Genomic DNA, 230686 nt, shown 5'->3' on the forward strand with positions numbered 1-230686 from the left:
GCCTGTGCATTTGGTGTCATCACTGCCCTGGCGCTTGAGCACGTTGAAGCGACCAAAGCGGGTGAAGAAAAACACTGATGAATATTATCGCGAAACTTTACGCGGTAATGGATAAGCGCCCGTTACGGGCGCTTTCTTTAGTGATGGCATTACTGCTGGCAGGCTGTATCTTCTGGGACCCTTCGCGCTTTGCAGCGAAAACCAGCGAGCTTGAAATCTGGCACGGCTTCCTTATTATGTGGGCGGTGTGCGCAGGTGTGATCCACGGCGTGGGCTTTCGTCCGAAAGCCGTTCACTGGCAGGGAATTTTCTGCCCGCTGATTGCCGATCTGGTGCTTCTCGCCGGTTTGATTTTCTTCTTCTTCTGAGTAAGAAATGTCCGTTAACGTTATGGGCTTACCCGAGCCCATAAAAATTTACTCTCCGTTTACTTTCCCCCATTCCCAACCCTCTTTCCCGCGCGTATAGTAGCGAAGTTTAAAAGCTCTAACTTTTGTTGCATTACCGGGATGTAAAGTGAATACAACGCTGTTTCGATGGCCGGTTCGTGTCTATTACGAAGATACCGATGCCGGTGGTGTGGTTTACCACGCCAGCTACGTTGCTTTTTATGAACGGGCACGCACAGAGATGCTGCGCCATCATCACTTTAGTCAACAGGTTCTGTTGGCTGAGCGAGTTGCCTTCGTGGTACGCAAGATGACGCTTGAGTATTTTGCGCCTGCCAGACTCGACGATATGCTCGAAGTCCAAACTGAAATTACATCAATGCGTGGGACCTCACTGGTTTTCACGCAGCGGATAGTCAACGCAGAGAATACCGTACTGAACTCAGCTGAAGTACTGATTGTTTGTGTTGATCCAACCATAATGAAGCCTCGTGCGCTTCCTAAGTCTATTGTCGCGGAGTTTAAGCAGTGACTGACATGAATATCCTTGATTTGTTCCTGAAGGCAAGCCTTCTGGTTAAACTTATCATGTTGATTTTGATTGGTTTTTCAATCGCATCCTGGGCCATCATCATCCAGAGAACGCGTATCCTCAATGCCGCCGGCCGTGAAGCTGAAGCGTTTGAAGATAAGTTCTGGTCGGGTATTGAGCTTTCTCGTCTGTACCAGGAGAGCCAGGGACGCCGTGAAAACCTGACCGGCTCCGAGCAAATTTTCTACAGCGGTTTCAAAGAGTTTGCTCGTCTGCATCGTGCAAACAATCATGCGCCGGAAGCGGTGGTGGAAGGTGCCTCGCGTGCGATGCGTATCTCTATGAACCGTGAACTGGAAAACCTTGAAACGCACATTCCTTTCCTCGGCACTGTCGGCTCCATCAGCCCGTATATCGGTCTGTTTGGTACCGTGTGGGGGATCATGCACGCCTTTATCGCGCTGGGCGCGGTGAAGCAGGCGACGTTGCAGATGGTTGCACCGGGTATCGCTGAAGCACTGATTGCGACCGCTATCGGTCTGTTTGCGGCAATTCCTGCGGTTATGGCTTACAACCGTCTGAACCAGCGCGTGAACAAACTGGAACTGAACTACGACAACTTTATGGAAGAGTTCACTGCGATTCTGCACCGTCAGGCGTTTACCAGCACCGAGAGCAACAAGGGGTAAACCATGGCCAGATCGCGTGGACGAGGTCGTCGCGAGCTCAAGTCCGAAATCAATATCGTTCCACTGCTGGATGTCCTGCTGGTACTGCTGCTGATCTTCATGGCAACAGCGCCAATCATTACCCAGAGCGTGGAAGTGGATCTGCCGGATGCGACAGAATCACAGGCGGTGAGCACCAATGACGATCCTCCGGTTATCATTGAGGTTTCCGGCGTAGGGCAATACAGCGTCGTAGTAGAGAAAGATCGTATGGATCAGCTGCCGCCTGAGCAGGTTATTGCTGAAGCGCAGCGTCGTCTGGAGTCAAATCCGAAAACGGTCTTCTTAATCGGTGGCGCAAAAGACGTACCCTACGATGAAATTATTAAAGCGCTGAACTTGCTACATAGTGCGGGTGTTAAGTCAGTTGGCTTAATGACCCAACCAATTTGATCATCCGCGTAGTTTTTGGGAACCGATAGTGTCAAAGGCAACCGAACAGAACGACAAGCTTAAGCGAGCGATAATCGTCTCCGCAGTGCTGCACGTGATTCTCTTTGCAGCGCTGATCTGGAGTTCGTTCGACGAGCATATTGATGCATCAGCCGGCGGCGGTGGAGGGTCTTCCATTGACGCCGTGATGGTGGATCCCGGTGCGGTAGTACAGAACTATAATCGCGAACAACAGCAGAAGGCGAGTGCCAAACGGGCTGAAGAGCAGCGTGAAAAACAGGCGCAACAGCAGGCGGAAGAACTGCGTGAAAAGCAGGCCGCAGAGCAGGAGCGTCTGAAACAGCTTGAGAAGGAACGTTTGCAGGCGCAGGAAGCCGCGAAAGCGCAGGCAGAGCAGCAGAAACAAGCCGAAGAGGCCGCGAAGAAAGCACAGGAACAGCAAAAGCAGGCGGAAGAGGCGGCAGCTAAAGCCGCAGCGGACGCGAAAGCACAGGCTGATGCCCAGGCAAAATTAGCGGCAGAAGCGGCGAAGAAAGCCGCTGCTGATGCTCAGAAGAAAGCTGAAGCGGAAGCCGCGAAGAAAGCCGCTGCTGATGCCCAGAAGAAAGCTGAAGCGGAAGCCGCGAAGAAAGCCGCTGCCGATGCTCAGAAGAAAGCCGAAGCGGAAGCCGCGAAGAAAGCCGCTCAGGAAGCAGAGAAGAAAGCTGCTGCCGAGGCTGCGAAGAAAGCGGCTGCTGCTGAGAAAGCGGCTGCGGAAAAAGCCGCGGCAGAAAAAGCTGCAGCCGCCGAAAAAGCCGCTGCGGACAAAAAAGCTGCAGCTGAGAAGGCCGCTGCCGATAAGAAAGCTGCTGCTGAAAAAGCGGCAGCTAAAAAGGCTGCCGCCGCTGAAAAAGCCGCTGCTGCCGCAGGGGTTGACGATCTGCTGGGCGATTTGAGCTCAGGTAAGAATGCACCGAAAACGGGCGGTGGGGCGAAAGGAAACAACGCAGCGCCGACGGGAAGTGGTAACACTAAGAGTAACGGTGCGACAGGGGCTGAAATCAACGGTTATGCCGCGCAGATTAAATCCGCTATTGAAAGCCGATTCTATGATGCGTCTTCCTATACCGGTAAAACGTGTACGTTGCGTATAAAACTGGCTCCGGACGGCATGCTGCTGGATATCAAGTCTGAAGGTGGCGACCCGGCTTTATGTACTGCGGCCCTGGCTGCAGCGCGTCAGGCGAAGATGCCTAAACCGCCGTCTCAGGCTGTTTACGAAGTCTTCAAAAATGCGCCGCTGGACTTCAAACCTTAAGTTACATTTTCCCCGTGCAAACGGGGAAAAATAGACCAGGTTTAGTCACAGGGTTCTGGTAGTTTTGTCTATTTGAGTTTGTTAACATTCTGCTAAATTATCGTGGGTAAGGTTACCCGGATAAGGGAGATATGATGAAGCAGGCATTACGTGTAGCATTTAGTTTTTTAATGCTGTGGGCAGCAGTACTGCACGCAGAAGTACGTATCGAGATCACCCAGGGGGTGGACTCGGCGCGCCCAATCGGTGTTGTTCCGTTCCAGTGGGCCGGTCCTGGCGCTGCACCTGAAGATGCCGGTGGCATCGTGGCGGCTGACCTGCGTAACAGCGGTAAATTCAACCCGTTAGATCGTTCTCGTCTGCCTCAGCAGCCGGGTAGCGCGCAGGAAGTACAGCCTGCAGCATGGTCTGCGCTGGGTATTGATGCCGTGGTTGTGGGTCAGGTTACGCCTAACCCGGACGGCTCTTACAACGTTGCCTGGCAGCTGGTGGATACCGGCGGTGCACCGGGTACCGTTCTGGCACAGAACTCTTACAAGGTCACTAAGCAATACCTGCGCTATGCTGCACATGCTGCCAGCGATGCGGTATTTGAAAAACTGACCGGCATTAAAGGTGCGTTCCGTACCCGTATCGCGTACGTGGTGCAGACCAACGGTGGTCAGTTCCCGTACGAACTGCGCGTATCTGACTACGACGGCTACAACCAGTTCCTGGTGAAACGTTCTTCACAGCCGCTGATGTCTCCAGCCTGGTCTCCGGACGGTTCTAAACTGGCCTATGTAACCTTCGAAAGCGGCCGCTCAGCGCTGGTTATCCAGACGCTGGCAAACGGTGCTGTTCGTCAGGTAGCGTCGTTCCCACGTCACAACGGTGCGCCTTCGTTCTCTCCGGACGGCTCTAAACTGGCCTTTGCGCTGTCAAAAACCGGTAGCCTGAACCTGTACGTGATGGATATTGGCTCTGGTCAGATCCGTCAGGTTACCGACGGTCGCAGCAACAACACTGAACCTTCATGGTTCCCGGACAGCCAAAACCTGGCGTTTACTTCTGACCAGGCCGGCCGTCCACAAATCTACAAAGTCAACATCAACGGCGGTGCTCCGCAGCGTATTACCTGGGAAGGTTCGCAGAACCAGAACTCAGACGTGAGCAGCGACGGTAAATTTATGGTAATGGTGAGCTCCAACGGTGGGCAGCAGCACATTGCCAAACAAGATCTGGTAGCGGGTGGCGTTCAAGTTCTGTCGTCAACGTTCCTGGATGAAACGCCAAGTCTGGCACCTAACGGCACGATGGTAATCTACAGCTCTTCTCAGGGGATGGGATCTGTGCTGAATCTGGTTTCTACAGATGGGCGTTTCAAAGCGCGTATTCCGGCAACTGATGGACAGGTAAAATCACCTGCCTGGTCGCCGTATCTGTAAATAATAATTAATTGATTACTAAAGGAATCATAGAAATGCAACTGAACAAAGTGCTGAAGGGGCTGATGATCGCTCTGCCTGTAATGGCAATCGCAGCGTGTTCTTCTAACAAGAACGCCAGCAATGACCAGAGCGGCGAAGGCATGATGGGTGCCGGCACCGGTATGGACGCGAACGGCAATGGCAACATGTCTTCTGAAGAGCAAGCGCGTCTTCAGATGCAGCAGCTGCAGCAGAACAACATCGTTTACTTCGATCTGGATAAATACGACATCCGTTCTGACTTCGCTGCGATGCTGGATGCGCACGCTAACTTCCTGCGTAGCAACCCATCTTACAAAGTCACCGTAGAAGGTCACGCGGACGAACGTGGTACCCCAGAGTACAACATCTCCCTGGGTGAACGTCGTGCTAACGCTGTTAAAATGTACCTGCAGGGTAAAGGCGTTTCTGCTGACCAGATCTCCATCGTTTCTTACGGTAAAGAAAAACCTGCAGTACTGGGTCACGACGAAGCGGCTTACTCCAAAAACCGTCGTGCCGTACTGGTTTACTAAGAGAATTGCATGAGCAGTAACTTCAGACATCATCTGTTGAGTCTGTCGTTACTGGTTGGAATAGCGGCCCCCTGGGCCGCTTTTGCTCAGGCACCAATCAGTAGTGTCGGCTCAGGCTCGGTAGAAGACCGGGTCACTCAACTCGAGCGTATTTCTAACGCTCATAGCCAGCTTTTAACCCAACTCCAGCAACAACTTTCCGATAACCAGAATGATATTGACTCTCTCCGCGGTCAGATTCAGGAAAGCCAGTATCAGCTTAACCAGGTTGTGGAACGTCAGAAGCAAATCTTGTTGCAGATAGATAGCCTGAGCAGCGGTGGTGCAGCAGCACAGCCAGCCGCAGGCGATCAGAGCGGTGCTGCGACGTCTGCGCCAGCGCCATCTGCTGATGCTTCAGCCTCAACAGGCGCGCCTGTACAGAGCGGTGACGCGAATACTGACTACAATGCGGCTATTGCCCTGGTGCAGGATCAATCTCGTCAGGATGACGCGATTACTGCGTTTCAGAACTTTGTTAAGAAATACCCTGATTCCACTTATCAGCCAAATGCCAATTACTGGCTCGGTCAGTTGAATTACAACAAGGGTAAAAAGGACGATGCGGCGTTTTATTTTGCCTCCGTGGTAAAAAACTACCCAAAATCGCCAAAAGCGCCTGATGCGATGTACAAAGTGGGCGTCATCATGCAGGACAAAGGCGACACTGCGAAAGCCAAAGCGGTTTATCAGCAGGTGGTCTCTAAATTCCCGGGCACCGAAGGTGCTAAGCAGGCGCAAAAACGTCTGAATTCGATGGGATGATTATCGCATGACCAGAAATCGCGTTATTTCTGGTCGTGCAGCATGATTACTAAGCAGTTAAGTGATCTTCATCGAAATTTTTGTTGCGCAGAATTCTTAAATCAGTAATATATGCCGCCGTTGCCACGGGATATCAAACAACGTGAAAACAGCATAAAAGTGGGTCGTTAGCTCAGTTGGTAGAGCAGTTGACTTTTAATCAATTGGTCGCAGGTTCGAATCCTGCACGACCCACCACTAAGTCAGGTGGAAGTAGTAGTAAAACGTGAAGGATAACGTTGCGTCAGCAACGGCCCGTAGGGCGAGGCGAAGCCGAGTCATCCTGCACGACCCACCACTTAACGCAGTTCCGGCAGTACAGAGTGGGTGATTAGCTCAGTTGGTAGAGCATCTCCTTTACACGGAGGGGGTCGGCGGTTCGAGCCCGTCATCACCCACCACTCGGGTCGTTAGCTCAGTTGGTAGAGCAGTTGACTTTTAATCAATTGGTCGCAGGTTCGAATCCTGCACGACCCACCAATTTTATTGGTGCCGAGTGATAATTCAGGCAACACCCGAATGGGTCGTTAGCTCAGTTGGTAGAGCAGTTGACTTTTAATCAATTGGTCGCAGGTTCGAATCCTGCACGACCCACCAGCCTGAATAAATTTGCAGTACATCCCGCAAGGGGTCGTTAGCTCAGTTGGTAGAGCAGTTGACTTTTAATCAATTGGTCGCAGGTTCGAATCCTGCACGACCCACCAGTGTAGAAAGGCGCCCTAAAGGCGCCTTTTTGCTATCTGCGGTACAACAAATGCTCCGCCCATCTATTCCCGGTGACTTTTCACTCCAGATTCGCTATCTTGTTTAGTATACAAAACACAATTGCCACGCGTTTTGCTATGTCAGGCAAATGAAAGGCAATATTGTTAAGCCCGTAAAACGAGAAGCCATAATGAGTGTGATGTTTGATCCTGAAGCCGCAATCTATCCGTTTCCGCCAAAGCCTGTCCCGCTGAGCCAGGACGAAAATCAGTTCTACCGCGAGAAGATCAAACGTCTTCTTAAAGAGCGCGATGCGGTAATGGTGGCCCATTACTACACCGACCCGGAAATTCAACAGCTGGCTGAAGAGACCGGGGGCTGCATTTCTGACTCACTGGAGATGGCGCGCTTCGGTGCACGACATCCCGCTTCCACGCTGCTGGTTGCCGGCGTGCGTTTTATGGGCGAAACGGCAAAGATCCTGAGCCCGGAAAAAACCATTCTGATGCCCACGCTTAACGCGGAGTGTTCACTGGATCTCGGCTGCCCGATTGACGAATTCACGGCCTTCTGTGATGCCCATCCTGACCGGACTGTGGTGGTCTACGCTAACACCTCTGCGGCCGTAAAAGCGCGTGCAGACTGGGTGGTCACATCGAGTATCGCCGTTGAACTGATTGAACATCTGGATAGCCTGGGCGAGAAAATTATCTGGGCGCCCGATCGCCATCTCGGCAATTATGTCCAGAAGCAGACGGGAGCTGACGTTCTCTGCTGGCAGGGCGCCTGTATCGTTCATGACGAGTTCAAGACTCAGGCGCTGGCGCGCATGAAGGCGCTTTATCCTGACGCAGCCATTCTTGTTCACCCTGAATCTCCGCAGTCGATTGTCGACATGGCGGATGCCGTGGGTTCAACCAGCCAGCTTATCAACGCTGCCAGAACGTTGCCTCACAAGCAGCTTATCGTGGCGACCGATCGCGGTATCTTTTACAAGATGCAGCAGGCCGTACCGGAGAAAGAGCTTCTTGAAGCGCCAACGGCAGGCGAGGGCGCAACGTGTCGCAGCTGTGCACATTGCCCGTGGATGGCGATGAACGGGCTGAAAGCGATTGCCGAGGGGTTAGAAACCGGTGGTGCGGCGCATGAAATCCATGTGGATGCCGCCCTGCGTGAAGGTGCGTTAATTCCGCTTAACCGCATGCTGGATTTTGCGGCTACACTACGTACTTAATTCAAAACGCCCCGGGGAAAAGATGGATTTTTTTAGCACACATAACATTCTGGTTCATATACCGATTGGTACAGGTGGCTATGACCTGTCATGGATTGAGGCCGTTGGCACGCTGGCGGGATTACTCTGTATCTGGCTGGCAAGCCTGGAGAAGATAAGCAATTACGCGTTCGGGCTGATTAACGTCACGCTGTTTGCGATTATCTTCTTCCAGATCCAGCTGTACGCCAGCCTGCTTTTGCAGCTGTTCTTCTTTGCCGCCAATATTTACGGCTGGTACGCCTGGTCGCGTCAGAACAGCCAGCAGGAGGCCGAGCTGCAGATCCGCTGGCTGCCCCTGCCGAAAGCCATCGCCTGGTTCGTCGCCTGCGTGGTGGCCATTGGCTTAATGACCGTTTACATCAATCCCGTGTTTGCCTTCCTGACCCGCGTTGCCGTTTCGGTCATGTCCGGCCTCGGCATGAACGTAACGATGCCAGAACTCCAGCCGGATGCTTTTCCGTTCTGGGATTCCTGCATGATGGTGCTGTCGATTGCAGCGATGATTCTGATGACCCGTAAATACGTTGAGAACTGGCTGCTGTGGGTCATCATCAACGTGATCAGCGTGGCGATCTTCGCCCTGCAGGGCGTCTATGCGATGTCGCTGGAATATCTGCTGCTGACCTTCATCGCGCTGAACGGCAGCCGGATGTGGATTAACAGCGCGCGCGAGCGAGGCTCTCACGCGCTTTCCGGCTAGTGGTCATGATGATGTGAATGACCGGACTGCGCCTCGTTAAGGTGGCAGTCCGGTCCGCTACAGGGCTGATACTCCATCTGAACGGTGGCATGGCTAATGTCGTAGTGATGTTCCAGGAAGTGCTGGATACGATCGAGCAGCGCATCGTGGTCATGAGGGGGGATCACCTGGACGTGCAGCGTCATGACCGGTTTCTCTCCCACCAGCCAGACGTGAACATGATGAACGTTGCGTACTTCCGGGACTGAACGGCGCAGGTTGCGCTTCAGCTCGTCGATATCCATGGAAGCTGGCGCCCCTTCAAGCAGTTCATTCACGCTCTCCTTCAGCAGCCGCCACGCGCTGCGCAAGACCAGACACGACACCAGTATGGACAGAATCGGATCGACAGGCGTCCAGCCGGTGTAGAGGATCACCAGCGCGGCGACAATCGCCCCGACTGAGCCGAGCAAATCACCCATAACATGCAGAGCCGCAGCGCGTACGTTGAGGTTCTTTTCCCCGCTGCCGCGGTGCAAAATCCAGAAGGCCAGAATATTCGCCAGCAGTCCTGCTACGGCAATCACCATCATGGTTGCCCCGGCGATCGGCTGCGGGTGTCTGAAGCGCTGTATTGCCTCCCAGACGATAAGAATGGTAATGACCACCAGCGCAATAGCGTTAACAAACGCGGCCAGTGTGGTCAGTCGCAGCCAGCCGAAGGTATGGCGCGCATTTGGAGGACGACGCGCAAACTGCACCGCCATCAGGGCGAAGAGCAGGGCGGCGGCATCGGTCAGCATGTGTCCGGCATCAGCCAGAAGCGCCAGAGAGCCGGAAATCAGGCCGCCAATGACCTCAATAACCATAAACGTTGCCGTGACGCCAAAGGCCAGCATCAGTCGTTTAGCGTTGTCGTTGCCGGATAAGTGCGAGTGTGAATGGGAGTGCGCCATGTCTGCTTTCCTGATGTTTTATTGTTTTTAGTGTAGCGTTTTTAATAGGTTACTCCAAAAAGAAAGGAGAGCCTGGGCTCTCCTTTTTCTGACGGCTCATAACAAATTAATGGGTAGTGCCATCGGTTTTGGTATTGGCGTCGTTACCCACTTTGTCGTTAGGGTCCGGGCATTTGCCGTCCTTGCACATTGAGTTCTTATGGACTTCATCTGAACTCATATTGTCATGGTTCATAGTGCCGGTACCGCTACCGTCTGGATGCAGCATGGTGCCGCCGGTGTTGGTGTTGCCGGTATTGATCTGGCTGTTGTCGACATTATTCGGGGCGATATTCTGTTTCGCATCAGGCGCGGGCTGGCCTGCTGCCGCAGCCGCATTGGCGTCACCGTTGCTGTCTGAGGTGCCCGTTTCCGCAGCCAGGACGCTGCCGCTGGCCAGAGTGAGGGTGGCGGTCAGGAAGAGGGTTGCCAGTTTTGTCATTTTCATCATGGTGCTCCTGTTCGTGTCGTTGCGCTGGTTAACATTCTCCAACAGTGCATCTTTTTCAGAGGCGAAAGATCCCGCCTTACTGACTTACGTCAGTAGGGAATCGCGTTTAAGCATGTAAAATTGGTTGTTACAGTTAAAAAGCTTAGGTTAGATCTCGTTTTTCGCTATTTTGTGGCAATTTTTAGGCGAATTCCAGGAATTATCTGCGTGAAGTGTAAAACCTTGTTTACACTTCCTGGTCGACAAGATAGATTGAAAGGATTGCTTTCATTACTAAAGATATGGCAGAGCTGGAACGAAGATGAATTATCAGAACGACGATTTACGCATTAAAGAGATCAATGAGTTATTACCTCCTGTAGCACTCCTTGAGAAATTCCCCGCCACTGAAAATGCCGCAAACACGGTTTCTCATGCTCGTAAAGCGATCCATAAGATCCTGAAAGGTAATGACGATCGTCTTCTGGTGGTGATTGGTCCGTGCTCCATTCACGATCCGGCTGCCGCGAAAGAATACGCCGCCCGTCTGCTCACCCTCCGTGAAGAGCTAAAGGATGAGCTGGAAATCGTCATGCGCGTCTACTTTGAAAAACCGCGCACCACCGTTGGCTGGAAAGGGTTGATTAACGATCCGCACATGGATAACAGCTTCCAGATCAACGACGGCCTGCGCATTGCGCGCAAGCTGCTGCTTGAGATCAACGACAGCGGCCTGCCTGCGGCCGGTGAATTCCTGGACATGATTACGCCACAATACCTTGCGGACCTGATGAGCTGGGGCGCAATTGGTGCGCGCACGACTGAATCTCAGGTCCACCGCGAGCTGGCGTCGGGTCTTTCTTGCCCGGTTGGTTTCAAAAATGGCACTGACGGCACCATTAAGGTGGCTATTGATGCTATCAACGCCGCTGGTGCGCCGCACTGCTTCCTGTCCGTGACCAAATGGGGTCACTCCGCCATCGTTAACACCAGCGGGAACGGTGACTGCCACATCATTCTGCGCGGCGGTAAAGAGCCGAACTACAGCGCGAAACACGTGGCAGAAGTGAAAGTCGGGCTGGAAAAAGCCGGACTGCCGCCGCAGGTGATGATCGATTTCAGCCATGCCAACTCCAGCAAGCAGTTTAAAAAGCAGATGGAAGTGGGTGCAGACGTCTGCCAGCAGATTGCCGGCGGTGAGAAGGCGGTGATTGGGGTGATGATCGAAAGCCATCTGGTTGAAGGTAACCAGAACCTGGAAGGCAGCGAGCCGCTGGTGTACGGCAAAAGCGTGACCGATGCCTGCATCGGCTGGGACGATACCGACGCCATCCTGCGCCAGCTGGCAAATGCGGTAAAAGCGCGCCGCGGCTGAATTCTCAGGCACAAATAAAAAAGCGCGGAAGGCTCCGCGCTTTTTTTATGTCTGGCGAAAATTACTTCGCTTTACCCTGGTTCGCAACAGCCGCTGCTTTCGCCGCGATCTCTTCTGCGTTACCCAGATAGTAGTGTTTGATTGGCTTGAAGTTTTCGTCGAACTCATACACCAGCGGTACGCCGGTTGGGATGTTCAGTTCGAGGATTTCGTCTTCACCCATGTTGTCCAGGTATTTCACCAGCGCACGCAGAGAGTTACCGTGAGCCGCGATGATCACGCGCTCGCCGCTTTTCAGGCGTGGCAGAATGGTTTCGTTCCAGTAAGGCACAACGCGGTCGATGGTCAGCGCCAGGCTCTCGGTGGTTGGTAGCTCAGCGTCGGTCAGCTTCGCGTAACGCGGGTCGTGGCCCGGGTAGCGCTCGTCATCTTTGGTCAGCTCTGGCGGGGTGATTGCGAAGCCGCGACGCCACTGTTTAACCTGCTCGTCGCCATATTTCTCAGCGGTTTCCGCTTTGTTCAGGCCCTGCAGCGCACCGTAGTGACGTTCGTTCAATTTCCAGGACTTCTCAACCGGCAGCCAGGCCTGATCCAGTTCGTCCAGCACGTTCCACAGGGTGTGGATGGCACGTTTCAGCACAGAGGTGTAAGCAAAATCAAAGCTGAAGCCTTCTTCCTTCAGCAGTTTACCTGCTGCTTTTGCTTCGCTTACGCCTTTCTCGGACAGATCAACGTCGTACCAACCGGTAAAGCGGTTTTCGTTGTTCCACTGGCTTTCGCCGTGACGCACCAGGACCAGCTTAGTAATAGCCATCTCTTACTCCTCAAGCATTTTTAGAATGATAACAATTCTCATTATATTGCCGTGGCCGTGCCAGCAGCAACGCTTAACCCTAACCATAGCGAAAATAGTCTCTGAGTGTAAGATGCTTGTGAATCCAGGGTTATGATTTTGTCTGCGATCGGCGCTATTTTCAGCAAGGCGTGCAGAAAAAAGCCCTCCGGCGGGAGGGCTGAATATTAATGTGGAATAAAATGGTATTCCGTCACGCTCACGTACTCTTCACCTGGGCGCAGCACGCAGTCTGGCTGCGGCCATTCCGGATGGTTTGGGCTGTCCGGCAGGAACTCGCTCTCCAGCGCCAGGCCTTGCCAGTCGCTGTACTCATCGTGTTCGCGCGCCGTCGTGCCGCCGAGGTAGTTGCCTGAGTAAAACTGCAGGGCAGGGGCAGTGGTATAAACCGTCATCTGCAGCTTCTCATCCGCAGACCAGACCTGCGCGACAGGCTGCTTCACATCACCTTTGGCCTGCAGCAGGAAAGCGTGATCGTAGCCTTTCACCTTACGCTGATCGTCATCGCTCAGGAAATCCCGGGCGATGGTTTTCGCGCTGCGGAAGTCAAAGCTGGTGCCGCTCACGTCTTTGAGGCCCTGATATGGAATGCCCATCTCGTCAACCGGCAGATACGCATCCGCCAGGATCTGCAGCTTGTGCTCACGCACGTCGCACTGGCTACCATCCAGATTAAAGTACGCGTGATTGGTCAGGTTGACCGGACACGGCCTGTCGACCTTAGCGCGGTATTCAATGGCGATACGGTTGTCATCGGTCAGCGTAAAGCGCGCGGACGCGGTAAGGTTCCCCGGGAAGCCCTGATCGCCATCAGGCGAATCCAGTGAGAACAGCACTTCACCGTCGTTTTGACGAACAATCTTCCAGCGGCGTTTATCAAACCCTTCCGGTCCGCCGTGCAGCTGGTTCTCACCCTGGCTTGGAAGCAGGGGGTACTGCTCGCCGTTGAGTTCAAAACGGCTCTTCGCAATGCGGTTAGCATAGCGCCCAACGGACGCGCCCAGATAGGCAGACTGATTGACATACTGCTCGGGCGAGGCGCAGCCGAGCAGGGTTTCGCGCACGCTGCCGTCCGGCATCGGTACGCGGGCAGAAAGAAGGGTAGCACCCCAGTCCATCAGCGTAACGACCATTCCCGCGCTGTTGCGCAGGGTTAACAGGCGATACGGCAGACCATCCGGTGCGAGTGTAGGTGTTTCGTTTAGCACTGTCCGGCTCCTTGTGATGCTTTACAAACATAGAAGGTTTCTTTGATGCCTGTTTTGGCTTCGTACTGCTTCGCCACGGCATCCTGTATGGCAGGGACCAACTCTTCTGGCACCAGCGCAACGATACAGCCGCCAAAACCGCCGCCCGTCATGCGCACGCCGCCTTTGTCGTCAATGGTCGCTTTGATGATTTCCACCAGGGTGTCGATCTGCGGAACGGTGATTTCAAAATCATCGCGCATGGAGGCATGAGATTCCGCCATAAGCTCACCCATGCGTTTCAGGTCACCTTTCGCCAGCGCGGACGCGGCTTCAACCGTACGGGCATTTTCCGTCAGCACGTGACGAACGCGTTTGGCGACAACCGGATCCAGCTCGTGCGCCACTTTGTTAAATTCATTGAGCGTCACGTCGCGCAGGGCTGGCTGCTGGAAGAAACGGGCGCCGGTTTCGCACTGCTGGCGGCGGGTGTTGTATTCGCTGCCCACCAGCGTGCGCTTAAAGTTGCTGTTAACGATCACCACGGCCGCGCCTTTTGGCAGGGGAACGGCTTTGGTTCCCAGCGAACGGCAATCAATTAACAGTGCATGCTCTTTTTTCCCGAGCGCGGAAATCAGCTGGTCCATAATGCCGCAGTTACAGCCCACGAACTGGTTTTCTGCTTCCTGACCATTCAGGGCGATTTGCGCGCCATCCAGCGGCAGATGGTAAAGCTGCTGGAATACGGTGCCGACGGCAACTTCCAGAGACGCAGAGGAGCTTAAGCCCGCACCCTGCGGCACGTTGCCGCTGATGACTAAATCCGCACCGCCGAAGTTCTTGTTACGCTTCTGAAGGTGTTTGACAACGCCGCGCACGTAGTTAGACCACTGCTGGCTGTCGTGTGTCACAATTGGGGCATCGAGGGAAAATTCGTCCGTCTCATTACCGTAATCCGCCGCAATCACGCGGACTTTACGGTCGTCGCGTTTCGCACAGCTAATAACGGTCTGGTAATCGATGGCGCACGGCAGCACGAAACCATCGTTATAGTCGGTGTGTTCACCGATCAGGTTAACGCGGCCTGGCGCCTGGATAACGTGGGTGGCAGGGTAGCCAAATTTCTCAGCAAACAGGGATTGTGTTTTATCTTTCAGACTCATTTTTTAGACTCCTGATTCGCGATAGTGGACGTCGCTAACGGCACGCAGACGTTCAGCCGCCTGTTCCGCCGTCAGATCACGCTGGGTTTCTGCCAGCATTTCGTAGCCCACCATAAATTTACGCACCGTCGCAGAGCGCAGCAGCGGCGGATAGAAATGGGCATGCAATTGCCAGTGCTGATTCTCTTCCCCGTTGAACGGCGCGCCGTGCCAGCCCATGGAGTACGGGAAGGAGCACTGGAACAGATTGTCGTAACGGCTGGTCAGCTTTTTCAGCGCCAGGGCAAGGTCGTCGCGCTGCGCGTCGCTGAGATCGGTAATACGCAGAACATGTGCTTTCGGCAGCAGCAGCGTCTCAAACGGCCACGCGGCCCAGTAAGGCACGACGGCCAGCCAGTGTTCGGTTTCCACCACGGTACGGCTGCCGTCGGCCTGTTCACGCTGCGCGTAATCCACCAGCATCGGCGAGCCGTTTTCCGCGTAATACGCTTTCTGCAGACGGTCTTCACGCTCGGCTTCGTTAGGCAGGAAGCTGTTCGCCCAGACCTGGCCGTGCGGATGGGGGTTCGAGCAGCCCATGGCCGCGCCTTTGTTTTCGAACACCTGCACCCACGGATAGCTCTGCCCCAGCTCTGCGGTTTGCGCCTGCCAGGTGCTGACGACCTCTTTCAGCGCGTCCACGCTCAGCTCCGGCAGCGTCTTGCTGTGATCGGGAGAGAAGCAGATCACGCGGCTGGTTCCGCGCGCGCTTTCGCAGCGCATCAGCGGATCGTGGCTTTCAGGCGCGTCCGGCGTGTCGGTCATCAGAGCGGCAAAATCGTTTGTGAACACGAAGGTGCCTTTGTAGTCCGGGTTTTTATCCCCGGTGACGCGCGTGTTGCCCGGACAGAGGAAACAGTCCGGGTCATGCTGTGGCAGCGTCTGTTTTGCAGGCGTCTCCTGCGCCCCCTGCCAGGGGCGCTTAGCGCGATGCGGAGAAACTAAAATCCATTGCCCGCTTAACGGGTTAAAACGACGATGCGGATGATCGACGGGATTAAATTGCGTCATGACGGATCCTTAGTCCGGATAGCCTTGCGGGTGGCGTGACTGCCAATGCCAGGTATCCTGTGCCATTTCATCAAGCGTGCGCGTTACACGCCAGTTAAGCTCTTTGTCGGCTTTGGTGGCATCGGCCCAGTAAGCAGGCAGATCGCCCTCGCGACGCGGGGCGAAGTGGTAGTTCACCGGCTTGCCGCAGGCTTTGCTGAAGGCGTTAACCACGTCCAGCACGCTGCTGCCGACTCCGGCGCCGAGGTTGTAAATATGCACGCCCGGTTTGTCAGCCAGCTGCTGCATGGCCGCAACGTGACCGTCGGCCAGATCCATTACGTGGATGTAGTCGCGCACGCCGGTGCCGTCTTCGGTCGGATAGTCATTGCCAAAAATCGCCAGCGAGTCGCGACGACCAACGGCAACCTGGGCGATATACGGCATCAGATTGTTTGGGATACCCTGCGGATCTTCGCCCATATCGCCAGACGGATGCGCACCGACCGGGTTGAAGTAGCGCAGCAGCGCGATGCTCCACTCCGGCTGGGCTTTTTGCAGGTCGGTCAGGATCTGCTCCACCATCAGCTTGCTTTTGCCGTACGGGCTTTGCGGGGTACCGGTCGGGAAGCTTTCTACGTAAGGAATTTTCGGCTGATCGCCGTAGACGGTGGCGGAGGAGCTAAAGATGAAGTTTTTGACGTTCGCCGCACGCATGGCGGAGATGAGACGCAGAGTGCCGTTGACGTTGTTGTCGTAATACTCGAGCGGCTTCGCAACGGATTCACCGACCGCTTTCAGACCCGCGAAGTGGATCACCGCTTCTATGGCGTGGTCGTGAAGGATCTCGGTCATCAGCGCTTCGTTGCGGATGTCGCCTTCCACAAAAGTCGGTTGTTTACCGCCAAGACGTTCAATCACAGGCAGCACGCTGCGCTTACTGTTGCACAGGTTGTCGAGAATGATGACGTCATGGCCGTTTTGCAGCAGCTGCACGCAGGTATGGCTACCTATGTAACCGCTACCACCTGTTACCAGAACTCGCATATTTCGCTCCATTGGGCTTATGGTATGTAATAACCATAGCATAACAGAGACGCGAAAAGTGTGACATGGGATAAAATAGTGGAATCGTTTACACTGTTTTTAAAATCCGATTTTCAGCTGCCATGAGGCATTGTAGATCAACGGGATAGCGATGTATTGATGCAAGTTATCTGAAAAAGAGGAGGGCAGAGCCCTCCACGGTTAATCAACGTTGCTGAGAAGGTAGCGATAACCCTCACCGTCCGGAACAAACTCCAGGCGATGCGTGATGCAGGCGGGGGCATCTTCGGCATGATGTGAAACGAAAAGCAGCTGCGTTTCACCTTCGCTAATCAGCACGTCCACAAAGCGGCGGATAAGCTGGCGGTTCAACGGGTCGAGTCCCTGCAGCGGTTCGTCGAGGATCAGCAGCGTAGGGTGTTTCACCAGCGCGCGAACGATCAGGGCCAGACGCTGCTGCCCCCACGAAAGACTATGAAACGGCGCGTCAGCCACCCGGTTATCCATGCCCAGAATGTCCAGCCACTGCTGGGCGAGCTTATGTTGTTTGTCCGACACCGCCTGATAAATTCCGATGGAATCAAAATACCCGGAGAGGATCACGTTGCGTACCGTGGTACTGACCCGGTAATCCAGATGCAGGCTGCTGCTGACGTAGCCGATATGCTTTTTGATATCCCAGATGGTTTCTCCGCTGCCGCGACGCCGACCAAACAGCGTGAGGTCGTTGCTGTAGCCCTGCGGATGATCGCCGGTGATCAGGCTCAGCAGCGTCGATTTTCCCGCGCCGTTGGGGCCGACAATCTGCCAGTGTTCGCCGGGATTGACCGTCCAGCTGAGGCGGTTAAGGATCGGGCGATCGTCATAAGAGACAATCCCATCCCGCAGCACGATGCGCGGCTGGTGGGGATCGAGCGCATGGCGGGCCGAAGGGGCGTCAGGTTCCGGAAGGGTAATTCCGTCGAGTTGTTCACTGTGCGCGAGCTGGGCAATCAGCGCCTGCTTGAGCAGCGCTGTTTTTTCGCCGGTCTCGTTCAGGTTACAGTCGGCCAGGACGCCCGCGTGCTGGATAAAGTCCGGAATTTCATCGAAGCGGTTAAGCACCAGCACGAGGGTATATCCCTGCTGATAAAGCGACGCCAGCAGTGACGCCAGCTGCGCCCGGGACTGCACGTCAAGACCGTCGAACGGTTCGTCCAGAATAAGCAGTTCAGGTTGGCTCATCAGCGCCTGACAAAGCAGCGTTTTTCGCGTCTCGCCGGTCGAAAGGTATTTAAAGCGCCGGTTAAGCAGGGCGGTGATGCCGAACCGTTCTGCCAGGCGCTGACAGCGGGCGGGATCTTTCACCTCATCCTGAATAATTTCCGCCGTCGTACGGCCGGTATCTTCTTCGCCAGGGCTGAGTAAATCAGTGTTATTGCGCTGCCACTCGTCGCTGACCAGCTTTTGCAGTTGTTCAAACGACAGGCGCGTCAGGCGCGTAAAGTCGCTCTGGTATTCGCCTTTGAGGAGGTTGAGCTCTCCGGCCAGCGCGCGGGCCAGCGCGGATTTACCGCTGCCGTTAGTGCCGACAAACGCCCAGCTTTCACCCGCGCGTAGCGTCAAATCAGCAATCGTCAGCGTTCGGGTATCGCTAAGACGAAACGTGCCTTGCGAAATATGCAATGATGACATGATTTATCCCTGTTTTTGCAGCACCAGATATCAGGGATACGCACTGTCGGTACGATTGTCAATGTGCTCAGCACAAAGTGGCGATAATCACCCGGTCCGCGTTGAAATACGCGGTGACGACAGCACCTTCTTCTAAGCCGTCCGACTCGCTGAGCGGTATGGTCGCGCAAAGCGGTTGCCCGTCTGCCAGGGTCATGAGCACTTCGCACTGCGCTTCACCGCGTTCGATGTGGCTGATGGTGCCCTGCAGCTGGTTATCTGCTGCCTTTGCCGCATCGGGATCGCGCGTGATAGTGACCCAAGGCGCCTTCAGCAGCACCAGCACCTCTTTACCTTCATCCAGTTCAAGACGTTCCGCGCTTTGCGCCGTTATGGCGGCCTTCAGACGGGTGGTGCCATCGGCAAGCAGGATCTCAATATGCTGCTGTACCTGTAGATCGTCGCGCGCCGTCACCGTACCAAACCACTGGTTGCGGGCGCTGGTTTGTAGCGAGAAGCGGGAAATGGCGGCCAGCAGACTGTCCAGCGGAACGTTATCGTCATCGCTCAACACATCAAACGCTTTTTGCTGGATCTGCGCCAGCAGATCGTAAAGCTGAATAAGGCGCTGGCCATAACGCGTCACGATCGCACCGCCGCCGCCTTTGCCGCCCGTGGCTCTGTCCACCAGCGGGTGTTCGCTCAGAGTGTTCATCTCATTGATGGCGTCCCAGGCGCTTTTATAGCTGATTCCCGCGTTTTTCGCCCCCTGGCTAATTGAGCCCGTTTGTTCTATTTGTTTAAGCAGGGCGATACGTCGCGGATCGGCGAAAAGCTTTTGCTGAAGTCGTAGAGTGAGGAGAATTTCGGCCTGCATAACAGTGTCCTGGCAAAAAGAGTATTGTGACCCAAATGGTGCAGGGCGCAAAGGGTACCGCACAAAAGGGGATGTTTTTCTCACTATTCAGGGTAGAATGAGTCATTCACAATATCTGGAGAAAACCATGTTAGAGTTGTTGAAAAGTCTGGTATTCGCCGTGATCATGGTACCAGTAGTGATGGCCATCATCCTCGGTGCCATCTACGGCCTGGGTGAAGTGTTCAACGTCTTTTCGAACATTGGTCACAGAGACCAGGCTAAAAAGCAGCATTGATTCCCCTCAAAACGCCCGGCTTGTCCGGGCGTTTTGCTCTCAAGATTTTCCCGTTTTCGCCGATATAATTTAACGCATCACACCGGTTTACCCATTCAGCGGTACGATTAAACGCTGGGATCTCCCTGACGTTATCGTTATATTAATGTGTATATAACGCTACTCACAGGAGTTACAGATGGCACGTTCATGGGTACGCCTTTTTGCAGGGGCAACATTGACGCTTTCCCTTACCGGACACGCGCTGGCGGACGAGGGTAAAATCACGGTCTTTGCGGCGGCGTCGTTGACTAACGCGCTGCAGGATATTGCGGCGGCGTATAAAAAAGAGAAAAACGTCGAGGTGGTCTCCTCTTTTGCCTCTTCCTCGACGCTGGCTCGCCAGATAGAAGCGGGCGCACCGGCGGATCTGTTCATCTCGGCGGATCAGAAGTGGATGGATTACGCGGCGGAGAAGAAATCGATTGATGCGACAACCCGCGAAACGCTGCTGGGGAATAGCCTGGTTGTCGTGGCGCCAAAAGGCAGCGCGCAGGCGGACATCACTATCAACAAACAGACCAACTGGACGAGCCTGCTGAACGGTGGCCGTCTGGCGGTGGGCGACCCGGCGCACGTTCCGGCCGGGATTTATGCCAAAGAAGCGCTGCAAAAGCTGGGCGCATGGGAGACGTTGTCGCCGAAGCTGGCCCCGGCAGAAGACGTGCGTGGCGCGCTGGCGCTGGTGGAACGCAACGAAGCCCCGCTGGGCATTGCGTATGGCTCTGATGCCGTAGCCAGTAAGGGAGTGAAAGTGGTGGCAACGTTCCCGGAAGACTCCCACAAGAAAGTGGAATATCCTGTTGCGATTGTTGATGGACATAAAAATGCGACCGTTACGGCTTTCCGCGATTATCTGAAGGGGCCTGAAGCGTCCGCTATCTTTAAACGTTACGGATTTACGACTCACTGATGATATTGACCGATCCTGAATGGCAGGCTGTTCTGCTGAGCCTTAAAGTCTCTTCCCTGGCGGTTGCGCTGAGTTTGCCCTTTGGGATCTTCTTTGCCTGGCTACTGGTTCGCTGTCAGTTTCCCGGCAAAACGCTGCTCGACAGCGTGCTTCATCTTCCGCTCGTGTTGCCACCCGTAGTGGTCGGTTACCTGCTGCTGATTTCGATGGGGCGACGCGGTTTTATCGGCGAGAAGCTCTACGACTGGTTTGGGCTGACGTTCGCTTTTAGCTGGCGCGGTGCGGTACTGGCTGCGGCGGTGATGTCATTCCCACTGATGGTGCGGGCGATACGTCTCGCGCTGGAAGGCGTGGACATGAAGCTTGAACAGGCGGCCCGCACGCTGGGCGCCGGGCGCTGGCGCGTCTTTTTCACCATCACGCTTCCGCTGACGCTGCCGGGCATTATTGTCGGCACGGTGCTGGCCTTCGCCCGCTCGCTCGGCGAGTTTGGCGCGACGATCACCTTTGTGTCGAACATACCCGGCGAGACGCGGACGATTCCGTCGGCAATGTATACCCTGATTCAAACGCCGGGCGGTGAAGGCGCGGCGGCGCGGCTGTGTATTATTTCAATTGTGCTGGCGCTGGCATCGCTGATGGTGTCTGAATGGCTGGCGCGGCTCAGCCGCGAGCGGATGGGGAAATAAGCATGCTGGAACTCCATTTTACCCAGACGCTGGGAAACCATACCCTGACGCTTAACGAGACGCTGCCTGCAAGCGGAATCACCGCCATCTTTGGCGTGTCGGGGGCGGGAAAAACGTCGCTGATTAATGCCATCAGCGGCCTGACCCGCCCGCAGTCTGGCCGGATTGTTCTGAATGACCGCGTCCTGAATGACGTGGAGAATAAGGTTTACCTCTCGCCGGATAAACGCCGCATCGGCTATGTTTTCCAGGATGCACGCCTGTTCCCGCACTACAGCGTGCGCGGCAACCTGCGTTACGGCATGGCGAAAAGCATGGCCGGGCAGTTTGATAAGCTGGTGACGCTGTTAGGCATTGAGCCATTGCTCGACAGGCTGCCCTCCTCGCTCTCCGGTGGAGAAAAACAGCGTGTGGCCATTGGCCGCGCGTTGCTGACCGCCCCCGAACTGCTGCTGCTCGACGAACCGCTGGCCTCGCTCGATATTCCGCGTAAACGTGAGCTCCTGCCCTATCTGCAGCGCCTGACGCGGGAAATTAATATTCCGATGCTCTACGTCAGCCATTCGCTGGATGAGATCCTCCATCTGGCCGACAAGGTGCTGGTGCTGGAAGAGGGCAGCGTCAAGGCCTTCGGCAACCTGGAAGAGGTGTGGGGCAGCAGCGTGATGCACCCCTGGTTGCCCCGGGAACAGCAGAGCAGCATTCTGAAAGTAAGCGTCCTGGAACATCATCCGCACTACGCGATGACGGCGCTGGCGCTGGGCGATCAGCACCTGTGGGTCAATAAGATCGACAAGCCGTTACAGTCCGCGCTGCGTATTCGCATCCAGGCGTCGGACGTCTCGCTGGTGCTGCAGCCCCCGCTGCAAACCAGTATTCGAAATATCCTGCGCGCCAAAGTGGCGGAAAGTTTTGATGATAACGGGCAGGTGGAAGTGAAGCTCGAGGTCGGCAGCAGGACGCTCTGGGCGCGCATCAGCCCGTGGGCCAGGGATGAGTTAGGGATCAAACCCGGACTGTGGCTTTACGCGCAAATTAAGAGCGTCTCGATCACCGCCTGATTACAGCAGGTGGGTATAAATGTACTGCGCGATGCTGTCGGTGGTGTTGTCGCCAATCACCACGTTAGCGCGCGCTTTTACCGCGTCGTCGGCATTGCCCATCGCCACGCCCGTACCGACGGCTTCCAGCATGCTTATGTCGTTGTAGTTGTCGCCGAAGGCGATCGCGTCCTGCATCGACCAGCCTTTTGATTCCACATACTGCGTCAGGCGTTTGCCTTTGCTGTTGCCTTTGCGGGCAATATCCACCTGATCGTGCCAGGACCACTCGCACTCCAGACCCAGCGTCTGTTCCACGTGTTTCGCGAAGGCATTCAGCTTGGTGGTGTCTTCATCCGTCAGGGCGAATTTCCAGATAGCCTCAACGTCCTGGGCCGCCTGACGCAGGGAGGAAACCTGGGTAAAGACGGGACGCTGCGCTTCAGGCAGGGACAACGCCCAGTTGCTGGTGCGCACCACGTGGCCGGTAGGGCGCTCGTAGACCATTGCGTTATCCACATACATCAGGCCGTGAACGGCATGCTCATCCAGCAGATCAATCAGTTGCAGCGCCTGGGGAACCGGCAGCGGGTCGGATTCTAAAACCTTTTTTGCCTGATAATCATACAAATAAGTGCCATTACAACAAATTGCAGGTGTATCTAACGCCAGTGCCTGATAAAAAGGGTGAATGGCAACGTGATGTCGACCCGTTACGATAAGGAGTTGATATCCCGCTTCCTGCGCGCGTTTAAGCGCTTCCAGAGAAGAGGGGAGAAGGGTTTTTTGCGGCGTCAGTAAGGTACCGTCTAAATCCAGAGCAATCACACGCGAGGTCATCTGTTTTTCCGGGTTAATATTGAATTTACGTTTTGATGGGATGGTACACCGAGAGGCGAACGCTTCAAAATTCCTGTCGACAATTCAGCATTCACCGTCAAAAGTTAACTACTTTCATGCGCAGTGAGGAGTGAATATTCATGAAACAAACCGTTTATACCGCCAGTCCTGAAAGCCAGCAGATCCACGTCTGGCGCTTAAATACCGAAGGGACACTCACGCTGGTTCAGGTTGTTGATGTGCCAGGCCAGGTACAGCCGATGGTCATCAGCCCGGATAAACGTTTCTTGTACGTGGGTGTGCGCCCGGAGTTTCGCGTGCTGGCCTATCGCATTTCTCCGGACGACGGTGCGCTGACGTACACTGCTGAAGCCCCGTTGCCGGGCAGCCCAACCCATATTTCTACCGATCGCAAAGGCAACTTTGTCTTCAGCGGCTCGTATAACGCGGGCTGCGTCAGCGTAACGCGTCTGGAAGATGGTATTCCGGTCGAAACCGTGGATGTGGTGGAAGGGCTGGAAGGCTGCCACTCGGCGAATATCTCTCCGGATAATCGCACGCTGTGGGTACCTGCGCTGAAGCAGGATCGTATCTGCCTGTTCACCCTGAGCGACGATGGTCACCTGGTGGCGCAGAATCCAGCTGAAGTTAGGACTGTTGAAGGCGCTGGTCCGCGTCATATGGTCTTCCACCCGAACCAGCAGTATGCCTACGTGGTCAACGAACTGAACAGCTCAGTGGACGTATGGGAACTGAAAGATCCAAACGGTCAGATTGAGTGCGTGCAGACGCTGGACATGATGCCGTCTGATTTCTCCGACACCCGCTGGGCGGCGGATATCCACATTACGCCAGATGGCCGCCATCTGTACGCCTGCGACCGTACCTCCAGCCTGATTACCGTGTTTAGCGTTTCCGAAGATGGCAGCGTGCTGGCGGTTGAAGGCTTCCAGCCGACTGAAACCCAGCCGCGCGGCTTTAATATCGATCACAGCGGCAAATACCTGATTGCGGCGGGGCAGAAATCCCACCATATCGCGCTGTATGAAATTAAAGGCGAGCAGGGGCTGCTGGAAGAGAAAGGGCGTTATGCCGTAGGCCAGGGGCCAATGTGGGTTGTGGTAAACGCTCACTAAGCGGCTGAAAACAAAAAACCTCGCGAATGCGAGGTTTTTTTATCTCTGTGTGCCGGGTAAGGCGAAGCCGCACCCGGCAAAACAGCTTACTGCTTCGGCTCAGCAACCACTTTGCTACCCAGACCGCGGTTGTTGTACTCCCACATGCGGTTGAAGTTAGCGTCGTTCAGGTTGCGCTGCACGTTCCCTTTATCATCCACCGCACCGGTGTTGCCGGAGAATGGACGTTTGGAGATCGCGGCATCCGCCCACGGTTTCGCCATGTTGAAGCCTTCGTTGATCACGCTGTCGCGGATCACAACCTGACCGTTGGTGGCTGAGTCCACGTCCAGGGAACGTCCCAGCTGCGCCACGCCGTCACCGGCAGCATTAAAGCGGCTGTTCACGGCCAGGAAGCCGAAGAAGAGGTTCGACTGGGTTGCCGGAGCAAACACGTAACCTTCCTGCTGAGTACGTGAATTCACCACGCGGAAATCGGTATTATCAAACACCACCGCGCCGCGACCGGACACCAGGTCCACGTCACCTTCAACGTAGCTGTTGGTCACCAGGGTACGGGTCAGGCGGTTATTCTGCAGGGTGTTCTGCACGCCGCTGTTGGTCACGAAGAAGGTGTTCTGACGGCCCAGAATGTTGACGTTGTTAATCTGTACCTTATCGCCATCGCTGCGCAGCGCAACGGCCTGGTGGTTACCGGCGTCAACGCTGTCACCCAGGGTATTCTGAATGGTCAGGTTCTGCAGCTGCAGACCGTTATTCTGAGACCAGAATACCGCCGAGCACATTACGCCAATGGTGGCGGAACGCTTGCTCTGGCAGTTATCAAACATGTACCACGCCGGTTTGCCCGGCATATATTTACCGGCCGGGTTCACCAGGTGACGCCAGGTGTTGCTGTCGATTTCGGAATCAATCGCCAGGCCAATTTTTACGTCAATCGCTTTTTCGCCCAGACCGTAAAGCGTAATGCTGCCTGGTGCCGCCGGAACATAGACGGTGCCTTCATACTCACCAGGCAGGATCGCGATGTACTGGCGAGACGCGCTGTGTTTAGTGATGGCAGCATCAACCGCAGCCTGAATTGAGGTATGCGTTACGCCCTGCGCACCCGCCGGGCCAACCACGAAGTCAGGCTGTTTCGGCAGATTAATAGACGACGGGGTCCACGGCGCAGCGTTAGGATCCATCGCTGAGAAGTAGTGTGCACGGTCGAAGTTCTTCGCTTCATCAGCGGACAAAATCGGGCGGGAGGCGGTGCCGGGCGCAACCTGCTCAGAAGGGCGCTGATCCGGTGGTGTTGAACTGCATGCGGATAAGGTCACGCCAAAGGCGAGTGCTAACGCCAGACGGGAAATCCTGGAAATGTTCAAGGTAGAGCTCCTGGGTATGCAAGTCTTTACGGGACAGACGAAATAGCCTGCTTTTTTATACTAAGTTGAGCGAAACGGGAAGATAAAAAGGGTAAAAGTTCCATTTTTAGCCCGAGAGCGGCAAGTAAGTGATCACAAATAACTAACATTTTCCTTCAAGGCGGTTGACAGTAGACGGTGGATGCAAATAAATGTCTATACAACCTAAGACAAGTGGAATGCCTCATGCAGCAGATTCATCCCGACGATGTAATATGGCGAAATGCGCGACTGGCTACGATGGCGCCGGACGTACCTGCGCCTTACGGACTGAAAGAGCAACACGCCCTGGTCGTACGGGGTCAAACTATCCTGGCCGTGATCCCTGAATCTGACATTCCTTCCGGACACCGACACTGTGTCGATCTTCAGGGACGTCTGGTCACGCCTGGCCTGATTGACTGCCATACCCACCTGGTATTTGGCGGAGACCGCGCGGCGGAGTGGGAGCAGCGTCTGAACGGCGTCTCTTATCAAACCATCAGCGCCCAGGGGGGCGGGATTAACGCTACCGTGACGGCGACCCGCAGCAGCTCCCCCGAAACCCTGCTTAAGCTGGCGCAGCAGCGGCTTCAGCGACTGATGAATGAAGGCGTCACTACGGTTGAAATCAAGTCGGGATACGGTCTAAACCCCGAGGCCGAAGAGAAGATGCTGCTGGTCGCGCGCCAGCTGGGCCTCAATAATCCGATCGATATCAGCCCAACGCTGCTGGCGGCCCATGCGGTTCCGCCGGAATACCGACAGGATCCAGACGCGTACCTCACGCTGGTCTGTGAGCAGATATTGCCCACGCTGTGGCAAAAAGAGTTATACGAAGCAGTAGACGTGTTCTGCGAAAACGTCGGCTTTACGCCGTCGCAAACCGAGCGTCTCTTTAAGGCGGCAACCGCGCTCGGTATCCCGGTGAAAGGGCATGTTGAGCAGCTTTCAAATCAGGGCGGTGCGGCGCTGGTCAGCCGGTATAAAGGACTCTCCGCCGATCATATCGAATATCTCGACGACGCAGGCGTTCAGGCGATGGCGCAAAGCGGCACGGTTGCGGTCCTGCTCCCCGGCGCGTTCTATTTTCTGCAGGAGCGCCAGCGTCCGCCGGTGGAACAGCTCAGAAAACAGGGCGTGCCGATGGCGGTCGCCACCGACTATAACCCCGGCACCAGCCCTTTTGCCAGCCTGCACCTGGCGATGAACATGGCCTGCGTCCAGTTTGGCCTGACGCCCGAGGAAGCCTGGGCTGGCGTCACGCGCCATGCCGCGCAGGCGCTGGGCCGTGGTGCAACCCACGGTCAGCTGCGGGCCGGGTTTGTCGCTGATTTTATCGTCTGGGATGCTCATCATCCGGTAGAGATGGTCTACGAGCCGGGACGCAACCCGCTGTATCAACGTATTTTTCGTGGGGAGGCAGTATGAGGTTATGGCGGCCCGTAGCCGAAACGGTCTGGCAGGGGCGCGACGACAGCGCCGAGGCCAGCAACGCAACGCGTATTTTCCAGACGATACGGCAGCAGGGAGCGTTCACGCCGCTGGCATCCGGCATTGCGCTGATAGGCTTTGAATGTGATGCAGGCGTAAAACGCAATCAGGGCAGGCCCGGCGCCGTGCAGGCGCCGGATATACTGCGAAAAGCGCTGGCGAATATGGCCAGCCATCAGGGACACGATCGGCTGGCGGATATGGGCTCGGTTTACGTTGAAGGTGACGAGCTTGAGGCGGCACAGCAGGCGTTAAGCGATGCCGTGACGTCATGCCAGCGGTCCGGGATGCGTACGCTGGTCTTTGGCGGCGGACACGAAACCGCGTGGGCGCACGGTCGCGGCGTGCTGGACGCCTTCCCGGACGAGCGGGTTGTCATTATCAATCTTGATGCCCATCTCGATCTGCGCAAGGCCGACCGGGCGACGTCCGGCACGCCGTTTCGCCAGCTGGCGCACTACTGCGATGAGCGCGGGCGGGAATTTCAGTACGCCTGCTTTGGCGTGAGCCGGGCGGCGAACACGCTGGCGCTGTGGGATGAGGCCGAACGCCTGAACGTCACGCTGGTGGAAGATCTCCATTTCAGGCGCGATGCGCTATCCGCGCTGGAAAAGGTGCTGGCGCAGGCCGATCGTATCTATCTGACGATCGATCTGGACGTCCTGCCCGCCAGCGAAATGCCCGCCGTGTCCGCGCCGGCCGCGTTAGGCATACCGGCGCTGGATCTTCTCCCGGTTATCGAACAAATCTGCCGCAGCGGTAAGCTCCAGGCCGCCGATCTGGTAGAGTTTAACCCGCAGTACGATCGGGACGGGCAGGGCGCAAAGCTTGCCGCCCGTCTGGCCTGGCAAATTGCTCACTGGTGGGCATAACACTATTCAAGGAGTCACGATGTTTTCACGCTCACCCCTGCCGCAGTCGAGCCCTCCCGCGCCTTTCTACGAAAAGGTGAAGCAGGCGATCAGTGAAAAAATCGCCACCGGCGTCTGGCGCCCGCACGACCGCATTCCCTCGGAGGCCGATCTGGTGGCGCAGTTTGGCTTTAGCCGGATGACCGTCAACCGGGCGCTGCGCGAGCTGACTGACGAAGGGCTTCTGGTGCGCCTGCAGGGCGTGGGGACGTTTGTGGCGGAACCGAAAGGGCAGTCCGCCCTGTTTGAAATCCGCAGCATTGCCGATGAGATAACCTCGCGTAATCATCAGCACCGCTGCGAAGTGCTGGTGCTGGAAGAGACCCAGGCCAGCGCCGAGCAGGCCGTTGAGCTGAATGTTAAAGAAGGCAGCCGTATCTTCCACTCGGTGATGGTGCATTTCGAAAACGACATACCGGTGCAGATTGAAGATCGCTGCGTTAACGCCGAACGGATACCGGACTATCTGAACCAGGATTACACCCAGACCACGCCGCACGCCTATCTCTCGCTCGTCGCACCGCTGACGGAAGGGGAGCACATTGTGGAAGCCGTGCGCGCCACGCCGCAGGAGTGCGAACGGCTGCGGATTAAAGAGCACGACCCGTGCCTGCTGATCCGCCGTCGAACCTGGTCCTCGTCGCACATCGTGTCACACGCCCGGCTGCTTTTCCCGGGGAACCGTTACCGGCTGCAGGGCCACTTTATGTCATAAGTTTTATAAGCGTGATCGCTAACGCAATATAACAAAATTGTATCTTTTTTGTTAAATCTGGCCTTGTGTGTGCTTGTCTATACAAGTATATCTAAATGCATCATCTGTCCCGTATAGGAGCACACAATGTCGTCAGGTAAATACCGCCAGCAGGACGTCCGCGCCGCGCGCGGCACCACCCTTACTGCCAAAAGCTGGCTCACCGAAGCCCCGCTGCGCATGTTGATGAACAACCTTGATCCTGAGGTGGCGGAAAACCCCCACGAGCTGGTGGTCTACGGCGGTATTGGCCGCGCCGCGCGCAACTGGGAATGCTATGACGCAATTGTAAAATCCCTGACCGAACTCGAACACGACGAAACTCTGCTGGTGCAGTCCGGCAAGCCGGTTGGCGTGTTTAAAACCCACAAAAACGCCCCGCGCGTGCTGATCGCCAACTCTAACCTCGTGCCGCACTGGGCCACCTGGGAACACTTCAACGAACTGGACGCCAAAGGGCTGGCGATGTATGGCCAGATGACCGCCGGGAGCTGGATCTACATCGGCAGCCAGGGGATCGTGCAGGGCACCTACGAGACCTTCGTGGAAGCCGGTCGCCAGCACTACAACGGCTCGCTGAAAGGCCGCTGGGTGCTCACAGCAGGTCTCGGCGGCATGGGCGGCGCGCAGCCGCTGGCCGCCACGCTGGCCGGTGCGTGCTCTCTGAACATTGAGTGCCAGCAGAGCCGCATTGATTTCCGTCTGCGCACCCGTTACGTCGACGAACAGGCCGAGAATCTCGATGACGCGCTGGCGCGCATCAAAAAATACACGTCCGAAGGCAAAGCGGTGTCGATTGCCCTGTGCGGCAACGCGGCGGACATTCTTCCTGAACTCGTCGCCCGCGGCGTGCGTCCGGATCTGGTCACCGACCAGACCAGCGCCCATGACCCGCTGCACGGTTACCTGCCGAAAGGCTGGACGTGGGAAGCCTATCAGCAAAAAGCGGAAACCGATCCGGAAGGGACGGTGCTTGCCGCGAAGCGCTCCATGGCCGAGCACGTCTCCGCCATGCTGGCCTTCAGCCAGATGGGCATTCCGACCTTTGATTACGGCAACAACATTCGCCAGATGGCGAAAGAGATGGGCGTGAATAACGCCTTCGACTTCCCCGGCTTCGTTCCGGCCTATATCCGTCCGCTGTTCTGCCGCGGTATCGGTCCGTTCCGCTGGGTTGCCCTGTCCGGTGACCCGGAGGATATCTACAAAACTGACGCCAAAGTGAAGGAGATCGTCGCCGATGACGAACATCTGCACCACTGGCTGGACATGGCCCGCGAGCGCATTAACTTTCAGGGCCTGCCGGCGCGTATCTGCTGGGTAGGGCTGGAGTGGCGGCAAAAGCTGGGTCTGGCCTTTAACGAAATGGTGCGCAGCGGTGAAGTCTCCGCGCCGATCGTCATTGGCCGCGACCACCTGGACTCCGGCTCCGTTGCCAGCCCGAACCGCGAAACCGAAGCCATGCGCGACGGCTCGGATGCGGTCTCCGACTGGCCGCTGCTGAACGCCCTGCTGAATACCGCCAGCGGCGCGACCTGGGTGTCGCTGCACCACGGCGGCGGCGTGGGGATGGGCTTCTCCCAGCATTCCGGGATGGTTATCGTCTGTGACGGAACGGATGAAGCCGCCGCGCGTATCGCTCGCGTGCTGCACAACGACCCGGCAACCGGCGTGATGCGTCACGCGGATGCGGGTTACGAGATTGCCATTGACTGTGCCAAAGAGCAGGGCCTTAACCTGCCGATGATCCCTGCCACACAAGGAAAGCATGAATGAACGCGTTAACACTCACTCCCGGCTCGCTGACGCTTAAACAGCTGCGTAACGTCTGGCGTCAGCCGGTCACCCTTTCACTTGATGAAAGTGCCCACGCCGCCATTAACGACAGCGTCGCCTGCGTTGAAGCCATCGTTGCCGAAGGGCGCACGGCTTACGGGATTAACACCGGCTTTGGGCTGCTGGCGCAGACCCGCATCGCGACGCACGATCTGGAAAACCTGCAGCGTTCGCTGGTGCTGTCGCATGCGGCGGGCGTTGGCCAGCCGCTTGACGATGAGATTGTCCGTCTGATGATGGTACTCAAAATCAACAGCCTGGCGCGCGGTTTCTCCGGCATTCGCCTGAGCGTGATCCAGGCGCTGATGGCGCTGGTGAATGCGGAGGTCTATCCGTGGATCCCGGCGAAGGGCTCCGTCGGGGCCTCCGGCGATCTCGCGCCGCTGGCGCACATGTCGCTGCTGCTGCTGGGTGAAGGCAAAGCGCGCTGGCAGGGCGAGTGGCTTCCGGCGAAAGAGGCGCTGAAAAAAGCCGGGTTAACGCCGATCACGCTGGCGGCGAAAGAGGGGCTGGCGCTGCTGAACGGCACGCAGGCATCGACAGCTTTCGCGCTGCGCGGCCTGTTTGAAGCGGAAGATCTGTTTGCCTCGGCGGTGGTGTGCGGTGCGCTGACCACCGAAGCGGTGCTGGGCTCGCGTCGCCCGTTCGATGCCCGCATCCACGAGGTGCGCGGTCAGCGCGGGCAGATCGATGCCGCCGCGATGTACCGTCACGTGCTTACCGACACCAGCGAGATCGCGGATTCACACCACAACTGTGAAAAGGTGCAGGATCCCTATTCCCTGCGCTGCCAGCCGCAGGTGATGGGCGCGTGCCTGACGCAGCTGCGCCAGGCGGCGGAGGTGCTGCTGGTGGAGGCCAACGCGGTGTCCGATAACCCGCTGGTGTTCGCCCAGGAAAACGAGGTGGTCTCAGGCGGTAACTTCCACGCCGAGCCGGTGGCAATGGCTGCGGACAACATCGCGCTGGCGATTGCCGAAGTCGGCGCGTTGTCCGAGCGCCGCATCGCGCTGATGATGGATAAACACATGTCCCAGCTGCCACCGTTCCTAGTGCGTAACGGCGGGGTCAACTCGGGCTTTATGATTGCTCAGGTGACGGCCGCAGCGCTGGCAAGCGAGAACAAGGCGCTGTCGCATCCGCACAGCGTGGACAGCCTGCCCACCTCGGCGAATCAGGAAGATCACGTTTCGATGGCACCGGCTGCCGGGCGTCGTCTCTGGGAAATGGCGTCCAACACCCGCGGCGTGCTGGCGGTGGAATGGCTGGCGGCGAGTCAGGGTATCGATCTGCGTGAAGGGCTCAAATCCAGCCCGCTGCTGGAGCAGGCGCGTCAGGTGCTGCGCGAGCACGTCACGCATTACGATGACGACCGCTTCTTCGCCCCGGATATTGATAAGGCGATGCAGCTTCTGGAAGAAGGGCGGCTGGTGGGGCTGTTACCTTCGGTGCTGTGATTTTTTTGCCCGGTGGCGCTGCGCTTACCGGGCCTACGAATGCGAAATTCAGGCCGGGTAAGGCATAGCCGCCACCCGGCTTTTTTCAGGAATACATCGCCGTAATCGACGCGCTCCCCAGGGAATGGAAATGCACGTTAAACCCGACCATTGCGCCGCTCGCGCCTTCATCGACCTCAATCTTCTCCACGTCCAGCGCGTGCACCGTGAAGATATAGCGGTGGGTTTCCCCTTTTGGCGGCGCCGCGCCGCCGTAGCCCGCTTTACCAAAGTCAGTACGCGTCTGAATGGCACCTTCAGGCAGGGCAACCAGGTCTGAACCGGAACCCTGCGGCAGGACGCGCGTGTCGGCTGGCAGGTTCGCCACAATCCAGTGCCACCATCCGGAACCGGTTGGCGCATCCGGGTCGTAGCAGGTCACGACAAAGCTTTTGGTGCCTGCCGGAACCTCGTCCCACGCCAGGTGCGGGGAGATATTATCGCCCTGATACCCCATGCCGTTGAAAACGTGACGTTCCGGCAGCTTTTCACCGTCGCGCAGATCTTTACTGATGATTTTCATACGGTTTACCCTTGTTGATCGCTCGTTCAGCAAGTGTAATGCATTGGGTTAAATCGTGAAATGCGCGGGAATGTTAACGGCTGTTACAACCGCGTCGGTTAATTTTCGAAGCTGCTCTGGCGTGATGCTGTACGGCGGCATCAGGTAGATAAGCTTGCCGAAAGGCCGCACCCACACGCCCTGGTCCACAAAGAAGCGCTGCAGCGCCGCCATATTCACCGGATGGGTGGTTTCAATCACCCCGATGGCGCCCAGCACGCGCACGTCCGCCACGAAATTCGCGCCCGAGGCGGCGCTCAGCTCCGCTTTCAGCTGCTTCTCAATCGCCGCAACCTGCGTCTGCCACTCGCCGCTCTCCAGAATGGCGAGGCTTTCACTCGCCACGGCACAGGCCAGCGGGTTACCCATAAACGTCGGGCCGTGCATAAAGCAGCCGGCTTCACCGTCGCTGATGGTGTCGGCCACCTGGCGGGTCGTGAGCGTGGCGGAGAGCGTCATGGTGCCGCCCGTCAGCGCTTTGCCGAGGCACAGAATATCCGGGGCGATACCCGCATGCTCGCAGGCAAACAGCTTGCCGGTGCGGCCAAAGCCGGTGGCAATCTCATCGGCAATCAGCAGAATGCCCTCGCGGTCGCACATCCTGCGAATACGCCTCAGCCATTCCGGATGGTACATCCGCATTCCGCCCGCGCCTTGCACAATAGGCTCAAGGATCACGGCGGCAATCTCATGACGATGCGCCGCCATCAGCCGCGCGAAGCCGACCATGTCCATCTCGTTCCACTCGCCGTCGAAGCGGCTCTGCGGCGCAGGGGCAAACAGGTTTTCCGGCAGATACCCTTTCCACAGGCTGTGCATGGAGTTCTCCGGATCGCAAACCGACATCGCCCCGAAGGTATCCCCGTGATAGCCGTTGCGGAAGGTGAGGAACCGCTGGCGCGTTTCGCCTCTGGCGTGCCAGTACTGCAGCGCCATTTTCATCGCCACTTCCACCGCCACGGAGCCGGAATCTGCCAGGAAGACGCACTCCAGCGAGTCAGGCGTCATCGCTACCAGACGGCGGCATAAATCCACCGCGGGCTGATGGGTGATCCCGCCAAACATCACGTGCGACATCTGGTCAATCTGGGCCTTCATCACCGCATTCAGGCGCGGGTGGTTGTACCCGTGAATCGCCGCCCACCACGAAGACATGCCGTCAACGAGCCGCTCGCCGCTGGCGAGGTGCAGCTCGCAGCCGTGGGCGGAGGCAACCGGATAGACGGGAAGGGGGCGGGTGGTGGAGGTGTAAGGGTGCCAGATATGCTGCTTGTCGAAGGCGAGATCGTCATGGGTCATAATCGACTTGTAAACCATTTTGAAAAGTTTTAGGTTTACGAGTATAAACCGAACCGAAAATTAACAAAACCCTTTGGAGAAGCCCGATGGCTCACCACGCACGCTGGACGATGTCGCAAGTTACTGAATTATTCAACAAACCTTTCCTTGAGCTGATGTTCGAAGCCCAACAGGTGCATCGTCAGCACTTCGATCCCCGCCATGTTCAGGTCAGCACGCTGCTGTCGATCAAGACCGGCGCCTGCCCCGAAGACTGCAAATATTGCCCGCAGAGCGCACGCTACAAAACCGGCCTGGAGTCGGAGCGCCTGATGGAGGTCGAACAGGTCCTCGACTCCGCGCGCAAGGCGAAAAACGCCGGCTCGACCCGCTTCTGCATGGGCGCGGCGTGGAAGAACCCGCACGATCGCGACATGCCGTATCTGGAGCAGATGGTGAAGGGCGTGAAGGAGATGGGCCTCGAAGCCTGTATGACGCTCGGTACGCTCAACGAGGAGCAGGCGCAGCGCCTCTCGGCAGCGGGGCTGGATTACTACAACCATAACCTCGACACCTCGCCGGAATTTTACGGCAACATCATCACCACCCGTACCTACCAGGAGCGTCTGGATACGCTGGATAAAGTCCGTGACGCGGGGATTAAGGTCTGCTCCGGCGGCATCGTGGGCTTAGGCGAAACCGTGAAAGACCGCGCGGGCCTGCTGCTGCAGCTGGCGAACCTGCCGACCCCGCCGGAAAGCGTGCCGATCAACATGCTGGTGAAGGTCAAGGGCACGCCGCTGGCGGATAACGAGGACGTGGATGCGTTTGATTTTATCCGTACCATCGCGGTGGCGCGCATCATGATGCCAACGTCTTACGTTCGCCTCTCAGCGGGTCGCGAGCAGATGAACGAGCAGACCCAGGCGATGTGCTTTATGGCCGGAGCCAACTCCATCTTCTACGGCTGCAAGCTGCTGACCACGCCGAACCCGGAAGAGGATAAAGACGTTCAGCTGTTCCGCAAGCTGGGGTTGAACCCGCATCAGACCGAAGTGCTGACGGGCGATAACGAGCAACAGCAGCAGCTGGAGCAGCAGATTTTCAACGCCGACACCGAACAGTTCTACAACGCGGCAGCCGTATGACCTGGCAGGCACGTATCAACTCTGCGCTCGACGACCGTCGGGCGGCAGAGGCATTTCGCGTTCGCAGGGTGGTGGAAAACGGCGCGGGCCGTTTTCTTACCCGCGAGGGGCGGCTGTTCTGCAATTTCTCCAGCAACGACTATCTCGGGCTGAGCCAGCATCTGGCCATTATCCGCGCCTGGCAGAAGGGCGCGGAGCGATTTGGCGTGGGCAGCGGCGGATCGGGGCACGTCAGCGGGTACACCACGGCGCATCATGCGCTGGAAGAGGAGCTTGCCGACTGGCTGGGCTACCCGCGCGCGCTGCTGTTTATCTCCGGCTTTGCCGCCAATCAGGCGGTTATTACCGCCCTGATGGAAAAAGAGGACCGGATTGTCGCCGACCGCCTGAGCCACGCCTCCCTGCTGGAGGCGGCAAATTTAAGCCCGGCTCAGCTGCGGCGTTTTGCCCATAACGATGCGGGACAGCTCGCAGCGCTGCTGGATAAACCCTGCGAAGGACAACAGCTGGCTGTCACCGAAGGAGTGTTCAGCATGGACGGCGACAGCGCGCCGCTTGCCGCGCTGCACGAGGCCGCAAAGCGACAGAATGCCTGGCTGCTGGTGGACGATGCCCACGGCACTGGCGTGATGGGCGACGAAGGGCGCGGGAGCGCGTATCAGCAAAACGTGAAGCCGGAACTGCTGATTGTCACCTTCGGCAAAGGCTTTGGCGTCAGCGGCGCCGCCGTGCTGTGCAGCGAATCCGTCGCCGACTATCTGCTGCAGTTTGCCCGACACCTGATTTACAGCACCAGCATGCCTCCGGCGCAGGCCGTGGCGCTGTCGTCTTCGCTGGCAGTCATCCGCAGCGCGGAAGGGGATGAGCGTCGCCAGCGGCTGGCAGAGCATATCGCCCGCTTCCGTCAGGGACTTGCGGCGCTGCCCTTCCGCAGCACCGATTCGCAGAGCGCTATCCAGCCGGTGATTGTCGGAGAAAACGGCCGCGCGCTGGCGCTGGCACAGGCGCTGCGCCAGCGCGGCATGTGGGTCACCGCCATCCGACCGCCAACCGTCCCACCGGGCACGGCGCGTCTGCGCTTAACCCTGACGGCGGCGCATGAACGACAGGATATTGAGACGTTGCTGGAGGCGCTCCATGATGCCGGTGAATAAGCAGGCCATCGCGGCGGCATTTGGCCGCGCCGCGCAGAGCTATTCGCAGCACGATGAGCTGCAGCGTCTGAGCGCGCAGGGGCTTCTGGCCGCGCTTGGCGAGAACCGTTTTCCACAGGTGCTGGACGCCGGCTGTGGTCCCGGCAGCAACAGCCGCTACTGGCGCGGGGCGGGAAGCCAGGTAATGGCTATCGATCTTTCAGCCCAGATGCTTGAAGAGGCGCGCCAGCAGCAGGCGGCGCATCGCTATCTGCTGGCCGATATCGAGGCGATCCCGCTGGCGGACGCGCAGTTCGATCTGGTCTGGAGCCATCTGGCGGTTCAGTGGTGCAGCAGCCTGCCGCAGGCCTTGCGCGAGCTTTATCGCGTCGCGCGACCGGGCGGGAAGGTGGCGTTTACCACCCTGCTGGAAAGTTCGCTGCCGGAGCTGAATCAGGCCTGGCAGGCAGTCGATGAACAGCCGCACGCTAACCGGTTTTTATCGCATGAGCAGGTGACGCAGGCGCTGGCAGGCTGGCGCGCTCGCAGCGTAGTGCAGACCATCACGCTCAATTTTAGCGATGCGTTCAGCGCCATGCGTTCGCTGAAGGGCATAGGCGCCACGCACCTGCATACCGGACGCGAGAAAAAACCGCTCACCCGCGGTCAGCTGCAGCGCCTTGAGCTGGCCTGGCCGCAGCAGCGGGGTCAATTCTCGCTCTCCTATCAACTTTTTCATGGGATTATCGAACGTGACTGAACGTTATTTTGTCACCGGCACGGACACAGAAGTGGGTAAAACGGTGGCCAGCTCGGCGCTGCTGCAGGCGGCACGGCTGCTCGGGAAAAACACCGCCGGATATAAGCCCGTGGCGTCCGGCAGCGAGATGACGGCGGAAGGGTTACGCAACACCGACGCGCTGGCGCTCCAGCGTAACAGCACCCTTGAACTCGCCTATTCCGCGGTGAATCCGTACACCTTTGCCGAGCCGACCTCGCCGCACATTATCAGCGCCGATGAAGGTCGTCCTATTGATTTCGCCGTGCTGTCCGCCGGATTGCGGACGCTGGAAAATCAGGCCGACTGGGTGCTGGTGGAAGGGGCTGGCGGCTGGTTTACGCCGCTTTCGGACACGCAGACGTTTGCCGACTGGGTGAAGTCCGAGCAGCTTCCGGTCATTCTGGTCGTCGGCGTCAAGCTGGGATGCATCAATCACGCCATGTTGACCGCGCAGGCCGTACAGCAGGCCGGACTGCGTCTGGCGGGCTGGATAGCCAACGACGTGGTTGCGCCGGGTAAACGCCATCAGGAGTATCTGGCGACGCTCAGGCGCGTCCTTCCCGCGCCGTGCCTCGGGGAAATCCCCTGGCTTGCTGACGGCGCGGAAAATGCCGAAACCGGGCGTTATCTCGATCTCAGCGTCTTGCTTCCCGCGACATCCAGTGAGCAATAAGCTCGTCATCCAGTTCGTTAACGTGGCCCTGCGCCACGTTACGCCCGCGATAGAGCATACAGAAACGGTCAGCCACCCGGCGGATAAACGACATCTGCTGCTCTGCTAACAGCACCGTCATGCCTAACTCCCGGTTTAAGCGCACCAGCAGCTGTCCCAGCTTCTGGGCGAAGCTGTGCCCCGCGCCGTGCAGGGGCTCATCGAGGATCAGCAGGTGTGGACGGTTCACCAGCGCATTAGCCAGCGCCAGCTGGTATTGGTCGTCCGGAGAGAGCGTGTTGGCACGGGTCTGTCGCACCCCATAGAGCGCCGGGAACAGGTCGTAAACGTCATTTTTTGCGTTCGGGTTAGGTTTCCCCGTCGCGCGCATGGCGATATGCAGGTTCTCCTCAATCGTTAGCTGGGAGAAGATCCGCCTGTCCTGCGAGACATAGCCAATTTCCGGCCCGGAACGCTGTTCTGGCGGCGGGTTTAGCAAATCACGCGGCGGCGCGCCCGCCTCATACCAGATGATGCTGCCGCTTTCGACAGGCACCTTCCCGGCGATGCAATTCATTAGGGTGGTTTTACCCATGCCCGGCAGGCCAACGACGCCTGTACACATCCCTTGCGGAAAATCTAAATCCACATTCCATAGCGTATGTTGACTTCCGTAAAACTGATTCACAGCACGCAGACTCAACATCTTTCTCTCCTTAAAAATGTGTGTAGGTGAGGCTCGCTGTTGATTCTGCAAAACCCCTGCCATAAAGCGGAAAGTGATTAAAAAAGCGACTTTTTTAGGAATAAGTCACCGGAAAGCGGTTTATAAAAAACCGGATTGCACATTGACGGTGCCGCCGGTGATGAGTTGTGGTGCAGAACCCGAAATGATGAAAATGTGAGCAAGATCCCATCGGTTGGTTATGAATGACGCAACTGTTAATCAGCAAAAAATAGCTATAAAAATTTTTTGTCGCCGTCTCGTGGGAAAATCCGGGAATTTGCAGAGCGCCAGTCTGTATGGGCTGGAAGCAGTTATCCACTATTCCTGTGGATAACCATGTGCATTAGAGTTAGAAAACACGCGATAAGCGAGAGAAGACGCGGCTTTCGCCCAAATTGACGCGAAACGCGGCTTTAGAAAATATCTTTTATTTTTTAATTGCTTAGATAAAAGCAATTCCCGTCATGAAAGTGTCACCGGTTGCCATAAAACTATCATTACCTGGCTTGACAAATGTTAAAAAAGAAAAAGTTCTGGGGATAACCTGACCTGACTGGTGTTTTATGTTGCCACTGTCCAAATTTTGGCCGCTATCGCGCTAATCATTCAGGCGCTATGCTAAATATCCTGACATGCTACTGGTTTTTCATCCAGTGTTTTTTACTGGCATTCCTGGCAACAAGGAGTAAAATTACACACCTGCCGCTTATAACGTCATCAGGTTGTCGCCCATGAGTAAACCGTTCAAATTGAATTCTGCTTTCCGTCCATCAGGCGATCAGCCTGAGGCGATCCGTCGTCTGGAAGAGGGGCTGGAAGATGGGCTGGCGCACCAGACGCTGCTGGGGGTAACCGGCTCGGGTAAAACGTTCACCATCGCCAACGTGATTGCGGATCTTCAGCGCCCAACGATGGTTCTGGCACCCAATAAAACCCTGGCGGCGCAGCTATACGGCGAAATGAAAGAGTTCTTCCCGGAAAACGCGGTGGAGTATTTCGTCTCCTACTACGATTACTACCAGCCTGAAGCCTATGTGCCGAGTTCTGACACCTTCATTGAGAAGGATGCCTCGGTGAACGAACACATCGAGCAGATGCGACTGTCGGCCACTAAGGCGCTTCTTGAGCGTCGTGATGTGGTGGTCGTCGCCTCGGTTTCCGCGATCTACGGTCTTGGCGATCCGGATCTCTATCTCAAGATGATGCTGCACCTGACGCAGGGGATGATCATCGACCAGCGTGCGATTTTGCGTCGTCTGGCGGAGCTGCAGTACACCCGCAACGATCAGGCCTTCCAGCGCGGCACCTTCCGCGTGCGCGGCGAAGTGATCGACATCTTCCCGGCAGAATCGGACGATATGGCGCTGCGCGTCGAGCTGTTTGACGAGGAGGTCGAGCGCCTGTCGCTCTTCGACCCGCTGACCGGACACGTTGAGTCAGTGATCCAGCGCTTCACCATCTACCCGAAAACGCACTACGTGACGCCGCGCGAGCGTATCGTACAGGCGATGGAAGAGATCAAAGTGGAGCTGGCGGAACGCCGTAAGGTTCTGCTGGCGAACAATAAGCTGCTCGAAGAGCAGCGCCTGAGCCAGCGTACCCAGTTTGACCTTGAGATGATGAACGAGCTGGGCTACTGCTCCGGCATTGAAAACTACTCGCGCTTCCTCTCCGGGCGCGGGCCCGGCGAGCCGCCGCCGACGCTGTTTGATTACCTTCCGGCCGACGGTTTGCTGGTGATCGACGAATCCCACGTCACGATCCCGCAGATCGGCGGGATGTACCGCGGCGACCGGGCGCGTAAAGAGACGCTGGTGGAGTATGGTTTCCGCCTGCCGTCAGCGCTGGATAACCGTCCGATGAAGTTTGAAGAATTTGAGGCGTTGGCGCCGCAAACCATCTACGTCTCGGCCACGCCGGGCAACTACGAGCTGGAAAAATCCGGCGATGAGGTGGTGGACCAGGTGGTGCGTCCGACTGGATTGCTGGACCCGATTATCGAGGTGCGTCCGGTGGCAACGCAGGTGGACGACCTGCTCTCTGAGATCCGCGCCCGTTCCGCCATTAACGAGCGCGTGCTGGTGACCACGCTCACCAAGCGTATGGCGGAAGACCTCACCGAGTATCTCGAAGAGCACGGCGAGAAGGTGCGTTATCTTCACTCGGATATCGATACCGTGGAGCGCATGGAGATCATCCGCGATCTGCGTCTGGGCGAGTTTGACGTGCTGGTAGGGATCAACCTGCTGCGAGAAGGTCTGGATATGCCGGAGGTCTCGCTGGTGGCGATTCTGGACGCGGATAAAGAGGGCTTCCTGCGTTCCGAGCGTTCGCTGATTCAGACCATTGGCCGCGCTGCGCGTAACGTCAACGGTAAAGCGATTCTGTACGGTGACAAAATTACCCCGTCGATGGCGAAAGCGATTGGCGAGACGGAACGCCGCCGCGAGAAACAGCAGCGCTACAACGAAGAGCACGGCATTACGCCGCAGGGGCTGAACAAGAAGGTGGTGGATATTCTGGCGTTGGGTCAGAACATTGTCAAAACCAAAGCGAAAGGCCGCGGCAAGGCGCGTTCAGTGGTGGAAGAAGATACCGTCGTGCTGACGCCGAAAGCGCTGCAGCAGAAAATCCACGAGCTGGAAGGGCAGATGATGCAGCACGCGCAGAACCTGGAGTTCGAAGAGGCGGCGCAGATCCGCGACCAGCTTCATCAGCTGCGGGATCTGTTTATCGCGGCATCATAGGTTAGTTTTGCCCGGTGGCGCTGCGCTTATCGGGCCTTATTGTCAGCCCAGCGCCTGAATCGCCTTCTCCAGCGCCTCGCGCAGCAGATGGCGATCGTGGCGATATTTGATGTCTGAAGCCTCCAGCGGCTCCTGAATCACCACACGATCGCCGATGCCGGACACATCCACCTTCGGCCCAACCACCACGCCGTCAATGATCTTCTTACCGACGTAATGCTCCATCAAGCTGAGTTTATCCGCCAGCGACAGGCTTGCGGCTGCCGGACTCAGCTCACGGCCTAAATTGCCGATGTAAACCATCGGGGCAGGAGTGCGGCGCAGCGCCTGTGCCAGCTCTTTCACCAGCAGAATGGGCATCAGGCTGGTGTAAAAACTGCCTGGACCGATCAGGATAAGATCCGCTTCCCCGATGGCCTCTACCGCTTCTCGCGTGGCGGGCACGCTCGGATAGGTCATCAACTCCGCTGGCGGCAGGAGGAGCTGGTCGATATTCACCTCGCCGTAAACTTCATGCCCTTCGGCGTCGATGGCCATTAAGTCAACCGGTTGTTCAGACATGGGGATCAGGAATGCGTCCACTTTCAGCAGATTACGGATCAAGTTAATGGCTTCCAGAGGCCGTACGCTCAGGTGATCCAATGCCTTTAACATCAGATTTCCAAGGTTATGCCCGGAAAGTTCGCCATTTCCGCCAAAACGGTACTCAAACATCGCCGATGCGACGCTCGGCTCGGTAATTAACTGGTTCAGGCAGTTGCGCATATCTCCCCAGGCAATGCCGCCTTCGGCACGACGAATGCGCCCGGTTGAGCCGCCGTTATCGGTGGTAGTCACTATCCCTGTCAGCCTTGAGCCGAGTGACGATAAAGAGGACATAACCCGGCCTAAGCCGTGTCCTCCGCCAAGAGCGACCACTCGGTCAAGATCCGCAAAAGTGCGATTGCGCATACGTATTCCTTATCACGTTCGATCGCGTAACAGTAACCTAACTACCCCTAAAAGACGATGCCTCACCCGATGCAAAATGACGTATATCAATGTGAAAATGCGGTTTTTAGGTATTCTGTAGCGAAAATGCAGGATTGATTCGCTATATACGTAATTATATAGCGAGAAGCGACAATGGCGCCGTGAGAATTTCCGCGCTACTATCGCCCTAACCACGTTTTCAAAAATGAAAACATACACTCTAGCCCTTGTGCCTGTGTCGAAAGATATGGCGCTCTGGCCGTGGCGAATTTGCCACCAGGGTACAGAAAGAAATGACTGTGCCTCCCGATCTGGAAAGGTGTACATGGCTTCACAACTTACTGATGCTTTCGCGCGTAAGTTTTATTACTTACGTCTGTCGATTACCGATGTGTGCAACTTCCGTTGCACCTACTGCCTGCCCGACGGCTACAAACCGGGCAGCGTTACCAATAACGGCTTTCTCTCCGTGGATGAAGTGCGCCGCGTTACGCGCGCCTTCTCTGAGCTCGGCACCGAAAAAGTTCGCCTTACCGGCGGTGAACCCTCGCTGCGCCGCGATTTCCCCGACATCATTGCCGCCGTGCGTGAAAACGAACGTATCCGCCAGATTGCGGTGACCACCAACGGTTACCGTATGGCGCGTGACGTGGCCACCTGGCGCGATGCGGGCCTAACCGCCATTAACGTCAGCGTGGACAGTCTGGATGCCCGCCAGTTCCACGCCATTACCGGTCAGGATAAATTCCAGCAGGTCATGGACGGTATCGATGCGGCATTTGCGGCCGGCTTCGAAAAAGTCAAAGTCAACACGGTGCTGATGCGTGATGTGAACCACCACCAGCTCGATACCTTCCTGGCGTGGATCAAAACCCGCCCCATTCAGCTGCGTTTTATTGAGCTGATGGAAACCGGCGAGGGCAGCGAGCTGTTTCGCCGCCATCACATCTCCGGCATGGTTCTGCGCGACGCGCTGCTGAAACGCGGCTGGATCCACCAGATCCGCCAGCGCAGCGACGGTCCGGCACAGGTCTTCTGCCATCCTGATTACGAAGGCGAAATTGGGCTTATCATGCCTTACGAGAAAGACTTCTGTGCCAGCTGCAACCGCCTGCGCGTCTCCTCCGTGGGCAAGCTCCATCTCTGCCTGTTCGGCGACGGCGGCGTAGACCTTCGCGATCTGCTGGAAGACGATGCGCAGCAGGACGCGCTTGAAGCGCGCATTTCTGAAGCGCTGACGCATAAAAAACAGACCCACTTCCTGCATCAGGGCAATACCGGCATTACTCAGAACCTGTCCTACATCGGCGGGTAATCAGTCTTAAGAAGGAACCAGAAGATGAGTCAGGTAAGCGCAGAATTTATCCCGACACGCATTGCTATCCTTACCGTTTCCGATCGACGTGGCGAAGAGGATGATACCTCCGGCCACTGGCTGCGCGATGCGGCCCATGACGCAGGACATAACATCGTCGATAAAGCGATCGTAAAAGAGAACCGCTACGCCATTCGCGCGCAGGTCTCTCAGTGGATCGCCAGCGATGAAGTTCAGGTGGTGCTGATCACCGGCGGTACCGGCTTTACTGCAGGCGATCAGGCCCCCGAAGCGCTAATCCCGCTGTTCGACCGCGAGGTGGAAGGCTTCGGCGAAGTGTTCCGCATGCTCTCCTTTGAAGAGATTGGCACCTCCACGCTGCAGTCGCGCGCCGTTGCCGGGGTGGCGAACAACACCCTGATTTTCGCCATGCCGGGCTCGACCAAAGCCTGCCGCACCGCGTGGGAAAACATCATCGCTCCGCAGCTGGATGCCCGTACCCGTCCGTGTAATTTCCATCCCCATTTAAAGAAATAAGCTATGTCACAACTGACCCACATTAACGCCGCCGGTGAAGCGCATATGGTGGATGTTTCCGCCAAAGCGGAAACGGTGCGCGAGGCGCGCGCGGAAGCGTTCGTCACTATGCTGCCAGAAACCCTGGCGATGATTCTCGACGGCAGCCACCACAAGGGTGATGTCTTTGCGACCGCGCGCATCGCCGGTATTCAGGCCGCGAAACGCACATGGGACTTAATTCCGCTGTGCCATCCGCTGATGCTGAGCAAGGTGGAAGTGAACCTGCAGGCGCAGCCGGAGCATAATCGCGTGCGCATTGAGTCACTCTGCCGCTTAACCGGCAAAACCGGCGTGGAGATGGAGGCGCTGACGGCGGCCTCCGTTGCCGCGCTGACCATCTACGACATGTGCAAAGCGGTGCAGAAAGATATGGTGATTGGCCCGGTGCGTCTGCTGGCGAAAAGCGGCGGCAAATCCGGTGATTTTAAGGTGGACAGCCATGATTAAGGTGCTCTTTTTTGCGCAGGTGCGCGAGCTGGTGAATACCGATAGCCTGACGCTGGATGCGTCTTTTGATAACGTTGCTGCCCTGCGCGCGCATCTGGCGGCACAAAGCGACCGCTGGGCGCTGGCGCTCGACGAAGGCAAGCTGCTGGCCGCCGTTAACCAGACGCTGGTGGAATTCACCCATCCGCTGAACGTAGGGGATGAAGTGGCCTTCTTCCCGCCGGTGACAGGGGGCTAAGATGGCTGAAACCCGAATTCTGGTGAGTCATGAGCGTTTTAACGTAGGGACCGAATACGGCTGGCTGGCGGAACGCGATGAAGACGGCGCGGTCGTTACCTTTACCGGCAAGGTGCGCAACCATAACCTCGGCGACAGCGTGAAGGCCCTGACGCTGGAACACTATCCGGGGATGACGGAAAAATCGCTGGCGGAGATTGTCGACGAAGCGCGAGGCCGCTGGCCGCTCGGGCGCGTCACGGTTATTCACCGCATCGGCGAGATGTGGCCCGGCGAGGAGATTGTCTTCGTCGGCGTGACCAGCGCCCACCGCGGCAGCGCGTTTGCGGCAGGGGAGTTCATTATGGATTTCCTCAAAACCAAAGCCCCGTTCTGGAAGCGCGAAGCCACGCCGGAAGGGGATCGCTGGGTAGAATCTCGCGACAGCGATAAGCAGGCCGCCAGCCGTTGGTAGTTGGTTTACGTGGATGTGTTACTCTTAACGAGTGTGTCTACTTAATCTTAATCAGGAGTGAATCATGGACCGATTTCCGCGTTCCGATTCAATAGTACAGCAGACCCGTAGCGGCCTGCAGACGTATATGGCTCAGGTGTATGGCTGGATGACGGTTGGCCTGCTGCTTACCGCGTTTATCGCGTGGTATGCAGCGAACACGCCGGAGCTGATGATGTTTATCTTCTCCAGCAAAATCACCTTCTTTGGGCTGATTATCGCGCAGTTGGCGCTGGTGTTTGTGCTTTCTGGTCTGGTGCACAAGCTGAGTGCCGGCATGGCAACGACCCTGTTTATGCTCTATTCGGCGCTAACGGGCCTGACGCTTTCCAGCATTTTCATCGTTTACACCTACTCCTCCATCGCCAGCACCTTCGTGGTGACCGGCGGGATGTTTGGTGCGATGAGCCTGTACGGTTACACCACGAAGCGCGATCTGAGCGGCTTCGGCAGCATGCTGTTTATGGGGCTGATCGGGATTGTGCTGGCGTCGCTGGTGAACCTGTGGCTGAAGAGCGAAGCGCTGATGTGGGCTGTGACCTATATCGGGGTGGTGCTCTTCGTGGGGTTAACGGCCTATGACACCCAGAAGCTGAAAAACATCGGTGAGCAGATCGACGTGCGCGACAGTTCCAACCTGCGCAAATACTCGATTCTGGGCGCGCTGACGCTGTATCTGGACTTCATCAACCTGTTCCTGATGCTGCTGCGAATTCTTGGCAACCGTCGTTAAGATTGCTTTGCCGGGTGGCGGTGCTGTCTGGTGCCCTCACCCTGACCCTCTCCCACGGGAGAGGGAACAAACACTAAAAACGGCAACAAGGTTGCCGTTTTGCTTTTATTTCGCCAGCGCCTTCTCATTCTTCGCCCGTAACTTCTTCGCCCGGCTCTCCAGAACCAGATAGCAGACCGTTGCCAGCGCCAGCGGCAGGAAGTAATACAGCATGCGGTACGCCAGCAGGGCCGCAATAATCGTTCCCTGAGAGACATGCTCCCCGGCCAGCAGGGCAATAAATACCGCTTCCAGCACGCCGATCCCCGCCGGAATATGCACAATCACCCCGGCAATGCTGCTCACCAGCAGCACGCCCAGCACGAAGAAGTAGTTCACGTCCTCGCCGATTAGCAGCCAGATAATGGCCCCCATCGCCATCCAGTTGGCGCTGGAGACCGCCATCTGCAGCACCGCAAACTTCCACGAGGGCAGCACCAGCTTTTGCCCCTTGATGGTCATATGGCGGCGTTTAGCAAACGCGCAGGCCCACAGATAAACGGCGATAATCAGCAGGAGTACGATGCCCAGAATGCGCAGCGTGGCCTCATCGATATACCAGTGCGCGGGTAGCTGCACCACGCCGATGGTGAAGATCACCCCGCCGAGCAGAATATAGCCCAGCCAGTTGGTGGTGATGCTTAACGAGAAAATGCGCGTGATGGTCCCGCCCGGCAGGCCGAGCCGCGAGTAGAGGCGATAGCGCATGCCAATCCCGCCGACCCAGGTGCTCAGCGTCAGGTTAAAGGCGTAGCAGATAAACGACACCAGCATCACCTGACGTTTGGCCAGCTTATGGCCGCAGTAGGCGCGACCCAGCAGGTCATAGCAGCCGTACATCAGGTAGCTTACGATAACCAGCCCCGTCGCGCCCAGCAGCACCATCCGGTTATAGTTGCGGATAACCTTCCACACCTCTTCCCAGTCAACTTTCTGCGCGTAGACCACCAGCAGAACCGCGACCGCAATAAAAAACAGCCATGTCAGGATCTTTTTTGCCAGCCGCCAGCGTGGATGCGATTTCGACATCAGGGTTTGCCTCCATCTTCCGCTTCTATGCGGTCCTGGGTTTCCATTTCGGGTTGTACCGGCGGGTCCACCTGCGCCAGCTTCGGCGTATGCGCCGGCAGCCAGCCGACCATCGCCGGGAAATGCCGCAGGAAGTGGAACACCACCACGCTGATGCCCAGGTTCCACCAGGTGCGTTTGGGAACCATGGACTCATCCACACGCACGCAGTCATTGACGATTAGCGCCTGCAGGTTATCCCGCAGGGTCTGATTAAACTGACGATCGTGAATGATCAGGTTAGCTTCAAGGTTAAGCGATAAGCTCAGCGGATCGAGATTGCTGGAGCCCACGGTGGCCCAGTGATCGTCCATCAGCGCGACTTTGCCGTGCAGCGGCCGACGGCGGTATTCGTAGATCTGTACGCCGCCCTTCACCAGATAGTTATAAAGCAGCCGCGCCCCGACTTTGACGATCGGCATATCCGGTTCGCCCTGCACAATCAGCTTCACGCGTACCCCGCGCCGGGCCGCATTGCGCATGGCGTGCAGCAGACGATAGCCGGGGAAAAAGTAGGCGTTAGCAATAATCACTTCGCGCTTCGCGTTGGCGAGCATCTTGAGATAATGACGTTCGATATCGTCCCGGTGCTCGCCGTTATCCCGCCAGACGAAAAGGGCCTGCGCTTCGCCGGGCTTCCGGTTCTCTTCCGGGCGATGACGTCGTCGCCACCAGCGGCGAACGGCCTCTTTCCCCGGCAGGTTCTCCAGCTCAAACAGCAAAATGTCCTGCACTACCGGGCCTTCAATGCGAATGGCGTAATCCTGCTTCGCTTCCGGGCCGTAGTCGGACATATGCTCCGCGGAGTAGTTAATGCCGCCAACAAACGCCACCGTCTCATCCACCACCACAATTTTGCGGTGCATCCGGCGGAAAAGGTTGGTCCGCATGCCGAAAAGGCGAGGGCCGGGATCGTAGTAGCGGAACACCACCCCCGCGGTGGTCAGTTCGTTGACGAACGCATCGCTGAGGTCCGGCGAGCCATAGCCATCCAGCAGCACTTCAATTTTGACGCCGCGCTGGGCGGCGCGCAGCAGCACGCTGTGCAGCTGCTTGCCGACGTTGTCTTCGAACCAGATAAAGGTTTCGAGGATCACCTTCTGCTGGGCATTATCAATCGCCTTAAACACGGCCGGGTAATACTCGTCCCCGTTGACCAGCAGCGTGATCCGGTTGCCTTCCTGCCAGGAACATTTCATAGGTGGATCTCCGCGCTGAGCGGCGCATGGTCGGAAAGATGCCGCCAGTTGAGGAGCGCCAGGGCGGTTGGGCTGCTGGCGTGGGCATTTTTCACATAGATGCGGTCAAGCCGCAGCAGCGGGAAACGGACCGGGAACGTGCGCGCAGGTCTGCCGTTGGCTCGCGTAAAAATCTCCTCCAGTCCGGCCTCCACCTTCAGCGGATGGTTTGCCCGCTGTCGCCAGTCGTTGAAGTCGCCCGCGACCACCACCGGTTCACCTTCGGGAAGCGCATTGGTCCATTCGGCCAGCATTTTCAGCTGCGCCTGACGATGGGCTTCGCGCAGGCCAAGATGAACACAGCCGACATGGATGGGCAGCTCAAGGTCGGGCGGGGTAATGCGGCAGTAGAGCAGGCCGCGTTTTTCGCTCTCCCCGACGGAAACGTCGCGGTTTTCATAATGTTCAATGGGATAACGCGACAGCACCGCGTTGCCGTGATGCCCTTCCGGATAGACCGCATTGCGGCCGTAGGCGTAATCACTCCACATTGTGTCGGCCAGAAATTCATAGTGCGGCGTGTCGGGCCAGTTCTCAAAGTGAAGCGGATGCACTTCATGTGCGCCCATCACCTCCTGCAGGCAGACAATATCCGCGCTGACGGTGCGCACCGCGTCGCGCAGCTCCGGTAAAATGAAGCGGCGGTTAAATGCTGTGAAGCCCTTATGAATGTTTATCGTCAGCACCTTAAGCGAGAAATGCTGCATTTTTTTCGTCATAAGCTCCTTCCTGAGTGACTATCCCAATGAAAATAAAGTGTAGTCGGCGTCACAAAAAGATGCGGCGTTACGGAATTTTCCGTAAAGTGCGGTAGTCTGATTAAGCAGAGAAAAATCCTTCAGGAGAGAAGCCATGAAGTGGCAACAACGTGTTCGTGTCGCAACTGGCCTGAGTTGCTGGCAGATAATGTTGCATTTACTGGTCGTGGCCGTACTGGTGATGGGCTGGATGAGCGGCACGCTGGTGCGCGTTGGCCTGGGGCTATGCGTCCTTTACGGCGTCACCGTGCTGTCGATGCTGTTCTTACAGCGCCACCATGAAGCGCGCTGGCGCGAGGTGGGTGACGTGCTCGAAGAGCTCACCACCACCTGGTACTTTGGTGCGGCGATGATTGTTCTGTGGCTGCTGTCACGCGTGCTGCAAAACAACCTGCTGCTGGCCCTGGCGGGTCTGGCTATCCTCGCAGGGCCTGCGGTGGTCTCGTTGCTGACCAAAGAGAAAAAGCTACGCGATGTTGCGTCTAAACATCGCATAGGCCACTGAGCCCGTCGTGGCCGCTATGACCAGTAGCGGCCACAAACTTCCCCAGACGATATCCAGACTCGCATCCTTCAGATAGATTTGCTTGGTGATGTCCGTAAAGTGTCGAATCGGATTTACCCACGTCAGATCCTGTAGCCATACCGGCATGTTCTCGACGGGAGAAACATAGCCCGAGAGCAAGATCGCGGGCATCATAAAGACGAATACCCCGATAAACGCCTGCTGCTGCGTCGAGCAGAGCGCCGAGATCAGCAGCCCAAACCCCACCAGCGACAGCCCGTAAATCACCATCGTGAAGTAAAACAGCGCCAGCGAACCGGCGAACGGGATCTGATAGGCCCAAATACCGACTCCCAGCACGATGGTGGCCTGGAACGTCGCGACGATCAGCGCCGGCACCGCTTTGCCGACGAAAATTTGCCAGGTGGCGAGCGGGGAGACCAGCAGCTGATCCAGCGTGCCCTGTTCACGCTCTCGGGCGACGGAGAGAGAGGTCACAATCATCACCCCGATGGTGGTGATCATGGCGATCAGCGACGGCACCACGAACCACTTGTAGTCCAGATTCGGGTTATACCAGTTGCGCACCACCAGCTCGCTGTTGTTGGGCTTCGGTTTGCCGTCCATCAGCTCCTGCTGGTAATCCTTCACCACCTGCTGCAGATAGTTGGCGGCTATCTGGGCGCTGTTGGAGTTACGCCCATCGAGGATCAGCTGCATCGGCGCGGTCTGGAAGGTATCCAGATTACGGGAAAAATCCGCCGGGAACCGCACCAGCAGCAGCGCTTTTTGCGTGTCGATGGTGGGCTGGATCTCCTGCGGGCTTTTCAGCAGCAGGATGTGGGTAAAGGCTTTCGCACGCGCAAAGCGCTGCGTTAGCTCGACGGAATGTTTGCCGTTGTCTTCGTTGTAAATGGCAATGGTGGCGTTGGTCACCTCCAGCGTGGCGGCAAACGGGAACAGTAAAACCTGGATCAGCACCGGCAACACCAGAATGGCGCGGGTTTGCGGCTCGCGCAGCAGGGATTGCAGCTCTTTGCGTATTAACGTCCATAAACGGTGAAACATGCGCGCTCCTTAATCTAACCGCCGTTTGGTTTTCATCCACGTCAAACCGATAAACATCACCGCCGACGCCATTAAAAACAGCGTGTTGATAATCAGCACTACCGGAATATTCCCCGCCAGGAACAGGCTTTGCAGCGTGCTCACGAAGTAGCGCGCCGGGATAATGTAGGTCACGGCGCGGATGACGGCAGGCATACTGTCTATCTGGAAGATAAACCCTGAGAGCATTATTGACGGCAGAAAAGCGGCGTTCAGCGCCACCTGCGCGGCGTTAAACTGGTTGCGGGTGATGGTGGAGATGAGTAACCCCATGCCAAGCGTGCTGAGTAAAAACAGGCTGGTGATAAAGAACAGCACGACCAGCGAGCCGCGATACGGCACGCCGAGGATAAAGACGGACACCAGCATACAGAGCAGCATCGCCAGCATGCCGAGGAAGTAGTAGGGAATAAGCTTGCACAGCAGCAGCTCGACGCGCGTCACTTCGGTTGAAAGCAGCGCCTCCATGGTGCCGCGCTCCCACTCGCGGGCGATCACCAGCGAGGTTAGGATCGCGCCAATCACCGTCATGATAATCGTCACCGCGCCCGGAATAATGAAGTGCTGGCTGATGGCTGCGGGGTTAAACCAGTAGCGGGTCTGTACGTCGATCAGCGGTTTAAATTCTTCACCCCGATCTTCCGCCCGCTGCATTTGCCACAGCTGCCAGATCCCCTCCGCGTAGCCCTGCACGAAGTTCGCGGTGTTTGGCTCGCTGCCGTCGGTAATCACCTGGATCGGCGCATCGGTATTTGCCCGCGCCATGTTGGCGGCAAAATTCACCGGAATGACGATCAGACCGCGAATCTTCCCGGCCTGCATCTTCTGGATCAGTTCCTGACGATTGTCGCTGATGGTGGCGTCAATGTAGGGCGAACCGGTCATGGCGTGGGTAAAGTCCAGCGCCTCTTTGCTCTGCTGCTCCAGCAAAATTCCGACCCGCAGCTTGCTGGAATCCAGGTTAATGCCGTAGCCAAAGATAAACAGCAGCAGCAGGGGGATCACTACCGCAATCAGCCAACTGCTGGGGTCACGCACGATCTGCCGCGTCTCTTTAATGCACAGCGCGCGCACCCTGCGCCAGGAAATGGCCTTACTGCGCATGGGCATTCTCCTTATCCCAGTCGTGGATGAGGGTGATAAACGCCTGCTCCATGGTCGGGTCCGGTACCTCATCGTCGGCGGCCTGGTTTTTCAGGTCGTCCGGCGTGCCGTGGGCAATCAGCTTGCCGCGATACACCAGCCCGATGCGGTCGCAGTACTCCGCCTCGTCCATGAAGTGGGTGGTCACCATCACGGTCACGCCTTTTTCCACCATGCTGTTGATATGCAGCCAGAACTCGCGGCGGGTAATGGGATCAACGCCAGACGTGGGTTCATCCAGAAACAGAATATCCGGCTCGTGCATCAGCGAGCAGGCCAGCGCCAGCCGCTGCTTAAAGCCGAGCGGCAGCTCGTCGGTGGCGTGTGAAGCAATGTTCGTTAACCCGAAGGCATCGCTCATGCGGCGGATTTTGTCGTTCTGCGCCCGCCCGCGTAGGCCATACACGCCGGAGAAAAAGCGCAGATTCTGCTCGACCGTCAGGTTGCCATACAGGGAAAACTTCTGCGCCATGTAGCCCAGGTGCTGGCGCGCCTTGCCGGAGCTGACCTTCAGGTCCATATCCAGCACCAGCGCCTTGCCGGACGTCGGCACCAGCAGGCCACACATCATCTTAAAGGTGGTCGATTTTCCCGCGCCGTTAGGCCCGAGCAGGCCAAAAATCTCACCGCGCTTCACGGCAAAATTCACGTTGTCGGTGGCGGCGAAATCCCCGAACTTTTTGGTGAGGGATTTGGCTTCGATCACCGTTTCGCCCGGCGTGCCTTCCACCGTGTGCAGAATCGCCCCAAGCGGCGATTCTGACGTGCCCGCGCCGCCCAGCAGGTCGATAAACGCGTCCTCAAAGCGCGGCGCGGTCTCTTCCATCTCTATCGTCGGCATGCCGGGCGCATGGCGAATATCGTCGATTGTGGTCTCTTTTTTGAGGATCACCCGTACCGAGCGGCCCTGAATCATCCCGTCGCTGACCTGCGGCAGTTTGAGCACCCGCTGCAGCAGCCTGCGGTTGGACTCCTGCGGGCTGTGCAGCAGGAAGCTGCGCCCGGCCATGCTCTGCGTCAGCGTCGTAGGCTCGCCCTGATAAAGCAGTTCGCCTTCGTTCATCAGCAGCACGTCACGGCACTGCTCCGCTTCGTCGAGGTAGGAGGTGCTCCAGAGGATCAGCATCCCGTCGCCCGCCAGCTCGTGCACCATCTGCCACAGTTCTCGTCGCGAAATCGGGTCCACGCCGACGCCGGGCTCGTCCAGCAGCAGCACCTTTGGCTCGCCGACCAGCGTGCAGGCAAGCCCCAGCTTCTGCTTCATCCCACCGGACAGCTTGCCCGCGAGCCGGTCGGTGAACGGGCCGAGGGAGGTAAACTCCAGCAGGCGGGCGAAGGTTTTCTGTCGCGTTTCGCCGGTAACGCTGCGCAGGTCGGCGTACAGGTTCAGGTTTTCCATCACCGTCAGATCTTCATACAGGCCAAACTTCTGCGGCATATAGCCGAGCATGGCGTGGAGCGCGCCGTCGTCTTTAATCGGATCCAGGCCCAGCACGCTGGCCGAGCCTTCATCCGGCTTCAGCAGTCCGGCCAGCATCCGCATCAGCGTGGTTTTCCCCGCGCCGTCCGGGCCGACCAGCCCGGTCACATAGCCCTTCTGGATAGTGCAGTTCAGCGGCGCGACAGCCGGTTTGTCCATTCCCGCGAAGCGTTTAACCAGATTGTTGAGCTGAATAACCGCGTCATTCATGTCGTTCCCCGTTGTCTACTTTTACGGTGACGGGCATGCCCTGGCGCAGCGCGTCGTCCGCATCGGTCACGATGATGCGCAGGCGATACACCAGGTCGGTACGCAGGTCCGGTGTTTCAACGGTTTTCGGCGTGAATTCGGCGGTAGGGGAGACAAAGCCCACTTTGCCGTGGTACGGCTTGTCCGGGCGACCGTCGGTATAGAGCAGCAGCTCGCGGCCCGGCTGCATCTGGCCGAGATTCGGTTCATCAATGTAGGCGCGCACCCAGACCGGGCGGGTCAGGGAGAGCGTTAAGACGGTGCTGCCCGCGCTGAGCATGCTGCCGGGCTCCACGGCGCGGGTCATCAGCGTACCGTCAGACGGTGCGATTAAGGTGGTGTCGTGCAGATCGAGCTCTGCCTGCGCCAGCTGCGCCTGCGCCTGTTCAAGGCTGGCTTTCGCCTGGGCGATATCCTGCGGGCGGTTACCGGTGTGGTACTGGCTTAACTTATCCTGCGCGGATTTTAGCGTTGCCTGCGCCTGGTCGCGGGACGAACGCGCATTTTCCAGATCGTTGGCGGAAATGGTGCGGCTTTTCCACAGCCCCTGCTGGCGCGCGTAGAAGTTCTGCGCGTAGTCATAGGCGGCCTGCGCCTGCTTAACGGCGGCGGCGGCCTGGGCAATCTCTTCGTCGCGATAGCCGGCCAGCATCAGGTCATACTGTGCCTGGGCGACGGACACGCCTGCTTTGGCTTGCAGCAGCGCATTCTCATAGGGCGCTTTGTCCAGCATCCCCAGCGTCTGCCCGCTTTTAATGGCATCGCCTTCGTCCACGCTCAGCGAGGCGAGACGACCGCCTACGCGGAAGCTCATGTTCACCGTGCGAATATCCACGTTACCGTACAGCGTCAGGCCTTTATCCTGATGGCCTTGATACCACAGCCATCCACCGACGCCTGCGGCAAGCAAAACAACGACCACCAGAACGATGGCGACAGGTTTTTTCATGACTTCGGGCTCCTTTGCGTTAAGCCTTGCAGGATCAGATCGAGATGACAGGCGATGACCTGGCTAATCTGCACGGCTTTATCCTCATCAAATTGTGTCCAGCCGGTGCGTAACAGGATGGTTTCCCTGCCCAGACGGAAGGCCAGAATTTCACCCAGCAGGGCGTGGGTATGCAAAATTGTCTCGGTATCACTGGCGTCCCGCCCGGTATAGGCGGCGATCAGCCGGGTCAGGTGGGTATGCATCGGAGCAATGACCCGATCGTGTACCCGCTGGTAGGCGGCAGTGGGGGAGAGCTGCTCGCGGGAGATAAACTTGCTCAGGTTGAGCGTATCGTCGTGCGTCAGCAGGCGGATCATGTTGTTACAGGCAGTGAGGATCAGCTGGCGGATGGCCTCGCGATCGGGCGACGGCTGGCCGAGCAGCGCGGTGGCCTCCTCGACGTGTGGGTGAAACTGCGTGCCGATAAAATCGGCGATCCACTCGGCGCAGGCGAGATATAAATCCTCTTTTGAGCCAAAATAGTAGGTAATCGCCGCAATGTTCTGCCCGGCCAGCGCGGCGATATCGCGCGTGGTTGCATGCAGGCCGTACTCACCAAACTGCGCCAGCGCGGCGGCGATAAGCTGGTTTTTGGCCTGTTCACCTTTGGTTGTTGTGGGTGTCGTATTCATGGCGGCATTAAGAATTAATCAATCGATTGATTAAGATTATGCCTGATTCCCGCTAACGTCGAGGGAATGCGGAGGGATATTTTATGCGCCACGTCACAAAAGCTGCTACACTCCGCTCCTTCGCGACATTGTGGTTTTTGTCCTCTCAATTGTTATATCTCCCTGAAAACTACACCTGTGATGGTCGGGGCGGTTCGGAGTTTTTATGTCTTTTGATTCCCTTGGCCTGAACCCGGAAATTCTGCGCGCGATCGCAGAGCAGGGCTACGTTGAGCCAACCCCAATCCAGCAGCAGGCGATCCCCGCCGTTCTTCAGGGACGTGACCTGATGGCCAGCGCCCAGACCGGCACCGGTAAAACCGCGGGCTTTACCCTGCCGCTGTTAGAGCTGCTGGTAAAAAATCAGCCGCACGCCAAAGGCCGTCGTCCGGTTCGTGCCCTGATCCTCACCCCAACCCGCGAGCTGGCCGCGCAGATTGGCGAGAACGTGCGTGACTATAGCCGCTATCTCAACATTCGCTCGCTGGTGGTTTTCGGTGGCGTCAGCATCAACCCGCAGATGATGAAGCTGCGCGGCGGCGTGGACGTGCTCATAGCAACGCCGGGCCGTCTGCTTGACCTCGAACACCAGAACGCGGTGAAGCTCGATAGCATTGAAATTCTGGTGCTGGACGAAGCCGACCGCATGCTCGACATGGGCTTCATCCATGATATTCGTCGCGTGCTGGCCAAGCTGCCCGCGCGTCGTCAGAACCTGCTCTTCTCTGCGACCTTCTCCGACGAGATCAAGGCGCTGGCGGAAAAGCTGCTGCATAACCCGCTGGAAGTGGAAGTGGCGCGCCGCAACACCGCCTCCGAGCAGGTGACGCAGCACGTTCACTTTGTGGATAAAAAGCGCAAGCGGGAACTGCTCTCCCAGATGATAGGCCAGGGTAACTGGCAGCAGGTGCTGGTCTTTACCCGCACCAAGCACGGTGCCAACCACCTGGCTGAACAGCTGAACAAAGACGGCATCCGCAGTGCGGCGATCCACGGTAACAAGAGCCAGGGCGCGCGTACCCGTGCGCTGGCGGACTTCAAGTGCGGCGACATCCGCGTGCTGGTGGCCACCGACATCGCTGCCCGTGGCCTCGACATTGAAGAGCTGCCGCACGTGGTGAACTACGAGCTGCCAAACGTGCCGGAAGATTACGTGCACCGTATCGGCCGTACCGGCCGTGCGGCGGCCACCGGTGAAGCGCTCTCTCTGGTTTGCGTGGACGAGCACAAGCTGCTGCGTGACATCGAACGCCTGCTGAAGAAAGAGATCCCGCGCATCGAAACCCCGGGCTATGAAGTGGACCCGTCAATCAAAGCCGAGCCGATTCAGAACGGTCGTCAGGGCGGTCGCGGTCAGGGCGGCGGCGGTCGCGGCCAGCAGCCGCGTCGTGCCGAAGGTGGCGCGCCGAAGTCATCCGGCAAACCGCCGCGTCGTAGCAACGACGGCAAACCGGCCGGCGAAAACCCGTGGCGCAGCGGCGAAGGCAAGCCGGCAGGGGAAGGGCAGCGTCGACGCCGCCCGCGTAAACCTGCTAACCCGCAGTAATATGGAAGCCCGGTCGTAAAGCCGGGCTTTTCTTTTTGCGGCAGAGAAGAGAAAGTGCCACAATAGTGGCTGTTTATACAGTGTTTCAGGTTTTCCGATGGCTTTAACCGCTGCGCTCAAGGCGCAAATTGGCGCATGGTATAAGGCGCTACAACAGCAGATCCCCGACTTTATCCCCCGAGCGCCGCAGCGGCAGATGATTGCCGACGTGGCAAAAACGCTCGCCGGGGACGACGGGCGACATCTGGCGATTGAAGCCCCGACCGGCGTCGGGAAAACCCTGTCGTATCTCATTCCCGGCATCGCGATTGCGCGGGAAGAGGACAAAACGCTGGTGGTCAGCACCGCCAACGTGGCCTTGCAGGACCAGATCTTTAGTAAAGATTTACCGCTGCTGCGCAAAATCATCCCCGACCTGCGGTTTACGGCCGCCTTCGGCCGCGGGCGCTACGTCTGCCCGCGTAACCTGGCAGGGCTTGCCAGCAGCGAGGCGTCGCAACAGGATTTGTTGGCGTTCCTCGACGACGATCTCACGCCAAACAACAAAGCCGAGCAGGAGCTCTGCGCAACGCTGAAAGGCGATCTTGATGGCTATAAGTGGGACGGCCTGCGCGATCACACCGATAAAGCCATCAGCGACGATCTGTGGCGCAGGCTCAGCACCGACAAAGCCAGCTGTCTGAACCGCAACTGTCACTACTACCGCGAATGCCCGTTCTTCGTCGCGCGGCGCGAAATTCAGGAAGCCGAAGTGGTGGTGGCTAACCACGCCCTGGTGATGGCGGCGCTGGAGAGCGAAGCGGTGCTGCCGGAGCCGAAAAACCTGCTGCTGGTGCTCGACGAAGGACACCATCTGCCCGACGTGGCGCGCGACGCGCTGGAGATGAGCGCGGAAATTACCGCGCCCTGGTTCCGCCTGCAGCTGGATCTCTTCTGCAAGCTTGTCGCCACCTGCATGGAGCAGTTCCGCCCGAAAACCACGCCGCCGCTGGCGGTACCGGAGCGTCTGAGCGACCACTGTGAAGAGGTTTACAGCCTTATCTCGTCGCTGAACAACATCCTGAATCTTTATCTTCCGGCAACCCAGGAGGCCGAACACCGTTTTGCCATGGGCGAACTGCCGGACGAGGTGATGGACATCTGCCAGCAGCTGGCGAAGCATCTGGAAAAGCTGCGCGGGCTGGCGGAGATGTTCCTGAACGATCTCAGCGAGAAAACCGGCACCCATGACGTTGTTCGCCTGCACCGTATCCTTCTGCAAATGAACCGTGCGCTGGGGATGTTCGAAGCGCAGAGCAAGCTCTGGCGGCTGGCCTCGATGGCGCAGGCGTCGGGCGCGCCGGTCACCAAATGGGCCACCCGTGAAGTGCGAGACGGCCAGGTGCATCTCTTTTTCCACTGCGTGGGCATCCGCGTGGCCGATCAGCTGGAAAAGCTCATCTGGCGCAGCGTACCGCACGTGGTGGTCACCTCCGCCACGCTGCGCTCCCTGAACAGTTTTTCTCGTTTGCAGGAAATGAGCGGGCTTAAAGAGAAAGCGGGCGATCGTTTTGTCGCGCTGGACTCGCCGTTTAACCACTGCGAGCAGGGTAAGCTGGTGATCCCGCGCATGAATTACGAGCCGCTCATCGACAACGAAGAGCAGCACATTGCGGAAATGGCGGCCTACTTCCGCGAACAGGTTGAGAGCAGGAAATACCCCGGCATGCTGGTGCTGTTTGCCAGCGGACGCGCGATGCAGCGCTTCCTGGAGCACGTCACCGATCTGCGTTTATTGCTGCTGGTGCAGGGCGATCAGCCGCGCTACCGGCTGGTGGAAACGCACCGCAAACGCATTGATAACGGCGAGCGCAGCGTGCTGGTGGGATTACAGTCCTTCGCGGAAGGTCTGGATTTGAAGGGCGATTACCTGACGCAGGTGCATATCCATAAAATCGCCTTCCCGCCTATCGATAGCCCGGTGGTGATCACCGAAGGGGAGTGGCTGAAAAGCCTCAATCGCTATCCGTTTGAGGTGCAGAGTTTACCTGCGGCATCGTTTAACCTCATTCAGCAGGTCGGGCGTCTGATCCGTAGCCACGGCTGCTGGGGGGAGGTGGTGATTTATGACAAACGTCTGCTCACCAAAAATTACGGCCAACGGCTACTGAACGCGCTGCCGATCTTCCCGATCGAACAGCCAGAGGTGCCCGAGGTAAAAAAACGCCCGGCAAAACCAGCCGCCGGGCGCAAGAAAAGCATCCGTGCTAAGGGGCACGGTCCTACTGGTAAATGAAGGTCACCTGCACCACGCTGCTGAACGTTCCTGCCGTGACCGGCAATGAGGTGGCGTAATAGCGGGCGGCCAGCGGGAAATCCGCCGTGTGATTGTTCTGGTTGATCAGCACGCTGAAGCTGGCGTCCGGGGCAAGCGAGATCTGATCCTGCGGGTCGGCAAGCTCCAGCGCCAGTCCTTTCGCGGTTCCGGTGCTGGCGAATTTAGTCGGATGAAGGCTGTCTGGCTGACCGTGAAAGGTGGCCGTGGCCAGCACGGAAGTGGTTGGGCATTTCGACAGGGTTAAGTCGAATGATTTCCATTGTCCGGTATCGCCCACATCCTTAAAATCGCCGGTATTCGCTGTGCCCAGATTGACCGTCAGGTTCTGGCTGGCGCTGTCCACCTGGCAGGCGTTGGCATAAATGTTTCCGCGAACATCGAGTTGAATTTCTTCCGCCAGGCTCTGGCTGGCCACTCCAAGCAGTAAAAGGGTTAATAACATTTTCATTTGTAGGCTACCGTAATGGTTGCGACGGTATTCGCCGTTCCGGGCGTCACCTCCGAACTGGTTTGTTCGTAAGAGACGCTGAAGGGATATTGCGACTGGATATTGGCATAGGCGGTAAAGGTATTCATATATTGCCCGAAAACAGGTATCTGGCCGTTAAAGAGCATTTTCACCCCCACGCCGGTGGCGACGCCGCTTTCCGGCGTTAATTTGATCACGCCGGGAAAATTCGTTTCATAGCCATTGGCGCTGGTGATCATCATTTCCGGCTGTACATCCCGATCGCAGAGCATGCCGATATTGAATACCGACTGGGAGACCAGTGTTCCCGGACCGGTAAAACGGCTCACCGGAAAATCACCCAGCGTGACGGTCAGGGATTTAGGTGACACCGAACAGGTCACTGCTTTTACCTGAACATTGCCTGAGTAAGAGAGGGTATTAGGGTCACCCAGGGCCTCAACGCGTCCCACTGCAAGGTTGAATTGCGTATTGCTCATTGTCAGTGCGCCCGAAGCCACGGTTTCGCTGGTTTTTACCAGTTCCAGCATCACGTCAAAGCTAAAGGGGATGGTAGAGTCGCTGTTTATCGTACCGGAGACCTGGCCTACGGGCATATTCGCCGAACAAATCTGGTCCGCTGCGCCGGTCACGCGCTGTCCTTTATCATTTCTTAGCGAGATGCCGATACCAGCAACGCCTGTTTCATAGACGCCAGGGAGCCCGGGGATCTCTTTGCCGAAGCCGTTGTAGCACGCGATGATTGGCTGACCCGCATCCGGCGCGTAGTAACAGTTTCCCGATATGTGCACGGTGCGTTCAGTTCCCGGAATGGTCGAACCTACGGGCAGGCTGGTGGAGACTGAAATCGACGTTAATGATAGTAGCGCGGGCAGGCTCGGCGATTGGCAAGAAGCTTTCGCGTGCGGCATAAAGAGTGCTGCCGTCGCCAGAACTAAAAGTAAGAAAAATGATTTTGCTATCTGCATCATGATCGGTCCGGTGTTAATCAGTGACACTGCGCCGCAGCGTTAATAATGTTGGTGTTATCCTTCTCTTGCATCAGGGCGTAATCGGCGACGCAATGCTCGCTCCCCTCCTTGCCCCAGGAAACGAAAAGGCGTCCGTGCTGCGGCAGTCCGGTGAGATACACCACGCCGTCGTTACCGACGATAAATTCACTGCTCTTATCTTCCGTGGTAACCGTTGCGCCGAAGGGTAGCGGTTTGTCTTTCCAGGCCAGCGTCATTAAGACGCGGTTGCCCACGCGTGTATCGAAGCTGGCACGAACTATCGCGCCGCGTGTTGGTGTAACCGTCTGCGAGGCGTGCGTCACGTCGGCATCTTCTGGCAGTGTCTCCGTGTCCAGCGAAATTGGGGTGTGACGCCACGGAGTGACAAACGGCACCAGCGTATAGCCGCGATAGTCCGTTTCCACGCCCGTCTGGTTGGCAACGTGTGTGCCATGCGTGCCCGGCGCTTTAATCAGCACCACGGTTTCTCCCAGGGTCTGACCGAAGGTGATGCCGTCAGAGTGGGCGACAATGCCGCCCTGGATCCCGGCGTTCACGGTGTGCTGATGGCTGTCCTGGCTTACGCCGCCGTGCACTTCACCGTAGGTGCCTTTGTAATCCGCATTCATACTGGTGGCGGTGTTGTTATTGGCGCTGTCCAGCCCCTGCTGCACGTTCCAGCTCAGCTTGTCTCCCTCCAGCGCGGTACCATTCAGCCCCAGGTTGTGGGTGGTGCCGTCTTTACTGTTGTTCAGGCTGTAGTTTGCCCAGGTATTAGGCAGCCAGCGGTCGAGTGGAACCGACACGTTGAGGCCGATTTGTCGGTCATAGCTGATGGATTTACCGTCCTCGTCCGTGTCGTTGCTGTTTTTATTGACGCTGTAGCTCAGGCTATAGCTCACGCCGTGCCAGCTGTTGTTGTAGTTAACGCTCAGGGAGGTCATATCCTGACTCTGGCTCCAGTAACGCTCTTTCACCAGGCTTAGCGTCACCGAACCCCACTTGTCGCCCAGGGTCTGGTCGATGGTGGCCTCCGCCCGCGAGCGGCGCTGCTGTGGAGCGGACCAGTCATTTGCACTGGTCCAGGACTCCATGGTGTCCTGCAGGGTATAAAACCCTTTGCTGTTGTAGCGATAACCCGCCAGCGAAAAGTTAGTGCCGGTCGCGGTAAAATTTTTGCTGTAGCGCAGACGAAGGGATTGCCCTTTGCTGGTTTTGCGCTTTTTCAGTAACGCTTTGGCGCGGGTAACGTCTACGGAGAACGCTCCGAGATCGCCAAAGTTTTTCCCTGCACCGAGCGCGGCGGAGTGGTAATGCGAACTCTGTTGCGTACCGCCGTAAACGGTGACGCCGTGTGACAGGCCATAGATGGCGCTGCCCTGGGTGAAAGGGGTCTTCTCAACCTCTTTATCGTATGAACGGTAGCGCCCCGCAGCGACGCTGTACTTCAGGTGTTTTTCCCGCTGCAGCACCGGCACGGAGGCAAACGGCACCACGAAATGACTCTCGCTACCGTCGGTCTCTTTTACCGTGACGTTCAGATCGCCGCTGCTGCCGGTGGGGTAGAGATCGTTAATCTCAAACGCGCCTGGGGCGACGGTGTTTTGGTAGATAACGTAGCCATTCTGGCGAACCACCACCTGGGCGTTACTGTGCGCCGTACCGCGTACCACCGGGGCATACCCGCGCTCGCTGTCCGGCAGCATGTCGCTTTCGGTAGCCAGCTGTGCGCCAGTGTAAGAGACACTGTCGAAAACGTCGGCCTGGGTGCTGCTCTGTCCCACGGTCAGCTCGCTCTTCAGCCCCACGATATCGCGCTGGGCATAGGTGTAGACCGTGTTCAGCTTGCCGTCGTCCTGACCGCCATCCGAATTGTGGTTCCAGGTACTGTAATTACGCACGCGCCAGGCACCAATGTTAAAACCGGGACGCAGGTTAATAAACTGGCTGCTGTTGTCCGCTTCCCCTTGCTGGCGGGCGTGGCTTTGGCTGGCGTTAACGCTATAGTTCAGGATGCCCGCGGTGATCCCTTCGTCATACTCTTTCGGGTCGATGTAGCCGCGAGGCACCTGGCCCAGAGCCGACTGGGGAATACTCAGCAGTAGTTGCTGGTTTTTAATTCGGAAAGTTGCCGAGGCCGAAGGAATGGCGCTGAGGTCCGCGCATTCCCCTTTTGCCGCCAGCTTTGGATAATCTTTGGTTTTGATGCCCAGACGCGTTAATTCATCCAGACTCAGGCAAGGCTGCAGGGAATCTTCTCCCTGAGCATCTTTTTGTAATGTAAAAAGGACGTCACGGGTGTCGATTTTATTGTTATTGACGAACACCGTGACCTGATATTTACCTGGCGCCTGACCGGGACCTTTTTCATAAACAGAGAGATCGGTCTTTGCCTGCTCTGGATTATCAATATCCAGCAGGGCAGGGTTAAAATAATCATCAGCGTGGGCCTGCAGCGCGCAGCATGTCACCGCTATTCCACAAAAAGTGGGCAGCATTTCACGCAGTCGACGTAATAGCGGCTTATTTGTGCTGTACATGATTATTCAGGCGTCAACAGAGTATTAACGAACGGATGCAGACCAGGTTTTACTGATGCTTCCGTAATCGGTAATGACCGACCAGCTTACGGTGTTACCGCGCATATTTGCCGGAAGAGCAAAGCGGGTAGAGGTATTTGGCACAGCCCAGGTCGCTTTTGCCACTTTTTGGCCGTTCAGCGTAACGCTCTGGAAATTCATATAGAAAGGCGTGGGGTTGTTTACCACCAGATCATTGCCTTCGCGGTGCCATTCCAGTTTGTCAGCAACTGCTTCGGGTTTACCTTTAATCGATGCAGGGCGATACAGCAATTTAATACGGGTATTAATGGCTATTTGTAATGTATTAATGCCCTCTTCATGGCTTGAAGAAGGAATGGCTTTAATATTTAACCAGTACAACGACTCGCGGTCTTCTGGCATATTTCCGCCGGTGCGGACCACACGCAACACGTTATCTTCTTTAGCGTTCAGACGGAACAGCGGTGGAGTAATCAGAAATGGCGCTTTACCGCCTTTTTTCAAACCGGTATCCACCCAGGACTGTACCAGATAGTTAATCTCATCCGGATTGGAAATCCCAATCGAAGACTCTTTTTTCTCTCCCTGATAAACCAGTCGGGTGCCATTAATAATCACACCTGCATGGGCTGTTACTGCGGTCAGTAAAAGTGCGCTTAATAAATAACTGTGTCGCATAAATCTGTCTCAATGAAAGAGGAAATATTAGCCTTCGCGTGAAGACGAATATCTCCTCATTGATCGTATCAGTTATAAATCACTGTAAAAGTAGAGGCTGAGTTAGCCTGGCCGGCAGTGATCGATGCCTGAGTCTGAATATAACGCGCGCCAAACTCCAGATTATTTACCGTCGTTCCAGCAGCTAAAGGGTACTGCTTGGAAGGCGTATATAAACTGACAGGCTGTTCGGAAGAATCAACCAGCTGAATCGCCACGCCAGCTGCAGTCGTCGCACCCGGGGTCAAGGACAGCGTGGTGTTATTGTCCGCATCTGGCGTACCACCGAAATTAATGGCTGCAGACGTGACCGTTTCCGGGCAGTCTTTTAACTGAATATCAAATTTCGTTAAGGTGCTGGTAGAGCCTACACCTGTAAATGTTGTTTTGGATACTTTGCCCAGAGCAACATTCAGCGGACTGCTTAAGCCGTTAACGACCTGACAGGCGGAATCGATAATTTCACCTGTGAAGTTAATTTGCCCTTCACCGGTGGATGCTGCGAACGAAGATGCAGAGCATCCCAGAGCGGCAGCAATGAATAAACCTAAAGTGACTTTTTTCATATTTAAACCTGTATGTTTCTCCTTTCGACATCTGCATCCCGCATTATTCGAAGTTATGTCTCAACTACTCACCGCTGGTTATTTAATCAGAAAACTCGGGTCGGGAAAGGTCCTGCGCGGCTTCCAAATAATTCAATTAATTCTTGCAAAATAATTTTTCTCAATAAAACAATTAATTATAAAAATCAGCAGGGCGGCCAAAAAAACTAACGGCGGAGTCATTATCAGGGCTATATTGTTGATAACCTGCTGTAAGGAGAAATGTCGTGGATTATCGTAAAATTATCAAAGAGGTAGGGCGTGGGAAGCATCATGCCCGCGACCTGGACCATGAAACTGCTCGCGCGCTTTACACCCGTATGCTTAACGGCGAGGTTCCGGAGCTTGAGTTGGGCGGTATCCTTATTGCGCTGCGTATTAAAGGCGAAGGTGAAGCGGAGATGCATGGCTTCTATGAAGCCATGCAGGCACAAACGCTGCGCTTAACGCCGCCGGTGGCAAAACCTATGCCGATAGTGATCCCGAGCTACAACGGTGCGCGCAAGCAGGCAAATTTAACTCCGCTGCTCGCTATCTTATTACACAAGCTGGGATTCCCGGTGGTGGTGCACGGCGTAAGCGAAGATCCCACCCGCGTGCTGACGGAGACCATTTTCGGGATGTTGGGGATTGAACCAACGCTTCATGCCGGTCAGGCGCAGGCTAAGCTGGATGGCCACCAGCCTGTTTATATCCCGGTCGGCACGCTCTGCCCGCCGCTGGAGAAGCAGCTTGATATGCGCTGGCGCATGGGCGTGCGCAACAGCGCGCATACGCTGGCAAAACTGGCCACGCCGTTTGGCGAAGATGCCGCCCTGCGTCTCTCCAGCGTCTCGCACCCGGAATACGTGGCACGCGTGGGGCAATTCTTTGAGGCAATTGGCGCAAGGGCGCTGTTGATGCACGGCACGGAAGGCGAGGTTTATGCGAACCCGCAGCGCTGCCCGCAGATCATGCTGATTGATTCTTCAGGTACGCGCGCCATTCTTGAGCGTGGGGAAGAGAATACCGGCGTGATATTGCCTGAGGCAAAAGATCCCCATACTACAGCCCACTGGATTGAGCAGTGCCTTGCCGGAAATGTTCCTGTTCCGCATTCGATTAAGCTGCAAATGGCCTGCTGTTTGCTGGCAACCGGCGAAGTGGAATCTGTCCAGGCCGGGCTTGAACGTGTGGCGCAGGCGTTTTAGACAAAAAAAAGCCCGTCCAGTGGCGGACGGGCAAGCAAGGGTAACAACAACAGGGTCAATGAGGGTGGAGCAGCTCACCAGAGGGTATGGCGAGGGGACAGCATTCATTCAGTCGATTACTTGTAGATAACCGCGGTACCGCTCAGCTTGTTATTACCGTTAGCGGAAGTAATGGTGTATCCGCTTGCACCAGCAGCAGCGGCTTTTTCAGCCAGTTTGGCTTCCAGGCCGTCCAGCGTGGTGGCGCCATCAGCACTGACCACACCGACTTTATTCATGTTCTGTGCCTGAGCAGAAGAGACAGGCTCGACAGCGAAAGCGCCGAAAGACAGAGCGGACAGGGCAACAGCAGCTACAGCAAATTTGATGGTTTTCATAATTAATCTCTCGCAGGTGTTTCTGTTAAGGGGACGATGTTCCGTCGATGTGATAAGTATCACGGTTTTTCTCGAGAGATAAAATCGAAGAGAATTGACGTGGTTGCTCAAAAAAATTGAATGACAAATAACTTATTGAATATTAATAAATTCAAAGCACCGCTTTACACTTCTTGTGGATACGCTTTACAGACGCGAAATGAAGGGCACATTTTGCTACGCGGTTCGCTAAAAATCGTGAGCGTAAAGCCAGGGGAGTGCGCGGTTAGCTTAGGTAAAGTAAAGTCAACGTAGCTGGCTGTCTTTCGAAACTCTGCGATTATATCCCGAGTGCGATGAGTTTTTCGAATCTTTATGCTGCTGGCAGATGATGCAAAGCCTTACGCCGGGAATGGCTTTTCGGCGCGCTTCCGGAATGGGGTCTCCGCATTCTTCACATTCAGTTAGGCTTTCGCCGCGCGGAATTTCACCGCGGGCACGCGCAACCGCATCTTCAATAGTACTGTTGATCTGTTCGTTAACAGCGTCGTCATTTGCCCAGCCGGAAGCCATAGCGCCCTCCTGAAATCGGTTTAAGGTATACGTTCACTATGGGGTTAAAAAATGAACAATCAAGGCGAAGGGAGAAGAGAACTGCACCCGTTGGGCAGATGCAGTCTTGTGGAAGAGAAAGATTATTTATAGATGGTCGCGGTGCCGTACATATGGTTGTCTCCGCCAGCGGAGTTCACCACGAATCCTTTTGCACCCTCCTGGCGGGCTTTTTCAGCAAGTTTAGCCTGTAGATCGTCAAGGTTACTGGCGCGGCTAACCGAAACGGTGCCCGCAGGACGAAGCTGGCTGGTGTCGGTACTCTGGGTCAGCGACTGAACGGCCATGGCAGAAAATGACGCGGTCGTCAGGGCGGCTGCGATAACAGCAAGGGTCAGGTACTTTTTCATAATCACATCCTCATGAGGAAACAACAGGTGATTCCCCTTAAGTTTAGAAGCCTGACGAGTGTGACTTAGCGCAAATATTTGATGATGATCTGCTTATTTTTTGAACGATATAAGTTGACAATTCGCTGACGGATCATAGACATAAAGGTGCTTGATTTATGGCGAGTTTCTAAGCGCCGCAGAGAAAGATTTACCGTTGAGCCAGCACAGGGTATCTTACGCCGCTGTTTAAAGGAGAATGCCATGACTGCCCAAAAGCCGGGATTACACCCGCGAAATCGCCACCGCAGCCGCTACGACATGAACGCGTTATGCCTGAGCTGCCCGCCGCTGCAGGACTACCTTGTTCAGACCCCAGCGGGTGAGCCCTCGGTCAACTTTGCTGACCCGCAGGCGGTGAAAATGCTGAACAAAGCCCTGCTGGCGCATTTTTACGGTGTGGCTCAATGGGATATTCCGGAAGGCTTTCTCTGTCCACCCGTACCGGGCCGGGCTGATTACATTCACCACCTTGCTGACCTTCTTGCCGAAGGTAATGAGGGTGTTGTTCCACAGCAGGCCACCATTCTGGATATTGGCACCGGGGCAAACCTGATTTACCCGCTGATTGGCGCGCATGAATACCAGTGGCGCTTTACCGGAAGTGAAATCGGTGACGAGGCCTTTGCCAGCGCCCAGGCGATTATCAACGCTAACCCGGGATTAAGCCGCGCCATTCGCCTGCGTCGACAGAAAGATACGGCTTCGATCTTCAACGGCATTATTCACAAAAACGAAAGCTATGACGCCACGATGTGCAATCCACCTTTCCATGATTCGGCGGCATCGGCCCGTGCGGGCAGCGAGCGCAAGCGCCGCAACCTGGGTCAGGCTGAGGATGCCGCGCTGAATTTCGGTGGTCAGCAGCAGGAGCTCTGGTGTGAAGGGGGCGAAGTGGCGTTTATCCTGCGCATGATTGCGGAAAGCAAACAGTTTGGGCGTCAGGTGAAGTGGTTCACGACGCTGGTATCCCGCGGAGATAACCTGCCGCCACTTTACCGCGCCCTGACCGAGGCGGGCGCCGTAAAAGTGGTGAAAAAAGAGATGGCGCAGGGTCAGAAGCAAAGCCGCTTTATCGCCTGGTCGTTTATGGACAATAACAAACGTCGCAAATAGCACTCCGTCGTAGGCCGGGTAAGGCGAAGCCGCCACCCGGCAACCAGGCTACAGCGTCGGCTCCTGCGGAGGGAGCGGCGATGCGGGCGGCGGCAATACCTGATACGTCTGCACGGGCATCCGCACGTTCGCCAGATCGAAGTGTTTTTTCACCATGCTGTCGAGGGCAAAGCGCACCGTCCACTGCTTCAGCGGCTGGGTGGTGAACGACACGCGCAGGGTAAACGCCGTGTTCGTCAGCCCGACAATGCCGGCAAATGACGGCTCGCCAATCACCAGTCCGCGAATATCCTCCATCTGCATCAGCTCTTCTACCGCATCGCGCAGCGCCTGTTTCGCTTTATCGGCATCCTCATGACGATCCACATCGTAGTTCGCCACCACGGAACCAATGCCGCGCACAAAGTTGGCGAAGGTGGTTATCGAGGACCAGGGAATGATGTGGTACGCCCCGGTGTCCTGGCGCACGCCAACTGAACGGATGGACATCCTCTCAACGGTGCCGGTTAACGGCCCGATGGTTACCAGATCGCCCGTGTTCATCCCGTTCTCAAACTGGATAAAGATGCCGGTAATAATATCCTTCACCAGCGTTTGCGACCCGAAGGAGATCGCCAGGCCCAGGGCACCGGCACCGGCCAGCAGCGGGGCGATATTCACCCCGATTTCCGACAGCACAATCATGATGGTGATGGTACTGATAATGACCGCCAGCGCGTTACGGAACAACGTTAACAGCGTTCTTGCCCGCGCGCTGGGCAGAGGCCTGCCGTGAATATCCGATACCAGACGGTTCTCGATGAGGCTCGCCAGCAGCGTCCAGCCGACGGCAGAGAAGAACAAAATCAACGCGATGCGAATCAGGATGTCGACCGTTTTCTCACCCGCACCGTTGTGCAGCCAGTTCCAGAAATCAAACAGGCTCCAGGCATTCAGGAGCAGCATGATCGCCACGCAGACGGTGAGGATGCGCGCCACCTTCAGCGATACCGACATCCAGCCGTTTACCCGTTTTTGCAGTTCCGGGTAATTACGCTGTACCTGCGGCGACAGGGTGATGGTTTTCGAAATCCAGCTCGACAGCAGCCCCGATACAAACGCCGCGATCCCGATAATGGCCAGGCTTTTGAACGTCGCCCCCATCATAAATTTCAGGCTATTGCCCGGGTCGAACAGCGAGAAGAAGCACAATACGATGAAGTAGGCGCTTGCCAGCCAGTGCCACACCAGGGCGAAAGCGCGGATAAAGAGGCTAAAGAACGAAAGGGAGCGATCGGCCAGATTCAGCAGGCTTTGGGTAATGGTTTTTTTATTGTGGAAGATAAGATACAGCGACCAGACGGTAATGCAGATCATGATAATGACGTTTGCCAGCGCGCCAAACTGGACGTTTACCTGGTTGGAGATGATCGGCACGGCAACCAGCAGACCGTAGCCAATCAGCCCGCTGAGCACGCTCAGACGCAGCGCCCAGTACCTGGCGCTCGCATCGCGAATTGAGAAGGGACGTAGCTCCGGTACGTGCGGACAAAAGAGTAACCGCAGCAGCGCCTTGAAGAACTCGATCAGGGCAAAGGCATTCAGGAAAAGCGACTGCTGAAAGGCGATGGTTTTATTGCCTGCGTTCAGCCTGTCGGCGAGCATCTGGCCTAAAAACAGCGTCAAGGCCAGCAGCAGTAAATCGATGATAAACGCTGAGGCGATCATCAACGGCAGGTGCAGCCAGCTGCTTTTATGCTGATTCTTCCTTCGTCCCCATTGTCCCATTTTGCGGTACAGCGGCCACGCGCACAGGCGCACCAGCCAGTAAAAAAGAAATACCGCACCGGCCAGCATCAGGAACTGCGTGGCGGCGGCGGTAAACGTGTGTGGGTTAAACGGCTTATGCGGCGATCCAATCAGGTTGCGGTAGAGCTGAGCAAAGCGCGAGGAGAGGGCTTCCCCATAGTGGCGGCTTACGTCGGTGACATTTTCCAGCACCGTTTTTTGCTCCTCCACCTGGGGCGGGGTGATAGCAGGCACCGGCTCCTGCGGCGGCGTGGCGGCCACTTTCCTCAGCTGGCTGATGAGTTCCTGCCGGGAGGTGTCGTTCTCAAGGACGTCGGCGAGGGCGCTGTAGGCGGCTTTTTTCTGTTCGACATCCGGTTCCGGCGGGGGAGTATTTTGCTGGCTGGCGGTTGTTCCGGTGGTCACGCCGGGGATCGCGACGGCGAACGATGGCGCACTAAACAGGCTAATCAACAGCAACAGGATCCACGGCACGGCGTCCTCCGGTGAAAATGTCGAACAAAATGATAAGTATAGAAGTCGGGACGCGGAGGGGGATTTTTGGGAACAATCTGGCGTAAAAAAGCCGGGCATGCCCGGCTTACGTGTAAGCGAGAGATCAGGATACGTGCTGCAGGAACTCCTGCAAACGCTGACTCGGCGGGTTCGCAATCAATTCCTGCGGGTTACCGTCTTCCGCGATACGGCCTTTATCAATAAAGATCAGGCGGGACGCCACTTTCTCAGCGAAGCCGATTTCGTGGGTCACGATAACCATCGTCATCCCTTCTTCCGCCAGATCCTGCATGACTTTCAGCACCTCGTGGCGCAGCTCCGGGTCGAGTGCGGACGTAGGCTCATCAAACAGCATCATTTTCGGTTTGACCGCCAGGGCGCGGGCAATCGCCACGCGCTGCTGTTGACCACCGGACAGCTCGGAAGGGTAGTGGTGCGCGCGTTCAGCCAGGCCGACTTTCGCCAGCAGATCTTTTGCCAGCGCTTCCGCCGCCGCTTTGTTGGCACCGCGCACGCGCAGTGGGCCAAACATCACGTTCTCCAGCGCCGTCAGGTGCGGGAACAGGTAGAACTGCTGGAACACCATGCCCGCTTCCTGACGAATTAAGCGCTCGTCGACTTTCGGGTCGTTCACTTTCAGGCCGTCGACGATCAGATCGCCGCTGGTGATCTCTTCCAGCTTGTTGATGCAGCGCAGCAGGGTGGATTTACCGGAGCCGGATGGCCCAATAATCACCACCACTTCACCCTGTTTAATGTTCAGATCGATATTGTGCAGCACCTGGGTTGGGCCAAAGTGCTTGGAAACGTTTTTAAATTCAATCACAGGATTTTCATCCTTCTTTCAAGACGACGCAGAACGAAGCTCAGAACCAGAGTAATGATCAGGTAGACAACGGCTACCGCACTCCAGATTTCCAGCGCGCGGAAGTTGCCAGCAATGATCTCCTGACCCTGACGGGTCAGCTCGGCCACGCCGATAACAATGAACAGCGACGTATCTTTAATGCTGATGATCCACTGGTTGCCGAGCGGTGGCAGCATTCGACGCAGCGCCAGCGGCAGAATAACGTGGCGGATCGTTTCGCGACGAGAAAGACCTAACGCCAGACCGGCTTCACTGAAACCTTTATGAATCGACAGCACCGCACCGCGGGTGATTTCCGCAATATAGGCACCTGAGTTGATCATAATGGTGACGACGGCTGCGCTGAACGGGTCGATGCGCAGGTCGGTGAATGCCATTGGCAGGGCGAAGTAGATGAACATGACCTGCACGACAATAGGTGTGCCGCGGATCACTTCGATGAAAACCAGTGCGATGTGGTTTGCGATCCAGCCGCCGTAGGTGCGAGCGAAACCGGCGACAAGACCGATAATCAACCCACCAACCAGACCCAGGACCGAAATCCACAGAGTCATTTTAGCGCCTTCAAGCAAGATAGGAATGGCAGGCCAGATGGCGCTCCAGTCAAACTGCATGATAATTTCCTGTTACTGTTACCGTGTTTCAAAAATAGCAGGGGCGAAAGGTCGCCCCCGAGTGAACGTCATTTTTACGTCTTATTATTTAGGCTCGGTACCGAACCATTTTTTGTAGATTTCGTTATAGGTGCCGTTCTCTTTCAGCGTTTTCAACGCGCCGTTAACTTTCGTGCGCAGGTCGTCGCTGCCTTTCGGGAACGCGATACCATACTGCTGTGCTTCCAGAGACTCGCCAACGGCTTTGAACTTACCGTTACCGGCTGTTTTGATGAAGTACAGGATGTTAGGCGTGTCGTGAAGAACCGCGTCAGCACGGTTGGTGCCGAGTTCCATGTACGCGTTGTCGATGTTCGGGAACTGGCGCAGGTCTTTGGTTTTGATATTTGCTTTCGCGTAATCAACAGAACCGGTGCCGCTCTTCACCGCAACCACTTTGCCGTCGAGATCTTTCACGCTTTTTACGTCGTTATTATCGGCTTTGACCATGACCAGCAGGCCGCTTTTGTAGTAGCCGTCAGAGAAGTCGATCGCTTTTTTACGTTCATCGGTAATGGTGATACCTGCCAGCGCCAGATCAACGTTCTTGGTTTGCAGTGCCGGGATAATGCCGCTGAAGTCCATAGGCTTCAGGGTGTAATCCAGTTTGAGTTCTTTTGCGATAGCGGCCCACAGATCCACATCAAAACCAACGTATTTATCACCCTGTTTGAATTCAAACGGAACGAACGCCGTGTCGGTCGCCACAACCAGTTTGTCGGCAGCCTGAGAGGACACTGCAAAAGCCAGGGTAAGTGCAGCCAGTGAAACTTTTAATACAGACTTCATAGCATTTCCTTTTATATCCACGGGGCGATCCCCTGCGAGAACAGCTGGCACAATGAAAAAATCGTGCCAACTTTACAAGCTATTGTTTTGCAAAGGGGATGATGTCATGCATTGCACAATTAATGGGGCAATGAGGTTTTATTGCACCAAAGTGGAGCACTGTTTTGGTGCGCTTCGTTTGGCTCAACTGACGGGGAGATATTTAGCGTAAATTCTGACGAAAAAACAATCTTCCGTTAACGGTTGTGTGAGGTGATTATTACAATTTTTTCACTTTTGCACTGTCTCAGGCAAAAAACGTGCACCATAGATATGCAAAACCCTCACCGGAAGGCGAGGGTTGGATAGAAATTTCGTATGAATTATTCGATGTTAGATTCGATGAACCACAGGAATTGATCCAGGTCGCGGGACGCGGCGGTAAAGATATCTGCAGTATCTTCATCTTTGGCTTCGCCAATCGCTTTGCGCACATCGTTTGCCACAATCGCGTAGCGGTCCGCCAGCTCTTTCAGGTGATCCTGAACGGTATGGATATCGAGCGGATAACTCTTCAGAGGCGTTTTGCTGTTGATCACCTGTGTGGTTCCCAGCGCCACGCCGCCTAGCTGAACGGCACGCTCAGCCATCGTATCGAGGTGGGTAACCAGTGCTGTGCGGAAGCCATCCAGCATTTCATGAACGGCAATAAAGTTTGCACCGCGCATATTCCAGTGGGCCTGTTTGGTGATCAGCGAAAGATCGATGAACTGGATCACCTGGCGATTCAGCAACTCAATGGTCGCTTTTTTGTCGCTGTCCGGTACATCGTTACGGGTATAAAGCAGATTAGACGCTTTCGTTTTCACCAGTTTAGCGGTACTCATAATCTCATATCCTCTTGATGTTTATGTCCCAGGTAATTACGGAACTAAGTATAGCACCGGATTTTTTCTCTGCGGTTTGGCTGTGCCTATCGGTTTAATAGCGAGAAGTGGGTTGAGAATTTAATTTATTGAAATTAGTGACTAATTTTTAAATTTATACAGATCAATCTTAATTGCTGGATGGGGACACAAACGTAGAGGGATATTTCGAAAATAGCGCAAAGTGTGTAAGAAATTATAACGTCTGCCTTTCTGGCCTTTATTCTGCATGGCGTGGAAGCCATGCAGAATATATGGCCTTAGCTGATATCCACCTTTTCAACTTTAGGTTCCGGGCGCATAGTGAGCGTAGAGCCCATTGAAGCCGCGATAATCGAGCAGAGCGCCAGCGTCTGGGTCAACGTGAGGGTTTCGCCGAGAAACACCATGCCGGAAATGGCGGCAAGGGCAGGCTCCATGCTCATCAGGGTGCCAAATATGCGTGTCGGCAGACGCGTAAGGGCAATCATCTCCAGAGAATAGGGGAGTGCGGTAGAGAGAATCGCGACTGCCAGCCCGATGGGCATGACGGACCATTGCCAGATAGATTCTGTTGCCTGCGCCATGCCGATGGGCACAAATACGATGGCCGCAATCAGAGAACCCAACGCCACCGTTGCCGGACCGTGCTCTTCGCCTGCACGCTGTCCCGTGAGAATATAGACAGCCCAGCAGGCGCCTGCACCCAGCGCCAGCGCGGCGCCCGTCAGATCAATCTCAGCGACACTCTGGCCCAGGGGAAGCAGGAACCATAAGCCCAGAACGGCTAGCACTACCCAGATAAAATCGACCGGACGTCGCGAGGAGAAAAGCGCCACCGCCAGCGGACCGGTAAACTCCAGCGCGACGGCGATCCCCAGCGGTATCGTCTGTATAGAGAGGTAGAACAGATAGTTCATCGCCCCCAGGGAGAGTCCATAAAACAGCAGGGGTAAACGCTGCTCCTTTTTGAAGCGCAGACGCCAGGGTTTGAAAATGACCACCAGTATCGCCGTGCCCAGCACGATACGCAGGGCTGTTACCCCGGGCGCACCGACCAGCGGAAAAAGTGATTTTGCAAGCGAAGCACCGCTTTGAATGGACAACATGGCAATGAGTATCACTGCGACCGGCAACCAGACCGACGATGTGCGGGATAACCCAGGCATCCTTTCTCCTGTCAGCTTATGTCAAATGAGGTAAAGGTTGCAGTGTAAAGGAAATATGCGGCAACGGTTGAGGCGCTGTTGAAAAAAAACCACGTGAAATCCGTAAAATGGTTAAGCGCTGGTGGATTTATCGCCTGTCAGATTAGGAATAATCTGGATGAATGTAACGGCGCAGACGCGCACTATGCGCATTTAGTAATGAAAATTGCATGTGATTTGAAAGAGATAGCTTAGGCTGGAAACGTTCTGTTACAGGAAAGGTTTCATTAGACATCACGAATCACAAAGAGTTTCGCAAACTTTTTTGATATATTTAAAACTTACGGACTTACTTGAAGCACATTTGAGGTGGTTATGAAAAAAATTGCATGTCTTTCAGCACTGGCCGCTGTACTGGCTGTTTCCGCAGGTACCGCTGTAGCTGCTACTTCAACTGTTACTGGTGGTTACGCTCAGAGCGACTATCAGGGCGTGATGAACAAAGCTAACGGCTTCAACCTGAAGTATCGCTACGAGCAGGATAACAACCCACTGGGCGTGATCGGTTCTTTCACCTACACCGAGAAAGATCGTTCTGAAAACGGCGCATACAACAAAGGCCAGTACTACGGTATCACCGCTGGTCCAGCTTACCGTCTGAATGACTGGGCGAGCATCTACGGTGTTGTAGGTGTTGGCTACGGTAAATTCCAGCAGACTGAAAACCAGAGCGAAAGCCGCACTGCAAGCAACAGCGACTACGGTTTCTCCTATGGCGCAGGCCTGCAGTTCAACCCAATCCAGGACGTTGCTCTGGACTTCTCCTATGAGCAGAGCCGTATCCGCAACGTTGACGTTGGCACCTGGATCGCGGGCGTAGGTTACCGCTTCTAATCACTTCGGTGATTAAATAAAAAATCCGCCCACTGTGGCGGATTTTTTTTGGCTTTTTTCCTCTCCCCGTGGGCCAGGGTGAGAGCATCGAACCGCTACTTACTCTTAATATCAAAAATATCCGTACCCAGATGGTTGTAGTCAACTTTCTGTAACTTGAAGTTGGTAACGTACACTGGGGGAGCTTTCTTGTTAGAGACAAACGGGTAAGCCGTTTTTATCTGTTCGGCTGTAATCCCCGTCCACTGCGAGAAGAACTGCAGGAAATCATTTGCCGAACGGCGCGCTTTAATAACGCGATGCGTTTTATCATCACTCGACAGCACCATAAACGGCACCTGGAAGTTCTGCTGGAACTTGTCATCGTGCGCCAGATACTGCACCTCTTTACCACGCTCTTTAAACGCCAGCCCGTGATCCGAGAAATAGACCATAGAGAAGCTGTCGCCCGTATTGCGTAGCTGATCGTACAGCTTGCTCAGCAGATCGTCGGTTTGCGTCATGGTGTAGAGGTAGCACGAGGTCTCTTTGGACTGCAGGAACTCCGCGTACTTCCCGCCCGTCCGATCGCAGGCCTGCGGATGCGACCCCATCAGGTGCAGGACGATCAGCTGAGGCTGCGTGCGCGGGGTGGCGAAGACCTGTGCCGTCATTTTCAGCAGCGCTTCGTCTTTGGTGTTTTTGTCGGCTTCAAAATCGCCGTTTTTCAGGAACTGCACTTCGTCAGCCCGTTTGGCGATGCTGGCGATGGCCGTATCGTATTCGCCAATTTGCCCCTGATTGGAGAACCACCAGGTCTGATAACCTGCGCGGTTTGCCAGAGTGACAAAATTATCCTGATACTGCGGTTTACCATCTACCACTCGGTTAAGGGTCAGACCGAGCGATTTCTGCGTTGAGCCGCTGGCCGCGACATAATCGGTAAACAGAGTGCCTTTAACCGAACTCGCAAACGGGGTATTGTCCCAGTGGCCGCCAAACGCCCCCATTGCATCGCGACGCGCGCTTTCGCCAATCACCACCACATAGGTGTGATATTTCGGCTTAACGGCCAGCACGTTCCAGGTGTCTTTCATATTGGAAAGCTCAGCCATGCGCGCCTGTTCGTCGAGAACCTCTTTATTATTTACAACAACGTCTTTAACGAAGCGGAAAACCGGATAGCCGATATTGATGAGCCTTAACTTACCGTCCCAGGGAATATTCTGGATGGGGGCGACAAACGCCACGGCAATGCTGAACACCAGACAGAGTATTTCGATCTTACCCCAGGATTTTTTCTCGCCCGACTGACGGCGGATGGCAATAACGCCCAACGCGAAGATAAAAAGCCCGACCACATAGCTGTACCACGGGAAGATCGTCAGGATCTCCGTCGACTCTTCCATATTGGTCGAGTGCAGCGCCAGCAGGGTATTAAAGTTTGGCGAGCCGTAAGCCTGACCGAACGGGAAATAGAGTGCAGCAACCAGCGAACAGATCCCGATTACTGTTTTTTGCACGCGCGGGGCGGCTCGCCACAGCACATGCAGAATGCAGGTGAAGGCTACCGCGTAGAGCAGACTAAAGGGATAACCCAGCGCAAAGTTAATCAGTAATGACTGCAAAAAGTAAAAACCCGTCCACGGGCTTAAGGCCCGGCTGCGGGTAACAACGGTATCTATCAGGGTTACATTCATAGGTCACTATCATGGATGAAAACGCCATGTGCTCACCCTGGCGTCAAGGGTCATAACCTGCCTGACAGTGCGTGGAGAGGGAATGAGGGTCCGCTTCAGCGAGCCGCAAATTGTGCAGGGCTGCAAGAAGATAGTGCGAGCGCTAAAGAATATCAACAGTTGCTAAGCAGATGTTTTGCGAAGGGGATTGCAAATCCGTAAAAAAGATCGGGAATAAGGCGGCTGAAAGCCAGTTTACAGCGAGAATGTGACGGGAAAATGAAGCGGCGTACCGCAACGCCGCTTAGTTGGAAGGTTTATCGTCCTGATGCGGCTTGTTGTTAAACATATCGCACAGCATGTTCAGCAGCATTAAGCGCACTTTAAAGGGGGAGTGGGTAAACACGGTCATGCACCTCTTGAATTCATTCATAAGACCTCCTGAGTTTTGATCCCTTCGATCCATGAAGGGTGACTGCATTACATACAGATATAGCACAGGCTATATTGTATAGCTATGGCTATTTCGTTAATTTTTTGTGCTTGCAGAGCTATGGTTTACAATGTGCGCTCTCGAAACCGGGCGCTGGAAGCGTCACCCCACTGAGGAAGTACAATGAACCGTCGCGCAGGTCATCCGACAATGAGGAAAACGACGCAACTGGTGAATGTTGAAGAACATGTCGAAGGTTTTCGCCAGGTCCGTGAAGCGCACCGGCGTGAACTGATTGATGATTATGTTGAACTCATTTCCGATCTGATTCGTGAGGTTGGTGAAGCGCGCCAGGTCGATATGGCCGCCAGGCTGGGGGTTTCACAGCCAACTGTCGCTAAAATGTTAAAACGCCTGGCCTCCGTGGGCTTAATTGAAATGATCCCCTGGCGCGGTGTTTTTCTGACGCCGGAGGGGGAGAAACTCGCGCAGGAGAGCCGCGAGCGCCATCAGCTTGTCGAGAATTTTTTACTGGTGCTGGGCGTCAGCCCGGAGATTGCCCGCCGGGATGCGGAAGGCATGGAACACCACGTCAGCGAAGAGACGCTGGTGAAGTTTCGCGAATTTACCCTCAAATATGGTCCCTCCGCTGAATGAAAATCCCTGGACTGCAGGCCCTGGCACGCGATCGTTTCTTCCATCTCCTATTACTCATTGGCGCAGGGTTAAGCCTCTTTGTGCCGTTTGCGCCGCAGGCCTGGCCCGCCGCGATTGACTGGCGCACCATCATTACCCTGAGCGGCCTGATGATGCTCACCAAAGGGGTCGAGCTGAGCGGCTACTTTGACGTTCTTGGCCGTAAAATGGTTCGCCGCTTTGCCACCGAACGCAGGCTGTCCCTGTTTATGGTGTTTTCTGCCGCGGTGCTGTCGACGTTTCTGACCAACGATGTGGCGCTGTTTATCATCGTGCCCCTCACGCTTACGCTGCGTAAGCTGTGCGAGATCCCGGTCAGCCGTTTGATCATCTTTGAAGCGCTCGCCGTCAATGCAGGCTCACTTCTGACGCCAATCGGCAATCCGCAAAATATCCTCCTCTGGGGACGTTCCGGGCTCTCGTTCGCCGCCTTTACCTGGCAGATGGCCCCTCTGGCGCTGGTGATGATGCTGTCGCTGCTGGCGGTATGCTGGTTTGCGTTTCCTGACAAAAAACTGCAGTACCACAGCGGCACAACGGGCCCGCAGTGGCAGCCGCGTCTGGTGTGGAGCTGCCTCGGGTTATACATCGTCTTTCTGTTTGCGCTGGAGCTGAAGTATGAGCTGGCGGGCGTCCTGCTCGTTGCCGCAGGCTTTGTCGTCCTGGCGCGTCGCGTTCTGGTAAGCGTGGACTGGACGCTGCTGCTGGTCTTTATGGCGATGTTCATCGACGTGCATCTGCTTATTCAGCTCCCGGTGCTGCAAACCGTTCTGCACAGCGTCAGCAGTCTGCCGCAGGCAGGGCTGTGGCTGACGGCGATTGGCCTGTCGCAGTTTATCAGCAACGTGCCTTCCACCATTCTGCTGCTCAACTACGTTCCGCCGGACACGCTTCTGGCCTGGGCGGTGAACATCGGCGGGTTTGGGCTGCTGCCCGGCTCGCTGGCAAACCTGATTGCCCTGCGCATGGCCAACGATCGTCGTATCTGGTGGCGTTTCCACATCTGGTCGATTCCGATGCTGGTTTGGGCCGCGGCGATCGGTTTCGGAATATTCCTTCTCATATAGTGCGCAATTTGTCAGTTTTTCCTGGCAAACGTATAGCAACGTCCTAGCTTTAGTGAACGGCATAGTGTGATGCCGCTCACTGACAGGACCGTTGCTGAACTATGGCTGAAGATCAAAACCCGCCTGCTGACGAGCAGGACAAAAACAATAATGAGCGTAAGCGCCCGGGCAAGAAACCGTTAATTATCCTCGGCATTGTCGTCGTGGTAATGGTCGTCGTGGCGCTGATCTGGTGGTTTTTAACCCGTAACGAAGAGACGACCGACGACGCCTTTACCGACGGCGACGTGGTGACGATTGCCCCGAAAACGGCGGGCTACGTCACCGAGCTGCGCGTGCGTGATAACCAGCGCGTGAAAAAGGGCGATCTGCTGGTGGTCATCGATCCGCGAGATACCACCGCGCAGCGCGATCAGGCCCAGGCCCAGCTTGGGCTGGCTATCGCGCAGCTGCATCAGGCCCAGGCGCAGCTGGCGCTTTCAAAAGTCCAGTATCCCGCCCAGCGTGACGAAGCCAAAGCGCAGGTGCTGAAAGCGCAGGCCGATCTGGCTAACGCACAGGCGGAGTACCGTCGCCAGCGCGGCGTCGACCCGCGGGCAACCACCCAGCAAAGCATTGATTCCGCGAACGCTCAGCTGCGTAGCGCCCAGGCAGGGCTGGCCAGCGCCCAGGCGCAGCTGGAAGTGGCAGAGCAGGTACAGCTGCAAATCCGCCAGCAGGAAACCAACGTTGAAGCGCGCGAGCGTCAGGTCGATCAGGCGAAAGCGCAGCTTGAAACGGCCAATCTGAATCTCTCTTACACCGAAGTCCGCGCCCCGTTCGACGGATTTGTCACCAAACGCAACGTGCAGCCCGGCACGCTGGTGCAGGCGGGAACGGCGCTGTTCTCACTGGTTTCGCCGAACGTGTGGGTGGTGGCGAACTTCAAAGAGTCCCAGCTTGAGCGCATGAAGCCGGGCGATAAGGTCACCGTGTCCGTCGACGCGTGGCCGGATATGGCGCTTGAGGGCCACGTTGACAGTATCCAGCAGGGCAGCGGCTCGCGCTTCTCCGCCTTCCCGGCAGAAAATGCCACCGGTAACTTCGTCAAAATTGTGCAGCGCGTGCCGGTCAAAATCGTGATTGATAAAGGCCTCGATCCGAACAAACCGCTGCCACTGGGGCTGTCGGTTGCACCGAAGGTGACGGTGGAATGACGGATCACAGCCATGACAGTTGGAAGCCCGCCAGCAATCCGTGGGCGGTGGCGATTGTCGTCACCCTGGCGGTGTTTATGGAAATTCTGGACACCACCATCGTCAACGTGGCGCTGCCCCACGTGGCGGGTTCGCTCTCGTCCAGCTATGACGAATCCACCTGGGTGTTAACCAGCTACCTGGTCGCGAACGGCATCGTGTTGCCCATCTCGGCGTTTCTGAGCCGCGTGTTCGGCCGCAAGCAGTTCTTCCTGATCTGCATCGTCATGTTTACCGTCTGCTCGTTTCTGTGCGGGATTGCCACCGAGCTGTGGCAGATCATCCTGTTCCGCGTGATGCAGGGCTTTTTTGGCGGCGGGCTGCAGCCCACGCAGCAGTCGGTACTGCTCGACTACTTCAAGCCGGAGGACAGGGGCAAAGCGTTTGGGCTCTCATCCATAGCGATTATTGTTGCACCGGTCCTCGGCCCGACGCTGGGCGGCTGGATCACCGACAACTACTCCTGGCGCTGGGTGTTCTTTATCAATATTCCGGTGGGGATTGTCACGGTGCTGGCGATCTACCAGCTGCTGGAAGATCCGCCGTGGGAGAGCAAATCAAAAGAGAAGCTGAGTATCGACTGGACGGGGATCGGCCTGATCGCGTTAGGGCTTGGCTGCCTGCAGGTGATGCTTGACCGGGGAGAGGATGAGGACTGGTTCTACTCGAACTTTATCCGTACCTTCGCGGTGTTAACGCTAATCGGCATTATCGGTGCCATTTACTGGCTGGTGTATGCCAAAAAGCCGGTGGTGGATCTGCACTGCATGAAGGACCGCAACTTTGCCATCTCCAGCCTGCTGATGGCGGGGATGGCGATGATTTTGTACGGCAGTTCCGTGGTGATCCCGCAGCTGGCGCAGCAGGACCTGGGCTATACCGCCACCTGGTCCGGGCTGGTGCTGTCGCCCGGGGCGGTGCTGATTGTGCTGACTATTCCGTTGGTGCTGAAGCTGATGCCGGTTGTACAGACGCGCTGGATTATCGCCTTTGGCTTTACCTGTCTGGCGGTGTCGTTCTTCTGGTCGCGCACGCTGACCCCGGATATCGACTTCGAGACGCTGGTGCTGTTCCGCAGCGCCCAGTCGCTGGGGCTGGGATTCCTGTTTGTGCCCCTGACCACCATTGCCTTTATTTCGATCCCAAGACGGCTGAATGCCGACGCGGCGGCGCTGTTCACCATGTTCCGCAACGTGGCGGGCTCGGTCGGGATCTCGCTGTCGACGGCGGCCATCACCGAACGGTCTCAGGCGCACAGTGCGCACCTTGCGTACCACGCCTCGCCGTTTAACGAGCAGTTCCAGCTGGCAATACGCGAAAGCGCCCAGGCAATCCAGAACTTCACCACCCAGGTAGGGGACCCCACCGGGATTGCCACCGGACGCATGTACCAGACCATGATTGAGCAGTCGCGCTTTTTGGCCTACATCGACGTCTTTACCATCCTGAGCGCCGTGGCCTTGTTACTGATTCCGTTTTGTTTGTTGCTCTCGCCGGTTAAGAGCGAGGGGAGTGCAGGAGCACATTGATGATACACAGACGTTTACACCCCCTGATGATAATGATGCTGCTGGCAGGCTGCGCCGTCGGGCCGGACTATCAGCCGCCCGCACCCCCTGCCGTCACGCACTGGAACGATAAGGTCGACAGCGGGGTAAAATCGCAGACGACCTCCGCCGCGACAAACCCGCGCTGGTGGAAAACCTTCGGTTCGCCGCAGTTAGATAGCCTGGTTGAGCGCGCCATCGCCGGGAACCTGACGCTGCAGCAGACGGTGCTGCGCATCGCCGGAGCGCGTGAGCAGATTAACCAGGCGGGCGGGGCGTTTTACCCGTCGGTGAACGGCAATCTGCAGGCGACGCGCCAGCAGCTCGGGCTGGAAGGGGAGCTGAAGTCCCACGGCGTGTACGACCAGCTGGATAATGTCGATCCTGAGCTGCGGGGCGCGTTAGGCCCCCTGACGCAGCCGATCAACCTCTACCAGGGCAGCTTCGACGCCCAGTGGGAAATCGACCTGTGGGGCAAGGTACGCCGGCAGGTGGAAGCCGCCGAAGCGCAGCAGAAAGCCGCTATCGAGCAGCGTAACGACGCGCTGGTGTCGCTGGAGGCGGAAGTGGCGCGCGCGTGGCTCCAGCTGCGCGGGGCGCAGAGCATTATCGCCACGCTGAACACCCAGATTAAAAGCGCGCAGCAGACGCTGGATCTTACCGAAAGCCGCCAGCGCGGCGGACTGTCTCCACAGATGGACGTGGAAAACGCCCGGGCGCAGCTGGGCAACCTCGAAGCGCAACTGCCGCAGTATCAGGCGCAGGAGCGGCAGGCGATGAACGGCCTGGCGATCCTCCTCGGCAAGCCGCCGGGGGCGCTGGATGCAGAACTACAATCCGCGCAGCCAATGCCCGCGCTGCCGGATATCGTGCAGACTGGCATTCCGTCTACGCTTGCGCGACGGCGTCCGGACGTGCGCGAAGCAGAAGCGAACCTCCATGCTGCCACGGCGCAAATTGGCGTCTCGGTGGCAGAGCTGTTCCCGAGCTTTACCCTCTCCGGGCAGTTTGGCCTGCGCAACAGCGAAACCAACTGGCTGACCGACTGGAGCAGCCACTTCTACAGCTTTGGCCCGCAGGTCTCCATTCCCATCTTCCAGGGCGGGCGGCTGGTCTCCAGCGTGAAGGTGGCGCGCGCGCAGCAGGGGGCGGCGGTGCTGGACTATCGTCAGACGGTGCTCACCGCGCTTGGCGATGTCGAAAATGCGCTGGTGAGCTATCGCACCGACCAGCAGCGTGAGGCGGGCCTGGCGAAAACCATTGATGCCCTGCAAAACGCCTTCGATTTAGCCAGCGACAGCTACCGCCAGGGGATCGCCAGCTTTATCGACGTGCTGGACGCCCAGCGTCAGCTGGCGCAGGCCCAGCAGCAGCGCGCGCAGGCGCAGGTGCAAAGCGCCCTCGATCTGGTGGCGCTCTACAAGGCGCTCGGCGGCGGCTGGGAACCGTATCAGCAGGTGCAATTACCGGACTACAGCGTCTTTGGCGACGCCCCGCGCGGATAAATTCAGAGGATTGGGCAAGAAACGGACAGGAACACCACATTCGCGATGGCTGAGGGGCGGGTATAACTATCGTGTACCCCTTAAACGACATGCGAGGATTATCTTATGCGTTATCAAAAACTGGGCAATACCGGACTGTTCGTTTCTGAACTCTGCCTCGGCACCATGACCTTCGGCGGTGAAGGCGGCATGTGGGGCAAGATTGGACAGCTCCAGCAAAGCGAAGCAGAACAGCTGGTGGGCCGCGCGCTGGATGCCGGGATCAACTTTATCGATACCGCGGACGTTTACTCGGAAGGGCGTTCGGAGGAGATCGTCGGCCAGGCGCTGAAAAACCTGAAAATCCCTCGCGAGAACGTGGTGATCGCGACCAAAGTGTTCGGCGAAACCGGAACGGCAGGGGTGAACTCGCGCGGCAGCTCGCGCTATCACATCATCAGCAGCGTGAAGGAGAGCCTGCGCCGCCTGCAGCTCGATCATATCGATCTCTATCAGCTGCACGGCTTCGACCCGGCCACGCCGATTGAAGAGACACTGTATGCGCTGGATAACCTGGTGCAGCACGGCCACGTGCGCTATATCGGCGTCTCGAACTGGGCGGCGTGGCAGATTGCCAAAGCGCTGGGCATTTCCGAGCGTCTCGGACTGGCGCGTTTCGCATCCCTCCAGGCGTATTACACCATCGCCGGACGCGATCTTGAGCGCGAGCTGGTGCCGATGATGCAGAGCGAAGGCGTCGGGCTGATGGTCTGGAGCCCGCTGGCAGGCGGCCTGCTGAGCGGAAAATATGGCCGCGACGGGCAGAGCGAAGCCGGTGGTCGCCGTCTGGAGTTCGACTTCCCGCCGGTGAATAAAGACCGCGCCTTCGACTGCGTGGACGTGATGCGCACTATCGCCGAAAGCAAGGGCGTCTCAGTCGCGCAAATTGCGCTGGCCTGGCTGCTGCATCAAAAAGCCGTGACCAGCGTGATTATCGGGGCCAAACGCGTCGAACAGCTGGACGACAATATCGCAGCGACCAGGATCCGCTTAAGCGAAGACGAGCTCAAACAGCTTGATGCGGTGAGCGCGCTGCCGCGGGAATACCCTGGCTGGATGCTGGAGCGTCAGGGGGAATATCGCCGCAATCAGCTGGCGCAACAGTAACCTTTTCCATCAGGTGATTTTAAATTTCTTTGCCCATCGTTACAGCAATCGGCGAAAGCGGCTTATTTCACTGAGCATGCTTTTGCTGATTCAACGATGGGCTCTGGCGGAAATCAGCAACCGTCTTTGCAGGTTGCCGCTGGATTTTGCTCAAGGACTCTTACCAGCAGGGCTCGGGGTTCTCTTACTACATCCGTTCCAACTGACAGTACTTTGCCGTCCCGCTCTGCTGAATACTTCGCGACAACATCACCGAATGCATTTCGCTGCAGGGCGACTTCTTGCCCTGCTTTTACCGTATCGCCGGGCTTAACGAATACTTCCGCAAACCCACCCGTGGTCGCTCGTATTGAACTGATAGCATTACCAATATACGTTTTATTGCTGCTGGCGGTTGCGCCGATTTTGCCTTCAATCACCTTATAATGGATCAGTACATTGCGGGCACCTTCTACACCCCGGGCAATCATATCCTGCTGGTAAATCCTCGGCTCTCCCGTCTCGGCCGTTATCGCCGGGATACCATTTTGAATAAAGGTGGTTTCCATTGAGCCGGCTTCACCGGGATCTTTCTTAATTTGATCTGCCGGAAAAAGTTCTGCAATAGTCCGGGCATCCGCATTGCGGTAGTCGGCATAAATGAACAGCGGATAAGCCGTTCCGGTAGACTGGGTGTGATAGTCAATTGCCAGGTCGACATTTCCCTTGTAAACGTTATTCCACATCATCCATGCCTGACGCTCGGCAGGGTTACCCGTTTCTTTTCCCGGATGCACGCGGTTGTAGTCGATCGTCTCACCCCCATCGGTTGAAACGGACCATGTCCGGGAGACCCTTTCAAGGCCAGAGCGGTTTGGACCAATAATGCCAATAACGCTGCCGTTCATTTTTGCAGGGTCCAGTTGTTCCATCACTTTTTGTACGATGCGCACTCCGTTTAGCTCATCTCCATGGACGCCCGCCTGCAGCAGAACTTTCTTCCCGTCCGTTTTCCCTTTTGCCACCATGATGGGTACATACCAGCGCTGTCCCGTTCCTGTCTCAACCCCCTCGAACATGAAGCGATGTTGTCCTGCTGTCAGGTCTGATACATCCAGAGTCGAGATGACCGGCACTCCCTGTACCTTATCACCCGTATACACCGTTGCCGCGTAAGTCATTGAGCATGGCAGCGCTAAGCTGAGAGCGAATGCGATACGGCCAGTAGATATCTTCATGAGCGTCATTTTCCATTTGATAGAGTTAAGATTTTTATTTTCCGGCCTGGGCCGTGGTTCGTGCTCATTAAGTTAATAGTGATTTTATGAGGCCAGCCAGCGGCACGAGCGGGAAATGTGATTTTGCATAGGCTAAGGCACCGGCTTCAATAACAGGGTTTGCGCGATTCATTTCCTGCCCGACGTTTCTTTCCGACATGCCTCACAAAAAACGATCCTCCGCTTTGATCGACATGCCATCTTCACCTATATGACTAGTCATGAATTTTTAAATGACCAGTCATATAGGGAGGGACCATGAACAATCAGCTGCCGGCAAACTTTTTATGGGGCAACTCGGTATCGAGCATGCAGACGGAAGGTGCCTGGAATGAGGGCGGAAAGGGGATGTCGGTGTACGACATTCGTGAAGCCGGGGAGAATATCTCCGACTGGAAAGTGGCGACCGACTCCTATCACCGCTACCGTGAGGATTTCGAACTGATGCAGGATCTGGGGATGAACTGCTACCGCTTCCAGATCTCATGGAGCCGCGTCTGCCCGCTGGGAGACGGCCCGTTCAACGACGAAGGCATCGCGTTTTACGACCGCTTTATCGACGATCTCATCGCCCGCGGCATCGAGCCGATGATCTGCCTGTACCACTTCGATATGCCGCTGGCGCTGGCGCAGGAGTACAACGGCTTCAACGACCGCCGCGTAATGGACGCCTTTATCCGCTACGGCAAAAAGATGATCGACTGCTATGGCGATCGCGTGAAGTACTGGCTGACCTTCAACGAGCAGAACATCTTCCATATGCCGGAAGCGTTTCGCATTTCTGGCTACATGAAAGGCGAGAAAACCCTGCGCGAGCTGTACGAGCTGCAGCACCACACCATGGTGGCGCACATGTCGCTGACCGAATACCTGCACCAGACCAAACCGGGCCAGCTGATGGGTGGCATGCTGGCGCACCAGCTGATCTACCCGGCCACCTGCAAACCGCGCGATATTTTCTGCGCCCAGCAGTACGACGAGTTCCTCAACCAGAACCTCCTGCGCGTCTTTGCCGGGCAGGGCTACAGCCCGGCGGTGATGGCGGTGGTGGAGCAGGAGGGCTTCGGCGATATCTACCGCGCTGAAGATTTAGCTCTGCTGGCGCGCACCAAAAACGACTATATGGCCTTCAGCTACTACGCCAGTAAAACGCTGGACAGCGATGCGATCCCGGAAGGCACTCCCGTGAACTATTACCTGCTGCACGGCGAGAAAAACAATCCGTACCTGAAAGCCACCGAGTGGAACTGGCAGATCGACCCGCTCGGTTTTCGCACCATCATTACCCGTTATTACAACGACTGGCGCCTGCCGGTGTTCCCGATCGAAAACGGCATCGGGGTGATTGAGTCCTGGGACGGCGTGAACCCGATTGAGGACAACTACCGCATCGACTACCACCGGGCGCATATCAATGCCATGAAAGAGGCGATGTTCGAAGACGGAGCAGAAGTTATCGGCTACCTCGGCTGGGGCCTGATCGACATTCTCAGCTCTCAGGGTGATATGCGTAAGCGCTACGGCGTGGTCTATGTCAACCGTGAAAACCACGACCTGAAAGACCTGAAGCGCGTGCCGAAGAAGAGCTACGCGTGGTTAAAACAGGTTATCCATACCAACGGACGCGAGATGTAAGCCGTACGCTGCCGGGCCGTTTTTGTGACTGATTGATGGGAAATATCCGCTATGTCTGAAACAAAAATAACACCGCACATGCAGTCTTTTGTCGATAAATTTGTAGAGTTCTCGGCGCGCCTGGCAAACCAGGTGCACCTTCGCTCCCTGCGCGACGCCTTCGCCACGGTGATGCCCATTTTCATCCTCGCCGGTCTGGCGGTGCTGGTGAACAACGTGGTATTTCCGTGGATTTTTCACGGCGACACGCTCGCGCAGTGTAAGGTGTGGGGCGAGGCGATTATCAACGGCACGCTGAACATCGCCGCGCTGCTGCTAGCCCCGATGATCGCCTGGTCACTGGCGCGCAACAAAGATTTCGACAATCCGGTCTCGGCAGTGGTTATCGCCGTCAGCAGTTTTATCATCATGATGCCGATGCGCTTACAGGTTACGCCCGCAGGCAGCGACGCTGCGGTGAACGTCACGCAGGTGCTGACGTTCGCCAATATCGGCTCCACCGGCATTTTCGCCGGGGTGCTGATTGGGCTGCTCTCAACGGAAGTGTTTATCGCTATTTCGCGCCTGAAGGCGCTGCACATATCGCTCGGGGAAAATGTGCCCCCGGCGGTGAGCAAATCCTTTACCGCGCTGATCCCGACGATCCTCACGCTCTCCCTGTTCGCGGTGCTGGCGGCGATATTGGCAAACGTGCTGCATACGGACCTGATCCATCTCATTACGACCTTTATCCAGCAGCCGCTGCGGCTAATCAACACCAGCCTGCCGGGGACGATTTTCATCTACAGCTTCGGTAACTTCCTGTTCACGCTCGGCATTCATCAGTCAGTCGTTAACAGTGTGGTGCTGGAGCCGTTCCTGCTGATCAACACCAACGAGAACATGCTGGCCTTCGCCAACGGCCAGCCGATCCCGCACATCATCAACAACATCTTCGTGCCGACCTTTGGCATGGTGGGCGGTACGGGCAGCACCATCTCGCTGCTGATTGCCATCTTTATCTTCTCCCGACAAAAGTCGGCGAAGCAGGTGGCGCGTCTGTCGCTGGCGCCGGGCCTGTTTAACATCAACGAACCGGTGATTTTTGGCCTGCCGATTGTGTTTAACCTGCCGCTGATGATCCCGTTTGTGCTGCTGCCCGCGATAGGCATTTACGTCGCCTGGCTCTGTACCACGCTGGGATTAATGTCGCGCTGCGTGGTGATGATCCCGTGGACCACGCCCCCGATTCTCAGCGCCTGGCTGGCGACGGCAGGGGACTGGCGGGCGGTAGTGGTGCAGTTGGCAATCATCGTATTTGGTGTATTCTTCTACCTGCCTTTCCTCAAAATTGCCGAGCGAGTGGCCTTGAAAAACAGCGGGATAGAAAACTAACTGAAAGGAAGGACGATGGCGGCGAAGTACATCACCATAGCGCGGGAAATCAAGAAACGCATTATCAGCCAGAAGTACGCCGCCAATGAACCGCTCCCGGACCAGTTTGCGCTGGCGGCGGAGTTCAGCACCAGCCGGATGACCATTCAGCAGGCGATGCGCCAGCTGATCGTTGAAGGTCTGGTCTATACCCGTCAGGGCCAGGGCACGTTTATCCGCAAAAACTTCCTCCAGCTCTCGCAGTGGGATCTCTCCGGCAGCGACTACTTCGGCGCGACTAAAACCTGGGAACACCTGGGCAAGGTAACCAGCCAGGTGGTGCATTTTGAGCTGCGCTTCCCGAACGAGAAAGAGCAGGCGTCGCTGATGATCAATGCCGATGCGCCGATCTATGACTTCATTCGCCTGCGTTTGCTGAACGGTGAACCTATGTCGCTGGATTCCACGGTGATGCCGATGAATCTGGTGCCGGGCCTGACGAAAAACCATCTTGAAGGTTCAGTGTTCCAGTACGTGCAGGAGACGCTGGGGCTGAAAATTATGGGGTCGTATCGGGTGGTGCGGGCGCTTAAGCCCAGCGCGCTGGACAGGGAGCATCTGGTCTGCGAGGAAACCGATCCGGTTCTGGAGGTGGAGCAGGTCATTTATCTGGAAGATGGCACAGCGCTGGAGTATGCCCACTGTCACTATCGGTACGACCACGGCGGGATTGTGATCGTGAATAACGGGTAAAAAAAAGCGGGCAACGAGGCCCGCTTTTTTAATGCTTCTCTATCAGTTCAAACGCACCGGCATACCGGAGCGGTTCTGCACGGCCTGGTCAACAATCGCCGTTTCTACGTCAGGCTGAGAAGTCACCGCCTGTACCGCGCTGTTCAGCGTAACAGGGACGACTTCGTTGTTGTTGATCTGGTCTTCGCTGGTGGACAGCGGGTTGTGCACTTCGATGTAGCGGCTGCCGTCTGGCTCAGAGGTCGCTTTCACCGGTTCGTTGATGAACTGCACGCGCGTACCGACCGGCACGTTTTCGAACAGGAATTTAATGTCATCGTTACGCAGGCGCACGCAGCCGTGGCTCACGCGCAGGCCGATACCGAAGTTGGCGTTAGTACCGTGGATAGCGTACAGGCGACCAATGTACAGAGCATACAGACCCATCGGGTTATCCGGGCCTGCCGGTACTACGGCTGGCAGCGGTTCGCCCGCAGCGATGTATTCCGCGTGCATTTTGGCAGTCGGCGTCCAGGTCGGGCCCGCTTTCTTACGCTCGACTTTCGTGGTCCAGTTCATCGGGGTGTCTTTACCCAGCTGGCCGATACCGATTGGCAGCACGATAACGGTGTTGGTGCCTTTCGGGTAGTAATACAGACGCATTTCGGCGCTGTTAATCACGATACCTTCATGAACGGTATCCGGCAGGATCAGCTGCTGAGGAATATTCAGCACGGTACCCGCTTTTGGCAGATACGGGTCAACGCCCGGGTTTGCTTCCAGCATGTTAGACAGGCCCAACTGGTACTGCGCAGCGAAATACTCCAGCGGCTGAGAGTTACCTTCTGGTACCGTCACAACCTGGTTCTGGCCTACCAGACGGCTACCGTCTGTTGGCAGGGGATACGTCACCGCAGACGCGGTCTTACAAAAACCTACTACGGCTAACGCCGCCGCAAAAAGCGTTGTTAATTTCATGTTCATGTTGTGCGAGGTATCTAAGCCATTCTGGCGATGAGTTGATAAGTCTGAATCTGTGATGGGAGCGCATTATATGTGCATTCCCGCTAACAGGGAATTCAGATGTGTACGAAATCACATTTTTTTCGATTTTGTTAAAGTTTAGTGGATTGCCGCAACACGGGATCTCAATTCGGAATTGTGGCATAATGCCGTGTTTATCACACTTTTCGCAGGAATCTCCCCGTGTTAGTTACCAGCAACGTCACTATGCAGTTTGGCAGTAAGCCGCTGTTCGAAAACATTTCCGTCAAATTTGGCGGCGGCAACCGTTACGGCCTGATTGGTGCCAACGGTAGCGGAAAATCCACCTTTATGAAGATCCTCGGCGGCGATCTGGAGCCGACCCTCGGCAACGTCTCGCTCGACCCTAACGAGCGCATCGGTAAGCTGCGTCAGGATCAGTTCGCCTTCGAAGAGTTCACCGTGCTCGACACCGTGATCATGGGGCACGCGGAGCTGTGGGAAGTGAAGCAGGAGCGCGATCGCATCTACGCGCTGGCCGAAATGAGCGAAGAAGATGGCTATAAGGTGGCCGATCTGGAAACGCAGTACGGCGAGATGGACGGTTATTCTGCGGAAGCGCGTGCGGGCGAGCTGCTGCTGGGCGTGGGGATCCCCGTTGAACAACATTACGGCCCGATGAGCGAAGTTGCGCCAGGCTGGAAGCTGCGTGTGCTGCTGGCACAGGCGCTGTTCTCTAACCCGGACATCCTGCTGCTCGACGAACCGACGAACAACCTGGACATCGACACCATCCGCTGGCTGGAGCAGACGCTGAACGATCGCGACAGCACCATGATCATCATCTCGCACGACCGTCACTTCCTGAACATGGTCTGTACGCACATGGCGGATCTGGACTACGGCGAGCTGCGCGTCTATCCGGGCAACTACGACGAGTACATGACCGCGGCCACCCAGGCTCGCGAGCGCCTGCTGGCGGACAACGCCAAGAAGAAAGCGCAGATTGCTGACCTGCAGTCCTTCGTCAGCCGCTTCAGCGCCAACGCCTCTAAGTCGCGTCAGGCAACCTCGCGTGCGCGTCAGATCGACAAAATCAAGCTGGAAGAGGTTAAAGCCTCCAGCCGTCAAAACCCGTTCATCCGCTTCGAGCAGGACAAGAAGCTGTTCCGTAACGCGCTGGAAGTGGAAGCTCTTACCAAAGGCTTCGATGAAGGCCCGCTGTTTAAAAACTTCAACCTGCTGCTGGAAGTGGGGGAGAAGATTGCCATTCTGGGCGCCAACGGCGTGGGTAAATCCACCATGCTGAAAACCCTGGTCGGCGAACTGCAGCCGGACAACGGCACCGTGAAATGGTCCGAAAACGCGCAGATTGGTTACTACGCGCAGGACCATGAATATGAGTTCGAGAATGACCTGACCGTCTTCGACTGGATGAGCCAGTGGAAGCAGGAAGGCGACGACGAGCAGGCGGTGCGCAGCATTCTGGGTCGTCTGCTGTTCAGCCAGGACGACATCAAGAAGCCGGCAAAAGTGCTTTCCGGTGGTGAGAAGGGCCGCATGCTGTTCGGCAAGCTGATGATGGAAAAACCAAACATCCTGATGATGGACGAACCGACTAACCACCTGGATATGGAATCGATCGAATCCCTGAACATGGCGCTGGAGATGTATCAGGGCACCCTGATCTTCGTCTCTCACGACCGTGAGTTCGTCAGCTCGCTGGCGACCCGCGTGATCGAAATTACGCCAGAGCGCGTGGTGGACTTCACCGGTAACTACGAAGATTACCTGCGCAGCAAAGGTATCGACGGCTAAAAGAAGCCCGGTGGCGCTTCGCTTACCGGGCCTACGGGTGACTTTGTAGGCCGGGTAAGGCGAAGCCGCCACCCGGCAATGTTCAGAGCACCCACTCACTCCCTTCAGCCCCATTCACCAGCAGTTTGCGTTTCTCCCCCGCCGGTAACGACACTTTCAGCGCTTTCCACGCCGGACGATAATCCCCGCGCGCGTTCACCTTCAGGTTGATGGTTGCGCCGTCGCACACCATCTCCCAATCCACCCACAGCGCATTGCCGTTCTGGTAGCCCCAGCTTTCACCGTCGTCTTCAAACAGCAGCCCGGAGGTTGTGCCGACGCCTTTCACCGGGAACAGCTTAAGCTCGCGTGCCGTATCTTTTTCGGCACTCACATGCGTGACGCGTTCGCTCAGCGGCAGACCTGCTCCGGCCCGCACCAGCAGCGGCAGTTTTTCCAGCGGCGCATCGAGGACGATCGATTGTCCGCCCGCATACCAAGCGTGGGTGTAAAAATCGTACCAGCCCGTTTCGTTATCCGGCAGCCAGACCCTGCGCTCGCGCTGTCCGGCCTCAACGACGCTGGCGACCAGCAGGTCGCGGCCCAGCAGGAAGTCGTCGCACTCTTCGAAAGTCTGCGCGTCGCGCTCGTGGTCGAGGAAGGTCGGGCGCAGCATCGGCTCGTCGTCGGCGTGCGCCTGCCAGAGCAGGGTGTAGAGATACGGCAGCAGGCGGTAGCGCAGCTCAATCGCGCCGCGAATGGCAGGCGTGACGCCCGGATACATCCACGGCTCGTTGACGGTGTGGTCATCGTTCCACGAGTGAATGGTAAAGCGCGGGTGCATCACGCCGTTCTGCACCCAGCGCACGAACAGCTCGGCGTCCGGCTTGTCGCCGGAGAAACCGCCGACGTCGTGGCCGACGTTGAACAGCCCGGACAGGCTCATGCCCAGCCCCATGCGGATGTTATAGCGCAGCGTGTCCCAGCTGGTGCGGTTGTCGCCGCTCCAGGTCTGAACGTAGCGCTGCATCCCGGCGCATCCGGAGCGGGAGATGAGATACGGACGTTTTTCCGGCGCAAAGCGCTGCTGCGCTTCCAGCGAGGCGCGCATCATCAGCAGCGGCATGACCGGGCGAATATGCTTGATGGCGATCTCCTTGCCGAAGCCAAAGCAGCGGGCTTCTCCGTCCCACACTTCATATTCGTTGTTGTCGTTCCAGGTCGAGTCGATGCCCATCTCCAGCAGCTGCGTAGTGACGCCGTTCTGCCACCACTGCACCGTCTGCGGGTTGGTAAAGTCGAGGTGCGAGCCTTCGTCATCCCAGAAGCTGGAGCGTTCGGGTGCATCGGTTTCCGAATCGCGAATGAACAGGCCGCTCTCCGCCACTTCGTTGTAGCGCGGATGGTCCTGCAGCAGGCACGGCTTGATGTTAGCCGCAAGCTTCAGTCCCGCGTCGTGGAACGCCTGGCTCATTACCTTCGGCTGCGGCACCTTGTCGTAGTTCCAGTTGAAGACGTAGCGCTTGCCGTTGATGGAGGTATAGCCGGAGGAGAGCTGGAACGAGTCGCACGGAATGGCGTGCTCTTCGCACAGGCGGATGAAGTTCATCAGCTGGTTTTGCGCGTCCGGCGCGTCGGTGTAGTGCATGGTCGAACCGCTGTAGCCCAGGCTCCATTTCGGTCCGAACAGCGTTTTCCCGGTGAGGCGAACAAAGGCTTTGGTAACGTCCAGCACGCGTTTGCCGGTAAAAATGTAGTAGTCGATATCGCCCGCTTCCGCCTGCCAGCGGCGATAGGCGGTATGGTAGTTGTCGATCTCGTTGCCCAAATCCAGCCAGCAGCTGCTCAGGTTGTCGTAGAACAGGCCGTAGCTCACGTCGTCGCGGCGGGTTATAGTGAAAGGAATATGCTTGTAGAGCGGGTCGGTGCTGGCGGCGTTATAGCCCATGGCGTCGAGGTTGCGCATCTCATAGCGTTTACCGTTGCGCTGCAGATCGCCCGCTTTCTCGCCCAGGCCGTAGAAGCGCTCGTCCTTACGGCGGCTCAGATAGTGCGCCACGCCGTCGCCGTGGGCGTTCAGCAGGTAGGCGCTGGTGGGGCGGTCGTTGACCAGCGGCTGCCACTCGCCCGCGTCATTGCGATAGTGCCACTCCAGCCACAGCGGCTGGTGCACGGTGACGCGCAGCTGTTCGGTTGCCACGGTTAACGTGTCGTCCTGCTGCGTCAGCGTCCAGGTCGGGCAGGTGAAGCCGCTGATATCGTCACGACGGCGCCCTTCCCACGGCACGTCTTTTTCCGGCGCGATGCTCCAGGTGCGGTCCAGCGCCAGCTCGCCTTTGCGTTTGATCAGCACGCGGAACAGGTTCTCTTCCAGCACATACAGGCACAGGCGGTGCTGGTTATCGACCAGCAGTTCCAGATGGTTTGCCGACTGCGTATCAACGGTCCAGTTTTTCAGGGTTTTCATATGCAATACATCCACTATCAGGCGCGCTTGGCGCGACGTTCAGCAATAAATGCTACCAGGAAGACGGCGCCAATCAGGTCAAAGAAGCCCATGGCGATAAAGAGCGGGTTAAAGCCGATTTTGTCGGCGGTCACACCGATTAACAGGGAGAACAGGAAGCTGGCGATCCACGCCGCCGAGCCGCGCATGCCGTTGACGGTCGCCATCTGACCTTTGTCGAACGACTCCACGACCAGGGCGCTCAGCATGCAGGAAATAATCTGGTGCCCGAAGCCGCCTATGGAGATCAGCACGATGGTGATATACGGGTCGCGGGTAATGGCCACGATGGCCAGAGAGATCATCAGGAACGCGCCCGTCACGGAGCTGGCGACGACCGAGTTAACGCGTGAGCAGCCGAACATGCGGGTGTACAGACGCGTCAGGTAGCCGCTCGCCACGCTGCCGAGGTCGGCGGCGAGGAACGGCAGCCAGGCAAACATCGCAATCTGCTTCAGGTCCATGCCGTGCTCTTTGGCGAGGTACAGCGGTACCCAGAAGCTCAGCACCGCCCAGGCCGGTTCCGCCATAAAGGCGGGGATGGCGATACCGTAGAAGCGTTTGTTTTTTGAAACGGTTTTCAGCGCGGTCAGGAAGGGCAGCTTCACCGCAGGCGGTTCGTTGTCCTGCTTGATAAACGCCAGCTCGTCCTTGCTCAGGTTCGGGTGCTGCTCCGGGTTGTGGTAGAACGCCCACCACAGGATCACCCACAGCAGCGCCAGCACGCCGGTAAACATAAACGCGCCCTGCCAGCCGAACGAGGCGTGAGCAAAGTAGATGATAGGCGGGGCCAGCATCGCGCCGATGGAGAAGCCCACGCCCGCCCAGCCGGCGGCAACGGGTCGCTCTGATTTCGGGAACCATTCGCCGATGGTTTTGGCGTTCGCCGGGGTAGCGGCGGCCTCAGAGGCACCCATAAAGAAGCGCAGAATAGCGAGGTGCAGCCAGCTTCCGGCGCCCGCGTGGAAAATACACATCAGCGCCCAGATCCCGGCGCAAACCATAAAGCCAATCTTCAGGCCAATGACGTCAATCAGCCAGCCGCACAGGGGCTGGAAAATGGTGTAGGCGATCTGGAACGCGCCGACGATCCAGGAGTATTGCTCGGTGGTGATCCCGAGGCTCTCTTTCAGTTCCGGGGCGAGGATCCCGAGTGAGTTTCGGGTGATGTAGTTAACGGTGACGCCAAGTAAGAACAGCACCAGCACGTACCAGCGCAGGTTCTTGATGACGCGACGGGTTTTGCTTGTCGCAACGGTGTTATTGATGTCCTGACTCATTTTACTCTCCACAAGACGGACGGTAAGGGGACGGAGGTTCAGGTGTCACACGGATTTTTATGACTTTGATTTTTATCCGTTTAAAATTCTTAATCTGGTATACAACTAGTATGGAAGTTGTGTGACAAGTTCACCTTAAGGAAGAAAATGAGTGGGCAAAAGTGGATTTTGTGCAAAATTTCTCATAACTGACGAAAAGCCTCTGGCAAGATGGTATTTATGTCAGTAATTGCCTGACGAATACGCTATGAAAATTTTTTCATTTCGCAAATGGAGCCAGATCACAAAATGGACAAAAGGCTAAAAATCACCGAAATCGCGGCCCGCACGCAGCTCTCGATCAGCACCGTGTCGCGGGTGCTGGCGGGAAAAGCGAATACCAGCGAAAAGGCGCGCGCAAAGGTGCTGGCGTGCGCGCGGGAGCTAGGGGTGATGGAGGGTATGGCGGCGGGACGGCTGCTGCTCAATAGCCTGGTGGTTTTTGCCCCTCAGCGTGCGTTCGACGAGCGGTCCGACATCTTTTACTACCGTGTGATCCAGAGCGTGAGTAAAGGCCTTGCATCCCACGATGTGCGCTTGCGCTACTGCGCGCTGGAAGAGAACGATAGCGATGCCCAGCTGTTTCTGGCGCGCATGAACGAGGCGGATACCCAGGCGGCAATCCTTCTTGGCATCGACGACCCGCATATCCACGATCTGGCTGTGGATGTCGGCAAACCCTGCATGCTGATTAACTGCCGTGACCGCCACATGCGCCTGCCTGCCGTCGCGCCGGATCATCGCGCCATTGGCGAGCGGGCGGCGGAATATCTGTTTGAGATGGGACACCGTGAGGTAATGAGCGTGCTGTGCCTGCGCCGCTACACCATGGAACTGCGCCTGACGGGGATCCGCGACGCGTGGCAGTCTCACAACCTGAAATTCAACGACAAGCGCGATCTGCTGGTGGTGCCCAGCTTCAGCGCACGCGAAAGTGAACAGGTAGTCAGCAGCTGGCTCAACGAAATGCATGGCAAGGATTTGCCAACCGCATTTTTGGTTGGCGGCGATTTTATGGCGGCGGGCACCATCAGCGCATTACAAAAAAGAGGATTGCGCGTGCCGCAGGACGTGTCGGTGATGAGCATTGACGGGTTTAACCTGGCGGCAATCCAGGATGTTCCATTAACGGCCGTGCACGTTCCCCGCGATGAGCTGGGAACGGAAGCGGTTTATATGCTCCAGCAGCGGCTCATGCGCCCGGACGCGCCGGTGGGGACGTTACTGCTTAACGGCACGCTGGCCGTTCGGGAATCGGTACGGCGGATACGTCAGGGGAAACGACGCACCGCCGTTGAGCGGGAAGGTCTGTATGACAGTTAAACCATGCCCAGCGCGCGCTTGCCGTGGATGTTGAGATCGTTCACGGTAAAGCGGTCCTGCCAGCTCTTTTCATAATCTTCGCGCGGGAAATCTCCTGGCGACGCGCCGGTTTCGAGCGCTTCCTTGACCTTTTTGGCGTAGGCGAGGTTCTTTTCGCACATCGGCGCGGCAGGAATGTACATCACGTTGCCCCAGCCCTGCTGATTTTCCACCGGCGCGACGGAGTGGATCACATCGCAGTGCCACCACACGGAATCGCCCGCGTCGAGCGCCGGAATACTGCTTAATGCTTCGATGAGCAGCGGGTGCCACTTCTCGGAAACCGGCAGCACGCGCCCCGGCGCTACGCCGCATAGCTCGTCTTCCGGCACGTCGTCCAGCAGCGGGCGCAGCAGGATATAGGCCATCGCTTCCGGGATCGGCACCACGTGCAGCAGCCCCTGACCGGGGATCATGTCCGACAGCGCCGTCCAGCCCTGGAAGGTGCGGAACACCGAGCATTTGGTGGTGTTATCGACGGTGTACTCTTCCACTTCGGTACGGTGCGCGGCGTTCCACGGATCGTACTTATCGACGTTGCCGTCAAACACGTGGGCAAAGACCTGCTGGTAAGCCGGCAGCAGCCAGCGCTCCAGCGCGCCGGAGTCGGTATGGGCGCCGAGTCCTTTCGAGGTGGTTCCCGGCGGACGGCGGCGGATACGGTCCGGGTAAATCACGCTCACATCCGGGTCGAACCACTGCTTGCCGTTGCTCTCGAACGTCCATAAACGGTTCAGGAACGACTGCACCTGCGCCATCTCTTCGCTCTGACGCGCCTGCATCTGCGCCTGCGACCAGTAGATCGGGTAAATCTCCGGACGGGAGGCCGTTAAGGTGCCGAAGAAGTTATCGCCAGGCCCTTTGTACACTTCGTCAAACTTGTTCAGATCGAGGTAGTCGAGTATCGACTGATCCCACGCCAGCGCCTGCTCGCGGGGGAAGTGACCTTTAATCACCGCGCAGCCGCGGCGTTTAACGGCCTCGCGCTGTGCGTTGGTAATCGTGCCGTTTTTCACATCCGCAAACGGAATCACCGGCCAGACGGATTCGCCTTTGTTCTTAAGAGCGTTGATTTCCGCCACGCGGGTGGCAATTTTATCGCTGAGCTTATTAAACACCGCCTGCACGTCGCCGATCTGCGCGCGCAGCTCACGTTTCAACTGACGGATTGCCGCTTTGTGATCCGCCGGCAAAGTTTCACTGGTAAAGGTCATAACTGCCTCGCATCTTTCATTCGAAAGTGAAAATTTCTACAAGTGATACTTTAAGTTAAAATTAAGTTAATGCAAGTTTAAAAACTTGACGCAAGCCACAGGACGTGAAAAGAGTCAGGCTGCCGGAGCAAGGCTCCGGCGAGGAGAAGATCAGGCGTCGAACGGGGAATGGTTGTCGAGCACGGCCTGAATGACGTTCAGCGCGCCCTGATGGTTGTTGTCGTCGGTGCTGTAGCGGCTGATTTCTTTGATGCTTTCCGCCGCGTTACCCATCGCAAAGGAATATTTTACCAGCTTCAGCATCTCGGCATCATTGCCGCTGTCGCCAATGGCCACGCACTCCTGAGGGGAGATTTTCCAGCGCTTCAGCAGACGGCTGATGCCGTTGGCTTTGTGCAGGCCGGGGATAATCAAATCGACAAACCCAAAGCCGCTGGTGACCGGCTTCATGATGCCGTCCAGGGAGACGTGCAGCTTATCCACCAGCGTCGGAATATCGCTGTCCGGCAGGTTCAGGGAGAACTTAAACAGCACGTCGTCAATGTCGCGGTAATCGCTGATGCGCTTTAAGCGGTGGTAGTGCTTTGACATCAGCGCCACAAAGGCGTCCGGGGCTTTGTCGCTGACGTAGGCGCTCTCCAGCCCGCAGGCCACGAAGTTCAGGCCTTTGTCTTTCAGCAGTTCGCCAATCACGATCTGCGATTCATGGCGGGTCAGCTCGCCGTGAAAAATCTGTTCTCCGCGGTCGAACACCAGCGCGCCGTTTTCCGCCACGAAGGAGATCCGATCTTTTAGCGCCGGAAAGAAGGAGATGAGCTGGTAATACTGGTTGCCGCTGGCGACAACGAATTCAATATCGCGGGCTTTAAGCTGTTCAAACTGTGCCTGGAAGCGGTCACGATCGTACTGCTTGGCATCATCAAGGAAAGTTCCGTCCATATCGGTGACGATAACTTTAACGGTCATACTGTGCTCCTGGGTCACTGCGTTTTGAAACATTCTAATAACAAGGTGACGGGGAGCACAAATTTAATTTCATTCGAAAGTAAAAGCAAAACGGCAACTGAGGTTGCCGTTTTTAGTGTTTTCTCCCTCTCCCCGTGGGAGAGGGTCGGGGTGAGGGCATCAGCGCGCGCATTTCCCCTGAGGGGATGCACCGTTACAGCGTATGCTCAGTACGGGCAATAATATCGTCCTGTGCATCCGGCGACAGGGCGGTGAAGAACGCCGAGTAACCCGCGACGCGCACCACCAGGTCACGATACTGGTCAGGGTGTTTCTTCGCCTCCAGCAGCGTTTCGCGGGAGACAATGTTGTACTGAATATGCCAGCCCTTATGCACCTCGAAGAAGGTGCGCAGCAGCACCATCAGCTTCTGGCGATCGCTGTCGTTTTCCAGCGTTGACGGATTCAGCTTCTGGTTCAGCAGCACGCCGCCGAGAATCGCTTCGGTCGGCAGTTTGCCCACCGAGCCAATTACCGCCGTCGGGCCAAGGTGGTCCGTACCAGAAGCCGGGCTTGCCCCTTCCGCCAGCGGCGTGTGTGCCTTACGTCCGTCCGGCGTTGCCATCGTCGCCGCGCCAAACGGCACGTTTGCGGAGATGGACGACGTGCCCGCGTAGTAGTTACCGCCAATCGGGCCGCGGCCGTAGCGAGGGTTGTGGTACTGCTTAAGCTCTTCAATGTAGGTCTGATAAGCACGGGTCAGCAGCATATCCACGCTGTCATCGTCGTTACCGTACTTCGGCGCGCCGTTAATCAGACGCTGACGCAGCTGCTCGTGAGTCAGCCCGTCGAAGTCATCCGCCAGCGCCGCCGCCAGCTGCTGTTGGCCGATAGTGCCCTGTTCGAACACCAGCTTTTTCACCGCCGCCAGGCTGTTGCCGAGGTTGGCGATACCCACCTGCAGGCCGGAGACCCAGTCATACTTCGCGCCGCCCTGCTTGATGCTTTTCGCGCGCTCGATGCAGTCGTCCACCAGCGCCGAGCAGAGAATATCGTGGACGTTCTCTTCCAGCATGGTGTCTACCACGTACTCAATCTCAATGGATTTGCGGGTGTAGTAGCGGATCTGGCTATCCCAGGCTGCCATCACCTCCTCGAAATTGTCGAAGTTACCTGCAGAGAGCGCTTTCTCCTGCGGCAGGAATACCTTGCCGCTGGTGGCATCGCGGCCGCCTTCCAGCGCCGCCAGCATCACGCGGGCGAAGTTGATAAAGCTCATGCCGGTGCAGCGATAGCCCCACTTGCCGCCCACTGCGGTTTCGATACAGCCAATGGCCGCGTAGTCGTAGGCGTCGTCGCGTTCAACGCCGAGCTTGATGAATTCCGGAATGACGATTTCATCGTTGTTGAACGCCGGCATCCCGAAGCCGCAGCGGATCACCTGCACGCACGCATCGAGGAAGTCGTTGCTCATGCCCGCGTGATAGCGCACGCTCAGGTTCGGCTGGGTGGAGCGCAGGCGACCGCAGGATTCCAGAATTGCGTAGGAGAGCGGGTTCACCGCGTCCATCGGCTCACCGTTGACCAGCTTCTGGCCGCCGATGGTGACGTTCTGGTACAGCGGGCTACCGGCAGAGGCTTTGGAGTGCGAGCCGGAGCGGATCTTGTTCACTTCAAGCAATTTGAGCCAGCAGCTGTGCAGCAGTTCAATGGCGTGTTCGCGGTCGAGGCTCTGGTTCAGCTCCACGTCGCGGCGGTAGTACGGATAGAGATACTGGTCCATACGCGCAAAGGAAACGGAGTGGCCGTTGGACTCAATCTGCAGGATCAGCTGAATGAAGTAGCACAGCTGCAGCGCCTGCCAGAAGGTTTTCGGCGGCTCGTGGGCAATCACGTCGCAGTTTTCCGCCATAGCCAGCAGCTCGTCGCGGCGGCTTTCGCGGGTTTCGGTCGAGGCCATTTCACGCGCCAGGTCGGCAAAACGTTTGATGTGCAGGCTTACCGCTTCCAGCACGATATCGATCGCCTTCAGGAACTGATCGCCGTGAAGGTCTTCCAGCACCGTCAGGTTGATGCGCGAGCGGCGTTCGGCCACTTTGGCACGCAGGCCGTCGAGACCTTTCTCCAGCACCAGCGGGAAGTTCACCGCCAGGTGCGCGTCGCCTGAGGTCATGTTGCCTTCGGCTTTGATAATGCCGGTTTCCAGCAGGCCTTTCTGCTCGTCGGTGAACATGCCGTAGCAGCGATCCTGCACCGTCTGGCCGCGCCACCACGGGCAGATCTCGTGCAGCACACGCTTGTTCTGTTCGCTCACCGCAAAGCCCGCGCCCGGGCGGTCTGCCAGGTCGTCGATCTCTTTCTCAATCCAGGAGACGGTGTATTCCGGGAAGATCGGCGCGGCGCGCACCTCGCTTGCCTGGTTACCGATAATCAGCTCGTCGTGTTTGATCCAGATGGTACGTTCGGCCAGGTGATGCGCCAGCGCCAGAGCGCGACGCACCGGGATCGGCTTGTCCATGTGCTGCTGGTACATTTCGGTGTAATGCTGGGCGCGCTCGGTACAGACTGGCGGCTTGACGATATGCACCAGGGCCGTTTTGTGCGCCTTAATGCGTTCGCTGAGGGTATTGAGATTCAGGGTGGTCATAAGTTTATCCTCGTAAGGTCGCGGTTAACCCTTTCTGGCGGGCGTACTGCTGCGCAAAGTCCAGCAGAGCAGGGTTATCCAGCGGTTTGTCAGGGGCAGAGTAGGGTTGGCCGAGCAGGGTGTATTTGTTCATGCCCAGCGTGTGATACGGCAGAAAATGAATATCGTCGACGCCGAGTTCATCGGCAGCGAAGTTGGTGATGGCGGTTATGGAGGCTTCATCTGCGTTGAAGCCCTGGATGAGCGGTACGCGGATGGTGATGTTTTTCCCTGCGGCGGCCAGGCGTTTCAGGTTATCCAGGATGCGCTTAGCCGAACCGTCCGTCCACTGCTTGAAAACGTCACCGTCGACATGCTTCAGGTCTGCGAGGAACAGATCGACGTACGGTAATGACGGCTCGATATAGTGCCACGGCACGTGAAGGCAGGTTTCGACGGCGGTGTGGATCCCCTGGTCATGGCTGGCTTTAAACAGGGCCTGCGCCAGATCCGGGTTCATAAACGGCTCGCCGCCGGAGAGGGTGATCCCGCCACCGCTGCGGTCGTAGAAGGGCTTGTCGCGCAGTACGGTTGCCATGATCTCCTCGACATGCTGTTCTTCGCCACAGACGGTCAGCGCCTGCGTCGGGCAGCAGTCGGTGAGGGCGTTAAGCGTCTCTTCACTCAGCTTTTCGCGGTGGATGATCGGGCCATTCAGCGCGCGTTCGATGCAGCCCGGCGCTGCCTGCTGGCACAGGTCGCAGCCGTCCAGGCACAGACGTGCATCAAACAGCACGTCCCGGCTGCGGGAGCGGCTTTCCGGGTTCTGGCACCAGCGACAGCCCAGCGAGCAGCCTTTCAGGAACACCACGGTACGAATACCGGGGCCGTCGTGGGTAGAGTAACGCTGAATATTGAAGATCATGTTTTTGCCTCTCATCTTGCATATGAAGATTAAATTACTTTCGAATGAAAGTTATCTTGATGCAGGTCAACTCTTCAGCAGGTTTTGTCGTGATAGGGTAAGTGCAGGCTAATTTTGAGGGTGACATCATGGAACTTTATCTCGACACATCTGACGTTGCGGCAGTCAAAAAGCTGGCGCGTATCTTCCCGCTGGCGGGCGTGACCACCAATCCAAGCATCGTAGCTGCCGGTAAAACGCCGCTCGATGAACTGCTGCCCGCGCTGCACGACGCGCTTGGTGGTAAAGGTCGTCTGTTCGCACAGGTGATGGCGACCTCCGCCGAAGGGATGGTGGAAGACGCGCGTAAGCTTCGCGCCATCATTAACGATCTGGTGGTGAAAGTGCCGGTAACCGCAGAAGGGCTGGCGGCGATCAAGATGCTAAAAGCGGAAGGGATCCCGACGCTGGGCACGGCGGTATACGGTGCTGCGCAGGGGATGCTGTCCGCGCTGGCGGGGGCGGAGTATGTGGCCCCTTACGTTAACCGCGTGGACGCGCAGGGCGGGGACGGGATTCAGACCGTAATTGAGCTGCAACAGCTGCTGACGCTGCACGCGCCGCAGTCAAAGGTGCTGGCCGCGAGCTTTAAAACCCCGCGTCAGGTGCTGGACTGCCTGCTGGCAGGGTGCGAGTCCATCACGCTGCCGCTGGACGTGGCGCAGCAGTTTATTACCTCTCCTGCGGTAGATGCGGCAATTGTGAAGTTTGAGCAGGACTGGCTGGGGGCGTTTGGCAGGACGTCGATTTGACGGGTGCGGCCTGATGCCCTCACCCCAACCCTCTCCCACAGGGAGAGGGAGCAAACACTAAAACGGCAACCTGAAGGTTGCCGTTTGCTTTAACCTCCGCACACCTCACACCCCGGGTTACGCATCAGCTTCATCTCGCGGAACTGGCAGGTTATCGCGTCATACATCACGATTTTCCCCGCTGCCGGCGTGCCGTAGTGCGCCAGCACCTTGATCGCTTCCATTGCCTGCAATGAGCCAATCACGCCGACGAGCGGCGCCATCACGCCCGCCTCAACGCAGGTCAGCGCATTCTCGCCAAACAGACGGCTCAGGCAGCGGTAGCAGGGTTCACCCTCGGCGTACGTGAAGACGCTGATTTGCCCCTCCATGCGGATAGCCGCGCCGGAAACCAGCGGCGTTTTATGGGCAAAACAGCCCGCGTTGAGCTGGTTACGGACGGTGACGTTATCGGTGCAGTCCAGGACCAGATCGTGCTGCGCAATCTGCGCGAACAGCGCATCGTCATCCAGCATCGCGTCAATCAGGGTGAACTGTACGTTGGGGTTGATGCGCGCCAGCGCCGTGCGGGCAGAGTCCACTTTCGGCTGGCCCACCGTCGCGTCGCTGTGCAGCGTCTGGCGCTGCAGGTTAGACACCGACACGGTATCGAAATCCAGCAGCGTCATCCTGCCCACGCCTGCCGCGGCAAGGTATTGCGCGGCGGCGCAGCCCAGCCCGCCCAGCCCGACGACCAGCACGCTGGCCGCCTTGAGCGCTTCCTGACCTTCGAAATCAAACCCGCGCAGCACGATCTGGCGGTTGTAGCGCATCATCTCCGGATCGCTCAGCTCCACCGTCATGTTAGCCTCCGAACAGGTGGTTAAAGCGCTCGACCTCAACCCATTCGCCGGCTTCCACATTGCCGCGCTCGCGCTCCAGCACGATAAAGCAGTTGCCCAGGCTGAAGGAGCTGAAAATGTGTGAGCCCTGGTGCCCGGTGGAGCTCACTTCGAGCTCGCCGTCCGCGTTGCGCGCCAGAATGCCGCGCTGAAAATCGAGACGACCCGGTGATTTTTTCAACCGAGTGGCGGCACGCACGCGCTGGCGTTCAGGCAGCGGGCTGGCGCTGTTGCCGGAAAGCTTCGCCAGCAGCGGGATCGCCAGCTGGTAGAAGGTGAGTGCCGCCGAGACCGGGTTACCCGGCAGGCCGCAGAACCAGCTGTGTGAAAGCTTGCCAAACGCAAACGGCTTGCCCGGCTTGATCGCCAGCTTCCAGAAGGCGATTTCGCCCAGCTCTTCAAGAAGGGTTTTGGTGTAATCCGCTTCGCCCACGGAGACGCCGCCGGAGCTGATGACCACGTCGGCGGATTTATCCGCCTCGATAAACGCCGCGCGCAGTTTTTCCGGGTCGTCTGGAATGATGCCGAGGTTAATCACCTCGCAGCCCAGTTGCTCCAGCATCAGGTGTACCGCCAGGCGGTTGGTGTCGTAAATCTGGCCGTCCTGCAGCGGCTGGCCCGGAAGCTGCAGCTCGTCGCCGGTGGAGAAGACGGCGACGCGCACTTTGCGGATAACGTCGACTTCCGCGATGCCGAGCGAGGCCAGCACCGGCAGCTCTGCCACCGTCAGCCTTTGCCCGGCGGCAAAAACGGTCGCGCCGAGGGTAATGTCCTCGCCGGTACGGCGGATGTTCTGGCCCGCTTTAACGTTGGCGGTAAAACGCACGCCGTCGTCGGTCTGTTCGGTCTCTTCCTGCATTACCACGGCGTCGCAGCCGGCCGGAACCGGCGCGCCGGTCATGATGCGCACGCAGGTGCCCGCAGGCCATTCACCGCTAAACGGCTGACCCGCAAAGGCTTTGCCCGCCACCGGCAGGGCATTACCCGTCTGGAGATCCGCCAGGCGTACCGCGTAACCGTCCATCGCTGAGTTATCAAACCCCGGCACGTTAAGCGGAGAGACGATATCGCGCGCGGCAATACGGCCAAAACAGCGCACGAGGGGCAGCGTCTCTACGTCATGCAGCGGGGAAACTCGGTCAAGCATCTGCGTGAGTGCCGTCTCAAGCGGCATCAGTCCGGCGGTAAAATCCATGGTGGGCTCCTGCGGAGTAACAACGAAAGCGTCCATTATGGCAGAAAAGTGCGGCTAACTGTATGACCGAAGGGTGCACGCTTTACATCACTGTTACGTCTTTCTATATTCAAAAATCATCTGAAGTTTCGTCGACGATAATGATATTTATAGAAAAAGCCGCAAAACAGGCTAACGGGTGATGCGAATGGTTAATGCGGTAATCGCAATTCATGGTGGCGCCGGGGCAATCACCCGAGCACAGCTCAGTCCCGAGCAGGAAAAGCGCTACATCGACGCGCTGTACGCCATTGTGGAAACGGGCCAGAGAATGCTGGAAGCGGGCGAAAGCGCGCTGGACGTGGTCACCGAGGCGGTGCGCCTGCTGGAAGAGTGCCCGTTATTTAATGCGGGGATCGGTTCGGTCTTTACCCGGAATGAAACGCACGAGCTGGATGCCTGCGTGATGGACGGTATTACCCTGAAAGCGGGCGCCGTGGCGGGCGTCAGCCACCTGCGTAACCCGGTGCTGGCCGCGCGTCTGGTGATGGAAGAGAGTCCGCACGTGCTGCTGACGGGCGCGGGGGCGGAGAGGTTTGCCTTCGAACACGGAATGGAGCCGGTATCGCCCGATCTGTTTTCCACGGAAGCGCGCTATCAGCAGTTACTGGAAGCTCGTTCGGCGGGCATGACGCAGCTTGACCATACTGCGCCGCTGGATGAGCGCAGCAAAATGGGCACGGTGGGCGCGGTGGCGCTGGATAAAGCCGGCAACCTCGCGGCGGCAACTTCCACGGGCGGGATGACCAACAAGCTGCCCGGACGCGTGGGTGATAGCCCGCTGCCTGGCGCGGGTTGCTATGCCAATAACGCGACGGCGGCGGTGTCGTGTACCGGCACCGGAGAAGTGTTTATCCGCGCTCTCGCGGCCTATGACATTACCGCGCTGATGGATTACGGCGGCTTAAGCCTGAGCGAGGCCTGCGAGCGCGTGGTGATGGAAAAATTACCTGCCCTGGGCGGCGTCGGCGGACTCATTGCGGTGGATCGTGAGGGCAACGTGGCCCTGCCGTTCAACAGCGAAGGCATGTATCGCGCCTGGGGCTATGCCGGTGATGAGCCGAGCACGGGCATCTATCGTGAATAAGGGGGCAGCGCGTGCCGCACAGTGAAGAGCTGGACAACCGCGAAGTATTGGCTGTCCATCAGCTGAATATTGCGTTTCAGGAAGAGCGGCAGTTCTTCCCCGCAGTACAGAATTTATCGTTCACGCTCAGGCGCGGCGAGACGCTGGCGATTGTTGGCGAATCCGGTTCCGGGAAATCGGTCACCGCGCTGGCGCTGATGCGCCTGCTGGAACAGACGGGCGGGCAAATCAGCAGCGAGAAAATGCTCCTGCGCCGCCGTAACCGTCAGGTCATTGATTTAAATGAGCTAAGCGGTTCGCAGATGCAGGGCGTACGCGGGGCGGACATTGCGATGATCTTTCAGGAGCCGATGACCTCTCTGAACCCGGTGTTCCCGGTCGGGGAGCAAATTGCCGAGTCTATCCGCCTGCATCAGGGGCTGAGCGGCGATGAAGCGCTCAAAGAGGCCCGACGGATGCTTGAGCTGGTGCGCATTCCGGAGGCACAGGCTATTCTGGGCCGCTATCCGCATCAGCTTTCCGGCGGCATGCGCCAGCGGGTAATGATCGCCATGGCGCTCTCCTGCCGTCCGGCGGTGCTCATTGCCGACGAGCCGACAACGGCGCTGGACGTGACCATTCAGGCGCAGATCCTGCAGCTCATCAACGTGCTGCAGCAGGAGATGGAGATGGGGGTGATCTTTATCACCCACGATATGGGCGTGGTTGCCGATATCGCCGATCGCGTACTGGTGATGCATAAGGGCTGCGCGGTAGAAACCGGCCCGGTCGAGCAGATTTTTCACGCGCCCGCGCATCCTTACACCAAAGCACTGCTGGCGGCGGTCCCGCGCCTGGGGGCGATGAACGGCAGCGATCTGCCGCGCCGTTTTCCGCTGATTTCCCTCGAGGCGTCTGAGCCGCAGGAGGATGAACGCGAGCAGGACACCGTGGTGCCGGGCAAGCCCATTCTGGAAGTACGAAATCTGGTCACCCGGTTTCCGCTGCGCAGCGGCGTGTTGAACCGGGTGAAGCGCGAAGTGCACGCGGTGGAAAACGTCAGCTTCGACCTCTGGCCGGGCGAAACGCTGGCGCTGGTGGGGGAGTCCGGCTGCGGTAAATCCACGACCGGGCGCGCGCTGCTCCGTCTGGTGGAATCTCAGGAGGGCAGCATTACCTTTAACGGCGAGCGCATTGATACCCTTCCGGACAGCAGGCTGCAGGCGGTGCGGCGGGATATTCAGTTTATTTTTCAGGATCCGTATGCCTCCCTCGATCCGCGCCATACGGTGGGGTATTCGATCATGGAGCCGCTGCGGGTGCATAACCTGCTCGACGGCGAGGCGGCGCAGCGTCGCGTGGCGTGGCTGCTGGAGCGCGTTGGCCTGAAGCCGGAACACGCCTGGCGTTATCCGCACGAGTTTTCCGGCGGGCAGCGGCAGCGTATCTGCATCGCCCGCGCGCTGGCGCTGAACCCGAAAGTGGTGATTGCGGATGAATCCGTCTCTGCGCTGGATGTCTCTATTCGGGCGCAAATCATCAATCTGTTGCTGGATTTACAGCGGGATATGGGTATCGCCTTTCTGTTTATCTCGCACGACATGGCGGTGGTCGAGCGCATCAGCCATCGCGTGGCGGTGATGTTTATGGGGCAGATCGTGGAGATTGGGCCGCGAAGGGCAGTGTTCGAGAACCCGCAGCACCCGTACACCCGCAAGCTTATTGCGGCGGTTCCGGTTGCCGATCCCGCACATCGTCACGGCCAGCGCGTGCTGCTGCAGGATGATATGCCGGGTAATATTCATAAACTCGGCGAGGCCGTGGAGCGCGTGACGCTTCGCGAGGTCGAGCCGGGTCATTTCGTCGCTCCCCCGCGTCAGGACAATGCTTTTTCGCGGTTATAACTTACAACAGGCAGGAGAACACAATGGTTACATTTGTAGCGCGTAGATGGTTGTTAGCCGCGAGCGTGACGGCAGCCCTGGCCGCTGCCCCCGCGTTCGCTGCCAAAGATGTGGTGGTTGCCGTCGGCTCCAATTTCACCACGCTCGATCCGTATGACGCCAACGACACGCTCTCTCAGGCGGTGGCGAAATCGTTCTACCAGGGCCTGTTCGGCCTGGATAAAGAGATGAAGCTCAAAAACGTGCTGGCGGAGGGGTACACCGTGTCCGACAACGGGCTGGTCTACACCATCAAGCTCAGAACCGGCGTGAAGTTCCAGGACGGGACAGACTTCAATGCGGAGGCGGTGAAGATTAACCTCGATCGCGCCAGCAATCCTGAAAACAGCCTCAAGCGCTATAACCTTTATAAAAACATCGCCAAAACCGAGGTGGTCGACCCGGCAACGGTAAAAATCACCCTGAAAGAGCCGTTCTCCGCGTTTATCAATATTCTGGCGCATCCGGCAACGGCGATGATTTCCCCTGCCGCGCTGCAGAAATACGGCAAAGAGATCGGTTTCCACCCTGTTGGCACCGGCCCTTACGAACTGCTCACCTGGAACCAGACCGATTTTGTGAAGGTGAAGAAGTTCGCGGGCTACTGGCAGCAGGGGCTGCCGAAGCTGGATACCATCACCTGGCGCCCGGTGGTGGACAACAACACCCGCGCGGCGATGCTGCAAACCGGCGAGGCGCAGTTTGCCTTCCCGATCCCGTATGAGCAGGCCGCCATTTTGCAGAAAAACAGCAAGCTGGAGCTGGTCGCCAGCCCGTCGATCATGCAGCGCTACATCAGCATGAACGTCACGCAAAAGCCGTTCGATAACCCGAAGGTGCGCGAAGCTATTAACTATGCCATTAACCGTCAGGCGCTGGTGAAGGTCGCTTTTGCGGGCTATGCCACCCCGGCCACCGGCGTGCTGCCGCCGGCTATCGCCTATGCGCAAAGCTATCAGCCGTGGCCGTACGATCCGGCTAAAGCGCGCGAGCTGCTGAAAGAGGCGGGCTTCCCGAACGGTTTTAGCACCACGCTGTGGTCGTCGCATAATCACAGCACCGCCCAGAAGGTGCTGCAGTTTACCCAGCAGCAGCTGGCGCAGGTGGGTATCAAGGTACAGGTCACGGCAATGGATGCCGGACAGCGTGCGGCAGAAGTGGAGGGGAAAGGGCAGAAAGAGAGCGGCGTGCGGATGTTCTACACCGGCTGGTCGGCATCGACTGGTGAAGCCGACTGGGCGCTGTCGCCGCTGTTTGCCTCGCAGAACTGGCCGCCAACCCTATTCAACACCGCGTTCTACAGCAACCCGCAGGTGGACAAAGACCTGGCCGATGCGCTGAAAACCACTAAACCGGACGAGAAAGCTCGTCTCTATAAGGACGCACAGGACATCATCTGGAAAGAGTCGCCGTGGGTGCCGCTGGTGGTGGAGAAGCTGGTGTCAGCCCATAACAAAGCGTTGACCGGGTTCTACATCATGCCTGATACGGGCTTTAGCTTTGACGATGCGGATTTAAAATAACGCCCATGCTGAATTATGTTTGTAAACGCCTGCTGGGGCTTATTCCGACGCTGCTGATTGTGGCGGTGCTGGTGTTTTTGTTTGTCCATATGCTGCCGGGCGATCCGGCGCGTCTGGTTGCCGGGCCCGAAGCGGATGCCACGGTCATTGATCTGGTGCGTAAACAGCTGGGTCTTGACCAGCCTCTGTATATGCAGTTTCTGCACTATATAGGCAACGTTCTTCAGGGTGACTTTGGTATCTCGATGGTGTCGCGCCGTCCGGTGTCGGAGGAGATCGCCAGCCGCTTTATGCCGACGTTCTGGTTGACGATTGCCAGCATGAGCTGGGCAGTCGTGTTTGGGCTTGGCGCCGGTATTGTCGCTGCCGTCTGGCGCAACCGCTGGCCGGACAAGCTCGGCATGGCGCTGGCGGTGACCGGCATCTCCTTCCCGGCGTTCGCGCTGGGGATGCTGCTGATGCAGATCTTCTCCGTTGAGCTGGGCTGGCTGCCCACCGTCGGGGCCGATACCTGGAAGCATTACATCCTGCCTTCCATGACGCTTGGGGCTGCCGTGTCGGCCGTGATGGCCCGCTTTACCCGCGCCTCGTTCGTTGACGTGCTGAGTGAAGATTATATTCGCACCGCGCGGGCGAAAGGGGTCAGCGAGAAGTGGGTCATTCTCAAGCACGGGTTCCGCAACGCGATGATCCCGGTGGTGACGATGATGGGGCTGCAGTTTGGCTTCCTGCTGGGCGGCTCTATCGTGGTGGAAAAAGTCTTCAACTGGCCGGGGCTGGGACGCCTGCTGGTCGATTCCGTCGAGATGCGCGACTACCCGGTGATTCAGGCGGAAGTCCTGCTTTTCTCGCTGGAGTTTATTCTTATCAACTTAGTGGTGGACGTGCTCTACGCCGCCATTAACCCGGCCATCAGGTATAAGTAAGATGCGATTATTGAACTGGCGACGTCAGGCCGTTTTAAACGCGATGCCGGGGCTAAAACCGGACCACGTCCGCACCCCGTGGTCTGAATTCTGGCGGCGTTTTCGTCGTCAGCCGGTCGCGATGACCGCGGGGCTGTTTGTGCTGCTGCTTATTGCAGTGGCGGTGATTGCGCCGTGGGTGGCGCCATTTGATGCGGAAAACTATTTTGACTATGACCGTCTGAACGACGGACCGTCGATGCTGCACTGGTTCGGCGTGGACTCCCTCGGGCGCGATATCTTTAGCCGCGTGCTGGTCGGGGCGCAAATCTCGCTTGCCGCCGGGGTGTTCGCGGTGCTGATCGGCGCGGCCATCGGTACCGTGCTGGGGCTCGTTGCCGGATATTACGAAGGCTGGTGGGACCGCATCATCATGCGCATCTGCGACGTGCTGTTTGCTTTTCCCGGCATTCTGCTGGCGATTGCGGTGGTGGCGATCATGGGCAGCGGCATGGCCAACGTCATCATTGCGGTCGCGGTGTTTTCGATTCCGGCGTTTGCGCGCCTGGTGCGCGGCAACACGCTGGTGCTGAAACAGCAGACCTTTATAGAATCTGCCCGCAGCATGGGGGCCAGCGACGCCACCATCCTGTTCAGCCATATTCTGCCGGGTACGGTGTCGTCCATCGTGGTCTATTTCACCATGCGTATCGGCGTGTCGATTATCTCGGCGGCCAGCCTGTCGTTTTTAGGGTTGGGTGCTCAGCCTCCAACGCCGGAGTGGGGCGCGATGCTGAACGAGGCGAGGGCGGATATGGTGATTGCACCGCACGTGGCGATCTTCCCGAGCCTGGCGATTTTTCTGACCGTGCTGGCGTTTAACCTGCTGGGTGACGGTCTGCGCGACGCGCTGGATCCGAGGATTAAGGGGTAGCGCAGTGAAATGTGCCGGGTGGCGGCTACGCCTTACCCGGCCTACAAAAGAGGAGCAGGAAGATTAAACCCGGCTACCCCACAGGTCATACTCATCCGCGTTTTCAACCTTCACGCGAATAATATCACCCGGCTTAACGTTGGTTTCGCCATTCAGGTACACCGCGCCGTCGATTTCAGGGGCGTCCGCCATGCTGCGGCCAATCGCGCCTTCTTCGTCAACTTCGTCGATAATAACCATGATCTCGCGGCCCACTTTTTCCTGCAGACGCTCGGCAGAAATCTGCTGCTGCAGCTGCATGAAGCGGTTCCAGCGTTCTTCTTTCACCTCTTCCGGCACCTGGTCCGCCAGCTCGTTGGCGGTTGCGCCTTCTACCGGGCTGTACTTGAAGCAGCCGACGCGGTCGAGACGCGCTTCTTTCAGGAAGTCGAGCAGCATCTGGAAGTCTTCTTCGGTTTCACCCGGGAAGCCGACGATGAAGGTGGAGCGCAGGGTCAGGTCAGGGCAGATCTCACGCCACTGCTTGATGCGGGCCAGCTGGCGGTCAACGGAGCCAGGGCGCTTCATCAGCTTCAGGATACGCGGGCTCGCGTGCTGCAGCGGGATGTCCAGGTACGGCAGAATTTTGCCTTCCGCCATCAGTGGGATGACATCGTCAACGTGCGGGTACGGGTAGACGTAGTGCAGGCGCGTCCAGATACCGAGTTTGGACAGCTGCTCGCACAGGCCGACCATGCTGGTTTTCACCGGCTCGCCGTTGTGGAAACCGGAGCGGTGCTTCACGTCCACGCCGTAGGCAGAGGTGTCCTGGGAGATGACCAGCAGCTCCTTCACGCCCGCGTCGGCAAGACGTTTAGCTTCCGCCAGCACTTCGCCAATCGGACGGCTCACCAGATCGCCACGCATGGATGGGATGATGCAGAAGGTGCAGCGATGGTTACAGCCTTCGGAAATTTTCAGGTACGCGTAGTGGCGCGGCGTCAGCTTCACGCCCTGTTCCGGCACCAGGCTCAGGAACGGGTTATGCTTTGGTTTTGGCACGTAGTGATGAACATGTTGCAGCACCTGCTCGTAGCTGTGCGGGCCGGTGATCTCCAGCACCTTAGGGTGCACTTCGCGGATCTGGTCTTCTTTCGCGCCCAGACAGCCGGTCACGATCACTTTGCCGTTTTCGGTCAGGGCTTCACCGATAGCTTCCAGTGATTCCTGGACCGCGCTGTCGATAAACCCGCAGGTGTTAACGATCACCATATCGGCGTTGTCGTAGCTTGGCACCACGTCATAGCCCTCGGTGCGCAGTTCGGTCAGGATGCGTTCTGAATCCACCAGGTTTTTCGGGCAGCCCAGGGAGACGAAGCCGATTTTCGGCTGGTGCGTAACATTGCTCATAGGTTAAAAATTCATCAATTATGGAGTTATCAGGGCGGGATTTTACAGCGTATCGCGGGGGATTTATACACTCTTTGCAAGGCTGATGCGTCGGGCAGAGGTTGTAACATTGTAAATAATGTTAATCAGTTAATAAAAATTGATCCCAGGCATTAAACTGTACAAAAAATGAACTTATTCTGACTATGCACCATGGTTGACAGAGGAGGAAAGAGCATGACCGTTGACAGACTAAAACGCGATCTGCTGAACAAGCTGATCAACGCCCGAATCGACCTGGCCGCGTACCTGCAGTTGAGGAAGGCAAAAGGGTATATGTCAGTCAGCGAAAGCGAACATCTGCGTGATAACCTGTTTGAACTGTGTAATTTCATGCGTGAAAAAGCACCGACCCTGAAGGCGAACTACGGCGAAAGTGAGCTGATCGCGCTGCGCCGCGCCGCTGAGGTGCTCTCCATCGCCGGGGTATGTCTGATGAACGGACGCCACGACTGCCCAAACTTTATCGCCGTAAACGCGGAGAAGCTTGAAAACTGCCTGACAACGCTCTCTCTATGCATCATGTGCCTGAACGAGCACGAGAAGCTTGAACAGCACTGATCCAGGGGGAGGCAACTCCCCCTTCTGCTTAAGGTTTTGTAAAAGTGCTAACGCGCCCGGACGCAGTGGCTAATCTTTATGCCATATGCCGATAAAGGAGTGCTTTATGCCTCGATCCTCGCTGATTTCCCTGCCTGTATTATTCATTCCGTTTTCACTTCTTGCTGCGCCAGAGGCGGTGAAGGTCGAGGTGCTGCAAAACAGACTCGATCACCCCTGGTCCCTGGCGTTTCTGCCGGATAATGACGGGCTGCTGGTGACCCTGAAGGGTGGTCAGCTCAAACGCTGGCAGGCCGGAAAAGGGCTCTCCGATCCGATTGTCGGCGTGCCGAAGGTCTGGGCAAACGGTCAGGGCGGGTTGCTGGATGTGGTGCTTGCCCCGGATTTTGAGAAGTCGCGCCGCGTCTGGCTGAGCTACGCCGAGGCCGGGCATGACGGCAAAGCCGGCACGGCGGTAGGCTATGGCCGCCTGAGCGACGACTATTCCCGCATCGAGGGATTCAAGGTGGCGTTTCGCCAGATGCCGAAACTCTCAACCGGTAACCATTTTGGCGGGCGGCTGGTGTTCGACGGCAAAGGCTCTCTCTTTATTGGACTCGGCGAGAACAATCAGCGTCCGACGGCGCAGGATCTGGATAAATTGCAGGGTAAAGTGGTGCGCCTCACCGAAGACGGGAAAGTCCCGCCGGATAACCCCTTTGTGAATACCCCCGGTGCGCGACCCGAAATCTGGTCTTACGGCATACGCAACCCGCAGGGGATGGCGATGAACCCCTGGAGCGACACGCTCTGGCTGAACGAGCACGGCCCGCGAGGCGGGGATGAGATCAACATTCCGGAGAAAGGAAAAAACTACGGCTGGCCGCTGGCGACGCACGGCATTAACTACAGCGGCCTGAAAATCCCGGAAGCCAAAGGCGAGCACGTTGAGGGAACCGAAAAACCGCTGTTCGTCTGGAAAGTCTCACCCGCGGTGAGCGGCATGGCGTTTTACAACAGCGACGTTTTCCCGCAGTGGAAAAACAAGCTGTTTATCGGCGCGCTGAAGGAGAAGGACGTGATCGTGCTGAGCGTGGACGGCAATAAGGTGGCGGAGGACGGGCGAATTCTGGGTGACCGGGATCAGCGTATTCGCGATGTGCGGGTGGGGCCGGATGGGTATCTGTATGTCCTGACCGACGAGACGGACGGGCAGCTGTTGAAAGTCAGCCCGTCCGGCGCGTAATCAGGTGACCGGGATCATTACGACGTTACGGTACGCCGGGCGATCGCTCAGCTGTTTTAGCCAGCGCTCCAGGTGAGGGCGCGGCGTCCACTTCAGGCCCATATTGGTCAGGTTCCAGACGAACGGCGCCACGGCAATATCGCCCACGCCGAACGCCTCGCCGGAGAACCAGGCGTGCTTCGCCAGCTCGTCATCCATCATCGCAAAAAGATTTTCGCAGGCATCCTGGGCGGCGTGAATTGCGGGATAATCGCGTTCGGCTTCCGGCGTGCGGATAAGCCCCATCAGGATCACGCGGTGGGTTGGAGACAGCGTCTGATTCGCCCAGTCCATCCACTTTTCGCCCTGGGCGCGCCGGGCGGGGTTTTCAACCCACAGGCGGCCCTGACCGTACTGCGCGGCGAGGTAACGCACAATGGTGTTGGACTCCCAAAGCGTCGCGTCTGTTTCATCATCGCGCAGCAGCGGCACCAGGCCGTTCGGGTTCATGGCCAGATAGTCGGCCTCTTTGTTTACGCCGAACGACATGCCGGCCATGATTTGATTGAACGGTAAATCCAGCTCCTCGAGCGTCCAGAGCACTTTCTTAACGTTGGTCGAGTTGTTCCTGCCCCAAAGCGTAATCATATTTACTCCTGATGAGATGTGAATCCGTGTCAGCTTTCGCCATGGTGAGATAAACCTAACAATTACGCAACAGAAGACAAAAAAATCGTCTGAATCAAAGCGTATCTGAATGTTATTGCATAAACTTTAATAACTTTACCCTCGTTGGGTTTCTTTAACCGTTTTAGTGCGCTATTACTCATCGCTTCTTGCGACACGGTGATGTGACGTAATTTTTGAATGGACACTCGGGTGGCATTTATGACGCGTAAAATGACTTCTCTGCGCAGCCTTGCGACAGGCTCTGCGCTCCTTTTCCTGTTTGCACCAACTCTCTACGCAGCTGAGCAGGCTGCGCCCGAAGCGCCGCCTGTGGACGCGCGCGCCTGGATCCTGATGGATTATTCCAGCGGTAAAGTGCTGGCGGAAGGTAATGCAGATGAGAAACTCGATCCGGCAAGCCTGACCAAAATCATGACCAGCTATGTGGTCGGCCAGGCGCTGAAAGCGGGCAAGATCAAGCTGGACGATATGGTCACCATCGGGAAGGATGCCTGGGCGACCGGCAACCCGGCGCTGCGGGGATCTTCCGTGATGTTCCTGAAGCCTGGGGATCAGGTCTCCGTTTCCGATCTGAACAAAGGGGTAATTATTCAGTCGGGAAATGATGCGTGCATTGCGCTGGCCGATTATGTTGCCGGCAGCCAGGATTCTTTCATTGGCTTGATGAATGGTTACGCGCAGAAACTGGGCTTAACCAACACCACGTTCAAAACAGTTCACGGTCTGGATTCGCCGGGACAGTTCAGTACCGCGCGCGACATGGCGCTGCTGGGGAAAGCGCTGATCCACGACGTGCCGGATGAATACGCCATCCATAAAGAGAAAGAGTTTACCTTCAATAAAATCCGTCAGCCGAACCGCAACCGCCTGCTGTGGAGCAGCAACGTTAACGTGGACGGAATGAAAACCGGCACCACGGCGGGCGCGGGCTATAACCTGGTGGCCTCCGCGACCCAGGGCGACATGCGCCTGATTTCGGTGGTGCTGGGCACCAAAACCGACCGTATTCGCTTTAATGAGTCAGAAAAACTGCTGACGTGGGGCTTCCGCTTCTATGAAACCGTGACGCCGATTAAACCGGATGCCACATTCGTCAGCCAGCGCGTCTGGTTTGGTGACAAGAGCGAAGTGAACCTGGGCGCGGGTGAGGCGGGCTCGGTGACCATTCCGCGTGGTCAGCTGAAAAACCTGAAGGCCAGCTACACCCTGACCGACCCGCAGCTCACCGCGCCACTGAAAAAAGGCCAGGTAGTCGGGACGATTGATTTCCAGCTAAACGGTAAATCAATTGAACAGCGTCCGTTAATTGTAATGGAAGCGGTCGAAGAGGGCGGCTTCTTCAGCCGGATGTGGGATTTCGTGATGATGAAATTCCACGGGTGGTTCGGCAGCTGGTTTAGCTAAACCTGATGGGTTTTCTCCCTCTCCCTGTGGGAGAGGGCTGGGGTGCGGGCATCAGACCGCACCCTCTTAATACATCAATTTCACCTGCTGCGCCTTCGCGTGGGCCACAATCTCGTCGTCCGGGCGGCAGTCGCTGACGATGGCGTCGAACTGCGCCAGCTCGCCCATTCTTGCCGAACGGACCTTACCAAACTTGCTGTGATCGACCACCAGAACATGGTACTGCGCGGCGCTTAATGCCCAGTGCTTCACCGGCAGCTCTTCCAGGTTAAAGCAGGTTGCGCCCTGGCGCACGTTGACGCCCGCCGCGGAATAAAACGCGATATCCGGGCAGAGATTGCTGAGCGTGTCCTGCAGGTTGAGCGGCTTAAAGATGGCGTTGCTGGCGTGAAACTCGCCGCCGCACAGGATCACCCGGCACTCGGGTTTCTCCTGAAGCGCCAGAAAGGTGTTCAGGGAGTAGCACACGGCAGTAAAAGGAATGCTGCTGTCGATGGCCTCGATAATCCACGGCGTGGTGGTGCCGCAGTCAAAAAATAGCGTCTGGTGCGGCTGTACCAGCGAGGCTGCAAGCCGGGCGGCTTTGCGTTTCTCTTCCACCAGGCGCGTCTTCTGGTCGCTGATCAGATAATGGCTGGCGCTACGCGGCTCAAGCACAATATACCCGCCCAGCAGCACGACGGGCGCGCTTTCGCTGTTAAGATCCCGACGAATGGTCATCTCTGAGACGCCGAGGAGGTTGGCGGCTTCCTTAAGATGCAGCTTATCGCTGCGCTTCAGCGCCTGTAGCAGCTGAGCAATGCGGTCATCGCGACGTGTTTCCATAGTTCCTCGGGATAAAAAAGTGAACCCCCGCAGGGCGGGGGTTCAAGTGTAACCTGACAGGTTGGGGTTAGTCACGTATCCAGCCTTTGCGGATCGGGATAGCGAAAATGGCGCGATAGAGTGATGACAGCGTGCGGTAGAGCGCTTCACCGAAGAGGCTCCACAGGATAGCCGCGCTCACGCAGCCAATCAGCCCGACCAGGAAGCCGCCCACCATATCCAGCGGCCAGTGGACGCCCAGGTAAACGCGAGACCAGGCGATGGCCACAGCCACCAGCATCAGCACCGCACCAGACCACAGGCGATGCCAGAACAGGAAGGCCAGCGCAAAGGTGAAGATCACCGTACCGTGATCGCTCGGGAACGAGTCATCCGGCGCATGATGCAGGAAGGTAAAGCCGACGTGATCGACAAACGGACGATCGTGCGGGAACGCGTGGCCCAGAATGTAGCTCACCAGGACGCTTACGCCGAGAGCCATCGCCACTTTGATTATCAGCTTGCGCTGTGCTTTCACCTGGCTACGAGGCCCCCACAGCCAGAGAATGGCTGCCAGCGCGGGCACGATACCGATCAGGTCTTTTGCCAGAAAGGTGGCAAAGTCGATCATCCACTCGGGCGAGGCCGGTGTGGCGTTGATCAGATAAAACAGCTGATAATTCAGATTCTCTAGCATAGCGTTATCACTCTTTAGCAAACCGGGTGGAAATCAGCCCGTAGACCACCACCTGGGAAAACCAGACCCACCACCCGGCCCACAGGTTGTGAGAGAAAAAATGCGCCCCGCGCATGACCTGACCGAAGCCCATCGCCAGACCTAACACCACGCCCAGCGCGACGAAGCACCAGGCGAGACGCGGACGTTCGCGCCAGAAGGCAAAAAACAGCCCCATCACCATAAAGCCGCTGGAGGCATGACCGCCGGGGAAACAGCGCCCCGGACCGCTGTCAGCAGGAATGGCGCTGAACAGGGGGTAGGACACGGCCTTCCCGCCATATTCCACCAGGTCCCACGGACAGCTGTGATGGCTCATGCTTTTCAGCAGGCCTACCACCAGCGCGCCAACGCCCATCAGCAGCGCCGCCGTAACCAGCCTTGCGTTACGCTTGTAGGCGCCGTAAAACAGCGCCGCGGCGCCTAAGGCGATGGCAATGTACTTCGCCAGTCGGTGGTTGAGCAGATCCAGCAGGTGGTCTTTCTGCAGCGGAAAGCTCTGCGTCGCCGCGTCATACCAAAAGCCGGTTATCCATCTGTCGAGCGCTTCATTGCGCGATAGCCACGTAAATACCACGGCAAGGGCAATCAGTATGATAAGCTGATAACCATAAAAGCGGGACGGTAAGCGGTAAAGGCGTTTTGTCTTATTTGTCTGTAACTTAGACAATTCTGAACGGCTGGAGGTAAGTGCCATGATTTGGGGTCGTTGACGAGTAATGGGGCTATCATAAAAGTGTCAACTTAAGGAAACCTTAAACGAAGACGATATGTGCTTTATTTCTGTTTATCCTCGATAAATCACTATCTCGGGCTGCGGCATTTCATTACACTCGTCGCGATTTTGTCATTATAAAGAGATTGCATGTTAAACCGTTCTTCTTCTGGTTCACGTCTGGGTCGTCAGGCGTTGCTTTTCCCTCTGTGTCTGGTGCTCTACGAATTTTCTACCTATATCGGCAACGATATGATCCAGCCCGGTATGCTGGCCGTGGTGGCGCAGTACAACGCCGGAATCGAGTGGGTACCGACCTCCATGACCGCCTATCTGGCCGGCGGCATGTTTTTGCAGTGGCTGTTAGGCCCGCTGTCGGATCGCATTGGCCGTCGTCCGGTGATGCTGACGGGCGTGGTGTGGTTTATCGTCACCTGTCTTGCCACGCTGCTGGCGCAAAACATTGAACAATTTACCCTGCTGCGCTTCCTGCAGGGGGTGAGCCTGTGCTTTATCGGCGCCGTGGGGTATGCCGCCATTCAGGAATCGTTTGAAGAGGCGGTGTGTATCAAAATTACCGCGCTGATGGCGAACGTGGCGCTCATTGCCCCCTTACTCGGGCCGCTGGTGGGTGCCGCGTGGGTGCATATAGCGCCATGGGAAGGGATGTTTGTGCTGTTTGCCGTTCTCGCCTCCATCGCGTTCTTTGGTCTGCACCGGGCGATGCCGGAAACGGCCACCCGCATCGGCGAGAAACTCTCGCTGAAAGAACTGGGTCGGGACTATAAAGAAGTGCTGAAGAATGGCCGCTTTGTGGCGGGCGCGCTGGCGACCGGGTTTGTTAGCCTGCCGCTGCTGGCGTGGATCGCCCAGTCTCCGGTTATTATCATCAGCGGTGAAAAGCTCAGCAGCTATGAGTATGGTCTGCTGCAGGTGCCGATCTTTGGCGCGCTGATTATCGGGAACCTGGTGCTGGCACGTTTGACGTCACGCCGAACCGTGCGTTCGCTTATTATCATGGGCGGCTGGCCGATTGCGGCAGGGTTGATTCTGGCGGCGGTGGCGACCGTCGCGTCATCACACGCTTATCTGTGGATGACGGCAGGGCTGAGCATTTACGCCTTCGGAATTGGCGTGGCCAACGCCGGTCTGGTGCGCCTGACGCTGTTTGCCAGCGAGATGAGTAAAGGCACGGTCTCCGCGGCGATGGGGATGCTGCAGATGCTGATTTTTACCGTCGGTATCGAGGTGAGCAAGCATGCCTACGCGATGGGCGGCAACGGGCTGTTCAGCCTGTTTAACCTCGCCAACGGCGTGCTGTGGGTTGCCCTGATGGTGGTGTTCCTGAAAGACAAGCGCGTCGGAAACGCCCTGCAACCTTAACTGTTTATTCCCTCTCCCTGTGGGAGAGGGGTAGGGTGAGGGCACCAGACCGCACGGTGTTAATTAAACGGTGCCTCTCCATCCAGCACCTTATCAATCACATCCAACACGCCTTCATCGTTATTGTGCGGCGCTTCAAAACGCGCCGCCGCTTTGATATGCGGTCTGGCATTCGCCATCGCAAAGCTGAATCCGGACTGGCGCAGCATCTCCACGTCGTTGCCGCTGTCGCCGAAGGCCACCACTTCGCTATCGTCTATGCCCCAGCGCTTTTGCAGGATCCGCAGGCCGTTAGCTTTGTGCACGCCGGGTATGATCAGGTCGATACTGCCGTGACCAGTGGTGACGGGCACCATGATGTCACTCAGCTTTTCATGCAGCAGCGCCTGAATACGCGGAATTTCATCGTCAGAAACGTTAAGCCCGAACTTGAAGAAAATATCGTTCAGGTTGTCGAAATCGCTGACCATTTCCAGACGGTGATAGTACTTCGCCGCGATACCCTTAAAGCCTTCGTCATAGCACTTCAGCGTGTAGGCGCTGCTCTTCCCGCAGGCGATAATCTCAATGCCGGGAACGTCGCTTAACACGTTCGCAACGGTCTCGAAATGGGCTTTCGACAGTTCACCGTTAAAGACGTCTTCACCCTCACTTACGACCCAGCCGCCGTTTTCGGCGACGAATGAAATTTCATGCGCAATCTCCGGGAAAAAGGAGATCAGCTGGTAGAACTGGTTGCCGCTGGCGACCACGAAGCGAATGCCTTGCGCCTTCATGCGCGCGTACTGCGCCAGAAAGCGCGGACGATTGTAGGTCTTGGCATCGCTGAGGAATGTGCCATCCATGTCGACGGCAATCAGTTTAACGCTCATATCCCTTCTCCAGTGTCGTTTGATTCGTTTCCGGCTTTGCCACCGCGCGCGCCACCAGCGCCGCGATGATGACCAACCCTAACACCACCAGCATGGCGCTGCGCAGCCCGTAGTGCTCGCCGAGGAAGCCAAGCAGCGGCGGCCCGACCAGGAAGGCGAGATAGCCCGTGGTTGCCACCACGCTGACGCGCGTCGGGGCATCCGGGCCGGTATCGCTGGCGGCTGAAATGGTAAGCGGAAAGCCGAGCGACGCGCCCAGTCCCCAGAGGATCACCGAGACCCCGGCAATCCAGTCCACATCGACAAATATGATCATCGCGATACCCAGGCCGCCCAGCAGGGCGCTGGCGCGCACCACCGCTACGCGGCTGTAGCGGTCGATAAACCAGCCGCCGGTGAAGCGCCCGACGGTCATCCCCAGCGTAAACCCGGCGTAGATCAGCGAGCCGGAGGTCGGGCTAAAGCCGTGACCGTCTACCATCAGCAGCGGCAGCCAGTCGTTGGCGGACCCTTCGGCGAAGGCCATAGCCAGCACCACCACGCCGATCAGCATCAACTGGAAGTCGCGGTAGAAGGGCAGCCCTTTTTCGGCCGAGTGCTGTTCGTCAGCGGAGTTCTTACCTGTGCCGTCCGGGATCGCCCGGATGCCGGTCAGAATCGGAATGATGCACACCAGCGCTGCCAGCAGGATATGCAGATTGGCGCTCACGCCAGTGGCCGTCAGCGCCATCCCCACGCCCGCACCGGCCAGCGTGCCGAGGCTGTAAAAACCGTGCATCATCGGCAGCACGGTTTTGTTCATCTCACGCTCGACAGCCGCTCCTTCAACGTTGATGGCAACTTCCGCCGAACCGAAGCTGCCGCCAAATACCGTCAGCCCCAGCGCAAACAGCACCGGTGAGGCAAACCACAGCGCGACGCTGAGCACGATCATCCCGAACACCGCGAAGCACATGGTGGTGCGGATCACCGCCCGCGTACCGAAGCGCTTCACCAGCCACGCGGAGCAGAGGATGCCGCTCATGGAGCCTATCGACAGGCCAAACAGCACGATACCCATCTCAGCTGTAGAGACGGACAAAATGTCGCGAATGGCGGGGGTGCGCGTGGCCCAGGAGGCCATCAGCAGACCGGGAATAAAGAAGAACATAAACAGCGCCCACATGCGGAGCTGCAGGGCTTTACGGGAAGAGGTCAGCGTCATTGGGGTAGCACCAGAAGTACAACAATAGCGACAACACTAGCAAGTTTGTGTACATTTGTACACAAACCAGGTGAGGAAATGATGAGCAGACCACCCAACGATCCGCATCGCCGGGAGAAAATCCTGCAGGCGACCCTCGACACCATTGCTGAACACGGTATTCACGCCGTCACGCACCGGAAAATCGCCACCTGCGCGGGCGTGCCGCTGGGGTCGATGACCTACTATTTCGACGGTATGGAGCCGCTGCTGGAGGAGGCCTTCACGTGGTTTACCCGCCAGATGTCGCAGCAGTACCGGGATTTCTTCGCGGGCGTCACCGGGCCGGAAATGGCGTGCGAATCCATTACCACTCTGATCCACAGCTCGCAGGTGACGACGCCGCACAACATGGCGCTGATGTACCAGCTCTACGCCTTTATGCACCGCAGCGCGGCGCTCAAAACGGTGATGCAGGACTGGATGAAGATGAGCCAGACAACGCTCGAGCAGTGGTTCGACCCGGTCACCACCCGCGCGCTGGATGCCTTTATTGAAGGAATGACGCTGCACTACGTCACCGACCGGGCGCCGCTATCCCGCGAAGAGATCCGGGCGATGGTGGGGAGAGTTGCGGGCGAGGAGAACCCTTAGGTATCGCTCGCCCTGCCAGTTTTACCTGCGCTCGATTTTATTCCCGCTGGCGTCAACCACCGCTTCGCCATCTTCTTTCGTAAATGCCCCTTTCTGCGCATCCGGCAGGATGTCGAGGACGACTTCAGACGGGCGGCACAGGCGAGTGCCCAGCGGCGTCACGACGATCGGACGGTTAATCAGAATCGGGTGTTGCAGCATAAAATCGATAAGCTGGTCGTCGGTGAAGCTGTCTTCGGCCAGGCCGAGCTGTTCGTAGGGCTCTACGTTTTTACGCAGCAGATCCCGCACCGAGATCCCCATATCGGCAATCAGGGTTGTCAGCTTATCGCGCGACGGCGGGGTTTCCAGATAGAGGATAATCTCTGGCTCCGTGCCGCTGTTGCGGATCATCTCCAGCGTGTTACGCGACGTGCCGCAGGCGGGGTTGTGATAGATAGTGATGTGGCTCATATCAGTGGCTCATTACAGTGTGAAGGAGAGACGTAGCGCCAGCGCGGCGAGCGTCACAAACAGGACCGGCAGCGTCATAATGATGCCCGTCCGGAAGTAGTAGCCCCAGCTAATCGTCATGTTTTTCTGCGCCAGCACGTGAAGCCAGAGCAGGGTGGCAAGGCTGCCGATAGGCGTGATTTTCGGCCCCAAATCGCAGCCAATCACGTTGGCGTAAATCATTGCTTCCTTAATCAGTCCTGTCACCGTACTGCCCTCAATGGAGAGCGCGCCAATCAGCACCGTGGGCATGTTGTTCATTATGGATGACAGAAACGCGGTGATGAACCCGGTTCCCAGCGTGGTGGCCCACAGCCCTTGCCCGGCCAGGCTATTCAGTACGCCTGAGAGATATTCCGTCAGCCCGGCATTGCGCAGGCCATACACCACCAGATACATCCCCAGCGAGAAGATCACGATCTGCCACGGTGCGCCGCGCAGCACTTTTCCGGTATTAATTGCATGTCCGCGTTTTGCAACGGCAAACAAAACCAGCGCGCCCGCAGTCGCGATGGCGCTGACCGGAATACCCAGCGGCTCCAGCACAAAGAAACCGACGAGAAGAAGGAGCAGCACGATCCAGCCCGTTCTGAAGGTCGGGAGGTCGTGAATGGCCCGCGCGGGCTCGCGGAGTTTTGCCAGGTCATATTCCGGGGGAATTTCCTTGCGGAAGAACAGATGCAGCATCACCAGCGTTGCGGCAATCGCGGCGATATCAACGGGAATCATCACCGAAGCGTATTCGCTGAACCCCAGCGTGAAGAAGTCTGCGGAGACAATGTTGACCAGGTTCGACACAATCAGCGGCAGGCTGGCGGTATCGGCGATAAAACCTGCCGCCATCACAAACGCCAGCGTGGGCCGCTTGCTGAACCCCAGGGCCAGCAGCATGGCGATAACGATAGGGGTCAGGATCAGCGCCGCACCGTCATTGGCAAACAGCGCCGCGACGGCTGCGCCCAGCAGCACGATATACGTAAACAGCAATCGTCCGCGGCCGTTCCCCCAGCGGGCAACGTGCAGTGCCGCCCACTCGAAAAAGCCGGACTCATCCAGCAGCAGGCTGATAATGATGACGGCGATAAACGTTGCCGTGGCGTTCCAGACGATATTCCACACAACCGGAATATCGTTTACGTGAATAACGCCGCTGGCGAGCGCCAGTACGGCACCAATAGTCGCGCTCCAGCCGATGCTGAGCCCTTTGGGCTGCCAGATGACCAGTACCAGCGTAAACAGAAAAATAGCCCCTGCCAGAAACATCTGTTACTCCGTTATATCTGTTTTTGTGAATGTTTTTTGCTTAGCACAAGCCCGGAAGTCGGTTTTTCAGCTTCATGCGCGTCTCTTCCCGCAGGCAGTTCCAGCTGGTGTCGATAATCGTTGCCGCCCACGCGGGCATGTTGGGAGAGAGACGGTAATAAACCCACTTACCCTCACGACGGTCGATAACCAGCCCGGACTCGCGCAGCAGCGCCATATGGCGGGAGACCTTCGGCTGCGATTCGGCGGTTGCGGCGCAGAGATCGCAGACGCACAGCTCGCCCGCTTCGCGGAGCAGCATGGCGATGGCGAGCCGCGTTTCGTCAGAGAGGGTTTTGAAGAGCTGGAGCGGGTGGAGCATGGATGTTCCTGAAGGTGTGATTTTATATGCGTTTAATCATATATGTTTTAATGGCTGGAGAGAAGGTGAAATTGAGTAAGGGGAATTTCAGGCAACAAAAAACCCATCAACCTTGAACCAAAACGGCGGGGTTGATGGGCTCCACAAATTGGGGACATCAAAGAAAAGCAGTGGCACTAGTTATGACTGCCCCCTGATAAAAAAGTTCTGCGCGTAACAAAAATATTTTCCGCTACGCGCATTCTTAGGAGTTATCCGAGTCCGGGCCAGATGATGATAATCAGCGTACCCGCCAGCGTCAGCAGCACGTTAGCGATAGCATACGTGCCCGCATAGCCCAGCGCCGGGATGTTGCTGCGCGCGGTATCGCTGATGATTTCCATAGCAGGCGCACAGGTACGCGCCCCCATCATCGCCCCAAAGAGCAGGGCGCGGTTCATGCGCAGCACGTAGGCACCGAACAGGAAGCAGATCACCACCGGTACCAGGCTGACGATAAGTCCGGAAACCAACATCTGCCAGCCGACGGCGCCGAGGCTGTGACCAATGCCGCTGCCCGCGCTTAAGCCCACGCCCGCCATAAAGACCATCAGACCGAACTCTTTCACCATGTTCAGCGCGCCCTGCGGAATGTAGCCGAAGGTAGGATGGTTCGCTCGCAGGAAGCCTAGCATGATCCCGGCGAACAGCAGCCCGGCGGCGTTACCGATGCCGAAGCTAAAGTTGCTGAACTGGAAGGTGATCATCCCGATCATCAGGCCAACGATAAAGAAGGCGCAGAAGGCCAGCAGGTCGGTGACCTGGCTGTGAATGGAGATAAAGCCGATGCGGTCGGCCACGGTTTTCACGCGTCGGGCGTCGCCGCTGACCTGCAGCACGTCGCCTTTGTTGAGCACCACGTTGTCGTCGATAGGCATCTCAATCTGACTGCGGATCACGCGGTTGAGGAAGCAGCCGTGGTCGGTCAGCTTCAGCTGCGCCAGGCGGCGGCCCACGGCATTATGGTTTTTCACCACGATCTCTTCGGTGACGATGCGCATGTCGAGCAGGTCGCGGTCGAACACCTCTTTGCCGTTACGGAAGCTCGGGTCGAGACGGGCGTGGGCGTCCGGGTAACCCACCAGCGCGATGTCGTCGCCCATCTGCAGCACCGCGTCGCCGTCCGGGTTCGCCAGAATGCCGTTGCGGCGGATACGTTCGATATAGCAGCCCGTCTGGCGGTAAATTCCCAGCTCGCGCAGATTTTTGCCGTCTGCCCATGCCACCAGCTCTGGCCCAACGCGATAGGCGCGGATCACCGGGAGATAGACTTTACGTTTGGAATCGGTATCCAGACCGCGCTCGCGGGCGATTTGCTGGGCGCTGGTCTGCAGATCCTGATGCTGCAGTTTTGGCAGATAGCGTGCGCCGACAATCAGGCTCACCAGACCAATCAGATAGGTCAGGGCATAGCCCAGGCTCAGGTGGTCGAGTGCGGCAGAAAGCTGTGCGCCGGCCATGCCGGAATGACGCAGGGTATCACCGGCACCCACGAGCACGGGAGTGGAGGTCATGGAGCCTGCCAGCATACCGGCCGTTAACCCGATATCCCAGCCAAACAGTTTACCCAGTCCTAACGCGATCAGCAGCGCGCTGCCGACCATCACCAGCGCCAGCATCAGATAATTTTTGCCGTCGCGGAAGAAAATTGAAAAAAAGTTCGGTCCCGCTTCCACGCCAACACAAAAAATAAACAGCATAAAACCTAAGTTGAGCGCGTCCGTGTTAATGCTGAAGTGCTGTTGACCTAATAATAAGGAGACGACTAAAACGCCAATGGAATTACCAAGTTGAACTGAACCCAGGCGCAATTTACCCAGGCAAAGGCCCAGCGCCAGTACCACAAATAATAACAGGATGTAATTCCCATTTAACAAGTCTGCGACGTTTATATTCACGGAGGCTAACTTCTTGTTTACCAGTAAGTTGTTGAATGAAAGGGCTATTTGGGCTACTGTTTTCTGGGTCAGGGAAAGGCGTTAACGCTCCCTGTTTCCTGCTTTATTCCCTAAAACATTAGCTGGCGTGTAGTTTAATCGCATTAGCTACTGACAGCTACCTATTATCGCATCACCCTGTGCGTACTTTGGCAAGGATTGCCGCATTGCTTTATCTGACCGGGCGTCTACCCGACGAAGCTGTATTTGATAGAGATAAGTCAGGAGGATAGTTTGAACATTAAACGAAACTGGGCGGGGGTGATCAGCTGCTTTTTGCTGTTTACCGTCGTGTGCATGTCGCTCGCTTTTAATCTGAAAGGGGCATTCAGGGCTGCCGGACACCCGGAGCTGGGGCTGCTCTTTTTTACCCTGCCGGGAGCGGCAGCCAGTTTTCTTTCCCGTAAAGGGGAAGTGGTCAAGCCGCTAATTGGCGCCATGCTGGCGGCACCGCTGTGTCTGCTGCTGATGCGCATGCTGTATGTTTCAACGCGAAGTTTCTGGCAGGAGCTGGCGTGGTTGATGAGCGCCGTATTCTGGTGCGCCCTTGGCGCGCTCTGCTACTTATTTGTGCGCAGTCTGCTTCAACGCCGACGGCACCACAAATAAAAACGCCCTCTCGGTGAGGGCGTCCTTTCATTACTGGGCAGCAAACAGGCCCAGGTGCTCTTTGGCGTAAGCTTCGAAGTCCGTGCAGCCGCCGATGTGTTTCTGATCGAGGAAGATCTGCGGTACGGTTTCAACCGGCTTACCGACGGTTTTTTCGAGATCCGCTTTCGTGATGCCTTCCGCGTGGATATCCACGTAGCGGAAGTTGAAGTCATCGCGCTCTTCGGTCAGTTTCTCAGCCAGCTCTTTCGCGCGTACACAGTATGGGCACCCTGGACGACCAAAAATTACTGCAAACATTTCTCTCTCCTCAAAAAACAAGCCTGACGGCGAATGACACGTATAGTGCCCCATAACCTGTCGTCATAAAAGAAGGTTTCGCCTGTCGTTATAATATCTATGAGCTATGTTTCGCCAATTACACCGCGCATATCATTGCCTATACTGGCTGCCATACGTATTAAGCAAGACAAAGAGAGACAAGATGACGCCAACCATAGACCTGCTCCTTTCCCATCGTTCCATTCGCCACTTCACCGATGAGCCGATTACCGATGCGCAGCGCGAAGCGATTATTAACAGCGCAAGGGCGACTTCAAGTTCCAGCTTCCTGCAGTGCAGCTCCATTATCCGCATTACCGACCCGGCCATGCGTGAACAGCTGGTGACGCTGACCGGCGGGCAGAAGCATGTGGCTCAGGCAGCCGAGTTCTGGGTATTCTGCGCCGACTTTAACCGCCACCTGCAGATCTGCCCTGAGGCCGAGCTCGGGCTGGCCGAACAGCTGCTGTTGGGCGTGGTGGATACCGCGCTGATGGCGCAAAACGCCTTTACTGCGGCGGAGTCGCTGGGATTAGGCGGCGTCTACATCGGAGGCCTGCGTAACAACATTCAAAGCGTGACAGACCTGCTGAAGCTGCCAAAACACGTGCTGCCGCTGTTTGGCCTGTGTCTCGGCTGGCCGGCGGATAACCCGGATTTGAAGCCGCGCATTCCTGCGGCGATGCTGGTGCATGAAAACCACTATCAGCCGGTCGATCAGGACGTCCTGAATCAATACGATGAAGAGCTGGCGAACTACTACCTGACGCGCGGCAGCAATAACCGTCGCGACACCTGGACTGACCATATTCGCCGCACCATCATTAAAGAAAATCGCCCGTTTATTCTTGATTATCTGCACAAACAGGGCTGGGCTACGCGATAGTCCATTTATCCTGCGCCTGCCTGCGTATATGATACGCAGGCTTTTTCCATGTCTTCAGAGAGGTGCAGGGTGAAAATTGCCATATTGTCCCGGGATGGAACGCTCTATTCATGTAAGCGTCTTCGAGAAGCGGCGGCGAAACGTGGACATCAGGTTGAGATCCTCGACCCGATGTCCTGCTATATGAACATTGACCCTGCCGCCTCGTCGATTCACTACAAAGGCCGCAAGCTGCCGCACTTTGATGCGGTGATCCCCCGCATCGGCTCCCAGATAACCTTTTACGGCACCGCTGCATTGCGCCAGTTCGAGATGCTGGGCAGCTATCCGCTCAACGAATCCGTCGCCATTTCACGCGCCCGCGACAAGCTGCGCTCGCTGCAGCTGCTCGCGCGCCAGGGGATCGATCTTCCCGTCACCGGGATTGCCCATTCACCGGACGACACCAGCGATCTGATCGACATGGTGGGCGGTGCCCCTTTGGTGATCAAGCTGGTGGAAGGCACACAGGGCATTGGCGTGGTGCTGGCGGAGACGCGTCAGGCAGCGGAGAGCGTGATTGACGCCTTCCGCGGGCTGAATGCCCATATTCTGGTGCAGGAGTACATTGAAGAGGCCAAAGGGCGCGACATCCGGTGTTTCGTGGTGGGAAACGAGGTGGTGGCGGCCATCGAGCGCCAGGCCAAAGAGGGCGATTTCCGCTCTAACCTTCACCGCGGCGGCATTGCCAGAATCGCCGATATCAGCGACCAGGAGCGGGAAATTGCCGTCAAAGCGGCGCAGACTTTGGGGCTGGACGTGGCAGGCGTAGACCTGCTACGCGCGACGCGAGGGCCACTGGTTATGGAAGTGAACGCCTCGCCGGGGCTTGAAGGCGTGGAAAAAACCACAGGGGTCGATATTGCGGGTAAAATGATCTTATGGATCGAGCGTCATGCGACGCCGGGCTACTGTCTGAAAACGGGTGGTTAAATGGATTACCGCGCGCTTTTTAAGTACCCTATGCGAAGTTTTTATTAAAGAGGCTGCAACGCGATGGATTTACAGGTCGTACCTACACTGGATACGTTACGTCAATGGCTTGATGATGCCGGAATTACGTTTTTCGAATGCGATTCCTGCCAGGCGCTGCATCTGCCTCATATGCAGAATTTCGACGGCATTTTCGATGCCAAAATCGATCTGATTAACGACGTGATCCTTTTCTCCGCGCTGGCCGAAGTGAAGCCCTCTGCGCTGCTGGCGCTGGCTTCCGACCTGTCAGCGATTAACGCCAGTTCTTTGACGGTGAAAGCATTTCTCGACATACAGGATGATAATCTGCCAAAACTGGTCGTTTGCCAGTCTTTATTCTCCGGAGCCGGGCTGTCATTCAAGCAGTTCTCATGGTTTATGCGCCTGAGCGAAGAGCAAATTTCGATGGTCATGATGGAAGCCAATGCACACCATCTGCTGTATAGCGCGGAAGATGATGCAGAGAATAATGATGCATCTCCCAATTTTCTTCACTAAGCCTGTCTGACTTTTGCGCAGTCGCTGCCATAGCGGCTGCAGAAGGCCATTTTTTCTGCTGCTTTTAACCTTTCTTTAAAGAATTATTCACCTCCCTGAAGGCCGTTTCGGCTTATCACGTAGACTTAACCTGCATAAAAAATTGATAAAAGGCGTTTTTTCGTCTGGGCTATAGCCGGGGACACGGGCTACAGTTATTCTTGCGATGCTTCAAAAAGCGAGCGGAAGCTGCCGGGTAAAGAGGTTTCTTTTTATTTTGAGCAGAGCGACAAACTATGCATGATTTTTGCATACATTCAGATTGCACAGTTTTAGTTCGTTTGTTAACGAGCTTTCAGAAGGAATAACACTATGATCGCCTTGAATAAAAAATGGTTATCGGGTCTGGTTGCGGGTGCTCTGATGGCCGTCTCTGCCGGCACGCTCGCTGCGGAACAAAAAACGCTGCACGTTTATAACTGGTCTGACTATATTGCGCCGGACACGGTGGCGAATTTTGAAAAAGAGACCGGCATTAAAGTCGTCTACGACGTGTTCGATTCCAACGAAGTGCTGGAAGGAAAACTGATGGCGGGCAGCACCGGGTTTGACCTCGTGGTGCCTTCCGCAAGCTTCCTCGAGCGTCAGCTGACGGCAGGCGTCTTCCAGCCGCTGGATAAGAGCAAGTTACCGAACTGGAAAAATCTCGATCCGGAAGTGCTGAAGCTGGTGGCTAAGCACGACCCGGACAACAAATACGCCATGCCTTACCTGTGGGCGACTACCGGTATCGGCTACAACGTCGATAAAGTCAAAGCCGCGCTGGGCCCGGACGTCAAGCTGGACAGCTGGGACGTGGTGCTGAAGCCGGAAAACCTTGAGAAGCTGAAAAGCTGCGGCGTCTCCTTCCTCGATGCGCCGGAAGAGATTTTCGCAACCGTGCTGAACTACCTGGGCAAAGATCCGAACAGCAATAAAGCCGATGATTACACCGGTCCGGCGACCGATCTGCTGCTGAAGCTGCGTCCAAACATTCGTTACTTCCACTCATCTCAGTACATCAACGACCTGGCGAACGGCGACATCTGCGTCGCGATCGGCTGGGCAGGGGACGTATGGCAGGCGGCTAACCGCGCGAAAGAGGCGAAAAACGGTGTGAACGTCTCCTACTTCATTCCGAAAGAAGGGGCGCTGGCCTTCTTCGACGTCTTCGCGATGCCGGCTGATGCGAAAAACAAAGATGAAGCGTATCAGTTCCTCAACTACCTGATGCGTCCTGAGGTGATCGCCCACATCAGCGACCACGTTTACTACGCGAACGGTAACAAGGCCTCCGTGCCGCTGGTGAGCGAAGAAATCCGTAATAACCAGGCTATCTATCCGCCAGCGGATGTGTTCGCCAAGCTCTTCACCCTGAAAGTCCAGGATCCAAAAATTGACCGCGTGCGTACTCGCGCGTGGACCAAGGTGAAAAGCGGTAAATAACCCTTTGTTACATGCCGGGCAAGCGAAGCGCTCCCGGCAACAGGCGCACCGTTCTGGTGCGCCTGCACCATGATTTGATTTCTGCCGGAGAGCACCCCGTGAATGACGCGATCCCCCGCCCGCAGGCGAAAGTCCGTAAAGCGCTGACCCCGCTTCTTGAAATTCGTAACCTCACCAAATCTTTCGATGGCCAGCATGCCGTGGACGACGTCAGCCTGACGATCTATAAAGGCGAGATTTTTGCTCTTCTGGGAGCTTCTGGCTGCGGTAAATCGACCCTGCTGCGTATGCTGGCCGGTTTTGAACAGCCCACCGCCGGGCAGATCATGCTCGATGGCGTGGATCTCTCCAGCGTACCGCCGTATCAGCGCCCGATTAACATGATGTTCCAGTCCTACGCGCTGTTCCCGCATATGACGGTGGAGCAGAACATCGCCTTTGGCCTGAAGCAGGACAAGCTGCCGAAGGCCGAAATTACCGCGCGCGTGGCCGAGATGCTGAGCCTGGTACACATGCAGGAGTTCGCGAAGCGTAAACCGCACCAGCTCTCCGGCGGCCAGCGCCAGCGCGTGGCCCTGGCCCGCAGCCTGGCAAAACGCCCGAAACTGCTGCTGCTCGATGAGCCGATGGGCGCGCTGGATAAAAAGCTGCGCGACCGTATGCAGCTTGAAGTGGTCGATATCCTCGAGCGCGTGGGCGTGACCTGCGTGATGGTCACCCACGACCAGGAAGAGGCCATGACCATGGCCGGACGTATCGCGATCATGAACCGCGGGAAGTTCGTGCAGATTGGCGAGCCGGAAGAGATTTATGAGCATCCAACCACCCGCTACAGCGCGGAGTTCATCGGCTCGGTCAACGTCTTCGAAGGGCTGCTGAAAGATCGTCAGGAAGATGGTCTGGTCATCGAATCGCCGGGGCTGCAGCATCCGCTGAAGGTCGATCCGGATAACTCCGTGGTGGATAACGTGCCGGTCTACGTCGCGCTGCGTCCGGAGAAGATCATGCTCTGTGAGGATCCGCCTGCCGATGGCTATAACTTTGCCGTCGGCGAAGTGGTGCACATTGCCTATCTTGGCGACCTCTCCATCTATCACGTGCGCCTGAAAAGCGGGCAGATGCTCAGCGCGCAGTTACAGAACGAACATCGCTACCGCAAGGGGCAGCCGACCTGGGGCGACGAAGTGCGCCTGTGTTGGGATGCAGACAGTTGCGTTGTGCTGACGGTATAAGGAGCGGCCAATGAGTACACTTGAACCTCCAGCCCGCGCAGGCAAACCGGGCGGTTTTGCCCAGTGGCTGACGCGAATGCAGATGAAACACGGCCGCAAGCTGGTGATCGCCATGCCGTACGTGTGGCTGATCCTGCTGTTCCTGCTGCCGTTCCTGATTGTTTTCAAGATAAGCCTGGCGGAAATGGCGCGGGCAATCCCGCCTTACACCAACCTGCTGGACTGGGCCGACGGGCAGCTGACGCTGACCTTAAACCTGGGTAACTTCCTGCAGCTCACCGACGACCCGCTCTATTTCGAAGCCTATCTGCAGTCGCTGCAGGTGGCGGCCATCTCGACGCTCTGCTGTCTGGTGATGGGCTACCCGCTGGCGTGGGCGGTGGCGCACAGTAAGCCGTCGACCCGCAACATCCTGCTGCTGCTGGTAATCTTACCGTCGTGGACCTCGTTCCTGATCCGCGTTTACGCCTGGATGGGGATCCTGAAAAACAACGGCGTGCTGAACAACTTCCTGATGTGGCTCGGGGTTATCGATCAGCCCCTGACGATCCTGCACACCAACCTCGCGGTCTATATCGGTATTGTGTACGCCTATCTGCCGTTTATGGTGCTGCCGATCTACACGGCGCTGACCCGTATCGACTACTCGCTGGTGGAAGCGTCGCTCGATCTCGGCGCCCGTCCGTTAAAAACCTTCTTCAGCGTCATCGTCCCGCTGACCAAAGGCGGCATTATTGCCGGGTCGATGCTGGTCTTTATCCCGGCGGTGGGGGAGTTTGTGATCCCGGAACTGCTCGGCGGGCCAGACAGCATCATGATTGGTCGCGTGCTGTGGCAGGAGTTCTTCAATAACCGCGACTGGCCGGTGGCGTCAGCGGTGGCGATTATCATGTTACTGCTGCTGATCGTGCCGATCATGTGGTTCCACAAGCATCAGCAGAAACAGATGGGAGATCGCGGATGAACAACTTACCGGTAGTGCGCTCCCCGTGGCGAATCGCGATCCTGGTGATCGGCTTTACCTTCCTGTATGCGCCGATGCTGATGCTGGTGATCTATTCGTTTAACAGCTCCAAGCTGGTGACGGTCTGGGCAGGCTGGTCGACGCGCTGGTACAGCGAGCTGTTCCACGATGATGCAATGATGAGCGCGGTGGGGCTGAGCCTGACCATTGCGGCGCTGGCGGCGACCATGGCGTCAGTGCTGGGCACGATCGCCGCGCTGGTGATGGTGCGTTTCGGGCGTTTTCGCGGTTCGAACGGCTTCGCCTTTATGATTACCGCCCCGCTGGTCATGCCGGACGTGATCACCGGTCTCGCGCTGCTGCTTCTGTTCGTGGCCATGGCGCATGCCATCGGCTGGCCGGCAGATCGCGGCATGCTCACCATCTGGCTGGCGCACGTCACTTTCTGTACGGCCTACGTAGCGGTAGTGATCTCCTCGCGCCTGCGCGAGCTGGATCGCTCCATTGAAGAGGCGGCGATGGATCTCGGCGCGACGCCGCTGAAGGTCTTTTTCATCATCACCCTGCCGATGATTATGCCGGCGGTGATCTCCGGCTGGCTGCTGGCGTTTACCCTGTCGCTCGACGATCTGGTGATCGCCAGCTTTGTTTCCGGCCCGGGGGCGACCACGCTGCCGATGCTGGTCTTCTCCAGCGTGCGTATGGGGGTCAACCCGGAGATCAACGCCCTGGCCTCTATCATCCTCGGCGTGGTCGGAATTGTCGGATTTATCGCCTGGTATTTGATGGCGCGCGCGGAAAAACAGCGCGTGCGCGATATCCAGCGTGCAAGACGCGGCTGAAGGATTTAAAATTTCCAGTGATGTGCCGCGCATGACGCGGCACTGTTTTTCAGGGAAGTAAAACATTGGGATTATTAAAAAAATCACGTATTACGCACGCGCGTCCTAACGTACCTGCACTGGTTCAGGTGGCGGCGCTCGCCATTATTATGATCCGCTGCCTGGACGTGCTGATGATTCTCAACACCCTGGGCGTGCGCGGCATCGGTGAATTCATTCACCGCAGCGTGCAGACGTGGAATCTGACGCTGGTCTTTTTGAGCAGCCTAGTGCTGGTGTTTATCGAGATCTACTGCGCGTTTTCGCTGGTTAAAGGGCGCAACTGGGCGCGATGGGTCTATCTGCTGACGCAAATTACCGCCGCAAGCTATCTGTGGGCCGCCTCGCTGGGGTATGGCTACCCGGAGCTGTTCAGCATCGCCGGTGAATCCAAACGGGAGATCCTGCGCGCGCTATTTATGCAAAAACTGCCGGACATGCTGGTGCTTTTTCTACTCTTCGTTCCGGCTTCCAGTCGGAGATTCTTCCGCCTGCAATAATGTGTATAATCGCAGCCCTCGTGATATTTAAGGTTTTAATATGCAGTGCGCACTTTATGACGCAGGACGCTGCCGCTCCTGTCAGTGGATAGAACAGCCGGTCCCTCAACAGCTCACCGCCAAAATGGCCGACCTGCAACAGCTGCTGGCAGAACACGCGGTGGGCGAGTGGTGCGCACCCGTCAGCGGCCCTGAACAGGGTTTTCGCAATAAAGCCAAAATGGTGGTCAGCGGCAGCGTAGAAAAACCGCTGCTGGGGATGCTGCACCGCGACGGCACGCCGGAAGACTTAACCGACTGCCCGCTGTATCCCGACTCGTTTGAGCCTGTCTTTGCCGCACTGAAACCGTTTATCGCGCGGGCGGGCTTAACGCCCTACAGCGTGGCCCGCAAGCGCGGCGAGCTGAAATACCTTCTGCTAACGGAAAGCCAGAAAGACGGCGGCATGATGCTGCGCTTCGTGCTGCGCTCTGAAACCAAGCTGGAGCAGCTGCGCGCGGCGCTGCCGTGGCTGCAGGCGCAGCTTCCTCAGCTGAAGGTCATTACGGCAAACATTCAGCCCGTGCATATGGCAATCATGGAAGGGGAGAAAGAGATTTTCTTCACCGACCAGCACGCGCTGGCCGAAAGCTTCAATGGGGTGCCGCTGTGGATCCGCCCGCAAAGCTTCTTCCAGACCAACCCGACCGTGGCAAGCAGCCTGTACGCCGCCGCCCGCGACTGGGTTCGTGCGTTGAACGTTCACCACATGTGGGATCTCTTCTGCGGCGTGGGCGGTTTTGGCCTGCACTGCGCCACGCCGGAGATGCAGCTCACCGGCATTGAGATCTCTGCCGAAGCGATTGCCTGCGCGAAGCAGTCCGCCGCCGAGCTGGGGTTAACGAATCTGCACTTCCAGGCGCTCGACTCCACGCAGTTCGCGACCGGCCAGGGCAACGTGCCTGAGCTGGTGCTGGTCAACCCGCCGCGCCGCGGCATCGGCAATGCGCTGTGCGACTATCTGAGCCAGATGGCACCGGAATACATCATCTATTCCAGCTGCAACGCGCAGACCATGGCAAAAGACATTGCGCAACTACCGGGCTATCGCGTTGAACGCGTTCAGCTTTTTGATATGTTCCCGCACACCGCGCACTATGAAGTGCTGACGTTGCTCGTAAAATCTTAAACAAAATGTGAACTCTTCATCCCGGCGAAATCAGGTAAGCTTACGTCATAAGAAATGAATGAAGGCTTACCCATGAAGCAGATCCTGCTGGTGGAAGACGACCACGATATCGCGGCGCTTCTGCGACTCAATTTAGAAGACGAAGGCTATGCCATCACCCACGAACCCGACGGGGGCAAAGCCCTGCAGCGTCTTGAAGCTCAGACGTGGGACGCGGTGATCCTCGACCTGATGCTGCCCAGCGTTGACGGCCTGGAGATTTGCCGCCGCATCCGTCAGATGACGCGCTACCTGCCGGTGATCATCATCAGCGCCCGCAGCAGTGAAACCGACCGCATCACCGGGCTGGAAACCGGCGCCGATGACTATCTGGCAAAACCGTTCTCCGTGCAGGAGCTGATTGCGCGCATCAAAGCGCTGTTCCGTCGCCAGCAGGCGATGGGGCAGGCGCAAACCGACGGTCAAATTCAGGCTCACGGACTGACCATCGATCCGCTGGCGCGCAGCGTGCTGCTTCACGGCCAGGTGGTGGATCTCACCCCGCGCGAGTTCGAACTGCTCTACTTCTTTGCCCGTCATCCCGGCGAGGTGTTCTCCCGTCTGGCGCTGCTGGAGCAGGTCTGGGGCTACCAGCACGAAGGCTATGAGCACACCGTCAACACCCATATTAACCGCCTGCGCATCAAGATTGAGAAGGACGCCGCCGAGCCGGAGATTATTCGCACCGTCTGGGGCAAGGGCTACAAATTTGCGGAGCCAAATCATGATGCGCCGCTTTAGCCTGAGCCAGCGCCTGACGCTGCTCTTCATCCTGCTGATGATGCTCTGCGCCGCCGTCGCCTGCGTGGTACAGCTCTACAGCAGCATGCAGTACGGTAATGCGATGGTGCAGCGTTTGTCGGGCGGGCTGGCGCAGCAGATCGTTCAGCGCGAACCAATTCTGGACGCGCAGGGCAGGGTCGACAGCAGCGCGCTGAAACCGCTGTTTGGCCGGCTGATGACCTTTAATCCGAGCGTTGAGCTGTACGTTATCTCTCCTGACGGCGATATCCTCGCCGATGCCGCACCGCCGGGCCATATTCAGCGGCAAAAAATCGATCTGGCTCCGGTGCAGAGCTTCCTGAGCGGCACCGCCATGCCGGTTTTGGGCGACGATCCGCGCAGTCAAAATCAAAAAGTCTTTAGCGCCACGCCGCTGCGGCAGGACGGCGAGCTAAAAGGCTATCTGTACATTATTTTGCAGGGCGAGGAGTCAAATGCTCTTGCGGAGATGGCCTGGCATAAGGCGCTGTGGAGTACCGTCCTGTGGTCACTGCTGTGGGTCGCGCTGTTTGGCCTGCTGGCCGGTTTACTGGTCTGGTACTGGGTCACGCGCCCGGTTAAACAGCTGACGGTGGAGGTCGCCGGGCTGGAGCAGGACAGCATAAGCGCTATCAGACAGCTGGCGGCACAGACGCCGGACGCGGCGGCAAAAGATGAGGTGGCGATCCTGCGCAACAGTTTTATCGAGCTGACGCGCAAAATCACCCAGCAGTGGGATCGGCTGGCCGACAGCGATCGCCAGCGCCGGGAGTTTATCGCCAACATTTCGCACGATCTCCGCACGCCGCTGACCTCGCTGCTGGGCTATCTCGAAACCCTGTCGCTCAAATCCGCCACGCTGACGCCGCAGGAGCACCAGCAGTATCTCGTCACCGCTCTGCGCCAGGGACAAAAGGTCCGTCATCTTTCTCAGCAGCTGTTTGAGCTGGCGCGCCTGGAGTACGGCGGTATTAAACCCCAGCGCGAGCGGTTCGCGATGGGAGAGCTGATTTCCGACGTGGCGCAGAAGTTTGAGCTCACCGCCCGTACGCGAGAGGTCAACCTGCATATTGACGTGCCGGGGCCGCTGCCGCTGATAAACGCCGATGTGTCGATGATTGAACGCGTGGTGACCAACCTGCTGGATAACGCGATGCGCCATACGCCTGGCGGCGGGGAGATTCGCCTGGCGGTGTGGCAAGAAAATGAACGGCTGCAGGTTGAAGTCTCCGACAGCGGAGCGGGCGTGGATGCCTCGCTGCGCGACGATTTGTTCCAGCGGCCGTCGGCGCTCAATACTCAGGCGTCGAGAGAGAATCGCGGCGGGTTGGGGCTGCTGATTGTGAAACGGATGCTGGAGCTGCACGGGGGCGGGATCAGGCTGATGGAGTCGGCGAGCGGGGCACGGTTCAGGTTCTTTGTCCCACTCTGAGAAATTGCCGGGTGGCGGCTTCGCCTTACCCGGCCTACAGACTACCACCCCCGTAGGCCGAGCCACCCGGCAAAAAAATCTTACTGCGGGAACCACTGCTCGCTAATTTTCTGGTAAGTACCGTCTGCTTTAATCGCTTTCAGCGCACCGTTCAGTTTTTCCAGCAGGGCTTTGTTATCCGGACGTACCGCGATACCCAGACCCGTGCCGAAGTACTGTGGATCGGTCACTTTCTCGGTAGCCGTGCCCAGCTGCGGATTGGTTTTCAGCCACTCGTTCACCACGGCGGTATCGCCGAAGACGCCGTCGATACGGCCATTTTTCAGGTCGATAATCGCGTTCTGGTAGCTGTCATAGGCCACGGTTTTCACTTCAGGATGTTTGTCCTGCAGGTATTTCTGGTGCGTGGTGCCGTTTTCCATCCCGATGCGTTTGCCTTTCAGCTGATCGAATGAGGTATAAGCGCCTTTCTTCGCAATCACCACCGCCGAGTTGGCGTAGTACGGGTCGGTGAACGCGACCTGCTTGCTGCGCTCAGGCGTGATGTCCATCCCGGAGATCACCGCGTCGTATTTTTTGAACTTCAGCGACGGGATCAGGCTGTCAAAAGCATGGTTAGTAAAGGTGCAGTCGGCCTGCATCTGTTTGCACAGCGCTTTCGCCAGGTCGATATCGAAACCGACGATCTGGTTGCTGGCATCCAGCGACTCAAACGGCGGATAGGTGGCGGACACGCCGAAATTGATTTTTTCCGCAGCGGATGCGCCAGCGGCGAAGGTGGCGAGTAATGCGCCCAGAACTAACTTTTTCATTGTAATGCTCCCGTCTGTCTTATTGATGCGCCGTGTCTGCGGCCTGGATGTACAATGCCAGTTAATGAATTTATATGCAATAAAAATGATTAAGTATTATTTTTATCGCAAAAAAAAGCGGATAACCCATCAGGTTACCCGCTTCATGAATACCGTTTTATGCGCTTGCGTGGTTAATTCCTGCGCTCAAACGCCAGCGCTTTACGCTCGATCAGGCGCATCATCAGCGTCAGCAGACCGTTCACCACCAGATACACCACGCCCGCCGCGCCGAACACCATCACGTCATAGGTGCGCCCGTACAGCAGCTGTCCGTGACCCATCACTTCCATCAGGGTGATGGTGTAGGCCAGCGAGGTACTCTTGAATACCAGCACCACTTCGTTGGAATAGGAGGAGAGGGCGCGCTTAAAGGCGTACGGCAGCAGGATCGCCAGCGTGTCTTTCTTGCTCATGCCCAGCGCCCCGCAGGACTGCCACTGGCCTTCCGGGATGGCGCGGATCGCTCCGTAGAACAGCTGGGTGGTATAGGCCGCGCTGTTCAGCGAAAGGGCAATCAGGGCACACAGCCACGGCTCAGAGAGCAGATGCCAGATAACCGGATACTCCTGCAGCGACGGGAACTGGCCCGGGCCGTAGTAAATCAGGAAGATCTGCACCAGCAGCGGCGTACCGGTAAACAGGGTGATGTACCCGCGCACAATCCACACCAGCACCGGCGTTTTCAGCGTCAGGATGATGGTGAAGATAAGGGCCAGGATCAGCGCCACGATAATGGACGCCACGGTCAGCGTCAGGCTGGTGTGCAGCCCTTTCATCAACTCGGGAAAGTATTCAAGCATCAGCCTGGTCTCCGTTCAAAGCGCGTCGCTCGCAGGTCAATACGCTTGAGGATGTACTGACTGAGTAACGTGATCACCAGGTAGATCGCCGCCGCCACAATGTACCAGGTAAACGGCTCCTGGGTACGGGTGGCGATGCTTTTGGTTTGCAGCATCAAATCGTTAACGCTAATCAGGCTCACCAGCGCGGTATCTTTCAGCAGCACCAGCCACTGGTTGCCGAGCCCCGGCAGGGCATGGCGCCACATCTGCGGCATCACCAGACGGAAGAAGATGGCGGATTTCGATAAGCCTAACGCCTGACCCGATTCCCATTGTCCCTGCGGCACGGCTTTCAGCGCACCGCGCAGGGTTTGCGACGCGTACGCGGAGTAGAGCAGGGAGAGGGCAATCACCCCGCACAGGAACGGGCTGACGTCGAAGTTGTCGATCTGCATCTGCACAGGGATCTGCGCAAAGCCAAGATTGATCGTGAAGCCGTCCGACAGCGTGAGCAGCAGCTGTGAGGAGCCGAAATAGATAAACAGGACCACCAGAATTTCCGGTAGCCCACGCAGCACGGTGACCAGCGCGGAGCCTGTCCAGGCGACGGGGAACCATTTCGCGGATTCCCACACCGCAAAGAACATCGCCAGCACGAGGCCGATAATCAGTGCGCAAACGGCAAGGCCGACGGTCATCCCGGCGGCGCTTGCTAAAGGAAAAATTTCATTCATCAGGAATTACTTCTGGAACCATTTTTTGTAGATGGTTTCGTAGGTGCCGTCTTTCTTCACTTTTTCCAGCGCAGCGTTGAATTTCTGCTGCAGCTCAGTGTTGCCCTGACGAACGGCAATCCCCAGACCGGTACCGAAGTAATCCTTATCGGTCACTTTGTCGCCCACTGGCGCCAGCTTGTCGTTGGCTTTCAGCCACTCGGTCACGACAGCGGTATCGCCAAATACGCCGTCGATACGGCCATTTTGCAGATCCAGCTTCGCGTTCTGGTAGCTGTCATACGGAACGGTGGTGATTTCCGGATGCTTATCCATGATGAATTTCTGGTGCGTGGTGCCGTTCTGCACGCCCACTTTTTTGCCTTTCAGCTGATCGACAGAGGTGAATTTGCCTTTCTGACCAATGAACAGGGCAGAGTTGTCGTAGTAAGGGGTGGTGAACAGCACCTGCTTTTCACGCTCCGGGGTGATGTCCATACCGGCCATCACGGCGTCGATACGGCGGAACTTCAGGCTTGGGATCAGGCTGTCGAACGCCTGGTTGCTGAAGGTACAGGTCGCATCGATCTCTTTACACAGGGCGTTAGCCAGATCCACGTCGAAGCCAACAATTTTGTTGTTCGCATCGATGGACTCAAACGGAGGGTAAGAGGCTTCCGTAGCAAAACGAATGGTCTGAGCTGCGGTAGCGGAAAGGGTAACGCCAGCAAGCAGCACGGCAAGTAATACTTTTTTCATTATATTTCCCCTGACACAATCAATGAGATAAATAGTTTTTGAAGGCATCGGTTTGCGGGTTAGCGAAGCAGCTCGCATCACCTTGCTCAACGATATACCCGTTTTCCATGTAGACCACACGGCTGGCGGTTTTGCGCGCCACTTCCACTTCATGGGTGACGATAACCTGCGTAATGTTGGTTTCCGCCAGCTCGCGAATGATGCTCACGATCTGGGCGGTGATTTCCGGATCCAGCGCCGCGGTCGGTTCATCAAACAGCAGTACCGCGGGCTCCATCATCAGCGCACGGGCAATGGCCACGCGCTGCTGCTGACCACCGGACAGGTGCAGCGGGTAGCGGTCGCTGTAGGGCTTAAGGCGCAGACGCTCCAGCAGCTTTTCGGCACGGGCGATCGCCTGATCCTTGCTTAACCCCAGCACGCGGCACGGGGCTTCAATCAGGTTCTGCAGCACGGTCAGGTGCGGCCAGAGATTGTATTGCTGGAAGACCATGCCGACGTTTTGACGCAGCTCGCGAATCGCTTTATCAGACGGCGTCTTCGCGAAATCAAAGTGGTTACCGGCAATCGCCAGCGTACCTGAACGGGGCATTTCAAGCAGATTAAGGACGCGCAGAAGGGAGCTTTTGCCTGCACCGCTTGGGCCAAGCAAAACCAGCGTTTCGCCTTCCGGGCAGTTCAGCGTGATGTCAAACAGCGCCTGGTGTGCGCCGTAGAAGCAGTTAATGCCGTTTAGTTTAATACTCATCGGGGCAGTCTTTACTCATCCAGGCAATCTATAGCAATTGAGGCCGCAGATAGTACCGTTGACAGAATAGTTATGCAATATTTCTGCGTTAAAAGTTAAATATAACCCGTATTTCCTCTTAAACATAGCACAAAATAGCGAACGGCAAGGTCGGCGAGTATAAATGTCGGCATTCCGCAAGAAATGCCGCACATTTTACGGGGGTTACCAGGTTATATCGGCGGGTTTAGCGATTTTCAATCGACTGGCGCAGCGTGCCTGCCGGGGCATGAACGCTGCCGCCCACGTAGCGCACGTCGTCTACCGCCCAGCACTGTCCTTCACGGATCATCAGCACTTCATCCTGCCAGGTTTGGGTTCCCTGCGTCAGCTTCACGCGCAGCGGAATATTGCGGGCATCCGTGTTCGGAATGGTTGACGCGCTCGCCACTTCGGCGCTGTCCGGCAGCGTGGCGCGGCTGGAGAACGGATCGGATTTCAGCAGGGCGTTATGCTGCGGATCGCGGGTGGCATCGTTAAGCAGTTTTGCCAGACCATCGCTCAGATACGGGCGCAGGCCGGTGAGATCGTTGCTGCGGTGCTGAATGCGATAATCATAGAACTGCTGCGCCACGGTGTCCGGGCCACCCTCAATGCAGGGGCCGCTGCGTGTACCGATATCCTTAAAGGCAGGCGTGACCGTGGTGGTACAGGCGCTGAGGACCAGCGCGCAGGGCACTAAAAGTGTTAAAGCTGAATAGCGCATGTTGATTTCCTTATTTATTAACTATCCTTTCAATCATAGCGTAACGAACCGATAATGCTGTGCCTAAGGCATTGAACGCTAAAGAAGGAGAGAAACCATGCAGTTTTCAACAACGCCAACCCTGGAAGGGCAGACCATCACCGAGTACTGCGGCGTGGTCACCGGTGAAGCGATTCTCGGTGCCAATATCTTCCGTGACTTTTTTGCCGGCATCCGCGATATCGTTGGCGGCCGCTCGGGAGCATATGAAAAAGAGCTGCGTAAAGCGCGTGAAATCGCCTTTAAAGAGCTTGGCGAGCAGGCGGAAGCCCTCGGCGCTGATGCGGTCGTGGGGATTGATATCGACTACGAAACGGTCGGGAAAGATGGCAGCATGCTGATGGTGAGCGTAAGCGGTACGGCGGTGAAAACCCTGAGATGAGGCGTTCGTTTGCCGCGCTCCTGCTGGCGTTGCTGCTGGCAGGATGCGCCACGGAAAAAGGGGTTATCGACAAAGGCGCCTACGAGCTGGATACGCGTCATCAGGCTCAGGCGGCTTATCCGCGCATCAAGGTGCTGGTGATCCACTACACCGCGGATGATTTTGACAGCTCGCTGGCCACGCTGACGGATAAAAACGTCAGCTCTCACTATTTGATCCCTGCCAGGCCTCCCGCACCGGACGGTAAGCCGCGCATCTGGCAGCTGGTACCCGAGAGCGAACTGGCCTGGCATGCGGGCATCAGCTTCTGGCGCGGCACCAACCGCATCAATGATACGTCTGTCGGCATTGAGCTGGAGAACCGTGGCTGGCAAAAAACGTCGGGCGTTAAGCGCTTTACCCCTTTTGAGCCAGCGCAGATTGCGGCGCTGGTGCCGCTCGCCAAAGACATTATCACCCGCTACAACATCAAACCTGAAAATGTGGTGGCCCATTCTGATATTGCCCCGCAGCGCAAAGACGATCCCGGCCCGCTGTTCCCCTGGCGTCAGCTGGCGCTGCAGGGGATTGGCGCATGGCCCGACCCGGCGCGGGTGGCGTTTTACCTGAACGGCAAGCCGCGAGATGAGCTTGTGGAGCCGAAGGTGCTGCTCGATCTGCTGGCGCGCTACGGCTATGAGGTGACCGATAACATGACGAACGCACAGCAGAAGCGCGTGATCGTCGCGTTTCAGATGCATTTTCGCCCGGCGCGCTGGGACGGCGTGGCCGATCGCGAAACGCTGGCAATCGCGGAGGCGCTGTTAGAGCGCTACGGGCAGGGGTAATCCCTCGGGTTACCCGACTCCACTTTTACACGGTCTCCTTTTGGACTAATTTTCTAATCACATTTGCGGCGTAAATGTTTTATAGTTTCCTCAGTCGAAATTACTCGCAAACGTGGTTGACAATCTATCAGCACGGCAAATAAGAAATAGGGATGTGCTAGCGTCTTAGCCTGGCTTAGCTTTACTTTACATTTATTAAATGGACTACGCATTTTTGCGCTGTGATTGCACACGTTCACCTTTTTCAATTTAATATTAATGGGTATAACTATGTTAAGTATCTACAGTAAAAATAGCCGTCCACAAGAAGAACTTGACGCCATTATCGCGGCAACTGAAGGTTTTGAAGAAAGAACCTTACGCAAATGGCAGCGTATCAGTACCGAGAACAACGAAGATATCCATTTTATCATTAGCGGTGAAGTTGAATTCCGCCGCAAGTCGGATGAACTGTGTGTATTCACCTTACAGAATAAATGTATTTTCGGTCTCTCCTCTATTTATTACAATTCAGCGCATATGTACGGTCTGGTGCGTGCAAATACCGTGGTGCGCACTATTAAAAAGGATGATTTTTTCCGTCTGATGAGCGAAAAAAACCTGTGGGAAGCCTTGAGTAAAGTCCTCTCCTGGTATATTTGCCTGCTCAGCAAGCGTGACGAAGTGTTGGTCGCCCGTAGCGCGTACTCGATTGTTCGCGAGTTCTTGCTGGAAATTAACGAACTGATGGTACATCATCAGCGCGATATCAATGTTTACGACTATATTCAGGAATATACCAGTCTGGCCCGGAGTACCATTATTAAAATCCTCGCAGACCTGAAAAAAGGTAATTATATCCAGGTTGATAAAGGTCGTCTTATGTATTTGTCGACGTTGCCGGAAAAATATTAATCGCTTCTCACCCCCTTTTTAATTGAAAGGGGGGCTATGTTTAAGTGTATTATTTGCCTGCGTTCCTGCCGCGGTTTCCTCAACGGGGGGGGCGGGTATTTTTCCCTGCGAATAATCTTTCTCCTGCTCTTTTAACGCCTTCATCAATAATGCTTTGATAGCCCCGTCATCAACTGTGTGACCGGTATTATCCTGTTCGGGAATAGCAGAATTGTTCATTTCTGTTCCCGGCAATGTATCCCGGGAAATATCACGCGGTACTTCACCGTCGGGCGCCTGCTGCCAGTCGGCATCGCCGCTATCAATTGGCATCTCCTGCAGTGGCGGCATCTCTTTTGTCATCGGTTCTTGCTTTGGTTCAGGCCGCGGGAACGGTTTACTGACATAGACGTAATGCATATCCGATAGCTTCGTTTCTGGCCTGACGGCGCTCGCTTTTATTGGCTCAGGTACCGGATGACGAAGATCCCAGTAGATATGTGCGTAAAGTCCCGCGGCGATCGTCATCACTATCCCCATCAACCAGATCAGGGTGGCAAAGACCGCTTTTTTCAGCGAGGGGCGCCGGTAAGAAAACCAGACCGGTGCGTTCAGGGTATAGCTGCGCTGGGCAGCCAGAGTAATCGTGGACATTATGAATGCTTCTCCTGCGCGGTGGGGGTCGCAGATATATTTGCGGACTGAATAAGCACGCTTGGCGTAGTCCTGGTTTCACGCATTAACTGCATCAATGTATCTTCACCCGCAATCCCGTCCACATGCAGATGCATTTTCTGCTGAAACTCGCGGGTACGTTGCATTAGTTCCGCCGTCCACACCTTTGCGTGGGTTTCGGGCAGATTCAGCGCCAGGCTAAGCTGCTGATCCATCCAGCCCAAATCTTTGACGCTACTTTCGGCGCTCACGGCATCTTTCCCCTGCGGCGTAAGGCGGTGCAATAGGGTGTAATTGCCCGTTGCATGCTGGTTAAACCATCTGCGGCTCACCTGCCAGGTGCGATTATTCATCAGCAGATCCAGCGAGTTATCATCTACTCTGGCCACCACGGCATAGTTCAGGTGATCGCCCGTTTTGATCTCGCCGATCCAAGGGTAACCCTCTTTTGCCAACTCCTCGACCGGAGCGCTGCCCTCCTTACACATCAGGTTGACCCGCCCGGCGTTCTGGCAGAGCGCCTCTTCCATCGTGGCGTCATAACCCCACATGGTATAAAGCTGATGCATCGCATCGGGCTTGTTCACCACTTCATTATCAATAACCGGCACCACTGGGGCGTCGGTTTTTGGCGTCTGCGGTTTCCAGCTGGCCATCACGGGCAGCTGTACCGGCAGTCTGGCGGTAATGGCGGGCATCAATGTCCAGCCGCAGGCTGCAAACAGTACAGAGGCAAAAAGGCCCATAACGGCAAGGCGTTTGCCCTTCGGTTTTGCCGGCAGAACTTCTCCTGCAGCGAGGCGCAGATGGCGCGGCGATACCTGCGCTGAACGTTCGGTCCAGGCGGCGAGCATCGCAAGGTGCGCCAGCTCGTTGAGTTTACTTACCTGTCCTTTGGTCAGAACATGCATCTTGCGCACGCGGGCCCGGGTGAACGGCGTCGCGTCGCTGCCATGCGCTTCACACTGGGCCTGAACATAGCTCATGGACTCGCGGCAGGTGAGGGGCCGGAGCGTGTGATGCGTATGAAGAGATTCACGCAACCCGGACTGCTGGAGGGCGGCTTCCTGGTCGGCCGATCCCATCAGCACAACCGACAGAGGCACATCCAGCTCCTGCGCGCGGGTTAACAACACGGACAGTGCGTCATGGCAATTCGCTTTCATCGACTGAATATGCGAGATGACCAGCACTTTACGTGAGGTTTTGCGGGACAACATCTCGTCCTGCCACTGACGCAGCACAGCATCAATAGCCTGGATCCGGGTTTTGCTCTCTTTAGTGGTGGTGTTGAGTTTATAGAGCAGGCCGCTGGCGCTGAGTTTCGGGAAGGCGTTAATGGCAATCAGCGTGCCGTCATGCTTTTTAAGCGCATCGCAAAACTGCGAGGTGAGATAGCTGTCGTCGCTAAAGAGCGCAGTAACGCCTGTTGTCTGGCACTTCTCTTTCAGCAAACCGAACACATCCTGATGATACGGAACAAAAAAATCACCTGGCATCCGGCTGATAGTCCGGAAAGGCTGGGTAGTGAAATTAAAATGGCGCATATACATAGCGTATTACCGTCTCTTTCATTCATAACAAGGAGACGGAAAAGTAAAGGATACAGGCGGAAGGGGCAATTTGAATGCAGGATAAAAATATTCGGCCTGCGCTTCTAACATAGGTTTATTTAACGTTCAATCTTTTTCTAAATTATTGTTGGCGGAAGTATAAATGGGCGGGGGAGAGGGAACGCATTAGTATTTACGCCACTTACTCATACAGCCCTGTGCTGTGAATTACTGACTGGCAGAAAGGCTCGTTAAAAAATGCGGATGTCATTTGTTAATCAATTGATTATGCCCTGCGTCATGTTTGTGCTGCTCATTTTCTGCGGCCAGCAAGGGTATATGGTTTATAAAGATTATAAGAAAGTTACGAACAGATTGTCTGATCCAAAGCAGAAGATGCAAAAAAAAAGTCATGATGAAACTCAGTTTGTACTTTTTACGCCGGCGGTGATGCCAGAGAAACAGCCAGCGGCGTTGAAAAAGCCGCTCAGTGCGGAAATCGAAGGTATTCTCAGCAGCGACGAAGCCTGGCTGTCCTTTGCGGTGATAAAAACCCCCTCCGGACAAAAGAGCTATCGCGAGGGCGAAATGCTCGCCGGTTTTGACAATGCCTATATTGCCGAAATTCATCCAGATAATGTGGTGGTGAATTATGAAGGCGCACCGCAGGTTATTTCACTTAAAAAACCAGACTATTTTAAAGGCGGCGTTGACAGCGGCCCGGTAACCAAATCGAAGAAAGATGCAGGATTGGATAATCTGCATCTGGATGATTACCTGGTGTTAAAACCATTAATCGAGAAAGGCCAGCTGGAAGGCTACAACATTAATCCACGCAATGCGTCTCCTTTCTACAGCCATGCTGGCCTGGAAAAAGGTGATGTAGTGGTAAAAGTTGACGATGTGGATATGACTAAAGAGGCGCAGGCAAAAGAGATCGTTGCCCGCTGGTCAAAAATGAAAGAGGCGGATGTCATTATTCGGCGTCACGCTCACCTTGAAAATATTCGGGTCAATGTTCTAAACAATTAATAAGTGTACAGACATGAAGAAATTTCCATGGGCGTGCGTAGCGCTGACCGCATTGTCATTATATTCCGGTTCGCTGTTCGCGGCGAACTTTAGCGCCAGTTTTAAAAATACCGATGTCCGCGAATTTATCGATACCGTCGGGCGTAACCTCAATAAAACCATTCTGGTCGATCCTTCTGTTCAGGGAACGGTGTCGGTCCGTACCTACAACGTGCTGACGGAAGAGGAATATTATCAGTTCTTCCTGAGCGTGCTGGATCTCTATGGTCTGTCGGTGATCCCGATGGATAACGGGATGGTGAAAGTCGTGCGCTCTTCGGTGGCCCGCATGTCGGGCGCACCGATTGCCGACAGCAAAAACCCCGGCAAAGGCGATGAAATCATCACCCGCGTGGTGCGAATGGAGAACGTCCCGGTACGTGAGCTGGCCCCCCTGTTGCGTCAGTTAAACGACGCCTCCGGCATCGGCAACGTGGTCCATTTTGAACCGTCAAATGTGCTGTTGTTAACCGGCAAAGCCTCGGTGGTTAACCGCCTGGTCGATCTGGTACAGCGTGTGGATCAAAGCGGCGTCCAGCGCCGTGAAATCGTGCCACTGCGTTTTGCCTCGGCCAAAGATCTTTCTGACATGTTGAACAATCTCAACAACGAAGAGCAGAAAGGGCAAAACGCCCCGCAGCTGGCGACCAAAGTGGTCGCCGACGATGAAACCAACAGCCTGGTGATTAGCGGCAGCCCGGACGCGCGTCAGCGCACCCGGATGCTGATCTCCCAGCTCGATCGCGAGCAGAACAACGAGGGCAACACCCGCGTCTTCTACCTGAAATACGCCAATGCCAGCAAAGTGGTGCCGGTGCTGACGGGGATCGGAGAGCAATTGAAAGATAAAGCGGGCGGCGGCAAGAGCAAAGCCGCGCCTATGGCAGGCGATCTGAATATTAGCGCCGACGAGTCTACCAATTCGCTGGTGATCACCGCCCAGCCAAACGTCATGAACTCGCTGGAAAAAGTGATCGATAAGCTGGATATCCGCCGTCCGCAGGTACTGGTGGAGGCGATCATCGCCGAAGTTCAGGACGGTAACGGTCTGGATCTTGGCGTGCAGTGGACCGGTAAACACGGTGGGGTTCAGTTTGGTTCGACCGGTTTGCCGATTAGCCAGATCAAGAAGTCAAAAGTCATTGGCAGCTATACGGGCCTGGCGACCGGTTTCTTTAACGGCGACTTTGGCGCGTTGATGACGGCGCTGTCCACTAACGGCAAAAACGATATTCTGTCGACACCGAGCGTGGTGACGCTGGATAACAAAGAGGCGTCGTTCAACGTCGGTCAGGATGTACCGGTACTCTCCGGTTCGCAGACCACCAGCGGCGATAACGTGTTTAACTCGGTGGAACGTAAAACCGTCGGTACTAAGCTGAAAATCGTACCGCAGATCAACGATGGCGACATGATCCACCTGAAGATCGAGCAGGAAGTTTCCAGCGTGGATAACACCTCGACGGCCGATGCCAGCCTGGGCCCAACGTTCAACACCCGCACCATCAATAACGAAGTGATGGTCCACAGCGGACAGACGGTGGTACTGGGAGGTTTGATGGAAAACGTCACCAAACAGTCGGTCTCGAAAGTGCCGTTGTTGGGCGATATTCCGGTCGTGGGGCAGTTGTTCCGCTATACCTCGCAGGACAGCGCCAAACGTAATCTGATGGTGTTTATCCACACCACCGTACTGCGCGACGACGACAACTACAGCGCGACGTCGAAAGAGAAATACGATCAGATCCAGGCGCGTCAGCACCAGCGTATGGAAGAGCACAAGCTGGGCATTGTAGAGAATTCTGATTCCCCGATGCTGCCGGCCTATCCGTCCCAGAGCCACGCCGCGCCGGTGAGCGCCAGTGCGCCGGTGTCGTCCCGCAACCCGTTTAAAGAGTAAGGCGGACGCGACATGACTGAGATGAGTAATGCGCTCTGTACCAGCACCTGGGCGAAAGAGAACGGGGTCCTGTTCTATAACGATGAGGTTTATATCCGCGAGGATGCGCATGCGTATGCCCTGCTGGAGATGCGCCGCGTGCTGGGGCGCTCCTATGCCCCGACGATCCTGACGGCGGAAGCGTTTGACGAACTGCTGACCAAAATCTGGCAGCAGAACAGCGGCGTCTCGCAGCAGCTGGTGGACGACATGGACGCCGATATTGACCTGATGGCGTTAACCGAGGAGATCCCTGACAACGAAGATCTGCTTGATAACGACGAGAACTCGCCGGTGATCCGCCTGATCAACGCCATTATGGGCGAAGCGGTGAAAGAGGGGGCCTCCGATATTCATATCGAGACCTTCGAGCGCACCCTGAGCATTCGTTTTCGCGTTGACGGCGTGCTGCGTCCGGTGCTGCAGCCGGCGCGCAAGCTCGCGCCGCTGCTGGTGTCGCGTATCAAAGTGATGTCCAAACTGGATATCGCCGAAAAACGTCTCCCCCAGGACGGTCGTATTTCGCTGCGCATTGGTCGTAAGGCTATTGACGTGCGTGTCTCCACTATTCCGTCTCAGTACGGAGAACGCGTGGTGATGCGTCTGCTGGATAAAAGCAACCTTAAGCCGGACATCAACAAGCTCGGTCTGATTGACGAAGAGCTGGTGAAGTTAAAGGGACTGATTGAACGTCCGCACGGCATCATCCTGGTGACCGGCCCGACCGGTTCGGGGAAAAGTACCACCCTGTACGCGCTGCTGTCGGCGCTTAACGGTCATGAACGCAACATTCTGACCGTAGAAGATCCGATCGAGTATGAACTGGAAGGGGTAGGACAGACCCAGGTCAACCCGCGCGTGGATATGACCTTTGCACGCGGGCTGCGCGCCATTCTGCGCCAGGATCCGGACGTGGTAATGATCGGGGAAATTCGTGACGGTGAAACCGCGCAAATCGCGGTGCAGGCGTCGCTCACCGGTCACCTGGTAATGTCTACGCTGCACACCAACAGTGCGGCGGGCGCCATTACCCGTCTGCGTGATATGGGACTGGAGTCTTTTTTAATTGGTTCGTCGCTGCTTGGCGTCATTGCCCAGCGTCTGGTACGTCGGCTGTGTCCACACTGCCGCACGACCAGTCCGCTGGATGACAATGAGAAAGCGCTGTTCACCTTTATGGAAACGCCACCGAAAGCGATTTATCGCGCCGTGGGTTGCGAACAGTGTCGCCAGAGCGGCTACCAGGGACGCGCAGGCATCCATGAATTTCTGGTGGTCGACAGCGCCATGCGCCGTGCGATCCATGAAGATAAAGATGAGATGTCCATCGAAACGCAGCTTTTCAAAGAGGCATACAGCCTGCGTGAAAACGGTCTGCTGAAGGTGATCTCCGGCGTGACCTCGCTGGAAGAGGTGATGCGCGTCACCGCCGAGCGCGGAGGGGATGCGTAATGGCCTGGTATGCGTGGTCCGCGACGGACGCCGCCGGAAAAACCCAGCGCGGCAACCTGCAGGCCGAAGGGCCAAAGCAGGTGCGCCAGATGCTGCGCGAACAAAAGCTGATACCGGTGAATATCTCCCCAACCAGCGATCCGGCGGCGGGGAAAAACGCCCGTAAAGGGGCAAAACTGTCGATTCCGGTGCTGTCGATGTTTACCCGACAGCTTGCGACGCTGGTCAATGCCGCGCTGCCGCTGGAGAGTGCGCTGGAGGCAATTGCGAAGCAGACGGAAGATAAAACCCTGGCGGCGATGGTGACCGAGATCCGCGACAAGATCGTGGAAGGCCACACGCTGTTCGACGCCTTCAGCCAGTTTCCGCGCAGCTTCGATAAGCTCTACTGCACCCTGGTGATGGCCGGTGAAAAGACCGGTCATCTCGGGGGCGTGCTGGAAAAGCTCGCCGAATACAACGAGCAGCGCCAGAAGATGAAAAGCAAGCTCACCCAGGCGATGGTGTACCCCATCACCCTGACGGTAGTGGCGATCGCGGTGATCTCCATTCTGCTAGTCGCCGTGGTGCCGCAGGTCATCGACCAGTTCACCCATATGAAACAAGAACTGCCGGTGACCACCCGCACGCTGATTGCGGTGAGCGACTTTCTACAGGCCTGGGGCATCGTTATCGCCGGCGGCCTGTTCGGGGCGTCGGCGAGCTTTAAATTTTGGATAAAAAAAGAAAAGAACCGATTTGTTTATCATCGGTGGCTGTTGCTAAATTCACCGCTGAAAAAACTGGTCTGCGCCATCAACAGCGCGCGCTACATCCGCACGCTGAGTATTTTGCAGGCCAGCAGCGTTCCGCTGCTGGAAGGGATGTATATCGCGATGGACGGGATAGAAAACCTCTATGCCCGGCAGGTGCTTGAGCAGGCGGCGGACACCGTGCGTCAGGGGGCATCTCTCTACAACGCGCTGGAACAGGCGAAAATCTTCCCACCCACCATGCTTTACATGGTGGCCTCCGGGGAGGAGAGCGGCGAGCTGGGCTCGTTGATGGATCGCGCGGCGGAAAACCAGGAATCTGCATTACAGCATCGAATTACTTTAACGCTGTCGGTATTTGAACCGGCACTGGTAGTAACTATGGCGACCGTTGTTTTATTTATCGTTCTTTCAATATTACAACCGCTTCTTCAACTTAATAATATGGTGGGTTAATCATGTCTTTGAAAAAGAATAGCCTGAAGCGTCAGGCGGGATTCACGCTGCTCGAATTAATGGTAGTTATCGTTATTCTCGGTGTGCTGGCCAGTATGGTGGTGCCTAATTTAATGGGCAATAAAGAAAAAGCCGATATTCAGAAAGCGACCAGCGATATTGTGGCGCTGGAAGGTTCGCTGGATATGTACAAACTCGACAACCATCGCTATCCGACCACCGAGCAGGGGTTGCAGGCGCTGGTGACCAAACCTGAAATTGCGCCCATTCCGAAAGGCTACCGTGACGACGGCTATATTCGCCGTCTGCCGCAGGATCCATGGGGCAATGACTATATTCTGGTCAGCCCGGGAGAGCATGGCGCTGTCGATATTTTCTCAGCCGGCCCGGATGGAGAAGCGAATACTGGCGACGATATCAGCAACTGGTCTTTTGATAAAAAAGATAAGTAATGAATAAGCAACGTGGATTTACCCTGCTGGAAATTATCGTGGCGCTGGTGATATTCGCCCTGAGCGCCATGATGGTGGTCACCACCATTCCATCACGCAGCGGCGCAGATACATTTGGTAAGCAGCTAAAATCCCTCGTTGAATATGGTTCTGACCGTGCGGTAATGGACGGAAATATTGTCGGGCTGGTGATGACCTCCTCAGAATTTGAACTGGTGACACAGGTTGGAAATAACGGCGAACGTCACTGGGCACCGCTAAAGGCGGGACGGATCGCGACCCGCGGCGAGTTTCCTGAGGAGATGCACGTCTCCCTCTCGCCGCGAACGCTGGCGGCCACGCTGGACGATGAACCGCAAATCATTTTTTTGCCGGACGGCGAGCTGAGCCGCTTCACGCTCAGTCTTGAAAGCCTTGATAAAAAGCAGCGCTTTCACGTGACGTCACAGGGCTCTGTTCCCGTGGTGGTGGAAAACGATGACTAAACGCAAAACCAAAGAGCAGGGGATGACCCTGCTGGAAGTGATGGTGGCGCTGGTGATTTTCTCCACCGCGGCGCTGGCGCTGATGAACTCCGTCACCCTGAACGTGCGCTTTACCCACAGCCTGTCGGAAACACTGCAGGCCGGCTGGGTGGCGGAAAATCTACTGGCACAAGCTCAGCTTGCTCAGACCGATTTTCCGGATGCCGAGCAGGTGGGTACCGAAACCATGGGCGGACAAACCTGGACCTGGCATATCCAGCGGGTAAAAACCGCCGAAAATACCTTTGCCGATGAGGTAAGGGTTTACAGCGAAGGAAGCGATGCGCAACCGGTGGTGGCACTTCAGCTCGACGAACCGGAGGTGGATCGTGAGTAAGGCGCAGCGTCAGCAGGGCTTTACCCTGCTGGAAATTATGATTGCGCTGGCCATCTTCGCGGTGATCAGCATTCTCGCCTGGCAAATTCTTGACGGTGCGATGCGCACCTCGACGGCCAGCGACGAGGCGGCGACAAAAGTGACGGCGCTTCAGCGCACGTACAATCTGCTCTCGCGTGACTTTTATCAGCAGCAGGCGCGCGCGCCGCGCAACAGCGGCGAGGTGTTCGTTCAGCAGCAGAATGGTCTGGAAATGACAACCCTTAACGGCATCAGCGGTCAGGTGCAGCTAGAGCGGGTGAGCTGGACGTTAAAGGACAAGCGCCTGTGGCGCAACGTCTGGGCTGCTATCGATGGTCCCGCCAGCGCGCAGCCGGAAGAAGTGCCGATTCTGAACGATGTGAAAGCGATGAAATGGCGTTTCTGGCACGAAGGCTGGCAGGAGAAATGGACCGACATCGCCCATCAGCCTGATGGCGTTGAGCTGAATCTGACTATGGAAAACGGCGAAACCTGGCGCTGGGTTTTTATCACTCCCGGCGATATGCCCGAGATCCAGACCGCGCCAAAAGAGACGAATGCGGACCCGGCGCAGCCGGCAGCGGAGAATGCGGCGCAACCCGTAACCAACCCGCAGCCCGATACGGCAGCACAACCAGGAGTGAGTTCATGAGCGGCAAACCTGCGCGGAAAGAGCGTGGCGTGGCGCTACTGGTGGTCCTGATCCTGCTGGTGATGATGTCCGCCCTGGCGGCGAAAATCAGTCAGCAGTTCTGCCGCCACCTGCAAAAAACGCATTATCAGGTCAGCCAGCAGACGCTGCGCTGGGCCATTGCCCGTCAACAGAAGGTACTGGAAAACGTACTGCAGAAAGCGGCCAGTTCAGAAGGGGCGGGGCTTTCGCCGAGAGGTGACTGGGCCCAGCCCCTGGAAACCCACGGGGATAATTACACCGTGGTGAGTCAGGTGGAGGATGCCCGGACCTGCTTTAACGTCAATAGTCTGTTGGCCGTTGACGAGGCGCCAGCGGCCCCGGCTGACGCCACTGCGCTGCCGAAAAAACCGGTCAAAGAGCAGATTGTCGAACAGCTGCTGGCAGAAAGCGGAGTCGGTACGCTGGCGACAGAAGAGATTTACCAGCAACTGGTGGATTATCTTGACGCCGACGACGTGACGGCGAAACAGAGCCAGGAGGCCGATGCCTGGGCGAGCGTGACGCCCGCCCGTGGTCCGGCGAATCAAATGATGCGCACCATCAATGAAATCCGACTGCTGCCCGCCTTTCCGCAGGCCGCGTGGCCGAAGGTCAGCAAACTGCTGTGCGCCTTGCCGGATACGGATGGCACCATAAATGTGAATACCTTAACACGAGAACAGTCGCCGCTGCTGGCGGCGGTTTTTACCGGCGTGTTAAACACGGACGATGCTGCTCGCCTGATCGATTCACGTCCGGAAGAGGGCTGGGAGTCGCTGGAGGCATTCAGCAAAGTGCTGGAGAGCAACTATCCGCAGACCAAAGATATCCTGGCGCAGATTCAGGACAGGGTTGCGGTCAACAGTCGCTATTTTCGGGTGGATACCACCGGCAATACCGATGATTTAACGCTGCGCGTCGTCAGCCAGCTTCACGTTGACAGTGAGGCGGGCAAGGTCGTTACCTGGCAACGCCGCTACCGAATGGTTGAATAAGATAAGTAGAAGATGATGAAAAAGGTGCTTTTTATTCGTCCCGATACCCGTGAGGACGGCAAAATTTGGTGGTGTGAATCCGGTAACGATCGGGTGGAATATCTGACGGGCTGGAGCGCACTGAGCGAACTTTCCTGCCATCCGCTTTCTCAGCAGGTGTGCCTTTTGCTGCCGGCGAGCGAGACGATCTTTCGTCATTTTACCCTGCCGAAAAAAGGTCTTTCAGCCCAGACGGCGCAGTTCTCGTGGATGGCGGAAGAGACATTGCTCGGCGAGGTGGAGACGCTGCACTGGACGGTGCTGAACAAAAAGGGGCCAGAAGTGGATGCCGTGGCCATCGACGCTGAACGTCTGCGCCACTGGCTTGAGCTGTTCGCTCAGGCGGGGCTCACGGTGGTCCAGGCGCTGCCGGATGCCTGGCTGCTGCCGGTGAGCGAAGGGGGTACTACGCTGGTGAGCCTGGAAGAGAGCTACTGGCTGCGTTTTTCTCCCAGCAGCGCTGGCGAAGCCGATGCGGTCCTGCTGCCGCTGCTGTTGAGTAAATGCCCGACGGGTGAGGTGTGCTGCTATGGCGATGCGCCGCAGGAGGTACAGGTGGATGAACTGCTGGCGTGGCAGCATCCGCTGGTGTTGATCCAGCCCCAGTGGCAGGGCTGTCGTATCAACATGCTGCACGGGGAGTTTTCCGGGCGCAGCGCCAGCGGTCCGCGTTTTCGCCACGCGAAAACGGCCCTCGCTGCGGCGGCGCTGGTTTGCGTCGGCCTGCTGATCGGCCCCCGCGTTGGTATGGCGTTGATGCTCACTCACCAGCAAAACGAGATCCACCGTGAGATGACCACCGTAGCGCAGCACTATTTCCCGACCCTGCGCCAGACCAGCAACCTGAAGTATTACATCGGGCAGAATATCAGCAAGGCGAAGAAAGGGATCTTCCTGCAACTCGAAGCGCTGAATCAAATCAAGCAGTCACTGCCGTCTCTGGAGATCAACAACGTGGAATATGACGAAACGCAAAATCAGCTGACGTTGAATGTGAAATCCATGGATAAACAGACCCTGCAGGATTTTGTCGCCCGCAGCGCCGAAACCTTTGAATTTGCGATGCAGCCGATTTCCGGCGAGGCGCCTTATACCGCCATTATTACCGGGAGCTATAAATGAAAACGCAAATAGCCCAGTTAAAAAACCGCTGGCAAAATTATAGTCCACGCGAGCGTAATTTATTTAAACTCTGCGGTGGGGCACTCTGCTGTGCGATGGTTTATTACGGCGCGATGATGCCGCTTGATACTCTGATCAAAAATAACGAGGCCGTGTTATTTAAGCAGAAGCAGACGCTGAACTGGATGCGCCAGGAAATTGATAAAAACCATCTCCAGTCCAGAATAGTCAATACCCCGAATCCACGCAGCGTGGTGGAAGAAAGTGCCAAAGTCGTGCACGTCGCGTTGACAGACGTGCGTCAGGAAGAGCAGTCGCTAACCTTTGTTGTCGAGCGCGTCAACATTTCTGCCCTGCAAAACTGGCTGCGTGAGATGAACGTCTCTTCCGGTATACATCTGGAGAAACTCGCGTTAACGCCGGTGGATCGTCAGAGTGACGTGAAGGCACGCGTTACGCTGAGCTGGGCGAAAAGCGCATGAACCCGCTAATGCTGTTGCAGCAAGCGAATCTGCCGGGACTGTGCGTGATGAGCGGAGCGCTGGGGGCAATCCTCGGCAGTTTCCTGGGCGTAGTCGCGGAGCGTATTCCGCCGCTGGTAATGGAAGAAGAGGGGGCAGGCAATCTGCTGTTTCCCGCCTCTCACTGCCCGAAGTGCCAGCATGCCCTGAGCGCGTGGGAAAATATTCCCATCATTAGCTGGTGTGCGCTGCGCGGTCGCTGCCGTCACTGCCATAGCGAGATTCCGCTGCGGTTGCTGCTGGTGGAAGTCTGTAGCGCCGTCTTCTTTGCCGCCAGCGCGGCGTTGGCACCGTCGTATTCGGCGCTAATCGCGCTGTGGGTGATGTGGAGTTTTCTGCTGCCGCTGTCGGTGATCGATGCGCACCATATGCTGCTGCCGGACTGCCTGACCCAGCCGCTGCTGTGGACGGGGCTGATGTTCCATGCCCTGTTCCGGACGCTACCGCTGACCGATGCTATCTTTGGCGCGGTGGCGGGGTATCTGTCGCTCTGGCTGGTTTACTGGGCATTCCGTCTGCTGACCGGTCGGGAAGGGTTAGGCTATGGTGATTTTAAGCTGCTGGCAGCGCTAGGCGCGTGGTGCGGATGGCAGGCGTTACCCTCTATTTTGCTGATCGCGGCGCTGGGGGGCATTATTATGCATTGCCTGTTAAAACCCTTTGAGAATAAAAATAACCTTATTTCCTTTGGCCCATACATTGCGTTTTCCGGGCTGGCTGTATTTATTTCTCAAATCCCCTATCTCATCTTTTAAATAATGCAGTCAAGTTTTTTTTGAGGTTTTTTCATTGAGGGGAGGAAAGGAAAAAATAAATTCCCCATTGTATTCTCTTCTCCGCAATAAAAGATTTGTTGAATGTTTTATGAGTGGAGGAAGGTACGGCGTAATAATAAGCAGGTCTTTGGTGAACCAGAAGCGTTCACGATTAATTTATCAGTAAATAACGTTCGTCCATGTTTAATGGAAAAGCATGGGTATTTAATTTCACAAATCGTATTATCAGGATCAAATAATGAAATTTCTGAAGCCTAAATATCTGGCACTCTTCGTTGCAGCGGCTGCAAGCCCGGTGTTCGCAGCAGTGCCCGGTAAAGCAACTATCGCCAGTGGTAATGATAAATTTGCCATTGTCGAAGTTGATCAGTCTGCTTCTGCTTACAACAACCTCGTCAAAGTTCATGATGGCGCCGATGTTAAAGTGCAGTGGGACGTCTGGAGCGGCGCGGCGCCGACTTCAGCGAAAGTGCTGCTCGACGGCAAAACCGTCTGGACCGGCGCAGGCAGCATGTCCGGCACGGCTACGTTTAAAGTGAAGAAAGGCGGTCGCTATCAGGAAACGGTTGAGCTCTGCAATGCCAGCGGCTGCAGCACCAGTGCCAGCAAACTGATTATCGTCGCGGATACCGACGGTAGCCATCTGCTGCCACTCAACACCACCATGCAGGAAAATAACAAAACCCTCTCTAAGCACACCGATAAAGTGGTGGGGGCCTATTTCCCTGAGTGGGGTGTTTACGACCGTAACTTCCCCGTGGACAAAATTCCGGCGGCTAACCTTAACCACATTCTGTATGGCTTCATTCCAATCTGCGGCGGCGACGGCATCAACGACAGCCTGAAAACCATTGAGGGCGGTAACAGCTTCGAAGCGCTTAAGCGCGCCTGTGCGGGCCGTCAGGACTTCCAGGTGGCGATCCACGACCCGTGGGCCGCACTGCAGAAGCCTCAGGCTGGCGTAAGCGGCTGGGACGATCCCTACAAAGGTAACTTCGGCCAGCTGATGGCAATGAAGAAAGCCAACCCGGGCCTGAAAGTGCTGCCTTCTATCGGTGGCTGGACCCTTTCCGATCCGTTCTTCAAAATGCATGACAAAGCGATCCGCGATCGCTTCGTGGCTTCTGTTAAAGATTTCCTGAAAACCTGGAAATTCTTCGACGGTGTGGATATCGACTGGGAATTCCCGGGCGGCGGCGGTCAGAACGAAACGCTGGGCAACCCGCAGCAGGATAAAGAAACCTATACCGCACTGATGCGCGAACTGCGCGCCATGATGAATGAACTGTCAGCCGAAACCGGCCGTACCTTTGAGCTGACCTCAGCAATCGGTTCAGGCAGCGACAAAATTGAAGACGTTGATTACACCACTGCCCAGCAGTATATGGATCACATCTTCCTGATGAGCTACGACTTCTACGGCGGCTGGAGCAACACCGAACTGGGTCACCAGGCGGCACTGCGTGCTCCGGCGAACAAACCGGATACTAATTACACCACCGAAAACGGCGTGAATGCACTGCTCGCGCAGGGTGTACAGCCAGGCAAAATTGTCGTGGGGACGGCCATGTATGGTCGCGGCTGGACCGGCGTTCACGGTTACAGCAATAACAACCCGTTCACCGGCACGGCAACGGGCATGGTGAAAGGGACCTGGGAACCGGGCGTGGTTGACTATCGTCAGATCGTTAACGAGTACAAAGGCAAAGCGGGCTGGGAATACAACTATGATGCTACCGCTGAAGCGCCGTATCTGTTTAACAAAACCACCGGCGATCTGATTACCTATGAAGATGCGCGTTCCGCAACGGCGAAAGGTCAGTATGTGCTCGCGAAAAACCTGGGCGGTCTGTTTGCCTGGTCTATCGACTCCGATACCGGAGACATTCTGAACGCGATGAATGAAAGCCTGACAGGCGGTGGCGCTGCGCCGGTTGATCCTGTAGTGACCAACCATGCGCCTGTGGCGACTGCCGCTGACCAGAGCGTAACCGGTCCGGCGACGGTGACCCTGGATGGTTCGGCTTCCACCGATCCGGATGGCGATGCCATCACCTACAAGTGGACGCAGATCTCTGGTCCATCGGTGACCATCACCAACAGCACCAAAGCGAAAGCGACCTTCAACGTTGCCGCTGTCACCAGTAACCAGACTCTGGCGTTCCGCCTGACGGTTACTGACGCGAAAGGGTTGAGCAGCACTGCTGACGTCCAGGTCGTGAACAAAGCGCCGAAAGCAAACCAGGCACCGGTTGTGAACCAGATGGAAGCCGTGACGCTGGAAGCGGGCCAGAGCTACTCTCTGCACGCTCAGGCTAACGATCCTGATGGCGACGCGCTGACCTACTCCTGGAGCGTTCCTGCGAATATGCAGGCGACAGGCGCAGACACCGCGAACCTGAACATCACCGCACCGGACGTGGACACGGAATCAACTTACACGCTGACCGTGGTGGTAAGCGATGGCAAGTCCAGCGTACAGACTAACGTACAGGTGACGGTAACGCCTAAAGCGGCGGAAACACCGTCTGACGAAGGCAACACGCCGTCTGACGAAGGCAACACACCTTCCGATGAAGGCAACACGCCATCTGACGAAGGTAACACCCCATCTGATGAAGGCAACACGCCGTCTGACGAAGGCTCTGCCACCAATAGCTGCGATAAGCCTGTTGACGCCAACGCCAGTAAATATGCTGCCTGGAGCGCAAGCAAGGTTTACAACGCGGGGAATACCGTCAGCTTCGACAACCTGGTCTGGAAAGCAAAATACTGGACTCAGGGCAACCAGCCGGGCTTCGGTGTGGATGCATGGGAGCTGGTAAGTCAGGTGAAATTCAACTGGCGCTCCGACGTGGTTTATAACGGCGGCGACACCACTACCTACAACGGTTACACCTACACCGCGAAATGGTGGACGAAGGGTGATAAACCAGGTAGCAGCGATGTATGGGTGAAAAAAGGCCCGGCGACTGACTGCCAGTAAGCCACTGCTATAACGATGCGGGTAAGAAACTTGCCCGCTATTACGGTCCACGTCCCGAGACGGACGTGGGCCGTAAATCAGGAAAAGAGTAATAACCGCGTAAGGAGACAATGAAAAAGAGCCGGACTGAAAATGAAAACGTTATTTTTATTGTTGCTGGTAATAAGCCATAGCGTCTTTGCCAACTGCTGGGATAAAGCCGCCAGTTATTATCATGTGGATCCTTATCTGTTATATGCCATTGCTAATGTTGAATCGGGAATGAATCCCAATGCGATTGGACTGAATCATGATGGCACGCGTGATGTCGGACTAATGCAGATTAACAGCTCACATTTTTCCGAGCTGGAGCGCAAAGGCATTAATGAATACCGGTTAATTACCGAGCCCTGCACCTCGATTATGGTTGGCGCATCGATATTATCCGGAATGATTAAAATTTATGGCTATAACTGGGAGGCGGTCGGCGCCTATAACGCGGGCCTGAAAAAAGAGAATTTCGCGCAGCGCATGGTCTATGCCCGCAAGGTCTGGAATAAATATCAGAAGTTAAAACGTAGCACCCGCAACCGTTATTATTATTGATTTTTGTTTTTTGAAGAGTACCGACTGGTGTTCTTCATAAAACGAAACTGCTCCCGGGTTTATTTATTAAGTGATTAATAAATAAACCGCGAAAAAATTAACTTTTATTGACCCTTAATATAATTAAGAGGACTATTGACATGAACAAAAGGACATTACTCAGTGTTCTTATCGCGGGCGCATGCGTTGCACCGTTTATGGCTCAGGCAACCCTGCTGCAGGCCAGCAGCGAACCTTACACCGTTAAGGCCAGCGATCTGCAGAAGAAAGAGCAGGAGTTGACCAACTTCCCGCTTATGGCTTCAGTGAAGTCAACCATCCGCACGCTGGACAACAGCCTGGTGGAACAAATTGAGCCGGGGAAATCGACAAACCCGGAAAACGTCAAGCGCGTGGAAGGGATTATCAAGGCCAGCGACTGGGATTACCTCTTCCCACTGCGTGCGCCGGAATATACTTACAGCAACTTCCTGAAAGCGGTCGGTAAATTCCCGGCACTGTGCCAGACCTATACCGATGGTCGTAACAGCGATGCCATTTGCCGTAAGTCTCTGGCAACCATGTTTGCGCACTTCGCGCAGGAAACCGGCGGCCACGAGTCGTGGCGTCCGGAAGCCGAGTGGCGACAGGCGCTGGTCTACGTGCGTGAGATGGGCTGGAGCGAAGGTCAGAAGGGCGGCTACAACGGTGAATGTAACCCGGATGTCTGGCAGGGCCAGACCTGGCCGTGCGGTAAAGACAAAGATGGCGATTTCGTTAGCTACTTTGGTCGCGGTGCGAAACAGCTCTCCTATAACTACAACTACGGCCCGTTCTCTGAAGCGATGTACGGCGACGTCCGTGTACTGCTGGACAAACCTGAGCTGGTGGCGGACACCTGGCTGAACCTTGCTTCCGCGATCTTCTTCTTCGCCTACCCGCAGCCGCCAAAACCGAGCATGCTGCAGGTTATCGACGGCACATGGCAGCCGAACGATCACGATAAGGCGAATGGTCTGGTACCAGGCTTCGGCGTGACCACGCAGATCATCAACGGCGGCGTGGAGTGTGGCGGCCCGACTGAGATCGCCCAGTCTCAAAACCGTATCAAATATTACAAAGAGTTCGCCAACTACCTGAAAGTACCAGTTCCTTCTAACGAAGTGCTGGGCTGCGCCAACATGAAACAGTTCGACGAAGGCGGTGCCGGCGCGCTGAAGATCTACTGGGAACAGGACTGGGGATGGAGCGCGGATACTCCGTCAGGCCAGACCTACTCTTGCCAGCTGGTGGGTTACCAGACGCCATTCAGCGCCTTTAAAGAGGGGGACTACACCAAATGCGTGAAGCATTACTTCAATGTGAACGTGGTGGGTGAAGACGGGACTTCCGACGGCGGCAGCGTCACGCCAACCCCGACGCCAACACCGACCCCTGTCGACCCAACGGACGAAGGCAACACCACGCCGGTGCCGGACGATAATACGCCAGCGCCTGTAAACCATGCGCCGGTAGCAAAAATCTCCGGCCCGGTGGGGGCGGTTGAAGCGGGTAAATCTGTTTCTCTGAACGCGTCTGGCTCGACTGACGAAGACGGTAACCACCTGACTTATACCTGGACGGCTCCGAACGGCCAGACCGTAAGCGGCGAAGATAAAGCGATTATTACCTTCAATGCGCCAGACGTGGCAGCGGCGACGCAGTATCAGATCAACCTTACCGTCAGTGACGGCGAGCTGAGCAGCAGCACCAGCTATACGCTGAACGTACAGCCTAAACAGGCCAGCGGCGGCCAGACCGGGACTTACCCAACCTGGACGTCCAAAACCAAATGGAAAGCAGGCGATATCGTTAACAACCGCGGCCAGCTGTTCCAGTGCAAACCTTACCCGTACAGCGGCTGGTGCAATAACGCGCCATCCTACTACGAGCCTGGTAAAGGGATTGCATGGCAGGACGCGTGGACTGCGCTGTAATCAGCAAAATGACAAACGGCAACCTTCGGGTTGCCGCTTTTTTCATCGTAAAAATGTCGGGCCCGATCTACCGAGGAAGCTTCCCGTGATCCCGCAGCCATGCCGCGGTGCGCATAATCCCCTCATCCAGCGTCACAATCGGTTTATACCCTAGCTCATTCTCCGCACGCGAAATATCCAGCGTGAAGTCAAAGTTAAGTTTAGAGACGCCGTAATGCGTCAGCGCAGGCTCTTTGGCTGATTTACTGCCAAAGCGCTCCATGCTGCGGGCAATCATATCCAGCATTGGATAGGGAACAGAACGGATACGGCAGTCGATCTGCAGCTCGTCAATTAAGCGCTGCACAATGCTGCGCAGCGTGCACGGTTCGCCGTTGGTGATGTTGTAGGCGCGACCGGAGATAAGCTTATCGCAGTCCGGCTGGCTGGCCAGCCACATGGCGTGAACGGCATTTTCGTAATAGGTCATATCGACCAGCGCATCGCCGCCGCGCGGCAGCAGCACGCTGCCGTAGTGGTGCATCATCTGCGCCAGACGCGGAATAAACACCTTGTCGTGCGGCCCGAACAGGCTCTGCGGACGCAGGACCGTAAAGCGGGTATGCGGGTTTGACTGCGCCAGCAGGTCGATGACCTCTTCGCTGGCCGCCTTGCTGCGGGCAAACTCGCAGGCAAAGCGAGCAGGGCGGAAATCTTCCTGCACGTCACGATGGTGGTGATAGTCGAAATAGAGTGACGGTGACGAGATATGAATAAAGTTACGCACGCCCCAGGCAACGGCCCATTCACCCAGACGGCGGGTAGCCCGCACGTTGGCGAGATCGAAGGCTTCCTGGGTTCCCCACGGGGAGGTAAAACTGGAGCAGTGCCACAGCGTGTCGATACCGGCGAGCATCACCTTCGCCTGCGAGGAGACCAGCTCCGTCAGGTCGGCATGGACGAACTCTGCGCCCATTTTTTGCAGCAGTTTTCCCATCGCTTCGTTGCGACCGGTAGCCCTGACGCTGATGCCCTTGTTGCGCAGAAATTCGACCGCATTTCGGCCTAAGCCGCTGGTCGCCCCGGTAACCAGTACCTTCATATCAATCCACTGTGTTGAAAAGAATTTCGTGCGCATTCTTTCGTGAATTACGGCGCTATGCAATGGGAAAGGTGAAAGAAAGAGAGTTTTATTTAGATCTTTTCCGTCTTTTGTTCTGCCAGTTGCGCAATGCGTTTCGCCATCCCCCGGAAGATAAACAGGTGGGCAGGGATCATCAACAGCCAGTAGAACAGACCCGGCATTCCGTGGGGATGCCACCAGGCGCGGACGTCCAGTTCACGACAATCGCCTTTGTCTTTCAGGGTAAAGCAGAGTCGACCCAGCCCCGGGGCTTTCATGCCGAACAGCAGCGCCAGCTGTTTTTCCGGCTCGACGATGATCACCTTCCAGCTGTCTACCGCGTCGCCCACCGCAAGATACGGGTTTGCCGGGCGGCCTTTTGCCAGCCGGTGGCCCACCAGCAGGTCCATCGCCCCGCGCGTTTGCCAGAGGATATTACCGAAGAAATACCGTTCTTTGCCGCCAATCTGGTTCACCACTTCCCACAGCGCGGCCAGGCTGGCGTGGGTTTTCACCGTGCAGCCCGCCTGTTTCGGGTAATAGCCGTACTCCGGGCGCCAGCGGGCAAACGCCTGAGCGTCGTAACCCCAGTCGCTGGAGTTCACCAGCTGTTCTTCTTCTTTCAGCGTCTTGCGCACGGCATCGTCAAAGCGGATCAGCTCCTGGGGAATTAAGGCGCGCAGCTCGCGATCGTCCGCCAGTAAATCGTGCTTCAGCCCCTGGATAAGCGCTTTGGCGGTCGTCGGCGGCACGGAGGTGATCACATTCAAAAACCACACCGAAATCCAGCGGGTCGGGAAGGGGATGGGGATCAGCCAGCGGCGGCGTCCGCTGACGTGCATGAAATGTTCGAACTGCTCCTGATAGCTCAGCACTTCCGGGCCTGCCGCCTCCAGCACGCGGTGCTGCTCCGCCGGGCGATCCAGCAGGGCCACCAGATAATGCAGCAAATTCTCCAGCGCAATCGGCGTGGTGCGCGAGCGTACCCAGCGCGGCGGCGTGAGTACGGGCAGGTTGTAGACCATATCGCGCATGACTTCGAAGGCGGCGGAGCCTGCGCCAACGATGATCCCGGCGCGCAGTTCGGTGACGGGAATATTGGCGCCGCGCAGGGTCTCAGCCGTCAGCTGGCGGGCACGCAGATGATCGGATTGCTCATGCTCGGGAGCCTGAAGCGAGCTTAAAAAAATCACCTGCTTAACCGGGGTTTGCAGTAGCGCATCGCGAACGTTCATCGCCACCTGCCGCTCGTGGGCGATGAAATCCCCGCCTTCGCCCATGCTGTGCACCAGGTAGTAAAGCGTGTCGACCCCTTCCAGCAGGGCGGGAAGTTCCTTCGGCCAGTTGAGGTCAACGCTGTGGCAGGTAACGCCAGGCAAACCGAGTTTTTGCAGGCGTTCGGTGTTGCGTGCCGCAGCCAGCACCTGGTGTCCCTGCTGGCTTAACGCCGCGGTGAGATGCTGACCGATGTACCCGCTGGCGCCGAGCACCAGAATGCGTTGCGGCACGTGATGCTCCTTATCGCTGTAAAAACGCCTGCCAGTGTTTCACCACGTCCGCCAGCTGTTCGCGGCTCACGTCGAGATGCATGACCAGGCGCACGACAGGTGAGGCGTTGATCAGCACGCCACGTGATTTCATAAATTCGCCAAGCGCAGCGGCGCGATCCTCGCCCACGCGGACGAACAGCATGTTGGTGTCGTGGCGCATCACGTCGGCGCCAATCTCGCGCAGCTGCGCCGCCATCCACGCGGCGTTGTCGTGATCGTCCTTCAGACGCGCCACGTTGTTTTTCAGGGCATACAGCCCGGCAGCCGCCAGAATACCCGCCTGACGCATCCCGCCGCCGGTCATTTTGCGCCAGCGGTTGGCGCGCTTGATGTAGTCCGTATTGCCAACCAGCAGTGAACCTACAGGCGTGCCCAGTCCTTTTGACAGGCAGATGGTGAACGAGTCGCAGTATTGCGTAATCTCTTTCAGCTCGCAGCCATACTCCACTACGGCGTTAAAGATACGTGCGCCGTCCACGTGCAGGCCGAGTTTACGCTCGCGGGTAAATTCCCACGCCGCCTTCAGGTACTCGCGCGGCAGCACTTTGCCGTTGTGGGTATTTTCGAGGCTGAGCAATTTGGTACGGGCGAAATGAATATCGTCGGCTTTGATTTTCGCCGCGACTTTATCGAGCGGCAGGGAGCCGTCCGGCGCGGCGTCAATCGGCTGCGGCTGAATGCTGCCGAGCACGGCCGCACCGCCGGCTTCGTAGAGATAGTTATGCGCGCCCTGGCCGACGATATACTCTTCACCTCGCTCGCAGTGGCTGAGCAGCGCGACCAGGTTCGCCTGTGTGCCTGTTGGCATAAACAGGGCGGCCTCCTTGCCGCTCAGTTCTGCCGCATAGCGCTGCAGTTCGTTTACCGTCGGATCGTCACCGTAGACGTCGTCCCCGACCGGAGCGGCCATCATCTCTTCGAGCATGGCCCGACTCGGGCGGGTAACGGTATCACTGCGTAAATCAATCATTTCACATCCCTTTAATTTAAGAGGTCATGCGAAGTGTTTTACCTGAGCCAGTTGGTTTTTGCCAGTTCAATCACCTCGTCGCCTCGGCCGCTGATGATCGCGCGCAGCATGTACAGGCTAAAGCCTTTGGCCTGCTCAAGCTTGATCTGCGGCGGGATCGCCAGCTCTTCTTTGGCGACGACGACATCCACCAGCACCGGGCCGTCGATGGAGAAGGCGCGCTGCAGGGCTTCATCCACCTCGGAGGCTTTCTCCACGCGAATACCGGTGATGCCGCAGGCCTCGGCGATGCGCGCGAAGTTGGTGTCGTGCAGCTCGGTACCGTCCGTGAGATAGCCTCCGGCCTTCATTTCCATCGCCACGAAGCCCAGCACGCTGTTGTTAAATACCACGATTTTTAGCGGGAGCTTCATCTGTACTACCGACAGGAAATCCCCCATCAGCATGCTAAACCCGCCGTCGCCGCACATCGCCACCACCTGACGCTCCGGCGCCGTGGCTTTTGCGCCCAGCGCCTGCGGCATGGCGTTGGCCATCGAGCCGTGGTTAAACGAGCCGAGCAGGCGACGTTTGCCGTTCATCTTCAGATAGCGTGCCGCCCAGACGGTTGGCGTGCCCACGTCGCAGGTAAAAATGGCGTCTTCGTCCGCAAAATGGCTGATCTGCTGCGCCAGGTACTGCGGGTGAATGGCTTTGTCGCTTGGTTTGGCGAGATCGTCCAGCCCCTTGCGGGCATCGCGATAGTCGCTTAGCGCCTTATCAAGGAACTTGCGGTCGGTTTTCTCTTCCAGCAGCGGCAGCAGGGCGGCAAGGGTGGATTTGATGTCGCCCACCAGCGCCATATCGACCTTGCTGTGCGCGCCGATGCTGGCCGGGTTGATATCAATCTGAATGATTTTGGCATCCGTCGGGTAGAACGCGCGATACGGGAACTGGGTTCCGAGCAGGATCAGCGTGTCGGCGTTCATCATGGTGTGGAAGCCTGAAGAAAAACCGATCAGTCCGGTCATGCCAACATCGTAGGGGTTGTCGTACTCGACGTGCTCTTTGCCGCGCAGGGCGTGGACAATCGGGGATTTCAGCTTTCCGGCAAATTCCAGCAGCTCCTTGTGCGCGCCAGCGCAGCCGCTGCCGCACATCAGGGCGATATTGCTGGAGTAACGCAGCAGCTGCGCCAGCTTTTTTAGCTCCTCTTCTGCTGGCGTGACGACGGGCTGCGGGGCGTGATACCAGTGAGTGCTTGCCCCTTCTGGCGCAGACTTGAGGGCCACATCGCCCGGAATAACGACCACAGAAACGCCGCGATTCAGCACGGCTTTACGCATGGCGATCGCCAGCACCTGAGGGATCTGCTCCGGGGATGAAACCAGCTCGCAATAATGGCTGCATTCACGGAACAGCTCCTGCGGATGCGTCTCCTGAAAATAGCCGCTGCCGATTTCGGAAGAGGGGATATGAGCGGCAATCGCCAGCACAGGCACGTGATTGCGGTGGCAGTCGAAGAGGCCGTTGATCAGGTGCAGGTTACCCGGCCCGCAGGATCCGGCGCAGACGGCCAGTTCACCCGTAAGCTGCGCTTCAGCGCCTGCGGCGAAGGCGGCAACCTCTTCATGGCGGGTCGGCATCCATTCGATGGTCTTCATCTTGTTGAGGCTGTCGCTGAGTCCGTTCAGGGAGTCACCGGTGACGCCCCAGATACGTTTTACGCCAGCCTGTTCGAGCGTTTTCGCTATATATGCAGCCACGGTTTGTTTCATGGTTGTCCTTCTCCTTTTTGTGATAACGCTTACAAGCTTAGAAGAAAGTCTCCGTATTGCCCGTCGCATCCCCACAATTAAAAGGTGCTTTTCACGCGCAATTATTCGGCATAATCTGGGAGTGTCTCAGTTAAAACAGGAATAATTTCAAATGGTTAAATCATTGTTAATTGCTGTTAATGAAAAGCTATCGTGCGACGATCTTGGCAAACTCTTGTTACGACTTGCCGTCGGCGGGCTGATGCTTTTTCACGGTTTGCACAAGCTTTTTGGCGGCGTGGGGTTTATCAGCGGCATGCTGGTGGAAAAAGGGCTGCCGGGATTTATCGCCTACGGCGTGTTGGTTGGCGAAGTCGTGGCGCCGATCCTGATTATTGTCGGGCTGTTTACGCGCCCGGCCGCGCTGGTGCTGGCGTTTACGATGATTGTGGCGTGGCTGATGGTGGGAATGGGTGAAACGTTCGCCCTTGATAAGGTTGGGGCATGGGCGATTGAAAGCCTGGTGTACTTCTTTATCGGCTCGCTGGCTGTGGCGTTTTTAGGGGCAGGGCGGTTTGCGCTGGGTAAAGCGCCCGCGTGGCGGTAAAATTGTAGGTCGGGTAAACGCAGTACCGCCCGGCAAAAAAGCCCGGTGGCGCTGACGCTTACCGGGCCTACGAACGAACGTTTATCGTTTATGCGAGGATCAAATCCCCCTGCGGATGGCACGAGCACGCCAGCACGTAACCCTCGGCAATTTCCGCGTCGGACAGCGTCATGGTGCTGGTGACGGTGTACTCACCGGAAACCACTTTGGTTTTACAGCAGCCACACACGCCAGCACGACAGGCAGCCGCTACCGGCACCTTGTTGCTTTCCAGCGCCTCCAGCAGCGTGGTCCCCACGCGGCCAAAGAAGGTCTGGGCAGGCTGCAGTTTGGTGAACCTAACGCCGCTGCTTGCCGCTTCCGCCACCGGCGTGAAGAACTGCTCTTTGAAAAAGCGGGTTACGCCAAGCGCTTTCACTTCTTCTTCCACGATAGCCATGTACGGCGCCGGGCCGCAGGTCATCACCGTTCGGTTCGCAACATCCGGCACGCTTTGCAGCAGCTCGCGGCTCAGGCGACCGGGCACAAAACCGTGGGTCGCGTTGTGCTCAGCCACCAGCGTCACCGGGTATTCACGCCACTCCTCGGCAAAAATCACATCTTCCGGGGAACGGACGCTGAAGATCGTCTGCACGTCGGCCTGGGGGCGGTTCTTCGCCAGCCAGCGGCGCATTGACATAATCGGCGTTACGCCACAGCCCGCCGCCAGCAGCAGGAATTTATCGTCAGCTTTGTCGTCACAGGTGAATTCCCCCTGCGCGTCGGACAGCCAGATGTAATCCCCGCGCTTCACGTCCTGCGTCAGCCACTGGGAGCCCGCGCCGTCGTCAATGCGGCGGACGGTGAGCGTAATGTATTCGCTCACGCCCGGCGTCGAGGAGATCGTGTAGGCGCGCAGGGTGTCCGCCGAATTGCGAATGCTGACCAGCGCATACTGGCCTGCACGATATGGATAGTAGTCATGGCACAGCAGCGACAGCGTCCACACATCCGGCGTCTCCTGACGGATGTGATGAACCTGCATCCGCCACGGGCATTGTGAGGTTGGCATGGTCATGAATAACTCCTTAGGCGCTCAGCAGCTGTTTCATATCATCTTCAACGTTGGTCACGGAACGCAGACCGAATTTCTCGTTCAGCACGGCCAGCAGGTCCGGCGTCAGGAAGCCTGGCGCGGTCGGTCCGGTCACGATGTTGGTGACGCCAAGAGAGAGCAGGGTCAGCAGGATGACAATCGCTTTCTGCTCAAACCACGAGAGCACCAGCGACAGCGGCAGGTCGTTCACGCCGCAGCCCAGTTTCTCCGCCAGGGTAACCGCCAGAATGATGGCCGAGTAAGCATCGTTACACTGGCCCGCATCAATCAGGCGCGGCAGGCCTTCGATATCGCCGAAGTCCAGCTTGTTGAATCGGTATTTGCCGCACGCCAGGGTCAGGATCAGGCAGTCTTCCGGCACGCGGGTGGCGAAATCGGTGAAGTAGTTACGCTCGCCGCGCGCGCCGTCGCAGCCGCCGACGAGGAAGATGTGGCGCAGCTTTTCACGGCTGACGAGGTCAATCAGCGAATCGGCGGCACCGAGCAGGGTTTCACGACCGAAGCCGACGGTGATCAGATGCGGGATCTCGCTGTACGGGAAGCCTGCCATCTGCTGCGCTTGCGCTATCACCGGACCGAAATCATCACCTTCAAGATGGCTCACGCCCGGCCAGCCGACGATGCTGCGGGTCCAGATGCGATCATCGTACGCGCCCACGGTAGGGTCGATGATGCAGTTGGAGGTCATTACGATAGGGCCCGGGAAGCGGGCGAACTCAACCTGCTGATTCTGCCAGCCGCTGCCGTAGTTACCGATCAGATGCTTAAATTTACGCAGCTCCGGATAGCCGTGCGCCGGCAGCATTTCACCGTGGGTATAAACGTTAACACCGGTGCCTTCGGTTTGCTTCAGCAGGTTGTAGAGATCTTTCAGGTCGTGACCGGAAATCAGGATGCACTTGCCTTCGGTAGCCTTGACGTTGACCTGCGTTGGCGTCGGGTGGCCGTAGGTGCTGGTTTCACCAGCGTCCAGAATGCTCATCACCCTGAAGTTCATCTGGCCGATTTCCATTGAGCACTCAAGCAGGGCATTCATATCGGCAGGCCAGGTGCCCAGCCACGCCATGATTTTGTGGTACTGCGCATAAATCTCATTGTCGTACTGACCCAGAACGTGCGCGTGCTCCATATACGCCGCAGCGCCTTTCAGGCCGTACAGGCACAGCAGGCGCAGGCCGAGAATGTTCTCCCCAATCGCCGCTTTGTCTTTGTTCGGGGTGAATTCTGCCGCCTGGCGCTGGAGGTCGCCGAGATCGTCGCTGACCAACTGAAGTTCTGACATCGGGTTTTCCACGCGGGCGCTGGCATCCGCCTTCAGGCACTGTGCCTTCAGCGCTTCACGCAGGGCAATCGCTTCGCGGGCGTAGCCGACAATGCGCGGAGAGTCGAAGTTAACGTTGGTCAGCGTGGAGAAAAACGCGCGCGGGGCGAAGCTGTCGACGTAGTGGTCGACTATGCCGTATTCGCGGGCTTTGAACGCCCAGGCGGAAAGGCCTTGCAGAGCCGCAATCAGCAGGTCCTGCAGGTCAGATGTTTCTGCGGTTTTGCCGCACATACCCTGTGCGTAGGAGCAGCCGTTGCCTGCCGGGGTACGGATGGTTTGTTCACATTGCACACAAAACATAATCACACCTGTTAAAGTTATATTTGATATACATGTTTAAGGTTATGCTCGTGCCGGAACGGTGAAAAGGGCTTTCTGCTACAAAATAGAGGGAGATTGATTTAGCGCAATTTTGGCGGCAGGAAACCTACCGCCAAAGAAGTATCAGGCTGAGAAAAAGGCCATCAGAACCGGAACCAGCAGGCTTAAAATAAAGCCGTGAACGATAGCCGCGGGCACCATCTCCAGCCCCCCGGAGCGTTGTAATACCGGCAGGGTAAAGTCCATCGACGTCGCACCGCACAGGCCCAGCGCGGTAGAACGACTGCGGCGAACCAGGCTCGGGATCAGCATGATGGCGATCAGCTCTCGCGCCAGATCGTTAAAGAAGGCAGCGCTGCCGATCACCGGGCCGAATGATTCAGTAAGCAGAATACCGGAGAGGGAGTACCAGCCAAAACCTGATGCGATCGCCAGGCCGGTTTTCAGCGGCAGATCGAGAATAAAGGCGTTAATGACGCCCGCCACCATGGAACTGGCAACAACAATGACGGCAACCATCATGCCCCGACGGTTCAGGACAATTTGCCTCAGGGTCATGCCATTATTTCGCAGCTGAATACCAATAAGGAACAGCAGGAAGATCAGCGTATATTCGCTGGCCTCAGTTGCGTGCTGCAAAAAAGCCCAACCGGTCAGCCCAAGAAGAAAACCGAGCACCACCACGCCACATAATTTTAACGATTCAAGCGCCATTGCAATTCGAGAAGGAAGTTTTTCCTGATGGTGGTGATTTTTCCATGGAATAGTGCGTTCCAGCCACAGCAGCGCGGCAATATTGCACAGCAAAATAACGACTACGGTGACGACAGAATAATGGAGAATGGAGAGTAAATTCGCTGACAGGTTGTCCAGAAATGCCAGGCTAATCCCCATAAAGAAAAGAATCACGTAGACAATCCAGCTGAGGAATCGATTAATGAGCCTTAATGCGGATTCACGATGGAGCGGAATAAGATAGCCCACGATCAAGGGCAACAAAATGATGAGGAGTCCTGAAAACATGAACAGCCGGTCCTTTTTGAGTATCGGTTAAGCGCCAGTGACACTACCCAATAAAGGCTGTTCAGTAAAGCGGCAAAAGAGAGCCGGGTAGCGGCTGCGCCTTACCCGGCCTACAAGTGCATTCTCACGTAGGTCGGGTAAGCGTTAGCGCCACCCGACACCGCGCGCGAGCAATTAATCGCGTTTTTCAAGCAGGGTGCGGTACAGCACGCCGCCCAGGATACCACCGATAATTGGCATCACCCAGAACAGCCACAGCTGCTCAAGCGCCCAGCCGCCCTGGAAGATGGCGACGGCGGTACTGCGTGCCGGGTTAACGGAGGTGTTGGTGACCGGAATAGAAATCAGGTGGATAAGCGTCAGCGCCAGACCAATGGCAATCGGGGCAAAACCAGCTGGCGCATGTTTGTCGGTTGCGCCGTGGATCACCAGCAGGAAGCCGGCGGTCAGCACAATTTCAATCACGATGGCAGACAACATGGAGTAGCCGCCCGGAGAATGCTCGCCGAACCCGTTAGAGGCAAAACCGCTGGCCGCCGCGTCGAACCCGGCTTTACCGCTGGCAATCACGTACAGAACGCCAGCCGCAATAATACCGCCAACCACCTGCGCCACAATATAACCAATTACCTCTTTCGCCGGAAAACGACCGCCGGCCCATAAACCTAATGTCACGGCCGGGTTAAAATGACCGCCGGAAATATGCCCCACGGCAAACGCCATGGTTAATACGGTTAAACCAAAAGCCAGCGCGACGCCGACAAAACCAATGCCTAATTCCGGGAATGCTGCTGCCAGAACGGCACTACCGCAGCCACCAAATACCAGCCAGAATGTACCAAAGCATTCTGCTGCCAATTTTCTAAACATAACCACCTCAAAAATTTTCCGCACGCTTTCCCGCGCGCGGGATATATCGCCATAAAGGGATGACGACTCGAAGAGCCCGTATTTTAGAAACCAACAACATCCCTTCGCCACTTAAATAAATTCGATTAATTTGATTTAAGGCAATGTGATGTCAATCCTTGTTCAAATCAGCGGTAAATAAAGCATAGACCAATTCTTGTAAGGGTGAATGTTATGCTGTCGTGACAGAGCACCTCCCGCTATACTGCTGATAACTTGAAGGAAAAAGTGATCATTTGTCGGGGGATTTATGCTTCTCGAACGTGTGGAAATTGTCGGGTTTCGCGGTATTAACCGCCTGTCACTGCAGCTGGAGCAAAACAACGTCCTGATCGGCGAGAACGCGTGGGGCAAGTCCAGCCTGCTGGATGCATTGACGCTACTGCTTTCGCCCGAGGACGATCTGTATCACTTTGTCCGCGACGATTTCTGGTTTCCCCCCGGCGACGTGACGGGGCGAGAGAAGCACCTGCACATCATCCTGACGTTCCGCGAATCCGAGCCCGGACGTCACCGCGTGCGTCGCTTCCGCCCGCTGTCACCCTGTTGGGTGCCGTGCGATGACGGTTTTCAACGGATTTTCTACCGGCTGGAAGGTGAGATGGCGGAGAACGAGGGGGTACTCACCCTGCGTGATTTTCTCGATGAGAAAGCTAACCCCATCCCGCTGGACAATATCGACGATCTGGCCCGTCACCTGATCCGTCTGACGCCGGTGTTACGCCTGCGCGATGCGCGTTTTATGCGGCGTATTCGTAACGGTACCGTACCCAATATGCCGGAAGTGGAAGTCACCGCCCGCGAGCTGGATTTTCTGGCAAGAGAGCTGGTGTCGCGTCCGCAGAATCTTACTGATGGCCAAATTCGTCAGGGGTTGTCCGCAATGGTACAGCTTCTGGAGCACTATTTTTCCGAACAGGGAACGTCTGAATCGCGCCATCGCCTGATGCGCCGCCGCTCTCATGATGAGCAGCGAAGCTGGCGTTATCTCGACATCATTAACCGGATGATCGACCGGCCCGGAGGTCGTACCCATCGGGTGATTTTGCTGGGGCTGTTTTCAACGCTTCTGCAGGCCAAAGGCACCGTTCGTCTTGACCGGGACGCCCGGCCGCTGCTGCTGGTGGAAGACCCGGAAACGCGCCTGCATCCCATCATGCTCTCCGTGGCATGGCATCTGCTGAACCTGCTGCCGCTCCAGCGCATTACGACCACCAATTCCGGTGAATTATTATCGCTGACGCCGGTAGAGCACGTCTGTCGTCTGGTGCGTGAATCTTCCCGCGTCTCCGCCTTCCGCTTAGGGCCGGGGGGATTGAACGCGGAAGACGGGCGGCGCATCGCATTTCATATTCGCTTTAACCGCGCGTCGTCGCTCTTTGCCCGCTGCTGGCTGCTGGTGGAAGGAGAGACGGAAACCTGGGTCATCAACGAACTGGCGCGCCAGTGCGGCCACCATTTTGATGCGGAAGGCATTAAGGTGATTGAATTCGCCCAGTCGGGACTCAAGCCGCTGATAAAATTTGCCCGCCGGATGGGGATCGAGTGGCACGTTCTGGTCGACGGTGATGAGGCGGGCAAAAAATATGCCTCGACCGTACGCAGCCTGCTGAATAACGAGCGAGAAGAAGAGCGCGACCATTTAACCATGCTGCCCGCCATGGACATGGAGCACTTTATGTATCGCCAGGGGTTCGACGACGTATTCCACCGAATTGCCATGGTGCCGGTCGATGTCCCGATGAACATGCGGCGCGTGATCGCCAAAGCTATTCATCGTTCTTCAAAACCGGATTTAGCCATTGAAGTGGCGACGGAAGCGGGGAGACGGGGCGTGGAGGCGGTGCCGACCCTGCTGCGGAAGATGTTCTCCCGCGTGCTGTGGCTGGCACGCGGGAGAGCGGATTAACGTTGAGTCGCCTGGTTCACCTGCTGAATCAGGCTATCCAGCAGCGCGTAGCGGCGGCGATATTCGGAACGCTTTTTACTCGCGATCTCTTCCATCGGTTTGCGCGGCATGACGATGGGCAGCATAAAGTTGCCGCTATCCTGCTTTTCACCGCCGATGGAGATCCAGAAACTGTCGTAATCGGCCAACAGTTTCCCCTCTTTTTTCTTGCGGTAGCGCCAGCTGCGATAAATATGGGTGTCGTTACTGACGGCGACAATCTGTTCTACCGGGAAGGCGGTGCCGAGCGTCATGGCGGCTTCGACCAGCAGACGTTTCGGGAACAGACCATGGCAGGCCTTCGTCGCGCCCTGGATCAGCTCATGGGGAACGTGGGCTTTTGCGCCCTGCAGGCCGCCGATAAACAGCGTCGATTTTCCCTCAAACTGGCAGAGGGTAAAGGTCATCTCCGCCAGCGCCGTATTTTGACCGTCACAGAAAACGAGGGTGGCTTCTCCCTCTTTATCCATAAACGCATCGGCACACAGACGGACGGTAAATTGCTGTTCATCTTTTCCGGTTAAGGTCAGCAGAGTCACGCCCTGCTTTGAAAGGTAACCACTGGTCAGCTTTGCCGGCAGCTGGCGACACATCATCTGATAGTGCCATGACAGCGATTCCAGCGTACGCTGTCTATCCATATTGACCGTCAACCACGGACGATGAAGGCGGCAGGGCAGTCCCGGCTGAACCTGGAGCATTTGCATCAGGTGCGGATGTTCTGCAAGGTCAGACAGCAGGCGAGCGGTGCTGAGCGGTGTCGCCAGTGAACGCAGCATGAACTTACGTCTGTAGGCGGTTTTTTCCCATGCCAGCCCGGGCGCGATCTCACCGAAAGCCAGTTTTTTGAAGAGTTGCCAGCCGGATTTAGGCTGCGGCAGGTTTGAAAGTGATGTGTCGACGATAGAAGACATGGTAGATCCTGATCCTTTTGGAATATCGCTATTTCAACAGGAGAAATGTCAACGTCTCGTAAACAAATTAGGGCGATTTCAGAGAACAGGGGTTTCGTTGAGGAGTCGTTTAGATAGAATCAACATTTATAATTGCCAGAACATTTATTTGGAATATTTATGAATCTCAAGGGAAAACGCAGAACGCTGTTTCTGCTGCTGGCGGTCGTGGTTTTAGTCGGTGGGTACTGGCTATGGCAGGTGCTGAATGCGCCGGTGCCGCAGTATCAGACACTGATTGTTCGCCCGGGCGAACTGCAGCAAAACGTCCTTGCGACGGGCAAGCTTGACGCTTTGCGCAAGGTTGACGTCGGCGCGCAGGTTAGCGGCCAGCTGAAAACGCTGTCGGTTGAGATTGGCGATAAGGTGAAAAAAGGCCAGCTGCTCGGCGTTATCGACCCTGAGCAGGCTGAGAACCAGATCCGCGAGGTGGAAGCCACGCTGATGGAGCTGCGCGCGCAGCGTGCGCAGGCGCTGGCAGAACGTAACCTGGCGCAGGTGACGCTGACCCGACAGCAGGCGCTGGCCAAAACCCAGGCGATTTCGAAGCAGGATTTAGACACGGCCACCACGGAACTGGCGGTGAAACAGGCGCAGATTGGCACGATTGACGCGCAAATAAAGCGCAATCAGGCCTCGCTGGATACGGCGAAAACCAACCTCGACTACACCAAAATCGTTGCGCCGATGGCGGGTGAAGTGACCCAGATCACTACGCTGCAGGGCCAGACGGTGATTGCCGCGCAGCAGGCGCCAAACATTCTGACGCTGGCGGACATGAGCACTATGCTGGTCAAAGCCCAGGTTTCAGAGGCGGATGTTATCCATCTTAAGCCGGGACAGAACGCCTGGTTTACGGTGCTGGGCGATCCGCAGACGCGCTACGAAGGCGTGCTGAAAGACATTCTGCCGACGCCGGAAAAAGTTAACGACGCTATTTTTTACTATGCCCGCTTTGAGGTGCCAAACCCGCAGGGCGTGCTGCGTCTGGACATGACCGCACAGGTGCATATCCAGCTGACCGGCGTGAAGAACGTGCTGACCATTCCGCTCTCCGCGCTCGGCGAATCCGCCGGGGATAGCCGTTATAAAGTGAAAGTGCTGCGCAACGGCGAAACGCGCGAGCGTGAGGTTGTGATAGGCGCGCGCAACGACACCGACGTGGTGGTGGTGAAAGGACTGGAAGAGGGCGAGGAGGTTGTTGTCAGCGAAAGCCTGCCCGGAGCCGCCAAATGACGGCGCTGCTTGAGCTGAAGGACATTCGTCGCAGCTATCCGTCGGGCGACGGCCCGGTGGAGGTGCTGAAGGGCATCTCCCTGCGCGTGGAGGCGGGCGAGATGGTGGCGATTGTCGGGGCATCGGGTTCCGGTAAATCGACGCTGATGAACATTCTCGGCTGTTTGGATAAACCGACCAGCGGCACGTACCGCGTGGCCGGAACGGATGTCTCCACGCTGAACGGTGACGCGCTGGCGAAGCTGCGCCGGGAACATTTCGGCTTTATCTTCCAGCGTTACCATCTGCTTTCTCATCTTAATGCGGCGCAGAACGTTGAAGTTCCGGCGGTCTATGCGGGCGTCGAGCGGAAAAAGCGACTTGAACGCGCGCAGATGCTGCTGACGCGTCTGGGGCTGGCGGAGCGGGTTGAATACCAGCCCTCGCAGCTGTCCGGCGGGCAGCAGCAGCGCGTGAGTATTGCCCGTGCCCTGATGAACGGCGGGCAGGTGATCCTCGCGGATGAGCCGACCGGGGCGCTCGACAGCCATTCCGGCGAAGAGGTGATGGCGATCCTGCACCAGCTTCGTGATCGGGGGCACACCGTCATCATCGTGACCCACGATCCGCAGGTGGCGGCGCAGGCGGAGCGCATAATTGAGATCCGCGACGGCGAGCTGGTCAGCAACCCGCCGCCGCGTGAGTCCAGAGCCGCGGCATCTAAAGAAGCGCTGCCGGCATCAACCGGCTGGGGGCAGTTCTCCAGCGGCTTTCGTGAAGCATTGACCATGGCCTGGCTGGCGATGGCGGCCAATAAAATGCGTACCCTGCTGACGATGCTCGGCATCATCATCGGTATTGCCTCGGTGGTGTCGATTGTGGTGGTGGGCGACGCGGCCAAGCAGCTGGTGCTGGCAGATATCCGCGCTATTGGCACCAATACCATTGACGTCTATCCCGGCAAAGACTTCGGGGACGACGAGCCGCAGTATCAGCAGGCGCTGAAATACGACGACCTGGCGGCCATTCAGAAGCAGCCATGGGTCAACTCCGCCACGCCTGCGGTGTCGCAGAACCTGCGCCTGCGCGTGGGCAATGTTGACGTGGCAGCCAGCGCGAACGGCGTGAGCGGAGACTACTTCAACGTCTACGGTATGACCTTCAGCGAAGGCGCCACCTTCAACGCCGAGCAGCTGGCGGGCAGGGCGCAGGTGGTGGTGCTGGACGCGAATTCGCGCAGACAGCTCTTCCCCAATAAAGCCAACGTGGTGGGCGAAGTGATCCTGGTCGGCAACATGCCTGCCACGGTTATCGGCGTGGCGGAAGAGAAGCAGTCGATGTTTGGCAGCAGCAAGATCCTGCGCGTCTGGCTGCCCTATACCACCATCTCCGGGCGGATTATGGGGCAGTCCTGGCTCAACTCCATCACCGTGCGCGTGAAGGAGGGCTACGACAGCGCGCTGGCCGAACAGCAGCTTGAGCGGCTGTTAACCCTGCGCCACGGGAAGAAAGATTTCTTCACCTGGAATATGGACGGCCTCTTGAAAACGGCGGAAAAGACCACACGTACTCTTCAGCTGTTCCTCACGCTGGTGGCGGTGATTTCGCTGGTCGTCGGCGGTATCGGGGTGATGAACATCATGCTGGTGTCGGTAACCGAACGTACCCGGGAGATTGGCATCCGCATGGCGGTCGGGGCCCGGGCCAGCGACGTGCTGCAGCAGTTTTTGATTGAAGCCGTGCTGGTGTGTCTGGTCGGCGGTGCGATGGGGATTGCGCTCTCGATGATGATCGCCTTCGCGCTCCAGCTCTTTTTACCCGGCTGGGAAATTGGCTTCTCACCGGTTGCCATTATTACCGCCTTTTTGTGTTCAACCTTTACCGGGATTTTGTTTGGCTGGTTGCCCGCCCGCAACGCGGCGCGGCTGGATCCGGTGGACGCGCTGGCTCGGGAATAACCCGAAAATAAAAATGCCAGCCGATCGGGCTGGCATTTTGACTGCGGGATGTACACAATAAAACAGAGAGCTATGCAACCGTCTCAGCTTCAATGGGGACGATAAGGCTGGCATGATTGCCTTTTGGTCCCTGGTGAACATCGAACCGGACGGACTGCCCGGCTTTGAGCGTTCTGTAACCATCCATCTGAATGGTGGAATAGTGAGCGAAGATATCCTCGCCGCCGCCTTCGGGGCAGATGAAGCCAAACCCTTTGGCGTTGTTGAACCACTTAACAGTACCCATTTCCATGCTTCGACATCCTTCGTAAATCTTATAAGTTAAGATGGAATGAACCGGTGGTGGAGTGGGGGCTGTTCAAAACCTCGCCATCTCACGCTTGTACAATTTAGAGAAACGAAAGAAGTCGTCAAGCGTTTGGCGCTGGAGATGGGACAATAATCAACCAAAGTTTGAAGCAGTTAACGCTATTGCAACAGTTTGTGACAGACATCGCGGATGACAGTAATAGATGATTGTTATCTAACATCTGAGGTAGATTCAAAGTGGTTATGCATAATGGGTAAGACCAACGATTGGCTGGATTTTGACCAGCTGGCGGAAGACAAAGTGCGCGACGCGCTAAAACCGCCATCTATGTATAAAGTTATGTTAATGAACGATGATTACACGCCGATGGAATTTGTTATTGACGTGCTACAAAAGTTCTTTTCTTATGATGTAGAACGTGCAACGCAACTGATGCTTACCGTTCATTATCGTGGCAAAGCTATCTGCGGCATCTTCACAGCCGAAGTGGCGGAAACCAAAGTGGCGATGGTGAACGACTATGCGAGGGAGAACGAGCATCCGTTGCTGTGTACGCTGGAAAAGGCCTGATAAGGCATAAAATTGGGGGAGGTGCCTATGCTCAATCAAGAACTGGAACTCAGTTTAAACATGGCTTTCGCCAGAGCGCGTGAGCACCGACATGAGTTTATGACCGTCGAGCATTTACTGCTCGCACTGCTTAGCAACCCATCTGCCCGCGAAGCGCTGGAAGCCTGCTCCGTGGATCTGGTGGCGCTACGTCAGGAACTCGAAGCCTTCATCGAACAAACCACACCGGTGCTGCCAGCCAGTGAAGAAGAGCGCGACACGCAGCCGACGCTCAGCTTCCAGCGCGTACTGCAGCGCGCGGTATTCCACGTCCAGTCTTCCGGGCGTAGCGAAGTGACTGGCGCAAACGTCTTAGTCGCCATCTTCAGCGAGCAGGAGTCACAGGCTGCCTATCTGCTGCGCAAACACGAAGTCAGCCGCCTCGACGTGGTTAACTTTATTTCTCACGGAACGCGCAAAGACGAGCCTAACCAGGCATCGGATTCCAGCAATCAGGTCAATAACAATGAAGAGCAAGCAGGCGGGGAGGATCGTATGGAAAACTTCACCACCAACCTTAACCAGCTTGCTCGCGTTGGCGGTATCGACCCGCTGATTGGTCGCGATAAAGAGCTGGAGCGCGCGATCCAGGTGCTGTGCCGTCGCCGCAAGAACAACCCGCTGCTGGTGGGGGAGTCAGGCGTGGGTAAAACCGCGATTGCCGAAGGGCTTGCCTGGCGCATTGTCCAGGGCGACGTGCCGGAAGTGATTGCCGACTGCACCATCTACTCGCTGGATATCGGCTCGCTGCTGGCGGGCACTAAATACCGCGGTGATTTTGAAAAACGCTTCAAGGCGCTGTTGAAACAGCTGGAGCAGGACACCAACAGCATCCTGTTTATCGATGAGATCCACACCATCATCGGGGCAGGTGCAGCCTCCGGTGGCCAGGTAGATGCCGCGAACCTAATCAAACCGCTGCTCTCCAGCGGCAAGATCCGCGTGATTGGCTCCACGACCTACCAGGAGTTCAGCAACATCTTTGAGAAAGACCGTGCGCTGGCGCGCCGCTTCCAGAAAATCGACGTGACCGAACCGTCCGTCGAGGAAACGGTGCAGATCATCAACGGCCTGAAGCCGAAGTACGAAGCGCACCACGACGTGCGTTATACCGCGAAAGCGGTGCGTGCGGCGGTGGAGCTGGCGGTGAAATACATCAACGACCGTCATCTGCCGGATAAGGCGATTGACGTGATTGATGAGGCCGGGGCGCGTGCGCGCCTGATGCCGGCCAGCAAGCGTAAGAAAACCGTTAACGTGGCGGATATTGAGTCCGTGGTGGCCCGCATCGCGCGTATCCCTGAGAAGAGCGTCTCTCAGAGCGATCGCGACACGCTGCGCACCCTCGGTAATCGCCTGAAAATGCTGGTCTTTGGTCAGGATAAAGCCATTGAGGCCTTAACCGAAGCGATTAAGATGGCCCGTGCCGGACTGGGGCATGAGCACAAGCCTGTCGGTTCCTTCCTGTTTGCCGGCCCGACCGGCGTGGGGAAAACCGAGGTAACGGTTCAGCTTTCCAAAGCGCTGGGCATTGAGCTGCTGCGCTTTGATATGTCCGAGTATATGGAGCGTCACACCGTCAGCCGTTTGATTGGTGCGCCTCCGGGCTACGTGGGCTTTGACCAGGGCGGCCTGCTCACCGACGCGGTGATCAAGCACCCGCACGCGGTACTGCTGCTCGATGAAATCGAGAAAGCGCACCCGGACGTGTTCAACATCCTGCTACAGGTGATGGACAACGGGACGCTGACCGACAACAACGGGCGCAAAGCTGACTTCCGCAACGTGGTGCTGGTAATGACCACTAACGCCGGGGTGCGAGAAACCGAGCGTAAGTCCATCGGCCTGATCCACCAGGATAACAGCACCGATGCGATGGAGGAGATCAAGAAGATCTTCACGCCGGAGTTCCGTAACCGTCTGGACAACATTATCTGGTTCGATCACCTGTCTACCGAGGTGATCCATCAGGTCGTGGATAAGTTCATCGTCGAGCTGCAGGTACAGCTGGATCAGAAAGGCGTGTCGCTGGAAGTGAGCCAGGAGGCTCGAAACTGGCTGGCCGAGAAAGGCTACGACCGTGCGATGGGCGCCCGTCCAATGGCGCGTGTAATTCAGGACAACCTGAAGAAACCGCTGGCGAACGAACTGCTGTTTGGCTCGCTGGTGGACGGCGGCCAGGTGACCGTGGCGCTGGATCAGGCGAAGAACGAACTGACGTACGATTTCCAGAGTGCGGCGAAGCACAAGCCGGAAGCGGCTCACTGAGTGAGTGGAAGGCTAATGTTAGAAACCGGGCATTTGCCCGGTTTTTTTATTCCTGCTTTTCTCCCTCTCCCAGTGGGAGAGGGTCGGGATGACGGCATCAGGCCGCAGAGGAATTTTGCGAGGCGCTTTCCACTTTTGTTCGACGTTGGTTTCTGGATAAATCCACAGTAATAAAATGGCGGCGAACCTGCAAATCAGGTGTCAGGACTGGCATCCTGTAAGTGTATGAATTGACAATCTTACGTGCTCACCTTAACGTACGTTATTGCCTGGAGCCGGTCTATAAGACGTAAAATACGGGCTCACAGAATCAATTTTTGGTTATAAATACAGCCAAGACCCACTAAATGCTGGCTCACAACCCGGGCTCCATAGTGATGACACTGTAATGACCATGGATGGGCTTTCAGCCAGGCACCAAATGCAGTGCAGGGTGCAAGCGTAATCAAAGCGGGTTCCGCTGTACTTTGCTGTCCGGTTAGTAGGCCAATCATCTTGCATCTCTCGCCATTATCCCAGCGCTCCCATACATTCTTCCACCATCCCATTTTCCAGCTGCCAGTCAGGTAAAATGACTTTTCAGAGAGTATGGCGTTTTCAGGCTTTTCAGACACAAACCACAGATTGGTTTTTCCAAGGCCAACCTCTGTTGACCAGGCCGTAATTGCACCGCCACGCAAGACGCACTCATGCGCGAGATAATGATCGGTTACACCCGGGAACCGTCGTTTTAATCGCTGAAAATGACTGTGTATGGTTATGACAGGACGGACTATGCTTCCCCGGTCGTTTCGCTTAAGTTCGGCGCTACCATACTGAATTTCATCAAACTGACTCCGCGTCAGAAATTGCTTCTCTTGTTCACGAATAAGATCAACATCGCTCGACGGTAATATCGCAGAAGGGTTGGGCTGTGAGCTTTTATAGAGCAACGAATCACCTGCTTTCCAGTCGCTATAGTTAGTTGTGATTTGCATAATTTTCCCTGAATCAGCATCGGCGCTGATCACAACATATAATTTCTGCCTCGCAGCGCGGCCCTGAAACGGTATTACCATCGTCGTCGTTGACACCCTTGTTAATCCAGGGACAGAGGCATGAAGAACGTGTTCAAACCCGTTAACCGCTTGTGCAAGCGCCCTTTGGTTTGTCGTTTCACCAGAGTGCACCCCTTGTTCGAGCCGGGAAAGAAGGGTGATATTTTTATCCTGGCATTGAGCATTGTCATAGTGTGGAGTAAACACATAGCGGCAGGTACAACATTGAAGGCGTGGGGTTCTGGCTTTTGTGTATCCATAGTGAATGATGCGAGTTGTAAAACAGCGAGGACAACCTTGTCCTGTATTTCCCAATTTTTGTTGCATGAAGTGTCTGAACCACTCGTCACATTCTTTTTTATTAAACAAGGGCGGAAGGCTTCCACATTTTTGACATTCAAGAGCAGCGTAGCCGAGACGATAAACAGGAACAACATAATCACTCGCATCGGGTATTCCAAGATTAGGGCATGACCAGCTTTTACAAACATTCAGGTCTATTTTTGGAGCGCATTCCATGCATATCACCAACTGATTCTGTGAGTCGATGATTTTCACGCCTCTCTTTTTTATATGCCGTGAGAAAGTTCACAAAATCTGTTTTTTGCTAATCGATAATGAAACTCTTCTTTTAATTAGAGAGTTGAAATATGAAAAAAACAGTAATCGCAGTTTTATTATTGTCGGGATATGCTTCGCTAAGTCCAGCGCAGGACGTTACCGTCATTTATACTAATGATCTGCATGCCCATGTTGAGCCTTATAAACTCCCCTATGTTGCAGAGGGAAAAAGAGCTGTGGGTGGCTTTGCAAATATTGCAACATACGTTAAGCAAGAAAAGAAAAACAATAAGGCTACTTTTTATTTCGATGCTGGGGATTATTTTACCGGCCCGTATATCAGTAGCCTGACAAAAGGGAAGGCAATCATAGATATTATGAATACAATGTCATTTGATGCTGCGTCTGTCGGCAATCATGAGTTCGATCATGGTTGGGATAATACCCTTATACAGCTCAGTCAGGCTAAATTCCCGATACTGTTAGGGAACGTCTTTTATAAAAACAGTAATGTCCTCTTCTGGAATAATCCTTATACCATCATCGAAAAGGATGGCATTAAAATTGGGGTTATTGGGTTGCACGGCGTGTTTGCATTCGATGATACCGTTTCTTCGTCAATGCGTCAGGGGATTGAAGCGCGTGACGAGGTGAAATATCTCCAGCATTATCTGGATGAACTCCGTGGAAAAGTGGATATTACCGTTGCACTTATGCATGAAGGTTTCCCTGCACGCCAGTCCAGTATCGGCAATACAGACGTGAAGCGCGCCCTTGATAAGGATATTCAGACGGCGAAGCAGGTGAAGGGCCTGGATATTCTGATTACCGGACATGCGCATGTTGGAACAGTGGAGCCGCTCAAAGTAGGCAACACGTTGGTACTTTCGACTGACAGTGGGGGGATTGATATCGGTAAGCTGGTTCTCGATGTGGATCTAAAAACGCATCACCATAAAATAAAAAGCTTCGAACTTAAAACCCTGTATGCCGATGAATGGAAACCCGATCCGGCAACTCAGAGCGTTATTGATACCTGGAATAAAAAACTGTCCGAAACGGTTCGCCAAAAAGTTGGTGAGACGCCTGTTACGCTTACGCGCGCCTATGGTGAGTCATCTTCACTTGGAAATTTATTTACCGATGCAATGCTTGCTGCAGCGCCTGATGCGCAGCTGGCGCTCACTAATTCAGGTGGTCTTCGCGCAGACTTGAATGCCGGTCCGATAACCCTTGGCGATGTTATCAGCGCTTTTCCGTTTCCAAATGAGCTAACTGTCATGGATTTGAAAGGGAAATCCTTACGCAATCTTATGGAACACGGAGCGTCACTTACAAATGGTGTTTTGCAGATGTCGAAAGGACTAGAAATGCGATACGACCAACATAAACCTGTTGGGCACCGCGTTGTGCTATTTACGCTTAATGGCAAGCCGATTGTAGATACTGATACCTATCGCGTAGCGACAAATAGTTTCCTTGCTCCTGGGGGCGATGGTTTTACCGCATTTATCGATGGTCAGAACAAACAGGTAAAAGGTGGGTATAACCTTTCTGATGCGGTTATTGATTATCTGGTAAAAGGAAATAAGATTATTCCCCAACAGGTGAAAGAAATGCGTGTAAAAGAAGTTGAACAGTAATACTTAATAACAGGTGAACAACATGGCAATTACCTATCTTGGAATGGATCTCGCGCCTGCAAACAACCAGCTTGCAGTATATCTGAAGTTTATAATTGATGAAGCGGTAACATATTCCTATACAGTTCTTGGAAGATTAACTAGCGCATCAAGTTTAGATTTTACGTATTCATCAAATGACATTATCTCTCTATCTGAGATAAAAATTCCGGTTATTGGACTGTACGCAAACTATCTTAATCAAGTGCAGGTTGTTTTTAAAAACCTTAGCGGAGTGGAAATTTTTAATCAAACCATTCAGGTAAGCACACAGGAACAAGTCTATCGCGATGCGACAATATTCCATATCGATATTGAGCAAACGGATCCCACTAAGTTTGCGGCCGTATGGGGAAACAGTTGGTTAATGACCACCAATTGTGATGGTTACGACCAAAATGGCGATCTTCGTTGCTATTATGCTCAGCCCTATCGTAATCAGATGTTAAAAACGCATAATGGTTATTTCTATATCGGCAGTGATGAAGATGAACACTGGTATGGCCGACGTTTTTTTAAAATTGATATTTTAGGCAATGAGATTCTGGAATTTGATTTACGTGACCGCGATGGCAACCGCTATGCTAATACCCACGATCTGATCTGGGATTCAGCCGGTAATCTCTTCATGATTGGTAATGATAACCCGGATCGTTCGACCAATACGATGAGGCAGGATGCATCAATTTTAAAATTTGATGAAAAGACAGGCATGATGCTGTGGGCAAAAAATTATACGCGTGCATTCGATAATACGCAGATCCTGAATAATAGCCCGACAAACGATGCTCACCTTAACTCGCTTTCCTGGATCCCCGAGGGTGAAGCAAACTCTGAAGCGATCGTTGTCCATACTCGCTCTGCAGGCCTGACGTTTGGTATTTCTCCTGCCGATGGTACGATATTATGGAGTATTAATACCGGTGGATTTAACCCAGGTTTCGCAGCGGGGCAGGGCGTTACGCAGATAGAAACTTCCGGTATTACGAATTTTGAAAATGGTGCTCATACCGTATTCGTCACTAAAAATAGCGCTTTTGCTGGGTTAAACAATGAGGCCGAAGGCAAATTCGTTCTTTCGCTATTTGATAATCGCTCCTGCGTTGATAATGAAGGAAACGCGGTTACTCGTGATATTACTCTTGATCCAACGGCTGATGTTTACAAAACCGATCCTGCAAGGGTCATGTTCTATGCTGTTGATCTGGTTGCCAAAACAGCAACTCAGACAGGTAGCATTATCCAGTTACCTTCCTCTCGCGTTCCTCAAATCACTGATTTTATGGGGGCTGCAATCGATTATGGTGACTACTATGGCATCTACACCAACCACGCTCGCTCTTTCTTTATCAGTGATGCGACAGGCCATATTATTGCCACAATCTACGATCTGATTTGTACTCTGGATGGCTATCCCGAGTTCCCAGGCGAGTGCTATCGGGCAAGGTTGTTTGCGAAAGACGAGCTTGATGCTTTGATAAATATAGGTTACCGGGTGGCAAACGGCTGAAAGCATAGCGAGACACAGCCATTAAAGGACATTGCGGCTGCTAATGTCGGTCACTTTCAGTGGCTGGCATTGCTGTCGAACAGACAGCCCTGAGGCTGAATCGAATGGTCAAATAATCGCCTGCAGCACAAAAAAGTAAGGCCGGGAAAATCCCGGCCTTATTTAATATTCATCTGCCATTACAGGCGAAAACAATTAGCGACTACGGAAGACAATGCGGCCTTTGCTCAGGTCGTACGGGGTCAGTTCAACAGTCACTTTGTCGCCCGTCAAAATGCGGATGTAGTTTTTGCGCATTTTACCGGAGATGTGCGCAGTTACCACGTGACCGTTTTCCAGCTCTACGCGAAACATGGTATTAGGCAACGTATCAAGTACGGTACCCTGCATTTCAATATTGTCTTCTTTGGCCATCTAATCCTCTGGGGTATCACTACCAAGTTTTGAACCGGCAAGATAATGCCGAAATTCATCAATTAAGTAAAGAATTGCGCGATTAAAACGCAGCAAAACAGTTTCGGCGCATTGCCCAAGCGTCACGGTACAACCGAACAGGAAGCGCATTCGTAAAGGGGAGACAACAGGATAAACGTCAGGACGTTATCTGAAGCGAGGGTCCCAAACGGCGGCGGGGCAACAGGCAGAAGCTACTCTGCGGCATAATTATAACACCCTCACAAAAAATATGCGGAAAACATTTAGGCATTGGGCATAAAGAGCGTTCTCGGTATCCAGAAGTCGCGGGGGAGCTTCTCCTGACGGCTGGCATCCAGATGCTCAATGTACTGGCGTCGCGGGATCTCAACGGCACCGAGAGAGGCCGTGTGCTCGTTGAGCACCTGACAATCGATCAGGCGCCCGCCGCGCTGGGCAAATGCCTGGCAGAAAACCAGCAGCGCCGTTTTCGAGGCGTTAACCGCGCGGGAGAACATCGACTCGCCGCAAAACAGCGTACCCTGCGCCACGCCATACATGCCGCCGACAAGTGCTCCGCCGTCCCATACCTCGATTGAGTGGGCGTAGCCAAGCTCATGAAGCTGGTGGTAGGCGGTAATAATATCGCGGGTTATCCATGTTCCCTCAAAGCGGTCTTCGGCACAGCCTTCAATGACCTGACCAAAGGCATGATTAAGGGTGACGCGGTACGGTGATTTTGCATGGAAACGCTTCATGCTGCGGCTCAGGTGAAACTGCTCTGGCCACAGCACGGCGCGCGGATCGGGAGACCACCATAAAATGGGGTCGCCGGGAGAAAACCAGGGGAAGATACCGCGCTGGTATGCCATCAATAGTCGAGCAGGACTGAGGTCACCGCCAAGGGCCAGCAGCCCATTGGGCTCACGCAGCGCCCCTTCCGGAGAAGGGAACGCGATGTTATGACGAGAAAGCTGGACCAGGCGCATGACAGCAAAACTCCAGTACGCGAGTGAGGACGCTACAAATATAGTCTACAGACGCTGTTTAAACTGGTAGTAGCGACCCTGTTTCGCCAACAGCTCTGCGTGACTACCTTGCTCAATAATGTGTCCGTTGTCCATCACAATTATCCGATCAAAACTCGCCAGCCCGCGCAGGCGGTGCGTGACCATCAGGACGGTTTTACCGGTCATGACATTGGCCAGCAAATCAAGGATTTGACTCTCGGTCGTGGCGTCCAGCCCTTCGGTGGGCTCGTCAAGCAGCATCAGCGGCGCATCGTGCAGCAGCGCGCGCGCAATCGCCAGGCGGCGCAGCTCACCGCCGGAAAGCTGACGGCCGCCTTCGCCCAGCCAGCTGTTCAATCCATCGTCCTCAAGTAGCTTATGCAGACCGACCTGTTCCAGCACGGCGCGAAGCGTATCATCAGTGGCCTCTGGGGCTGCCAGCAGCAGGTTATCGCGCAGGGTGGCGCTAAACAGATGCACGCGCTGCGGAACGACGCTGATGGTTTTGCGCAGGGCCTGCTCGCTAAAATCGGTCAGCGACGTGTTATTAAAACGAATCTGACCGCGCTGCGGATCCCAGGCGCGGGTCAGCAGCTGCAGCAGCGTGGATTTACCGCAGCCGGTACGGCCGAGGATCGCAATCCGCTGTCCGGCATTCACAGAAAGGGTGATACCCTCCAGCGCGTTCTGTGCCTGTTTGTCATAGCTGAAGGTGACATCGTCAAGCGTCAGCGCAACCTGCTCAGGTACCGCGGTCTGCCCGGCACTGAACGTAACTTCCGGTTCCTGCTCGGCAATCTGGGTGATGCGCAGGGCAGAGGCGATCACCTGACCCAGGTGCTGGAAGGCGCCCGTCACCGGGGTCAGCGCTTCAAATGCGGCCAGCGCACAGAAAACGAAAAGGGCAATAAGCGGACCCGGCTGTGTATTTCCCCCGATATCGCCGGAAGCCAGCCACAGCATGGCAATCACCGCCACACCGCCGATTAGCATCATTAGCGCCTGAGAAAAGGCCGTCAGTTCCGACTGGCGGCGCTGGGCTTCATGCCAGTTTAGCTCCGTACTTTCCATGCGGGCGCGGTAGCGCTTGCTGGCACCAAAAATGGTCAGCTCTGCCTGGCCCTGAAGCCAGGAGGTCAGCTGCTGACGATAGTCCCCACGCAGACGAGTCAGGTTTTCCCCGGTGGATTTCCCGGCGCGGTAAAACAGCGGCGGCAGAACGATAAGCGTTAACAGCATTATCCCGCCCAGCGTCAGCGCAACGGGAACATCCAGAACAGACAGCCCCAGCGTGACCACCACAATCACCACAAACGCGCCCACGATAGGGGAAATTACGCGCAGATAAAGGTGATCCAGCGTGTCGACATCCGCCACCACGCGGTTAAGCAACTCGCCCTGACGAAAACGCGCCAGCCCGGCAGGGGAGAGGGGCAGCAGTTTGCTGAAGGTGTAGATACGCAGGTGCTGCAGCACGCGGAAGGTGGCGTCGTGGCTCACCAGGCGTTCGAAATAGCGTCCGGCAGTACGGGTGATGGCGGTACCGCGAACCCCGGCCGCCGGAAGCATATAGTTGAAGCTGTATAATCCGGCGAACCCCGCGACAGCCGAGGCCGACAGAAACCAGCCGGAAAGCGTGAGCAGACCGATGCTGGCGAGCAGCGTGACAATCGCCAGCACAATCCCCAGCGTCAGCATCCATTTATGGCGTTTATAGAGCGCAAGATAAGGCAGCAGAGCGCGCATCAGATATCCTCCTGACGGTTCGCCAGCAGGGCGGCAAATGGTCCCTGGGCGGCAACGAGAGAGGCGTAATCGCCTTGCTCAACAATACGACCGTTCTCCATGACCCAGATCTGGTCCCAGTCGGCAATGCCTTCCAGATGGTGGGTAACCATCAGCGTGGTTTGCTGCCGGGAGGCAGCGTTCAGGGCCTCCATTACGCGCTGCTCGCTGTGGGCATCCAGGCTTGCTGCGGGCTCGTCCAGCAGCATCAGCTGGCATGGGTTAAGCAGCGCTCGGGCAACGGCCACGCGCTGCGCCTGCCCGACCGACAGCCCGGCGGACTGATCGCCGACCACGGTATCCACCCCTTCCGGCAGCAGAGGCAGAAATTCGCTGACCCAGGCGCGGTCGAGAACCGATTGCAGCTCATCTTCACGCGCGTCCGGGCGCGCCAGAAGCACGTTTTCACGCAGCGTAGAAGCCGGGAGCTGCGGGTTTTGTCCTACCCAACTGAGCTGTTTACGCCAGGCGTCAGGCTCGAGGTTGCGCAGTTCGGTTTTGTTGATCCGCAGTGAACCCGTGTAGGCCATAAAACCGGATAGCGCGTTCAGTAGAGAGCTTTTCCCGGAACCGCTGGTGCCGACGAGCACCACGCGTTGTCCGGCAGGTAAGGTAAAGTTCAGCGGACCGGCGAGGACTTTGCCTTCGGGCGACAGAATGGAAAAGTCCTGTGCTTCAATCGTCACCGGATCTTTAGCATTCAGCGTTACGTCACCCCGCTCCGGGTGGGCCAGCGGCGTTTCCAGAAACGTTTTCAGGCTATCGGCGGCGCCAACCGCCTGCGCTTTTGCGTGATAGAAGGTTCCCAGATCGCGAAGCGGCTGGAAAAATTCCGGCGCCAGGATCAGCGCCAGGAAACCGGCAGAAAGGGTCACCGCCGTGCCGTAATGACCGAAATCCAGCGCGCCAAGGTAGGAGAAGCCGAAGTAGACCGCCACGAGGGCAATCGACAGCGAGGTGAAGAATTCCAGTACGCCGGAAGATAAGAAGGCGAGGCGTAAGACTTCCATGGTGCGCTGACGGAAGTCCTGCGACGCCAGGCGAATATTTTCGGTTTCCGCTTCACCGCGGCCAAAGATGCGCAATGTCTCCATGCCGCGAAGACGATCGAGGAAATGTCCGCTCAGGCGACCCAGTGCCAGGAAGTTACGGCGGTTGGCATCCGCTGCCCCCATCCCGACCAGCGCCATAAACAGTGGGATCAGCGGGGCGGTTCCCATCAGAATCAGCGCCGCCATCCAGTTCACCGGGAAGATAGCGATAACGATCAGCAGCGGAACGAAGACGGCAAGGGCCATCTGCGGCAGATAGCGCGCGTAGTAGTCGTGCATATCGTCAATCTGCTCAAGGATCAGCGTCGCCCAGCTACCGGCCGGGTTACCCTGGATCCAGGCGGGCCCGGCTTCCTGAAGCCTGTCGAGCACCTGACGGCGGATCTCGTAACGGATGTGCTGTCCGGCGTGAAAACCGACGCGCTCACGCAGCCATACCACCCAGGCGCGCAGAACAAAAATCAGGATCAGGACAATAAAGGGCAGAAGGAGCGCTTCGCGCGGGATGTTCTCCATGATCATGTGATTTAGAATGCGGGCCAGCAGCCATGCCTGGGCAACAATCAACAGACCGCTAACGAACCCCAAAAGGCGGGAAATCGTAAGCCAGCGGCGGGAAATAACGCTTTGCTGTTTCAGCCAGCGTGTTAACTCTTGTTGACGGGTTTTTTCCATTGCGTACTTTGCAGGTGACGTTATTAGAAGTTGGGCAGCGCAATGTTACAACGGGGAGACAATAAAGGCGACTTATCGCCGCCTTTATTTACGTTTGTTACTGACTTGTAAAGATTATTTACCTTGTTCAGCCAGTCCATCGAGGTAGCGTTCAGCGTCCAGCGCGGCCATACAGCCGGTGCCCGCAGAAGTAATCGCCTGACGATAAATATGGTCCATCACGTCGCCGGCCGCGAACACACCCGGGATGCTGGTCTGGGTCGCATTACCGTGAATGCCGGACTGCACTTTGATGTAGCCGTTTTCCAGCTCCAGCTGACCGTCGAAGATCGCGGTGTTCGGACTGTGACCGATCGCCACAAACAGGCCCGCCACTTCCAGCGTTTCAACGTTATCAGTGTTCTGGGTATCACGGATACGCAGACCGGCAACGCCCATCTGGTCTCCCGTCACCTCTTCCAGGGTACGGTTGGTATGCAGCACGATGTTGCCACTTGCTACTTTATCCATCAGACGTTTGATCAGGATCTTCTCCGCGCGGAAGGTTTCGCGACGGTGGATCAGGTGCACCTCAGAGGCAATGTTTGCCAGATAGAGCGCTTCTTCCACTGCGGTGTTGCCGCCGCCGATGACCGCGACTTTCTGATTACGGTAGAAGAAACCGTCGCAGGTTGCGCAGGCAGAGACGCCGCGGCCTTTGAACGCTTCTTCGGATGGCAGACCGAGGTAACGGGCAGAAGCACCCGTGGCGATGATCAGCGCGTCGCAGGTGTATTCGCCGCTGTCGCCCGTCAGGCGGAACGGACGGTTCTGCAGATCGACCTTGTTGATGTGGTCGAACAGAATTTCGGTTTCGAATTTAGCGGCATGCTCGTGCATACGTTCCATCAGCAGCGGCCCGGTCAGGTCGTTCGGGTCCCCTGGCCAGTTTTCCACTTCGGTGGTGGTGGTCAGCTGACCGCCTTTTTCCATACCGGTAATGAGTACCGGGTGCAGGTTAGCGCGTGCAGCATAGACCGCTGCGGTATATCCCGCAGGTCCAGAACCAAGGATTAGCAGCTTACTGTGTTTGGCCGTGCCCATGAGATCCCCATTGTTGTTGGCAGACATTTGGCTGGATTGTAGGGAATTTGTTGCCGTAAAAAAAGAGCGCAGCAATTTTGATATCAATCTGTGTAATAGCCGTGGACGATGAATAGCGCGCGATAACCTCACGCTTTCTCGATAAAAGCGGTCGTTTCTAAGGCAATAAAATGAGGATTAATACCCTGCCGTAATGAATATCCGGCATGTTGTACTAAAAAACGATGTTTTGCTTTGACAATCCCCTGCGCTTTTGCGAAAACATTCAAGGAAGAAAAAAAACCGCGTTAACCGTATGCCGCATAGGCATGCACGTAAATGCCATTTTTACCGGGTCAGTGAAATCTACGCATGGCGTGGACAGACGCCATACGTGATGTCGGTGACAGCCTTCGGGCAACGGTCTTCTTACCAACAGAACCCGAATCCGCATCGCGTCTATTACATAATCAGGCGATGTGATGACTAACGGGTACAGGCTCTGAACAGTGATGTGCACAGGGTCCAGGCAGGAGTAGGGAAGGAATACAGAGAGACAATAATAATGGTAGATAGCAAGAAGCGCCCTGGCAAAGATCTCGACCGTATCGATCGTAACATTCTTAATGAATTGCAAAAGGATGGGCGTATTTCCAACGTCGAGCTTTCAAAACGTGTGGGACTTTCCCCGACGCCGTGCCTTGAGCGTGTGCGCCGACTGGAAAGACAGGGTTTCATTCAGGGCTACACTGCTCTGTTGAACCCGCATTATCTGGATGCCTCACTTCTGGTATTTGTTGAGATTACTCTGAATCGTGGTGCGCCGGATGTGTTTGAACAATTCAACGCCGCTGTACAAAAACTTGAAGAAATTCAAGAGTGTCATCTGGTATCCGGTGATTTCGACTACCTGTTGAAAACCCGAGTGCCTGATATGTCCGCCTACCGTAAGCTGCTGGGGGAAACCCTGCTGCGTCTGCCAGGCGTGAACGACACCCGTACATATGTGGTGATGGAAGAGGTCAAACAGAGCAATCGTCTGGTTATTAAGACGCGCTAACACGGAACAGGTGCAAAATCAGCTTAGTTTGATTACACTCCTGTTAATCCATACAGCAACAGTGCCGGGGAGTCCCGGCGCTGTTGTCCGTTTTAGCAAAAAGGCAGGATATGCCTGATACCTGGAGAGCCTTTTTTGAGCCAGGAATACACTGAAGACAAAGAAGTCACACTATCGAAGCTAAGCAGCGGACGTCGTCTCCTCGAGGCTTTGCTGATTGTTATTGCCCTTTTTGCCGTCTGGCTGATGGCAGCCTTATTCAGTTTCAATCCTTCAGATCCCAGCTGGTCACAAACTGCATGGCATGAGCCTATCCATAATTTAGGCGGTGTCCCTGGTGCCTGGCTGGCGGATACGCTGTTTTTCATTTTCGGTGTGATGGCCTACACCCTCCCCGTTATTATCATTGGCGGATGCTGGTTTGCGTGGCGTCATCGTCAGAACGATGATTACATCGACTATTTCGCCGTGTCGCTGCGCCTGATTGGCGCGCTGGCGCTGATCCTTACTTCGTGCGGGCTGGCGGCAATCAATGCGGATGATATCTGGTACTTCGCCTCTGGTGGTGTAATCGGCAGCTTACTCAGTTCTGCGCTACAGCCGATGCTGCACAGCAGCGGCGGCACGCTGGCGCTGCTGTGCATTTGGGCGGCCGGGCTAACGCTGTTTACCGGCTGGTCATGGGTGAGCATTGCCGAGAAAATTGGTAGTTTTATCCTCACCATTCTGACCTTCGCCAGCAACCGTACCCGCCGTGACGATACGTGGATTGATGAAGACGAGTACGAAGATGAAGAGGAAGATGACGCGCCTGTGCAGCGTCGCGAATCTCGTCGTGCGCGTATTCTGCGCGGCGCGCTGGCGCGTCGTCAGCGTGTTGCTGAGAAGTTTGCCAACCCGCTAGGTCGTAAAACCGATGCGGCGCTCTTCTCCGGTAAACGCATGGATGAAGACGAGCAGGTGGCGTATCGCGCTGCGGGTGTCGCAGTCGATCCTGACGATGTGCTCTTCTCTGGCAGCCGGGCCACACCCGGGGACTTTGACGAATACGACCCGCTGTTAAACGGTCACTCGGTCACTGAACCGGTTGCGGCAGCCGCAGCCGCGACAACCGCAGCGCAGGCGTATGCCGCGCCTGTCGACGCCGTGATGCCATCCGCGCCGGTTTCGCCGCCGGAATCCGTTATTCAGCAACCTCAGGTTGACTGGCAGACTGCTCCCGGTGTTCACACGCCGGAGCCCGTTATCGCGCCTGAACCAGAGAGCTATGTCCCTGTGCAGCAGGAGCAGTGGCAGCAGCCATATCAGCCGCCGCAGCCTGCGTATGAACCGCAAGATTACCCTCACTTTGAACAGCCTGTGGCCCAACCGTATCAGGAGTATGTGCCTGAACCGGTTGAACCTGTGCAGCCTCATGTAGCGCCGCAGCCTGAACCTGAAATCGTGGAAGAGGTGAAGCCAGCCCGTCCACCGCTGTACTATTTTGAAGAAGTCGAAGAGCGCCGCGCGCGTGAACGCGAACAGCTGGCCGCCTGGTATCAGCCTGTGCCTGAACCGGTGCAGGAGCCGGTGACGAAAGCGCCTTCTGTCCCAGTTCCACCGGTCGACCCGACACCTGTAGTTGCACCCGTAGCGGAAAGCGTGAAGCAGGCTACCGCGGCCGCTGCCGTGGCTGCACCTGTCTTTAGCCTGGCAACAGGGGGCGCGCCACGTCCTCAGGTGAAGGAGGGGATTGGTCCGCAACTGCCTCGTCCTAACCGCGTTCGCGTACCAACCCGTCGTGAACTTGCCTCTTATGGTATCAAGCTGCCTTCCCAGCGCATGGCGGAAGAGAAAGCGCGCGAGCCAGAGTACGAAGATGACGCCGATGAGATGCAGCAGGACGAGCTGGCCCGCCAGTTCGCCGCGCAGCAGAATCAACGCTACGGTGAAGAATATCAGCACGATGAACCTGTGCCTGAAGACGAAGATGACGCTGCAGAAGCGGAATTAGCGCGCCAGTTCGCCGCCACCCAGCAGCAGCGTTATTCCGGTGAACAACCGGCTGGTGCAAATCCGTTCTCACTGTCTGATTTTGAATTCTCGCCGATGAAGGATCTGGTGGATGATGGCCCGAGCGAGCCTTTATTTACCCCGAGCGTGATGCCGGAAGTTGAGCCTGTGCGCCAGCAGCCAGCACCACAGGCCTATGCACAGCCGCAACAACCTGTTCATCAGCCGTATGCGCAGCCGCAGCAGCCCGTTCAGCAGCCATATGCGCAACCGCAACAACCAGTTCAGCAACCGCAGCCGCCGCAGTTCCAGCAGCCTGCGCCTCAGCCGCAGGAGAGCCTGATTCACCCGCTGCTGATGCGTAACGGTGACAGCCGTCCGCTGCAGCGTCCAAGCACGCCGCTGCCGTCTCTGGATCTGTTAACGCCGCCGCCGTCGGAAGTGGAACCCGTCGATACCTTCGCGCTGGAGCAGATGGCGCGTCTGGTGGAAGCCCGTCTGGCCGACTTCCGTATCAAGGCTGACGTGGTGAACTACTCGCCGGGCCCTGTTATCACCCGTTTTGAACTGAACCTGGCGCCAGGCGTTAAAGCCGCGCGTATTTCTAACCTGTCCCGCGACCTGGCGCGTTCCTTGTCGACCGTTGCGGTACGTGTGGTGGAAGTGATACCGGGCAAACCTTACGTTGGTCTTGAGCTGCCGAACAAGAAACGTCAGACCGTCTACCTGCGTGAAGTGCTGGATAACACCAAATTCCGCGATAACCCATCCCCGCTGACCGTGGTGCTGGGTAAAGATATCGCTGGCGATCCGGTGGTGGCAGACCTCGCAAAAATGCCTCACCTGCTGGTCGCGGGTACTACCGGTTCCGGTAAGTCTGTCGGTGTGAACGCCATGATCCTCAGCATGCTCTATAAAGCGCAGCCGGAAGATGTGCGTTTCATCATGATCGACCCGAAAATGCTCGAACTTTCGGTCTACGAAGGCATCCCGCATCTGCTGACCGAAGTGGTCACCGACATGAAAGACGCCGCCAACGCCCTGCGCTGGAGCGTCAATGAGATGGAGCGTCGCTATAAGCTGATGTCGGCGTTGGGCGTACGTAATCTGGCCGGTTATAACGAGAAAATCGCCCAGGCTGTGCGTATGGGACGTCCGATCCCGGATCCTTACTGGAAGCCGGGTGACAGCATGGATGCCCAGCATCCGGTGCTGGAAAAACTGCCTTATATCGTCGTGCTGGTCGATGAATTCGCTGACCTGATGATGACCGTTGGTAAGAAAGTGGAAGAGTTGATTGCCCGTCTGGCGCAGAAAGCGCGTGCGGCGGGTATTCACCTTGTGCTGGCGACCCAGCGTCCTTCCGTGGACGTTATCACTGGTCTTATCAAAGCGAACATTCCGACGCGTATCGCCTTTACCGTATCAAGCAAAATTGACTCCCGTACCATTCTTGATCAGGGCGGCGCAGAGTCGCTGCTGGGAATGGGGGACATGCTCTATTCCGGCCCGAACTCCACTTCTCCGGTGCGTGTTCACGGTGCGTTTGTCCGCGACGAGGAAGTTCACGCTGTCGTGCAGGACTGGAAAGCGCGCGGTCGTCCACAATATATTGACGGCATTACCAGCGATACGGAAAGCGAAGGCGGCGGCGGTGGCTTCGACGGTGGTGAAGAGCTGGATCCGTTATTCGATCAGGCGGTTAACTTCGTTACCGAAAAACGCAAAGCGTCCATCTCAGGCGTGCAGCGTCAATTCCGCATCGGCTATAACCGCGCAGCGCGTATCATCGAGCAGATGGAAGCGCAGGGCATTGTGAGCGAGCAGGGGCATAACGGTAACCGCGAGGTGCTGGCGCCGCCGCCGTTTGATTAACCTTCAGCGTTTGCAAAGAAGGGTAAATCAGCCAAAATTAAGCATTTTCTTCTGTCGCCTGCCTTCGGGCAGGTCCAGAATAGAAGACGGAAATCCCATATCGGGAAGACGTATTTTAAGGAATAACAATGAAAAAAATCGCCATCGCCTGTGCATTACTCACCAGTTTTGTTGCCAGCAGCGTCTGGGCTGATGCAGCCAGCGACCTTAAAAGCCGACTGGATAAAGTAAGCAGCTTCCACGCCAGCTTCACGCAAAAAGTGACGGACGGCAGCGGCAACGCGGTGCAGGAAGGCCAGGGAGATTTGTGGGTAAAACGCCCAAATCTGTTCAACTGGCACATGACCCAGCCGGATGAGAGCATCCTGGTGTCTGACGGTAAAACCTTATGGTTCTACAACCCGTTCGTTGAGCAGGCTACTGCGACCTGGCTGAAAGATGCCACCAGCAATACGCCGTTTATGCTGATTGCACGTAACCAGGCCAGCGACTGGCAGCAGTACAATATTAAACAGACGGGTGACGAGTTTGTCCTGACGCCGAAAGGCAGCAACGGCAACCTGAAGCAGTTCACCATTAACGTGAGCACCAACGGTACCATTAATCAGTTCGGCGCGGTTGAGCAGGACGATCAGCGCAGCAGCTACCAGCTTAAATCTCAGCAGAACGGCGCCGTTGATGCATCGAAATTCACCTTTACCCCGCCGAAGGGCGTGACGGTGGACGACCAACGCAATAAGTAAGAGGCGTGAGTGGGCAATCTGTCGCTCGATTTTTCAGATAACGCGTTTCAACCTCTGGCCGCCCGTATGCGGCCAGAAAATTTAGCGCAGTACATCGGCCAGCAGCACCTGCTGGCTGCCGGTAAGCCATTGCCACGCGCCATTGAGGCCGGGCATCTTCACTCCATGATCCTCTGGGGGCCCCCTGGCACCGGCAAAACCACGCTTGCAGAAGTGATCGCCCGCTATGCCAACGCGGACGTTGAACGCATCTCGGCGGTGACCTCCGGCGTGAAGGAGATCCGTGAGGCGATCGAGCGTGCGCGGCAGAACCGCAATGCCGGGCGGCGCACCATCCTCTTCGTGGACGAAGTCCACCGCTTCAACAAGAGCCAGCAGGATGCCTTCCTGCCGCATATTGAAGACGGCACGATCTTCTTCATCGGCGCGACCACCGAGAATCCGTCGTTTGAACTGAACTCGGCGCTACTCTCCCGCGCGCGCGTTTATCTGCTCAAATCGCTGACCACCGAGGATATTGAAAAGGTTCTCACCCAGGCGATGGACGACAAAGCGCGCGGCTACGGCGGGCAGGATATCGTTCTGCCCGACGACACGCGTCGTGCGATCGCGGAGCTGGTCAACGGCGATGCGCGTCGGGCGCTGAATACGCTGGAAATGATGGCCGATATGGCCGAAGTCGACGATGCCGGGAAGCGGGTGCTTAAACCGGAATTGCTCACCGAAATTGCTGGTGAACGCAGCGCCCGTTTCGACAATAAAGGCGACCGTTTTTACGACCTGATCTCGGCGCTGCATAAGTCGGTACGCGGCAGCGCGCCGGATGCGGCGCTTTACTGGTACGCGCGCATTATCACTGCGGGCGGCGATCCGCTATATGTCGCGCGCCGCTGTCTGGCGATTGCGTCTGAAGATGTTGGCAATGCCGATCCTCGCGCTATGCAGGTTGCGCTGTCGGCCTGGGACTGCTTCACCCGCGTTGGACCCGCGGAGGGCGAACGTGCCATCGCGCAGGCGATTGTTTATCTGGCCTGCGCGCCGAAAAGCAATGCGGTTTATACCGCGTTTAAAGCGGCGATGTCGGATGCGCGTGAACGTCCGGACTACGATGTTCCGGTTCATTTGCGTAATGCACCGACCAAACTGATGAAAGAGATGGGGTATGGGCAGGAGTACCGCTACGCTCATGATGAACCCAATGCCTACGCCGCAGGGGAGGAATATTTCCCGCAGGAGATGGCACAAACGCGCTATTATCGCCCCACAAACAGAGGTCTTGAAGGCAAGATTGGTGAAAAGCTCACCTGGCTCGCCGGACAGGATCAAAATAGCCCTATAAAACGCTACCGTTAGTTCAATCGTTGCGGTAATGTTGGCGTAGTATCCTTGTGGCCGCAGGCTGTGGTCACATTTTCCTATTTTAATTCGATAAGCACAGGATAAGCATGCTCGATCCCAATCTGCTGCGTAATGAGCCAGACGCAGTCGCTGAAAAACTGGCACGCCGGGGCTTTAAGCTGGATGTAGATAAGCTACGCGCTCTTGAAGAGCGTCGTAAAGTACTGCAGGTACAAACTGAAAATCTGCAGGCAGAGCGTAACTCTCGATCGAAATCCATCGGCCAGGCGAAAGCGCGCGGGGAAGATATTGAGCCATTACGCCTGGAAGTGAACAAGCTGGGTGAAGAACTGGATCAGGCGAAAGCTGAGCTGGACGTTCTTCAGGCCGAGATTCGTGATATTGCCCTGGCTATCCCGAATATTCCTGACGACAGCGTGCCTGTCGGCAAAGATGAAAACGACAACGTTGAAGTGAAGCGCTGGGGTACGCCTCGTGAGTTTGACTTCGAAGTACGCGATCACGTGACGCTGGGCGAAATGCACGCGGGCCTGGACTTTGCGGCAGCGGTTAAGCTGACAGGTTCTCGCTTCGTGGTGATGAAAGGCCAGATTGCCCATCTGCACCGCGCGCTGGCGCAGTTCATGCTGGATCTGCACACCGAGCAGCATGGCTACAGCGAAACCTACGTGCCGTATCTGGTCAACCACGATACGCTGTACGGTACGGGCCAGTTGCCGAAATTTGCCGGCGACCTGTTCCATACCCGCCCGCTGGACGAAGAAGCAGACAGTAGCAACTACGCGCTGATCCCAACCGCGGAAGTGCCGCTGACTAACCTCGTGCGTGATGAGATCATCGACGAAGACGATCTGCCGATCAAACTGACGGCACATTCACCGTGCTTCCGTTCTGAAGCCGGTTCTTACGGTCGCGACACGCGCGGTCTGATCCGTATGCACCAGTTCGACAAAGTTGAGATGGTGCAGATCGTTCGTCCAGAAGAATCCATGGACGCGCTGGAAGAGATGACCGGCCACGCGGAGAAGGTTCTGGAGCTGCTGGGTCTGCCGTACCGTCGTATGGCTCTGTGTACCGGTGATATGGGCTTTGGCGCCTGCAAAACCTTCGATCTGGAAGTGTGGGTGCCTGCGCAGAACACCTACCGTGAAATCTCCTCCTGCTCTAACGTCTGGGATTTCCAGGCGCGCCGCATGCAGGCACGCTGCCGCAGCAAATCTGACAAGAAAACCCGTCTGGTACATACCCTGAACGGTTCTGGTCTGGCTGTGGGTCGTACCCTGGTTGCCGTGCTGGAAAACTATCAGCAGGCAGACGGTCGTATCGAGATCCCTGAAGTGCTGCGTCCATACATGAAAGGCCAGCAGTACATCGGTTAATATTTGTCTTAAAACAAAAAAGCGCCTCAGGGCGCTTTTTTTATGCTTATGAATTGATACGACGCAATACCCCCTCCCTCTAAAGTAGTAATACTCCTCCGAATGAAAGTCAGCATAAAACGCTGATAACGAAAATATTCGTTATATATAAAACTACATAGCGGTTTGCGCCGCCTCTCTTTTCTTTGTGAGCAACCAAAATGAGTCTCTATGAAAATCAACGCGCCTGAAGCATTAATGGCTGCCGAGGTCACTCGCCGTGGTTTGATGAAAACCACGGCTATAGGCGGCCTGGCCGTAGCCAGCAGTGCCTTCACGCTCCCCTTTACCCGACTGGCGTCGGCGGCTGATGCTCTGTCTCCGGCCACTTCCCCGGGAAAAGTGGTGTGGAGTGCCTGTACCGTCAACTGCGGTAGCCGTTGTCCGCTGCGTATGCATGTGGTGGATGGTGAAATTAAATATGTCGAAACCGACAATACCGGGGACGATAACTACGAAGGGTTACATCAGGTCCGTGCCTGCCTGCGCGGTCGCTCCATGCGTCGTCGCGTCTATAATCCTGACCGCCTGAAATACCCGATGAAGCGCGTCGGTAAGCGTGGGGAAGGGAAGTTCGAGCGGATTAGCTGGGATGAAGCCTACGATATCATTGCCACCAACATGCAGCGGTTGATTAAAGAGTACGGTAACGAATCCATCTACCTGAACTACGGTACCGGGACGCTCGGCGGCACGCTGACCCGTTCCTGGCCACCGGGAAAAACGCTGGTGGCGCGCCTGATGAACTGCTGCGGCGGTTATCTCAATCACTATGGTGACTACTCATCGGCGCAGATTGCTGCTGGCCTGAACTACACCTATGGCGGCTGGGCGGACGGAAACAGCCCGTCTGATATCGAAAACAGTAAGCTGGTGGTGCTGTTCGGCAATAACCCGGGTGAAACGCGCATGAGCGGCGGTGGGGTAACCTACTACCTCGAACAGGCCCGCGCCAAATCCAATGCCCGCATGATCATCATCGACCCACGCTATACCGACACCGGCGCCGGACGTGAAGACGAGTGGATCCCCATTCGTCCGGGGACCGACGCGGCGCTGGTCTCCGCCCTGGCGTGGGTGATGATCACTGAGAACCTTGTCGATCAGCCTTTCCTGGATAAATACTGCGTCGGCTATGACGAGAAAACTCTGCCAGCCAGCGCGCCGGCAAACGGTCACTACAAGGCGTATATTCTCGGACAGGGCAGCGACGGCGTGGCGAAAACGCCGGAGTGGGCGTCCACCATCACCGGCATCCCGGCTGAGCGTATCGTTCAGCTGGCGCGTGAAATTGGTTCAGCCAAACCGGCCTATATCAGCCAGGGCTGGGGTCCACAGCGTCATGCGAACGGCGAAATCGCGACCCGTGCCATCTCCATGCTCTCCATTCTGACCGGCAACGTCGGCATTCACGGCGGTAACACCGGCGCGCGTGAAGGTTCATATGAAGTGCCGTTCGAACGTATGCCGACGCTGGATAACCCGGTTCAGACCAGCATCTCCATGTTTATGTGGACCGATGCGATTGAACGCGGCCCGGAAATGACCGCCCTGCGCGACGGCGTGCGCGGCAAGGACAAGCTGGACGTGCCGATCAAGATGATCTGGAACTATGCCGGTAACTGCCTCATCAACCAGCATTCAGAAATCAACCGTACCCATGAAATCCTGCAGGACGACAAGAAGTGCGAGATGATTGTGGTGATCGACTGCCACATGACCTCTTCGGCGAAATATGCCGATATCCTGCTGCCGGACTGCACCGCCTCTGAGCAGATGGATTTCGCGCTGGATGCATCCTGCGGCAACATGTCCTACGTGATTTTTACCGACCAGGCGATTAAACCGCGCTTTGAGTGCAAAACCATTTATGAGATGACCTCCGAGCTGGCGAAACGTCTTGGCGTTGAGCAGCAGTTTACCGAGGGACGGACTCAGGAAGGGTGGATGCGCCATCTGCATGAACTCTCCCGTAAGGCCATTCCTGACCTGCCGGACTTTGACACCTTCCGCAAGCAGGGGATGTACAAACAGCGCGATCCGGAAGGGCACCACGTGGCGTACAAAGCGTTCCGTGAAGATCCGCAGGCGAACCCGCTGACCACGCCGTCGGGCAAAATCGAAATCTATTCCGAAGAGTTGGCAAAAATTGCGTCAACCTGGGAACTGCCGGAAGGGGACGTTATCGATCCGCTGCCGATCTACACGCCGGGCTTTGAAAACTACAACGATCCGCTGACGGCGAAATTCCCGCTGCAGCTGACCGGCTTCCACTACAAAGCGCGTGTTCACTCTACCTACGGTAACGTCGACGTGCTGAAAGCCGCCTGCCGACAGGAGATGTGGATCAACCCGATGGATGCCAAAGCGCGAGGCATCAGCAATGGCGATCGCGTGCGGATCTTCAACGGTCGCGGCGAGGTTCACATTGAAGCCAAAGTGACGCCGCGCATGATGCCAGGCGTGGTGGCGCTGGGGGAAGGGGCCTGGTATAGCCCTGATGCAAACCGCATCGACCAGGCTGGCAGTATTAACGTACTGACCACGCAGCGTCCGTCGCCTCTGGCGAAAGGCAACCCATCCCACACAAACCTTGTCCAGGTTGAAAAGGTTTAAGGAGTAACCGATGACAACTCAGTATGGATTTTTTATTGATTCCAGCCGTTGCACCGGGTGCAAAACCTGCGAGCTGGCCTGTAAAGATTACAAAGACCTGACCCCTGACGTCAGCTTCCGCCGTATTTATGAATACGCCGGGGGGGACTGGCAGGAAGATAACGGCGTCTGGCATCAGAACGTTTTTGCCTATTATCTGTCAATTGCCTGTAACCACTGTGAAGATCCGGCCTGTACCAGGGTCTGCCCGAGCGGGGCGATGCACAAGCGTGAAGACGGTTTTGTTGTGGTGGACGAAGATGTCTGCATCGGCTGTCGGTACTGCCATATGGCGTGCCCGTACGGCGCGCCGCAGTACAATGCCGCCAAAGGTCATATGACCAAATGCGACGGTTGCCACACCCGCGTAGCGGACGGCAAAAAGCCGATTTGCGTCGAGTCCTGCCCGCTGCGCGCGCTGGACTTCGGTCCGATTGAAGAGCTGCGTCAAAAACACGGTCAGCTCGCTGCCGTGGCGCCGCTGCCGTCTGCGCACTTCACGAAGCCGAGTATTGTGATTAAACCTAACGCCAACAGCCGTCCTACAGGTGATACCACCGGCTACCTGGCAAATCCGAAGGAGGTGTGAGATGGGAAGTGGATGGCATGAATGGCCGCTGATGATCTTCACGGTCTTTGGTCAGTGCGTGGCGGGTGGTTTCATTGTGCTCGCGCTGGCGCTGTTGAAAGGTCGCCTTAATGCTGAACAGCAGCAGCGTTTAGTGTTGAGCATGTTTGGCCTGTGGGTGCTGATGGGGATTGGGTTTATCGCCTCTACGCTTCACCTGGGTTCGCCTATGCGCGCGTTTAACTCCCTGAACCGCGTGGGTGCCTCATCCCTCAGTAACGAGATTGCCAGCGGAGCAATTTTCTTTGCCGTCGGTGGGCTGGGCTGGCTGCTGGCCGCCATGAAAAAATTGCCTGCGGGTCTGCGCAGCCTGTGGCTAATCGTGACCATGGTGTTGGGCGTGGTGTTCGTGTGGATGATGGTGCGCGTCTATAACACCATCGATACCGTTCCAACCTGGTACAGCGTCTGGACGCCAATGAGCTTCTTCCTGACGATGTTTATCGGCGGACCGCTGCTGGGCTACCTGCTGCTGCGCGTGGCGGGCGTAGACGGGTGGGCAATGCGTTTGTTGCCCGCTGTTTCGCTGCTGGCGCTGGTGGTGAGTGCGATGGTCGCCCTGATGCAGGGAGCAGAACTGGCAACCATTCACAGCTCTTTCCAGCAGGCTTCTGCCCTGGTACCGGACTACGGTGCTCTGATGGCCTGGCGCATCGTTCTGCTGGTCGCCGCGTTGGTATTCTGGATTGCTCCTCAGCTCAAAGGTTATCAGCCCGCGCTGCCGCTGCTGTCACTGGCTTTTGTGCTGGTACTGGCGGGTGAACTGATTGGTCGCGGCGTGTTCTACGGGTTGCATATGACTGTAGGTATGGCTATCGCAAGTTAACGTTGTATTTGGTTATATCAAGCCGGGCCTGAGTGCCCGGCTTTTTCTTTTTTCGATCATGAAATTTTTCGACTGTCGTTTTGTTTTAATTTTGCCCATTAATAAATGAAAACAGAGACATAATTAATATCCATAGCAGGCGTGGCATTAGCAGGATAAGTTTTTTAAATCGACAGGGAACATATTGTGCGAGGCGGCTAAATCAGTGGATTGACTTTGTTTTTGCCAGTGGCATGATGCGCACGAAATCTGAACTTCCTCACGGCTTTTTAATCCATGACCACCTATACCCGGCCAGTGCTGCTGTTGCTCTGTGGCTTGCTTCTGTTGACCCTGGCGATCGCAGTGTTAAATACGCTCGTCCCGCTGTGGCTTGCCCATGAAAACTTACCGACCTGGCAGGTGGGTATGGTCAGCTCGTCCTTTTTTACCGGCAACCTTCTTGGAACCCTGGTGACCGGGAGCCTGATTAAGCGCTTTGGCTTTAACCGCAGCTATTATCTGGCTTCGCTGATTTTCGCTGCCGGGTGTGCGGGGCTGGGCCTGATGGTCGGCTTTTGGAGCTGGATGGCATGGCGCTTTATCGCCGGTGTAGGCTGCGCGATGATTTGGGTAGTCGTTGAAAGTGCGCTGATGTGCAGCGGCACCTCCCGTAATCGTGGACGCCTGCTGGCAGCCTATATGATGGTTTATTACGTCGGCACCGTACTGGGGCAACTGATGGTCAGCAAGCTGCCAACCGACCTCATGAGCGTTCTGCCGTGGGTAACGGGTATGGTGCTGGCCGCGATCTTGCCTTTGCTCTTCACGCGCATCGTGAACCATAACAGCGAACACCAGGAAGCAACCCACGTCTGGCCAATGCTCAGACTGCGTCATGCGCGTCTGGGCGTTAACGGCTGCATTATATCGGGGATTGTACTGGGCTCGCTCTATGGTCTGATGCCGCTCTATCTGAATCATCAGGGCGTCAGCGATTCCGGAATTGGCTTCTGGATGGCGGTGATGGTGAGTGCCGGGATCGTCGGGCAGTGGCCGATTGGCCGTCTGGCGGACCGCTTCGGTCGTCTGCTGGTGCTGCGCGTTCAGGTCTTCGTGGTCATCATGGGATGTCTTGCCATGCTCAGCAACGCCGCAATGGCGCCTGCGCTGTTTATTCTCGGGGCCGCCGGCTTTACGCTCTATCCGGTGGCAATGGCCTGGGCCTGTGAGAAAGTTGAGCACCACCAGCTGGTGGCAATGAACCAGGCGCTGTTACTGAGCTATACCATCGGCAGCTTATTAGGGCCGACGTTTACCGCGATGCTGATGCAGAATTACTCCGACAATTTACTGTTTATCATGATTGCCAGCGTGTCGTTTATATATCTCTTAATGCTGCTGCGTAAAGCAGGTGAGCATCCAACGCCTGTGGCACATGCCTGATTAAATTAAAGCCTGTCGATGACAGGCTTTTTTGTCCCTGTCACAACTAAGAGTTTTACTTATTGTTTGTTTATTGCGCCAGGCGATAATTCATGTGAGTCCTACCACTATAAGGCAGCAATCATGTCTATTCGTCGTTTTTCCACTACCGCACTTGCCGTAGTGTTGTCTTTAACGTTTGCAACGGCTCCGGTCATGGCTAATCCTGGAAACGGGAATGGCGGTGGTCACGGAAACGGTGGCGGGCAAGGTAATGGCGGTAATCATGGTAACGGGAATTCTGGTAACTCCGGCAACCATGGAAATAAGCAAAATAGCGGACAGGATAGCCCTGGAAAATCGAATAAGAGCTTCAAAAATAGCAAAGATGTCGGTAATGATGTTGATGCTCGCGTGAGCTTCGATCATGCGCGTCACCTGGCGCTGAATTATGGCTTAACGGGTTATGACTCTCTGCCTCCGGGCATCGCGAAAAACCTGGCGCGCGGTAAGCCGCTTCCTCCGGGCATTGCGAAGAAAACCGTGCCAGCCTCTATGCTGGACCAGCTTCCTTCCTACCCGGGCTATGAATGGCGCGTGGTCGGGGACGACCTGGTCTTAATTGCGCTGAGCACAGCCATTGTGACGTCCGTTATTAACGGTGTATTTAAATAGAATATAAAAAAGGCCCGGTTTTACCGGGCCTTTTCGTTAATACATGACCTTGTGGCCATACTGCTCGAGAATACCTTTCACGCGTTCCATCGTCTCTTTTTTCGGCGGCTTCACGCCATCGAGTTTGTACTCTTCGCCCATGGCCACCCATTTATGTTTACCCAGCTCGTGATAGGGCAGAAGCTCGATTTTCTCGACGTTGCCCATGTCACGGGTGAATTCCCCCAGGCGGTGCGCGGAGTCGTCGTCGTCTGACCAGCCAGGAACAACCACGTAGCGGATCCAGGTTTTGATGCCTTTGTCGGCTATGTATTTGGCAAACTCCAGCGTGCGGTGGTTTGAGACACCAACGAGGTTCTGATGGATCTCATCGTTCATCTGTTTGAGATCGAGCATCACCAGATCGGTCACTTCAAGCAGTTCATCAATCACCGGATCGTAGCGACGTACAAAGCCATTGGTATCCAGGCAGGTATGAATGCCTTCTTTGTGGCAGGCGCGGAACCAGTCACGGACAAATTCAGCCTGAAGAATGGCTTCACCGCCGGATGCGGTGACGCCGCCACCGGACGCGTTCATAAAGTGGCGGTAGGTCACCACCTCTTTCATCAAGTCTTCAACGGTCACTTCTTTGCCGCCGTGCGTGTCCCAGGTATCGCGGTTATGGCAGTACAGGCAGCGCATCAGGCAGCCCTGGAAAAAGGTGATAAAGCGGATGCCCGGGCCATCAACGGTGCCACAGGATTCAAAGGAGTGAATACGACCAATAGTTGACATTGCGGTGATATCTCCATCATCGGCCCGTCCCGGGCCTGTGTATGCACAGCTCAAAGCCGGCTGTGTTAAGTCTGTTTTGGCTGTTATCCATTCAGTATAGATAGCGGGCAAAAGAGACTGAGGTGGAGAGGGTGCTAAAAAGGCCCCACTGACGTGGAGCCTTTATTGTACGCTTGTTAACGCGTGATTTCAGTCAATTCCACTTACATGGACTGAGTGAAAGTACGGGTGATAACGTCCTGCTGCTGTTCTTTAGTCAGGGAGTTAAAACGTACTGCGTAGCCAGATACGCGGATGGTCAGCTGAGGATATTTCTCAGGGTGTTCCATCGCGTCGAGCAGCATTTCACGGTTCATTACGTTCACGTTCAGGTGCTGACCACCTTCGATGGACGCTTCGTGGTGGAAGTAACCATCCATCAGACCCGCGAGGTTGGTTTTACGCACTTCGTCGTCTTTACCCAGCGCGTTTGGCACGATAGAGAAGGTGTAAGAGATACCATCTTTCGCGTAGGCAAACGGCAGTTTAGCTACGGAAGTCAGAGAGGCAACAGCACCTTTCTGGTCACGACCGTGCATTGGGTTAGCACCTGGGCCGAATGGCGCGCCAGCACGACGACCGTCTGGGGTGTTACCGGTTTTCTTACCATACACAACGTTAGAGGTGATGGTCAGAACAGACTGAGTCGGGATAGCGTTACGGTAAGTAGTCAGTTTCTGAATTTTCTTCATGAAACGTTCTACCAGGTCAACCGCCATGTCATCAACGCGAGAGTCGTTGTTACCAAACTGCGGATATTCACCTTCGATTTCGAAGTCTACAGCCAGGCCGTCTTCGTCACGAATTGGTTTAACTTTCGCATATTTGATTGCAGACAGGGAGTCAGCAGCAACGGACAGACCAGCAATACCACACGCCATGGTGCGGATAACGTCACGGTCGTGCAGCGCCATCAGAGAGGCTTCGTAGCTATACTTGTCGTGCATGTAGTGGATAACGTTCAGTGCAGTGACGTACTGTTTAGCCAGCCAGTCCATGAAGTGATCCATGCGGTCCATGACTTCGTCGAAGTTCAGAACGTCGCCTTTGATCGGCTCAGATTTAGGACCAACCTGCATTTTCAGTTTTTCATCAACGCCGCCGTTGATAGCGTACAGCATGGTTTTCGCCAGGTTTGCACGCGCACCGAAGAACTGCATTTGTTTACCAACAACCATTGGGCTTACGCAGCAAGCGATAGCGTAATCGTCGTTGTTGAAGTCCGGACGCATCAGGTCATCGTTCTCGTACTGCAGAGAAGAGGTATCGATGGACACTTTAGCGGCGAATTTCTTGAAGTTCAGAGGCAGTTTTTCAGACCACAGAACGGTGATGTTCGGCTCCGGAGAAGGGCCCATGGTGTACAGGGTGTTCAGGAAGCGGAAGCTGTTTTTGGTAACCAGAGTACGGCCGTCAACGCCCATACCGCCGATAGATTCTGTTGCCCAGATTGGGTCACCAGAGAACAGTTCATCATATTCAGGAGTACGCAGGAAGCGAACCATACGCAGTTTCATGACCAGGTGGTCAATCATTTCCTGAGCGTCTTGCTCGGTGATTTTGCCTGCTTTCAGGTCACGTTCGATGTAAGCATCCAGGAAGGTGGATACGCGACCGAAGGACATTGCTGCACCGTTCTGAGACTTAACTGCGGCCAGGTAGCCGAAGTAGGTCCACTGGATAGCTTCCTGAGCGTTGGTAGCAGGACCAGAGATATCGCAGCCGTATTTAGCAGCCATCTCTTTGATCTGACCCAGCGCGCGGTGCTGTTCAGCGATCTCTTCACGCAGACGGATAGTTGCTTCCAGGTTTACGCCGTTTTCCAGATCGGACTGCAGGGAAACAAACTGCGCGTACTTGTCTTTCATCAGGAAGTCGATACCGTACAGCGCAACGCGACGGTAGTCACCGATGATACGGCCACGGCCATACGCATCTGGCAGACCGGTCAGAACGCCAGATTTACGGCAGTTCAGAATGTCTTTGGTGTAAACATCGAATACGCCCTGGTTGTGGGTTTTGCGGTATTCGGTGAAGATTTTTTTCAGCATTGGGTCCAGCTCGCGGTTATACGCTTTGCAGGAACCTTCAACCATTTTAATACCACCAAACGGGATGATTGCGCGTTTCAGTGGTGCTTCAGTCTGCAGACCAACGATTTTCTCAAGGGCTTTGTTAATATAGCCAGCATCGTGAGAAGTGATGGTGGAAGCAACGGAGGTGTCAAAATCAACTGGCGCGTGAGTGCGGTTTTCCAGTTTAACGCCTTCCATTACGCTGTCCCACAGCTTGGTTGTCGCGTCAGTTGCGCCAGCCAGGAAGGATTCGTCACCTTCATACGGGGTATAGTTTTTCTGAATGAAGTCACGTACGTTTACTTCATTCTGCCAGTCACCTTTCGCAAAACCTTCCCAGGCTGTGGCTAACTTTTCATTAAGCTCGGACATGTAACACCTACCTTCTTAAGTGGATTTTTTATTTACTGCCTGAGAAAACCATCAATGATGATCGTCGCCACGCAGGTAAATGACCCAGTATGTCAACCCAACTAACAGACCCCCACCGATAATGTTCCCGATAGTGACAGGGATCAGGTTATCAGTAATGAAATTCATAATAGTCAGGTGTGAGAAACTTTCCGGGGATGAACCAACTGCGGTCCAGAACTCCGGGCTCGCAAAGTCGCGGATGACAATGCCCATTGGGATCATGAACATATTCGCGATACTGTGCTCAAAGCCGCTGGCAACAAACATCGCAACCGGCAGAACCATAATTAAGGCTTTGTCCATCAGGCTACGACCCGAGTAGCTCATCCATACAGCCAGGCAGACCATCAGGTTAGCGAGGATGCCGAGAGCAACGGCTTCGATAAATGTGTGGTGCATTTTGTGGTCGGCGGTTTGCAGGACGTTAAGGCCCCAGCCACCGTTGGCGGTCATGTACTCGCCAGAAAGCCACATCAACAAAACAAAGAGCAAACACCCAACCAGGTTACCCACGTAGACGTTAAGCCAGTTACGTGCCAGCTGACCCCAGGTAATTCTTCCGCTGGCCTTTGCCACGACAATCAGCACCGTTGAGGTGAAGAGGTCGGCGCCGCAGATGACGCAGAGAATCAGACCCAGTGAGAAACAAATGCCGCCAATCAGTTTGGCCATGCCGAAAGGCATTCCGGCAGTACCGGTAGTGGCGGTGATGTAGAAGACGAAAGCAATAGAGATGAACACACCAGCCGTGATCGCCAGATAGAACGTCTTCATCGGGTGTTTCGTTGCTTTATAGACACCCGCTTCTTCGGCAACTTTGGCCATCGCAGCAGGGAGTAAAAGATCAAAAGGGTTGTCAGCTTTCACACTAACTCTCTCTTTATTAAGTCGGCGACGAGATACTAACAAAGCATTATAGAAGAGAAATTGATATAGATCATATCTCGCCTGGCTTATAGGCCCGCAGTGTGTATGGATTTACAGCAAATGCGGAGTAAGTGTTTGATTATCCGTATAAAAATAAATTTTAAAAGTTATGAAAAGAGTTGAATTTTTTCGTTCAGCCACCTCGGATACAGTTAATTAATATGGAGTATTTACCATAAAAAGTAACAGTAAAGCCCAGGTAAATATTATTATATTTACCCATGTTTAACTTTATTATTACAATCAACAGTCATTGCCGAAGAAAATAAAAAACGGGGCAATGAAATTGCCCCGTAATATAGCCCAGACGATTGAATACGCCTACTGCTGGTAATGTTATGTGCGCTTATTTTGACCAGTAAGCGGCTTTTGCTTTCTGCAGTTTTTCGTAGGCCTTCAGCAGCGACTGGTGCGCCGGGAAGGCTTTCAGATCGCTATCAACAGCCTGCAGGCCATAAAACGGCGCTTCGCCGCTCAGGGCCGCGCTGGCTGCTTCTACAGCCTCAGCACCGTACATGCGCACGAAAGCGTTCAGGTATTGCAGCGGTTCGCGATCCTCTTCCTGTGCAAGCAGCAGCAGGGTTTGCAGGCAACGGTAATAGTTGGTGCGCTCGGCAGAGAAGACCGACTGGTTGAACTCCATGGTCCACTCGGTCCAGGCCAGGGCCTGATCCAGGTCGCCACCCGCCAGGGCCAGCATCGCTTTCAGCTCACCAATACGCAGGGTGTACCAGCCGTTGTCTTTACCGGTCGCGAGACCCAGGAGTTCGCGTACGCGGGTGAAGTCATCGTGGCCTTCCTCGTCCAGTTGGGCGATCAGGTTCAGATAATCTTCTTTTTCCCACTCGCTGCCAGGCAGAGCCAGCAGCGTTTCGCGCAGATGTGCACCCATGCTGTTATTCGCCAGCCACAGATCTTCTGCAGGGTAGATGTCGGACATGCCGGGAACAATAATGCGGCATGCATAGACGCCCAGGTGCTCGTAGTCGGCGATATAGACGTCCTGGTCTTCGGCTTTGAAAATCGCCATCAGCGTCGCGAACTCTTCTTCGGTTGTACCGGCAAAGCTCCAGTCCACGAACGGATAGTCTGCGTCCTGTTTGAACATATCCCAGGAGATCAAACCGCTGGAGTCAATGAAGTGGGTTTCGAGGTTGGTATGTTCAGCCACCTCTTCATCGTCAAACGTTGGCGGGGTGAATACGTCGAGATCTTTCAGGCTACGGCCCTGCAGCAGCTCGGTGACGGTGCGTTCCAGCGCCACGCCGAAGTCAGGGTGCGCGCCAAAGGAGGCGAAACAGGTGCCGTTTGTCGGGTTGAACAGCACGACGCAGATAACCGGGTACTTGCCGCCCAGCGAGCCGTCATAGGCAAAGATTGGGAAACCTTCTGCTTCCAGCTTAGCGATGGATTCCACCACGCCCGGGTAGCGCGCCAGCACGTCGGCCGGAATTTCAGGCAGGCTAATGGATTCGGCAATGATGCGGTTTTTAATGTGGCGTTCAAAGACTTCGGACAGACCCTGCACGCGCGCTTCATTGCGGGTGTTACCGGCGGACATGCCGTTGGACACATAGAGGTTGCCGACGATGTTCATCGGGATATAGACGGTCTGCTCGTCAGACTGGCGGGTGAACGGCAGGGCGCAGATCCCACGGTCTTCATTGCCAGACTGCAGATCGATCAGCATGCTGGCGGTCAGTTCGTTGTCTGGATCGTAGAAGGCACGGAGGCGTGCGTCGAGAATACCTTCCGGCATTTCGTCGTCTTCGGTCAGCGGGAACCATTTTTCATTTGGATAGTGAACGAACGGGCCGTTAGCGATGGTCTCGCCCAGCCAGAAGTCAGCGAAGAAATAGTTGGTGGACAGACGCTCAAAATACTCACCCAGCGCAGAGGCCAGTGCCGCTTTTTTTGTCGCGCCTTTACCGTTGGTAAAGCACAGGGCACAGTCTTTATCGCGAATATGCACGGACCAGACGTGAGGCACCGGATTGAGCCAGGAGGCTTCTTCGATGTTAAAACCCAGGTCGGTCAGTTTCTGCTGGAAGCGAGCGATGGAATCTTCCAGAGCGGCATCTTTGCCGGGGATAAACGTTTGAGTCATGGCGTTCACTTTTATCGTACGTAAAGCGCGCAATGATACGGGTTTTGCGTGACGGGTGCTATCTTCGGCGAAAATAAATGGCTGGGCTATGCTTAGTGGCAGTAACTGACTGTTAAGGCATAGAAAAATGAAAGCATTTGATCTCCAGCGGATGGCGTTTGATAAAGTTCCTCCTGAATTTCTGGGCGAAGTGGCGTTGCGCAGCCTGTATACCTTCGTACTTGTCTTCCTGTTTCTTAAAATCACCGGCCGTCGCGGCGTACGGCAGATGTCGCTCTTTGAGGTGTTGATCATCCTGACGCTGGGTTCAGCGGCGGGGGATGTCGCCTTCTATGATGATGTGCCGATGGTGCCGGTGTTTATCGTTTTTGTTTCACTGGCGCTTCTTTATCGCCTTGTCATGTGGCTGATGTCGAAAAGCGAAAAGCTGGAAGATCTGCTTGAGGGGAAGCCGGTCGTTATCGTCGAGGACGGGCAGTTGGCCTGGGAAAATGTACAAAGCGCCAATATGACCGAGTTCGAGTTCTTTATGGAGCTACGACTGAATAGCGTTGAACAGCTCGGGCAGGTGCGTCTGGCGATCATGGAGACCAACGGGCAGATCAGCGTCTATTACTATTCTGACGACGAGGTGAAGCCGGGACTGTGTATCCTGCCGGATATGCTGATCGAGCGTTTCAGAACCGTACCTGAGTCAGGCGAGTATGCCTGCGTGAGATGTAGCCATGTGCTCGCGATGCAGCCGGGGGATCGTCAATTATGCCCCCGCTGTGCAAATCCGGAATGGACGAAGGTTAGCCGGGCCAAACGCATCACCTGACAGCCATTTTGTCGGTTTTGTCATGGCGAGGCGGCAGATTGTTTTGTGTGACGCGGGGCACATTTCACGGGTCATAAGTTTTAGACATTGCGGCGCGTGTCACTGAATGATAAAACCGATATCCACAGTTATAACTTATGGCTTTTAGCGTGGTGAGGGGAAATGGCTCAAGTCTTTAATTTCAGTTCAGGTCCGGCAATGTTACCGGCAGACGTGCTTAAACAGGCTCAACAGGAACTCTGTGACTGGAACGGTCTCGGTACGTCGGTGATGGAAATCAGCCACCGTGGTAAAGAGTTTATTCAGGTGGCCGAAGAGGCAGAAAAGGATTTTCGCGATCTGCTGAATATTCCCTCGAACTACAAAGTATTGTTCTGCCACGGCGGTGGACGCGGCCAGTTTGCAGGCGTTCCGCTGAATATCCTCGGTGACAAAACGACGGCTGACTACGTTGACGCGGGCTACTGGGCTGCGAGCGCCGTTAAAGAAGCGCATAAATACTGCACGCCGAATGTTATCGACGCCAAAGTGACCGTTGATGGCCTGCGCGCCGTGAAGCCAATGAGCGAGTGGCAGCTTTCTGATAACGCAGCGTATCTGCACTACTGCCCGAACGAAACCATTGACGGGATTGCCATCGACGAGACGCCAAACTTCGGCAGCGATGTCGTGGTTGCCGCCGACTTCTCCTCCACCATTCTGTCTGCGCCAATTGATGTCAGCCGCTACGGCGTTATCTATGCGGGCGCGCAGAAAAATATCGGTCCGGCCGGTTTGACTATCGTCGTCGTGCGTGAAGACCTGCTGGGTAAAGCACATACATCCTGCCCGTCGATTCTTGATTACACCGTGCTGAACGACAACGATTCTATGTTCAACACCCCACCGACGTTTGCCTGGTACCTTTCCGGCCTGGTCTTCAAATGGCTGAAGCAAAACGGCGGCGTGGCGCAGATGGACAAGGTGAATCAGCAGAAAGCTGAACTGCTGTATGGCGTGATCGACAAAAGCGATTTCTATCGCAACGATGTGGCGAAAGCTAACCGTTCCCGGATGAACGTGCCGTTCCAGCTGGCGGACAGCAGCCTGGATAAAGTGTTCCTGGAAGAGTCCTTCGCGGCAGGCCTGCATTCGCTCAAAGGTCACCGTGTCGTTGGCGGCATGCGTGCCTCCATCTATAACGCGATGCCGCTGGAAGGCGTTAAAGCTCTGACGGATTTCATGATCGACTTCGAACGTCGCCACGGTTAATAGCGCTGTTTTCACCCCCGTAGCCCTGCTGCGAGGTTTTTATTATGTTGAGTTGAGAGTTAAGTTTTCATGGAATCCCTGACGTTACAACCTATCGCGCGGGTAGATGGCACCATTAATCTGCCTGGTTCAAAAAGTGTCTCGAACCGCGCTCTGCTGCTGGCAGCACTGGCAAACGGCACCACCGTCCTTACAAACCTGCTGGACAGCGATGACGTACGCCATATGCTCAATGCGCTGAAAGCGTTGGGTGTTCATTACATTCTCTCCGACGATCGTACCCGCTGCGAAGTGACCGGCAGCGGCGGCGCGCTGCAGACGGATGAAGAGCTTGAGCTGTTTCTGGGCAATGCGGGTACCGCGATGCGTCCGCTGGCGGCGGCCCTGTGTCTTGGGCGCAACAACATTGTGCTGACCGGCGAACCTCGCATGAAAGAGCGTCCGATTGGCCATCTGGTGGATGCCCTGCGTCAGGGCGGCGCGCAGGTTGAGTATCTGGAGCAGGAAAACTATCCGCCACTGCGTCTGCGCGGTGGTTTTAACGGCGGTCACGTCGAGGTTGACGGCAGCGTCTCCAGCCAGTTCCTGACGGCACTGCTGATGACCGCGCCGCTGGCGCCGCAGGATACGGTTATTACGATTAAAGGCGAGCTGGTCTCCAAACCTTATATTGATATCACCCTGCACCTGATGAAAACCTTCGGTGTCGAGGTGGAAAACCAGTCTTATCAGCGCTTCGTGGTGCGTGGAGCGCAGCAGTACCAGTCTCCGGGCAGCTATCTGGTTGAAGGCGACGCTTCGTCGGCTTCTTACTTCCTGGCTGCGGGCGCGATCAAAGGCGGTACCGTGAAGGTCACCGGTATTGGTCGCAATAGCGTGCAGGGCGACATCCGTTTTGCGGACGTGCTGGAAAAAATGGGCGCGGTTGTGACCTGGGGTGATGACTTCATCGCCTGTACCCATGGCGATCTGAATGCCATCGACATGGACATGAACCATATTCCGGATGCGGCGATGACCATTGCCACTGCGGCGCTGTTTGCAAAAGGCACCACTACGCTGCGTAATATCTACAACTGGCGCGTAAAAGAGACTGACCGTCTGTTCGCGATGGCGACCGAGCTGCGTAAGGTCGGCGCTGAGGTGGAAGAGGGCGAAGACTACATTCGCATCACGCCTCCTGCAAAACTGCAGGTTGCCGAGATCGGAACCTACAACGATCACCGTATGGCGATGTGCTTCTCGCTGGTGGCGTTATCAGACACGCCTGTGACCATCCTTGACCCGAAATGTACGGCGAAAACGTTCCCGGACTACTTCGAACAGCTGGCACGCATTAGCACGCTGGCCTGATAACACCTTGCCGCATCGCCTGATGCGGCATTTCCTTACGCTTCCTGACGAACACTTCCGTTCATTTCTTCTACACTCTGCTTCAATCAATCCGTAATTTGCACGCAAAGGTAACAGTTGCGCACGTTGACGCGTATAATGCGCGGCGTTCATGTAAACGGTATGCCTTATTTAAGGAGAAAAAGATGACGGCAATTGCCCCGGTAATCACCATTGATGGGCCGAGTGGCGCAGGGAAAGGGACTCTGTGCAAAGCGATGGCGGAAGCATTGCAATGGCATCTTTTAGATTCGGGAGCAATCTATCGCGTGCTGGCTCTGGCTGCGCTACATCATCACGTGGACGTGGCGTCAGAAGAAGCGCTGGTTCCGCTGGCCGCGCATCTTGATGTGCGTTTCGTGTCGACCGATGGCAACCTGGAAGTGATCCTTGAAGGGGAAGACGTGAGCGGGGAAATCCGTACTCAGGAAGTGGCGAATGCGGCCTCTCAGGTAGCGGCCTTCCCGCGCGTTCGTGAGGCGTTGTTGCGTCGTCAGCGCGCGTTTCGTGAAGCCCCGGGTTTGATCGCGGACGGACGCGATATGGGAACCGTGGTATTCCCTGATGCACCTGTGAAAATTTTCCTTGACGCCTCTTCAGAAGAACGCGCTCAGCGCCGCATGCTTCAGTTGCAGGAAAAGGGGTTTAGTGTTAACTTTGATCGCCTTTTATCCGAGATAAAAGAGCGCGATGACCGCGATCGTAACCGCGCCGTCGCTCCACTTGTTCCAGCAGAAGATGCATTAGTTCTGGATTCAACCAGTTTAACTATTGAGCAAGTGATTGAAAAAGCGCTACAATATGCGCGCCAAAAACTGGCACTCGCGTAATCGCGACCGATTTAGCAGTACCCCCGCTGCAATGGATTGACGGCGGGTATGTGAAACAACCCCATCCGGCACGGAGCCAGGTGGACGTTAATATTAACCTGAAGATTAAACATGACTGAATCTTTTGCTCAACTGTTTGAAGAATCCTTAAAAGAAATCGAAACCCGCCCGGGTTCCATCGTTCGCGGTGTTGTTGTTGCTATCGACAAAGACGTAGTACTGGTTGACGCCGGTCTGAAATCTGAGTCCGCCATTCCGGCAGAGCAGTTCAAAAACGCCCAGGGCGAGCTGGAAATCCAGGTTGGCGACGAAGTTGACGTTGCTCTGGACGCAGTAGAAGACGGCTTCGGTGAAACCCTGCTTTCTCGTGAGAAAGCGAAACGTCACGAAGCTTGGATCACGCTGGAAAAAGCTTACGAAGAAGCTGAAACTGTGGTCGGTGTTATCAACGGCAAAGTTAAAGGTGGCTTCACTGTTGAGCTGAATGGTATTCGTGCGTTCCTGCCAGGTTCTCTGGTAGACGTTCGTCCAGTCCGTGACACCCTGCACCTGGAAGGCAAAGAGCTTGAGTTCAAAGTAATCAAGCTGGACCAGAAGCGTAACAACGTTGTTGTTTCCCGTCGTGCCGTTATCGAATCTGAAAACAGCGCAGAACGCGATCAGCTGCTGGAAAACCTGCAGGAAGGCATGGAAGTCAAAGGTATCGTTAAGAACCTCACTGACTACGGCGCATTCGTTGACCTGGGCGGCGTTGATGGCCTGCTGCACATCACCGACATGGCGTGGAAACGCGTTAAGCACCCAAGCGAAATCGTGAACGTGGGCGACGAAATCACTGTTAAAGTGCTGAAGTTCGACCGCGAGCGTACTCGTGTATCCCTCGGCCTGAAACAGCTGGGCGAAGATCCATGGGTAGCTATCGCTAAGCGTTACCCAGAAGGTACTAAACTGACTGGTCGCGTAACCAACCTGACTGACTACGGCTGCTTCGTTGAAATCGAAGAAGGCGTTGAAGGTCTGGTGCACGTTTCCGAAATGGACTGGACCAACAAAAACATCCACCCATCCAAAGTTGTTAACGTTGGTGATGTAGTGGAAGTAATGGTTCTGGATATCGACGAAGAACGTCGTCGTATCTCCCTGGGCCTGAAACAGTGCAAAAACAACCCATGGCAGCAGTTCGCGGAAACCCACAACAAGGGCGACCGTGTTGAAGGTAAAATCAAGTCTATCACTGACTTCGGTATCTTCATCGGCCTGGACGGCGGCATCGATGGCCTGGTTCACCTGTCTGACATCTCCTGGAACGTTGCAGGCGAAGAAGCAGTTCGTGAATACAAAAAAGGCGACGAAATCGCTGCAGTTGTTCTGCAGGTTGACGCAGAGCGTGAGCGTATCTCCCTGGGCGTTAAACAGCTCGCAGAAGATCCGTTCAACAACTGGGTTGCACTGAACAAGAAAGGCGCAATCGTAAACGGTAAAGTAACTGCAGTTGACGCTAAAGGCGCAACCGTAGAACTGGCTGACGGCGTTGAGGGTTACCTGCGCGCTTCTGAAGCTTCCCGTGACCGCGTTGAAGATGCCACTCTGGTTCTGAACGTAGGCGACGACGTTGAAGCTAAGTTCACCGGTGTTGACCGTAAGAACCGTGCAATCAGCCTGTCTGTTCGTGCTAAAGACGAAGCTGATGAGAAAGATGCAATCGCAACTGTTAACAAACAGGAAGATGCAAACTTCTCTAACAACGCAATGGCTGAAGCTTTCAAAGCAGCTAAAGGCGAGTAATATCAGGTTCTCAGCATCATTTGCGCTGTAACGCATTTACAGCGTGAAGGATGAGGAGCAAACTTGACAGATTGCAGGATTCGTCCTGTAATCAATAACAAAGGGCGGCTACGGCCGCCCTTGTTTAATGAGCTGTTCAGCTAATTGGTTTGAAAGGAACCGGAGGAATCATGACCAAGTCAGAATTGATTGAAAGACTTGCCAGTCAGCAACCGCATATCCCTGCCAAGGCAGTGGAAGATGCCGTAAAAGAGATGCTGGAGCATATGGCCTCCACTCTTGCCCAGGGCGAGCGCATTGAAATCCGCGGTTTCGGTAGTTTTTCTCTGCACTATCGTGCTCCACGTACCGGGCGTAACCCGAAAACTGGCGATAAAGTCGAGCTGGAAGGTAAGTACGTTCCACACTTTAAGCCGGGTAAAGAACTGCGCGATCGCGCCAATATTTACGGTAACTGAGTTTAGCCAGCCGGTTAAACTGGGTTCGAAAGAAAGCACCTGCGGGTGCTTTTTTTGTGTCTGTCGCTTTTATTCTGAAGATGTCCCGCATTTTCAGTTTCGTTTTCTGTAAGCCGATAAAAACAACACAGCGCGCGCTGTAAAACGCATTCTTCTCATCTGACATTTCGCACTGCTTGCATACATACTGCCGCTCTGAAACAGGGAGGTAGCAATGGGAATTCCCACGCTTAGTATCTGCGCCATTCTGGCGATAGCCCCGTTACTCTGGTTACCTGAACTGCCATCACCTTACACCGTGTGGGTCATGGTGGCTGGCGGGATAGTGCTTGCTGCATGGCAAAACCATCGAGTGAAGTATGCTGGTATTACGCTGTTATTTTGTGCGTGGGGCATTCTGGCCGCGCAGGAGAGCGTCTGGCCGATGCAGCATTTAACCACGGGGGCTGTGCAGGCTGAGGTAGAGCTCACATCGACCGACGGCGCTACTCTGCATCAGGGAAACATTCGTAGCATTGATGGCAAGCGATGGTGGGCTTCAACCGGCGTAACGCTGTATGGCAACTATCTGCCACAGAAAGCGTGTGCCGGTCAGCGCTGGACCATGACGCTCAGGCTCAGGCCTGCCCATGGCGAACTGAACGACGGCGGTTATGATTCTCAGCGCAGCGCCTTTGCCCAACATCAAACGCTGAGTGGGCGCTTCACCCGTGCTGAACTCGTCGATGGGCGCTGCAGCCTGCGAGCGCAATACCTGATGTCACTGCAAAACCGACTTTCTGCTTACCGCTGGGGTGCGGTTATCCTCGGACTGGGGATGGGGGAACGTCTGGATGTTCCCCGGGAAATAAAAGACCTGATGCGTGAAACCGGGACGCTGCATTTGATGGCGATTTCGGGCCTGCATATCGCGCTGGCGGCATCCCTCGTCTGGTTACTTGCACGTGGACTCCAGTTTTTATTACCCAGCCATCGGGTCCACTGGCAAATGCCTCTCCTGGCTGGGTTATGCTTTGCCGCCTTCTATGCCTGGCTTACCGGTCTGCAACCTCCTGCGCTACGAACGGTCATCGCGCTTGCTGTGCTTGCAATGTTGCGGATCGCTGCCCGCCAATGGTCTCCCTGGCAGGTATGGGGATGCTGTATCGCAGCGATCCTGATAAGCGATCCCTTAGCCGTACTTTCGCAGAGTCTTGCCCTGTCTGCATTTGCCGTCGCCGCGCTGATTTTCTGGTTTCAGTGGCTGCCTCTTTCAGACTGGCAACGGGCTCGACGTATACGGCCGCTGCTGAACCTGCTCTCTCTGCAGGTCGGTATGCTGATGCTGCTGATGCCATTACAGGTTCTGATTTTCCATGGCTTCAGCTTCACCTCACTGGTCGCGAATCTCTTTGCCGTTCCTCTAGTGACGTTTGTCTCCGTACCGCTGATCCTGCTCGGCATGCTGCTTCATCTGCTGCCGCTGGAAGCACTGGAAAGCGTTGTCTGGTTTGCAGCCGATAAGTCACTTGCGGGGCTATTCTGGCTCCTCATGCGCCTGCCTGATGGCTGGCAGAGTGTAGATCAACGCTGGCAGTACATGACACTACTGCCCTGGCTTATCATCATTGGCTGGCGTTTTCGTGCCTGGAAAACCCTTCCCGCCGTTTGTTTTGCAGGAAGTGTTTTACTGACATTTCCTCTCTGGAGAACGGAAAAAAGCGAGAGCTGGACTCTACATATGCTGGATGTGGGGCAGGGGCTGGCAATAGTCATTGAACGGCAGGGGAAAGCCATTCTCTATGATACCGGGCTCGCCTGGCCGGGCGGGGACAGCGGACAGCGGTTAATTATCCCGTGGCTTCGCTGGCATCACCTGCGGCCTGAAGGCGTTATTCTCAGTCATGAGCACCTCGACCATGCGGGAGGCCTCGCATCGTTGCAAAAAGCATGGCCTGACCTGTGGGTAAGAAGCCCATTGCGCCTGGCGGGGCATCACCCCTGTTTTCGCGGGGAGAGATGGAGATGGCAGGGACTCTCCTTCACCGTACACTGGCCCCCTGAAAATTACCCGGCTCAGGGAAACAACCATTCCTGCGTGGTAAAAATCGACGACGGTGAGCAGAGTGTTCTGCTAACAGGAGATATTGAAGCGCAGGCGGAACAGGCTATGCTTAGCCATTACTGGCGTTATCTGACCTCTACCCTCATACAGGTGCCCCATCATGGCAGCATTACTTCTTCTTCCTTGCCGCTGGTACAGCGCGTGGAAGGTAAAATCGCCCTGGATTCAGCGGCCCGCTATAACGCATGGCGATTCCCGTCAGCAAAAGTTGTCCGACGCTATCGAAAAGAGGGGTATATCTGGCACGATACCCCTCATTCTGGACAAATATCGGTGACATTCTCGCAACATCACTGGCAAATCCGGCGCTTGCGAGAGCAATTTTTACCCGTTTGGTATCATCAGTGGTTTGGCGCGCCCGTCGATAACGGGTAGAATATGCGGCTATTTCAACGAATGCTGGTTTTTTGAATGCATAACGACAAAGATCTCTCCACGTGGCAAACCTTCCGCCGTCTCTGGCCGATGATTGCGCCCTTTAAAACAGGCCTGATCGTGGCGGGAGTAGCGTTAATCCTCAACGCAGCCAGCGATACTTTTATGCTATCGCTTCTCAAACCGTTACTGGATGACGGTTTTGGTAAAACGGATCGCTCAGTGCTGCTATGGATGCCTCTGGTGGTTATCGGACTGATGATCTTACGCGGTATCACCAGCTACATCTCCAGTTACTGCATTTCCTGGGTATCCGGGAAAGTGGTGATGACCATGCGCCGTCGCCTGTTCAGCCACATGATGGGCATGCCGGTCTCGTTCTTTGACAAACAGTCTACCGGGACGCTGCTATCGCGTATTACCTACGACTCCGAGCAGGTTGCCTCCTCGTCCTCAAGCGCACTGATCACCGTTGTGCGTGAGGGTGCGTCAATCATCGGCCTGTTCGTGATGATGTTCTATTACAGCTGGCAACTGTCGCTCATCCTTATCGTTCTGGCGCCGGTAGTTTCTATTGCCATCCGCGTCGTCTCAAAGCGCTTCCGCAATATTAGTAAGAATATGCAGAACACGATGGGGCAGGTTACCACTAGCGCGGAACAGATGCTGAAAGGGCATAAGGAAGTGTTGATCTTCGGCGGTCAGGAAGTCGAAACAAAACGCTTTGATAAAGTCAGCAACAAAATGCGTCTTCAGGGGATGAAAATGGTCTCAGCCTCTTCCATCTCTGACCCGATTATTCAGCTGATTGCGTCACTGGCGCTGGCATTCGTCCTGTATGCGGCAAGCTTCCCAAGCGTAATGGAGACGCTGACTGCAGGTACCATCACCGTGGTCTTCTCCTCAATGATCGCCCTGATGCGTCCGCTGAAATCCCTGACAAACGTCAACGCCCAGTTCCAGCGTGGGATGGCGGCCTGTCAGACCCTGTTCAGCATTCTGGATTCCGAGCAGGAAAAAGATGAAGGTAAGCGCGTCATTGAGCGTGCAAACGGCGACGTTGAGTTTCGCAATGTGACCTTTACCTACCCTGGCCGCGAAACACCGGCCCTGCGTAATATCAACCTGTCCATTCCGGCGGGTAAAACCGTGGCGCTGGTAGGCCGTTCCGGCTCGGGTAAATCGACCATTGCCAGTCTGATCACCCGTTTTTACGATATTAACGAAGGTGAGATCCTGTTAGACGGGCATGACCTGCGGGAGTATACCCTTCAGTCGCTGCGTAACCAGGTTGCTCTGGTTTCTCAGAACGTGCATCTGTTTAACGATACGGTCGCCAACAACATCGCTTACGCGCGCACTGATGAGTACAGCCGCGAGCAGATTGAGAACGCCGCGCGTATGGCCTACGCAATGGACTTTATCAATAAGATGGATAACGGCCTGGATACGATAATCGGTGAGAACGGGGTACTTCTTTCTGGCGGTCAGCGTCAGCGTATCGCCATTGCGCGTGCGCTGTTGCGCGATAGCCCGATTCTGATTCTGGACGAAGCGACCTCTGCGCTGGATACGGAATCAGAACGTGCTATTCAGTCTGCGCTGGATGAGCTGCAAAAGAACCGTACCTCGCTGGTGATTGCACACCGTCTGTCGACTATCGAGCAGGCTGACGAAATCGTCGTGGTTGAGGACGGTATCATTGTTGAACGCGGAAGCCATGCTGACCTGCTGGAGCACCGCGGCGTTTACGCCCAGCTTCATAAGATGCAGTTTGGCGAATGATTGCACGCATTTGGTCCGGTGAGAACCCGCTGTGGCTGCTGCTTTTGCCGCTATCCTGGCTATACGGCCTGGTAAGCGGCATTATCCGTCTGCTTTACCGTCTGGGGCTGAAGCGTGCCTGGCGCGCGCCGGTGCCGGTTGTGGTTGTCGGTAATCTTACGGCAGGGGGCAACGGTAAAACGCCGGTGGTGATCTGGCTGGTGGAGCAATTGCAAAAACGCGGCATCCGCCCAGGGGTGGTATCGCGCGGATATGGTGGCAAAGCGGCGCGTTATCCGCTGCTGCTGACGGCGGAAACCACGACAGCCGAAGCGGGTGATGAACCGGTATTGATTTTCCAGCGTACCGGCGCGCCGGTTGCGGTCTCTCCTGTGCGCAGCGACGCCGTTCAGGCGCTGCTTGCCGAACAGGCGGTACAAATCATCATCACTGACGATGGCTTGCAGCACTATGCCCTGGCGCGTGATAAAGAGATCGTGGTCATCGACGGTGTTCGCCGTTTCGGTAACGGCTGGTGGTTGCCTGCCGGCCCTATGCGTGAACGTGCTTCGCGACTGAAGTCCGTTGATGCGGTGATTGTGAACGGTGGAGAGGCAAAATCGGGTGAAATCCCGATGCACCTGCAGCCGGGTCTGGCGGTCAACCTGGCGACGGGTGAACGCCGGTCGGTTGCTGAGCTACCTTCACCGGTGGCGATGGCGGGAATTGGTCATCCCCCGCGCTTCTTCGCGACGCTGGAGCAGTGTGGTGCCCGGCTTGAAAAACGCGTTCCGCTGGCCGACCACCAGGCGCTGGTGGAAGGGCAGATTGACGCCCTGACTGTGCCCGGACAGTCGCTGATCATGACCGAAAAAGATGCGGTAAAATGCCGTGCCTTTGCGAAAGATAACTGGTGGTATCTGCCGGTTGACGCTGAACTCAGCGGCGAGCAGCCGGAACACTTGCTCCAGGAACTGATTGCGTTGGTGCAGGAAAGGCTTACGCGGTTCCGGTGGCGCTTAGACTGACAGGAAAACGCATGTCATTACCGCAACTCTCGCTTTCAGCCGCACGTCATTTACACCTTGCCGCGCAGGGGCTGCTCAAAAAGCCCCGCCGCCGCGCACAGCCTGCCGATATTCTCTCTACCGTCCAGCGCATGTCGCTGCTTCAAATCGACACCATTAACATTGTGGCCCGTAGCCCTTACCTGGTCCTGTTTAGTCGACTGGGGAATTATCCTTTGCAGTGGCTGGATGAAGCGCTAAGCAAGGGGGAGTTAATGGAGTACTGGGCGCACGAAGCCTGTTTTCTGCCCCGCAGCGATTTTGCCCTGGTTCGTCACCGCATGCTCGCGCCGGAAAAGATGGGCTGGAAATACCGACAGGCGTGGATGCAGGAGCATGCGGCTGAAATTGAGCAGCTCATCGCGCATATTCAGGAAAACGGTCCCGTCCGCTCTGCCGATTTTGAACACCCGCGCAAAGGCACCAGCGGCTGGTGGGAGTGGAAGCCGCACAAACGTCATCTCGAAGGGCTGTTCACCTCAGGTAAAGTCATGGTGATTGAGCGGCGTAATTTTCAGCGCGTCTACGACCTGACGCATCGCGTGATGCCGCACTGGGACGACGAGCGTGACCTGCTTACCCAGGAGACTGCCGAGGCCATCATGCTGGAGAACAGCGCCCGCAGCCTGGGGATTTTCCGCTCCCAATGGCTGGCAGACTATTACCGCCTTCGCCAGCCCGCGCTGAAACCGCTGCTGGACATCTGGCAACGCGAACAGCGCATCATCCCCGTCACGGTGGAAACGCTGGGCGAAATGTGGCTGCATGCGGATCTCCTCCCGCTGCTGCCTCTGGCCCTGGAGGGGAAACTTCAGGCAACCCACAGTGCGGTGCTGTCGCCTTTCGACCCAGTCGTCTGGGACAGAAAACGCGCCGAGCAGCTGTTCGATTTTAGCTACCGGCTGGAATGTTATACCCCGGCTCCAAAGCGCCAGTACGGCTATTTTGTTTTACCGCTGCTGCACAAGGGGCAACTGGTCGGGCGTATGGATGCCAAAATGCACCGCAAGACCGGAACGCTTGAAATCATTGCGCTTTATCTGCAAGAAGGCGTCAGGGTGACGGCGAGCCTGGAAAAAGGGTTAACGTCCGCCATTAGCGAATTCGCGTGCTGGCAGGGTGCCCGCGACGTGACGCTGGGCCGGGTACCCGATGGATTGTTTACATC

The 230686-nt window shown here is 56.2% G+C and carries 208 protein-coding genes, 5 tRNA genes and 1 riboswitch (2 of these 214 cut by a window edge); of the genes, 124 read left to right on the forward strand and 89 right to left on the reverse strand.

The annotated features are described in order from the left end of the window. From cydX to pnuC, 16 genes are all read left to right on the forward strand, one after another. Positions 1 to 78, forward strand: partial view of a cytochrome bd-I oxidase subunit CydX gene (gene cydX / locus ELK40_RS06970; RefSeq protein ID WP_003858598.1) — the 3' portion only. Its footprint begins 36 nt before the window's first position; the window shows 78 of its 114 coding nt (coding positions 37-114); the start codon falls outside the window, past its left edge; it ends in the stop codon at positions 76 to 78. Beyond that, a complete protein-coding gene (gene ybgE, locus ELK40_RS06975; RefSeq protein ID WP_008501100.1) occupies positions 78 to 368 on the forward strand; it encodes a cyd operon protein YbgE in 291 nt (96 codons plus the stop codon). Before cydX ends, ybgE begins: the two co-directional genes overlap by 1 nt. A gap of 148 nt (positions 369 to 516) precedes the next feature. Further along, on the forward strand, positions 517 to 921 hold the full coding sequence (gene ybgC, locus ELK40_RS06980; protein WP_003858593.1) for a tol-pal system-associated acyl-CoA thioesterase: 405 nt from the start codon (positions 517 to 519) through the stop codon (positions 919 to 921). Beyond that, positions 918 to 1610, forward strand: a complete 693-nt coding sequence (gene tolQ / locus ELK40_RS06985; RefSeq protein ID WP_008501101.1) for a Tol-Pal system protein TolQ — start codon at positions 918 to 920, stop codon at positions 1608 to 1610. The genes ybgC and tolQ overlap by 4 nt, the downstream gene beginning before the upstream one ends. A gap of 3 nt (positions 1611 to 1613) precedes the next feature. Continuing rightward, entirely contained in the window at positions 1614 to 2042 is a 429-nt protein-coding gene (gene tolR, locus ELK40_RS06990) for a colicin uptake protein TolR (protein ID WP_003858589.1), read from the forward strand. A 28-nt stretch (positions 2043 to 2070) separates the two neighbouring features. Then, on the forward strand, positions 2071 to 3339 hold the full coding sequence (tolA, locus tag ELK40_RS06995; RefSeq protein ID WP_111964367.1) for a cell envelope integrity protein TolA: 1269 nt from the start codon (positions 2071 to 2073) through the stop codon (positions 3337 to 3339). Between the two features lie 134 nt (positions 3340 to 3473). Continuing rightward, positions 3474 to 4766, forward strand: coding sequence for a Tol-Pal system beta propeller repeat protein TolB (gene tolB, locus ELK40_RS07000; protein WP_008501103.1), 1293 nt, complete (start codon positions 3474 to 3476; stop codon positions 4764 to 4766). A gap of 35 nt (positions 4767 to 4801) precedes the next feature. Next, entirely contained in the window at positions 4802 to 5323 is a 522-nt protein-coding gene (gene pal / locus ELK40_RS07005; protein ID WP_003858578.1) for a peptidoglycan-associated lipoprotein Pal, read from the forward strand. A gap of 9 nt (positions 5324 to 5332) precedes the next feature. Then, positions 5333 to 6127 carry a cell division protein CpoB gene (cpoB, locus tag ELK40_RS07010; protein ID WP_111964366.1) on the forward strand — a complete coding sequence of 265 codons (795 nt, stop codon included), beginning with the start codon at positions 5333 to 5335 and terminating at the stop codon, positions 6125 to 6127. Between the two features lie 161 nt (positions 6128 to 6288). Further along, a tRNA-Lys gene (locus ELK40_RS07015) sits at positions 6289 to 6364 on the forward strand. A gap of 127 nt (positions 6365 to 6491) precedes the next feature. Next, positions 6492 to 6567: transfer RNA gene (locus ELK40_RS07020), tRNA-Val, on the forward strand. A gap of 3 nt (positions 6568 to 6570) precedes the next feature. Continuing rightward, a tRNA-Lys gene (locus ELK40_RS07025) sits at positions 6571 to 6646 on the forward strand. Positions 6647 to 6687: 41 nt separating this feature from the next. Further along, positions 6688 to 6763: transfer RNA gene (locus ELK40_RS07030), tRNA-Lys, on the forward strand. A 31-nt stretch (positions 6764 to 6794) separates the two neighbouring features. After that, a tRNA-Lys gene (locus tag ELK40_RS07035) sits at positions 6795 to 6870 on the forward strand. A gap of 191 nt (positions 6871 to 7061) precedes the next feature. Beyond that, positions 7062 to 8105, forward strand: a complete 1044-nt coding sequence (gene nadA, locus ELK40_RS07040) for a quinolinate synthase NadA (protein ID WP_127730075.1) — start codon at positions 7062 to 7064, stop codon at positions 8103 to 8105. Between the two features lie 22 nt (positions 8106 to 8127). After that, positions 8128 to 8847 (forward strand): nicotinamide riboside transporter PnuC, encoded by a 720-nt coding sequence (gene pnuC / locus ELK40_RS07045; protein ID WP_127730077.1) that lies wholly within the window; start codon positions 8128 to 8130, stop codon positions 8845 to 8847. Here the strand turns inward: pnuC and zitB are convergent. Beyond that, on the reverse strand, positions 8844 to 9782 hold the full coding sequence (zitB, locus tag ELK40_RS07050; protein WP_115874516.1) for a CDF family zinc transporter ZitB: 939 nt from the start codon (positions 9780 to 9782) through the stop codon (positions 8844 to 8846). The genes pnuC and zitB overlap by 4 nt on opposite strands. A gap of 106 nt (positions 9783 to 9888) precedes the next feature. Beyond that, positions 9889 to 10269, reverse strand: a complete 381-nt coding sequence (locus ELK40_RS07055; protein WP_127732743.1) for a protein YbgS — start codon at positions 10267 to 10269, stop codon at positions 9889 to 9891. 304 nt (positions 10270 to 10573) lie between these two features. Here ELK40_RS07055 and aroG point away from each other — a divergent pair, with 304 nt between their 5' ends. After that, positions 10574 to 11626: a 3-deoxy-7-phosphoheptulonate synthase AroG gene (aroG, locus tag ELK40_RS07060; RefSeq protein ID WP_008501110.1), complete on the forward strand. Its 1053-nt coding sequence runs from the start codon at positions 10574 to 10576 to the stop codon at positions 11624 to 11626. Positions 11627 to 11687: 61 nt separating this feature from the next. Here the strand turns inward: aroG and gpmA are convergent, their stop codons facing one another. The 7 genes from gpmA to modE all read right to left on the reverse strand — a co-directional run bounded on the left by gpmA (position 11688) and on the right by modE (position 19435). Further along, positions 11688 to 12440 carry a 2,3-diphosphoglycerate-dependent phosphoglycerate mutase gene (gene gpmA / locus ELK40_RS07065; protein WP_023310804.1) on the reverse strand — a complete coding sequence of 251 codons (753 nt, stop codon included), beginning with the start codon at positions 12438 to 12440 and terminating at the stop codon, positions 11688 to 11690. 206 nt (positions 12441 to 12646) lie between these two features. Beyond that, positions 12647 to 13687 carry a galactose-1-epimerase gene (gene galM / locus ELK40_RS07070; protein WP_127730079.1) on the reverse strand — a complete coding sequence of 347 codons (1041 nt, stop codon included), beginning with the start codon at positions 13685 to 13687 and terminating at the stop codon, positions 12647 to 12649. Then, positions 13681 to 14829, reverse strand: coding sequence for a galactokinase (gene galK / locus ELK40_RS07075; RefSeq protein WP_127730081.1), 1149 nt, complete (start codon positions 14827 to 14829; stop codon positions 13681 to 13683). Before galK ends, galM begins: the two co-directional genes overlap by 7 nt. A gap of 3 nt (positions 14830 to 14832) precedes the next feature. Then, positions 14833 to 15879, reverse strand: a complete 1047-nt coding sequence (gene galT / locus ELK40_RS07080) for a galactose-1-phosphate uridylyltransferase (RefSeq protein ID WP_111963799.1) — start codon at positions 15877 to 15879, stop codon at positions 14833 to 14835. 9 nt (positions 15880 to 15888) lie between these two features. Continuing rightward, positions 15889 to 16905: a UDP-glucose 4-epimerase GalE gene (gene galE / locus ELK40_RS07085; protein ID WP_048026980.1), complete on the reverse strand. Its 1017-nt coding sequence runs from the start codon at positions 16903 to 16905 to the stop codon at positions 15889 to 15891. A gap of 201 nt (positions 16906 to 17106) precedes the next feature. After that, the gene (gene modF, locus ELK40_RS07090; protein WP_127730083.1) at positions 17107 to 18579 is read right to left on the reverse strand and encodes a molybdate ABC transporter ATP-binding protein ModF; all 1473 of its coding nucleotides are present in this window, start codon (positions 18577 to 18579) and stop codon (positions 17107 to 17109) included. Between the two features lie 67 nt (positions 18580 to 18646). Further along, complete coding sequence (modE, locus tag ELK40_RS07095) at positions 18647 to 19435, reverse strand: molybdenum-dependent transcriptional regulator (RefSeq protein ID WP_127730085.1); 789 nt, start codon at positions 19433 to 19435, stop codon at positions 18647 to 18649. Between the two features lie 127 nt (positions 19436 to 19562). Here modE and ELK40_RS07100 point away from each other — a divergent pair, with 127 nt between their 5' ends. From ELK40_RS07100 to modC, 4 genes are all read left to right on the forward strand, one after another. Continuing rightward, positions 19563 to 19712, forward strand: a complete 150-nt coding sequence (locus ELK40_RS07100; RefSeq protein ID WP_008501118.1) for an AcrZ family multidrug efflux pump-associated protein — start codon at positions 19563 to 19565, stop codon at positions 19710 to 19712. Between the two features lie 178 nt (positions 19713 to 19890). Continuing rightward, positions 19891 to 20664 (forward strand): molybdate ABC transporter substrate-binding protein, encoded by a 774-nt coding sequence (gene modA, locus ELK40_RS07105; RefSeq protein ID WP_127730087.1) that lies wholly within the window; start codon positions 19891 to 19893, stop codon positions 20662 to 20664. Next, the gene (gene modB, locus ELK40_RS07110; RefSeq protein WP_032641645.1) at positions 20664 to 21353 is read left to right on the forward strand and encodes a molybdate ABC transporter permease subunit; all 690 of its coding nucleotides are present in this window, start codon (positions 20664 to 20666) and stop codon (positions 21351 to 21353) included. The genes modA and modB overlap by 1 nt, the downstream gene beginning before the upstream one ends. Positions 21354 to 21355: 2 nt before the next feature. Further along, complete coding sequence (modC, locus tag ELK40_RS07115) at positions 21356 to 22414, forward strand: molybdenum ABC transporter ATP-binding protein ModC (protein WP_127730089.1); 1059 nt, start codon at positions 21356 to 21358, stop codon at positions 22412 to 22414. Here modC and ELK40_RS07120 read toward each other — a convergent pair whose 3' ends face one another. Next, entirely contained in the window at positions 22415 to 23233 is an 819-nt protein-coding gene (locus tag ELK40_RS07120; RefSeq protein WP_127730091.1) for a pyridoxal phosphatase, read from the reverse strand. 140 nt (positions 23234 to 23373) lie between these two features. Between ELK40_RS07120 and pgl the strand changes: the two genes are divergently transcribed. After that, positions 23374 to 24369, forward strand: coding sequence for a 6-phosphogluconolactonase (gene pgl / locus ELK40_RS07125; protein ID WP_127730093.1), 996 nt, complete (start codon positions 23374 to 23376; stop codon positions 24367 to 24369). A gap of 86 nt (positions 24370 to 24455) precedes the next feature. Here the strand turns inward: pgl and ELK40_RS07130 are convergent, their stop codons facing one another. Next, positions 24456 to 25739 carry a putative acyl-CoA thioester hydrolase gene (locus tag ELK40_RS07130; RefSeq protein ID WP_111963805.1) on the reverse strand — a complete coding sequence of 428 codons (1284 nt, stop codon included), beginning with the start codon at positions 25737 to 25739 and terminating at the stop codon, positions 24456 to 24458. 225 nt (positions 25740 to 25964) lie between these two features. Here ELK40_RS07130 and hutI point away from each other — a divergent pair, with 225 nt between their 5' ends. From hutI to hutH, 5 genes are all read left to right on the forward strand, one after another. After that, the gene (gene hutI / locus ELK40_RS07135) at positions 25965 to 27188 is read left to right on the forward strand and encodes an imidazolonepropionase (protein ID WP_127730095.1); all 1224 of its coding nucleotides are present in this window, start codon (positions 25965 to 25967) and stop codon (positions 27186 to 27188) included. Beyond that, positions 27185 to 28123 (forward strand): formimidoylglutamase, encoded by a 939-nt coding sequence (gene hutG / locus ELK40_RS07140; protein WP_127730097.1) that lies wholly within the window; start codon positions 27185 to 27187, stop codon positions 28121 to 28123. The genes hutI and hutG overlap by 4 nt, the downstream gene beginning before the upstream one ends. 19 nt (positions 28124 to 28142) lie before the next feature. Then, positions 28143 to 28877, forward strand: a complete 735-nt coding sequence (locus tag ELK40_RS07145; protein WP_115874529.1) for a histidine utilization repressor — start codon at positions 28143 to 28145, stop codon at positions 28875 to 28877. 126 nt (positions 28878 to 29003) lie between these two features. Further along, positions 29004 to 30692 carry a urocanate hydratase gene (gene hutU, locus ELK40_RS07150; RefSeq protein WP_115874530.1) on the forward strand — a complete coding sequence of 563 codons (1689 nt, stop codon included), beginning with the start codon at positions 29004 to 29006 and terminating at the stop codon, positions 30690 to 30692. Further along, complete coding sequence (hutH, locus tag ELK40_RS07155; protein ID WP_032656312.1) at positions 30689 to 32209, forward strand: histidine ammonia-lyase; 1521 nt, start codon at positions 30689 to 30691, stop codon at positions 32207 to 32209. The genes hutU and hutH overlap by 4 nt, the downstream gene beginning before the upstream one ends. A gap of 85 nt (positions 32210 to 32294) precedes the next feature. Here the strand turns inward: hutH and ELK40_RS07160 are convergent, their stop codons facing one another. Both ELK40_RS07160 and bioA read right to left on the reverse strand, forming a co-directional pair. After that, complete coding sequence (locus ELK40_RS07160) at positions 32295 to 32771, reverse strand: kinase inhibitor (RefSeq protein WP_008501131.1); 477 nt, start codon at positions 32769 to 32771, stop codon at positions 32295 to 32297. Positions 32772 to 32819: 48 nt separating this feature from the next. Beyond that, positions 32820 to 34127 (reverse strand): adenosylmethionine--8-amino-7-oxononanoate transaminase, encoded by a 1308-nt coding sequence (gene bioA / locus ELK40_RS07165; RefSeq protein WP_127730099.1) that lies wholly within the window; start codon positions 34125 to 34127, stop codon positions 32820 to 32822. 68 nt (positions 34128 to 34195) lie between these two features. Here bioA and bioB point away from each other — a divergent pair, with 68 nt between their 5' ends. Genes bioB through bioD form a run of 4 tightly spaced genes read left to right on the forward strand, consistent with a single transcriptional unit; the run spans position 34196 to position 37823 of the window. Continuing rightward, positions 34196 to 35236 (forward strand): biotin synthase BioB, encoded by a 1041-nt coding sequence (bioB, locus tag ELK40_RS07170; RefSeq protein ID WP_115874533.1) that lies wholly within the window; start codon positions 34196 to 34198, stop codon positions 35234 to 35236. After that, entirely contained in the window at positions 35233 to 36390 is a 1158-nt protein-coding gene (gene bioF / locus ELK40_RS07175; RefSeq protein ID WP_115874534.1) for an 8-amino-7-oxononanoate synthase, read from the forward strand. The genes bioB and bioF overlap by 4 nt, the downstream gene beginning before the upstream one ends. Beyond that, positions 36374 to 37129 carry a malonyl-ACP O-methyltransferase BioC gene (bioC, locus tag ELK40_RS07180; RefSeq protein ID WP_127730101.1) on the forward strand — a complete coding sequence of 252 codons (756 nt, stop codon included), beginning with the start codon at positions 36374 to 36376 and terminating at the stop codon, positions 37127 to 37129. The genes bioF and bioC overlap by 17 nt, the downstream gene beginning before the upstream one ends. Continuing rightward, the gene (gene bioD / locus ELK40_RS07185) at positions 37122 to 37823 is read left to right on the forward strand and encodes a dethiobiotin synthase (RefSeq protein ID WP_206529379.1); all 702 of its coding nucleotides are present in this window, start codon (positions 37122 to 37124) and stop codon (positions 37821 to 37823) included. The genes bioC and bioD overlap by 8 nt, the downstream gene beginning before the upstream one ends. On the opposite strand, the gene ELK40_RS07190 is transcribed toward bioD, so the two are convergent. After that, positions 37786 to 38508: an ATP-binding cassette domain-containing protein gene (locus tag ELK40_RS07190; RefSeq protein WP_127730105.1), complete on the reverse strand. Its 723-nt coding sequence runs from the start codon at positions 38506 to 38508 to the stop codon at positions 37786 to 37788. The genes bioD and ELK40_RS07190 overlap by 38 nt on opposite strands. 752 nt (positions 38509 to 39260) lie before the next feature. Between ELK40_RS07190 and uvrB the strand changes: the two genes are divergently transcribed. Next, on the forward strand, positions 39261 to 41276 hold the full coding sequence (gene uvrB / locus ELK40_RS07195) for an excinuclease ABC subunit UvrB (RefSeq protein WP_127730107.1): 2016 nt from the start codon (positions 39261 to 39263) through the stop codon (positions 41274 to 41276). Positions 41277 to 41318: 42 nt separating this feature from the next. Here the strand turns inward: uvrB and yvcK are convergent, their stop codons facing one another. Next, on the reverse strand, positions 41319 to 42227 hold the full coding sequence (yvcK, locus tag ELK40_RS07200) for a uridine diphosphate-N-acetylglucosamine-binding protein YvcK (protein WP_127730109.1): 909 nt from the start codon (positions 42225 to 42227) through the stop codon (positions 41319 to 41321). A 225-nt stretch (positions 42228 to 42452) separates the two neighbouring features. Further along, positions 42453 to 42586, forward strand: a riboswitch (molybdenum cofactor riboswitch). Here yvcK and moaA point away from each other — a divergent pair. From moaA to ELK40_RS07230, 6 genes are all read left to right on the forward strand, one after another. Continuing rightward, on the forward strand, positions 42574 to 43563 hold the full coding sequence (moaA, locus tag ELK40_RS07205; RefSeq protein ID WP_127730111.1) for a GTP 3',8-cyclase MoaA: 990 nt from the start codon (positions 42574 to 42576) through the stop codon (positions 43561 to 43563). Its footprint overlaps the riboswitch before it by 13 nt. 24 nt (positions 43564 to 43587) lie before the next feature. Then, on the forward strand, positions 43588 to 44100 hold the full coding sequence (gene moaB, locus ELK40_RS07210) for a molybdenum cofactor biosynthesis protein B (protein WP_127730113.1): 513 nt from the start codon (positions 43588 to 43590) through the stop codon (positions 44098 to 44100). A gap of 3 nt (positions 44101 to 44103) precedes the next feature. Beyond that, positions 44104 to 44589 carry a cyclic pyranopterin monophosphate synthase MoaC gene (gene moaC, locus ELK40_RS07215; RefSeq protein ID WP_127730115.1) on the forward strand — a complete coding sequence of 162 codons (486 nt, stop codon included), beginning with the start codon at positions 44104 to 44106 and terminating at the stop codon, positions 44587 to 44589. Then, a complete protein-coding gene (gene moaD, locus ELK40_RS07220) occupies positions 44582 to 44827 on the forward strand; it encodes a molybdopterin synthase sulfur carrier subunit (protein WP_127730117.1) in 246 nt (81 codons plus the stop codon). Before moaC ends, moaD begins: the two co-directional genes overlap by 8 nt. A gap of 1 nt (position 44828) precedes the next feature. Then, complete coding sequence (moaE, locus tag ELK40_RS07225) at positions 44829 to 45281, forward strand: molybdopterin synthase catalytic subunit MoaE (protein ID WP_111963821.1); 453 nt, start codon at positions 44829 to 44831, stop codon at positions 45279 to 45281. Between the two features lie 64 nt (positions 45282 to 45345). Beyond that, complete coding sequence (locus ELK40_RS07230; RefSeq protein WP_069719576.1) at positions 45346 to 46053, forward strand: Bax inhibitor-1/YccA family protein; 708 nt, start codon at positions 45346 to 45348, stop codon at positions 46051 to 46053. A gap of 105 nt (positions 46054 to 46158) precedes the next feature. Here the strand turns inward: ELK40_RS07230 and ELK40_RS07235 are convergent, their stop codons facing one another. From ELK40_RS07235 to ELK40_RS07245, 3 genes are read right to left on the reverse strand one after another with little or no spacing between them, the layout of a single operon-like run. Next, complete coding sequence (locus tag ELK40_RS07235; RefSeq protein WP_111963822.1) at positions 46159 to 47121, reverse strand: YbhN family protein; 963 nt, start codon at positions 47119 to 47121, stop codon at positions 46159 to 46161. Further along, a complete protein-coding gene (clsB, locus tag ELK40_RS07240; RefSeq protein ID WP_111963823.1) occupies positions 47121 to 48359 on the reverse strand; it encodes a cardiolipin synthase ClsB in 1239 nt (412 codons plus the stop codon). The genes ELK40_RS07235 and clsB overlap by 1 nt, the downstream gene beginning before the upstream one ends. Next, on the reverse strand, positions 48356 to 49117 hold the full coding sequence (locus ELK40_RS07245; RefSeq protein ID WP_111963824.1) for an endonuclease/exonuclease/phosphatase family protein: 762 nt from the start codon (positions 49115 to 49117) through the stop codon (positions 48356 to 48358). The genes clsB and ELK40_RS07245 overlap by 4 nt, the downstream gene beginning before the upstream one ends. A 133-nt stretch (positions 49118 to 49250) precedes the next feature. Between ELK40_RS07245 and ELK40_RS07250 the strand changes: the two genes are divergently transcribed. Further along, positions 49251 to 49661, forward strand: a complete 411-nt coding sequence (locus ELK40_RS07250; protein ID WP_045909493.1) for a YbhQ family protein — start codon at positions 49251 to 49253, stop codon at positions 49659 to 49661. Here ELK40_RS07250 and ELK40_RS07255 read toward each other — a convergent pair. From ELK40_RS07255 to cecR, 5 genes are read right to left on the reverse strand one after another with little or no spacing between them, the layout of a single operon-like run. After that, on the reverse strand, positions 49623 to 50729 hold the full coding sequence (locus tag ELK40_RS07255) for an ABC transporter permease (protein ID WP_039261395.1): 1107 nt from the start codon (positions 50727 to 50729) through the stop codon (positions 49623 to 49625). The genes ELK40_RS07250 and ELK40_RS07255 overlap by 39 nt on opposite strands. Before the next feature lie 9 nt (positions 50730 to 50738). Continuing rightward, positions 50739 to 51872, reverse strand: a complete 1134-nt coding sequence (locus ELK40_RS07260; RefSeq protein ID WP_115874545.1) for an ABC transporter permease — start codon at positions 51870 to 51872, stop codon at positions 50739 to 50741. Beyond that, a complete protein-coding gene (locus ELK40_RS07265; protein WP_127730119.1) occupies positions 51862 to 53601 on the reverse strand; it encodes an ATP-binding cassette domain-containing protein in 1740 nt (579 codons plus the stop codon). Before ELK40_RS07265 ends, ELK40_RS07260 begins: the two co-directional genes overlap by 11 nt. Next, on the reverse strand, positions 53594 to 54589 hold the full coding sequence (hlyD, locus tag ELK40_RS07270) for a secretion protein HlyD (protein ID WP_127730121.1): 996 nt from the start codon (positions 54587 to 54589) through the stop codon (positions 53594 to 53596). Before hlyD ends, ELK40_RS07265 begins: the two co-directional genes overlap by 8 nt. Then, positions 54586 to 55263 (reverse strand): transcriptional regulator CecR, encoded by a 678-nt coding sequence (gene cecR / locus ELK40_RS07275; protein WP_127730123.1) that lies wholly within the window; start codon positions 55261 to 55263, stop codon positions 54586 to 54588. Before cecR ends, hlyD begins: the two co-directional genes overlap by 4 nt. 205 nt (positions 55264 to 55468) lie before the next feature. Between cecR and rhlE the strand changes: the two genes are divergently transcribed. Both rhlE and dinG read left to right on the forward strand, forming a co-directional pair. Beyond that, positions 55469 to 56848, forward strand: a complete 1380-nt coding sequence (rhlE, locus tag ELK40_RS07280) for an ATP-dependent RNA helicase RhlE (protein ID WP_127730125.1) — start codon at positions 55469 to 55471, stop codon at positions 56846 to 56848. Between the two features lie 97 nt (positions 56849 to 56945). Continuing rightward, on the forward strand, positions 56946 to 59123 hold the full coding sequence (dinG, locus tag ELK40_RS07285; RefSeq protein ID WP_127730127.1) for an ATP-dependent DNA helicase DinG: 2178 nt from the start codon (positions 56946 to 56948) through the stop codon (positions 59121 to 59123). On the opposite strand, the gene ELK40_RS07290 is transcribed toward dinG, so the two are convergent. The 5 genes from ELK40_RS07290 to ELK40_RS07310 all read right to left on the reverse strand — a co-directional run bounded on the left by ELK40_RS07290 (position 59110) and on the right by ELK40_RS07310 (position 64470). Then, a complete protein-coding gene (locus ELK40_RS07290) occupies positions 59110 to 59613 on the reverse strand; it encodes a fimbrial protein (protein WP_127730129.1) in 504 nt (167 codons plus the stop codon). The two genes, dinG and ELK40_RS07290, sit on opposite strands and share 14 nt — an antisense overlap. Further along, positions 59610 to 60602 carry a fimbrial protein gene (locus tag ELK40_RS07295; protein ID WP_127732745.1) on the reverse strand — a complete coding sequence of 331 codons (993 nt, stop codon included), beginning with the start codon at positions 60600 to 60602 and terminating at the stop codon, positions 59610 to 59612. Before ELK40_RS07295 ends, ELK40_RS07290 begins: the two co-directional genes overlap by 4 nt. Positions 60603 to 60622: 20 nt before the next feature. Then, complete coding sequence (locus ELK40_RS07300) at positions 60623 to 63124, reverse strand: fimbria/pilus outer membrane usher protein (RefSeq protein ID WP_244599411.1); 2502 nt, start codon at positions 63122 to 63124, stop codon at positions 60623 to 60625. Positions 63125 to 63190: 66 nt separating this feature from the next. Further along, complete coding sequence (locus ELK40_RS07305; RefSeq protein WP_115874553.1) at positions 63191 to 63865, reverse strand: molecular chaperone; 675 nt, start codon at positions 63863 to 63865, stop codon at positions 63191 to 63193. Positions 63866 to 63933: 68 nt separating this feature from the next. Further along, on the reverse strand, positions 63934 to 64470 hold the full coding sequence (locus tag ELK40_RS07310; protein WP_115874554.1) for a fimbrial protein: 537 nt from the start codon (positions 64468 to 64470) through the stop codon (positions 63934 to 63936). A 266-nt stretch (positions 64471 to 64736) separates the two neighbouring features. On the opposite strand from ELK40_RS07310, the gene ybiB reads away from it, so the two are divergent. Continuing rightward, the gene (ybiB, locus tag ELK40_RS07315; protein ID WP_115874555.1) at positions 64737 to 65699 is read left to right on the forward strand and encodes a DNA-binding protein YbiB; all 963 of its coding nucleotides are present in this window, start codon (positions 64737 to 64739) and stop codon (positions 65697 to 65699) included. Between the two features lie 116 nt (positions 65700 to 65815). On the opposite strand, the gene ybiJ is transcribed toward ybiB, so the two are convergent. The 3 genes from ybiJ to mcbA all read right to left on the reverse strand — a co-directional run bounded on the left by ybiJ (position 65816) and on the right by mcbA (position 67017). Then, complete coding sequence (gene ybiJ / locus ELK40_RS07320; protein WP_127730133.1) at positions 65816 to 66076, reverse strand: DUF1471 family protein YbiJ; 261 nt, start codon at positions 66074 to 66076, stop codon at positions 65816 to 65818. Between the two features lie 285 nt (positions 66077 to 66361). Then, on the reverse strand, positions 66362 to 66628 hold the full coding sequence (locus ELK40_RS07325) for a DksA/TraR family C4-type zinc finger protein (protein ID WP_127730135.1): 267 nt from the start codon (positions 66626 to 66628) through the stop codon (positions 66362 to 66364). Between the two features lie 122 nt (positions 66629 to 66750). Further along, positions 66751 to 67017, reverse strand: coding sequence for a DUF1471 family periplasmic protein McbA (gene mcbA / locus ELK40_RS07330; protein ID WP_111963837.1), 267 nt, complete (start codon positions 67015 to 67017; stop codon positions 66751 to 66753). A 243-nt stretch (positions 67018 to 67260) separates the two neighbouring features. On the opposite strand from mcbA, the gene rlmF reads away from it, so the two are divergent. Further along, the gene (gene rlmF / locus ELK40_RS07335) at positions 67261 to 68172 is read left to right on the forward strand and encodes a 23S rRNA (adenine(1618)-N(6))-methyltransferase RlmF (protein ID WP_164850618.1); all 912 of its coding nucleotides are present in this window, start codon (positions 67261 to 67263) and stop codon (positions 68170 to 68172) included. A 48-nt stretch (positions 68173 to 68220) separates the two neighbouring features. On the opposite strand, the gene ybiO is transcribed toward rlmF, so the two are convergent. The 6 genes from ybiO to rhtA all read right to left on the reverse strand — a co-directional run bounded on the left by ybiO (position 68221) and on the right by rhtA (position 74818). After that, on the reverse strand, positions 68221 to 70434 hold the full coding sequence (gene ybiO, locus ELK40_RS07340; protein ID WP_127730137.1) for a mechanosensitive channel protein: 2214 nt from the start codon (positions 70432 to 70434) through the stop codon (positions 68221 to 68223). 124 nt (positions 70435 to 70558) lie between these two features. Then, a complete protein-coding gene (glnQ, locus tag ELK40_RS07345; RefSeq protein ID WP_028012446.1) occupies positions 70559 to 71281 on the reverse strand; it encodes a glutamine ABC transporter ATP-binding protein GlnQ in 723 nt (240 codons plus the stop codon). Then, positions 71278 to 71937, reverse strand: coding sequence for a glutamine ABC transporter permease GlnP (gene glnP, locus ELK40_RS07350; protein ID WP_014169254.1), 660 nt, complete (start codon positions 71935 to 71937; stop codon positions 71278 to 71280). Before glnP ends, glnQ begins: the two co-directional genes overlap by 4 nt. Before the next feature lie 84 nt (positions 71938 to 72021). Further along, positions 72022 to 72765 carry a glutamine ABC transporter substrate-binding protein GlnH gene (gene glnH, locus ELK40_RS07355; RefSeq protein ID WP_013097464.1) on the reverse strand — a complete coding sequence of 248 codons (744 nt, stop codon included), beginning with the start codon at positions 72763 to 72765 and terminating at the stop codon, positions 72022 to 72024. Between the two features lie 362 nt (positions 72766 to 73127). Further along, positions 73128 to 73631, reverse strand: a complete 504-nt coding sequence (dps, locus tag ELK40_RS07360) for a DNA starvation/stationary phase protection protein Dps (RefSeq protein ID WP_063408106.1) — start codon at positions 73629 to 73631, stop codon at positions 73128 to 73130. 299 nt (positions 73632 to 73930) lie between these two features. Beyond that, a complete protein-coding gene (gene rhtA, locus ELK40_RS07365; RefSeq protein ID WP_023334998.1) occupies positions 73931 to 74818 on the reverse strand; it encodes a threonine/homoserine exporter RhtA in 888 nt (295 codons plus the stop codon). Between the two features lie 354 nt (positions 74819 to 75172). On the opposite strand from rhtA, the gene ompX reads away from it, so the two are divergent. Further along, complete coding sequence (ompX, locus tag ELK40_RS07370; protein ID WP_023310884.1) at positions 75173 to 75691, forward strand: outer membrane protein OmpX; 519 nt, start codon at positions 75173 to 75175, stop codon at positions 75689 to 75691. Between the two features lie 95 nt (positions 75692 to 75786). Here ompX and ELK40_RS07375 read toward each other — a convergent pair whose 3' ends face one another. Continuing rightward, the gene (locus ELK40_RS07375) at positions 75787 to 77370 is read right to left on the reverse strand and encodes a phosphoethanolamine transferase (protein WP_127730139.1); all 1584 of its coding nucleotides are present in this window, start codon (positions 77368 to 77370) and stop codon (positions 75787 to 75789) included. 283 nt (positions 77371 to 77653) lie between these two features. Then, positions 77654 to 77782 (reverse strand): manganase accumulation protein MntS, encoded by a 129-nt coding sequence (gene mntS, locus ELK40_RS07380; protein WP_111963843.1) that lies wholly within the window; start codon positions 77780 to 77782, stop codon positions 77654 to 77656. A gap of 183 nt (positions 77783 to 77965) precedes the next feature. Between mntS and mntR the strand changes: the two genes are divergently transcribed. From mntR to ELK40_RS07410, 6 genes are all read left to right on the forward strand, one after another. Then, positions 77966 to 78439, forward strand: a complete 474-nt coding sequence (gene mntR / locus ELK40_RS07385; protein WP_023310887.1) for a manganese-binding transcriptional regulator MntR — start codon at positions 77966 to 77968, stop codon at positions 78437 to 78439. Continuing rightward, positions 78436 to 79545, forward strand: coding sequence for an anion transporter (locus ELK40_RS07390; protein WP_127730141.1), 1110 nt, complete (start codon positions 78436 to 78438; stop codon positions 79543 to 79545). The genes mntR and ELK40_RS07390 overlap by 4 nt, the downstream gene beginning before the upstream one ends. 101 nt (positions 79546 to 79646) lie before the next feature. Next, positions 79647 to 80741, forward strand: a complete 1095-nt coding sequence (locus tag ELK40_RS07395) for an HlyD family secretion protein (protein WP_127730143.1) — start codon at positions 79647 to 79649, stop codon at positions 80739 to 80741. Next, a complete protein-coding gene (locus ELK40_RS07400) occupies positions 80738 to 82309 on the forward strand; it encodes a DHA2 family efflux MFS transporter permease subunit (protein WP_111963845.1) in 1572 nt (523 codons plus the stop codon). The genes ELK40_RS07395 and ELK40_RS07400 overlap by 4 nt, the downstream gene beginning before the upstream one ends. After that, entirely contained in the window at positions 82309 to 83832 is a 1524-nt protein-coding gene (locus ELK40_RS07405; RefSeq protein ID WP_127730145.1) for an efflux transporter outer membrane subunit, read from the forward strand. Before ELK40_RS07400 ends, ELK40_RS07405 begins: the two co-directional genes overlap by 1 nt. A gap of 105 nt (positions 83833 to 83937) precedes the next feature. Next, a complete protein-coding gene (locus ELK40_RS07410) occupies positions 83938 to 84978 on the forward strand; it encodes an aldo/keto reductase (RefSeq protein ID WP_127730147.1) in 1041 nt (346 codons plus the stop codon). Positions 84979 to 85091: 113 nt separating this feature from the next. Here the strand turns inward: ELK40_RS07410 and ELK40_RS07415 are convergent, their stop codons facing one another. After that, positions 85092 to 86195, reverse strand: a complete 1104-nt coding sequence (locus tag ELK40_RS07415; RefSeq protein ID WP_111963927.1) for a succinylglutamate desuccinylase/aspartoacylase family protein — start codon at positions 86193 to 86195, stop codon at positions 85092 to 85094. Positions 86196 to 86492: 297 nt separating this feature from the next. On the opposite strand from ELK40_RS07415, the gene ELK40_RS07420 reads away from it, so the two are divergent. Genes ELK40_RS07420 through ELK40_RS07430 form a run of 3 tightly spaced genes read left to right on the forward strand, consistent with a single transcriptional unit; the run spans position 86493 to position 89975 of the window. Beyond that, the gene (locus tag ELK40_RS07420; RefSeq protein ID WP_127730149.1) at positions 86493 to 87869 is read left to right on the forward strand and encodes a glycoside hydrolase family 1 protein; all 1377 of its coding nucleotides are present in this window, start codon (positions 86493 to 86495) and stop codon (positions 87867 to 87869) included. A gap of 51 nt (positions 87870 to 87920) precedes the next feature. Continuing rightward, positions 87921 to 89243 carry a PTS transporter subunit EIIC gene (locus ELK40_RS07425; RefSeq protein WP_115874565.1) on the forward strand — a complete coding sequence of 441 codons (1323 nt, stop codon included), beginning with the start codon at positions 87921 to 87923 and terminating at the stop codon, positions 89241 to 89243. A gap of 15 nt (positions 89244 to 89258) precedes the next feature. After that, positions 89259 to 89975, forward strand: a complete 717-nt coding sequence (locus ELK40_RS07430) for a GntR family transcriptional regulator (RefSeq protein WP_111963850.1) — start codon at positions 89259 to 89261, stop codon at positions 89973 to 89975. 42 nt (positions 89976 to 90017) lie between these two features. Here ELK40_RS07430 and ldtB read toward each other — a convergent pair whose 3' ends face one another. Next, positions 90018 to 90938, reverse strand: coding sequence for a L,D-transpeptidase (ldtB, locus tag ELK40_RS07435; protein WP_023335026.1), 921 nt, complete (start codon positions 90936 to 90938; stop codon positions 90018 to 90020). A 222-nt stretch (positions 90939 to 91160) separates the two neighbouring features. Between ldtB and ELK40_RS07440 the strand changes: the two genes are divergently transcribed. After that, the gene (locus ELK40_RS07440) at positions 91161 to 92756 is read left to right on the forward strand and encodes an ABC-F family ATPase (protein WP_127730151.1); all 1596 of its coding nucleotides are present in this window, start codon (positions 91161 to 91163) and stop codon (positions 92754 to 92756) included. A gap of 82 nt (positions 92757 to 92838) precedes the next feature. On the opposite strand, the gene ELK40_RS07445 is transcribed toward ELK40_RS07440, so the two are convergent. Together ELK40_RS07445 and ELK40_RS07450 are read right to left on the reverse strand one after the other, a co-directional pair. Continuing rightward, the gene (locus tag ELK40_RS07445; protein ID WP_127730153.1) at positions 92839 to 95202 is read right to left on the reverse strand and encodes a glycoside hydrolase family 31 protein; all 2364 of its coding nucleotides are present in this window, start codon (positions 95200 to 95202) and stop codon (positions 92839 to 92841) included. 17 nt (positions 95203 to 95219) lie between these two features. Then, on the reverse strand, positions 95220 to 96521 hold the full coding sequence (locus ELK40_RS07450; protein ID WP_127730155.1) for an MFS transporter: 1302 nt from the start codon (positions 96519 to 96521) through the stop codon (positions 95220 to 95222). A gap of 288 nt (positions 96522 to 96809) precedes the next feature. On the opposite strand from ELK40_RS07450, the gene ELK40_RS07455 reads away from it, so the two are divergent. Further along, positions 96810 to 97883, forward strand: a complete 1074-nt coding sequence (locus ELK40_RS07455; protein ID WP_127730157.1) for a LacI family DNA-binding transcriptional regulator — start codon at positions 96810 to 96812, stop codon at positions 97881 to 97883. On the opposite strand, the gene ELK40_RS07460 is transcribed toward ELK40_RS07455, so the two are convergent. The 4 genes from ELK40_RS07460 to ELK40_RS07475 form a co-directional block, all read right to left on the reverse strand. Next, positions 97880 to 99136 (reverse strand): DUF1479 domain-containing protein, encoded by a 1257-nt coding sequence (locus ELK40_RS07460; protein ID WP_127730159.1) that lies wholly within the window; start codon positions 99134 to 99136, stop codon positions 97880 to 97882. The genes ELK40_RS07455 and ELK40_RS07460 overlap by 4 nt on opposite strands. A gap of 150 nt (positions 99137 to 99286) precedes the next feature. After that, entirely contained in the window at positions 99287 to 100102 is an 816-nt protein-coding gene (locus ELK40_RS07465) for a Cof-type HAD-IIB family hydrolase (RefSeq protein WP_127730161.1), read from the reverse strand. A 193-nt stretch (positions 100103 to 100295) separates the two neighbouring features. Continuing rightward, positions 100296 to 102728: a formate C-acetyltransferase/glycerol dehydratase family glycyl radical enzyme gene (locus ELK40_RS07470; protein ID WP_127730163.1), complete on the reverse strand. Its 2433-nt coding sequence runs from the start codon at positions 102726 to 102728 to the stop codon at positions 100296 to 100298. Positions 102729 to 102732: 4 nt separating this feature from the next. Next, on the reverse strand, positions 102733 to 103632 hold the full coding sequence (locus ELK40_RS07475) for a glycyl-radical enzyme activating protein (RefSeq protein WP_127730165.1): 900 nt from the start codon (positions 103630 to 103632) through the stop codon (positions 102733 to 102735). A gap of 128 nt (positions 103633 to 103760) precedes the next feature. Between ELK40_RS07475 and fsa the strand changes: the two genes are divergently transcribed. Continuing rightward, positions 103761 to 104423 carry a fructose-6-phosphate aldolase gene (gene fsa, locus ELK40_RS07480; RefSeq protein WP_127730167.1) on the forward strand — a complete coding sequence of 221 codons (663 nt, stop codon included), beginning with the start codon at positions 103761 to 103763 and terminating at the stop codon, positions 104421 to 104423. An 89-nt stretch (positions 104424 to 104512) separates the two neighbouring features. Here the strand turns inward: fsa and moeB are convergent, their stop codons facing one another. Then, on the reverse strand, positions 104513 to 105265 hold the full coding sequence (gene moeB, locus ELK40_RS07485; protein WP_127730169.1) for a molybdopterin-synthase adenylyltransferase MoeB: 753 nt from the start codon (positions 105263 to 105265) through the stop codon (positions 104513 to 104515). Between the two features lies 1 nt (position 105266). Then, positions 105267 to 106499: a molybdopterin molybdotransferase MoeA gene (gene moeA, locus ELK40_RS07490; protein ID WP_127730171.1), complete on the reverse strand. Its 1233-nt coding sequence runs from the start codon at positions 106497 to 106499 to the stop codon at positions 105267 to 105269. 187 nt (positions 106500 to 106686) lie between these two features. On the opposite strand from moeA, the gene iaaA reads away from it, so the two are divergent. The 5 genes from iaaA to gsiD are packed head-to-tail and all read left to right on the forward strand — an operon-like array spanning position 106687 to position 112909. Then, positions 106687 to 107625 carry a beta-aspartyl-peptidase gene (gene iaaA / locus ELK40_RS07495; protein WP_127730173.1) on the forward strand — a complete coding sequence of 313 codons (939 nt, stop codon included), beginning with the start codon at positions 106687 to 106689 and terminating at the stop codon, positions 107623 to 107625. 11 nt (positions 107626 to 107636) lie between these two features. Then, positions 107637 to 109508: a glutathione ABC transporter ATP-binding protein GsiA gene (gene gsiA / locus ELK40_RS07500; protein WP_127730175.1), complete on the forward strand. Its 1872-nt coding sequence runs from the start codon at positions 107637 to 107639 to the stop codon at positions 109506 to 109508. 23 nt (positions 109509 to 109531) lie between these two features. Next, positions 109532 to 111070, forward strand: coding sequence for a glutathione ABC transporter substrate-binding protein GsiB (gsiB, locus tag ELK40_RS07505; protein ID WP_115874577.1), 1539 nt, complete (start codon positions 109532 to 109534; stop codon positions 111068 to 111070). Between the two features lie 5 nt (positions 111071 to 111075). Then, positions 111076 to 111996 (forward strand): glutathione ABC transporter permease GsiC, encoded by a 921-nt coding sequence (gsiC, locus tag ELK40_RS07510; protein ID WP_127730177.1) that lies wholly within the window; start codon positions 111076 to 111078, stop codon positions 111994 to 111996. A gap of 1 nt (position 111997) precedes the next feature. Next, on the forward strand, positions 111998 to 112909 hold the full coding sequence (gene gsiD / locus ELK40_RS07515) for a glutathione ABC transporter permease GsiD (RefSeq protein WP_024908682.1): 912 nt from the start codon (positions 111998 to 112000) through the stop codon (positions 112907 to 112909). Positions 112910 to 112972: 63 nt separating this feature from the next. Here the strand turns inward: gsiD and rimO are convergent, their stop codons facing one another. Further along, positions 112973 to 114298 carry a 30S ribosomal protein S12 methylthiotransferase RimO gene (gene rimO / locus ELK40_RS07520; RefSeq protein WP_008501203.1) on the reverse strand — a complete coding sequence of 442 codons (1326 nt, stop codon included), beginning with the start codon at positions 114296 to 114298 and terminating at the stop codon, positions 112973 to 112975. Positions 114299 to 114514: 216 nt separating this feature from the next. Here rimO and bssR point away from each other — a divergent pair, with 216 nt between their 5' ends. Further along, a complete protein-coding gene (gene bssR / locus ELK40_RS07525) occupies positions 114515 to 114898 on the forward strand; it encodes a biofilm formation regulator BssR (RefSeq protein WP_111963863.1) in 384 nt (127 codons plus the stop codon). Between the two features lie 106 nt (positions 114899 to 115004). After that, the gene (locus tag ELK40_RS07530; protein ID WP_127730179.1) at positions 115005 to 116123 is read left to right on the forward strand and encodes a PQQ-dependent sugar dehydrogenase; all 1119 of its coding nucleotides are present in this window, start codon (positions 115005 to 115007) and stop codon (positions 116121 to 116123) included. Here the strand turns inward: ELK40_RS07530 and ELK40_RS07535 are convergent, their stop codons facing one another. Then, positions 116124 to 116750, reverse strand: coding sequence for a glutathione S-transferase family protein (locus tag ELK40_RS07535; RefSeq protein ID WP_111963865.1), 627 nt, complete (start codon positions 116748 to 116750; stop codon positions 116124 to 116126). It abuts the gene before it with no gap. A 240-nt stretch (positions 116751 to 116990) separates the two neighbouring features. Between ELK40_RS07535 and dacC the strand changes: the two genes are divergently transcribed. After that, positions 116991 to 118196, forward strand: coding sequence for a serine-type D-Ala-D-Ala carboxypeptidase (dacC, locus tag ELK40_RS07540; protein ID WP_047653218.1), 1206 nt, complete (start codon positions 116991 to 116993; stop codon positions 118194 to 118196). 66 nt (positions 118197 to 118262) lie between these two features. Here the strand turns inward: dacC and deoR are convergent, their stop codons facing one another. The 3 genes from deoR to ELK40_RS07555 form a co-directional block, all read right to left on the reverse strand. After that, complete coding sequence (gene deoR, locus ELK40_RS07545) at positions 118263 to 119021, reverse strand: DNA-binding transcriptional repressor DeoR (protein ID WP_008503427.1); 759 nt, start codon at positions 119019 to 119021, stop codon at positions 118263 to 118265. A gap of 67 nt (positions 119022 to 119088) precedes the next feature. Beyond that, the gene (ybjG, locus tag ELK40_RS07550) at positions 119089 to 119697 is read right to left on the reverse strand and encodes an undecaprenyl-diphosphate phosphatase (RefSeq protein WP_127730181.1); all 609 of its coding nucleotides are present in this window, start codon (positions 119695 to 119697) and stop codon (positions 119089 to 119091) included. Between the two features lie 7 nt (positions 119698 to 119704). Continuing rightward, positions 119705 to 120433: a phosphatase PAP2 family protein gene (locus ELK40_RS07555; RefSeq protein ID WP_127730183.1), complete on the reverse strand. Its 729-nt coding sequence runs from the start codon at positions 120431 to 120433 to the stop codon at positions 119705 to 119707. 168 nt (positions 120434 to 120601) lie between these two features. Here ELK40_RS07555 and ELK40_RS07560 point away from each other — a divergent pair, with 168 nt between their 5' ends. Next, entirely contained in the window at positions 120602 to 121834 is a 1233-nt protein-coding gene (locus ELK40_RS07560; RefSeq protein ID WP_127730185.1) for an MFS transporter, read from the forward strand. Between the two features lie 59 nt (positions 121835 to 121893). On the opposite strand, the gene ELK40_RS07565 is transcribed toward ELK40_RS07560, so the two are convergent. Together ELK40_RS07565 and ELK40_RS07570 are read right to left on the reverse strand one after the other, a co-directional pair. After that, complete coding sequence (locus ELK40_RS07565) at positions 121894 to 122706, reverse strand: Cof-type HAD-IIB family hydrolase (protein ID WP_127730186.1); 813 nt, start codon at positions 122704 to 122706, stop codon at positions 121894 to 121896. Beyond that, positions 122696 to 123910 (reverse strand): MFS transporter, encoded by a 1215-nt coding sequence (locus ELK40_RS07570; RefSeq protein ID WP_127730188.1) that lies wholly within the window; start codon positions 123908 to 123910, stop codon positions 122696 to 122698. Before ELK40_RS07570 ends, ELK40_RS07565 begins: the two co-directional genes overlap by 11 nt. Before the next feature lie 81 nt (positions 123911 to 123991). Between ELK40_RS07570 and ELK40_RS07575 the strand changes: the two genes are divergently transcribed. Next, positions 123992 to 124543 (forward strand): TetR family transcriptional regulator, encoded by a 552-nt coding sequence (locus ELK40_RS07575; RefSeq protein ID WP_127732747.1) that lies wholly within the window; start codon positions 123992 to 123994, stop codon positions 124541 to 124543. A 21-nt stretch (positions 124544 to 124564) separates the two neighbouring features. Here the strand turns inward: ELK40_RS07575 and arsC are convergent, their stop codons facing one another. The 4 genes from arsC to ELK40_RS07595 all read right to left on the reverse strand — a co-directional run bounded on the left by arsC (position 124565) and on the right by ELK40_RS07595 (position 128596). Next, positions 124565 to 124996 carry a glutaredoxin-dependent arsenate reductase gene (gene arsC, locus ELK40_RS07580; RefSeq protein WP_127730189.1) on the reverse strand — a complete coding sequence of 144 codons (432 nt, stop codon included), beginning with the start codon at positions 124994 to 124996 and terminating at the stop codon, positions 124565 to 124567. Between the two features lie 12 nt (positions 124997 to 125008). Beyond that, positions 125009 to 126298: an arsenic transporter gene (locus tag ELK40_RS07585; RefSeq protein ID WP_127730191.1), complete on the reverse strand. Its 1290-nt coding sequence runs from the start codon at positions 126296 to 126298 to the stop codon at positions 125009 to 125011. 40 nt (positions 126299 to 126338) lie between these two features. Beyond that, complete coding sequence (locus ELK40_RS07590; protein WP_115874587.1) at positions 126339 to 126659, reverse strand: metalloregulator ArsR/SmtB family transcription factor; 321 nt, start codon at positions 126657 to 126659, stop codon at positions 126339 to 126341. 251 nt (positions 126660 to 126910) lie between these two features. Continuing rightward, positions 126911 to 128596 carry an aspartate:alanine antiporter gene (locus ELK40_RS07595; protein WP_111963874.1) on the reverse strand — a complete coding sequence of 562 codons (1686 nt, stop codon included), beginning with the start codon at positions 128594 to 128596 and terminating at the stop codon, positions 126911 to 126913. A gap of 273 nt (positions 128597 to 128869) precedes the next feature. Between ELK40_RS07595 and ELK40_RS07600 the strand changes: the two genes are divergently transcribed. Next, positions 128870 to 129244: an inner membrane protein YbjM gene (locus tag ELK40_RS07600; protein ID WP_111963875.1), complete on the forward strand. Its 375-nt coding sequence runs from the start codon at positions 128870 to 128872 to the stop codon at positions 129242 to 129244. 30 nt (positions 129245 to 129274) lie between these two features. Here ELK40_RS07600 and ELK40_RS07605 read toward each other — a convergent pair whose 3' ends face one another. Next, positions 129275 to 129544, reverse strand: coding sequence for a GrxA family glutaredoxin (locus ELK40_RS07605; protein WP_006809455.1), 270 nt, complete (start codon positions 129542 to 129544; stop codon positions 129275 to 129277). A gap of 184 nt (positions 129545 to 129728) precedes the next feature. On the opposite strand from ELK40_RS07605, the gene nfsA reads away from it, so the two are divergent. From nfsA to ELK40_RS07660, 11 genes are all read left to right on the forward strand, one after another. Beyond that, complete coding sequence (gene nfsA / locus ELK40_RS07610; RefSeq protein ID WP_111963876.1) at positions 129729 to 130451, forward strand: nitroreductase NfsA; 723 nt, start codon at positions 129729 to 129731, stop codon at positions 130449 to 130451. A 69-nt stretch (positions 130452 to 130520) separates the two neighbouring features. Then, a complete protein-coding gene (gene rimK / locus ELK40_RS07615) occupies positions 130521 to 131423 on the forward strand; it encodes a 30S ribosomal protein S6--L-glutamate ligase (protein WP_111963877.1) in 903 nt (300 codons plus the stop codon). Positions 131424 to 131486: 63 nt separating this feature from the next. Continuing rightward, the gene (locus tag ELK40_RS07620) at positions 131487 to 131963 is read left to right on the forward strand and encodes a YbjN domain-containing protein (protein ID WP_014169308.1); all 477 of its coding nucleotides are present in this window, start codon (positions 131487 to 131489) and stop codon (positions 131961 to 131963) included. Positions 131964 to 132314: 351 nt separating this feature from the next. Continuing rightward, positions 132315 to 133427 (forward strand): spermidine/putrescine ABC transporter substrate-binding protein PotF, encoded by a 1113-nt coding sequence (gene potF, locus ELK40_RS07625; protein ID WP_127730193.1) that lies wholly within the window; start codon positions 132315 to 132317, stop codon positions 133425 to 133427. Positions 133428 to 133525: 98 nt separating this feature from the next. Beyond that, positions 133526 to 134659 carry a putrescine ABC transporter ATP-binding subunit PotG gene (gene potG, locus ELK40_RS07630; RefSeq protein WP_024907855.1) on the forward strand — a complete coding sequence of 378 codons (1134 nt, stop codon included), beginning with the start codon at positions 133526 to 133528 and terminating at the stop codon, positions 134657 to 134659. 10 nt (positions 134660 to 134669) lie between these two features. Next, positions 134670 to 135623: a putrescine ABC transporter permease PotH gene (gene potH, locus ELK40_RS07635; RefSeq protein ID WP_115874590.1), complete on the forward strand. Its 954-nt coding sequence runs from the start codon at positions 134670 to 134672 to the stop codon at positions 135621 to 135623. Beyond that, a complete protein-coding gene (gene potI, locus ELK40_RS07640) occupies positions 135620 to 136465 on the forward strand; it encodes a putrescine ABC transporter permease PotI (protein ID WP_100122374.1) in 846 nt (281 codons plus the stop codon). The genes potH and potI overlap by 4 nt, the downstream gene beginning before the upstream one ends. A 65-nt stretch (positions 136466 to 136530) precedes the next feature. Next, positions 136531 to 137004, forward strand: coding sequence for a YbjO family protein (locus ELK40_RS07645; RefSeq protein ID WP_024907853.1), 474 nt, complete (start codon positions 136531 to 136533; stop codon positions 137002 to 137004). A gap of 40 nt (positions 137005 to 137044) precedes the next feature. Beyond that, positions 137045 to 138172: a 23S rRNA (uracil(747)-C(5))-methyltransferase RlmC gene (gene rlmC, locus ELK40_RS07650; protein ID WP_115874591.1), complete on the forward strand. Its 1128-nt coding sequence runs from the start codon at positions 137045 to 137047 to the stop codon at positions 138170 to 138172. Between the two features lie 72 nt (positions 138173 to 138244). Continuing rightward, a complete protein-coding gene (locus ELK40_RS07655; RefSeq protein WP_115874592.1) occupies positions 138245 to 138952 on the forward strand; it encodes a response regulator transcription factor in 708 nt (235 codons plus the stop codon). Continuing rightward, entirely contained in the window at positions 138936 to 140405 is a 1470-nt protein-coding gene (locus ELK40_RS07660; protein WP_127730195.1) for an ATP-binding protein, read from the forward strand. Before ELK40_RS07655 ends, ELK40_RS07660 begins: the two co-directional genes overlap by 17 nt. Before the next feature lie 80 nt (positions 140406 to 140485). Here ELK40_RS07660 and artJ read toward each other — a convergent pair whose 3' ends face one another. The 6 genes from artJ to ELK40_RS07690 all read right to left on the reverse strand — a co-directional run bounded on the left by artJ (position 140486) and on the right by ELK40_RS07690 (position 145006). Then, on the reverse strand, positions 140486 to 141217 hold the full coding sequence (gene artJ / locus ELK40_RS07665) for an arginine ABC transporter substrate-binding protein ArtJ (protein WP_127730197.1): 732 nt from the start codon (positions 141215 to 141217) through the stop codon (positions 140486 to 140488). Between the two features lie 173 nt (positions 141218 to 141390). Then, entirely contained in the window at positions 141391 to 142059 is a 669-nt protein-coding gene (artM, locus tag ELK40_RS07670; RefSeq protein WP_023310940.1) for an arginine ABC transporter permease ArtM, read from the reverse strand. Then, positions 142059 to 142775, reverse strand: coding sequence for an arginine ABC transporter permease ArtQ (gene artQ, locus ELK40_RS07675; protein WP_008500033.1), 717 nt, complete (start codon positions 142773 to 142775; stop codon positions 142059 to 142061). Before artQ ends, artM begins: the two co-directional genes overlap by 1 nt. A 6-nt stretch (positions 142776 to 142781) precedes the next feature. Further along, positions 142782 to 143513: an arginine ABC transporter substrate-binding protein ArtI gene (artI, locus tag ELK40_RS07680; protein ID WP_008500032.1), complete on the reverse strand. Its 732-nt coding sequence runs from the start codon at positions 143511 to 143513 to the stop codon at positions 142782 to 142784. Positions 143514 to 143532: 19 nt separating this feature from the next. Continuing rightward, positions 143533 to 144261 (reverse strand): arginine ABC transporter ATP-binding protein ArtP, encoded by a 729-nt coding sequence (artP, locus tag ELK40_RS07685; RefSeq protein ID WP_008500030.1) that lies wholly within the window; start codon positions 144259 to 144261, stop codon positions 143533 to 143535. Between the two features lie 226 nt (positions 144262 to 144487). Further along, positions 144488 to 145006, reverse strand: a complete 519-nt coding sequence (locus ELK40_RS07690) for a lipoprotein (RefSeq protein ID WP_059445567.1) — start codon at positions 145004 to 145006, stop codon at positions 144488 to 144490. 97 nt (positions 145007 to 145103) lie between these two features. Here ELK40_RS07690 and ELK40_RS07695 point away from each other — a divergent pair, with 97 nt between their 5' ends. From ELK40_RS07695 to ELK40_RS07705, 3 genes are all read left to right on the forward strand, one after another. Further along, complete coding sequence (locus tag ELK40_RS07695; RefSeq protein WP_008500028.1) at positions 145104 to 145427, forward strand: heavy metal-binding domain-containing protein; 324 nt, start codon at positions 145104 to 145106, stop codon at positions 145425 to 145427. Then, the gene (locus tag ELK40_RS07700) at positions 145424 to 146254 is read left to right on the forward strand and encodes an N-acetylmuramoyl-L-alanine amidase (RefSeq protein ID WP_127730199.1); all 831 of its coding nucleotides are present in this window, start codon (positions 145424 to 145426) and stop codon (positions 146252 to 146254) included. The genes ELK40_RS07695 and ELK40_RS07700 overlap by 4 nt, the downstream gene beginning before the upstream one ends. A gap of 270 nt (positions 146255 to 146524) precedes the next feature. Then, the gene (locus tag ELK40_RS07705) at positions 146525 to 147148 is read left to right on the forward strand and encodes a helix-turn-helix domain-containing protein (protein WP_115874598.1); all 624 of its coding nucleotides are present in this window, start codon (positions 146525 to 146527) and stop codon (positions 147146 to 147148) included. 18 nt (positions 147149 to 147166) lie between these two features. Here ELK40_RS07705 and ELK40_RS07710 read toward each other — a convergent pair whose 3' ends face one another. Next, positions 147167 to 147781 carry a hypothetical protein gene (locus tag ELK40_RS07710; RefSeq protein ID WP_127730201.1) on the reverse strand — a complete coding sequence of 205 codons (615 nt, stop codon included), beginning with the start codon at positions 147779 to 147781 and terminating at the stop codon, positions 147167 to 147169. Next, positions 147781 to 149355, reverse strand: a complete 1575-nt coding sequence (locus tag ELK40_RS07715) for an ExeA family protein (RefSeq protein WP_127730203.1) — start codon at positions 149353 to 149355, stop codon at positions 147781 to 147783. Before ELK40_RS07715 ends, ELK40_RS07710 begins: the two co-directional genes overlap by 1 nt. A 300-nt stretch (positions 149356 to 149655) precedes the next feature. On the opposite strand from ELK40_RS07715, the gene gspC reads away from it, so the two are divergent. From gspC to ELK40_RS07790, 15 genes are all read left to right on the forward strand, one after another. Beyond that, entirely contained in the window at positions 149656 to 150387 is a 732-nt protein-coding gene (gene gspC / locus ELK40_RS07720) for a type II secretion system protein GspC (RefSeq protein ID WP_127732749.1), read from the forward strand. A gap of 13 nt (positions 150388 to 150400) precedes the next feature. Then, complete coding sequence (gene gspD, locus ELK40_RS07725) at positions 150401 to 152326, forward strand: type II secretion system secretin GspD (protein WP_127730205.1); 1926 nt, start codon at positions 150401 to 150403, stop codon at positions 152324 to 152326. 12 nt (positions 152327 to 152338) lie between these two features. Beyond that, positions 152339 to 153817, forward strand: coding sequence for a type II secretion system ATPase GspE (gspE, locus tag ELK40_RS07730; RefSeq protein WP_127730207.1), 1479 nt, complete (start codon positions 152339 to 152341; stop codon positions 153815 to 153817). After that, positions 153817 to 155025 (forward strand): type II secretion system inner membrane protein GspF, encoded by a 1209-nt coding sequence (gene gspF / locus ELK40_RS07735; protein ID WP_127730209.1) that lies wholly within the window; start codon positions 153817 to 153819, stop codon positions 155023 to 155025. The genes gspE and gspF overlap by 1 nt, the downstream gene beginning before the upstream one ends. Before the next feature lie 2 nt (positions 155026 to 155027). Continuing rightward, complete coding sequence (gene gspG / locus ELK40_RS07740; RefSeq protein ID WP_127730211.1) at positions 155028 to 155477, forward strand: type II secretion system major pseudopilin GspG; 450 nt, start codon at positions 155028 to 155030, stop codon at positions 155475 to 155477. Then, entirely contained in the window at positions 155477 to 155962 is a 486-nt protein-coding gene (gspH, locus tag ELK40_RS07745) for a type II secretion system minor pseudopilin GspH (protein WP_127730213.1), read from the forward strand. The genes gspG and gspH overlap by 1 nt, the downstream gene beginning before the upstream one ends. Beyond that, positions 155955 to 156338 (forward strand): type II secretion system minor pseudopilin GspI, encoded by a 384-nt coding sequence (gene gspI / locus ELK40_RS07750; protein ID WP_127730215.1) that lies wholly within the window; start codon positions 155955 to 155957, stop codon positions 156336 to 156338. The genes gspH and gspI overlap by 8 nt, the downstream gene beginning before the upstream one ends. Next, positions 156331 to 157011, forward strand: a complete 681-nt coding sequence (gspJ, locus tag ELK40_RS07755) for a type II secretion system minor pseudopilin GspJ (RefSeq protein ID WP_127730217.1) — start codon at positions 156331 to 156333, stop codon at positions 157009 to 157011. Before gspI ends, gspJ begins: the two co-directional genes overlap by 8 nt. Then, a complete protein-coding gene (gspK, locus tag ELK40_RS07760) occupies positions 157008 to 158027 on the forward strand; it encodes a type II secretion system minor pseudopilin GspK (RefSeq protein WP_127730219.1) in 1020 nt (339 codons plus the stop codon). The genes gspJ and gspK overlap by 4 nt, the downstream gene beginning before the upstream one ends. 15 nt (positions 158028 to 158042) lie before the next feature. Then, positions 158043 to 159188, forward strand: coding sequence for a type II secretion system protein GspL (gene gspL / locus ELK40_RS07765; RefSeq protein ID WP_127732751.1), 1146 nt, complete (start codon positions 158043 to 158045; stop codon positions 159186 to 159188). Next, positions 159185 to 159670 (forward strand): type II secretion system protein M, encoded by a 486-nt coding sequence (locus ELK40_RS07770; protein ID WP_115874608.1) that lies wholly within the window; start codon positions 159185 to 159187, stop codon positions 159668 to 159670. Before gspL ends, ELK40_RS07770 begins: the two co-directional genes overlap by 4 nt. Further along, the gene (locus tag ELK40_RS07775) at positions 159667 to 160464 is read left to right on the forward strand and encodes an A24 family peptidase (protein ID WP_127730221.1); all 798 of its coding nucleotides are present in this window, start codon (positions 159667 to 159669) and stop codon (positions 160462 to 160464) included. Before ELK40_RS07770 ends, ELK40_RS07775 begins: the two co-directional genes overlap by 4 nt. Before the next feature lie 259 nt (positions 160465 to 160723). Further along, the gene (locus ELK40_RS07780; RefSeq protein WP_127730223.1) at positions 160724 to 163471 is read left to right on the forward strand and encodes a glycosyl hydrolase family 18 protein; all 2748 of its coding nucleotides are present in this window, start codon (positions 160724 to 160726) and stop codon (positions 163469 to 163471) included. A gap of 132 nt (positions 163472 to 163603) precedes the next feature. Further along, positions 163604 to 164056, forward strand: coding sequence for a type III secretion system invasion protein IagB (gene iagB / locus ELK40_RS07785; protein ID WP_115874611.1), 453 nt, complete (start codon positions 163604 to 163606; stop codon positions 164054 to 164056). 140 nt (positions 164057 to 164196) lie between these two features. Then, positions 164197 to 166011 (forward strand): chitinase, encoded by a 1815-nt coding sequence (locus ELK40_RS07790; protein ID WP_115874612.1) that lies wholly within the window; start codon positions 164197 to 164199, stop codon positions 166009 to 166011. Positions 166012 to 166078: 67 nt separating this feature from the next. Here ELK40_RS07790 and ELK40_RS07795 read toward each other — a convergent pair whose 3' ends face one another. From ELK40_RS07795 to poxB, 4 genes are all read right to left on the reverse strand, one after another. Then, entirely contained in the window at positions 166079 to 167092 is a 1014-nt protein-coding gene (locus ELK40_RS07795) for an NAD(P)-dependent oxidoreductase (protein WP_127730225.1), read from the reverse strand. Between the two features lie 92 nt (positions 167093 to 167184). Next, positions 167185 to 168621 (reverse strand): SDR family oxidoreductase, encoded by a 1437-nt coding sequence (locus ELK40_RS07800; protein WP_127730227.1) that lies wholly within the window; start codon positions 168619 to 168621, stop codon positions 167185 to 167187. A gap of 10 nt (positions 168622 to 168631) precedes the next feature. Next, positions 168632 to 169633, reverse strand: coding sequence for a low-specificity L-threonine aldolase (ltaE, locus tag ELK40_RS07805; RefSeq protein ID WP_127730229.1), 1002 nt, complete (start codon positions 169631 to 169633; stop codon positions 168632 to 168634). A 38-nt stretch (positions 169634 to 169671) separates the two neighbouring features. Then, positions 169672 to 171390: a ubiquinone-dependent pyruvate dehydrogenase gene (gene poxB / locus ELK40_RS07810; RefSeq protein WP_127730231.1), complete on the reverse strand. Its 1719-nt coding sequence runs from the start codon at positions 171388 to 171390 to the stop codon at positions 169672 to 169674. Positions 171391 to 171541: 151 nt separating this feature from the next. Here poxB and ELK40_RS07815 point away from each other — a divergent pair, with 151 nt between their 5' ends. Further along, complete coding sequence (locus tag ELK40_RS07815; protein ID WP_115874615.1) at positions 171542 to 171976, forward strand: DoxX family protein; 435 nt, start codon at positions 171542 to 171544, stop codon at positions 171974 to 171976. Between the two features lie 88 nt (positions 171977 to 172064). Here ELK40_RS07815 and hcr read toward each other — a convergent pair whose 3' ends face one another. From hcr to aqpZ, 4 genes are all read right to left on the reverse strand, one after another. Then, entirely contained in the window at positions 172065 to 173033 is a 969-nt protein-coding gene (gene hcr / locus ELK40_RS07820) for an NADH oxidoreductase (RefSeq protein WP_127730233.1), read from the reverse strand. Between the two features lie 10 nt (positions 173034 to 173043). Beyond that, a complete protein-coding gene (gene hcp / locus ELK40_RS07825; RefSeq protein ID WP_023310971.1) occupies positions 173044 to 174696 on the reverse strand; it encodes a hydroxylamine reductase in 1653 nt (550 codons plus the stop codon). Between the two features lie 144 nt (positions 174697 to 174840). Further along, on the reverse strand, positions 174841 to 175740 hold the full coding sequence (locus ELK40_RS07830; protein WP_127730235.1) for a lysine exporter LysO family protein: 900 nt from the start codon (positions 175738 to 175740) through the stop codon (positions 174841 to 174843). A gap of 174 nt (positions 175741 to 175914) precedes the next feature. Next, positions 175915 to 176610, reverse strand: a complete 696-nt coding sequence (aqpZ, locus tag ELK40_RS07835; protein ID WP_008499998.1) for an aquaporin Z — start codon at positions 176608 to 176610, stop codon at positions 175915 to 175917. A 289-nt stretch (positions 176611 to 176899) separates the two neighbouring features. On the opposite strand from aqpZ, the gene ELK40_RS07840 reads away from it, so the two are divergent. Next, entirely contained in the window at positions 176900 to 178558 is a 1659-nt protein-coding gene (locus ELK40_RS07840; protein ID WP_127730237.1) for an ATP-dependent endonuclease, read from the forward strand. Here the strand turns inward: ELK40_RS07840 and ELK40_RS07845 are convergent. Beyond that, entirely contained in the window at positions 178555 to 179511 is a 957-nt protein-coding gene (locus ELK40_RS07845) for a VirK/YbjX family protein (protein ID WP_127730239.1), read from the reverse strand. The genes ELK40_RS07840 and ELK40_RS07845 overlap by 4 nt on opposite strands. Before the next feature lie 159 nt (positions 179512 to 179670). Between ELK40_RS07845 and macA the strand changes: the two genes are divergently transcribed. Both macA and macB read left to right on the forward strand, forming a co-directional pair. Then, positions 179671 to 180786: a macrolide transporter subunit MacA gene (gene macA / locus ELK40_RS07850; protein WP_127730241.1), complete on the forward strand. Its 1116-nt coding sequence runs from the start codon at positions 179671 to 179673 to the stop codon at positions 180784 to 180786. Next, positions 180783 to 182723, forward strand: coding sequence for a macrolide ABC transporter ATP-binding protein/permease MacB (gene macB / locus ELK40_RS07855; protein WP_115874622.1), 1941 nt, complete (start codon positions 180783 to 180785; stop codon positions 182721 to 182723). The genes macA and macB overlap by 4 nt, the downstream gene beginning before the upstream one ends. A gap of 70 nt (positions 182724 to 182793) precedes the next feature. Here the strand turns inward: macB and cspD are convergent, their stop codons facing one another. Continuing rightward, complete coding sequence (cspD, locus tag ELK40_RS07860) at positions 182794 to 183015, reverse strand: cold shock-like protein CspD (RefSeq protein WP_008499993.1); 222 nt, start codon at positions 183013 to 183015, stop codon at positions 182794 to 182796. 267 nt (positions 183016 to 183282) lie between these two features. Between cspD and clpS the strand changes: the two genes are divergently transcribed. Then, positions 183283 to 183603 carry an ATP-dependent Clp protease adapter ClpS gene (clpS, locus tag ELK40_RS07865; protein WP_006174393.1) on the forward strand — a complete coding sequence of 107 codons (321 nt, stop codon included), beginning with the start codon at positions 183283 to 183285 and terminating at the stop codon, positions 183601 to 183603. 27 nt (positions 183604 to 183630) lie between these two features. Beyond that, positions 183631 to 185910 carry an ATP-dependent Clp protease ATP-binding subunit ClpA gene (clpA, locus tag ELK40_RS07870; RefSeq protein ID WP_014831269.1) on the forward strand — a complete coding sequence of 760 codons (2280 nt, stop codon included), beginning with the start codon at positions 183631 to 183633 and terminating at the stop codon, positions 185908 to 185910. Positions 185911 to 186212: 302 nt separating this feature from the next. Here the strand turns inward: clpA and ELK40_RS07875 are convergent, their stop codons facing one another. Then, positions 186213 to 187505, reverse strand: coding sequence for a hypothetical protein (locus ELK40_RS07875; RefSeq protein WP_127730243.1), 1293 nt, complete (start codon positions 187503 to 187505; stop codon positions 186213 to 186215). A 92-nt stretch (positions 187506 to 187597) separates the two neighbouring features. Between ELK40_RS07875 and ELK40_RS07880 the strand changes: the two genes are divergently transcribed. Beyond that, on the forward strand, positions 187598 to 189151 hold the full coding sequence (locus ELK40_RS07880; RefSeq protein ID WP_127730245.1) for a bifunctional UDP-sugar hydrolase/5'-nucleotidase: 1554 nt from the start codon (positions 187598 to 187600) through the stop codon (positions 189149 to 189151). A 22-nt stretch (positions 189152 to 189173) separates the two neighbouring features. After that, complete coding sequence (locus tag ELK40_RS07885; RefSeq protein ID WP_127730247.1) at positions 189174 to 190700, forward strand: aryl-sulfate sulfotransferase; 1527 nt, start codon at positions 189174 to 189176, stop codon at positions 190698 to 190700. Positions 190701 to 190895: 195 nt separating this feature from the next. On the opposite strand, the gene infA is transcribed toward ELK40_RS07885, so the two are convergent. The 5 genes from infA to trxB form a co-directional block, all read right to left on the reverse strand. Further along, complete coding sequence (infA, locus tag ELK40_RS07890; RefSeq protein ID WP_002211347.1) at positions 190896 to 191114, reverse strand: translation initiation factor IF-1; 219 nt, start codon at positions 191112 to 191114, stop codon at positions 190896 to 190898. A gap of 284 nt (positions 191115 to 191398) precedes the next feature. Beyond that, positions 191399 to 192103, reverse strand: coding sequence for a leucyl/phenylalanyl-tRNA--protein transferase (gene aat, locus ELK40_RS07895; protein WP_008499991.1), 705 nt, complete (start codon positions 192101 to 192103; stop codon positions 191399 to 191401). 45 nt (positions 192104 to 192148) lie between these two features. Continuing rightward, the gene (gene cydC, locus ELK40_RS07900; RefSeq protein ID WP_127730249.1) at positions 192149 to 193870 is read right to left on the reverse strand and encodes a cysteine/glutathione ABC transporter ATP-binding protein/permease CydC; all 1722 of its coding nucleotides are present in this window, start codon (positions 193868 to 193870) and stop codon (positions 192149 to 192151) included. Continuing rightward, the gene (gene cydD / locus ELK40_RS07905; RefSeq protein ID WP_127730251.1) at positions 193870 to 195636 is read right to left on the reverse strand and encodes a cysteine/glutathione ABC transporter permease/ATP-binding protein CydD; all 1767 of its coding nucleotides are present in this window, start codon (positions 195634 to 195636) and stop codon (positions 193870 to 193872) included. Before cydD ends, cydC begins: the two co-directional genes overlap by 1 nt. 114 nt (positions 195637 to 195750) lie before the next feature. Then, positions 195751 to 196719, reverse strand: coding sequence for a thioredoxin-disulfide reductase (gene trxB, locus ELK40_RS07910; RefSeq protein ID WP_032638969.1), 969 nt, complete (start codon positions 196717 to 196719; stop codon positions 195751 to 195753). A gap of 544 nt (positions 196720 to 197263) precedes the next feature. Here trxB and lrp point away from each other — a divergent pair. The 10 genes from lrp (at position 197264) to ELK40_RS07960 (ending at position 211333) form a co-directional block, all read left to right on the forward strand. Continuing rightward, a complete protein-coding gene (gene lrp / locus ELK40_RS07915) occupies positions 197264 to 197758 on the forward strand; it encodes a leucine-responsive transcriptional regulator Lrp (protein ID WP_000228469.1) in 495 nt (164 codons plus the stop codon). 135 nt (positions 197759 to 197893) lie between these two features. After that, entirely contained in the window at positions 197894 to 201625 is a 3732-nt protein-coding gene (gene ftsK, locus ELK40_RS07920) for a DNA translocase FtsK (protein WP_127730253.1), read from the forward strand. A 128-nt stretch (positions 201626 to 201753) separates the two neighbouring features. Next, entirely contained in the window at positions 201754 to 202368 is a 615-nt protein-coding gene (gene lolA, locus ELK40_RS07925; RefSeq protein ID WP_021240884.1) for an outer membrane lipoprotein chaperone LolA, read from the forward strand. Between the two features lie 9 nt (positions 202369 to 202377). After that, entirely contained in the window at positions 202378 to 203721 is a 1344-nt protein-coding gene (gene rarA / locus ELK40_RS07930; RefSeq protein WP_111963921.1) for a replication-associated recombination protein RarA, read from the forward strand. 92 nt (positions 203722 to 203813) lie between these two features. Then, complete coding sequence (serS, locus tag ELK40_RS07935; protein WP_008499983.1) at positions 203814 to 205106, forward strand: serine--tRNA ligase; 1293 nt, start codon at positions 203814 to 203816, stop codon at positions 205104 to 205106. Positions 205107 to 205316: 210 nt separating this feature from the next. Further along, complete coding sequence (gene dmsA, locus ELK40_RS07940; RefSeq protein ID WP_127730255.1) at positions 205317 to 207761, forward strand: dimethylsulfoxide reductase subunit A; 2445 nt, start codon at positions 205317 to 205319, stop codon at positions 207759 to 207761. A 10-nt stretch (positions 207762 to 207771) separates the two neighbouring features. Next, positions 207772 to 208389, forward strand: a complete 618-nt coding sequence (locus ELK40_RS07945; protein ID WP_115874632.1) for a DMSO/selenate family reductase complex B subunit — start codon at positions 207772 to 207774, stop codon at positions 208387 to 208389. A 1-nt stretch (position 208390) separates the two neighbouring features. Next, positions 208391 to 209254, forward strand: a complete 864-nt coding sequence (locus ELK40_RS07950; protein WP_127730257.1) for a dimethyl sulfoxide reductase anchor subunit family protein — start codon at positions 208391 to 208393, stop codon at positions 209252 to 209254. 276 nt (positions 209255 to 209530) lie between these two features. Next, entirely contained in the window at positions 209531 to 210679 is a 1149-nt protein-coding gene (locus ELK40_RS07955; RefSeq protein WP_127730259.1) for an MFS transporter, read from the forward strand. Positions 210680 to 210802: 123 nt separating this feature from the next. Then, on the forward strand, positions 210803 to 211333 hold the full coding sequence (locus tag ELK40_RS07960) for an anti-virulence regulator CigR family protein (protein WP_127730261.1): 531 nt from the start codon (positions 210803 to 210805) through the stop codon (positions 211331 to 211333). 36 nt (positions 211334 to 211369) lie between these two features. On the opposite strand, the gene pflA is transcribed toward ELK40_RS07960, so the two are convergent. The 4 genes from pflA to ycaO all read right to left on the reverse strand — a co-directional run bounded on the left by pflA (position 211370) and on the right by ycaO (position 217672). Next, complete coding sequence (gene pflA, locus ELK40_RS07965; protein WP_045630022.1) at positions 211370 to 212110, reverse strand: pyruvate formate lyase 1-activating protein; 741 nt, start codon at positions 212108 to 212110, stop codon at positions 211370 to 211372. A 203-nt stretch (positions 212111 to 212313) separates the two neighbouring features. Further along, on the reverse strand, positions 212314 to 214596 hold the full coding sequence (gene pflB / locus ELK40_RS07970; protein ID WP_127730263.1) for a formate C-acetyltransferase: 2283 nt from the start codon (positions 214594 to 214596) through the stop codon (positions 212314 to 212316). 51 nt (positions 214597 to 214647) lie between these two features. After that, on the reverse strand, positions 214648 to 215505 hold the full coding sequence (gene focA, locus ELK40_RS07975) for a formate transporter FocA (protein WP_008499974.1): 858 nt from the start codon (positions 215503 to 215505) through the stop codon (positions 214648 to 214650). Between the two features lie 406 nt (positions 215506 to 215911). Continuing rightward, positions 215912 to 217672 carry a 30S ribosomal protein S12 methylthiotransferase accessory factor YcaO gene (gene ycaO, locus ELK40_RS07980; protein WP_115874634.1) on the reverse strand — a complete coding sequence of 587 codons (1761 nt, stop codon included), beginning with the start codon at positions 217670 to 217672 and terminating at the stop codon, positions 215912 to 215914. A gap of 127 nt (positions 217673 to 217799) precedes the next feature. On the opposite strand from ycaO, the gene ELK40_RS07985 reads away from it, so the two are divergent. From ELK40_RS07985 to ELK40_RS08030, 10 genes are all read left to right on the forward strand, one after another. Further along, positions 217800 to 218492, forward strand: a complete 693-nt coding sequence (locus tag ELK40_RS07985; protein ID WP_111964569.1) for a DUF421 domain-containing protein — start codon at positions 217800 to 217802, stop codon at positions 218490 to 218492. A gap of 162 nt (positions 218493 to 218654) precedes the next feature. Then, positions 218655 to 219743, forward strand: coding sequence for a 3-phosphoserine/phosphohydroxythreonine transaminase (gene serC / locus ELK40_RS07990; protein ID WP_115874635.1), 1089 nt, complete (start codon positions 218655 to 218657; stop codon positions 219741 to 219743). Positions 219744 to 219812: 69 nt separating this feature from the next. Beyond that, positions 219813 to 221096: a 3-phosphoshikimate 1-carboxyvinyltransferase gene (aroA, locus tag ELK40_RS07995; RefSeq protein WP_127730265.1), complete on the forward strand. Its 1284-nt coding sequence runs from the start codon at positions 219813 to 219815 to the stop codon at positions 221094 to 221096. A 185-nt stretch (positions 221097 to 221281) separates the two neighbouring features. Next, positions 221282 to 221965, forward strand: a complete 684-nt coding sequence (cmk, locus tag ELK40_RS08000; protein WP_024907794.1) for a (d)CMP kinase — start codon at positions 221282 to 221284, stop codon at positions 221963 to 221965. Positions 221966 to 222076: 111 nt separating this feature from the next. Then, positions 222077 to 223750 (forward strand): 30S ribosomal protein S1, encoded by a 1674-nt coding sequence (gene rpsA, locus ELK40_RS08005; protein WP_008499966.1) that lies wholly within the window; start codon positions 222077 to 222079, stop codon positions 223748 to 223750. 170 nt (positions 223751 to 223920) lie between these two features. Further along, complete coding sequence (ihfB, locus tag ELK40_RS08010; protein ID WP_008499965.1) at positions 223921 to 224208, forward strand: integration host factor subunit beta; 288 nt, start codon at positions 223921 to 223923, stop codon at positions 224206 to 224208. Positions 224209 to 224422: 214 nt separating this feature from the next. Then, on the forward strand, positions 224423 to 226687 hold the full coding sequence (locus tag ELK40_RS08015) for a ComEC family protein (protein ID WP_127730267.1): 2265 nt from the start codon (positions 224423 to 224425) through the stop codon (positions 226685 to 226687). 36 nt (positions 226688 to 226723) lie between these two features. Further along, a complete protein-coding gene (msbA, locus tag ELK40_RS08020) occupies positions 226724 to 228472 on the forward strand; it encodes a lipid A ABC transporter ATP-binding protein/permease MsbA (protein WP_111964565.1) in 1749 nt (582 codons plus the stop codon). Then, positions 228469 to 229479, forward strand: coding sequence for a tetraacyldisaccharide 4'-kinase (lpxK, locus tag ELK40_RS08025; protein WP_127730269.1), 1011 nt, complete (start codon positions 228469 to 228471; stop codon positions 229477 to 229479). The genes msbA and lpxK overlap by 4 nt, the downstream gene beginning before the upstream one ends. 11 nt (positions 229480 to 229490) lie before the next feature. Beyond that, a protein-coding gene (locus ELK40_RS08030) for a winged helix-turn-helix domain-containing protein (RefSeq protein WP_127730271.1) crosses the window boundary here: on the forward strand, positions 229491 to 230686 show its 5' portion. It continues 34 nt past the right edge of the window; the window shows 1196 of its 1230 coding nt (coding positions 1-1196); it begins with the start codon at positions 229491 to 229493; the stop codon falls past the right edge of the window.

The sequence above is a fragment of the Enterobacter sp. N18-03635 genome (assembly GCF_004006055.1).
Lineage (GTDB): Bacteria > Pseudomonadota > Gammaproteobacteria > Enterobacterales > Enterobacteriaceae > Enterobacter > Enterobacter vonholyi.

Coding starts and splice junctions, on each gene's coding strand:
- gspL (WP_127732751.1), top strand. CDS start 158,043: ATGAAAAAGGTGCTTTTTATTCGTCCCGATACCCGTGAGGACGGCAAA.
- nadA (WP_127730075.1), top strand. CDS start 7,062: ATGAGTGTGATGTTTGATCCTGAAGCCGCAATCTATCCGTTTCCGCCA.
- ELK40_RS07780 (WP_127730223.1), top strand. CDS start 160,724: ATGAAATTTCTGAAGCCTAAATATCTGGCACTCTTCGTTGCAGCGGCT.
- ELK40_RS07655 (WP_115874592.1), top strand. CDS start 138,245: ATGAAGCAGATCCTGCTGGTGGAAGACGACCACGATATCGCGGCGCTT.
- ELK40_RS07460 (WP_127730159.1), bottom strand. CDS start 99,136: ATGACCTTTACCAGTGAAACTTTGCCGGCGGATCACAAAGCGGCAATC.
- moaC (WP_127730115.1), top strand. CDS start 44,104: ATGTCACAACTGACCCACATTAACGCCGCCGGTGAAGCGCATATGGTG.
- poxB (WP_127730231.1), bottom strand. CDS start 171,390: ATGAAACAAACCGTGGCTGCATATATAGCGAAAACGCTCGAACAGGCT.
- ELK40_RS07840 (WP_127730237.1), top strand. CDS start 176,900: ATGCTTCTCGAACGTGTGGAAATTGTCGGGTTTCGCGGTATTAACCGC.
- serS (WP_008499983.1), top strand. CDS start 203,814: ATGCTCGATCCCAATCTGCTGCGTAATGAGCCAGACGCAGTCGCTGAA.
- lolA (WP_021240884.1), top strand. CDS start 201,754: ATGAAAAAAATCGCCATCGCCTGTGCATTACTCACCAGTTTTGTTGCC.
- ELK40_RS07470 (WP_127730163.1), bottom strand. CDS start 102,728: ATGACCACCCTGAATCTCAATACCCTCAGCGAACGCATTAAGGCGCAC.
- hlyD (WP_127730121.1), bottom strand. CDS start 54,589: ATGAAAAAACCTGTCGCCATCGTTCTGGTGGTCGTTGTTTTGCTTGCC.
- lrp (WP_000228469.1), top strand. CDS start 197,264: ATGGTAGATAGCAAGAAGCGCCCTGGCAAAGATCTCGACCGTATCGAT.
- glnP (WP_014169254.1), bottom strand. CDS start 71,937: ATGCAGTTTGACTGGAGCGCCATCTGGCCTGCCATTCCTATCTTGCTT.
- ELK40_RS07415 (WP_111963927.1), bottom strand. CDS start 86,195: ATGAAGATATCTACTGGCCGTATCGCATTCGCTCTCAGCTTAGCGCTG.
- cpoB (WP_111964366.1), top strand. CDS start 5,333: ATGAGCAGTAACTTCAGACATCATCTGTTGAGTCTGTCGTTACTGGTT.
- galE (WP_048026980.1), bottom strand. CDS start 16,905: ATGCGAGTTCTGGTAACAGGTGGTAGCGGTTACATAGGTAGCCATACC.
- gspI (WP_127730215.1), top strand. CDS start 155,955: ATGACTAAACGCAAAACCAAAGAGCAGGGGATGACCCTGCTGGAAGTG.
- ompX (WP_023310884.1), top strand. CDS start 75,173: ATGAAAAAAATTGCATGTCTTTCAGCACTGGCCGCTGTACTGGCTGTT.
- ELK40_RS07530 (WP_127730179.1), top strand. CDS start 115,005: ATGCCTCGATCCTCGCTGATTTCCCTGCCTGTATTATTCATTCCGTTT.
- mntR (WP_023310887.1), top strand. CDS start 77,966: ATGAACCGTCGCGCAGGTCATCCGACAATGAGGAAAACGACGCAACTG.
- modF (WP_127730083.1), bottom strand. CDS start 18,579: ATGTCATCATTGCATATTTCGCAAGGCACGTTTCGTCTTAGCGATACC.
- ldtB (WP_023335026.1), bottom strand. CDS start 90,938: ATGAACATGAAATTAACAACGCTTTTTGCGGCGGCGTTAGCCGTAGTA.
- gpmA (WP_023310804.1), bottom strand. CDS start 12,440: ATGGCTATTACTAAGCTGGTCCTGGTGCGTCACGGCGAAAGCCAGTGG.
- dinG (WP_127730127.1), top strand. CDS start 56,946: ATGGCTTTAACCGCTGCGCTCAAGGCGCAAATTGGCGCATGGTATAAG.
- ELK40_RS07475 (WP_127730165.1), bottom strand. CDS start 103,632: ATGATCTTCAATATTCAGCGTTACTCTACCCACGACGGCCCCGGTATT.
- ELK40_RS07985 (WP_111964569.1), top strand. CDS start 217,800: ATGAAAGCATTTGATCTCCAGCGGATGGCGTTTGATAAAGTTCCTCCT.
- ELK40_RS07955 (WP_127730259.1), top strand. CDS start 209,531: ATGACCACCTATACCCGGCCAGTGCTGCTGTTGCTCTGTGGCTTGCTT.
- cmk (WP_024907794.1), top strand. CDS start 221,282: ATGACGGCAATTGCCCCGGTAATCACCATTGATGGGCCGAGTGGCGCA.
- ELK40_RS07375 (WP_127730139.1), bottom strand. CDS start 77,370: ATGAATGTAACCCTGATAGATACCGTTGTTACCCGCAGCCGGGCCTTA.
- hutG (WP_127730097.1), top strand. CDS start 27,185: ATGAGGTTATGGCGGCCCGTAGCCGAAACGGTCTGGCAGGGGCGCGAC.
- ihfB (WP_008499965.1), top strand. CDS start 223,921: ATGACCAAGTCAGAATTGATTGAAAGACTTGCCAGTCAGCAACCGCAT.
- iaaA (WP_127730173.1), top strand. CDS start 106,687: ATGGTTAATGCGGTAATCGCAATTCATGGTGGCGCCGGGGCAATCACC.
- ELK40_RS07420 (WP_127730149.1), top strand. CDS start 86,493: ATGAACAATCAGCTGCCGGCAAACTTTTTATGGGGCAACTCGGTATCG.
- cecR (WP_127730123.1), bottom strand. CDS start 55,263: ATGAATACGACACCCACAACAACCAAAGGTGAACAGGCCAAAAACCAG.
- cydD (WP_127730251.1), bottom strand. CDS start 195,636: ATGGAAAAAACCCGTCAACAAGAGTTAACACGCTGGCTGAAACAGCAA.
- trxB (WP_032638969.1), bottom strand. CDS start 196,719: ATGGGCACGGCCAAACACAGTAAGCTGCTAATCCTTGGTTCTGGACCT.
- aroG (WP_008501110.1), top strand. CDS start 10,574: ATGAATTATCAGAACGACGATTTACGCATTAAAGAGATCAATGAGTTA.
- ELK40_RS07390 (WP_127730141.1), top strand. CDS start 78,436: ATGAAAATCCCTGGACTGCAGGCCCTGGCACGCGATCGTTTCTTCCAT.
- infA (WP_002211347.1), bottom strand. CDS start 191,114: ATGGCCAAAGAAGACAATATTGAAATGCAGGGTACCGTACTTGATACG.
- ELK40_RS07410 (WP_127730147.1), top strand. CDS start 83,938: ATGCGTTATCAAAAACTGGGCAATACCGGACTGTTCGTTTCTGAACTC.
- gspH (WP_127730213.1), top strand. CDS start 155,477: ATGAATAAGCAACGTGGATTTACCCTGCTGGAAATTATCGTGGCGCTG.
- deoR (WP_008503427.1), bottom strand. CDS start 119,021: ATGGAAACACGTCGCGATGACCGCATTGCTCAGCTGCTACAGGCGCTG.
- ELK40_RS07795 (WP_127730225.1), bottom strand. CDS start 167,092: ATGAAGGTACTGGTTACCGGGGCGACCAGCGGCTTAGGCCGAAATGCG.
- moaE (WP_111963821.1), top strand. CDS start 44,829: ATGGCTGAAACCCGAATTCTGGTGAGTCATGAGCGTTTTAACGTAGGG.
- hutH (WP_032656312.1), top strand. CDS start 30,689: ATGAACGCGTTAACACTCACTCCCGGCTCGCTGACGCTTAAACAGCTG.
- mntS (WP_111963843.1), bottom strand. CDS start 77,782: ATGAATGAATTCAAGAGGTGCATGACCGTGTTTACCCACTCCCCCTTT.
- bioF (WP_115874534.1), top strand. CDS start 35,233: ATGACCTGGCAGGCACGTATCAACTCTGCGCTCGACGACCGTCGGGCG.
- lpxK (WP_127730269.1), top strand. CDS start 228,469: ATGATTGCACGCATTTGGTCCGGTGAGAACCCGCTGTGGCTGCTGCTT.
- msbA (WP_111964565.1), top strand. CDS start 226,724: ATGCATAACGACAAAGATCTCTCCACGTGGCAAACCTTCCGCCGTCTC.
- ybiJ (WP_127730133.1), bottom strand. CDS start 66,076: ATGAAAACCATCAAATTTGCTGTAGCTGCTGTTGCCCTGTCCGCTCTG.
- macB (WP_115874622.1), top strand. CDS start 180,783: ATGACGGCGCTGCTTGAGCTGAAGGACATTCGTCGCAGCTATCCGTCG.
- ELK40_RS07830 (WP_127730235.1), bottom strand. CDS start 175,740: ATGTTTTCAGGACTCCTCATCATTTTGTTGCCCTTGATCGTGGGCTAT.
- ELK40_RS07250 (WP_045909493.1), top strand. CDS start 49,251: ATGAAGTGGCAACAACGTGTTCGTGTCGCAACTGGCCTGAGTTGCTGG.
- ELK40_RS07885 (WP_127730247.1), top strand. CDS start 189,174: ATGGCAATTACCTATCTTGGAATGGATCTCGCGCCTGCAAACAACCAG.
- potI (WP_100122374.1), top strand. CDS start 135,620: ATGAACAACTTACCGGTAGTGCGCTCCCCGTGGCGAATCGCGATCCTG.
- fsa (WP_127730167.1), top strand. CDS start 103,761: ATGGAACTTTATCTCGACACATCTGACGTTGCGGCAGTCAAAAAGCTG.
- bioC (WP_127730101.1), top strand. CDS start 36,374: ATGATGCCGGTGAATAAGCAGGCCATCGCGGCGGCATTTGGCCGCGCC.
- ELK40_RS07535 (WP_111963865.1), bottom strand. CDS start 116,750: ATGATTACGCTTTGGGGCAGGAACAACTCGACCAACGTTAAGAAAGTG.
- artJ (WP_127730197.1), bottom strand. CDS start 141,217: ATGAAAAAGTTAGTTCTGGGCGCATTACTCGCCACCTTCGCCGCTGGC.
- pal (WP_003858578.1), top strand. CDS start 4,802: ATGCAACTGAACAAAGTGCTGAAGGGGCTGATGATCGCTCTGCCTGTA.
- rimO (WP_008501203.1), bottom strand. CDS start 114,298: ATGAGCAATGTTACGCACCAGCCGAAAATCGGCTTCGTCTCCCTGGGC.
- artM (WP_023310940.1), bottom strand. CDS start 142,059: ATGCTTGAATACTTTCCCGAGTTGATGAAAGGGCTGCACACCAGCCTG.
- ELK40_RS07560 (WP_127730185.1), top strand. CDS start 120,602: ATGTTAAACCGTTCTTCTTCTGGTTCACGTCTGGGTCGTCAGGCGTTG.
- cydC (WP_127730249.1), bottom strand. CDS start 193,870: ATGCGCGCTCTGCTGCCTTATCTTGCGCTCTATAAACGCCATAAATGG.
- artI (WP_008500032.1), bottom strand. CDS start 143,513: ATGAAAAAAGTATTACTTGCCGTGCTGCTTGCTGGCGTTACCCTTTCC.
- bioA (WP_127730099.1), bottom strand. CDS start 34,127: ATGGTTTACAAGTCGATTATGACCCATGACGATCTCGCCTTCGACAAG.
- gspF (WP_127730209.1), top strand. CDS start 153,817: ATGGCCTGGTATGCGTGGTCCGCGACGGACGCCGCCGGAAAAACCCAG.
- modC (WP_127730089.1), top strand. CDS start 21,356: ATGCTGGAACTCCATTTTACCCAGACGCTGGGAAACCATACCCTGACG.
- ELK40_RS07425 (WP_115874565.1), top strand. CDS start 87,921: ATGTCTGAAACAAAAATAACACCGCACATGCAGTCTTTTGTCGATAAA.
- ELK40_RS07325 (WP_127730135.1), bottom strand. CDS start 66,628: ATGGCTTCCGGCTGGGCAAATGACGACGCTGTTAACGAACAGATCAAC.
- ELK40_RS08015 (WP_127730267.1), top strand. CDS start 224,423: ATGGGAATTCCCACGCTTAGTATCTGCGCCATTCTGGCGATAGCCCCG.
- gspD (WP_127730205.1), top strand. CDS start 150,401: ATGAAGAAATTTCCATGGGCGTGCGTAGCGCTGACCGCATTGTCATTA.
- ELK40_RS07300 (WP_244599411.1), bottom strand. CDS start 63,124: ATGCTGCCCACTTTTTGTGGAATAGCGGTGACATGCTGCGCGCTGCAG.
- ELK40_RS07565 (WP_127730186.1), bottom strand. CDS start 122,706: ATGAGCGTTAAACTGATTGCCGTCGACATGGATGGCACATTCCTCAGC.
- moeA (WP_127730171.1), bottom strand. CDS start 106,499: ATGGATTTTACCGCCGGACTGATGCCGCTTGAGACGGCACTCACGCAG.
- yvcK (WP_127730109.1), bottom strand. CDS start 42,227: ATGCGCAATCGCACTTTTGCGGATCTTGACCGAGTGGTCGCTCTTGGC.
- pflB (WP_127730263.1), bottom strand. CDS start 214,596: ATGTCCGAGCTTAATGAAAAGTTAGCCACAGCCTGGGAAGGTTTTGCG.
- rhtA (WP_023334998.1), bottom strand. CDS start 74,818: ATGCCTGGGTTATCCCGCACATCGTCGGTCTGGTTGCCGGTCGCAGTG.
- ELK40_RS07305 (WP_115874553.1), bottom strand. CDS start 63,865: ATGCGACACAGTTATTTATTAAGCGCACTTTTACTGACCGCAGTAACA.
- potF (WP_127730193.1), top strand. CDS start 132,315: ATGATCGCCTTGAATAAAAAATGGTTATCGGGTCTGGTTGCGGGTGCT.
- ltaE (WP_127730229.1), bottom strand. CDS start 169,633: ATGATTGATTTACGCAGTGATACCGTTACCCGCCCGAGTCGGGCCATG.
- ELK40_RS07715 (WP_127730203.1), bottom strand. CDS start 149,355: ATGTATATGCGCCATTTTAATTTCACTACCCAGCCTTTCCGGACTATC.
- ELK40_RS07295 (WP_127732745.1), bottom strand. CDS start 60,602: ATGCAGATAGCAAAATCATTTTTCTTACTTTTAGTTCTGGCGACGGCA.
- ELK40_RS07405 (WP_127730145.1), top strand. CDS start 82,309: ATGATACACAGACGTTTACACCCCCTGATGATAATGATGCTGCTGGCA.
- ybgE (WP_008501100.1), top strand. CDS start 78: ATGAATATTATCGCGAAACTTTACGCGGTAATGGATAAGCGCCCGTTA.
- tolB (WP_008501103.1), top strand. CDS start 3,474: ATGAAGCAGGCATTACGTGTAGCATTTAGTTTTTTAATGCTGTGGGCA.
- rlmF (WP_164850618.1), top strand. CDS start 67,261: ATGACTGCCCAAAAGCCGGGATTACACCCGCGAAATCGCCACCGCAGC.
- gspE (WP_127730207.1), top strand. CDS start 152,339: ATGACTGAGATGAGTAATGCGCTCTGTACCAGCACCTGGGCGAAAGAG.
- ELK40_RS07160 (WP_008501131.1), bottom strand. CDS start 32,771: ATGAAAATCATCAGTAAAGATCTGCGCGACGGTGAAAAGCTGCCGGAA.
- ELK40_RS07695 (WP_008500028.1), top strand. CDS start 145,104: ATGCAGTTTTCAACAACGCCAACCCTGGAAGGGCAGACCATCACCGAG.
- ELK40_RS07815 (WP_115874615.1), top strand. CDS start 171,542: ATGGTTAAATCATTGTTAATTGCTGTTAATGAAAAGCTATCGTGCGAC.
- ELK40_RS07260 (WP_115874545.1), bottom strand. CDS start 51,872: ATGCGCAGTAAGGCCATTTCCTGGCGCAGGGTGCGCGCGCTGTGCATT.
- ELK40_RS07700 (WP_127730199.1), top strand. CDS start 145,424: ATGAGGCGTTCGTTTGCCGCGCTCCTGCTGGCGTTGCTGCTGGCAGGA.
- serC (WP_115874635.1), top strand. CDS start 218,655: ATGGCTCAAGTCTTTAATTTCAGTTCAGGTCCGGCAATGTTACCGGCA.
- ELK40_RS07465 (WP_127730161.1), bottom strand. CDS start 100,102: ATGACCGTTAAAGTTATCGTCACCGATATGGACGGAACTTTCCTTGAT.
- hcr (WP_127730233.1), bottom strand. CDS start 173,033: ATGACCATGCCAACCTCACAATGCCCGTGGCGGATGCAGGTTCATCAC.
- ELK40_RS07100 (WP_008501118.1), top strand. CDS start 19,563: ATGTTAGAGTTGTTGAAAAGTCTGGTATTCGCCGTGATCATGGTACCA.
- mcbA (WP_111963837.1), bottom strand. CDS start 67,017: ATGAAAAAGTACCTGACCCTTGCTGTTATCGCAGCCGCCCTGACGACC.
- ELK40_RS07145 (WP_115874529.1), top strand. CDS start 28,143: ATGTTTTCACGCTCACCCCTGCCGCAGTCGAGCCCTCCCGCGCCTTTC.
- nfsA (WP_111963876.1), top strand. CDS start 129,729: ATGACGCCAACCATAGACCTGCTCCTTTCCCATCGTTCCATTCGCCAC.
- ELK40_RS07230 (WP_069719576.1), top strand. CDS start 45,346: ATGGACCGATTTCCGCGTTCCGATTCAATAGTACAGCAGACCCGTAGC.
- ycaO (WP_115874634.1), bottom strand. CDS start 217,672: ATGACTCAAACGTTTATCCCCGGCAAAGATGCCGCTCTGGAAGATTCC.
- gsiD (WP_024908682.1), top strand. CDS start 111,998: ATGCGATTATTGAACTGGCGACGTCAGGCCGTTTTAAACGCGATGCCG.
- ELK40_RS07265 (WP_127730119.1), bottom strand. CDS start 53,601: ATGAATGACGCGGTTATTCAGCTCAACAATCTGGTTAAACGCTTCGCG.
- ELK40_RS07190 (WP_127730105.1), bottom strand. CDS start 38,508: ATGTTGAGTCTGCGTGCTGTGAATCAGTTTTACGGAAGTCAACATACG.
- ELK40_RS07255 (WP_039261395.1), bottom strand. CDS start 50,729: ATGTTTCACCGTTTATGGACGTTAATACGCAAAGAGCTGCAATCCCTG.
- ELK40_RS07960 (WP_127730261.1), top strand. CDS start 210,803: ATGTCTATTCGTCGTTTTTCCACTACCGCACTTGCCGTAGTGTTGTCT.
- clpS (WP_006174393.1), top strand. CDS start 183,283: ATGGGTAAGACCAACGATTGGCTGGATTTTGACCAGCTGGCGGAAGAC.
- ELK40_RS07585 (WP_127730191.1), bottom strand. CDS start 126,298: ATGTTTCTGGCAGGGGCTATTTTTCTGTTTACGCTGGTACTGGTCATC.
- ELK40_RS07245 (WP_111963824.1), bottom strand. CDS start 49,117: ATGACGAAAAAAATGCAGCATTTCTCGCTTAAGGTGCTGACGATAAAC.
- ybjG (WP_127730181.1), bottom strand. CDS start 119,697: ATGCTAGAGAATCTGAATTATCAGCTGTTTTATCTGATCAACGCCACA.
- macA (WP_127730241.1), top strand. CDS start 179,671: ATGAATCTCAAGGGAAAACGCAGAACGCTGTTTCTGCTGCTGGCGGTC.
- hutU (WP_115874530.1), top strand. CDS start 29,004: ATGTCGTCAGGTAAATACCGCCAGCAGGACGTCCGCGCCGCGCGCGGC.
- ELK40_RS07775 (WP_127730221.1), top strand. CDS start 159,667: ATGAACCCGCTAATGCTGTTGCAGCAAGCGAATCTGCCGGGACTGTGC.
- ELK40_RS07290 (WP_127730129.1), bottom strand. CDS start 59,613: ATGAAAATGTTATTAACCCTTTTACTGCTTGGAGTGGCCAGCCAGAGC.
- zitB (WP_115874516.1), bottom strand. CDS start 9,782: ATGGCGCACTCCCATTCACACTCGCACTTATCCGGCAACGACAACGCT.
- ELK40_RS07235 (WP_111963822.1), bottom strand. CDS start 47,121: ATGTCGAAATCGCATCCACGCTGGCGGCTGGCAAAAAAGATCCTGACA.
- galT (WP_111963799.1), bottom strand. CDS start 15,879: ATGACGCAATTTAATCCCGTCGATCATCCGCATCGTCGTTTTAACCCG.
- artQ (WP_008500033.1), bottom strand. CDS start 142,775: ATGAATGAAATTTTTCCTTTAGCAAGCGCCGCCGGGATGACCGTCGGC.
- iagB (WP_115874611.1), top strand. CDS start 163,604: ATGAAAACGTTATTTTTATTGTTGCTGGTAATAAGCCATAGCGTCTTT.
- modE (WP_127730085.1), bottom strand. CDS start 19,435: ATGCAGGCCGAAATTCTCCTCACTCTACGACTTCAGCAAAAGCTTTTC.
- pnuC (WP_127730077.1), top strand. CDS start 8,128: ATGGATTTTTTTAGCACACATAACATTCTGGTTCATATACCGATTGGT.
- ELK40_RS07880 (WP_127730245.1), top strand. CDS start 187,598: ATGAAAAAAACAGTAATCGCAGTTTTATTATTGTCGGGATATGCTTCG.
- pflA (WP_045630022.1), bottom strand. CDS start 212,110: ATGTCAACTATTGGTCGTATTCACTCCTTTGAATCCTGTGGCACCGTT.
- cspD (WP_008499993.1), bottom strand. CDS start 183,015: ATGGAAATGGGTACTGTTAAGTGGTTCAACAACGCCAAAGGGTTTGGC.
- ELK40_RS07710 (WP_127730201.1), bottom strand. CDS start 147,781: ATGTCCACGATTACTCTGGCTGCCCAGCGCAGCTATACCCTGAACGCA.
- bioB (WP_115874533.1), top strand. CDS start 34,196: ATGGCTCACCACGCACGCTGGACGATGTCGCAAGTTACTGAATTATTC.
- gspG (WP_127730211.1), top strand. CDS start 155,028: ATGTCTTTGAAAAAGAATAGCCTGAAGCGTCAGGCGGGATTCACGCTG.
- ELK40_RS07395 (WP_127730143.1), top strand. CDS start 79,647: ATGGCTGAAGATCAAAACCCGCCTGCTGACGAGCAGGACAAAAACAAT.
- ELK40_RS07555 (WP_127730183.1), bottom strand. CDS start 120,433: ATGGCACTTACCTCCAGCCGTTCAGAATTGTCTAAGTTACAGACAAAT.
- modB (WP_032641645.1), top strand. CDS start 20,664: ATGATATTGACCGATCCTGAATGGCAGGCTGTTCTGCTGAGCCTTAAA.
- hcp (WP_023310971.1), bottom strand. CDS start 174,696: ATGTTTTGTGTGCAATGTGAACAAACCATCCGTACCCCGGCAGGCAAC.
- uvrB (WP_127730107.1), top strand. CDS start 39,261: ATGAGTAAACCGTTCAAATTGAATTCTGCTTTCCGTCCATCAGGCGAT.
- ELK40_RS07660 (WP_127730195.1), top strand. CDS start 138,936: ATGATGCGCCGCTTTAGCCTGAGCCAGCGCCTGACGCTGCTCTTCATC.
- ELK40_RS07845 (WP_127730239.1), bottom strand. CDS start 179,511: ATGTCTTCTATCGTCGACACATCACTTTCAAACCTGCCGCAGCCTAAA.
- ELK40_RS07620 (WP_014169308.1), top strand. CDS start 131,487: ATGGATTTACAGGTCGTACCTACACTGGATACGTTACGTCAATGGCTT.
- ELK40_RS07120 (WP_127730091.1), bottom strand. CDS start 23,233: ATGACCTCGCGTGTGATTGCTCTGGATTTAGACGGTACCTTACTGACG.
- ELK40_RS07790 (WP_115874612.1), top strand. CDS start 164,197: ATGAACAAAAGGACATTACTCAGTGTTCTTATCGCGGGCGCATGCGTT.
- ELK40_RS07950 (WP_127730257.1), top strand. CDS start 208,391: ATGGGAAGTGGATGGCATGAATGGCCGCTGATGATCTTCACGGTCTTT.
- ELK40_RS07705 (WP_115874598.1), top strand. CDS start 146,525: ATGTTAAGTATCTACAGTAAAAATAGCCGTCCACAAGAAGAACTTGAC.
- galK (WP_127730081.1), bottom strand. CDS start 14,829: ATGAGTCTGAAAGATAAAACACAATCCCTGTTTGCTGAGAAATTTGGC.
- tolR (WP_003858589.1), top strand. CDS start 1,614: ATGGCCAGATCGCGTGGACGAGGTCGTCGCGAGCTCAAGTCCGAAATC.
- aqpZ (WP_008499998.1), bottom strand. CDS start 176,610: ATGTTTAGAAAATTGGCAGCAGAATGCTTTGGTACATTCTGGCTGGTA.
- ELK40_RS07450 (WP_127730155.1), bottom strand. CDS start 96,521: ATGAGTCAGGACATCAATAACACCGTTGCGACAAGCAAAACCCGTCGC.
- dps (WP_063408106.1), bottom strand. CDS start 73,631: ATGAGTACCGCTAAACTGGTGAAAACGAAAGCGTCTAATCTGCTTTAT.
- ELK40_RS07570 (WP_127730188.1), bottom strand. CDS start 123,910: ATGACGCTGACCTCTTCCCGTAAAGCCCTGCAGCTCCGCATGTGGGCG.
- clpA (WP_014831269.1), top strand. CDS start 183,631: ATGCTCAATCAAGAACTGGAACTCAGTTTAAACATGGCTTTCGCCAGA.
- moaA (WP_127730111.1), top strand. CDS start 42,574: ATGGCTTCACAACTTACTGATGCTTTCGCGCGTAAGTTTTATTACTTA.
- ELK40_RS07455 (WP_127730157.1), top strand. CDS start 96,810: ATGGACAAAAGGCTAAAAATCACCGAAATCGCGGCCCGCACGCAGCTC.
- ELK40_RS07770 (WP_115874608.1), top strand. CDS start 159,185: ATGAAAACGCAAATAGCCCAGTTAAAAAACCGCTGGCAAAATTATAGT.
- ELK40_RS07690 (WP_059445567.1), bottom strand. CDS start 145,006: ATGCGCTATTCAGCTTTAACACTTTTAGTGCCCTGCGCGCTGGTCCTC.
- artP (WP_008500030.1), bottom strand. CDS start 144,261: ATGAGTATTAAACTAAACGGCATTAACTGCTTCTACGGCGCACACCAG.
- moeB (WP_127730169.1), bottom strand. CDS start 105,265: ATGACGGTGGAGCTGAGCGATCCGGAGATGATGCGCTACAACCGCCAG.
- clsB (WP_111963823.1), bottom strand. CDS start 48,359: ATGAAATGTTCCTGGCAGGAAGGCAACCGGATCACGCTGCTGGTCAAC.
- ELK40_RS07055 (WP_127732743.1), bottom strand. CDS start 10,269: ATGAAAATGACAAAACTGGCAACCCTCTTCCTGACCGCCACCCTCACT.
- potH (WP_115874590.1), top strand. CDS start 134,670: ATGAGTACACTTGAACCTCCAGCCCGCGCAGGCAAACCGGGCGGTTTT.
- ELK40_RS07430 (WP_111963850.1), top strand. CDS start 89,259: ATGGCGGCGAAGTACATCACCATAGCGCGGGAAATCAAGAAACGCATT.
- rlmC (WP_115874591.1), top strand. CDS start 137,045: ATGCAGTGCGCACTTTATGACGCAGGACGCTGCCGCTCCTGTCAGTGG.
- pgl (WP_127730093.1), top strand. CDS start 23,374: ATGAAACAAACCGTTTATACCGCCAGTCCTGAAAGCCAGCAGATCCAC.
- aroA (WP_127730265.1), top strand. CDS start 219,813: ATGGAATCCCTGACGTTACAACCTATCGCGCGGGTAGATGGCACCATT.
- ELK40_RS07575 (WP_127732747.1), top strand. CDS start 123,992: ATGAGCAGACCACCCAACGATCCGCATCGCCGGGAGAAAATCCTGCAG.
- rhlE (WP_127730125.1), top strand. CDS start 55,469: ATGTCTTTTGATTCCCTTGGCCTGAACCCGGAAATTCTGCGCGCGATC.
- ELK40_RS07590 (WP_115874587.1), bottom strand. CDS start 126,659: ATGCTCCACCCGCTCCAGCTCTTCAAAACCCTCTCTGACGAAACGCGG.
- ELK40_RS07400 (WP_111963845.1), top strand. CDS start 80,738: ATGACGGATCACAGCCATGACAGTTGGAAGCCCGCCAGCAATCCGTGG.
- ELK40_RS07945 (WP_115874632.1), top strand. CDS start 207,772: ATGACAACTCAGTATGGATTTTTTATTGATTCCAGCCGTTGCACCGGG.
- rpsA (WP_008499966.1), top strand. CDS start 222,077: ATGACTGAATCTTTTGCTCAACTGTTTGAAGAATCCTTAAAAGAAATC.
- aat (WP_008499991.1), bottom strand. CDS start 192,103: ATGCGCCTGGTCCAGCTTTCTCGTCATAACATCGCGTTCCCTTCTCCG.
- ELK40_RS07445 (WP_127730153.1), bottom strand. CDS start 95,202: ATGAAAACCCTGAAAAACTGGACCGTTGATACGCAGTCGGCAAACCAT.
- ELK40_RS07605 (WP_006809455.1), bottom strand. CDS start 129,544: ATGTTTGCAGTAATTTTTGGTCGTCCAGGGTGCCCATACTGTGTACGC.
- dmsA (WP_127730255.1), top strand. CDS start 205,317: ATGAAAATCAACGCGCCTGAAGCATTAATGGCTGCCGAGGTCACTCGC.
- gspC (WP_127732749.1), top strand. CDS start 149,656: ATGTTTGTGCTGCTCATTTTCTGCGGCCAGCAAGGGTATATGGTTTAT.
- moaD (WP_127730117.1), top strand. CDS start 44,582: ATGATTAAGGTGCTCTTTTTTGCGCAGGTGCGCGAGCTGGTGAATACC.
- glnH (WP_013097464.1), bottom strand. CDS start 72,765: ATGAAGTCTGTATTAAAAGTTTCACTGGCTGCACTTACCCTGGCTTTT.
- gspK (WP_127730219.1), top strand. CDS start 157,008: ATGAGCGGCAAACCTGCGCGGAAAGAGCGTGGCGTGGCGCTACTGGTG.
- ELK40_RS07310 (WP_115874554.1), bottom strand. CDS start 64,470: ATGAAAAAAGTCACTTTAGGTTTATTCATTGCTGCCGCTCTGGGATGC.
- dacC (WP_047653218.1), top strand. CDS start 116,991: ATGACGCGTAAAATGACTTCTCTGCGCAGCCTTGCGACAGGCTCTGCG.
- modA (WP_127730087.1), top strand. CDS start 19,891: ATGGCACGTTCATGGGTACGCCTTTTTGCAGGGGCAACATTGACGCTT.
- gsiC (WP_127730177.1), top strand. CDS start 111,076: ATGCTGAATTATGTTTGTAAACGCCTGCTGGGGCTTATTCCGACGCTG.
- bssR (WP_111963863.1), top strand. CDS start 114,515: ATGACCGTTGACAGACTAAAACGCGATCTGCTGAACAAGCTGATCAAC.
- arsC (WP_127730189.1), bottom strand. CDS start 124,996: ATGAGCCACATCACTATCTATCACAACCCCGCCTGCGGCACGTCGCGT.
- gsiB (WP_115874577.1), top strand. CDS start 109,532: ATGGTTACATTTGTAGCGCGTAGATGGTTGTTAGCCGCGAGCGTGACG.
- hutI (WP_127730095.1), top strand. CDS start 25,965: ATGCAGCAGATTCATCCCGACGATGTAATATGGCGAAATGCGCGACTG.
- moaB (WP_127730113.1), top strand. CDS start 43,588: ATGAGTCAGGTAAGCGCAGAATTTATCCCGACACGCATTGCTATCCTT.